202 protein-coding genes, 6 tRNA genes, 6 rRNA genes and 2 pseudogenes are annotated in these 222192 nt (G+C 39.7%); 109 read left to right on the forward strand and 107 right to left on the reverse strand.

Annotated features, from left to right (window positions below):
- Window positions 1-378: 378 nt before the first annotated feature.
- Window positions 379-594 (reverse strand): FAD-binding protein, encoded by a 216-nt coding sequence (locus SJPD1_RS13335; RefSeq protein ID WP_096047578.1) that lies wholly within the window; start codon window positions 592-594, stop codon window positions 379-381.
- 490 nt (window positions 595-1084) lie between these two features.
- Here SJPD1_RS13335 and SJPD1_RS13340 point away from each other — a divergent pair, with 490 nt between their 5' ends.
- From SJPD1_RS13340 to SJPD1_RS13395, 12 genes and pseudogenes are all read left to right on the forward strand, one after another.
- Window positions 1085-1903, forward strand: a complete 819-nt coding sequence (locus tag SJPD1_RS13340; protein ID WP_096047579.1) for a DUF932 domain-containing protein — start codon at window positions 1085-1087, stop codon at window positions 1901-1903.
- Window positions 1904-1913: 10 nt separating this feature from the next.
- Window positions 1914-2498, forward strand: a complete 585-nt coding sequence (locus tag SJPD1_RS13345; protein WP_226372209.1) for a siphovirus Gp157 family protein — start codon at window positions 1914-1916, stop codon at window positions 2496-2498.
- An 11-nt stretch (window positions 2499-2509) separates the two neighbouring features.
- Entirely contained in the window at window positions 2510-3163 is a 654-nt protein-coding gene (locus SJPD1_RS13350; protein WP_096047581.1) for a Rad52/Rad22 family DNA repair protein, read from the forward strand.
- 1 nt (window position 3164) lies between these two features.
- Window positions 3165-3473: a DUF2958 domain-containing protein gene (locus SJPD1_RS13355; RefSeq protein WP_096047582.1), complete on the forward strand. Its 309-nt coding sequence runs from the start codon at window positions 3165-3167 to the stop codon at window positions 3471-3473.
- Window positions 3474-3782: 309 nt separating this feature from the next.
- Window positions 3783-4724: a hypothetical protein gene (locus SJPD1_RS13360; RefSeq protein ID WP_096047583.1), complete on the forward strand. Its 942-nt coding sequence runs from the start codon at window positions 3783-3785 to the stop codon at window positions 4722-4724.
- A gap of 85 nt (window positions 4725-4809) precedes the next feature.
- Window positions 4810-6167 (forward strand): annotated as a pseudogene (locus SJPD1_RS13365) (type I restriction-modification system subunit M).
- Window positions 6168-6280: 113 nt separating this feature from the next.
- Entirely contained in the window at window positions 6281-7324 is a 1044-nt protein-coding gene (locus tag SJPD1_RS13370) for an SIR2 family protein (protein WP_096047584.1), read from the forward strand.
- Window positions 7321-9309, forward strand: coding sequence for an ATP-binding protein (locus SJPD1_RS13375; protein ID WP_096047585.1), 1989 nt, complete (start codon window positions 7321-7323; stop codon window positions 9307-9309). Before SJPD1_RS13370 ends, SJPD1_RS13375 begins: the two co-directional genes overlap by 4 nt.
- A 2-nt stretch (window positions 9310-9311) precedes the next feature.
- On the forward strand, window positions 9312-12455 hold the full coding sequence (locus tag SJPD1_RS13380; protein WP_096047586.1) for a type I restriction endonuclease subunit R: 3144 nt from the start codon (window positions 9312-9314) through the stop codon (window positions 12453-12455).
- 296 nt (window positions 12456-12751) lie between these two features.
- Entirely contained in the window at window positions 12752-14050 is a 1299-nt protein-coding gene (locus tag SJPD1_RS13385) for an SPFH domain-containing protein (protein ID WP_096047587.1), read from the forward strand.
- An 18-nt stretch (window positions 14051-14068) separates the two neighbouring features.
- The gene (locus SJPD1_RS13390) at window positions 14069-14758 is read left to right on the forward strand and encodes a hypothetical protein (RefSeq protein ID WP_096047588.1); all 690 of its coding nucleotides are present in this window, start codon (window positions 14069-14071) and stop codon (window positions 14756-14758) included.
- A gap of 27 nt (window positions 14759-14785) precedes the next feature.
- Window positions 14786-16486: a TFIIB-type zinc ribbon-containing protein gene (locus tag SJPD1_RS13395; protein WP_096047589.1), complete on the forward strand. Its 1701-nt coding sequence runs from the start codon at window positions 14786-14788 to the stop codon at window positions 16484-16486.
- Window positions 16487-16726: 240 nt separating this feature from the next.
- Here SJPD1_RS13395 and SJPD1_RS13400 read toward each other — a convergent pair whose 3' ends face one another.
- The 3 genes from SJPD1_RS13400 to SJPD1_RS13410 all read right to left on the reverse strand — a co-directional run bounded on the left by SJPD1_RS13400 (window position 16727) and on the right by SJPD1_RS13410 (window position 20523).
- A complete protein-coding gene (locus SJPD1_RS13400; protein ID WP_096047590.1) occupies window positions 16727-17854 on the reverse strand; it encodes a Fic family protein in 1128 nt (375 codons plus the stop codon).
- A gap of 114 nt (window positions 17855-17968) precedes the next feature.
- Window positions 17969-19210, reverse strand: a complete 1242-nt coding sequence (locus SJPD1_RS13405) for an ATP-binding protein (protein ID WP_096047591.1) — start codon at window positions 19208-19210, stop codon at window positions 17969-17971.
- 134 nt (window positions 19211-19344) lie between these two features.
- The gene (locus SJPD1_RS13410) at window positions 19345-20523 is read right to left on the reverse strand and encodes a site-specific integrase (protein WP_096047592.1); all 1179 of its coding nucleotides are present in this window, start codon (window positions 20521-20523) and stop codon (window positions 19345-19347) included.
- Window positions 20524-21004: 481 nt separating this feature from the next.
- Between SJPD1_RS13410 and SJPD1_RS13415 the strand changes: the two genes are divergently transcribed.
- The 12 genes from SJPD1_RS13415 (at window position 21005) to SJPD1_RS13470 (ending at window position 36839) form a co-directional block, all read left to right on the forward strand.
- Complete coding sequence (locus SJPD1_RS13415; protein ID WP_096047593.1) at window positions 21005-22228, forward strand: MdtA/MuxA family multidrug efflux RND transporter periplasmic adaptor subunit; 1224 nt, start codon at window positions 21005-21007, stop codon at window positions 22226-22228.
- The gene (locus SJPD1_RS13420; RefSeq protein ID WP_096047594.1) at window positions 22225-25308 is read left to right on the forward strand and encodes an MdtB/MuxB family multidrug efflux RND transporter permease subunit; all 3084 of its coding nucleotides are present in this window, start codon (window positions 22225-22227) and stop codon (window positions 25306-25308) included. The genes SJPD1_RS13415 and SJPD1_RS13420 overlap by 4 nt, the downstream gene beginning before the upstream one ends.
- A gap of 2 nt (window positions 25309-25310) precedes the next feature.
- Window positions 25311-28376: a multidrug efflux RND transporter permease subunit gene (locus SJPD1_RS13425; RefSeq protein WP_096047595.1), complete on the forward strand. Its 3066-nt coding sequence runs from the start codon at window positions 25311-25313 to the stop codon at window positions 28374-28376.
- 14 nt (window positions 28377-28390) lie between these two features.
- Window positions 28391-29794 (forward strand): efflux transporter outer membrane subunit, encoded by a 1404-nt coding sequence (locus SJPD1_RS13430; protein WP_168171368.1) that lies wholly within the window; start codon window positions 28391-28393, stop codon window positions 29792-29794.
- Window positions 29795-29937: 143 nt separating this feature from the next.
- Window positions 29938-30318: a GtrA family protein gene (locus SJPD1_RS13435; RefSeq protein WP_167749763.1), complete on the forward strand. Its 381-nt coding sequence runs from the start codon at window positions 29938-29940 to the stop codon at window positions 30316-30318.
- Entirely contained in the window at window positions 30315-31262 is a 948-nt protein-coding gene (locus SJPD1_RS13440; RefSeq protein WP_096047598.1) for a glycosyltransferase family 2 protein, read from the forward strand. Before SJPD1_RS13435 ends, SJPD1_RS13440 begins: the two co-directional genes overlap by 4 nt.
- On the forward strand, window positions 31246-32151 hold the full coding sequence (locus SJPD1_RS13445) for a carbohydrate deacetylase (RefSeq protein ID WP_096047599.1): 906 nt from the start codon (window positions 31246-31248) through the stop codon (window positions 32149-32151). The genes SJPD1_RS13440 and SJPD1_RS13445 overlap by 17 nt, the downstream gene beginning before the upstream one ends.
- Window positions 32135-33595, forward strand: coding sequence for an ArnT family glycosyltransferase (locus SJPD1_RS13450; RefSeq protein WP_096047600.1), 1461 nt, complete (start codon window positions 32135-32137; stop codon window positions 33593-33595). Before SJPD1_RS13445 ends, SJPD1_RS13450 begins: the two co-directional genes overlap by 17 nt.
- A gap of 37 nt (window positions 33596-33632) precedes the next feature.
- On the forward strand, window positions 33633-34208 hold the full coding sequence (locus SJPD1_RS13455; RefSeq protein WP_096047601.1) for an undecaprenyl-diphosphatase: 576 nt from the start codon (window positions 33633-33635) through the stop codon (window positions 34206-34208).
- A gap of 85 nt (window positions 34209-34293) precedes the next feature.
- Window positions 34294-34782: a nucleoside 2-deoxyribosyltransferase gene (locus SJPD1_RS13460; protein ID WP_096047602.1), complete on the forward strand. Its 489-nt coding sequence runs from the start codon at window positions 34294-34296 to the stop codon at window positions 34780-34782.
- A gap of 126 nt (window positions 34783-34908) precedes the next feature.
- Entirely contained in the window at window positions 34909-36405 is a 1497-nt protein-coding gene (locus SJPD1_RS13465) for an aldehyde dehydrogenase family protein (protein WP_096047603.1), read from the forward strand.
- Window positions 36406-36461: 56 nt separating this feature from the next.
- Window positions 36462-36839 carry a DUF779 domain-containing protein gene (locus SJPD1_RS13470; RefSeq protein ID WP_096047604.1) on the forward strand — a complete coding sequence of 126 codons (378 nt, stop codon included), beginning with the start codon at window positions 36462-36464 and terminating at the stop codon, window positions 36837-36839.
- 19 nt (window positions 36840-36858) lie between these two features.
- On the opposite strand, the gene SJPD1_RS13475 is transcribed toward SJPD1_RS13470, so the two are convergent.
- Window positions 36859-37293, reverse strand: a complete 435-nt coding sequence (locus tag SJPD1_RS13475; protein WP_096047605.1) for a hypothetical protein — start codon at window positions 37291-37293, stop codon at window positions 36859-36861.
- Window positions 37294-37443: 150 nt separating this feature from the next.
- Here SJPD1_RS13475 and SJPD1_RS13480 point away from each other — a divergent pair, with 150 nt between their 5' ends.
- Window positions 37444-38364, forward strand: a complete 921-nt coding sequence (locus SJPD1_RS13480) for a phosphoglycerate dehydrogenase (RefSeq protein WP_096047606.1) — start codon at window positions 37444-37446, stop codon at window positions 38362-38364.
- Between the two features lie 63 nt (window positions 38365-38427).
- Entirely contained in the window at window positions 38428-39687 is a 1260-nt protein-coding gene (locus SJPD1_RS13485; RefSeq protein WP_096047607.1) for a hypothetical protein, read from the forward strand.
- A 3-nt stretch (window positions 39688-39690) separates the two neighbouring features.
- On the opposite strand, the gene SJPD1_RS13490 is transcribed toward SJPD1_RS13485, so the two are convergent.
- Entirely contained in the window at window positions 39691-39912 is a 222-nt protein-coding gene (locus SJPD1_RS13490) for an SHOCT domain-containing protein (protein ID WP_096047608.1), read from the reverse strand.
- Between the two features lie 123 nt (window positions 39913-40035).
- Between SJPD1_RS13490 and SJPD1_RS13495 the strand changes: the two genes are divergently transcribed.
- From SJPD1_RS13495 to SJPD1_RS14905, 3 genes are all read left to right on the forward strand, one after another.
- Window positions 40036-40305, forward strand: a complete 270-nt coding sequence (locus tag SJPD1_RS13495; protein WP_096047609.1) for a metal-sensing transcriptional repressor — start codon at window positions 40036-40038, stop codon at window positions 40303-40305.
- 8 nt (window positions 40306-40313) lie between these two features.
- Window positions 40314-41171, forward strand: a complete 858-nt coding sequence (locus SJPD1_RS13500; RefSeq protein WP_096047610.1) for a nickel/cobalt efflux transporter — start codon at window positions 40314-40316, stop codon at window positions 41169-41171.
- A 185-nt stretch (window positions 41172-41356) separates the two neighbouring features.
- A complete protein-coding gene (locus SJPD1_RS14905) occupies window positions 41357-42991 on the forward strand; it encodes a methyl-accepting chemotaxis protein (protein ID WP_096047611.1) in 1635 nt (544 codons plus the stop codon).
- A gap of 23 nt (window positions 42992-43014) precedes the next feature.
- Here the strand turns inward: SJPD1_RS14905 and SJPD1_RS13510 are convergent, their stop codons facing one another.
- The 3 genes from SJPD1_RS13510 to SJPD1_RS13520 all read right to left on the reverse strand — a co-directional run bounded on the left by SJPD1_RS13510 (window position 43015) and on the right by SJPD1_RS13520 (window position 46508).
- Window positions 43015-45132, reverse strand: a complete 2118-nt coding sequence (locus SJPD1_RS13510; protein ID WP_096047612.1) for a helix-hairpin-helix domain-containing protein — start codon at window positions 45130-45132, stop codon at window positions 43015-43017.
- A gap of 99 nt (window positions 45133-45231) precedes the next feature.
- Complete coding sequence (locus tag SJPD1_RS13515) at window positions 45232-45852, reverse strand: hypothetical protein (protein WP_096047613.1); 621 nt, start codon at window positions 45850-45852, stop codon at window positions 45232-45234.
- A 98-nt stretch (window positions 45853-45950) separates the two neighbouring features.
- A complete protein-coding gene (locus SJPD1_RS13520; RefSeq protein ID WP_096047614.1) occupies window positions 45951-46508 on the reverse strand; it encodes a hypothetical protein in 558 nt (185 codons plus the stop codon).
- Between the two features lie 263 nt (window positions 46509-46771).
- Between SJPD1_RS13520 and SJPD1_RS13525 the strand changes: the two genes are divergently transcribed.
- Entirely contained in the window at window positions 46772-48670 is a 1899-nt protein-coding gene (locus tag SJPD1_RS13525) for a methyl-accepting chemotaxis protein (protein ID WP_096047615.1), read from the forward strand.
- Window positions 48671-48717: 47 nt separating this feature from the next.
- On the opposite strand, the gene SJPD1_RS13530 is transcribed toward SJPD1_RS13525, so the two are convergent.
- From SJPD1_RS13530 to SJPD1_RS13565, 8 genes are all read right to left on the reverse strand, one after another.
- Window positions 48718-49812 carry an ABC transporter permease gene (locus SJPD1_RS13530; protein ID WP_096047616.1) on the reverse strand — a complete coding sequence of 365 codons (1095 nt, stop codon included), beginning with the start codon at window positions 49810-49812 and terminating at the stop codon, window positions 48718-48720.
- Window positions 49809-50900: an ABC transporter permease gene (locus SJPD1_RS13535; RefSeq protein WP_096047617.1), complete on the reverse strand. Its 1092-nt coding sequence runs from the start codon at window positions 50898-50900 to the stop codon at window positions 49809-49811. The genes SJPD1_RS13530 and SJPD1_RS13535 overlap by 4 nt, the downstream gene beginning before the upstream one ends.
- Window positions 50890-52602: an ATP-binding cassette domain-containing protein gene (locus SJPD1_RS13540; RefSeq protein WP_096047618.1), complete on the reverse strand. Its 1713-nt coding sequence runs from the start codon at window positions 52600-52602 to the stop codon at window positions 50890-50892. The genes SJPD1_RS13535 and SJPD1_RS13540 overlap by 11 nt, the downstream gene beginning before the upstream one ends.
- Window positions 52603-52604: 2 nt before the next feature.
- Entirely contained in the window at window positions 52605-53585 is a 981-nt protein-coding gene (locus SJPD1_RS13545) for an HlyD family secretion protein (RefSeq protein WP_087439635.1), read from the reverse strand.
- Window positions 53586-53587: 2 nt separating this feature from the next.
- Window positions 53588-53941, reverse strand: coding sequence for a CerR family C-terminal domain-containing protein (locus SJPD1_RS13550; RefSeq protein ID WP_096047619.1), 354 nt, complete (start codon window positions 53939-53941; stop codon window positions 53588-53590).
- Between the two features lie 3 nt (window positions 53942-53944).
- Window positions 53945-54274, reverse strand: a complete 330-nt coding sequence (locus tag SJPD1_RS13555; RefSeq protein WP_096047620.1) for a TetR/AcrR family transcriptional regulator — start codon at window positions 54272-54274, stop codon at window positions 53945-53947.
- Window positions 54275-54415: 141 nt separating this feature from the next.
- The gene (locus tag SJPD1_RS13560; RefSeq protein WP_087439637.1) at window positions 54416-55171 is read right to left on the reverse strand and encodes a nitroreductase family protein; all 756 of its coding nucleotides are present in this window, start codon (window positions 55169-55171) and stop codon (window positions 54416-54418) included.
- 8 nt (window positions 55172-55179) lie between these two features.
- On the reverse strand, window positions 55180-55470 hold the full coding sequence (locus SJPD1_RS13565) for a putative quinol monooxygenase (RefSeq protein WP_087439638.1): 291 nt from the start codon (window positions 55468-55470) through the stop codon (window positions 55180-55182).
- A 160-nt stretch (window positions 55471-55630) separates the two neighbouring features.
- Between SJPD1_RS13565 and SJPD1_RS13570 the strand changes: the two genes are divergently transcribed.
- The 9 genes from SJPD1_RS13570 (at window position 55631) to SJPD1_RS13610 (ending at window position 64719) form a co-directional block, all read left to right on the forward strand.
- The gene (locus tag SJPD1_RS13570; RefSeq protein ID WP_168171369.1) at window positions 55631-56365 is read left to right on the forward strand and encodes a sulfite exporter TauE/SafE family protein; all 735 of its coding nucleotides are present in this window, start codon (window positions 55631-55633) and stop codon (window positions 56363-56365) included.
- Window positions 56366-56616: 251 nt separating this feature from the next.
- Complete coding sequence (locus tag SJPD1_RS13575; protein ID WP_087439640.1) at window positions 56617-56913, forward strand: c-type cytochrome; 297 nt, start codon at window positions 56617-56619, stop codon at window positions 56911-56913.
- A gap of 97 nt (window positions 56914-57010) precedes the next feature.
- On the forward strand, window positions 57011-58288 hold the full coding sequence (locus SJPD1_RS13580; RefSeq protein WP_087439641.1) for a TolC family protein: 1278 nt from the start codon (window positions 57011-57013) through the stop codon (window positions 58286-58288).
- Window positions 58285-59433 carry an efflux RND transporter periplasmic adaptor subunit gene (locus SJPD1_RS13585; protein ID WP_087439642.1) on the forward strand — a complete coding sequence of 383 codons (1149 nt, stop codon included), beginning with the start codon at window positions 58285-58287 and terminating at the stop codon, window positions 59431-59433. Before SJPD1_RS13580 ends, SJPD1_RS13585 begins: the two co-directional genes overlap by 4 nt.
- Window positions 59430-60566, forward strand: coding sequence for an ABC transporter permease (locus SJPD1_RS13590; RefSeq protein ID WP_096047621.1), 1137 nt, complete (start codon window positions 59430-59432; stop codon window positions 60564-60566). Before SJPD1_RS13585 ends, SJPD1_RS13590 begins: the two co-directional genes overlap by 4 nt.
- Window positions 60567-60570: 4 nt before the next feature.
- A complete protein-coding gene (locus SJPD1_RS13595) occupies window positions 60571-61272 on the forward strand; it encodes an ABC transporter ATP-binding protein (RefSeq protein ID WP_096047622.1) in 702 nt (233 codons plus the stop codon).
- A 153-nt stretch (window positions 61273-61425) separates the two neighbouring features.
- Complete coding sequence (locus SJPD1_RS13600) at window positions 61426-62106, forward strand: tRNA-uridine aminocarboxypropyltransferase (protein WP_096047623.1); 681 nt, start codon at window positions 61426-61428, stop codon at window positions 62104-62106.
- 25 nt (window positions 62107-62131) lie between these two features.
- Window positions 62132-63217, forward strand: a complete 1086-nt coding sequence (locus tag SJPD1_RS13605; protein WP_226372210.1) for a glycoside hydrolase family 3 N-terminal domain-containing protein — start codon at window positions 62132-62134, stop codon at window positions 63215-63217.
- A gap of 26 nt (window positions 63218-63243) precedes the next feature.
- Window positions 63244-64719 carry an amidohydrolase family protein gene (locus tag SJPD1_RS13610; protein ID WP_096047624.1) on the forward strand — a complete coding sequence of 492 codons (1476 nt, stop codon included), beginning with the start codon at window positions 63244-63246 and terminating at the stop codon, window positions 64717-64719.
- A 61-nt stretch (window positions 64720-64780) separates the two neighbouring features.
- Here SJPD1_RS13610 and SJPD1_RS13615 read toward each other — a convergent pair whose 3' ends face one another.
- Window positions 64781-65410 (reverse strand): LysE family translocator, encoded by a 630-nt coding sequence (locus SJPD1_RS13615; protein ID WP_096047625.1) that lies wholly within the window; start codon window positions 65408-65410, stop codon window positions 64781-64783.
- Window positions 65411-65542: 132 nt separating this feature from the next.
- Between SJPD1_RS13615 and SJPD1_RS13620 the strand changes: the two genes are divergently transcribed.
- Window positions 65543-66208 (forward strand): nitroreductase, encoded by a 666-nt coding sequence (locus SJPD1_RS13620; protein ID WP_096047626.1) that lies wholly within the window; start codon window positions 65543-65545, stop codon window positions 66206-66208.
- Here SJPD1_RS13620 and SJPD1_RS13625 read toward each other — a convergent pair.
- Entirely contained in the window at window positions 66192-66761 is a 570-nt protein-coding gene (locus SJPD1_RS13625) for a GNAT family N-acetyltransferase (protein WP_096047627.1), read from the reverse strand. The two genes, SJPD1_RS13620 and SJPD1_RS13625, sit on opposite strands and share 17 nt — an antisense overlap.
- A 134-nt stretch (window positions 66762-66895) precedes the next feature.
- Here SJPD1_RS13625 and SJPD1_RS13630 point away from each other — a divergent pair, with 134 nt between their 5' ends.
- From SJPD1_RS13630 to SJPD1_RS13650, 5 genes are all read left to right on the forward strand, one after another.
- Window positions 66896-67366: a GNAT family N-acetyltransferase gene (locus tag SJPD1_RS13630; protein ID WP_096047628.1), complete on the forward strand. Its 471-nt coding sequence runs from the start codon at window positions 66896-66898 to the stop codon at window positions 67364-67366.
- 100 nt (window positions 67367-67466) lie between these two features.
- On the forward strand, window positions 67467-67970 hold the full coding sequence (locus tag SJPD1_RS13635; protein WP_096047629.1) for an NADPH-dependent FMN reductase: 504 nt from the start codon (window positions 67467-67469) through the stop codon (window positions 67968-67970).
- A gap of 142 nt (window positions 67971-68112) precedes the next feature.
- Window positions 68113-68550 (forward strand): MarR family winged helix-turn-helix transcriptional regulator, encoded by a 438-nt coding sequence (locus SJPD1_RS13640; RefSeq protein ID WP_096047630.1) that lies wholly within the window; start codon window positions 68113-68115, stop codon window positions 68548-68550.
- Window positions 68544-69254: an SDR family NAD(P)-dependent oxidoreductase gene (locus SJPD1_RS13645; protein WP_096047631.1), complete on the forward strand. Its 711-nt coding sequence runs from the start codon at window positions 68544-68546 to the stop codon at window positions 69252-69254. Before SJPD1_RS13640 ends, SJPD1_RS13645 begins: the two co-directional genes overlap by 7 nt.
- A 142-nt stretch (window positions 69255-69396) precedes the next feature.
- Entirely contained in the window at window positions 69397-70752 is a 1356-nt protein-coding gene (locus tag SJPD1_RS13650) for a hypothetical protein (RefSeq protein ID WP_096047632.1), read from the forward strand.
- A 44-nt stretch (window positions 70753-70796) separates the two neighbouring features.
- On the opposite strand, the gene SJPD1_RS13655 is transcribed toward SJPD1_RS13650, so the two are convergent.
- From SJPD1_RS13655 to SJPD1_RS13670, 4 genes are read right to left on the reverse strand one after another with little or no spacing between them, the layout of a single operon-like run.
- Window positions 70797-73874, reverse strand: coding sequence for an efflux RND transporter permease subunit (locus SJPD1_RS13655; RefSeq protein WP_096047633.1), 3078 nt, complete (start codon window positions 73872-73874; stop codon window positions 70797-70799).
- Complete coding sequence (locus tag SJPD1_RS13660; RefSeq protein ID WP_096047634.1) at window positions 73871-74857, reverse strand: efflux RND transporter periplasmic adaptor subunit; 987 nt, start codon at window positions 74855-74857, stop codon at window positions 73871-73873. Before SJPD1_RS13660 ends, SJPD1_RS13655 begins: the two co-directional genes overlap by 4 nt.
- Window positions 74854-76038 (reverse strand): TolC family protein, encoded by a 1185-nt coding sequence (locus tag SJPD1_RS13665; RefSeq protein ID WP_096047635.1) that lies wholly within the window; start codon window positions 76036-76038, stop codon window positions 74854-74856. The genes SJPD1_RS13660 and SJPD1_RS13665 overlap by 4 nt, the downstream gene beginning before the upstream one ends.
- Window positions 76038-76424 carry a FixH family protein gene (locus SJPD1_RS13670; RefSeq protein WP_096047636.1) on the reverse strand — a complete coding sequence of 129 codons (387 nt, stop codon included), beginning with the start codon at window positions 76422-76424 and terminating at the stop codon, window positions 76038-76040. The genes SJPD1_RS13665 and SJPD1_RS13670 overlap by 1 nt, the downstream gene beginning before the upstream one ends.
- A gap of 187 nt (window positions 76425-76611) precedes the next feature.
- Here SJPD1_RS13670 and SJPD1_RS13675 point away from each other — a divergent pair, with 187 nt between their 5' ends.
- Window positions 76612-77079, forward strand: a complete 468-nt coding sequence (locus tag SJPD1_RS13675; RefSeq protein ID WP_096047637.1) for a hypothetical protein — start codon at window positions 76612-76614, stop codon at window positions 77077-77079.
- 52 nt (window positions 77080-77131) lie between these two features.
- Here the strand turns inward: SJPD1_RS13675 and SJPD1_RS13680 are convergent, their stop codons facing one another.
- Window positions 77132-78376 carry an EAL domain-containing protein gene (locus SJPD1_RS13680; RefSeq protein WP_096047638.1) on the reverse strand — a complete coding sequence of 415 codons (1245 nt, stop codon included), beginning with the start codon at window positions 78374-78376 and terminating at the stop codon, window positions 77132-77134.
- Between the two features lie 295 nt (window positions 78377-78671).
- Between SJPD1_RS13680 and SJPD1_RS13685 the strand changes: the two genes are divergently transcribed.
- The 14 genes from SJPD1_RS13685 (at window position 78672) to mnmA (ending at window position 91894) form a co-directional block, all read left to right on the forward strand.
- Window positions 78672-79334: a response regulator transcription factor gene (locus tag SJPD1_RS13685; RefSeq protein ID WP_168171370.1), complete on the forward strand. Its 663-nt coding sequence runs from the start codon at window positions 78672-78674 to the stop codon at window positions 79332-79334.
- Entirely contained in the window at window positions 79315-80490 is a 1176-nt protein-coding gene (locus SJPD1_RS13690; protein ID WP_096047640.1) for a sensor histidine kinase, read from the forward strand. Before SJPD1_RS13685 ends, SJPD1_RS13690 begins: the two co-directional genes overlap by 20 nt.
- A gap of 146 nt (window positions 80491-80636) precedes the next feature.
- Entirely contained in the window at window positions 80637-80864 is a 228-nt protein-coding gene (locus SJPD1_RS13695) for a DUF2061 domain-containing protein (protein WP_096047641.1), read from the forward strand.
- Window positions 80861-81556, forward strand: a complete 696-nt coding sequence (locus SJPD1_RS13700) for a phosphoadenylyl-sulfate reductase (protein WP_096047642.1) — start codon at window positions 80861-80863, stop codon at window positions 81554-81556. Before SJPD1_RS13695 ends, SJPD1_RS13700 begins: the two co-directional genes overlap by 4 nt.
- Before the next feature lie 4 nt (window positions 81557-81560).
- Window positions 81561-82439: a sulfate adenylyltransferase subunit CysD gene (cysD, locus tag SJPD1_RS13705; protein WP_096047643.1), complete on the forward strand. Its 879-nt coding sequence runs from the start codon at window positions 81561-81563 to the stop codon at window positions 82437-82439.
- Window positions 82439-83827, forward strand: a complete 1389-nt coding sequence (locus tag SJPD1_RS13710; RefSeq protein ID WP_096047644.1) for a sulfate adenylyltransferase subunit 1 — start codon at window positions 82439-82441, stop codon at window positions 83825-83827. Before cysD ends, SJPD1_RS13710 begins: the two co-directional genes overlap by 1 nt.
- Before the next feature lie 35 nt (window positions 83828-83862).
- Window positions 83863-84069 carry a sulfur carrier protein ThiS gene (thiS, locus tag SJPD1_RS13715; RefSeq protein WP_096047645.1) on the forward strand — a complete coding sequence of 69 codons (207 nt, stop codon included), beginning with the start codon at window positions 83863-83865 and terminating at the stop codon, window positions 84067-84069.
- A complete protein-coding gene (locus SJPD1_RS13720; RefSeq protein ID WP_096047646.1) occupies window positions 84066-84872 on the forward strand; it encodes a HesA/MoeB/ThiF family protein in 807 nt (268 codons plus the stop codon). Before thiS ends, SJPD1_RS13720 begins: the two co-directional genes overlap by 4 nt.
- Window positions 84869-85264 carry a M67 family metallopeptidase gene (locus tag SJPD1_RS13725; protein WP_096047647.1) on the forward strand — a complete coding sequence of 132 codons (396 nt, stop codon included), beginning with the start codon at window positions 84869-84871 and terminating at the stop codon, window positions 85262-85264. The genes SJPD1_RS13720 and SJPD1_RS13725 overlap by 4 nt, the downstream gene beginning before the upstream one ends.
- 220 nt (window positions 85265-85484) lie before the next feature.
- Complete coding sequence (locus tag SJPD1_RS13730) at window positions 85485-87746, forward strand: sulfurtransferase TusA family protein (protein WP_096047648.1); 2262 nt, start codon at window positions 85485-85487, stop codon at window positions 87744-87746.
- Window positions 87743-89011 carry a uroporphyrinogen-III C-methyltransferase gene (gene cobA, locus SJPD1_RS13735; protein WP_096047649.1) on the forward strand — a complete coding sequence of 423 codons (1269 nt, stop codon included), beginning with the start codon at window positions 87743-87745 and terminating at the stop codon, window positions 89009-89011. The genes SJPD1_RS13730 and cobA overlap by 4 nt, the downstream gene beginning before the upstream one ends.
- 153 nt (window positions 89012-89164) lie before the next feature.
- Window positions 89165-90388: an aminotransferase class V-fold PLP-dependent enzyme gene (locus SJPD1_RS13740; RefSeq protein ID WP_096047650.1), complete on the forward strand. Its 1224-nt coding sequence runs from the start codon at window positions 89165-89167 to the stop codon at window positions 90386-90388.
- A 231-nt stretch (window positions 90389-90619) separates the two neighbouring features.
- Window positions 90620-90695 (forward strand) — tRNA-Thr (locus SJPD1_RS13745).
- Between the two features lie 179 nt (window positions 90696-90874).
- Window positions 90875-91894, forward strand: coding sequence for a tRNA 2-thiouridine(34) synthase MnmA (gene mnmA / locus SJPD1_RS13750; RefSeq protein WP_096047651.1), 1020 nt, complete (start codon window positions 90875-90877; stop codon window positions 91892-91894).
- A 17-nt stretch (window positions 91895-91911) separates the two neighbouring features.
- Here mnmA and SJPD1_RS13755 read toward each other — a convergent pair whose 3' ends face one another.
- From SJPD1_RS13755 to SJPD1_RS13790, 8 genes are all read right to left on the reverse strand, one after another.
- Window positions 91912-92373, reverse strand: a complete 462-nt coding sequence (locus tag SJPD1_RS13755) for a C-GCAxxG-C-C family protein (protein ID WP_168171371.1) — start codon at window positions 92371-92373, stop codon at window positions 91912-91914.
- 9 nt (window positions 92374-92382) lie between these two features.
- Complete coding sequence (locus tag SJPD1_RS13760; RefSeq protein ID WP_096047653.1) at window positions 92383-92613, reverse strand: thioredoxin family protein; 231 nt, start codon at window positions 92611-92613, stop codon at window positions 92383-92385.
- Window positions 92610-93071: a rhodanese-like domain-containing protein gene (locus SJPD1_RS13765; RefSeq protein WP_096047654.1), complete on the reverse strand. Its 462-nt coding sequence runs from the start codon at window positions 93069-93071 to the stop codon at window positions 92610-92612. Before SJPD1_RS13765 ends, SJPD1_RS13760 begins: the two co-directional genes overlap by 4 nt.
- A 10-nt stretch (window positions 93072-93081) precedes the next feature.
- Window positions 93082-94515: a sensor domain-containing diguanylate cyclase gene (locus SJPD1_RS13770; RefSeq protein ID WP_096047655.1), complete on the reverse strand. Its 1434-nt coding sequence runs from the start codon at window positions 94513-94515 to the stop codon at window positions 93082-93084.
- Window positions 94516-94566: 51 nt separating this feature from the next.
- A complete protein-coding gene (locus tag SJPD1_RS13775) occupies window positions 94567-95526 on the reverse strand; it encodes a permease (protein ID WP_096047656.1) in 960 nt (319 codons plus the stop codon).
- Entirely contained in the window at window positions 95519-95926 is a 408-nt protein-coding gene (locus tag SJPD1_RS13780) for an arsenate reductase ArsC (RefSeq protein ID WP_210394383.1), read from the reverse strand. Before SJPD1_RS13780 ends, SJPD1_RS13775 begins: the two co-directional genes overlap by 8 nt.
- Before the next feature lie 115 nt (window positions 95927-96041).
- The gene (locus SJPD1_RS13785) at window positions 96042-97049 is read right to left on the reverse strand and encodes a rod shape-determining protein (RefSeq protein ID WP_096047658.1); all 1008 of its coding nucleotides are present in this window, start codon (window positions 97047-97049) and stop codon (window positions 96042-96044) included.
- Window position 97050: 1 nt separating this feature from the next.
- The gene (locus SJPD1_RS13790) at window positions 97051-97794 is read right to left on the reverse strand and encodes a TerC family protein (protein ID WP_096047659.1); all 744 of its coding nucleotides are present in this window, start codon (window positions 97792-97794) and stop codon (window positions 97051-97053) included.
- Between the two features lie 118 nt (window positions 97795-97912).
- On the opposite strand from SJPD1_RS13790, the gene SJPD1_RS13795 reads away from it, so the two are divergent.
- Window positions 97913-98584 (forward strand): MqnA/MqnD/SBP family protein, encoded by a 672-nt coding sequence (locus tag SJPD1_RS13795; RefSeq protein ID WP_096047660.1) that lies wholly within the window; start codon window positions 97913-97915, stop codon window positions 98582-98584.
- A gap of 21 nt (window positions 98585-98605) precedes the next feature.
- Window positions 98606-99967 carry an NADP-specific glutamate dehydrogenase gene (gdhA, locus tag SJPD1_RS13800; protein WP_096047661.1) on the forward strand — a complete coding sequence of 454 codons (1362 nt, stop codon included), beginning with the start codon at window positions 98606-98608 and terminating at the stop codon, window positions 99965-99967.
- Window positions 99968-100017: 50 nt separating this feature from the next.
- On the opposite strand, the gene upp is transcribed toward gdhA, so the two are convergent.
- From upp to gltX, 3 genes are read right to left on the reverse strand one after another with little or no spacing between them, the layout of a single operon-like run.
- Window positions 100018-100650 (reverse strand): uracil phosphoribosyltransferase, encoded by a 633-nt coding sequence (gene upp, locus SJPD1_RS13805; RefSeq protein WP_088437525.1) that lies wholly within the window; start codon window positions 100648-100650, stop codon window positions 100018-100020.
- Window positions 100651-101928 carry a malic enzyme-like NAD(P)-binding protein gene (locus tag SJPD1_RS13810; protein ID WP_096047662.1) on the reverse strand — a complete coding sequence of 426 codons (1278 nt, stop codon included), beginning with the start codon at window positions 101926-101928 and terminating at the stop codon, window positions 100651-100653.
- Window position 101929: 1 nt separating this feature from the next.
- On the reverse strand, window positions 101930-103321 hold the full coding sequence (gene gltX / locus SJPD1_RS13815) for a glutamate--tRNA ligase (RefSeq protein ID WP_096047663.1): 1392 nt from the start codon (window positions 103319-103321) through the stop codon (window positions 101930-101932).
- 201 nt (window positions 103322-103522) lie between these two features.
- On the opposite strand from gltX, the gene SJPD1_RS13820 reads away from it, so the two are divergent.
- Complete coding sequence (locus SJPD1_RS13820; RefSeq protein ID WP_096047664.1) at window positions 103523-104374, forward strand: peptidylprolyl isomerase; 852 nt, start codon at window positions 103523-103525, stop codon at window positions 104372-104374.
- A gap of 46 nt (window positions 104375-104420) precedes the next feature.
- On the opposite strand, the gene SJPD1_RS13825 is transcribed toward SJPD1_RS13820, so the two are convergent.
- Window positions 104421-105752, reverse strand: coding sequence for an acetyl-CoA carboxylase biotin carboxylase subunit (locus tag SJPD1_RS13825; RefSeq protein WP_087439691.1), 1332 nt, complete (start codon window positions 105750-105752; stop codon window positions 104421-104423).
- On the reverse strand, window positions 105752-106213 hold the full coding sequence (accB, locus tag SJPD1_RS13830) for an acetyl-CoA carboxylase biotin carboxyl carrier protein (RefSeq protein WP_096047665.1): 462 nt from the start codon (window positions 106211-106213) through the stop codon (window positions 105752-105754). Before accB ends, SJPD1_RS13825 begins: the two co-directional genes overlap by 1 nt.
- A gap of 91 nt (window positions 106214-106304) precedes the next feature.
- Between accB and dcd the strand changes: the two genes are divergently transcribed.
- The 3 genes from dcd to SJPD1_RS13845 are packed head-to-tail and all read left to right on the forward strand — an operon-like array spanning window position 106305 to window position 107977.
- Entirely contained in the window at window positions 106305-106865 is a 561-nt protein-coding gene (gene dcd / locus SJPD1_RS13835; RefSeq protein ID WP_096047666.1) for a dCTP deaminase, read from the forward strand.
- A 6-nt stretch (window positions 106866-106871) separates the two neighbouring features.
- Complete coding sequence (locus SJPD1_RS13840; protein ID WP_096047667.1) at window positions 106872-107510, forward strand: GNAT family N-acetyltransferase; 639 nt, start codon at window positions 106872-106874, stop codon at window positions 107508-107510.
- Window positions 107511-107521: 11 nt separating this feature from the next.
- Window positions 107522-107977, forward strand: coding sequence for an SAM-dependent methyltransferase (locus SJPD1_RS13845; protein ID WP_096047668.1), 456 nt, complete (start codon window positions 107522-107524; stop codon window positions 107975-107977).
- Window positions 107978-107995: 18 nt separating this feature from the next.
- Here the strand turns inward: SJPD1_RS13845 and SJPD1_RS13850 are convergent, their stop codons facing one another.
- The 5 genes from SJPD1_RS13850 to SJPD1_RS13870 form a co-directional block, all read right to left on the reverse strand.
- Window positions 107996-108766: a hypothetical protein gene (locus tag SJPD1_RS13850; protein ID WP_096047669.1), complete on the reverse strand. Its 771-nt coding sequence runs from the start codon at window positions 108764-108766 to the stop codon at window positions 107996-107998.
- 91 nt (window positions 108767-108857) lie between these two features.
- Window positions 108858-110030, reverse strand: coding sequence for a class I SAM-dependent rRNA methyltransferase (locus SJPD1_RS13855; RefSeq protein WP_096047670.1), 1173 nt, complete (start codon window positions 110028-110030; stop codon window positions 108858-108860).
- Window positions 110023-110805: an alpha/beta hydrolase gene (locus tag SJPD1_RS13860; protein WP_096047671.1), complete on the reverse strand. Its 783-nt coding sequence runs from the start codon at window positions 110803-110805 to the stop codon at window positions 110023-110025. Before SJPD1_RS13860 ends, SJPD1_RS13855 begins: the two co-directional genes overlap by 8 nt.
- The gene (locus tag SJPD1_RS13865) at window positions 110802-111389 is read right to left on the reverse strand and encodes a class I SAM-dependent methyltransferase (RefSeq protein ID WP_096047672.1); all 588 of its coding nucleotides are present in this window, start codon (window positions 111387-111389) and stop codon (window positions 110802-110804) included. Before SJPD1_RS13865 ends, SJPD1_RS13860 begins: the two co-directional genes overlap by 4 nt.
- Before the next feature lie 27 nt (window positions 111390-111416).
- A complete protein-coding gene (locus tag SJPD1_RS13870) occupies window positions 111417-112166 on the reverse strand; it encodes a flagellin (RefSeq protein ID WP_168171372.1) in 750 nt (249 codons plus the stop codon).
- A gap of 130 nt (window positions 112167-112296) precedes the next feature.
- Here SJPD1_RS13870 and pseB point away from each other — a divergent pair, with 130 nt between their 5' ends.
- The 11 genes from pseB to SJPD1_RS13925 are packed head-to-tail and all read left to right on the forward strand — an operon-like array spanning window position 112297 to window position 122902.
- Window positions 112297-113286, forward strand: coding sequence for a UDP-N-acetylglucosamine 4,6-dehydratase (inverting) (gene pseB, locus SJPD1_RS13875; protein ID WP_096047673.1), 990 nt, complete (start codon window positions 112297-112299; stop codon window positions 113284-113286).
- A complete protein-coding gene (gene pseC / locus SJPD1_RS13880; protein WP_096047674.1) occupies window positions 113283-114404 on the forward strand; it encodes a UDP-4-amino-4,6-dideoxy-N-acetyl-beta-L-altrosamine transaminase in 1122 nt (373 codons plus the stop codon). Before pseB ends, pseC begins: the two co-directional genes overlap by 4 nt.
- Window positions 114401-115111, forward strand: a complete 711-nt coding sequence (gene pseF / locus SJPD1_RS13885; RefSeq protein ID WP_096047675.1) for a pseudaminic acid cytidylyltransferase — start codon at window positions 114401-114403, stop codon at window positions 115109-115111. Before pseC ends, pseF begins: the two co-directional genes overlap by 4 nt.
- The gene (gene pseG, locus SJPD1_RS13890; protein WP_096047676.1) at window positions 115089-115952 is read left to right on the forward strand and encodes a UDP-2,4-diacetamido-2,4,6-trideoxy-beta-L-altropyranose hydrolase; all 864 of its coding nucleotides are present in this window, start codon (window positions 115089-115091) and stop codon (window positions 115950-115952) included. The genes pseF and pseG overlap by 23 nt, the downstream gene beginning before the upstream one ends.
- Complete coding sequence (gene pseH, locus SJPD1_RS13895; protein WP_096047677.1) at window positions 115915-116397, forward strand: UDP-4-amino-4,6-dideoxy-N-acetyl-beta-L-altrosamine N-acetyltransferase; 483 nt, start codon at window positions 115915-115917, stop codon at window positions 116395-116397. Before pseG ends, pseH begins: the two co-directional genes overlap by 38 nt.
- Window positions 116384-117445, forward strand: a complete 1062-nt coding sequence (gene pseI, locus SJPD1_RS13900) for a pseudaminic acid synthase (protein ID WP_096047678.1) — start codon at window positions 116384-116386, stop codon at window positions 117443-117445. The genes pseH and pseI overlap by 14 nt, the downstream gene beginning before the upstream one ends.
- Complete coding sequence (locus SJPD1_RS13905; RefSeq protein WP_096047679.1) at window positions 117429-118385, forward strand: class I SAM-dependent methyltransferase; 957 nt, start codon at window positions 117429-117431, stop codon at window positions 118383-118385. The genes pseI and SJPD1_RS13905 overlap by 17 nt, the downstream gene beginning before the upstream one ends.
- Entirely contained in the window at window positions 118382-119518 is a 1137-nt protein-coding gene (gene pseA, locus SJPD1_RS13910; RefSeq protein WP_096047680.1) for a pseudaminic acid biosynthesis protein PseA, read from the forward strand. The genes SJPD1_RS13905 and pseA overlap by 4 nt, the downstream gene beginning before the upstream one ends.
- Before the next feature lie 22 nt (window positions 119519-119540).
- Window positions 119541-120140, forward strand: coding sequence for an imidazole glycerol phosphate synthase subunit HisH (gene hisH, locus SJPD1_RS13915; RefSeq protein WP_210394439.1), 600 nt, complete (start codon window positions 119541-119543; stop codon window positions 120138-120140).
- On the forward strand, window positions 120134-120886 hold the full coding sequence (hisF, locus tag SJPD1_RS13920) for an imidazole glycerol phosphate synthase subunit HisF (RefSeq protein ID WP_096047682.1): 753 nt from the start codon (window positions 120134-120136) through the stop codon (window positions 120884-120886). Before hisH ends, hisF begins: the two co-directional genes overlap by 7 nt.
- A gap of 9 nt (window positions 120887-120895) precedes the next feature.
- Complete coding sequence (locus SJPD1_RS13925; protein ID WP_096047683.1) at window positions 120896-122902, forward strand: motility associated factor glycosyltransferase family protein; 2007 nt, start codon at window positions 120896-120898, stop codon at window positions 122900-122902.
- 91 nt (window positions 122903-122993) lie between these two features.
- Here SJPD1_RS13925 and SJPD1_RS13930 read toward each other — a convergent pair whose 3' ends face one another.
- A complete protein-coding gene (locus tag SJPD1_RS13930; protein WP_096047684.1) occupies window positions 122994-125435 on the reverse strand; it encodes a flagellin N-terminal helical domain-containing protein in 2442 nt (813 codons plus the stop codon).
- A 161-nt stretch (window positions 125436-125596) separates the two neighbouring features.
- Here SJPD1_RS13930 and topA point away from each other — a divergent pair, with 161 nt between their 5' ends.
- From topA to SJPD1_RS13945, 3 genes are all read left to right on the forward strand, one after another.
- A complete protein-coding gene (topA, locus tag SJPD1_RS13935) occupies window positions 125597-127669 on the forward strand; it encodes a type I DNA topoisomerase (protein ID WP_096047685.1) in 2073 nt (690 codons plus the stop codon).
- Window positions 127670-127726: 57 nt separating this feature from the next.
- Window positions 127727-128572, forward strand: a complete 846-nt coding sequence (locus SJPD1_RS13940) for a biotin synthase (RefSeq protein WP_096047686.1) — start codon at window positions 127727-127729, stop codon at window positions 128570-128572.
- A gap of 141 nt (window positions 128573-128713) precedes the next feature.
- On the forward strand, window positions 128714-130000 hold the full coding sequence (locus tag SJPD1_RS13945; RefSeq protein ID WP_096047687.1) for a citrate synthase: 1287 nt from the start codon (window positions 128714-128716) through the stop codon (window positions 129998-130000).
- A 45-nt stretch (window positions 130001-130045) separates the two neighbouring features.
- Here the strand turns inward: SJPD1_RS13945 and SJPD1_RS13950 are convergent, their stop codons facing one another.
- The 4 genes and pseudogenes from SJPD1_RS13950 to recA all read right to left on the reverse strand — a co-directional run bounded on the left by SJPD1_RS13950 (window position 130046) and on the right by recA (window position 133356).
- A complete protein-coding gene (locus tag SJPD1_RS13950; protein ID WP_096047688.1) occupies window positions 130046-130765 on the reverse strand; it encodes an AMIN domain-containing protein in 720 nt (239 codons plus the stop codon).
- Window positions 130766-130779: 14 nt separating this feature from the next.
- Window positions 130780-131052 carry a septum formation initiator gene (locus SJPD1_RS13955; protein WP_096047689.1) on the reverse strand — a complete coding sequence of 91 codons (273 nt, stop codon included), beginning with the start codon at window positions 131050-131052 and terminating at the stop codon, window positions 130780-130782.
- Window positions 131049-132323: a phosphopyruvate hydratase gene (eno, locus tag SJPD1_RS13960; protein WP_096047690.1), complete on the reverse strand. Its 1275-nt coding sequence runs from the start codon at window positions 132321-132323 to the stop codon at window positions 131049-131051. Before eno ends, SJPD1_RS13955 begins: the two co-directional genes overlap by 4 nt.
- Window positions 132320-133356, reverse strand: a pseudogene (gene recA / locus SJPD1_RS13965) (recombinase RecA). Before recA ends, eno begins: the two are co-directional and overlap by 4 nt.
- A gap of 154 nt (window positions 133357-133510) precedes the next feature.
- On the opposite strand from recA, the gene SJPD1_RS13970 reads away from it, so the two are divergent.
- From SJPD1_RS13970 to SJPD1_RS13985, 4 genes are read left to right on the forward strand one after another with little or no spacing between them, the layout of a single operon-like run.
- Window positions 133511-134374, forward strand: coding sequence for a menaquinone biosynthesis family protein (locus SJPD1_RS13970; protein WP_096047691.1), 864 nt, complete (start codon window positions 133511-133513; stop codon window positions 134372-134374).
- Between the two features lie 11 nt (window positions 134375-134385).
- Window positions 134386-134652, forward strand: coding sequence for a flagellar biosynthesis protein FliQ (gene fliQ / locus SJPD1_RS13975; protein WP_087439725.1), 267 nt, complete (start codon window positions 134386-134388; stop codon window positions 134650-134652).
- Window positions 134653-135426, forward strand: coding sequence for a UDP-N-acetylmuramate dehydrogenase (locus tag SJPD1_RS13980; protein ID WP_096047692.1), 774 nt, complete (start codon window positions 134653-134655; stop codon window positions 135424-135426).
- A 19-nt stretch (window positions 135427-135445) separates the two neighbouring features.
- Window positions 135446-136141, forward strand: coding sequence for an SDR family NAD(P)-dependent oxidoreductase (locus tag SJPD1_RS13985; RefSeq protein WP_096047693.1), 696 nt, complete (start codon window positions 135446-135448; stop codon window positions 136139-136141).
- A 4-nt stretch (window positions 136142-136145) separates the two neighbouring features.
- Here the strand turns inward: SJPD1_RS13985 and tsaD are convergent, their stop codons facing one another.
- The 4 genes from tsaD to SJPD1_RS14005 are packed head-to-tail and all read right to left on the reverse strand — an operon-like array spanning window position 136146 to window position 141423.
- Window positions 136146-137147, reverse strand: coding sequence for a tRNA (adenosine(37)-N6)-threonylcarbamoyltransferase complex transferase subunit TsaD (tsaD, locus tag SJPD1_RS13990; protein ID WP_096047694.1), 1002 nt, complete (start codon window positions 137145-137147; stop codon window positions 136146-136148).
- Window positions 137148-137894 (reverse strand): M15 family metallopeptidase, encoded by a 747-nt coding sequence (locus tag SJPD1_RS13995; protein WP_096047695.1) that lies wholly within the window; start codon window positions 137892-137894, stop codon window positions 137148-137150.
- Between the two features lie 32 nt (window positions 137895-137926).
- The gene (locus tag SJPD1_RS14000) at window positions 137927-140812 is read right to left on the reverse strand and encodes a bifunctional diguanylate cyclase/phosphodiesterase (RefSeq protein WP_096047696.1); all 2886 of its coding nucleotides are present in this window, start codon (window positions 140810-140812) and stop codon (window positions 137927-137929) included.
- A gap of 17 nt (window positions 140813-140829) precedes the next feature.
- Window positions 140830-141423: a hypothetical protein gene (locus tag SJPD1_RS14005; protein ID WP_096047697.1), complete on the reverse strand. Its 594-nt coding sequence runs from the start codon at window positions 141421-141423 to the stop codon at window positions 140830-140832.
- A 109-nt stretch (window positions 141424-141532) separates the two neighbouring features.
- Here SJPD1_RS14005 and SJPD1_RS14010 point away from each other — a divergent pair, with 109 nt between their 5' ends.
- Window positions 141533-142138 (forward strand): class I SAM-dependent methyltransferase, encoded by a 606-nt coding sequence (locus tag SJPD1_RS14010; RefSeq protein ID WP_096047698.1) that lies wholly within the window; start codon window positions 141533-141535, stop codon window positions 142136-142138.
- On the opposite strand, the gene SJPD1_RS14015 is transcribed toward SJPD1_RS14010, so the two are convergent.
- The 11 genes from SJPD1_RS14015 to SJPD1_RS14065 all read right to left on the reverse strand — a co-directional run bounded on the left by SJPD1_RS14015 (window position 142135) and on the right by SJPD1_RS14065 (window position 152968).
- Window positions 142135-142677 carry a hypothetical protein gene (locus SJPD1_RS14015; RefSeq protein ID WP_096047699.1) on the reverse strand — a complete coding sequence of 181 codons (543 nt, stop codon included), beginning with the start codon at window positions 142675-142677 and terminating at the stop codon, window positions 142135-142137. The genes SJPD1_RS14010 and SJPD1_RS14015 overlap by 4 nt on opposite strands.
- Entirely contained in the window at window positions 142674-143798 is a 1125-nt protein-coding gene (locus SJPD1_RS14020; protein WP_096047700.1) for a metallophosphoesterase, read from the reverse strand. Before SJPD1_RS14020 ends, SJPD1_RS14015 begins: the two co-directional genes overlap by 4 nt.
- Before the next feature lie 12 nt (window positions 143799-143810).
- The gene (locus SJPD1_RS14025; protein ID WP_096047701.1) at window positions 143811-145142 is read right to left on the reverse strand and encodes an alanine/glycine:cation symporter family protein; all 1332 of its coding nucleotides are present in this window, start codon (window positions 145140-145142) and stop codon (window positions 143811-143813) included.
- Between the two features lie 18 nt (window positions 145143-145160).
- Window positions 145161-146411 (reverse strand): uracil-xanthine permease family protein, encoded by a 1251-nt coding sequence (locus SJPD1_RS14030; RefSeq protein WP_096047702.1) that lies wholly within the window; start codon window positions 146409-146411, stop codon window positions 145161-145163.
- 458 nt (window positions 146412-146869) lie between these two features.
- Window positions 146870-147940 carry a 1-deoxy-D-xylulose-5-phosphate reductoisomerase gene (dxr, locus tag SJPD1_RS14035; RefSeq protein ID WP_096047703.1) on the reverse strand — a complete coding sequence of 357 codons (1071 nt, stop codon included), beginning with the start codon at window positions 147938-147940 and terminating at the stop codon, window positions 146870-146872.
- Complete coding sequence (locus SJPD1_RS14040) at window positions 147941-148705, reverse strand: phosphatidate cytidylyltransferase (RefSeq protein ID WP_096047704.1); 765 nt, start codon at window positions 148703-148705, stop codon at window positions 147941-147943.
- 57 nt (window positions 148706-148762) lie between these two features.
- Window positions 148763-149101, reverse strand: a complete 339-nt coding sequence (locus SJPD1_RS14045) for a hypothetical protein (RefSeq protein ID WP_096047705.1) — start codon at window positions 149099-149101, stop codon at window positions 148763-148765.
- Between the two features lie 231 nt (window positions 149102-149332).
- The gene (locus SJPD1_RS14050; RefSeq protein WP_096047706.1) at window positions 149333-150667 is read right to left on the reverse strand and encodes an NFACT RNA binding domain-containing protein; all 1335 of its coding nucleotides are present in this window, start codon (window positions 150665-150667) and stop codon (window positions 149333-149335) included.
- Window positions 150668-150916: 249 nt separating this feature from the next.
- Window positions 150917-152062, reverse strand: a complete 1146-nt coding sequence (locus tag SJPD1_RS14055) for a glycerate kinase family protein (RefSeq protein WP_096047707.1) — start codon at window positions 152060-152062, stop codon at window positions 150917-150919.
- Window positions 152059-152514 carry a methylated-DNA--[protein]-cysteine S-methyltransferase gene (locus tag SJPD1_RS14060; protein ID WP_096047708.1) on the reverse strand — a complete coding sequence of 152 codons (456 nt, stop codon included), beginning with the start codon at window positions 152512-152514 and terminating at the stop codon, window positions 152059-152061. The genes SJPD1_RS14055 and SJPD1_RS14060 overlap by 4 nt, the downstream gene beginning before the upstream one ends.
- A gap of 1 nt (window position 152515) precedes the next feature.
- Window positions 152516-152968: a GNAT family N-acetyltransferase gene (locus SJPD1_RS14065; protein ID WP_096047709.1), complete on the reverse strand. Its 453-nt coding sequence runs from the start codon at window positions 152966-152968 to the stop codon at window positions 152516-152518.
- Between the two features lie 104 nt (window positions 152969-153072).
- On the opposite strand from SJPD1_RS14065, the gene SJPD1_RS14070 reads away from it, so the two are divergent.
- From SJPD1_RS14070 to SJPD1_RS14095, 6 genes are all read left to right on the forward strand, one after another.
- The gene (locus SJPD1_RS14070) at window positions 153073-153474 is read left to right on the forward strand and encodes a gamma-glutamylcyclotransferase family protein (protein WP_096047710.1); all 402 of its coding nucleotides are present in this window, start codon (window positions 153073-153075) and stop codon (window positions 153472-153474) included.
- 72 nt (window positions 153475-153546) lie between these two features.
- The gene (locus tag SJPD1_RS14075; RefSeq protein ID WP_096047711.1) at window positions 153547-154164 is read left to right on the forward strand and encodes a Crp/Fnr family transcriptional regulator; all 618 of its coding nucleotides are present in this window, start codon (window positions 153547-153549) and stop codon (window positions 154162-154164) included.
- A 74-nt stretch (window positions 154165-154238) separates the two neighbouring features.
- The gene (locus tag SJPD1_RS14080) at window positions 154239-154466 is read left to right on the forward strand and encodes a YgaP family membrane protein (protein WP_096047712.1); all 228 of its coding nucleotides are present in this window, start codon (window positions 154239-154241) and stop codon (window positions 154464-154466) included.
- Between the two features lie 160 nt (window positions 154467-154626).
- Window positions 154627-155892, forward strand: a complete 1266-nt coding sequence (leuC, locus tag SJPD1_RS14085) for a 3-isopropylmalate dehydratase large subunit (protein WP_096047713.1) — start codon at window positions 154627-154629, stop codon at window positions 155890-155892.
- On the forward strand, window positions 155892-156464 hold the full coding sequence (gene mobA, locus SJPD1_RS14090) for a molybdenum cofactor guanylyltransferase (RefSeq protein ID WP_096047714.1): 573 nt from the start codon (window positions 155892-155894) through the stop codon (window positions 156462-156464). Before leuC ends, mobA begins: the two co-directional genes overlap by 1 nt.
- A complete protein-coding gene (locus SJPD1_RS14095) occupies window positions 156461-157630 on the forward strand; it encodes an EAL domain-containing protein (protein ID WP_096047715.1) in 1170 nt (389 codons plus the stop codon). The genes mobA and SJPD1_RS14095 overlap by 4 nt, the downstream gene beginning before the upstream one ends.
- 4 nt (window positions 157631-157634) lie before the next feature.
- On the opposite strand, the gene SJPD1_RS14100 is transcribed toward SJPD1_RS14095, so the two are convergent.
- On the reverse strand, window positions 157635-158765 hold the full coding sequence (locus SJPD1_RS14100; protein WP_096047716.1) for a nitrous oxide reductase accessory protein NosL: 1131 nt from the start codon (window positions 158763-158765) through the stop codon (window positions 157635-157637).
- A gap of 132 nt (window positions 158766-158897) precedes the next feature.
- On the opposite strand from SJPD1_RS14100, the gene SJPD1_RS14105 reads away from it, so the two are divergent.
- A complete protein-coding gene (locus tag SJPD1_RS14105; RefSeq protein ID WP_096047717.1) occupies window positions 158898-159185 on the forward strand; it encodes a Dabb family protein in 288 nt (95 codons plus the stop codon).
- Here SJPD1_RS14105 and yddG read toward each other — a convergent pair.
- Window positions 159160-160065: an aromatic amino acid exporter YddG gene (gene yddG / locus SJPD1_RS14110; RefSeq protein ID WP_210394385.1), complete on the reverse strand. Its 906-nt coding sequence runs from the start codon at window positions 160063-160065 to the stop codon at window positions 159160-159162. The two genes, SJPD1_RS14105 and yddG, sit on opposite strands and share 26 nt — an antisense overlap.
- A gap of 51 nt (window positions 160066-160116) precedes the next feature.
- Between yddG and SJPD1_RS14115 the strand changes: the two genes are divergently transcribed.
- Complete coding sequence (locus SJPD1_RS14115; protein WP_096047719.1) at window positions 160117-161163, forward strand: phospholipase A; 1047 nt, start codon at window positions 160117-160119, stop codon at window positions 161161-161163.
- Between the two features lie 55 nt (window positions 161164-161218).
- On the opposite strand, the gene SJPD1_RS14120 is transcribed toward SJPD1_RS14115, so the two are convergent.
- Window positions 161219-161497 carry an RNA recognition motif domain-containing protein gene (locus SJPD1_RS14120; protein ID WP_087439753.1) on the reverse strand — a complete coding sequence of 93 codons (279 nt, stop codon included), beginning with the start codon at window positions 161495-161497 and terminating at the stop codon, window positions 161219-161221.
- 290 nt (window positions 161498-161787) lie between these two features.
- Here SJPD1_RS14120 and moaC point away from each other — a divergent pair, with 290 nt between their 5' ends.
- The 3 genes from moaC to SJPD1_RS14135 are packed head-to-tail and all read left to right on the forward strand — an operon-like array spanning window position 161788 to window position 163763.
- On the forward strand, window positions 161788-162267 hold the full coding sequence (gene moaC / locus SJPD1_RS14125; protein ID WP_096047720.1) for a cyclic pyranopterin monophosphate synthase MoaC: 480 nt from the start codon (window positions 161788-161790) through the stop codon (window positions 162265-162267).
- Complete coding sequence (locus SJPD1_RS14130; RefSeq protein WP_096047721.1) at window positions 162239-162496, forward strand: HP0495 family protein; 258 nt, start codon at window positions 162239-162241, stop codon at window positions 162494-162496. The genes moaC and SJPD1_RS14130 overlap by 29 nt, the downstream gene beginning before the upstream one ends.
- Window positions 162497-162509: 13 nt before the next feature.
- Window positions 162510-163763 carry a DUF6781 family protein gene (locus tag SJPD1_RS14135; protein WP_096047722.1) on the forward strand — a complete coding sequence of 418 codons (1254 nt, stop codon included), beginning with the start codon at window positions 162510-162512 and terminating at the stop codon, window positions 163761-163763.
- Window positions 163764-163794: 31 nt separating this feature from the next.
- Here SJPD1_RS14135 and SJPD1_RS14140 read toward each other — a convergent pair whose 3' ends face one another.
- From SJPD1_RS14140 to SJPD1_RS14210, 15 genes are all read right to left on the reverse strand, one after another.
- On the reverse strand, window positions 163795-164304 hold the full coding sequence (locus SJPD1_RS14140; RefSeq protein WP_096047723.1) for a DUF4405 domain-containing protein: 510 nt from the start codon (window positions 164302-164304) through the stop codon (window positions 163795-163797).
- A gap of 57 nt (window positions 164305-164361) precedes the next feature.
- Window positions 164362-164610: a DUF3862 domain-containing protein gene (locus SJPD1_RS14145; RefSeq protein ID WP_096047724.1), complete on the reverse strand. Its 249-nt coding sequence runs from the start codon at window positions 164608-164610 to the stop codon at window positions 164362-164364.
- A 160-nt stretch (window positions 164611-164770) separates the two neighbouring features.
- Window positions 164771-166276 carry a DUF3373 family protein gene (locus SJPD1_RS14150; protein ID WP_096047725.1) on the reverse strand — a complete coding sequence of 502 codons (1506 nt, stop codon included), beginning with the start codon at window positions 166274-166276 and terminating at the stop codon, window positions 164771-164773.
- A gap of 39 nt (window positions 166277-166315) precedes the next feature.
- The gene (locus SJPD1_RS14155; RefSeq protein ID WP_087439760.1) at window positions 166316-166654 is read right to left on the reverse strand and encodes a hypothetical protein; all 339 of its coding nucleotides are present in this window, start codon (window positions 166652-166654) and stop codon (window positions 166316-166318) included.
- A 235-nt stretch (window positions 166655-166889) separates the two neighbouring features.
- Window positions 166890-167228, reverse strand: coding sequence for a hypothetical protein (locus tag SJPD1_RS14160; RefSeq protein WP_087439760.1), 339 nt, complete (start codon window positions 167226-167228; stop codon window positions 166890-166892).
- Window positions 167229-167544: 316 nt separating this feature from the next.
- A 5S ribosomal RNA gene (rrf, locus tag SJPD1_RS14165) occupies window positions 167545-167660 on the reverse strand.
- 137 nt (window positions 167661-167797) lie between these two features.
- A 23S ribosomal RNA gene (locus SJPD1_RS14170) occupies window positions 167798-170710 on the reverse strand.
- 224 nt (window positions 170711-170934) lie between these two features.
- Window positions 170935-171010 (reverse strand) — tRNA-Ala (locus tag SJPD1_RS14175).
- Between the two features lies 1 nt (window position 171011).
- Window positions 171012-171088, reverse strand: a tRNA-Ile gene (locus tag SJPD1_RS14180).
- Between the two features lie 184 nt (window positions 171089-171272).
- A 16S ribosomal RNA gene (locus tag SJPD1_RS14185) occupies window positions 171273-172781 on the reverse strand.
- Window positions 172782-173376: 595 nt separating this feature from the next.
- Window positions 173377-173492: ribosomal RNA gene (rrf, locus tag SJPD1_RS14190) — 5S ribosomal RNA — on the reverse strand.
- A 135-nt stretch (window positions 173493-173627) separates the two neighbouring features.
- Window positions 173628-176540 (reverse strand): 23S ribosomal RNA (locus tag SJPD1_RS14195).
- A 224-nt stretch (window positions 176541-176764) separates the two neighbouring features.
- Window positions 176765-176840, reverse strand: a tRNA-Ala gene (locus SJPD1_RS14200).
- A 1-nt stretch (window position 176841) separates the two neighbouring features.
- A tRNA-Ile gene (locus SJPD1_RS14205) sits at window positions 176842-176918 on the reverse strand.
- A gap of 156 nt (window positions 176919-177074) precedes the next feature.
- Window positions 177075-178583: ribosomal RNA gene (locus tag SJPD1_RS14210) — 16S ribosomal RNA — on the reverse strand.
- Together the 16S, 23S and 5S rRNA genes with 4 tRNA genes alongside form the textbook arrangement of a ribosomal RNA operon.
- 392 nt (window positions 178584-178975) lie before the next feature.
- Between SJPD1_RS14210 and SJPD1_RS14215 the strand changes: the two genes are divergently transcribed.
- Entirely contained in the window at window positions 178976-179683 is a 708-nt protein-coding gene (locus SJPD1_RS14215) for a Bax inhibitor-1/YccA family protein (RefSeq protein ID WP_087439762.1), read from the forward strand.
- 78 nt (window positions 179684-179761) lie between these two features.
- On the opposite strand, the gene SJPD1_RS14220 is transcribed toward SJPD1_RS14215, so the two are convergent.
- The 22 genes from SJPD1_RS14220 to SJPD1_RS14325 all read right to left on the reverse strand — a co-directional run bounded on the left by SJPD1_RS14220 (window position 179762) and on the right by SJPD1_RS14325 (window position 205345).
- Entirely contained in the window at window positions 179762-180976 is a 1215-nt protein-coding gene (locus SJPD1_RS14220) for a rhodanese-like domain-containing protein (protein ID WP_088437541.1), read from the reverse strand.
- 17 nt (window positions 180977-180993) lie between these two features.
- Window positions 180994-182259 carry an NrfD/PsrC family molybdoenzyme membrane anchor subunit gene (gene nrfD / locus SJPD1_RS14225; RefSeq protein WP_088437542.1) on the reverse strand — a complete coding sequence of 422 codons (1266 nt, stop codon included), beginning with the start codon at window positions 182257-182259 and terminating at the stop codon, window positions 180994-180996.
- Window positions 182247-182912, reverse strand: a complete 666-nt coding sequence (locus SJPD1_RS14230; RefSeq protein WP_088437543.1) for a 4Fe-4S dicluster domain-containing protein — start codon at window positions 182910-182912, stop codon at window positions 182247-182249. The genes nrfD (SJPD1_RS14225) and SJPD1_RS14230 overlap by 13 nt, the downstream gene beginning before the upstream one ends.
- 2 nt (window positions 182913-182914) lie before the next feature.
- Window positions 182915-185338, reverse strand: coding sequence for a molybdopterin-containing oxidoreductase family protein (locus SJPD1_RS14235; RefSeq protein WP_087439763.1), 2424 nt, complete (start codon window positions 185336-185338; stop codon window positions 182915-182917).
- A gap of 357 nt (window positions 185339-185695) precedes the next feature.
- Entirely contained in the window at window positions 185696-186130 is a 435-nt protein-coding gene (locus SJPD1_RS14240) for a hypothetical protein (RefSeq protein ID WP_096047726.1), read from the reverse strand.
- A gap of 169 nt (window positions 186131-186299) precedes the next feature.
- The gene (locus SJPD1_RS14245; RefSeq protein WP_087439765.1) at window positions 186300-187211 is read right to left on the reverse strand and encodes a LysR family transcriptional regulator; all 912 of its coding nucleotides are present in this window, start codon (window positions 187209-187211) and stop codon (window positions 186300-186302) included.
- A 42-nt stretch (window positions 187212-187253) separates the two neighbouring features.
- Entirely contained in the window at window positions 187254-187574 is a 321-nt protein-coding gene (locus SJPD1_RS14250; RefSeq protein WP_087439766.1) for a hypothetical protein, read from the reverse strand.
- 68 nt (window positions 187575-187642) lie between these two features.
- Complete coding sequence (locus SJPD1_RS14255; protein WP_087439767.1) at window positions 187643-188860, reverse strand: rhodanese-like domain-containing protein; 1218 nt, start codon at window positions 188858-188860, stop codon at window positions 187643-187645.
- 35 nt (window positions 188861-188895) lie between these two features.
- Window positions 188896-190062 (reverse strand): NrfD/PsrC family molybdoenzyme membrane anchor subunit, encoded by a 1167-nt coding sequence (nrfD, locus tag SJPD1_RS14260; protein ID WP_226372211.1) that lies wholly within the window; start codon window positions 190060-190062, stop codon window positions 188896-188898.
- Between the two features lie 9 nt (window positions 190063-190071).
- A complete protein-coding gene (locus SJPD1_RS14265; RefSeq protein WP_087439769.1) occupies window positions 190072-190635 on the reverse strand; it encodes a 4Fe-4S dicluster domain-containing protein in 564 nt (187 codons plus the stop codon).
- A 2-nt stretch (window positions 190636-190637) separates the two neighbouring features.
- Complete coding sequence (locus SJPD1_RS14270; RefSeq protein WP_096047727.1) at window positions 190638-192977, reverse strand: molybdopterin-containing oxidoreductase family protein; 2340 nt, start codon at window positions 192975-192977, stop codon at window positions 190638-190640.
- Window positions 192978-193417: 440 nt separating this feature from the next.
- Window positions 193418-194119, reverse strand: a complete 702-nt coding sequence (locus SJPD1_RS14275; protein ID WP_096047728.1) for a methyltransferase domain-containing protein — start codon at window positions 194117-194119, stop codon at window positions 193418-193420.
- A gap of 115 nt (window positions 194120-194234) precedes the next feature.
- Window positions 194235-195551 carry a sugar transferase gene (locus tag SJPD1_RS14280; protein ID WP_096047729.1) on the reverse strand — a complete coding sequence of 439 codons (1317 nt, stop codon included), beginning with the start codon at window positions 195549-195551 and terminating at the stop codon, window positions 194235-194237.
- A 27-nt stretch (window positions 195552-195578) separates the two neighbouring features.
- Window positions 195579-196877, reverse strand: coding sequence for a TolC family protein (locus SJPD1_RS14285; protein WP_096047730.1), 1299 nt, complete (start codon window positions 196875-196877; stop codon window positions 195579-195581).
- Window positions 196877-197980 (reverse strand): glycosyltransferase, encoded by a 1104-nt coding sequence (locus SJPD1_RS14290; protein WP_096047731.1) that lies wholly within the window; start codon window positions 197978-197980, stop codon window positions 196877-196879. The genes SJPD1_RS14285 and SJPD1_RS14290 overlap by 1 nt, the downstream gene beginning before the upstream one ends.
- On the reverse strand, window positions 197970-199283 hold the full coding sequence (locus SJPD1_RS14295; RefSeq protein ID WP_096047732.1) for an HlyD family type I secretion periplasmic adaptor subunit: 1314 nt from the start codon (window positions 199281-199283) through the stop codon (window positions 197970-197972). The genes SJPD1_RS14290 and SJPD1_RS14295 overlap by 11 nt, the downstream gene beginning before the upstream one ends.
- Complete coding sequence (locus tag SJPD1_RS14300) at window positions 199280-201064, reverse strand: type I secretion system permease/ATPase (protein ID WP_096047733.1); 1785 nt, start codon at window positions 201062-201064, stop codon at window positions 199280-199282. The genes SJPD1_RS14295 and SJPD1_RS14300 overlap by 4 nt, the downstream gene beginning before the upstream one ends.
- A gap of 23 nt (window positions 201065-201087) precedes the next feature.
- Entirely contained in the window at window positions 201088-202500 is a 1413-nt protein-coding gene (locus SJPD1_RS14305; protein ID WP_096047734.1) for a SapC family protein, read from the reverse strand.
- A gap of 103 nt (window positions 202501-202603) precedes the next feature.
- Window positions 202604-203050, reverse strand: coding sequence for a hypothetical protein (locus SJPD1_RS14310; RefSeq protein WP_096047735.1), 447 nt, complete (start codon window positions 203048-203050; stop codon window positions 202604-202606).
- A gap of 31 nt (window positions 203051-203081) precedes the next feature.
- Window positions 203082-203157 (reverse strand) — tRNA-Thr (locus SJPD1_RS14315).
- 43 nt (window positions 203158-203200) lie between these two features.
- The gene (locus SJPD1_RS14320) at window positions 203201-204403 is read right to left on the reverse strand and encodes a trypsin-like serine protease (protein WP_096047736.1); all 1203 of its coding nucleotides are present in this window, start codon (window positions 204401-204403) and stop codon (window positions 203201-203203) included.
- 192 nt (window positions 204404-204595) lie between these two features.
- Complete coding sequence (locus tag SJPD1_RS14325) at window positions 204596-205345, reverse strand: transposase (RefSeq protein ID WP_096047737.1); 750 nt, start codon at window positions 205343-205345, stop codon at window positions 204596-204598.
- A gap of 102 nt (window positions 205346-205447) precedes the next feature.
- On the opposite strand from SJPD1_RS14325, the gene SJPD1_RS14330 reads away from it, so the two are divergent.
- From SJPD1_RS14330 to SJPD1_RS14360, 7 genes are all read left to right on the forward strand, one after another.
- Window positions 205448-205816 carry a GDP-mannose 4,6-dehydratase gene (locus tag SJPD1_RS14330; RefSeq protein ID WP_096047738.1) on the forward strand — a complete coding sequence of 123 codons (369 nt, stop codon included), beginning with the start codon at window positions 205448-205450 and terminating at the stop codon, window positions 205814-205816.
- Window positions 205817-205935: 119 nt separating this feature from the next.
- Window positions 205936-206271, forward strand: a complete 336-nt coding sequence (gene secG, locus SJPD1_RS14335) for a preprotein translocase subunit SecG (RefSeq protein ID WP_096047739.1) — start codon at window positions 205936-205938, stop codon at window positions 206269-206271.
- Window positions 206272-206277: 6 nt separating this feature from the next.
- Window positions 206278-207234 carry a polysaccharide deacetylase family protein gene (locus SJPD1_RS14340; protein ID WP_087439777.1) on the forward strand — a complete coding sequence of 319 codons (957 nt, stop codon included), beginning with the start codon at window positions 206278-206280 and terminating at the stop codon, window positions 207232-207234.
- Window positions 207221-207781, forward strand: a complete 561-nt coding sequence (gene frr, locus SJPD1_RS14345; protein WP_096047740.1) for a ribosome recycling factor — start codon at window positions 207221-207223, stop codon at window positions 207779-207781. The genes SJPD1_RS14340 and frr overlap by 14 nt, the downstream gene beginning before the upstream one ends.
- 8 nt (window positions 207782-207789) lie before the next feature.
- Window positions 207790-208398 (forward strand): orotate phosphoribosyltransferase, encoded by a 609-nt coding sequence (gene pyrE / locus SJPD1_RS14350; RefSeq protein WP_096047741.1) that lies wholly within the window; start codon window positions 207790-207792, stop codon window positions 208396-208398.
- A gap of 6 nt (window positions 208399-208404) precedes the next feature.
- Entirely contained in the window at window positions 208405-208866 is a 462-nt protein-coding gene (locus tag SJPD1_RS14355; RefSeq protein WP_096047742.1) for an RDD family protein, read from the forward strand.
- Window positions 208867-208931: 65 nt separating this feature from the next.
- Entirely contained in the window at window positions 208932-209954 is a 1023-nt protein-coding gene (locus SJPD1_RS14360) for an MFS transporter (protein WP_245391474.1), read from the forward strand.
- Here the strand turns inward: SJPD1_RS14360 and SJPD1_RS14365 are convergent.
- The 4 genes from SJPD1_RS14365 to typA form a co-directional block, all read right to left on the reverse strand.
- Window positions 209938-210393, reverse strand: coding sequence for a flagellar basal body-associated FliL family protein (locus tag SJPD1_RS14365; protein ID WP_096047744.1), 456 nt, complete (start codon window positions 210391-210393; stop codon window positions 209938-209940). The two genes, SJPD1_RS14360 and SJPD1_RS14365, sit on opposite strands and share 17 nt — an antisense overlap.
- Window positions 210394-211362: a DUF3137 domain-containing protein gene (locus SJPD1_RS14370; RefSeq protein ID WP_096047745.1), complete on the reverse strand. Its 969-nt coding sequence runs from the start codon at window positions 211360-211362 to the stop codon at window positions 210394-210396.
- Window positions 211363-211369: 7 nt separating this feature from the next.
- On the reverse strand, window positions 211370-211927 hold the full coding sequence (locus SJPD1_RS14375; RefSeq protein WP_096047746.1) for a LemA family protein: 558 nt from the start codon (window positions 211925-211927) through the stop codon (window positions 211370-211372).
- 77 nt (window positions 211928-212004) lie between these two features.
- A complete protein-coding gene (gene typA, locus SJPD1_RS14380; RefSeq protein ID WP_096047747.1) occupies window positions 212005-213804 on the reverse strand; it encodes a translational GTPase TypA in 1800 nt (599 codons plus the stop codon).
- Between the two features lie 362 nt (window positions 213805-214166).
- Here typA and fliK point away from each other — a divergent pair, with 362 nt between their 5' ends.
- From fliK to thyX, 5 genes are all read left to right on the forward strand, one after another.
- Window positions 214167-215792 carry a flagellar hook-length control protein FliK gene (gene fliK, locus SJPD1_RS14385; protein WP_096047748.1) on the forward strand — a complete coding sequence of 542 codons (1626 nt, stop codon included), beginning with the start codon at window positions 214167-214169 and terminating at the stop codon, window positions 215790-215792.
- 22 nt (window positions 215793-215814) lie between these two features.
- The gene (locus SJPD1_RS14390; RefSeq protein ID WP_096047749.1) at window positions 215815-216519 is read left to right on the forward strand and encodes a flagellar hook capping FlgD N-terminal domain-containing protein; all 705 of its coding nucleotides are present in this window, start codon (window positions 215815-215817) and stop codon (window positions 216517-216519) included.
- Between the two features lie 11 nt (window positions 216520-216530).
- Complete coding sequence (locus SJPD1_RS14395; protein WP_096047750.1) at window positions 216531-218300, forward strand: flagellar hook-basal body complex protein; 1770 nt, start codon at window positions 216531-216533, stop codon at window positions 218298-218300.
- Between the two features lie 85 nt (window positions 218301-218385).
- A complete protein-coding gene (flgE, locus tag SJPD1_RS14400; protein ID WP_096047751.1) occupies window positions 218386-221052 on the forward strand; it encodes a flagellar hook protein FlgE in 2667 nt (888 codons plus the stop codon).
- Window positions 221053-221110: 58 nt separating this feature from the next.
- Entirely contained in the window at window positions 221111-221725 is a 615-nt protein-coding gene (thyX, locus tag SJPD1_RS14405; RefSeq protein ID WP_096047752.1) for an FAD-dependent thymidylate synthase, read from the forward strand.
- Here thyX and ruvC read toward each other — a convergent pair.
- Window positions 221722-222192, reverse strand: a complete 471-nt coding sequence (ruvC, locus tag SJPD1_RS14410; protein WP_096047753.1) for a crossover junction endodeoxyribonuclease RuvC — start codon at window positions 222190-222192, stop codon at window positions 221722-221724. The genes thyX and ruvC overlap by 4 nt on opposite strands.

The raw sequence follows: 222192 nt of genomic DNA on the forward strand, positions 1-222192 counted from the left end.
ATTTCACACTAGAACTATTTATTATTCAATGACTTATGCAGCCTATAACGATTATTGTCATTTCTGTATCCTCATCAGTGTAGTCAGATCATTCCTCCACTTCGTTAACCAGCTCTCTAATATTTGTTTAAACTGATTTTCGGGCAAGATAAACCAAACGTACTTTGGATATGTACTTTGGATATGTACTGGATTGTACTTGAGGCTAATAAATTCTTGTACCTCTTTTAAAATAAGATAAAGAAAAACTTACTGTATAGCAAAACTGCTATACAGTGAGTTATGCATAAAAAATTCTGTTGTATTTATAGATATGCCCATATTAATTTGATTGTAAGTAGCTAAGTATATAAATTTACTCGTTAGTTATTTTGTACACTAATTGTTAAAATATGCCACAATTGTATTAGCTTCAAGATAGCATATAAGCTCTGACCTAGAAATATGGAGCTTATTCCCTATTTTGACAACTTCAATTTCATTCTTCGATATAAGCTTCTTTGCCATATCTATTTTGATTATATTCATCTCCTCAATTTCTTTCAAATTAAAAATCACGCCTTTTGGGATTAACTCATCGTAGTTAGTTTTCACTGTAGGCTCCTCAACTGTTCAATTTTTATCAAACAATGAGGTTCTTCAAAAATTTTATTCACATCTTTATTTCCACTTTTTTTCAACCACATATCATCACCATAGAAAGAAGAATAGAGCCTATTCTTCTAACTCCCACACAACACTAAATAAAAAGGAGATCTATGCGAGCAGAGGATGAAAATGTCACATTCCATACCAAACTAATGAGCTTAGCTTTGGTTGGAAAATGGAAGATGGGGGATGTGTTATGAAAACGAAGTCATTTCAAAAACCAAAGAAGTGTAAATGCCAGATGCTAATACTGCTTTTACCCCTCGTCATTCATATTGTAACCCACTATCAGGAGTGTAGAAGATGGAACCGTCCGTCATTTTAACCTTAGTGATTGCAATAGCAACCGCAATAAAAGAGACGCTTAATTCAAACAAATAAAGCTTTAGTCTATAAGACTTTCAACATTGATTTTTATACCTAAAAGGAAATTACTATGCAAACAAAACCACTTACGAATGAGCAATTAAGAGCACAAGCACCCTCTATCTTTTCAGAAAACCCTATTGAAGGCGTTTCCGATAAATATGCTTTTGTACCAACCTATTCTGTGTTGGATACATTCAGACACGCAGGCTATTACCCCATTATGGCAGGTGAAAGTCGTGTACGCAATCATGAGAACAAAGGCTACCAAAAACATATCATTCAGTTTAGAAGCCTAGAGCATCTTTTACGTCCCAGTGCCAATGAAGAGTATGCGGATATTGTGCTTACCAATTCGCACAATCGAACATCCTCTTTTAGTGTCGATCTCGCCATCTTCCGCCTTGTGTGTGCGAATATGCTCGTTGTGCCATCACACACCTTTTCACATCACTCCATTATTCACGCTGGTTTTAACTTTGAAAAAATACACACAGCCATTGATGAAGTCACCTCACATATGCCATGTATTCAAGAAGAGATTGAAACCTTCAAAGCCATTGAGCTATCTGTTGCAGAGCAACACTCGTTTGCCAAAGCAGCACTGGATATTCGATTTGATAAAGAAGTGCATAGTGTGGACTTTAAAGAGTTCTTACACGTACAAAGAGACGAAGATGAAGCTCCTACACTGTGGAACGTCTTTAACCGTGTGCAAGAAGCCATTATTCGAGGGGGCATCAAAGGATCAAACAAGGTAACAGGGAAAACCTTTACCTCTAAAGCAATTACTGCCATTGATGCCAATCTCAAGATGAACAAAGAACTCTTCTCTATTGTTCAAATGGTGGCTGATTTGAAAACACCTTCTCTGATGATAGCAGCATAAAGGATGAATGATGAAATTGCTCAATTACCAACTGCAAACACACATTGAAAGTTTAGCAACATCTAAATCCACACAGTACTTTTCAGACTATGTCCATTCCATTCTTCAAGATACCGCCAAGCCCTACTATCAAAGAGCGGATTATGTGGGTTTATCGCTTCAAGAGATTAAATCAAAGATTGACACCCTCGCCAACGATATTAAAGAGCTTCAAAACCTCAAAAAGAGGCTCTCTGAGTCGCTTGAAATTGCAAAAGAGATCATTGCTACAGTGTTCTTAGAAAATGGTGTTGATCGTATTGATGGAAACATCATTAGCTCTCTGACACTTAGTAATGAAACATCCAGTACACAAACATCCTTCACGATCTTAGATCATGAAGCGGTCATGCGTTTAGGCTATATCAAATACCAACCCGATGTGGAAGCAATTGAGCAAGCAATGATGAGTGATGAAGGCAAAGAGGAGTTAGCAGAGTTTGTGAAGAGTGAAACCAATACGACAAAGACACCTGCCAAAGTAAAGGTCAATGCAAAGCGTATAGGACTGGGTACGCAAGCAGAAGAACTACTCAATATCGTTGAAGCAGCATAAGGAGAAAAAGCATGTTTGATCAACAACAAAATCAAGCTCTTACACAAGAGCTTGAAAACACCCGAATCAAAAGTCGCTCAAAAGGAGATATTGAGCTTTCCTACCTAGAGGGGTTTGATGTCATTGAAACAGCTAATCGTATCTTTGGTTATGGCAATTGGAGTTATAACATCTCCACTCTGGAGCAAGTATCGCAAGAGTCTAACCAAAATCAAAACATTGTCCTCTGTTATAAAGCCATTGTTGCTATAAAAGTATGTGATGCACAACATACACAACATATCAGCAGAGAAGACGTAGGCTTTGGTACAGGTATTGCCAAGACACTCTCCGATGCACATGAAAGCGCGGCTAAAGAAGCGGTCACGGATGCACTCAAACGTGCCATGCGAAGCTTTGGGAATCAGTTTGGTAATTCACTCTACGATAAAAGCAGACAACATCAGAATTCTCAACAACCACAACCCTCTAACAAAGTGAACGCTATCCCACAAGATTATTCCAAACTTTCCAATTTAGGCTTGAGTGTTATGCAACAAGGACAAAACCTCATTGTCATGGGAGATGATATTTTTGCGAAAAAAGACACCATTAAAGCGTGTGGCTTTAAGTGGGATGGACGCTCGAAGCATTGGTGTAAACCTTTAGAGCAACAGGCGGCATAAGATGGATGAACTCATACCAATCTCACTACGTGATAGTATCCCAACACTCTACCAAACGGAAGACACAAAAGATCCACTGTGCCATATTAAGCTTTTTACACCTGACTCAAATTGGACATGGTATGTGATTGAGCTTTTCAAAGAAGATATGGATACATGCTATGGTTATGTGCAAGGAGTTGAAAATGAATTAGGCTATTTTAGTTTAAAGGAATTGAGAACCATCAAGGGGTTTTTAGGTTTGGCAGTTGAGCGTGATCTACAGTTTAAACCTACGTTGTTATCTCAAATACACAAAAAGTACGAATGAAGCACAGATTCGTTGCAAACAAACTAGCATCTCTATTGTAGCAAAGGCTAAGTTCCTTTGCTACGATCAAACTACACACAAATATTTTTTTGCACTCTCCCAATGAATTGAGAGATAAACGAATGCGCTATTAACAACTTTCTTCATAAGGTTTTTTGAAACATGACTTCTTCTAAAAAACACAAGATATGCTAAGTAAAAAGACACACGTATAATATAGGGGTTATATGTGATACCAAATATAACTTCACTATGAAGATACTAGCGCACATTTGATTTATCTTTATACTCATATTTAAAGGGATAAAGATGAACTACAATACCGTCATTGATACCGTAAGATTGCAATCAGATTTTTGTACTGCATTGCAGCAACGAGAAGTTTTAGATATGTTAATGAGCACATTAGCGGCATCAGGAATACTTTATATACAACAAAAAAAGTATCCTGCAAATATGTATAGTCATTTTCTTAAAAGAGATTATTTTATCTATTCTCACAATACAACGATCGCCACTATTACAACAGGATCTTTTAATGAACGCATCAATGGTATTGTTGGCTATACACAAAAATATTATATTAGTGTTAAGCTTGCAGGATTGTGCAGATACGATGAAAAAATTGACTTTATATCGCACTATTGCTTACTAAAAATATGTGCTTTTTTCAACACACGTAACATAATTTTTAAATTAACAGAACTTGATGTATGCATAGATGCAGAGTGTACATTTCACCATTTACTGGCATTATGTGTTAAAAAATCTCCTAAAACTGACTATTATAGACCAAGCGATATGCAAGCATATGCAAATACAACTTATATTGAAAAAATACCATCAAAAAATTTAGAAAAAGCCGTACTAAGAGCCTATACATATGATAAAAGCCTTAAAGAACATCTCTCTAGGAATGTTACACGTTTTGAGCTAAAACTACAACCAAAATACTTTCATAAGTATCGCTTTGACATCACTTCGATTGACAAAGCTCTTAGCCGATACTATGTAATGTATTTTAAAAACAGCTATGAAAAAACCCGTACAATAGAAGCATATGAAAAATATAAACTGTTTCGCAAAAGAGAGATAGATAGGCTAGATCTTGAAAAATATAGACTTTATCCAGATATAACAAAAATTAAATCTTTTTTAGAACAGCTTTTAAGTATCAATGATTTAAATGTGTGGTTCATGTATGACTTATCTATGCAAAATTTCCATAATACGGTCAGAAATACTTTTTAAGATATGCGTATTATGATAAAATATAAAATATTCAGTTGTATGTTAGGATTATGGGGCAATGGCAAAAGAAAAAAATCAAAAATCAATGGAAGAGACTCTCTGGGAGAGTGCAAATAAGCTCAGAGGTTCTGTTGAATCAAGTGAATACAAGCATATTGTTTTAGGACTTATTTTTTTAAAATTTGTCAGTGATACATTTGAAGAAAGAAGAGAAAAGCTCTTAGCAGAAGGTAAAGAAGCATTTATCGATATGGTTGAGTTTTACACTATGGATAATGTTTTTTACCTTCCTGAAACTTCACGATGGTCATATATAAAACAAAACGCTAAACAAGATGATATCGCCCTCAAAATAGATACCGCCCTTGCAAGCATTGAAAAAACAAACCCTTCCCTCAAAGGGGCACTGCCAGATAACTACTTTTCAAGACTTGGTCTTGATGCGAGTAAGCTCTCTTCCCTTATCGACACGATCAATAACATCAACACGCTAGAAGATAAAGGGCATGATGTCGTCGGACGTGTTTATGAATACTTCTTGGGTGAATTTGCGCTTGCAGAAGGCAAGCTTGGTGGACAGTTCTATACTCCAAAATCTATCGTCAATTTGATAGCCAATATGATAGAGCCTTACAAAGGGAAAATCTATGATCCTGCTTGTGGAAGCGGTGGTATGTTTGTACAATCCCTCAAGTTTATAGAAGCACATAAAGGCAATAAAAAAGATATCTCTATCTATGGGCAAGAGTTCACAGCAACGACGTATAAACTTGCCAAAATGAACTTAGCCATCAGAGGTATATCTGCAAATCTTGGAGCAGTCCCTGCCGATAGCTTTTTCAAAGACCAGCACCCAGACCTCAAAGCTGACTACATCATGGCAAATCCACCTTTTAACCAAAAGGAGTGGCGAGGTGTGAATGAACTGCTTGATGATCCAAGATGGGCAGGCTATGAAGTACCTTTGCATCAAATGCAAACTACGGTTGGATACTTCACATGGTCTCAAAACTCTCTCAAAATGGCATCGCAGGATTTGTTCTCGCCAAGGGAAGCTTAACAAGTAACTCAAGCAACGAGGGAGAGATACGAAAACAACTCATTGAGAACAATCTTATCGATTGTATCGTCAATCTTCCTGCAAAACTCTTTTTTAACACTCAAATTCCCGCTTGTCTTTGGTTTATCAAAAAAAATAAAAAAACTAATGACATCCTCTTTATAGATGCAAGAAATGTAGGACATCTTATCAACAGACGCAACAAAGATTTTAGCGAAGCAGACATAGCGCAAATAGCATCTACTTATCACAAATGGAAACTCGGAGAAAACTACGAAGACATCAAAGGTTTTTGTAAAAGTGCAAGTATAGAAGAAGTACTGACACTTGGCTATGCGCTGACTCCTGGGCGATATGTGGGGTTGGAAGATAAAATAAATTAACTGATACAGGTAAAAAGCTTGCTTTTGTCAAGCAAAAAATCACAGATTTTCTAAACATAAAAAATATACATTTCTTATTTGGAGCAGGTGTTAGTTCTGGTTCCATCCCAACTATGAAAAACTTTATAGAAAAGATTGAAAAACAACTATCTGCAAATCAAGCTACTTTAAAAATATTTCAAACACTGATTTCTAATACTGACAATAATCTTGAAAGTGTCTTGGGAGTTTTATACTCCAAAAGAGAATATCAAAAGGGTATAAAAGAAGAAGATTCAGATACAGAAACGCTTATTAAGATAATAGAAAAAACAATATTTGATGGAATTAATGTAGATATATTTTATGGTTCACATGAAGAAACCATAAAACAATATGAAACTTTTTATCACAAAATCACATATAGAAGTAAAGACTTTAATAGAGTGAATATCTTCACTACTAATAATGATCTTTTTAACGAAAGAGTACTAGATAAGTTGAATATTAATTTTAATAACGGATTTGGTGGAGGGTTAGATAAATATTTTAATCCTGCTAGATTTAGCTACACCTTTTCTAAAAAAATTGAAGAGAGTATTGAAAAATATGAGCCTTTAGATAATATGATCTATCTATATAAATTACATGGCTCTATTAACTGGATTGAAGAAGAAGGCAATGCTTTATTTAATATCAAAGAAATCAATATTAATAAAGAGTATGAATCTGGTGATAAGAATGTATTGATTTATCCAAATCCTTTAAAACAAGGTAAAAGTCTAACAGCGCCATATTCGGACATTATTAGGGAATTTCAAAGAAAATTATTACTCCAAAATAGCGTACTTTTTGTTATTGGATATAGCTTTAGTGATGAGCATCTTAATAATATAATTTATCAAGCACTATCGACAAATTCATCTTTATCAATAATAGTATTTGGTAATTATCCAGATAAATCAATTTTTAAAATCAATGATAAAAGAATTTACAAAATTTATGGGAAAGATGAAACGGTTGTTTCAGATAAAGATGATGACAAGAAAATACATTATTTTAAATACATTGTCAATGAACTCATTCCGAATCTCAATGAAGATAAAAGTGAAGAAATTTTAAAAAGTTTTGTCGATGCATTAAGTAAAGAAAGAAAAAGAGAAGAGACAAAGTCATGAATATAGGAAAAGTAGTCTCTATAAACTTTAATCAGTTTAAAGTAAAAATTTTTTCAGAGATTACAGGTGGGTCTGTAAATCTTAATGGAGATACCTATTATTTCGGAAATATTGGTAGCTATTTAAAAACTGTTAATGCGATAGGTGAATCAATAATCTGTGAAGTTGTTTCTATTTTTGATTCAGACTTATACAATGAAAAAAAAGCTTTCAATGTAGACGGTCATAGAGAGCTTATGCTTAAACCAATAGGGATTATAAACAAAGAAAATAAATTTTCATTAGGTGTAGGAATTTATCCAAGCTTATACACCAATGTAGATATTGTAACCAATGATGATATGCAAATCATACTTGCTAATGAATACGATGAAAACGAACCTAACATACACAAAAGCTTTGATTTGGGGATAAGTAAAAATTTGATTAATTATCCTATATCAATTTCAATAGATGATTTTTTTAATATACATTCGGCAGTATTGGGAAATTCTGGAAGTGGAAAGTCAAATACTATAGCTCATATTTTGCAAACCATATTAAAAAAAGAAAACAACTCTGCTTTAGGGTCAAGAATTATTATATTTGATGTGAATGGAGAGTATAAAAAAGCATTTTCCCCTAAAAAAGAGGGAGAAGAAGAATTTTTTGATAGCAAAGTAACAATTAAATTTTTAAAACCAAATATGAATGCTCAACAAAAAATTGATGAGGGTTATGAAGATTTTTTCATGCCTCACTTTTTAATGTCATTAGATGAATGGAGTGCTTTTTTATTAGCAACGGAGGCAACCCAAAGACCATTTTGGGATAAAGTCCTCCAAGAAACATATAGATTTTATAAGATTGCAACTGCTGAAGATGAAGAGAGCAGAATTTTCATTAATTATTTACGATACAAGTTATGTGAACTTTTATATAGTATATTAAGTCAGGCAGATACAGATACATCAAGAATAACAACAGCTGGTGCTTCAATTTTAAAGATAAAACGTATTATTGATAGTGATGTGACTTTAAAACAAAGATGTGAAAAAGAAGGACTTTACAAAGATATAAATAGTCTTAGTTCTAAATGTACAATTCATTATGGAGAGAATAAAAATCAATTAAGCAGTGAAGTACAAGTAGTAAGCAAAAAAATTAACATTGAAAATGTTCAAAATGTTTTAGATAAAAGAATTCAAAATGGTGAATTTTTCGATTATAGATTTTTAAAAATATCTGCCGAAATTACTTTGCTTGAAGAAGATGCTCATGGCAATAGGCAAATGAGGGGCTATACTGCGACCATGATGACACGGTTGGATTATTTTTTAGATAATTACGATTGTAATTTTATGAGAGAAATTCCGAGTGATGTTAAAAACCCAAAAACATATTTGGAATATATTTTTGGTGCAAATACAGACAAAATACAACTTATTATTTTAGATACAAGTGAGTTAGGAATAGATATTTTAGAAACTTTAACAAGTGTAGTTTCAAGATTGATTTTTTCACAAAGAAAAGAATTAGTTGGCAATGAAAGAAGAAAAAATCCTGTTCATCTTGTCTTGGATGAAGCACATAGATATATAAAAAAAGATTACAAGTATTTGTTAAGAGAAAATATTTTTGAGAGAATAGCAAGGGAAGGTAGAAAGTATTCATTATATTTATTGATTTCATCACAAAGACCATCTGAATTATCAGAAACTGTTCTGTCTCAATGTTCCAACTTTATAATTCATAGAATACAAAATGAAATAGATATGAGATACATCAATGCGGTCTTACCTTATTTTTCAGATGATTTTGTAAATAAAATAAAACAATCAATTCCAGGAGAAGCACTAATCTTTGGCAATTGTGTATCTATGCCTTTGCATGTAACTATATATAAATCTGAACCTGAACCAAATAGTAAAAACTGTGAAGTTTCTAAAGAATGGTTTGGAAAAGATACTATTATAAATGAAACAATACAAAATACTGGAATGTAACCATGGGTAAATTCACAGAAGAAAAACTAGAACAAGCATTTATAGAGTTGCTTCATGAACAAGGTATGACCCATCAAAATGGTGAAACACTCATAAGAGCTGAAAACGAAGTCTTACTCAAAGATGATCTTAAAAACTATCTTTCTTCCAAATACCACGCTCAGCATATTACTGAAAGTGAAATTGCTCAGATTATCCGTACATTGGAAAACTACCCTTCTAGTGATTTATACGATAGCAATAAAGCTATCATGAAACTCGTATCTGATGGATTTATCTTTAAACGAGAAGATGCAAACGAAAAAGACATCTATATAGAACTGATAGACTATGAAAATTTAGACAAAAACACCTTCAAAATTGTCAATCAGCTAGAAATTATTGGATATGAAAAAAGAATACCTGATGGCATACTGTATATAAATGGTATGCCATTGGTTGTTTTTGAGTTTAAAAGTGCCGTGCGTGAAGAAGCAACGATACATGATGCGTATGTACAGCTTACTACACGATACCGAAGAGATATCCCAGAACTTTTTAAATACAATGCATTTTGTATCATCAGTGATGGAGTGAATAATAAGGTAGGTTCATTTTTCTCACCTTATGAATTTTTTTATGCTTGGAGAAAAATCACAGGTAATGAAGTAGAGGTAGATGGTATTGCTTCGATGCACTCCATGATTAAAGGAGCATTTAATCGTGAACGACTCATCGACATCATTCACAATTTTATTTACATGCCCGATAAATCAAAACAAGAAGAAAAAATCGTTTGCCGATATCCCCAATATTACGCGGCTAGAAAACTCTATGAAAATATAAAACTTCACCAAAAGCCACACGGTGATGGCAAGGGTGGTACATATTTTGGTGCTACAGGATGCGGTAAAAGCTTTACCATGCTTTATCTCACTCGATTATTAATGAAAAGTATCCATTTTTCTAGTCCTACAATCATTCTTATCACTGATAGAACAGACCTAGATGTACAACTTAGTAGTCAATTTTCAAATGCTAAAAGTTTTATAGGTGATGATGGTGTTGTCAGTGTTGAAAGCCGAGAAGATTTAAGACAAAAATTAAGAGGTAGAGAAAGCGGTGGTGTTTTTTTAACAACCATCCATAAATTCACAGAAGATATTGAGCTACTTAGCAATAGAGAAAACATCATCTGTATATCCGATGAAGCGCATAGAAGCCAAATTAACCTAGATCAAAAGATTAAAACCACAAAAGATGGTGTTAAAAAGACATTTGGTTTTGCAAAATACCTGCATGATTCATTACCAAATGCAACCTATGTTGGATTTACAGGAACGCCAATCGATGGAACATTAGATGTTTTTGGTGATGTCATTGATAGTTATACCATGACTGAATCCGTTCGAGATGAGATTACCGTTAAGATCGTTTATGAAGGAAGAGCTGCAAAAGTGTTGCTGGATAACAGTAAGCTTCATGAGATAGAAGAATACTATGAAGAGTGCGCTAATGTTGGAGCAAACGAGCATCAAATTGATGAGAGCAAAAAAGCTATGGCAAACATGGAGAGCATCCTTGGTGATCCTAAGAGAATCAAAGCCTTAGCAAAAGATTTTGTAGAACATTATGAAGCAAGAGTAAGTGAAGGAGCCACACTCAAAGGTAAAGCTATCTTCGTTTCCAGTAGTAGACCTATAGCCTATGCCCTTTTTAAAGAGATTATTGCGTTAAGACCACAATGGAATGAAAAGCGTATCTGTGATGAAAATGTTGAGCTTAGTGAGAAAGAGAAAAAGAAGATACTCCCTCTTGAAAAACTCAAAATGATTATGACTCGAAATAAAGATGACGAAAAAGAGTTATACAATCTTCTAGGAACCAAAGAGTATAGAAAGACACTCGATACGCAATTTAAAAATGAAAAATCAAACTTTAAAATAGCCATTGTTGTTGATATGTGGCTTACAGGATTTGATGTACCTTGCTTAGATACGATCTATATAGACAAACCTATACAGCAACACAATCTTATCCAAACCATTTCACGGGTCAATAGAAAATATGCAGATAAAGATAAAGGGCTTGTTGTAGATTACATTGGTATTAAAACAGCCATGAATAAAGCGTTAAAACAGTTTTCAAAGGTTGATAGTAAAAATTTTGAAGATATACAAGCCTCTATTGTAGTGGTTAAAGATCATTTAGACTTGCTTTCAAAACTTTTTCATAAATTTGACAGCCATTTGTACTTTAGCGGAACCACACTAGAACAACTTGAGTGTTTAAACCTTGCAAGTGAATATGTTCAATTGACTAAAGAGCTTGAAACACGCTTTATCTATCTTGTTAAACGATTAAAATCTGCCTATGATATTTGTTGTGGTAGTGAAGAATTTACGCAACTCGAAAAAGATTTTATTCATTTTTATTTAGCTGTTCGCTCAATTGTAGTGAAACTAACTCGTGGCAATGCCCCCGATACTGCGCAAATGAATTCAAAAGTTGCAAAAATGATAGAAGAAGCTCTTAAAAGTGATGGTATTCAAGTGATCTATAAATTAGGCAGTGAAGAAGAATCAAAAATTGATATTTTTGATGAAGATTATATAAACAAAATTAATAAAATAAAGCTACCTAATACGAAGATCAAGCTATTGCAACAGCTTTTAGCCAAAGCATTAGAAGAATTTAAAAAAACAAATAAAGTCAAAGCAATTGATTTTTCAAAAAAATTTACTGCTTTAGTTGCAAAATATAATGAAAGAAAAGAAGAAGATGTACTTGTCAGTGAAGTCCTTGAGGACTTCACTGATGAGATTATTGATCTTTATAATGCATTGAAAAAAGAGAAAGAGTCATTTGGAGATTTAGGTATTGATTTTGAGGAGAAAGCTTTTTACGATATCTTGAAAATGATCTCTATCAAATATGACTTTTCATATCCTGATAATAAATTAATAGCTCTTGCAAAAGAAGTCAAAATTGTCGTCGATGATAAATCTAAATATACCGATTGGAATATACGAGAAGACATCAAAGCTGAACTCAAAGTGGATTTGATAATGTTGCTTGCAAAACATGGCTATCCACCAATTACAAAAGATGAAGTGTTTAAAGAGATATTTGAACAAGCTGAAAATTTTAAGAAATTTAGGCAATAAACAACATGAAAATATGTCTAAAGTGATTTTAAAATGAATATAGCTTCGCAGAATTAAAGTGCATCTATAGATATAGGGGCATTCCAGCTAAATTTCTCTTTGAAATCCATTCTTTTTTGCTTCTAAATTTTTACACTTTGGGCAATTTTTTCACTTTTTAAAATTCATTTTAAATAATCCTTTACAAACCACCATGGAAACAAAATCTTACGGCAGTTTCAGCCTCTCATTGTTTTCATTACGTCTTTAAGTATAATTAGAATAGAATTGGTTTAAATATATTTATAGGCTTCATAATGGCGGTAGTGGATTTAGTTAAATGGAATGGTAACCCAAATATATTAGCTTGGAAATTTCCCTCGGAAGAGCTTTCAACATGGACACAGTTGATTGTAAATGAGACACAAGAAGCATATGTTGTAAAAGAAGGTGTTTATCAAGGGCCTTTTGGTGCAGGTAGACACACTTTATCAACAGAAAACATTCCTCTATTGCGAAGTTTAATTGGCATACCATTTGGAGGAAAGTCACCTTTCACTGCAGAAGTTTGGTATGTCAATCGCGCAACTAATCTTGATATTAGGTGGGGGACACCTGATCCAATTCAGCTACAAGATCCTAAATATCAACTTATGATACCGGTTCGAGCATTCGGTCAATACGGTATAAAAACTACAGATGCCAAAAAATTTTTATTAAAACTTGTTGGAACTCTTTCTGGATTTGATGTTAATACAATGTCGGATTATTTTAAGGGCGTATTGACTACAAAAATTAAAACTGGTATTGCAAATGCAATCATAAAAAATGGTCACTCTGTCTTGGAAATTTCTACAGAACTTGAAGTGCTTTCGAACATGCTAAAAGATTCACTTATTCCTGAGATGGAAGAATATGGGATCGGTCTGACTCAATTCAACATTCATTCAATCAATGTTCCCGAAGATGATCCAGCTGTTATTTCATTGAAAACTGCATTAGCAAAACGTACGGAAATGGGCTTATTAGGATTTAATTATCAGCAAGAGCGCAGTTTCGATGTGATGCAAACCGCTGCAGGCAATGAAGGAAGTGCGGGGAGCGTCATGGGTGCAGGTCTTGGAATGGGCATGGGAGTTGGTATGGGACTTCCTTTTGGAAATGCTTTTGCTCAAATTACACCCAACATGCAGCCTAATATGGCGCAAACTCAAATTATTTGTCAGAAGTGCAATACTGCAAATCCAGTAGGAACTAAATTCTGTGGAAATTGTGGTGCGATGCTTACTGTAGTTTCAAATGAACCCAACAGACAACCTATAACATGTGATAAGTGTAATGCGATCATTCCTCATGGGTCAAAATTTTGTCCAAATTGCGCTGATCCTGTTAATAATTGCCCAGTATGTGGCGAAGATAATCCTGATGGTGCTAAACAATGTCGTCGCTGTGGGAATTCTATGCCAGTTGCATGCTCAAGTTGCAACACAACAATTCCAAACGGCATTAAGTTTTGTCCAGAATGCGGTAAGAAAACAACTCCATTGTGTGTTAAATGCGGAAGTGACTTATCAATTGGAGCTAAATTTTGTAATGCCTGTGGTGAAGCACAGTAAATTTTTCAAGGAGTGATAATGCGTTTATTGGGAGTGTTCAATATTGTAGCAATTGTTGCCAGTATAATGGTATTGGTAATAGCTTTTATATTGGTTCCTGATAAGTCTTGGAATTTATCAACCATTATTTCGGTTATTATTTTTGCATTAGCACTGGGATTTGTTTTTTATACACCTAACATTGTTGCAAAAAGACAAGGTTCTAATAATGCGAATCATCTGGCTTCAATTGGACCATTAGGTGTCATAATTGGTTGGATGCTTTTACTTGCTTCTGGTGCTTTTGTTCTGGCAGTAGCAGGCTATCCGAAATTAGCATTAGCATTAGATGTCTTTGTTATTGGTACATTTATAATCAGTTTATTTATGTTAAATACGGCCCTCAGTATTGTAAATAATGCAACCGAACAATCTAATGAACCGAGTAAGCATTTTCAATGGCAAACCACATTGAAAGGTTTCTGCACTATTACATCAGATGCAAATTCGAAGAATTCGTTGGAAAAGCTTGTTGAAAAATTAAGATATGTGGCCAGTGATGTTATGGGTGAAACTCCACAAGATATTCAAATCGAAAGTATTATTCAAGCAATCAATGATGAATTAACCTTGGATAATTCATCAAATATTCAAAACCTGATTTCAAAAATTGAAGTATTAATGGCTCAACGTGATATTTATTTACGTTCAGCTCGTAGTAAAGCATAACAATTAATTTATTAATGAGGGATAAAAATGTCTTTAAATCTACTGTGTAATGGGTGTGGAGGAGAGATTGAATATGAAGCGGGAAATCAGTCATTGAAGTGCCCGTATTGTGGTGCAATAAATGAAATTGCCAAACCTGAAAATAGAGTTTCAGATCATGTTGAAAAAGTAATTCCATTAACTGTGAAAAAACAGGATTTGGAAAATAGAGTTTATGAGTATATGGCTAGTGGAAACTACACACCTGATGATATGATTGAGGAAGCAAAAATTATTAATCGTCAATTTTTTTACGTTCCAGCATATAAATTTCAAGTTGAATTTGAGGCTACGTGGACAGCTTCATTTGGTTATGACCGTCAAGAACATTACACTGAATATGTTTCAGTAACAAAATGGACTGGCCAAGGGGCGAATCGCAGAGGTTACACAGTCCAAGAACCACAGACTCGTACAAGAACTGTAACAGACTGGAGACCAGCAAATGGTACAGATACAGGAGTCTTTTTTGTTGCTGAATATGCAGGAAATAAATTGCATGAATCAGAATTGCGTCCTACAGATCTTGTAAAGTTTACAGCTATAGAAGGAAAAATGACGGATTTTAACCCATCGTTTTTGCAAGGAGTTGAAACTGAAAATTTCTGCATATCTGAGTCAAATTCATTTGCATCTCTTAAAAATGAGACTAATTCTATTATTGAACGTAGTGTAAAAAATCATGGACAAGGTGATCGACAGAAAGATTGGCATTGGAGTGCAACAATGTCACATTCAAGCAAAACTGTTTATGTGCCAATATGCCACGCTGTGTTTGATTATAAAGGAGCTGAGTATCAAGTATGGATAGATGGAATTGGTAGCAATGAAATAATAGCTGATGCTTTGCCGGAAGATAAAGAAAAAAAACAAGAAGTATATAAAGGTTTTATTCCTGTAATAGTTGGGCTATCAAGTTTGATAGCAACAAGTTATTTTTGGGTATTTACTTGGATAGGGATAGGATTTGTGAGTGCCGTTGGTTCATATGCGCTCTTAAGGCGCTATTCTTTAATTGGGTACTCGAAAAAAATACGAGATTCACTATTGACTCAAATGAAGGCATCCTCTAATGCCATGAATGATTTAAGTGATGATGAACGTAATAAATTGGCAATAGCATTTCAGCGTCCCAAAAAACCATTTTTTGCTAAAATACATCGTGACAAATTAATTCTTCCATGTTTGAGTTTTCTCGCAATTCTTGGTGTCACAATTCCAAGCTATGATGCAAGTCATTTATCGAGGTCACGGATAACGGAAGTAGTTCCAGTTGTCAAGGAAGTAGTTCCAGTTGTCAAGGAAGTAGCTCCAGTTGTCGAGGAAGTAGCTCCAGCTTCCAAGGATACGAATAAAAACAAATCTTCGAATGATACCATTTCAGGTATATGGGATGGAGAAATGCAAGAAGGTATTGGTGAAGTGTCGATGAAAATAACACCTGCTCAAACTGTATATAATATTGTATTGGATGCTGTCACAAATAATGGTAGTTGTATTGGAAACATATCAGGAATTGGAACACTTAAGGGAAAGCATATGGTCTTTACACAAAAACCTGGTGAAGAACCATGTAAAATAAATATTGTGTTCGATGGTGAGACTGCTATATTAACAGAAGAACAGTGCATGTATTATCATGGTTCAGCCTGTACTTTTTCAGGCGTGGTAGAAAAAGGAGACAATTAAAATTGTCTCTTAATCCATTGTTTTTATAATTTTGAGGAGAAACTAGTATTGAAAAAATATTAAAGTCAAAATTGTTGATTGTAATTATGGATATATTAGGTAATCTTTTCACAAAAATGAACTGGAAGAATGTGACTAACGCTCCCTTCCGAACAAAGCAGTTTCACACACAAACATTTTGGTAAACACCTCGATTAAAGAGGTTTTTACCTCTAATACAGTAAGTTCGAGCTGCATTTTTTATATAATAATCTTATAACTCACATTCCTCCCAGCAGTTCCCTCAATCTGTTCAAGACACCCAAACTCTAGCAATTCCGCAATATCTCTTGATGCCGTTGTCGAAGCAGTATCCGCAATACTCATGTATTTCTTCTTACTTAAATTCCCTTTGAAATTCTCTATGCCAATATCTAAAACAAAGTTCATGACTTTGATTTGTCTAGCGTTAAATGGTTGATCTCTATGTTTATCCCAAAATTCTGTTTTAAAAATAATATGATTCAATTTACTTTTGGTATCAAGCAATGCTTGATAGAGTGTATTTAAAAACCATTCACACCACAGTGTAATGTCAAGATGATTATCTACCTTTTTGATATACCCAGTTGTATATTCAAGTGCAGAATAGTAAGCTTTTTTGTTTTCATTAATTGAGCTTGACATAGAATAGAGTCTTGATATTTTAGAGTTTTCAATATTGGATAATACTAAATCAGTAATAGCCCTTGTGATTCTTCCATTACCATCATCAAAGGGATGAATGATAACAAACCATAAATGAGCAATGCACGCTTTGATAAGGCTTGGTTTTTCAGTATTGAACCATTCTAAAAACCTCTGCATTTCATTGTCTAGCTCATTTCGTGGCGGTGCTTCATAATAAATAACTTCTTTTCCAATTGATCCACCAACAACTTGCATAGTCTCTTCACCTCTAAATGTTGCTGTGTTTATTTTACGTAAACCACTATAGCCTTTAGGAAAAAGTGCATTATGCCAACCAAAGAGTCTCTCTAATGTCAATGCTTTATCATAGTTAGTATTAGCATCTATCAGGATTGCAACGAGATTATCTGTTGAATCAATAATCTTCTTATCATCGATCTCTTTCAATCCAAATTTCTTAGCAATAGAAGCTTTGACACTATCACGATTAAGTATTTCTCCTTCGATGGCAGCAGTACTTAGTGTTTCATTTAGCAAAGCATCACATTGTCTTTGAAGAATGGTATCTTTACTCATTGTTTGCGTAAGAGCAAGAAGATAGCCTTGCTCCATAGAGATCTTTTGAAGTAACTGTTCTAGCTTCTCAAAATTGTAAGTAAAATGCGGATAATTATTGTATTGCCAAATCCATCGTTTCATAGTTGTATTCCAAAGTGGTTTAATTAGGATAGCATAATCATACCATAAATGGTACGATTATTTGTATTTAATCGTTTATTGGTCTCTTTATAAACCTCTTTGTCTTCACATTAACTAATACAAAAATCCAAAGAGCCATAATGGAATTTTGTAACCAATGCCTATTTCTAGATCATCACTCACAACATAAGAATCAGGGGTGTCTTTAATTTGACTAAAACCCTTCTTTTTACCACCCACTTCAAATGTATATTTTTCCTCACAGTAAAAATCTCCACTTTTACCAGCAAAGATACCATCATCATTAAGGCTTCGTTTGATTTTATAATAATTGTCTAACTGATTTACAAAGAAAGTTTCTCTCAAATTCCCAATATCAGGCTCTTTTGTATACATTAGATTTGGATTAGCTAGATAAATCTTCTCTGGTTTATCAATAGACTTCATAGCTAAAGCGTTTCGCATCAAAAGCTTAATAAGCCCTGCGTCATCTAGTTTTGAAAGATACTCTTTTAATGTTCTATCATCGGTGATATCTGCTGCTTTTTTCATATCACTCATATTGGGTTCAAACGGTACACTTTTGATAATAATAGAAAGCAATGTTTTGATTTTTTTAATACTGGTACCATTAAGTTTTGGATAGACGTAGAGTAAATCACTCTCAATGGAGACATTGATATTCTGTTGAAGGGTTTGCAAAAAAAGTGTTGTATTGGGCATTGATAAATAATAAGGATAATAACCGTATTTGAGATAATTTTTAAACAAAGGGATAATCTTATGCTCTTTTTGTTCAATCTGTTTTTTAACCTCTGTTGCTATCTCCACGTGCTTTTCTAAAACATCTTGTAAACTATATGGACTAAATTTAAAACCATAGTGCAATTCTAAAAATTCTCGAAAGCTCATTCCTACCATTGTATAGACGATCGCTCGCCTGCTGAGATCATGGCTACCTTGATTAATTTGTAAAGCCGAACTTCCTGTAGCAATAATTTTAAGTTCACCAAAACGATCATAGATGTTTTTAAGTTCAGCTGACCAAGAGTTATATTTGTGAATCTCATCAAAGCATAGTAGCTTTCCACCATTTAAAACAAACTCTTCTGCAATCTCTGTCATACTAAATTGGGCGGTGTTTTGAATATCATCAAGGTTAACATACAAAGCTTCATGCTCTTTATAATATAAGCTCATATATTGTGCAATCGTCGTTGTTTTACCAATACCTCTTGCTCCAATAATAATAGAAAGCCTATGTTCTAATAGTTGTGTTGTTAAAAAATAACGCTTATATACTTGATTATTGAGTGCTATAAATTCACGACTTTTAATAAAGAGTTCTTCCAACATAGCCCATCCTAATGTTTTATAAAACAATTATACATCAATTTTATATGTAATACAATACATATAAATAACTTTTATTGTGCATATCAGATATTCATTTTTTGAGAAATATTTTTACTATCAAATATTAATAACACTTATTTTCTTACTCTACTAAAAAAATCATCTAATGATTCAGCAGCAACTTCTTGACGAACTTTAGAATACCGCTTTGTCACACTAATGGACGTATGCCCTAAAACAGAAGCCACTTGCTCTAAGGTTCTACCACTCGATACAAGTGTACCACCAATCAAATGCCTCAAATCATGAATTCTCAGATGAACGCCTAGCTGTTTTAAGACTTTATCCCAATGATTACGTACCGTTCCCTTATCCATTTTTCTACTTTTATCGCTGAACGCATGGAAAATATAATGATTTCCACTCTTAATTCCTAGAACTTCTAGTGTTCCTATAAGTTCTTTGCTCAATTTATACGTCATCGGCTTTCTGACTTTATTGTTCTCGTATTTGATAGTATAAGTGTTGTTTTCAAGGTTAATGTCACTCCATTGAAGGCTTAATGTCTCATTGAGCCTTCTACCATGCGTTAACCAAATAAATATACTTTTAAAAGGCTCTAATGGATAGTTATACAAAATATCGTAAAGCTCTTTTGTTTTTTCATCGGATAATTCAACGCTCATCTGATTATCAAATTTTGGTATTTGAATTAAGTCTGCTGGATTTGATTTTAATGTCCCATCTAATACATAGCGTTTGAACATAGGTCGAAGAGTTTCTTTTAACGATTTTGCAGTACGAGGGCTTTTCCCAGAATCTAAAATACCATTAACAATCGATTGTAATTTACGTGTTGTAACTTTATCAATGGGCGCCTTTGCTAAGTCTGGTTGAGAAAGTATCCATTTGTTAGCAAACGTCTTATACGAAACAAGTGTATTGAGGGAGAGTTGATTCTTCTTCATATCCATAAATTCTTCCCATGCTTGCTGAAGAGTTGGAATTTTAATCTTCAATTCTTTATGCGAGCCTTCTATTAACTTTGTCAATAGTATTTCTCTTTGAGAAGAAACCTGTCGAAGAGCTTGTAAAAAAGTGGTCTTTTGAGAAAAATCAAATGTTTTTTTAGTTTGTGTTCGCACACAACTTTGATTAACATATGTAATGCGAAGTACGAGCTTAAAATCTCGAGGAATATAGGTTGGAGCTTTTGTGATTTCCTTGCCACTAAAAATTTCATCATTGTTAATAAAATATATATTACGACAATCTACATTTGGGATATTTACTTTTACAAAGATATCAGCCATTTTTACAACCTTGAATATGTTGTGTTAGGGTACACATTAGGGTACACATTTTCATATACAATTATAGTTATGTGTACCTTACAAAAAAGTCATCATGTCTTTATAAAGCCCTAAAATACGAATATTGTAAGCACTTATAATTACTTGTAATTATCTTCATAATCGGACTTAGGATCTGGTGCCGAGAGGCATGGGAGTTCGAGTCTCTTTATCCGCACCATCCCTATTTTAGGGACTTTCAAACAAATTAAAATCTTCAAATTTTTTTACTCGTTATCCATAAATTACTAAAATAATTAAATATCCGTGTATGTCAAAAAGCTTATATGCCTAGAAATAAACTTCATTTAACATTAGATGCCTCATTCCATTAAAGTTAGTTAACATTTCATTGATATAATACCGTCACAGATACCAAACCTTTATTTTCGTTTGGCAAAAGCGTGTCAAAGACTCTTTATTTTACAAAAAGGTCAATTTTATGTCATTTTCCACTCCTTCCGAAACCATCAAAAATCAAAAATCATCTCTCAAAAAATGGGCTCTCGTCCTCATCATAGGCACTCTTATTGGCATAGCAAGTTATTTTACTGTTTTTAAAAGTCAACCTAGCACAAGCAATGATCCTAGAAAAGTCTTTGCTACACGAGTGATGTCCGTTTCAACGGCTCCTGTTCAGCAAGGTGCTATTAAAATCTTTTTTCAGGGTCTTGGAACCGTCATTCCTTTGTCCAATGTCGTTGTGAAAAGCCGCGTGGATGGGCAGTTGATGGATATTTTGTTCACCGAAGGACAAATGGTTAAACAAGGCGATGTTCTTGCAAAAATTGATGCAAGAAGCTTTGAAGTACAGCTCAAACAAGCGCAAGGACAACTGTTGAAAGACCAAGCACTCCTTGAAAATGCGCTGATTGATCTGAAGCGTTATGAAGTGCTTTTGCAACAAGATTCTATCTCCAAACAAGTTTTAGACACCCAAACAGCCCTTGTGCATCAATACCAAGGGACGATAAAAGTAGACGAAGCCTCCATCGATAGTGCCAAATTGCAACTAGACTACAGCACGATTACAGCACCTACGAGCGGACGAATAGGTCTTCGCTTGGTCGATAAAGGCAATATGATCCACGCCTCCGATACCACAGGCTTAGCGGTGATTGCGCAAATCAATCCGATTTCAGCCACCTTTACCTTACCCGAAGACAAAGTTCCTGCCATCACCCAAGCTTTACACGACACGAAAACACTTGAAGTTGAAGCGTACGATCGAAGTGACTCCATACTCATCGCCAAAGGGCACCTTGCCAGTATGGACAACCAAATCGATACCGCAACAGGCACACTCAAATTCAAAGCAGAATTTGATAACACTGAGAACAAGCTCTTCCCCAATCAATTTGTCAATATTCATCTTTTAGTTACAACGAAGCAAAATGCACTGTATGTTCCCAGTGCAGCCATACAACACGGCTCACAAGGTAATTTTGTTTACCGTGTCAAAGAAGATCAAACGGTGAGTGTGCAACAGGTTAAAATAAGCTCTACCCAAAATGGCAATTCGATCATTGAAGAGGGCTTAAACCTGAGCGACATCGTTGTCGTTGATGGTGTGGATAAATTGCGTGAAGGAAGTAAAGTCGACATGAACGCCACGAAAGAAACGCCTTCAAAAGCTTCTCGTACTAAAAACGATACGCAAAAATGAACCCTTCTCGCATCTTTATTTTAAGGCCTATCGCAACATCGTTGGTGATGCTTGCTCTCTTATTAGCAGGCAGTATCGGCTATCGCATGCTCTCATTATCGGCATTGCCTGAAGTTGATTACCCGACCATTCAAGTTGTCACGCTTTACCCAGGGGCGAGTCCTGATGTCATCACCTCTTCGATTACCGCTCCATTAGAGAGACAATTTGGGCAAATGCCAGGACTCAATCAAATGTTATCCACCAGTTCGGGTGGGTCTTCTATTATTACGTTGCAGTTTGATCTCAAATTGGCCTTAGACGTTGCCGAACAAGAGGTTCAAGCGGCCATCAATGCCGCTACATCTATGTTGCCAACCGATCTGCCCACGCCTCCTATTTACAACAAAGTCAATCCTGCGGATACGCCTATTTTAACCCTTGCCGTGACTTCTAAAACCATGCCACTGCCTGTGGTACAAAATTTGGTCGACACGCGTATTGCCCAAAAAATTTCACAATTAAGCGGTGTAGGGTTAGTCAGTTTAAGTGGAGGACAAAAACCCGCTGTTCGTATCCAAGTCAACCCCAAAGCGTTATCCGCCTATGGCATCTCTTTGGAGACGCTGCGAACCATCGTCACTAGTGCTAATGTCAACCAAGCTAAAGGCGGATTTGACGGTCCTAAAAACGCCTCGACCATCGATGCTAATGATCAACTGAAATCTGCCAAAGAGTATGAAAATATTATTATCGCCTACACAAACGGCAGAGCTATTCGCCTTACCGACGTTGCAACCGTCATTGATGACGCTGAAAATGTACGTTTGGCGGCATGGAAAAATACCACGCCTGCTATTTTGATCAATATTCAACGCCAACCTGGCTCCAACGTGATCGAAGTCGTCGATCGTGTCAAAAAACTTCTCCCTCAACTGCAAGAATCCTTACCCAATGCGGTGGAAGTTTCACTGCTCACGGACCGTACGACAACCATTCGTGCTTCGGTTCAAGATGTCAAACAGGAGCTCATCTTAGCGGTTATTTTGGTGGTTATGGTCATCTTTGTTTTTTTACGCAATATCCCTGCGACGTTAATTCCAAGCGTCGCCGTACCCCTTTCATTGGTCGGAACATTTGGGGCAATGTACCTTTTGGGCTTTAGCTTGAACAATTTAACGCTGATGGCGCTGACGATTGCCACAGGATTTGTTGTCGATGATGCTATTGTCATGATTGAAAATATCGCACGGTACATTGAAGAGGGAGAAAATCCCTTGGATGCAGCGCTCAAAGGCTCGAAACAGATTGGGTTTACCATCATCTCTTTAACCATCTCACTTTTGGCGGTTTTAATTCCACTTGTTTTTATGCAAGATGTCGTTGGAAGACTGTTTCGTGAATTTGCCATCACCTTGGCTGTTGCTATCTTGATTTCAGCATTTATTTCCTTAACATTGACGCCGATGATGAGCGCTAAATTGTTGGGTAAAAAACCGATGAATGAACAGGGGAAATTTTACCGTTACAGTGGCGCTATCATTGATGCGATGATTCAAGGCTATGCCAAGATGCTCACATGGGTTCTTGATCGTCAAAAAATGATGCTCACCATTGCTGTGTTAACTATGTTTTTAAATGCCTTGTTGTACGTGTACATTCCCAAAGGATTTTTTCCCATCCAAGATACGGGCGCTATTCAAGGGATCACCGAAGCACCACAAGCCATTTCCTTTAGCGCTATGGCACAAAAACAGTGTGAACTTGCCGATAAAATCTTAGAAAATCCCGATATCGAGAGTATTTCCTCTTTTATCGGCGTTGATGGTGTGAATACCACACTCAATAGTGGACGCATTCTCATCAACCTTAAGCCCCATGATCAACGTCAACACAATGCGCAGGAGATCATTCAAGCACTTCAAACAAAGCTTCATGATGTAGAGGGCATTACGCTTTACATGCAACCCATTCAAGACTTGAGCCTTGAAGATAGGGTGAGTCGAACTCAATACCAATTTACCTTAGAGAGTGCCAATGCCAAAGACCTTGAGACATGGACACCCAAAATTATCGAAGCGCTCCATCAGCTTTCACAATTAAGAGATGTTGCAAGCGATCAACAAGATCAAGGACTTCAAATCTACGTCGATATTGACCGCTCAACTGCAAGTCGTTTGGGCATTAGCGTCGCGGCCATCGATGCGGCACTCTACAATGCGTTCGGACAACGCTTAATCTCAACCATCTACACACAAACCAGCCAATATCGCGTTATCCTCGAAGTAGAACCTCGGTATCAAATGGGACCTGGTGCGCTTGAAAACCTTTACGTCACGAGTAGCACGGGGGCGACCATTCCACTCAGTGCTATCGCCCATATTAGCGAGCGCCAAACGCCTTTAGTCATCAATCATCTGGATCAATTTCCGACCACAACCATTTCATTTAACCTTGCACCCAACGCCTCTTTGGGCGATGCAACAGAGGCGATCCAACAGCAAAAAGATACGCTTGGATTACCCCCTAGTATGGAATTACGCTTTCAAGGAGCGGCGGCGGCATTTCAAAAATCACTGACCAATACGTTACTTCTTATTCTAGCAGCCATTGTGACTATGTATATTGTTTTAGGTGTTCTGTACGAAAGTTATATCCATCCTCTTACCATTCTTTCAACACTTCCTTCTGCGGGGGTGGGAGCTCTTTTGATGCTCTTATTTACCAAAAACGATCTGGATATTATCGCCATCATTGGTATTATTTTATTAATTGGTATCGTTAAAAAGAATGCCATTATGATGATTGATTTTGCCCTTGAAGCGGAAAGGCATCAGGGACAATCACCACGAGATGCCATCTATCAAGCGTGCTTATTGCGCTTTCGTCCTATTTTAATGACCACCTTAGCCGCACTGTTTTCAGCGATTCCCTTGATGGTTGGAACAGGTGTGGGGTCTGAATTAAGACATCCATTAGGACTTGTGATGGTGGGAGGATTGCTCGTAAGCCAAGTGTTGACCCTGTTCACGACACCCGTCATTTATCTCTTTTTTGATCGTTTAGCTACGCGATTCAAATCTTTACATGTAAAGCATTAGCCATGCATCTCAGCGCCCCTTTCATCGCAAGACATGTAGCGACAACACTGTTAACCATCGGTATTGTTTTAGCAGGCGCCCTTGCGTTTGGCTTGTTGCCCGTTTCTCCTTTACCACAAGTGGCTTTTCCAACGATTTCTGTCTCGGCCTCTTTACCAGGCGCAAGCCCTGAAACGATGGCAGCAACGGTTGCAACGCCTCTAGAGCGTAGTCTTGGGCGCATTGCTGGGGTAACGGAGATGACTTCATCCAGTTCGATGGGGTCTACTCGCGTCACCTTGCAATTTGATTTGGATCGCGACATTAACGGTGCGGCACGCGATGTTCAAGCGGCCATTAATGCCTCTTTATCGCTCTTACCCACAGGCATGCTCAGCAATCCAACGTACCGAAAAGTCAATCCTGCCGACGCTCCAATACTGATCCTCTCCATGACATCTGACACCCTGACACAAGCGCAAATGTATGACGCGGCTTCAACCATTTTAGCGCAAAAACTTTCACAGGTTGAGGGTATCGGACAAGTCATTGTCGGAGGTAGTTCTCTGCCTGCGGTAAGGGTTGAAGTCAATCCCACAAGCCTCAACCATTACGGCCTTAGTTTTGAAACACTGCGTACAAGTATCAACGCAACCAACGCCAATCGCCCCAAAGGCACGGTGGAGGATGCTGAACATCATTGGCAAATAGGGGCAAACGATCAAGCCAAAAAAGCCACAGATTATAGACCTCTTATCGTTTCGTATCACAATGGAGCACCCGTTTTACTCCAAGATGTTGCAACCGTGATCGATTCCAACCAAGATTTGCACAATGCAGGCTCTGCAAACGGTAAACCTTCGGTTCTACTCATCTTATTTCGCCAACCCGATGCCAATATTATCCAAACGGTCGATGCAGTCGTAGAGTCACTGCCATGGCTCTCCTCATCCATTCCTCAAGGAATCGACTTAAAAATTGCAATGGATAGAACGCCCACCATTCGCGCATCACTTCATGAAGTTGAGCGAACGCTTATTATTTCTCTGTTTCTGGTGATTGCCGTTGTCTTTTTATTTTTGCGTAACTGGCGCGCGGCGTTAATCCCCAGTGTTGCAGTACCTGCTTCGCTGATAGGAACATTTGCCATCATGTACTTGCTTGGTTACAGCCTTGATAACCTCTCCTTGATGGCCTTGACCATCGCCACAGGATTTGTCGTGGACGATGCTATCGTTGTTTTGGAAAACATCTCCAAAAAGATGGAACAAGGCTTGAGTGCTTTTGAAGCAGCACTTGCGGGGAGTAAAGAGGTTGGCTTTACCGTTTTATCGATGAGCTTATCGTTGATTGCAGTTTTCTTACCCATTTTACTGATGGGAGGCATTATAGGACGCTTGTTTAGAGAATTTGCGATCGTGCTCTCCATTGCCATTATTATTTCACTGATTATTTCGCTCACAACAACACCGATGATGTGCGCCTATTTACTCAAAGCTCCCGAAAAAAAACAAGGTCGGTTAGCGGAACTGAACGAAAGAGTGTTTACCAAAATTCTAAACGCATATGAACGCTCTTTGGCATGGGCGATTCGCCACTCAAAGTTGATGCTCGCCCTCTTTTTTACGACGATTGGCATCACCATTGCTTTATACATCATCATCCCTAAAGGGTTTTTCCCCCAACAAGATACGGGACGGATTATAGGGGGAATTCAAGCGGATCAATCTATCTCATTTCAAGCCATGTCTCAAAAACTAAATACGTTTGTCTCCATTGTCAAAGCCGATCCTGCCATTGAAAATGTCATTGCCTACACAGGAGGACAACAGGCCAATAGTGGACGAATGTTCATTAGTCTTAAGCCTTTATCCGAACGTAAAATTTCAGCCGATAAAGTTATTGCGAGACTCAGAGGTAAACTAGCCCATGTTCCAGGTGCTAATCTTTTTTTAGTCCCTGTACAAGATATCCGAATCGGCGGAAGGCAATCGAACGCGCAATACGAATACACCCTCCAATCGGATGACTTAAGCACTTTACGCGAATGGGAGCCCATCGTTCGTAAAACATTGATGCAACTTCCCCAAATTATCGATGTGAGCAGTGACCAAGAGATTAAAGGCTCCCAAACAAAACTGGTAATCAACCGTGATGCGGCCTCAAGACTGGGCATTAGTGCAAGTATGATTGATGCCGTTTTAAACGATTCTTTTGGACAACGCACAATCTCGACCATCTATAATCCTCTGAACCAATATCGTGTGGTGTTGGAGGTCGATCCCAAATTTTCGCAGTATCCTAACGCCTTAGATTCGGTCTATATCATTACCAGTGATGGCTCACAAGTACCCTTATCAGCTTTTAGTCATTATGAGCCTTCACTCACCTCTTTGGGGGTCAACCACCAAGGACAATTTGCCGCCGCAACACTCTCGTTCAATCTTCCCCTTGGCGTTTCGCTCTCTGAAGCCTCCGATGCAATCACTTCTGCGGTTGAAAAATTGAATTTACCCGTTTCAATTCACGGAAGTTTTCAAGGTAGCGCCAATGCCTTTAAAGCGTCCCTTCAGAGCCAACCGCTGTTAATCTTAGCTGCCATTTTAACGGTTTACATCGTACTGGGTATTTTGTATGAAAGCTATATTCACCCACTTACCATTCTTTCTACTCTGCCTTCTGCGGGCGTGGGTGCCCTGCTCGCCCTCATGGCCTTTCATACGGAATTTAATATCATCGCGCTTATAGGTGTCATTTTACTCATCGGTATCGTCAAAAAAAATGCCATTATGATGATCGACTTTGCCATTGCTGCGCAAAGAAATGAAGGACTATCCGCAAGTAATGCTATTCAAAAAGCGTGTAGTTTGCGTTTTAGACCTATTATGATGACGACGATGGCAGCACTTTTAGGCGCGATCCCTTTAGCCATAGGATTTGGAGATGGGGCAGAATTACGCCAAGGGCTTGGTATTTCTATTGTAGGAGGCTTGATTTTAAGCCAATTATTGACGTTATATACGACACCCGTCATTTATCTGTACGGTGAAAAAATTCGTTCGAAATTTTCCAAGACACCTCAACCATGAAAGGTTCATTGATTATGCGATACTCACTTTTATCCATACTGCTTATCACCAATACACTCTTTATAGGGTGTGCTCAGCAAAATACACCTTCTGTACCAACAGATGTTGCTATTCCACAAGCTTACCATGAAGAGGGAAATTGGAAAAAAGCAACGCCTAATGACAATGCAGTTCGAGGAGCGTGGTGGGAGATGTATCACGATGCAGAACTGAGTACTTTAATGGAAGAGTTATCGCACTTCAATCCATCCATTAGCAAGTACCAAGCCTTATACAAACAAGCTTTAGCGGTTATGGAGTCTTCACAAGCATCCCTATTCCCAACCTTGAGTGTTGGAGCAAACGTCACAAGATCTCAAACCTCTGCGGGGAGTAATTCAACGAACAAACAAAGACGCTCAACCGATTATAAACTCCCGCTTCAAGCATCATGGACACCTGATATTTGGGGAGATACGCATCGTTTAGTGGATGCCTATTCCCTCAGTGCAGAAGCGAGTTTAAACGATTTAGAAGCCGCAAAACTCTCCGCGCAGACACTGTTGGCACAAAATTATTTCCAGTTGCGAAACGTGGATGCACAAGAGGCATTTTTGCAACAAACCCTCGAAGCTTACGAGAAATCCCTTCAGATTACCCAAAATCAATACTATGCAGGAATCGTAACGAAAAAAGATGTCATCACAGCGCAAGCCCAGATAAAAAGTGTTGAAGCGCAAACAATTGATCTGCATGCGCAGAGGCAACAGTTAGAACATGCCATTGCCGCATTAATCGGCAAAACGCCTTCAGAATTTTCAATACACGCTAATCCAAAGCTGCCTATTGTTCTGCCCGATATTCCTTATTCTTTACCTTCGGAACTTTTGGAGCGACGACCCGATATCGCGGCTGCGGAACGTAGGATGAAACAAGCCAATCTTCAAGTCGGTATCGCGCAAGATGCATGGTTTCCAACTTTTAATCTGACCGCTTCAAGTGGTTATGAAAGTAACGTACTTTCTTCGTTGATTTCCAAACCAAACCTTATCTGGGCAATCGGTGGAGCACTGTCTCAAACTGTTTTTGATGGAGGTGCGCGTGAGGCAACTTTGAAGCAAATGCAAGGTGCTTATGAAGCCAATATTGCGACGTATCGACAAAGTATCTTAACCGCTTTTCAACAGGTTGAAGATGCCCTTGCCACCCTTGAAACACTTTCAAGAGAAGTGAAAGTACAACATGAAGCCGTTGACTTGGCGCAGCAAGTATTTGACTTCAATATATATCAGTATCGACAAGGTATTGTGAACTATACGAGTGTTGTCGTGGCGCAAACATCGCTTTTAAGCAACCAAATTACCGTTCTTAACCTTCAAAATAGACAAGTTCTGGCGACCATCTCATTGATCTCTGCCTTAGGAGGTAATTTTCAATAATAGTCATTAAAAAGTGTTCATTTTGAATTCATCTAAATCTTCTACTATATCATCAAAGATTCTTGTTAAAAAGAACGTGACAATAACTCATTAACGTTTATGTTAAGATCAATTTTTTGAGCATGATTTTTGGGGAGTATGATGTGAATTGGAATCAACTAAAACGTTTTGTTATGAGTGGTGGTGGAGCGACACTCCTTCATCTTTCCAGCATGACTTTGTTAGTCTGGTTAGGTGCCAATGCCATTTTTGCAACTGCTTTTGGAATGGTATTAGGGGCTGTGGTTAACTACATTTTCCAATACTATTATACGTTTGATTCCAATACGCAACACCACACATCGATTTTCAAATACTGCATGAGCGTCGCCCTATCGTTTGCAAGCAATATGCTTCTTTTTACACTCTTCTATACGCTCTTGCATTTCAATGCGTTTGTATCGCAGTTCCTGACATCCGCACTCGTGGCAATACAAAATTATTGCATTTATAAAAAATTTGTTTTTCTAAGGAATGTACAATGAACCTTCCTTTAGTCAGCATTGTGATTTCTTTATACAATGAAGAGGGTAATCTTGTGAAATTATTTGAAGAACTTTTCAAAGTAGAAATCGCTCTTCAAGAAGTGGCTACTTTTGAATACATGTGTGTCAACGATGGCAGTACCGATGCAACACTTCAAACGCTTGAAACACTAACCAAAACCTATCCCAATATCCAAATTTATAACTTGTATCGAAACTTTGGACATGAAGTTGCAATGAGCGCTGGTATGGATAATGCGCGAGGAGATTGTGTTATTTTTATGGATGGTGATTTACAACATCCTCCTTATTTAGTGGAGGAGATGGTACATTCGTGGCTCAATGGTCATCAAGTCATCTTAACCAAGAAAATAAGCAATGATGCCGAAAAATCTTACATGTATACCTATTTATCAAAAATATTTTATTGGATACTTGACAAGCTTTCTGATATTAAAGTCCCAAAAAATTATCCAGATTTTAGACTACTCAGTCGTAAACATATTGATACGCTCAAAACTATGAATGAAAATGATAGAATGTTTAGAGGGTTACTCAATTATATTGGGTATGCAAACTGTAAAGTTCTCGAATTTGAGGTTCCTAAACGTTTTTCAGGACACACCAAATACAATTTTAAAAAATCGTTTGGACTAGCGATTGATAGTATCATGCAATTTTCCATTAAGCCATTGCGTTTTGCCATCTATATCGGCGTACTGACCGCTTTTATCTCAACAATGTTAGGTGCATATACTTTTTTTGATTATATGTTATTTGATGTGAAACGCACAGGCTATGCCACAACGCTGATTGTGACTATTTTTATGAATTCAATTCAACTTGTTGTGTTAGGCATTATTGGCGAGTACATTGGAAAAATTCATCTTGAAGTGAAAAAACGACCCCTTTATTTTGGAGAATTAGTTGAACATCATCATTAATGCCGACGATTTTGCCAATTCTATGGCGATGAGTGAAACAATCTGTCGTTGTTTTGATGAAGGCATGCTCACATCAACCAGCATGATGATCAATACCCCTTATGTCGAAGATGCATTCGAAAAAATACGTCAAAGACCCTCTTTAAGAGTCTCTTTGCATCTAAATATTGCTGAGGGAAAACCGCTTGCAGATACCAAAGAAATAGCCTATTTGGTGGATGAAAAAGGATTTTTTTGCAAACGCTATGAAACGATACTCACACATTACTATTTTGGCAATGTGATGCAAAAAAAAATCATCAAATCAGCGATCAAAGCTGAATATGCCGCTCAAATTACACGCTATGCAACATTACTAGGAACTGAGACGATTCATCTTGACTCCCATCAGCACTATCATACAATACCCTTTATCAGCGATATACTGATCGAATTATTGCAAGAATTACCCTACCAAATAACATATGTTCGTGTGCCGAAAGAGCCTTTTTTTCTTGAACTTTCTTCTTTTCGCGATCTAAAAAATTATTGCGGTCTTAATATCATTAAACATTTTTTGCTCAACCTGTTTTCACATCAGCTAGCACGAAAACTTCAAGCACATCACATTACATGTAATACCTCTTTTATTGGTGTTCTATTTACGGGAAACATGACCCTTGCTTCCATTCAAAAAGCATTGCAAAAATGTCATCAAGAGGATTTGATTGAGATTTTACTGCATCCTGGATTTTTAGCAGAGGCTGAAGCCACAAAATGGTCAGAATCACCCTTTAAAACCTTTTATACCCATCCTCATCGAAAAGAAGAGATGGAAATTTTACTAAGCCCTATATTTAAAACATTCATACAAAGCATCACAGGGAATCATTATGCAAAACACATTTAAAAACCTCATTCTGGCATTATTCTCTCTTGTAGGTGCTCGCCTTATTGTGATGTATTATTTTCCTTTAACAGACAGTACCGAAGCACGTTATGCCAATACCGCCCTGATGATGGCAAAGCTCAACGATTGGATTAGCCCTTATTATGATTATGGTGTCCCTTTTTGGGGAAAGCCGCCCTTGTCTTTTTGGGCAGAAGCACTCTCCTATAAGTTTTTAGGCATCAGCGATTTTACGCCACGCTTGCCTTCCTTGTTCATAAGTTTAGCAACCGCTTGGCTGATGTATCACTTTGTCAAAACATTAACAAACACAAAAAGTGCCTTATGGTCTGTTGTCATCTATTTTGGTATGCTCCTTTCATTTCAACTGAGTGGCGCTGTATTGACAGACCCTTTTTTAGCATTTAGTACCACCTTGTCCTTGGTCGCTTTTATGCTGTTTACCCTCAAAGGAAAGCGTTCATGGGGATATCTTTTTTTTATTGGGTTAGGATTGGGACTTCTTGCCAAAGGACCTTTGGCTTTGGTCATTATAGGAGGAATTCTTTTTTTATGGATGCTCCCTTCCATTAAAACACGTTTTGCACAGCTAGGGCAACTTCCTTGGATAAAAGGTACGCTTTTAATGGTGTGCATTAGCCTTCCTTGGTATATTCTTGCAGAAATGAAGACACCTGGATTTTTGAATTATTTTATCATTGGAGAGCATTTTGGTCGCTTTTTAGATGCTGGATGGCATGGCGATAAATACGGCTATGTTCACAAAAATCCACACGGTGCTATTTGGTTGATGTGGTTGGCGGCATCTTTACCATGGGGGTTGAGTGCTTTCTTTTTTGGCTATCAAAGTCTTCATCAGCACACTCAAAAAGAGGTGTTTTTTAAGCTCTTTAAAGATCCAATTTTGTGTTTACTGATCATTTGGGCGCTCTTTTTAGTCCTGTTTTTTACATTGGCAAGTAATGTCATTTGGACATACGTATTGCCATCACTCCCTGCTTTTGCCATTCTTCTAGCCCTACTGTTAAATCAAAATGAAGGCAGTTTGATTCAAAAATATCCTAAAGTGATCGCTGTTAACATCTATCTTGTACCCGTTGTATCATTGATTGGGTTGGTGATTGTCGCGTGGTTTCCAAACCTTGTGATGAGCGAAAAATATCTTATTGCTTCTTACCGCCATCACGCTTCTTCACAAGAGCCTATTTACTTTTTAGAAAAGAAATCTTTTTCCTCCATGTATTACATGAATGAACCGATCCAAACAACTTCTCTTGAAGCATTTAATGATCTCAATCTCTCCAATGAATCGCATTATTTTGTCGTTATGAACAAAGGAGATGAAAAGCATATTACCCAACCAATAGACTTGCATAAAGTTTACAGTAGTAAGAGCTATGTTCTCTATGAAGTAAAAAATACTTTTTTGAATATAGAAAAATAAAAACTTGAAATAATGAAAATATGAAGAAAAGTGAGCGATGATGATTTTAAATATAGAAGAATTAAATTTAACATGGTTTCAGAGTATCAATGCTTCGGCTAATGCTCCAGAATTAGTTGTGAATAGTGCAAAATTTTTTGCGGAATATGTACTTTATGCGCTTCCTCTTTTTTTTATATTTCTTTGGTTTTTTGGCACTAAAGCTCAAAAAGAGATTGTTCTTAAATCACTCTTGGTCATCTTCATTTCACTGTGTATTGGGCAGCTCATTATCATGTTCTTTCCGCATCCACGACCTTTTATGATGGGGGTTGGAAGAACATTGATTGTCCATGCGCCAAACGCTTCATTCCCCAGTCATCATATGATATTTTTTAGTGCTGTATTTATCAGTCATTTTTTGGCAAAAAACTATAAAATTAGCCTGATTTTTTTTATTTTAACGCTTCTTGTCGCTTGGTCTAGGATTTATTTGGGTGTTCATTTCCCCTTCGATATGATCGGAGCATTTTGTATAGTGATGTGTGTTGCACTGTTGCTTGAGCTTTTTTGGAAACGAATCAGAGATGTCATCATGAACTTTTTAATGAGATACAAATGCACCCAGAAGTAATATGAAAGTGTACAGTAAATACTGCGCCTTCATAACATGTTACAATTCAAGATAATTGACCCTTTTGACTTTAAAGGAAATTCTGATGCAAAAAATTTATCTTGCAGGTCCTGAAGTTTTTTTACCCAATGCTACTGAAGTTGGCAAAGCACATAAGCACCTGTGTCAGCAGTATGGTTATGAAGGACTTTTCCCACTTGATAACACTATTTCAGGAAATACTCCCAAGAAGATAGCAGAAGCAATTCGTCAGGCCAATGAAGCAATGATACGTACATGTGACATCGTTATTGCCAATTTCTCCCCATTCAGAGGGCCAGAACCAGACAGTGGCACGGTTTGGGAAGTAGGTTTTGCGCAAGGACTAGGTAAAAAAGTTATAGCCTATTCTACAGACCTTCGCACCCATAAAGAAAAAACTCAATCCATTCTCAACTTAGGAAATGCAAACTATGATGCTTTGGGTATGGCAATTGAAGATTTTGGACTGACGCACAATCTCATGTTTTCACCTATCGTCATTGCAAATAGCTTTGAAGCTTCTCTTCAATACCTTGCACAAAATGGCTTATAAATATTTAATCCAATCTAAAAAAAATAGTTAGTTGTCGCTTTGTCTTTGTTGTTAAAGCTAGCTGGTATAGAGTAACTAAAGAGATAATTATTATCTTTTAACTCTATTATTAAGGAAGGTGCAAAAATGGCATATTCAAGACCTACATACAAACCTCGTTATGAGAACTTTATCGGCGGCGAGTGGGTTGCTCCACTTAGCGGTGAATATTTCGACAATCTTTCCCCTGTTGATGGTGAATTTCTAACTAAAATCCCTCGTTCATCTGAAGCGGATGTTGATGCAGCAGTGGCTGCTGGTGTTAAAGCATTTGAAACGTATAAACATACCTCCGTTATTGAACGAAGCACATTACTTAACAAAATTGCTGACGCTATCGAAGCCAATTTAGAGGCTCTTGCTGTTGCAGAAACACTCGACAATGGTAAAGCGATTCGCGAAACTTTGAATGCAGATGTTCCTTTGGTTATAGATCACTTTAGATATTTTGCTTCTGTTATTCGAGCAGAATCAGGTACAGTTTCAGATTTGGATGAAAACACAATTTCTCAAGAGATCCATGAACCACTCGGTGTTGTCGCACAAATCATTCCATGGAACTTTCCACTCTTAATGGCGGCATGGAAAATCGCTCCTGCCATTGCTGCTGGTAACTGCGTTGTTTTAAAACCAGCGAGTGCAACACCAATGTCAATTTTAATTTTGATGGAAACTATTCAAAATATATTGCCAAAAGGCGTTGTGAATATTATTAACGGTGCAGGTGGCAAGATTGGTAAACACCTCTCAACACACCCTGACATTAAAAAAGTAGGCTTTACCGGTGAAACCACCACAGGTCAGCTTATTATGCAATACGCTACTGAAAACATCATCCCTTCTACCTTGGAACTCGGTGGTAAATCACCTAACGTTTTCTTTGAATCTATCATGGCAAAAGATGATGAATTTTTTGACAAAGCGATCGAAGGACTTGTGTTATTCGCCTTTAATAGCGGTGAAGTCTGCACATGCCCATCACGCGCACTCATTCAAGAGTCTATCTATGAGCCATTTATGAAACGTGTTTTAGAACGTGTCAAAGCGATCACACAAGAAAATCCTCTTGATCCAACCACGAAAATGGGAGCACAAGCTTCAGTCAATCAAAAAGAGAAAATCTTAGAATATATTAAAATCGGTAAAGCAGAAGGGGCTGAGTGCCTTATTGGTGGAGGTGAGTACAAAAATAAAACTTTCCCAAAAGGAAATTACATCCAACCAACCATCTTCAAAGGTCACAACAAAATGCGTATCTTCCAAGAAGAGATTTTTGGACCAGTATTATGTGTCACAACCTTTAAAGATGAAGCCGAAGCACTTGCCATCGCCAATGACACCATTTATGGCTTAGGCTCAGGTGTTTGGTCAAGAGACGCGCATCAACTTCATAGCATGTCACGTGGCATTGAAGCGGGACGTGTATGGGTCAACTGCTACCATCTCTACCCATCTCATGCCTCTTTTGGTGGGTATAAAAAATCAGGTATCGGCCGTGAAACACACATGATGATGCTTAACGCTTATAGACACACCAAAAACATCTTGACATCATTCAATAAAAATAAACTTGGATTTTTCTAGGCGACACTAATGCATGGGCATCAAAGCCCATGCACCTCTCTTTGAAAGGAGCTCAAATGACAATCCATCGTCTTACTGCAACCTCTGAAGCTCTTAAAGTTATCGAAATGCTTAAAAATGAATATGGTGAACTTGTTTTCAACCAAAGTGGTGGCTGTTGTGATGGTACAGCACCGATGTGTTATGAAAAAAAAGATTTTCATGTCCCTTCGCGCAATATCAAAATGGGCGAAGTCGGAGGATGTGAGTTTTTCATCGATAAAGACCAATTTGAATACTTTCGTTATTCTCAAATTGTCTTAGATGTGAAAGAAGAAAAAGCTGCTTTTGGAAACTCTTTTTCATTGGAAATTGATGAAGGGTATCAGTTTATTACACGTTCGCGTATTTTTAGTGATGAAGAAAATAGACTTTTAGCCGAACAAGAGAAGTGAAATTCACTTCTCTTACATATTAGAGTTTATCTTTAAAGTCAATAGCCGTAACATTGAGATTATTAAGCGTAATGATGGTGAGTTGATCCTCTTTTTTGGGAAAATACGCCACATCTTTTTCATTTTCTAACAGTCCAATCGCATAAGGATATTTCTTAAATTTTGGTAGCATAAACATACTCATCACCATACTAGGAACCGCTGTTGCATCCATCAAATAAAGCGCACTGTTCTCACTTAAATAGTTTGGATTTGCTTCCAAAAAAGCCTTGAGCACATCCCCTTGAGCTTTGGTATAGGCGATGATAATCTGTTTGGTTTGAGGTGTAATGTCCACCGTTTTTTCAAACTGGTCTTTCATAACAGGCGCTTGTATTGTCGTACCTTCTTTAAGCGTATCGGCAAAGAGTCCAAACGGTAGAAGAAGCATTACTGCAAAAAAAAGTTGTTTCATAGAGTTCCTTTATTGATAATAATTATCTGATTGTATCTTTTCAAAGTAAATAGCAAATTAACAAAAATTGATCAATTTTCTTTGTAAAGTTTTCAAAAAGCATGCTATACTCTTTTATCCTAGATTCTTTACATGTAAAAGGAAAATTTCATGAAAATCGCTGTTATTACACCCCTTTTTTCGCGTTCTCCCGAGTTGATGAACGAACTGACATTTCATTTTCCAGATACCAAACACAATGCCAATAATACGCTGAAAACCAAAGAAGACATCATCACTTTTTTGCAAGATATGGATGGTGCTATTGTTGGGCGTGAAGAGATAGACGATGAGATCTTAAGCGCCTGTCCAAAACTCAAAATTCTCTCTCGCTATGGTGTAGGACTGGATAATTTAGACCTGGAGGCGATGAAAAAAAGAGGTGTCAAACTCGGTTGGAGTGGCGGAACCAATAGCAATTCGGTTGCCGAAGTCACACTAAGCCTTATGCTCTCGCTCATTCGAAACTTACACATTGCTACAACACTTCTTAAACAACATGTTTGGAAAGTGAACGGCGGAAGTGAACTCACCGGAAAAACCATTGGTCTTTTTGGCTTTGGCAACATTGCAAAGCGTGTGGTAGAGCTTTTAGCTCCTTTTCACTGTACCATTTTAGTTTATAATCGTACACAAGATGAAACAGAAGCTAAAAAATATGGCATCACCTTTGCCAGTAAAGAGCGCATCTTAGAAGAAGCGGACATCATCTCGATTCATCTTCCACTGACATCAGAGAGTAAAAATCTCTTCTCAACCGCCGAGTTTAAAACGATGAAAAAGAGTGCGTTTATTATCAACACCGCACGTGGCGGTATTATCGATGAAGAGGCGCTTAAAGTGGCACTCAAAAGCGGTGAAATTGCAGGCGCTGGACTGGAAGCTTTTTTGGTTGAACCAATACAAGATTGGGAACTGATCGATCTACCGAACCTTGTCTGTACTCCCCATCTTGGTGGTAACTCAAAAGAGAGTATCTTGGCGATGGGATATAGCTGTATTGAGCATCTTAAAGCTCATTTTACACATTAAGTGTCACCAAAATTTTATTATTTTCAGGTACAATAAAACCGATTTTACACTGATAGGGAAGTTATGGAAGAGTCATCATTTAGTCTCGTTGAAAAAACCATTGAGAAATTTTTTGAAAATTTTGAGCCAAAAGAGTATTTATATCTGGATGTGTTATACCGTTTTGAAGAAGAAAATATTGAAGAGGTTCTTACCAATGCGCGCAGTTGTAAACTACCTAAAAAATACCATTCATACAAAGACCTTTTACAGGAACAAATCGCTAAAAAACTCTCTTTAACGAACAATGATCTCTTTTTATATACAGAAAATGTGATTTACGTCAAACGATTTTTTCAAGTAGAAACGCCTGCGGATGGACCCGATAGAAGGGCATGTGGTATTCCTCCTGAAATGTTGCAAGAGTATAAAAAACGTTTTTTCCCAAATGATGAGTACAAAGCACGAATGTTGGAACTTCTCACTTTTGCACTTGATAGCACACTGAATATTAAAAAAATAAACCCATCCGAATTTCGCGCTCTTTTTATCCCTGTCTTTGTGAACATCTCCGACATTGTTGTAATCGAGTCCAGTGAACTTGAAGATTTGCGGGAAATTCGGGGACTAAGCTACTTTTTACTGCGCGAGATGTTTGAAAAAATGATGCTCAGCATCGCTGAAATTATTTTATTTCACTTTTCAAATCAAGAGAAAAAAGCCATTGAATTTCTCAGTCACTATGGCATTCATGAGACCATTGATGCCAAAGGCAATCATTACAAACCAAACCCTATTTTAGATGAAAGCAATCGCGCATGGAATATGACAACCATTCGCTCGACGATGATTCAACATAAAAAATCCAAACAAACACTTTACGATAAACGAAACGATATTATCGCCATTAAAAAGAAACTCAACACATACCGAAATGAACATAAAGAACTTACAAAACATCTCTACAAAGAACATAAAGAGTATGAGAAAGTAGAAGAGAAATTAGATCATATCCATCAAACACTTGATAGACTCGAATATACCGATGCTAAAGAGGTAAAATTTTTAGAAAATGGCGAAGAAAAGCTCTATGAGCGCAAACCCTTGATCACCCATCTTTTCAAGAGCGAAGATTTACTGCTAAACCAAAAAGCTCAGCTTCATAAATCAACCAAAGAGCTAGAGCTTACCCTTTCAAATAAACAAAAAGAAATTTACGTGTGGGAAAAGAAACTGGCGGAAAGCGAAAGTGCCCTTAAAAATCTTGAATCTCACGGACACCCCATTGACTCACAGTATGAGAGAATTCAGCGGGCATTGGCTAAAACTCTCTCACAGAGGTAATACTTAAGCGTTGAGCTTCTCTTTGATCTTTTCAAAAGCCTCTTCGTCGATCTCTCCGCGTGCAAAACGCTTACGGGCGATCTCTAACGCTTCATCTTCCTTCTCGCGATGATGGCAAGACGATCTACCACCTCGCATCACCATAAAAAACACTAAAAGCATAATGGGAAATACAATCATCCACGGCATAAAAAACCCGTGCCCCATCCATTCATATCCATACATGGTGACTCCTTTGAATCAAGTTATCGTATTGTAATCTTTTTGTGTGAACAACATGTTAACTCTTTCAATTTTTTCACAGAGTTATTAAACTATAATATCCTACCCCATAGGATAGGATACATCATGTCGCAACATCTTTCACACGAAGATATACTCAAACGCCTTAAAAGAGCTGATGGACATCTCAAAAGTATTATGACTATGATCGAAAAAGAGCGTAATTGCTCTGAAATAGCTCAACAACTCTATGCTGTAGAAAAAGCTATCTCCAATGCTAAAAAATTACTCATACACGACCACATCGACCATTGCCTCGATAGTGCAGCAAAAGATGGCTCACTCAGTTCGGATGAAGTGATTCAAGAATTTAAACAAATTACAAAATACTTATAAGGTAACAAATGACAGACATCGCTTCAATCATTCAAAGCAGTTCAGGTAACGCGTGGCTTTTTCTTCCCAGTGCAATTTTGCTTGGCGCACTCCATGGACTAGAGCCAGGGCACTCTAAAACAATGATGGCGGCATTTATCATTGCCATTAAAGGTACGGTTAAACAGTCCATTATGCTTGGTATTGCTGCGACACTTTCACATACTGCAGTGGTTTGGGCTATCGCACTTTTGGGTATGCATTTTGGTGCGCGTTTTGCAACCGAAGCTGTGGAACCGTACCTTGAAATTGTTTCGGGCTGTCTCATGGTAGGCATTGCACTCTGGACACTTTGGCAAACACGCAAAAATGAACGTGCCTGCTTCACAACACATGAACATGACGACGACCATCATCATTCGCATGAGCATGGTCATGACCACGATGAGCACCATCATCACGAGCACCACCACAGCACAGAAGAGATCATCTTTGAAGAACTTGGAAGTTGCAGTGATCCCCATGAACTCGCACACGCCAAAGATATTAAAAAGCGCTTTTCAAACAAAGAGGTTACCAACGGACAGATTTTGCTTTTTGGACTAACGGGCGGACTTATCCCCTGCCCTGCGTCGATCACGGTGCTTCTCATCTGCCTACAACTCAAACAGTTTACACTCGGTGTTGCGCTTGTGTTAGCCTTTAGCATTGGTCTTGCACTTACGTTGGTAACATCAGGTGTCATCGCCGCGTTGAGTATGCGCCATCTCTCAAAAAGATGGAATGGCTTTGGGGAATTTGCCAAAAAAGCGCCTTATTTCTCAGGCGGCCTTATTTTGCTTGTGGGCTTGTATATTGGGTATCAAGGCTTGCATCATTTTTTCTAAGTGATCTTTACATGTAAAGTATTTCATGTCGAGTCATTTACTTGATTAATAAATAGGCAAATAGCGTTTTTATTCACATCAAAATATTTCAAAATTGATTATTTATTAATCAGCCAAGGGTGACCTAGCATTTATTTCTCCTGTAAAATACGGCGTAGCATTTGAAATTTTACAAAGGATCTTTAATGTTTAAGTCCATCACCATAAAACTGCGGCTTTGGGGTATTGCGATTGTCTTTATCTCAGGCTCATTTTTATTTGCATTTTTTGCCTATACAACCATTCATGAAGTTAAAATCAATGGTAAACTTTACAATGAAATTATCCTCGCCAAAGATTTGGTTGCTGACATTTTACCGCCACCTGAATATATTATTGAAACGCGTCTGGTTAGCTTAGAGATGTTACGCACCGAGAACAGCGCTGAACTTGCCACTTTTATCGCAAAAATCAAAACATTAAAGCAAGAATACGAAGAAAGACATGCCTTTTGGGTCAAAAACCTTCACCATGAGAAAATAAAACCGCTAATGGTCGAAAAAGCGTATGCTCCAGCGATGCACTATTTCACACTTTTGGAGACAGAGTTTATCCCTGCTGTGCAAGCAGGAGACTTCAAACAAGCATCTCTCTTAGCCTCTGGAAAACTGAAAGATGCCTATGTAGAACATCGAAATATTGTTGATCAAATTGTTGTGTTAGCCAATGAATATGCCAGTGCCAATGAGACCAATGCCAGTGATCTTTTGCGCAATGAAAGTATCATGCTTAGTTTTATATTCGCGTTTATCTTTCTTGCGACCATTACTTTAATTTATCTCTCCATTAAAGTTATTTTGCACCGTATTAAAGCCATTTCCTTCTTAGCTCAAGAGTTCCAACAAGGCAACCTTCTTTACCAAGTGACCTTAGATGGAAACGATGAAATTTCAAATGCTACCGACAACTTTAACCATTCCATTGCCAAAATGCAGAGCATTATGCACAATGTCAAAGAGGCTTCTGAAAAAAATGCCCTCACGGCTGCAGAGCTGAGTCAAACGTCCCGTACGATTGGCATGCATATTGAAGATAATGCCAAAGAGATCAATCTCAATCAAGTAGAATTACTCAAACTTGAAGAGGTCATAGAAGCAACAACAGAGCAATCTGTCATGATGGTTCAAGAGATTGATAATGCGAACACCATGTTGCAAGAAGCAAAAACTAAAATCAGTCGCATGGAAGCGGACATCCAACAAAGTTCAGAATCCGAAAATGCCCTAGCCGGCGACTTAGAGAGGCTTTCACAGGAGACAGAACAAGTACAATCCATCCTAACCATGATTAGCGATATTGCCGATCAAACCAATCTTTTAGCGCTCAATGCCGCCATCGAAGCGGCGCGTGCGGGTGAACATGGGCGTGGATTTGCCGTGGTAGCCGATGAAGTACGAAAACTCGCAGAACGAACCCAAAAAAGCTTACTGGAAATCAACGCGACCATTCAGGTCATCGTCCAGTCAATCAATAGTGTCAGCGAAAAGATGAGCGTCAATGCTCGTTTTATTCAAGAGAGCTCAGAATCTTCTAAAACTGTTCAAAAGGTCATTACCTTAACAGTCGATACGATGTCAAAAGCGAAAGCGAAAGTCGAAGTCACTGCCAATAATTCTACACAGATCAAACTTGGCATCCACAATATCTTAGCACTCTTTGAAAAGATCAATACTTCTGCTGCCTCAAATGTTGTAAGCATCGAACAAATCGCTGCAACTTCGCATGATCTTGATGCCATGAGTGAAGCACTCAACGCTCAACTCAAACAGTTTAAAGCATAAGAAAATGAAACGGAGCTACCAACCTACGGTAGCTCTTTAAGACTAAGACTCACTTTGCCTTTTTCTTTATCCACTTCAAGGACGCGAATACGTGTGAGTTGTTGGTTGATGCTGAGCACTTCCAAAGGATGAGCGATGCGTTTGTCGCTCATTTGCGAGATATGAATGAGTCCGTCGTTTTTAAGCCCAATGTCCACAAATGCGCCAAAATCAGCAATGTTTCGCACCACGCCTGAAACAATCGAACCCTCACTCAGCTCGCTGATGTCGGTCAAATCCGAACGAAAGGCAATCGGTGGCAAGCTCTCTCGTGGGTCAAACCCTGGTTTTAAAAGCTCGGCAATGATGTCTTGAAGCGTTGCTTCGCCAATGCCCTGCTCTAGCGCTAAAGTGATAATCTGCTCTTTGGAAAGTGTTGCCAAATCGACACGCGTCAAAAGCTTCTGAGCAATGGCGTAACTCTCAGGGTGAACGCCCGTATTGTCCAGCACACTTTGACCCTCACGAATGCGGAAAAATCCCGCACATTGCTCGTACGCTTTCGCCCCCAAACCCTTTACATGTAAAAGTTCAGACTTACATGTAAACGGCCCTTTGCTCTCACGATGCTCGACGATCGCTTTAGCCAATTTTGCGCCAACGCCCGCTACATAAGAGAGCAACGAGATGGAAGCGCTGTTAGGATCAACGCCAATGCGGTTAACCAAATCTTCGATGACTTCACTCAGTTTTTTCTCTAGACTTTTTTGATCGACATCGTGTTGGTACTGACCAATTCCAAGCGATTTTGGGTCGATTTTCACGAGTGCCGCCATCGGGTCGCGCAGACGTTGCGCAATGGAAATCGCTCCCCTGATCGTCACGTCAAGGTTTGGGTACTCTTCGGTGGCAATTTTCGATGCGGAGTAGATGGAAGCGCCCGCTTCGGAAACCACCGTATAAGCAAGGTTGAGTCCTTCTTCACGGTTGAGACGTGCAAAAAACTCTTGGCTTTCGCGCGAACCTGTACCATTGCCAATCGCCACAGCGGTGATGTGATACTTCTGCGTAAATTCTTTGATGACTTTTGCAGACTTTTCATAGTCACTTTGCGGTGGTGTTGGATAGATGACGGCATGGGTCAGGTACGTGCCATATTCATCCACAACAGCGAGTTTACACCCCGTACGATACGCAGGATCAACCCCTAAAATTACACGTTTGGTCACAGGTGGCGTGTTGAGCAGTTGTGAGAGGTTTTTCCCAAAGGTGGCAATCGCTTGTGTGTCGGCTTTTTCTTTCACAATGGCGTGAATTTCACGCTCTAGTGAAGGAAAGAGAAGTCGTTTAAAGCCATCCAAATAGGCTTCCAAAAGGTAGCTTTTCGAGCTTCTGGCATTGCGTGGAATGCGGTAACGCGTGATGGCACTTTCCACTCGCTCCATGTCGTGCAGTATCTTTACATGTACCTCTTTTTCGCTCACGCCACGCATCATCGCGAGGTAACGATGCGATGGTATGGAGGCGATTTTCTCGGCTTTTCCCGCAAGTTTGGCGTAAAGTCCATCAGGTTTGAGCGTTTTAGTCGCTTTGATCTCAAACGAGGCGTAGTCATGCAGTTGTGCCCTCCAATACTCTCGCTCTTTCGCATCGTCACTGTAACGCTCCGCGATAATGTCTTGTGCCCCAGCTATTGCCTCTTTCACGCTTTTAACTGTGTCGTTCACAAAGCTCTGCGCCCTTTTTTCAAATGCTTCAAATTCTAACTCAGCCCTCTCTAAAACATCAGCTAAAGGACTCAGCCCTGCCGCAATCGCCACTGCGGCACGCGTATTTTTCTTCTCTTTGTATGGCCTGTAAATATCTTCCAACTCTTGAAGTGTTTGCGCCTTTTCCACCGCTTTTTTCACCTCAGAGCTCAAGACGACTTTCTCCGCAATCAGCCGTAAAATCTCCTCTTTGCGATCATGGAGTTTCTTCGCATACGCATAAATGCTATCAAACTCCCTAAGCTGCTCATCACTTGCCCCACCCGTCATCTCCTTGCGGTATCTTGCGATAAACGGAATGGTCGAGCCTTCATCTAACAGCTTTAAAATGTTGATAATATTTTCTTTGGCAATGCCAGTTTTTTGCACTAAAATGGGAATAAGTGGATTCATAATTTCTGCTTTCCTAGGTTTTACATGTAAAGATTTTTTGGAGAGGTATTTTAGCGGAAAAGAAGTATGAATAAGTAGAAATGGCTTTTTATAATTATCCTACCCTAAAATAGATACCATATCTTTTTCATAGTTTTTATAAGTCGTCCAGTCCAATAATCTAATAATTTCAAGTGATTTATTTTTGGGTGGCTTGGATAATAAAAAATCTGAGCCATAAGCAATTTCCAAATTTTTGAAACAGTCTATTATTGGTTGCTGAAAAATCCCTTCCTCAAAATGTAATGTTTGATTTCTACCTTCCCAAATTACATTTTTGAGTGTTTCTGCTCCAAAAGTTTTGTGCCCATTAGGTGCTAAATGTTTATACTTACCATGTACAAAAGAAATCCCTTGTTTTGCAATTTGCAATAATGCACCGCATAGAGCTCGAATCGAAAAATCTTTATTTTGAATGCTTATAGATAATACATGAATTTGACTTTTCAAAATATCAACACCTTTCTTTGATTCAGCCATTTTTATAAAAGCATCTTGTACCTGTAAATCACAAAAATCATCATTAAAATCTTTAAATTCAAATTCTTTTTGATAATGCTGAAATTGACTTTCTTTTGCTGATAGTTCGCTTTTAAAAGTATCGAGACTATGTATTTCATCAAAAATTAAATTTATTAAAATTTCGACACTATATTTTGTATTTATTATGTATGCATGCATTACGTATTTTTCCCTTCTTTAATAAATGTAAATGCAGCTAGACTACTTTTACATGTAAAGCTAATTATACTTCATCCCAAGCCATGCAAACTAGAAAATCATCTCTTCATTGCATTGTCATCCACTGCCAACGGAGCTCTTCGTACCACGAAGCCTGTTGGGGTTTTATAGATTTCAAAGACTTGATTAAGTGTGATTTCTTGGTAGACGGAGCTTCCATATTCAATGTCGACAAAGGGGTTCCATCCCAGCAGGGTGAAACGATCTAATAAGGTGTTTTCGCCAAGATCGTATGAGAGGTTTTGATGGCTGTTTTGGTCTTCACTCTTTTTATAACGCCCTTCAAAGCGCTCTAAAACATAGCGTGAGTCCAGTTTTAAAAGATTGGACCAGTATTTCATTTTCATAAATTTAGCATCGATGCGCCACTGTTCACCATAGATCTTAAAATCGCCAACCACTTTGCCATTTTCACCATTCAAATGCGCGACATGAAAACCACTGCTATCGTAGGGTTTTGTAAAGTAAACCGTTGCGACGAGTGTCTCTTGCGTGAGGGCGGTATAGGTCCATGAAAACATCACCACCAAAACAGCATTTAACACAAGACTTGCGAGGATCAGCCCAAAAGAGATTCGCATCAAAAATCGTCTCATTTTTTCTCCCTTAGCACGTTTATCTTTCCTCTATCATAACTCAATTATTCCATACAATGCTAAAAATTATGCTCGCTCTGAACCCTACGATAAACTTTTCTACTTGATTTCCAACGAAAAAAGTTTATTGATAGCTCTCTTTATTATTTTAATTTTACGTCATAAAATTACTCATAAATTATAAGATGATGTAATAGTTTGGTAATTTCCACTCAGTATCATTGCATAAAAAATTGCACGATTGAGTCAAATAAAGGAACAATATGCATCTCGGATTTAAGCAAAAAATCATTGTATCAGCAGGCCTATTTTTAGGAGCATCTCTCTTTATTTTTGGAATGTTAAGTTTTATCAATCTTAAACAAGACCTACGGCAAGAGATAGAACAGACGCAATTAGCCAAAGCACATGCGTTAAAACTGGAGATTGATTCGTGGTTTGATGCTCAAAAACTCGTCCTAGAGACAACCGCGGAAGACATTGCCCACTTGCCAGAATTTACAGATGTTACGATGAAACCTTATCTCCAAACAGCGTTTAAAAAGACTAAAGCTGCCGTAGCATACATGGGTGTAGAAGAGAGTGGTTTGATGATCTACAGTGACCAAACGAAACAAAAAGAGGGGTATGATCCTAGAAAACGACCGTGGTACATCAAGGCAAAAGCGGAAGGAAAATCTGTCGTCACCGATGTTTACACCGATGCCACCACAGGACAACCCACCATTTCTATCGCCACGCCTGTATTTGTGAATGGTGTATTCACAGGTGTTGTTTCCAATGATGTTTATTTAACCCAAGTGATTGAGAAAATTAATACAAAAAAATTTGAAGGTGGGTATGCCTTTGCAACCGATGCTATGGGAAAAAGAAATGTTCATCCTGATCCAAAATTAATTGGGAAAGTGCTGTATGACGCCAATGAGTCGCTTAAGCATCTTGAGCTTCTTGTCAAAAATAGCCCTGAAGGCATTTATGACTATCAAGCAAGCGACGGAAAAGATAAAGTATTAGTTTTCAATAAGCTAGAAAATAGCTGGATTATTTTTGTGACCATAGACAAAGACGTTGCTTTCAAAGCTATCGATCACATGTTCATCACGTTAACTATCTCTGGAAATATCCTGCTTGGGCTTTCACTGATTCTGTTGTGGTTCATTCTCAATACGCAGTTTAAACCTTTGGAGAGACTCAATGATGTCATCAAAAACCTTTCTAGCAATGATGGTGATTTGACACAACGCCTTACGATACATTCAAGAGATGAGTTAGGCAAGATGAGTCAAAACATCAATCTCTTCATCGATAAAATTCATACCATCATTACAACGGCAAAAACAAACAGTGCGGAAAACGCTTCCGTGGCACATGAACTCTCTATCTCTGCGATTGATGTGGGGAGACGTGCTGAAGAAGAGGCGCTTATCGTAACTAAAACCACCACAGAAGCTACTTCATTAAAAGCCTATTTGAGAGAATCTAGGCATAGTGCAGAAAGCTCTAAAAATGAATTACATGAGGTCACACAAAGCCTTAAAAAAGTCGAAGAAAACGTTTCTAACCTCTCAAGTCTTCTTCAAAATACCGCCCACAACGAAATCGAACTTGCGAACAAACTCACTCTTGTGAGTGATAATACCAATGAAGTGAAAAACGTCCTTAATGTCATCAATGACATCGCCGATCAAACCAATCTCCTCGCACTCAATGCCGCCATTGAAGCAGCAAGGGCAGGAGAACATGGAAGAGGATTTGCAGTCGTTGCGGATGAAGTACGCAAACTTGCAGAGCGTACGCAAAAATCCTTGGTCGAGATCAATGCGACCATCAATGTTGTCACACAATCCATCAATGGAGTCAGTGTTGAGATGAATACCAACTCTGAAAATATCACTAAAATTTCTGGCATTTCCATCAATGTCCAGTCCAATGTTTCAGAAGTGGCAACCGTTCTTGCACGTACCATCACCAACACGCAAAAAACCGTTCAAGACTATATCGATACATCCAATCAGATTGATGCCATTACCAAAGATATCGAAGCAATTAGCACATTGACCCATACCAATACACGCAGTGTCGAAGAGATCGCAGGGGCGAGTGAACACCTTCATGAACTCACGGAAACACTCAATCATGAATTATCGAAGTTTAAATCGTAGTTTTTTAGGGGCAACCAAGTAGTTGCCCACACACGATTTATATATACTTAACGAGATTTCCGTCTAAAAAATACCATAGCTACACTCATAGAAATAATGCCTAATCCAAACATAGGCGCAATCAGTGGCCATGCAACGCTCCATGTGATATTTTTTAAGAAAACCCCTTTGATCAGAATAAGGTAGTATTTAAGGGGAATGAACTCGGTCAGCGGTTGAAGCCATAAAGGCATATTTTCCACAGGTGTCGCGAAGCCTGAGAGTAACAACGAAGGAAGTAAAAAGACAAATGCCCCTAAAATAGCTTGCTGTTGAGTATTGCAGATTGCTGAGATAAACAAACCAACTCCTGATATGGAAAATAAAAAGACAACCACACTGGCATAAAGAATGGCTAAAGAGCCCATAAGTGGGACACCAAAAAAATAAATGGCAGACAGTAAGATTAAGGTTGATTCAAAAATGCTGATCACTAAGGCAGGGATGAGTTTACCTAAAAGAATTTCAAAAGGGCGCAACGGTGAGACCAAGATCTGATCAAATGTGCCAAGTTCTCGCTCTCTGGCAATGGAAAGCGATGTTAAAAGCATGGCAACCACCATCGTGATGGAGCCAAAAAGGTTGGGGACAATCCACCAAAAATTGCTGATATTGGGATTGTATAAAAATCGAGTGTTGATCGTGACATTGAGTGTTACATGTGATTGGGCGAGAAAAAATGTCTGCACAATGCTACTGATATAACCCTCCGCGATTTGTGCTGTATTGGAACGCCTACCATCTAACAATAACTGCACCGTTGCTTTTTCATTTTGTATTTGTTTGCTAAAGCCTTGAGGTATGACAAGAACAGCTAAAACTTTTTGGGTATTGAGAAGTTCTGCCACGTCATGCTCACTCTTAATCTGCACAAGGTTTTTAATGTACGAGGAGCCTTTAAAGTCTTGAATCAGAGCTTGACTTTCCTGTGAGCCATCGTGATCAAACACCGCTAAATCAATATTTTTTACCTCCAATGTCGCGGCAAAAGAAAATATTAACACTTGTATTAAAGGTGGTACGATCACCACAAAAAGACTTTTTTTGTCATTTTTTATGGCTAACGCTTCTTTACGAATGAGGGCCCATAACCGTGTAATCATTCCAATCCCTTTTTACTTTTCTTGACAACCAGTAAGAAAAAGAAAAGCCCGACAAGAAACATACACACCATGTCTTTGATAAAAATAGAAGGTATATCTCCCACAAGAAAAATTGTCTGCAAGGACTCAACAAAATAACGCGCAGGAATGATGTGTGTAAAAATTTGCAACCAGTAAGGCATATTGTTGATCTCAAATAAAAAACCCGATAATAAAAATGCCGGTAGATAGCCTGCAACGATTGAAACTTGTGCAGCAACAAATTGGTTTTTTGCAACCGTGGAAATCAGTAAGCCAATGCTAAGCGAAGGAAAAAGGTAAAAAGCACTTAAAAGAAATAAGATCCAGATACTGCCTTCAAAAGGAATCTCATACCAAAAATAAGCCACACCAAAACAGAGCACCATCGAGCCCATACCTAAACAAAAATACGGTATTAATTTGCCTAGTATAATCTCCATCATCGAAGCGGGTGTTGCCATCAATGCTTCCATTGTACCTCGTTCCCACTCACGCGCGATCACCAAAGCTGTCAGCAAAGTACCGATCAATGTCATGATAACCGCGATGGAGCCTGGAAGTAAAAAATAACGACTCGAAAGTGGTGGATTGAACCAATAGCGTGGAATAACACTAATACCTGCTGAGGGCATTATTCCTTCTTGTACCGCCCATTTTTGGATAATCTTCGAGGCATAATTTTGAATTAAACCTCCTGTGTTAGGCTCTGTCGCATCGATTAAAAGTTGTATCGCGTAGGTATTATTTTTTCCAAAATTACCAGAGACTTCCATCACGCCCTTAAGATGGCCATCTTGAAGTGATTGGATTAATTTTTGTTTATCATACTGTATTGATGTGTCGAAAAAAGGCGATCCAACAAAAGAAGTTACTAGTTCATGAGCCTCTTTCGTATTACTTTTAGGAAATATCCCCAAAGGAATATGTTTCGCATCTAATGAAACAGCATATCCCATCAAAAAAAGTAAAATAAGGGGCAAGATAATAGCAATTAAAATGGCGCTTGGATCACGTATGATTTGAAGGCTTTCTTTGATCAAAAGGGCAACAAGACGTTTACTTTTCATCTATAAGCCTTTGATCATATGCTTGTATCAGATGAATAAAAGCCTCTTCCATTGTCGCATTCAAAGAGACAAGATGTTTAAGCTCATCGGGTGTTCCCGAAGCAATGGCTTTGCCTTTATAAATCAACATAATCCGATCACAATACTCTGCTTCATCCATAAAATGCGTGCTCACCATCACTGAAACACCTTTTTTGACAATGCCGTTGATGTGTGTCCAAAACTCTTTGCGAGTGATGGGATCAACTCCGCTGGTCGGTTCATCTAAGAACAGAACCAAAGGCTCATGCATTAAGGCACACGAAAGCGCTAAACGCTGTTTAATGCCTAGAGGTAAGAGATCTGCTTGGGTTTGAAGATGCGGTTTGAATTCAAATGTTTGAATGATATCTTTTATTTTTTGCGCGCATTTTTGACCAGATAAGCCATACACGCCTGCAAAAAAATCTAAGTTATCTTGAACACTTAAACTCCCGTATAATGAAAATTTTTGTGCCATATAGCCTATATGTGTTCGCGCATTTGCCCCAGCAACATAGAGGTCTTCACCCATCACTTTCGCAGTACCTTGTGTTGGAACAAGCAATCCGCAAAGCATTTTAAAAGTGGTTGATTTTCCAGCACCATTAGGTCCTAAAAAGCCAAATATTTCCCCTCGTCCAATTTCAAAATCAATATGATCTGTTGCTGTAAAATTACCAAATTTTTTGGTTAAATTCTTGGCTTCTATCAGAAGCGAATGGCTCATTGGAGTCGTAGCCATTTTTGTGGCTACGAGTGATTCAGGTTCGGTTTTAACTCCCAATAAACGGACAAAAGCATCTTCAAAGGTGGGATCACACACCACCGCTTTTGCCTTGGCATCGCAGGCATGTAACGCATCAAAGGGGAAAGAGGCATTTTCTTTCAGGTTAACGCGTATCGCTTCACCCACTAACACTGCGTCCATGACGTCTTCTAAATGCAACAACGCCGTTAAAAGTGCTCGTTTATCACTGCTTATGTTTTCAATACGGTACACATAGCCAATCAACGGCGCTTTCATAATTGTAGGCGTGCCTTGGTACAAGGCATTACCTTCATTGAGCAATATCACAGAATCACATTTATCGGCTTCATCTAAATACGATGTTCCCCACAAAACTGCAATATCTTCTTTCAGAAGACTCTGAATCATTTCCCAAAGATTTTTACGCGAAATTGGGTCAACCCCAACACCTGGTTCATCTAACAGTAACAATTTTGGTTTTTTAATCAACGCGCAGGCTAGACCTAGTTTTTGCTTCATCCCGCCTGAAAGCGCTCCTGCCTTACGTGTATAAAAAGCCGAAAGATCGGTAAAATCTAAGAGCTCTTTGATGCGTTTTGTAGGTTCTTCAACGTCTTGCAAAGCCGCATAAAGTCGCATATTTTCTGCGACACTCAAGTCTTCATACAAACCAAATTTTTGAGGCATATAACCAATTTGCTGTAAAAAGTCACTTTGAGAACAAGGCATGATCGTACCTAAAATTTCCAACGATCCACTACTGGATTTTAGCAACCCTGCTAAGATACGAATCAGTGTTGTTTTTCCAGCACCATCAGGCCCCACCAGTCCTGTAATCTTTCCACTCTCGATATTAAAATTTAACGCATCAAAAGCTGGTTTCTGACTATTTGCAAATGTTTTAGAGAGGTTTTGAGCCGTTACAATCGTCATGGTTACTGATCTTTTTGACATGTAATCGTAACAGGCATTCCTTGTTTGAGATGTGAATCAGGCTCTGCAATAATGACGCGAAAACGATACACAAGATCGGGACGAAGCTGTGTTGTTTCAATATTTTTAGGGGTAAACTCCGCAACAGGAGAGATAAATCCAATGTGACCTTCATACGGTTTTTTGCGTGAGTCAACATACACAAGCATCTTTTCACCTTGCGTGATTGAGCCAAGGTCTGGTTCATCAACATAAGCTTGAACCCAATATTCATCTTCTAACGCGATTTGTAAGATACTCTGCCCAGCAGACACAATCGAAGAAGGCTCTTTGTGACGAGCAAGGATAGTTCCTTTGGTTGGTGCATAAATCGTCGCATCTTTAATGTCATATTCAAGGCTTTTGGCTTTAGCTTCAAGTGCCAATACTTTGGCTTTTTGCACCTCAACATCTTCTACTTGATACCCACTTTGAAGGAGTGCATAATTGCTCTTTGCTTTATCGTATGTGGCTTTTGCTTTATCGTATTGTGTCTTTGCTGCGATATAGTCTTGCTCTGTTGTAGCATCCAAATCAAACAGTTTTTTTTGTCTATTATAGATATCTTGTACCCCCAAAAATGCTGCATAGCTTTCTTGCACACTGGCTTGTGCTTGAGCAATATCTTCTGTACGATACCCTTTCATCAGCCTCTTTAGCGTTGCCTTTTCAGCTATGATTTGCGCATTGATATTTTCCAATTCATACCGCAATAATGTAGTATCTAGCGTAACAAGCATTTCGCCTTTTTCGATAGACTGACCTTCATCTTTTGCAATTGTTTCGATCTTGCCAAGAAAACGAAACGCCAGATCTTGTGTACGATTTTCGATATTTCCATAAAAATGTAGTGTCTTATCCAATACTTTGACATAGTTCTGATAATAGTACCATCCACCACTTCCTAAAAGTGCCAATGCAATCACTATTGCTATCTTCTTCATCGCTATTTCCTTTGTCTGCTCAACTCTTGTAAGACATACTCTGTATTTTCTAAAATTGTACGAATAATAATTTCCATGTTTGTATCCACATCTTCCCCTAAAAAAGGGATACGCTGTGAAATGGTACTTTGTTGAACACTAAATACGATGATCGAGCCAAGAAGGGCATGAGTGCGTGCTTTTACTTCGATGGTAGCGCTATCTTGGTGCATGATATGTGCCACCAAGCTATCTAATGTATTCAGCATTGGCTCAAGTCCCTTGGTATAGAGAAGCTCAAAACCATTGGAAGGTGTCATCTGCTCACGTATTAAAATACGATGCAGATAATTATTGGTTTTCAGTTTACCAAGCATCGTTCAAGCCAATGTTTCGATAAGATATTTTACCCACATTATATAAAATGCATCAGAAGGTATTGATGTTTTGAGCGCTGTTTCATAGGCAAGTGTAAACGCACTGTATTTTTCAGCCATGAGTTCTGTAATATTGGTCACAACAGCAAGATATAATGCTTCTTTACTTCCATAATAATAGTGAATTGAAGCAATATTGACCCCTGCTTCTTTGGCAAGCTCTCGGATAGAAACATCTTCTGGAGAACGCTCTCCAAAAAGACGATAAGCCGTTTCTAAGATCTTTGCTTTGGATTGGTTGATTGTTTTTGCTTTGCTAGGAATCTTGAACACTGTCTTCCTTTATGAAATATATGAGTCAAATGCTATCACAAAACAGATGTTTATGTCAAACGTTTGTTTTAATTTTAATAGTGACTCTTTACATGTAAAAGAAGAGAAAAGGAATGCCTTGGCATTCCTCTGTTTGAAAGGCTATTCGTCCTTAAACGCAAACCCTTGTGCCATTAAAACTTTGCCTGTCTTTCGGTAGTAAATACTCGAATACGCATTTGAGGTAATCTCTGCGTAAGTAGGCATTGAACCGCTTCCTGTCGCATCTCTGAAAGCTTTAAAGGTCTTATTATATTCCAATACCCCTTTTTTCACTTTTTCACTATCGTAGGTATCTTGCATTGCGAAGCTCTCGAGTGCAACACGTGGTTTCAAAGGAGCATTTTTGGCTTCTTTGGTTGGAACACCGATGGTACACCCTACCGCTAAGAACGTTTTGGGAGGAAGGTTGAAAAGTTTTATCATCGTGTCAGAATTTTCACGCACCGCACCGATAGATGTTGTGCCATACCCCAAAGCTTCAGCAGCCACTTGAAGCTGAATAAGCATAATCCCCGCATCCACAGCTCCCACCATAATGCCCTCCGCACTCTGCTCGATGACGTGTTTTTTTCCCATGCTCTCGGTAATGATGTTTGTACGATTGAAGTCAATAACAATGCCCACAAACACGTCCGCAGTGGCAATATGCGCTTGATGGTTGCACAACTCGGAAATCTGTTTGAGTTTGGCTTTATCGCGTGTGTAAACGAGGCTTATTTGTTGCGCATTGATGGAAGTTGGTGCGCGTTGCGCTGTTTTAAAGATAAGCTCTAAGTGCTCATCGTTGATCACTTCACCCGTGAATTGACGGATGGATTTTCGATTTTGCAGTTGTTTGATTGTTGGATTTTCCATAGTGTCTCCTATAAGATTTTTTCCAATTTTTGGAGCGTTATGCTCTTTAGTTTATCACCCATAAATGCTTTATACACTTTATAGTGCTCTTTTTCCATATGTGCCGCCAAAAGCGCTTCGCTCCCCCACGTCTCAATAAAAACATAGGTATTTTCTTTTTCGATGTCTTGATGAACATCATACTGCAAACAGCCCTTATCGTCTTGATGGGTTGCTTTATGCAACGTGGTTAACGCCTCCAAAACACCTTCACGTGAGTCTTTCAATACAAGGGTTGCGATTAAAACGATTTTTTTCATCTGCTCTCTTTTTTAAGTTATCTGCAAAGTATAGAAGTTATGCACTTAAAATACTCTTACGATACTTTTGGAATGTAAGAGAAAAATAGCATTTCACCTTTACATGTAAACCTCATCTACTTTGTTATAATGTCGTATCGACGTAAAGGAGACGGTGGAAGTGTTGATAGAATGGTATATTTTTGCTGTCTTTATCCTTTCAAGCTTTTTACAAACCACGACTGGATTTGGCTATGCGATCATAACAGCGCCGCTTTTAGCCCTTGTGTTAGACCCCAAAGATACGGTGATGATCACCATGCTCACCGGTCTTATCATACGACTGATGATGATGAAAACAACGCATCATGACGGTAGTTTCAAAGCGATCTCACCTTTTCTGATCACGAGTATTTTAGGGGCAATGATTGGGGCGTATTGTCTGCGTGTCATCAATGTGGATCTGCTGAAACTCTTTATGGGCGGAATCTTACTTATTTTTACATTCCTTTTGTGGAAAAACTATCACGTCACGATTCGTCATCATACCTTTGCAAAAGCCATTGCAGGCGGATTAAGTGGTTTTTTGGCGACGACCACGAGTATCAATGGGCCACCGATTATTTTATATTATCTCAACGCCAAAGCAGAAGAACATGCACGTGTTCTCAGAGGAAATCTGACGCGGTATTTTTTACTGATCAATCTCGTGTCTATCATTTTGTCGTACATGGCAGGCACCCTCAAAGTAAAAGAACTCTGGGTCATCTTGCTTTTTTCTATTCCGGCATTGGCTATAGGATTTTATCTGGGGGAAAAGTTGTTTCACCGTATTAATGCGGAGATTTTCAAAAAAATAGCATTGTGCATGGTTGTGGTGAGCAGTGTCGTGCTGATCTTTAAAGCAGTCAGCTAAAGAAGCCCTAGATAACTAGGACTTCTTCGCTTTTTTTTCTTCGCGTTTCTCTTTGAGCGACTTCTCGGGTTTCTTCTTGACTTCTTTTTTCATATCTTTACTTTTTGCCATGGTCTCTCCTTTTTGAAGTTGGTTACTACGCATTTATTGTACAAAGGTTATGCTTAATTTGGATCAATATTGATATTCGTCAAGGACATAATTTTCTATTTATTATATATTTTTAAAAATTCATTCCAAAAGGGAAAATCGTGAAAAAAATTCTTTTAAGTTTACTCATTGCCTCTGTTTCAACTTTATTTGCAGCCGATGGTGCTGAAATTTATAAGGCGAAGTGCTTCTCTTGTCATGGGGAAAAAGCAGCTAAGGTAGCATTGAACAAGTCTCAAATTATTGCAGGCTGGGATGCAGACAAAATCATTGCCTCTGTCAATGGTTATAAAAATGGCGAAGGTGGCGCAATGAAAGGCGTTATGAAACCTATCGCTGTGGGATTAAATGACGATGATTTAAAAGCAGTTGCAGCGACCATCGCTTCTTACAAATAGTCACACGTACCGATAACGCTCACACTTGCAAAATTGATACGAATCAAGTAAAGACTCACGTGGACATAGTACAATACGTTACCGTATAGGAGCGCTTATGATGACACTACTGCGAACTGTTATTTTAATTTTTTTGGCACTGCAAACACTTTTTGCGAAAACACTTTCACTGCAAGAAGCCATTGACGCCACGCTTATATCGCATCCCGATGCCAAACTCGCACTGTATCAATTAGATTCGGCACGCGAAAGTATCGGTATAGCACAAGCCGCTACGTATCCCGAGCTAAGTCTTAATGCAGAATATTATCCCACAAAAACGCTCGTTTCGCAAAATAGTGGCAGTTTTGTAACCAGAGATCATTTTTCAACACATGTCGATGTGACACTGACCTATACCTTGTGGGATTTTGGTCGAACACAAAAACGCATTGATGCGGCACAGCAAGATGCAGAGTCTGCTTTAGCACTGAATGAAAATGCCAAAGCATTGCTGGGCGAAAGAGTCTGGCAAGCGTACTATTCACTCGCATACCTTCAACGCGTCAGCACAGCTAATGCCCTCTCGCTTGCCTTTTACCAAGCACTGTACGATCAATCGCGTCAAATGAAACATGTGGGATTGAAAACGGAAGCCGATAGCGAACGCTTTTATGCTTCGTTACTGGACGCTAAAGATTTACTGGAAACCAGTCGCAATGAGGAGCGTAAATTTACCCATTTGCTGAGCATGCTCACCGGTTTTTCGGAACAGGACATTAGCATTGAAGATGATTTTACAGCACTCTCACACACCACGTTACCTTCTTTTCCTGATGCACAATGGCGACACATGCTCAAAGAACATAACGCTGAGCTTGAAGCATTGGGCGCTAAAATAAAACAAAGTCACGCCTTATACGAATCATCGAAAGCAGAACACTATGGCACCATCCTCTCCGCAGGTTCGCTAGGAAGTGATACCTCCATCTCCTCTTATTCAAGCAATCAAATTGGCATTAAGGCCTCTATCCCTCTCGTAACAGGTGGTAGGATTTCCCATCAAATCGAAAAAGATAGAGTCAGTATTTTAATGGCAGAAGAAGCATTGCGAGCGCGTGAATTAACCCTTTGGCAAGAGTTGTATGAAGCCATTTTAGATACAAAGCGCTTGGATGCGACCATTCAAGCCAAACAGATGGCAGCACTCGCACTTGCCAAGACCGTTGCCATTACCAAAGGGCGTTACAAAGAGGGGTTAGCCACCTACATTGAAGTGCTTGAAGCCCAACGCGCCTATGACAATGCTTTGATTGCGCAAAGTGCTGCTATGTTGCAAAAAATAGCCTCTTTAGCCCATATTAAAAGACTCATTCCCAAAGGAGCTTCCCTATGAACAGGGCGTCTGTTATGAAAAATACATTGATTTTAGTGGTGGTGATGGCCATTGGAAGCTTTTTTTATTTCAAAGTGTATCTGCCGAAGATCACATTTGCTTCGATCTCGCCTATTTTCCAAGATGTCAATGAAACCGCTTTTGGAGTCGGAACGATTGAAGCGAAAGAGATGATCGTGTTAGCGCCTAAAACAACAACAAAAGTGCTCTCCCTTTTTGCCGATCAAGGCGAAATAGTTGTGAAAGGAAAGATTCTTGCGGTGATGGATCCTTCTGATCTGCTTGCATCCAAGGAAGAAGCCTTGATGGCGATGAAAAAAAGCCAGATGTCGCTTCTTTCCCAACAAAGTCTCCTGAAAGATTTGGAAGCCAAATATCATTTAGCACACACGACACTGACACGCTATCAGCATCTCATTTCGGAAGGTTTTGTGGCACAAGCGGAGTTAGATACGGCATTTTCCGTAGAACAAAGTGCCAAAGCTCAAGTGGAAAATGCAACGTGGCAAGTGAACCTTATGCAGGCCGATATCGCACGAAATGAAGCTCTTGTGAAAAGCAACAACGCCAAAATTGAGGATCTTACGTTAAAAGCTCCTGAGAATATGGTGGTTCTTTCTCGTGATGCCGAAGTGGGAAGCACCGTTCTTTCGGGCTCACCTGTCTTTCGACTGATCAATCCAAACTCCATTTGGGTTAAAATCTATATCAATGAACGACAAAGTGGAACTTTACATGTAGGAGCGTCTGCGTCTATTACATTGCGTTCACATCCTTCCACGCCTTATCATGGACATATCGCTCGAATTGGTTTGGAAAGCGATCGAACCACAGAGGAGCGAGAGGTCAACATTGCGTTTGATCAGCCACAACACCCTCTTTACGTGGGCGAACGTGCGGAAGCGACGATTGCGCTGGCACATCACACCCATGTCTTAACCCTTCCGCTCTTAGCGCTTGCAACACACAAAGGTGAAAAAGGCGTTTGGCTCGGCAATGAAGGTCATGCACATTTTAAACCACTGAGCTTTCAGTCCATCAGCGCCGATGGTCTCATCATCATAAAAAATGGCGTAACGGAGAAGGATACGATCCTTTTACCAGCAGGACGTGACATAACGGAAGGTATGCGGATTAAATTATGATCAGTTTAGCACAAAGAGACATCGCCCATTCTCTGGGTAAATTTCTCACAACATCGATGGGCATTGGGATGCTTTTAGGCGTTGTTTTAATTATGATTGGTGTCTATCGGGGATTGGTGGATGATGCCAATATTTTGCTCAAAGACACCCACGCCAATTTATGGATTGTGCAACAAGACACCCTAGGCCCTTTTGCGGAAAATTCGCGCCTGCATGAAGACATCAAGTACCAAATCAAAGCCTTTGAAGGCGTGAAAGATGTCTCAGCCCTCACCTTTCAAAACCTTCAACTTTACCGTAACAATCAGCCGATTAGGGTTTTTGCGATGGGGTACGATATTGGCTCCTTTTACACGCCCCATCATCTCGTAGAAGGAAGACCGATTCTTGCGAATCATTTTGAAATGATTGTCGATAAAAAAACGGGATTTAAATTGCATGATGAAATTTTGATTGGAAGAGATATGTTTAACGTCGTCGGCATTACGAAAGACGCTGTCTCTTCCAGTGGCGATTTGATGGTCTATTTTTCGCTTCCCGATGCACAAAAACTTCAATTTTTATCGAGCAATGAGCAAATTCGCAATGACCGTGCCAGAGGCACTAAAGCAACCGATACAACAACCATCAACGCGATCATCGCGACGGTGGAAGAAGGGGCGGATCTTAAAGCAATCGGGCAAGAAATCGAACGATGGAAACACGTTAAGGTCTTTACCCAAGAGGAACAATCCTCGCTCTTAACCAAAAATCTCATCGAACGTTCCGCCAAACAGATCGGTATGTTTACCGTTATTTTATTGCTCGTAGCTTCCGTAATTATCTCGCTCATTATTTACACCATGACCATGGGCAAACTCAAAGAAATCGCCATTTTGAAGCTCATCGGTGCTTCAAATGCGGTGATTATTAAGATGATTGTGCAACAATCGGTTCTTTTAGGCATCTTATCATTCATCGCAGGAACTATTTTCTCACACAGCTTGATGGATTTATTTCCCAAACGTACTATTTTGATGAGTGCTGATGCATTCAGTCTTTTGGTGATTGTCATCATCGTGAGTATCTTAGGCTCTCTTGTTGGCGTGCGCTCCGCACTCAAAATTGATCCTGCTAGCGCCATTGGAGGCTAAGAAAATGCCATCATCACATTCAAGTGTCATTAAAGTAGAACAACTTTCAAAAACTTATGGAAAAGGCGAAAATGCTGTCAAGGCGATTAAAGCGTGTTCGTTTGAAATTTTCAGAGGAGAAACCGTTGCGCTTTTGGGACCAAGTGGGTCGGGAAAGACAACACTCATCACCATGATAGGATGCATCACAGAACCCACGCAAGGGAAGTTATATCTAGATGGTGAACTGATTTTTGATCAACAGTGGTGCATCAATGATACACGGAAATTGCGACGTCAAAAAATCGGCTTTATCTTTCAATCGCACAATCTCATTCCCTTTTTAAATGTCGAAGAGAACATAACGCTCGTTCCACTGATGAACAAAACCAATCCCAAAGAAGCGACACTAAAGGCACAAGAACTGTTGGAGTATTTGGGTGTGGGGAACAAACTCACCGCTATGCCTTCACAACTTTCAGGAGGGCAAAGCCAAAGAGTCGCCATCGCAAGGTCATTAGCCAATAACCCAAAAATTATTTTAGCCGATGAACCAACAGCCGCTTTGGACGGCGAACGTGCTCTCTCGGTCATGCAGTTACTTAAAAAGCTTGCCATCGAACAAGACGTTGCCATCTTGGTCGTCACGCATGATGAACGAATGATTCCGTTATTTGACAGAATTATTCGTGTTAATGATGGATTTGTGATAGAAGAGACTCAGTAAATGTCATAATATTTTTTGACTCTATGCTCTTTTGATCATTTTTTTATTTTACATGTAAAAAATGTTTATAACTTTAATATTGGGTGACTGAACTTTATATTTACTAAGCTTTTCCTATATTCTAGTATAATCCCCATTATTTTAAGGGAATCCATGCAGACGATTTACGGCGATAGAGCAAAATGTTACAGCTGTTACAGACCCAAAAGCTCGTGCATGTGTAGTTCTATTCGACCCATAGAAACACAGACAAGATTCATCGTTTTGATGCACCCCAAAGAGTTTAAAAAAACTAAAAACGGTACGGGGCATTTGACGCATCTTTCCTTACCAAACTCTGAGCTTTTTATGGGCATCGATTTTAGTGACAATGCACGTATTAACGAAATTATCGCAACGCATGAGAGTTTTATTCTCTACCCTTCCAAGCATGCTATCAACCTCAGTCATCATAATCCTCTGGCTGAAAAATCTTTACATGTAAAGAAGAGGATGGCGATTTTCCTCATTGATTCAACATGGGCGTGTTCGCTGAAAATGATGCGTGAGAGTAAAAATTTACACGCGCTTTCGCACATCAGTTTTGACGCGACTAAACGTTCGGAGTTTAAAATCAAAGAGCAACCCTTGGAATATTGCCTCTCGACTATTGAGTCAACACTCACGGTGTTAGAACTACTGAACCAGTGGCAGATCGAAACGATAGCGCAAGAAAAATTAGAAACGTTTCTCACTCCTTTTCACGCGATGATTGACTATCAACTCCATTGCATCCAAAATCCTCTGCATCAAGCCGTGAGATTCAAGCCCAAGAAAATTTTAACTGCGCTATAATTTTTAAAAAATAGAAGGATATTTTTTGCACAAAATTATTCCCTTTTTTATGGTTTTACTACTCAGTACACTCCCTCTTCAAGCGATGCCAGACGATGCTATTTTAAAAAAGATGATAGGGCGAATGCTCGTTGTTGGCTTTGATGACGCAACCATTGACGCGCGAAGTACCATTGTCAAAGAGCTGCAAAACTATGAACTCGGCGGGGTTATTTTATTTGACAGATTTTACCGAGACAGAGAACGTATAAAAAACATTAGCTCTCCTGCACAGCTGAGAGAACTCACCAAACAGCTTAAACATTACGCCACAAAACCGCTTCTCATCTCCATCGACCAAGAGGGTGGCAGGGTTGCAAGACTCAAAGCGCGTGATGGCTTTAAAGAGACTCCTTCCGCATTTACACTTTCTAAAATGTCGCTCGAACAGACCAAAGAGGTTTATACACATATGGCAGAAATGCTCAAAGAGCATGGCATCAACTGTGATTTTGGACCGGTGGTGGATTTGGCGTTGAACCCAGAAAACAGAGTCATCTATAAACTGGAGCGCTCGTACGGAAAAGAGAGTGAAACGGTTGCCCAATATGCCACTGTGTTTATCGATGCGCTAAGGGGAAAGGGCGTTATCAGCGTGCTCAAACATTTTCCAGGGCATGGCTCTTCCTTAGGTGACTCGCACGAAGGTTTTGTTGATGTGACCCAAACATGGAGCGAAAAAGAGCTAGAGCCGTACCAAAAGCTCATCGACGCGAACAGTGTCTCCATGATTATGTCTGCTCATGTCTATAACGCCAAACTTGATGACACTTACCCCGCAACACTCTCTTATGCCATCAACACTCAGCTTTTGCGTAAGAAAATGCACTACACGGGCGTGCTCATTAGCGATGATTTGCAGATGGAAGCGATTGCCAAGTATTACACGCTTAAAGACACCGTGACCTTGGCGATTAATTCGAGCATCGACATGCTTCTCTTTGGTAACCAACTTTCAAAGACGAAAACCGATGAGATCGTCGAAACCATTTTAGCACAAGTCAAAAACGGTGCTATTCCGCTTGAGCGTATCATACAAGCCAATGAACGAATTGCAAGCTTAACGTTCTAAAAATAATTTTACATGTAAGGACAACCATGCGCTATCTCAAACACTTAAGCCTCTTACTTTTTTTGAGCTTTCTGGTAGGCTGTGCCCCCACGCCAAATCTGCCACATAGCGATGATGAGAGTGCAACCTCAGCACTGTATGAACGCTCTTTTGAGACACATGTTCCCAATGTTGCCATGCTCAACCTCTTTTTCACCCAAATGCCCAAAGGTGGCGACTTGCACCACCACTATACGGGTTCTATTTATGCCGAAACCTACCTTGAATGGGTGAAAAACAAGGGGTGGTTTATTGACTCCTGTAGCTTTAAAATACTCAAAGCCAAAGGCAATGAACCCTGCAAAAGTGTCAGTGTGGATGAACTCATCGCCAATGATACGCTCTATCGCAAACTGCTCACGATCTGGTCTGACAAAGATTTCGATAACCACAGCCATGAACAACTCCCACCCGATAGCAACTTTTTCAATACCTTTGGCTATTTTTCACCCATCTCTGACCAATATATGGACGTGGGGCTGAACATCATCAAAGAGCGTGCACTCAGCGAAAATGTCTCGTACATCGAAACCATGCTCTCACGTGTAGGTGTCAACAGTGCTGAATTTTTCAACGCCGATGAAGCCAAAAATATCAATGCCGCCCTTCGCCATGCCACCACCCAAGAAGAGGTCAACGCTCTGTTAGATCGCATCAGCGCGGTTTATGCACAAAACCAAGCCTTTAGCGAAAAAGTGCACCATTTTGTTAGTGAGGTAGAACACCGTCATGAAGGTATCGACACGGAAAATTTTACGATGCGCTTTCAAACCTATGCAGTCAGAGTGCTTGAACCACTGCAAGTCTATACCGACCTGCTTGCAGGGTACAAAGCCGTTCTTAGTTCTCCGCTTATCGTGGGCGTGAACATCGTAGCACCCGAGAACAACACGGTGGCGATCAACGACTACACACTTCATATGCGCATGTTTAACTACCTCGCAAGTCACTACCCACAAGTGCCTCACTCCCTTCACGCGGGAGAGCTGACCATCGGTATGGTCGAGCCCAAAGAGCTTCTCTTTCACATCACCCAAGCGCGAAAAATTGCAGGAGCAGATCGCATCGGGCATGGTGTTGACATTGCCTATGAAAAAGAGTCGCTCTCGCTTCTAAAAGAGCTCAAAGAACATGCCGCCATCGAGATCAACCTCTCAAGTAATGAGTTCATCTTAGGCGTTGCAGGTAGAGAACACCCCTACTCCCTTTATGCCGCTTATGGCGTGCCTATCGTCATTTCTACAGATGATTCAGGTGTCTCACGAGACAACTTGGCGCATGAGTATGTCTTGCTTGCCAGCCGTTATCACCCAAGCTATGCGACCATCAAAACCTATGTCTACAACAGCATCGACTATTCGTTTTTGACACCTGCTGAAAAAGCAAAAGTAAAAATGCAACTGGATAAAAAATTTGAAGTGTTTGAAAAAGAGATAAGCACGCTAGCAAAGAATTTGAAATAGAGGTTATTTTTTAAAAGAGACTAAGCTAGAAATTTGGCTTTGTCTCTTTACATGTAAAAGCTTACCCAAACGCCAGCCACACACCCACACCGAGCATCAATGTGCCTGCAATGCGGTTCATCAGTCTGACGTTATTGCTTTTTTGCAGAAACTTACGCATCGTACTGCCGCCACTCGCGTAGATAATCAAACAAATCAATTCAAGCACTAAAATAATGGCTAAAAGTACCGACACCTGAGGGATTAGCGGTTTGGTTTGGTTGATAAAGGGCGGTAAAAGTGCGATGAAAAACGCCCACCCTTTGGGATTGGCAATGGCTGTCACGAAGCCTTGCGTCGCTAAAGAGGCCGCAGAGATCGTGGCAGAACATTCGGTTTTGGAAAGTGCCATCTTGCCGCGATTGAGCCAAAGTTGTAACCCCAAATAACCTAAGTAAAGTCCACCCGCGTACTTAAAAATCGTAAAAATATCAGGATGATTGATCATAATCGCCGCAACACCAATGACCGAAGAGAGTGCGACTATCGCCACACCAACCAGTTCACCCGCCATCATGTAAAACGTGCGCTTGAGCCCAATGCTCATACCCAAACTCATCGCAAGTGTCATACACATACCCGGAGTGACCGAGACAAAAAAGAAAGTGGGAAGAAAAAGCGCCATAATGGAAAAATCAACTGCAGAAGCCACGACAAATCCTTTAAAATAAAGAGGAATTATACCCCATGTTTTCTTTCTAAAAAAGTGTGGTTAGTTTTAAAGTATTTCATTTAATTTCAAGAAAGTTTCGTAGAATAAACAAAAACATGAAAAGGCTAACTCATGACTGTATCGGAAGCACTTAAAATGCGAAAATCCACACGCGCTTTTTTACCCAAAGAGGTTTCACCAACACTCATCGAAGCGATTTTAAACGATGCCAAACACGCACCTTCAGGTGTCAACATGCAACCGTGGCATGTGTGTGTGCTCAGCGGAGAAAAAAAACGCACGCTGGAAACCAAAGTCATCGAAGCCTTTGAGCATGGGCACACCGAGGTTATGGACTACGCTTACTATCCGTCCACATGGGAAGAGCCTTATAAAAGCCGCCGTAAAGAGACAGGACTTTTGATGTACTCTACACTGGGCATTAGCAAAGAGGACAAAGGGAGACAAAAAGAACAATGGAAGCTCAACTACCGCGCCTTCGACGCTCCTGTGGTACTCTTCTTTTTTATTGATGCGCGTTTGGAAAAAGGCTCGTACCTCGACTATGGTATGTTTTTGCAGTCCATTATGCTAAGCGCTATGGAAAAAGGGTTAGCCACCTGTCCCCAAGCCGCTTTGGCTGAATTTCCAAGCATTGTGAAACATGAGCTTGACGCCCCAGAGAACATGCTTTTGCTCTGCGGTATGGCATTGGGCTATGAAGATACAAGCGCCCTCATCAACAGCTACCGAACACCTCGCATTAGCCTTGAGGAGTTTGTCACCTTTTATTCGTGAGCGCTTTGGCTGTGTCATAGACCAGTTCATAATAGTGATTGTTATTGAACGAAAACTCTTGGATCACTTCGAGTCCAATTTTTTTTGTGTGCGCTGCGTAGGAGCGCGTGTTGATTTTGTTGATAAACGTCACTAAAATGGGGTATTTTGTACTCATCTGCTCCCTTGCAAAATCAAAGATCGCTTCAAGCACACCACTGCCTCGCATGCTTTTATCGACGCAAACAGGTCCATATTGGTAAGAGTTTTCAGGCGTTATTTTTTGCCCTAAATATTCAAGATTTACTAAGTCATCCATCATGTATGCAAAAATCGGCCATGAGGCTAAAAACTGCCACGAAGCGGACATCACGTATGCCACGACTTCGCCCTCATGAATGGCGATGAAAAGCCCCTGCTCTTCGTTGATGAGTTTAGTGAGCTCCTCTTTGCTAAGAGCGGTGGTGACGAAACCATCTTTTTTATCTTCTTCTTGAATTGTACTGATCTGATACTTCGCGTGAAGCTTTAAAACGTTGTCGATGTCACTGAGTTCGGCTATTTTGAGCTGCATATCTTCTCCTTATTATCTCTCCATCATGGGCATGAGTATAACGCAAAGCGTCTTTTGGCACAATCCAAAAATTGCTTTCTTTTGAAGAGACGCCACTGAAAAAATCTTTACATGTAACATGCTACAATAGGCGTATGAAAATCACGATTACCCCCTACACAGACGAGAATGCTACGGAAGTGACTGACCTGCATCATGCTTCCATACATGCGATTGACCCAACGATTTATTCACGCGAACAGCAAGAAGCATGGGCGCACACGCCACCCAATTACCCCTACTGGGTCAAAAGACTCGCCCTTAAAAAACCGTTTTTAGCGATGGTGGAAGGACACATTGCCGGCTTTATAGAGCTTGAGGCAGACGGGCACATCGACTGTGCGTACACGCATCCTTTCTTTCAACAGTGCGGTGTGATGGCAAAACTGTACGATCATATCGAATCACTCGCGCATCAAAATACAATGCCTCGCCTTTATGTGGAAGCTTCCAAGCTTATCAAACCTTTTTTTGAAAAACGAGGTTTTACAACACTCCAACGCAATGAAATCAAACGAAATGGGCAGATACTGGTAAACTATTCAATGGAAAAAACGCTAAACTGAATCTTTACATGTAAATTCGTTCTAACCTTATTTTTTCTTGACCCTCTTACTTCTTCGTAATATAATAATCCCAACGCTATTATCTAAAAAAGGATGAATCATGTATTTAATATTGGTTGCAAGTCTCAATGAAAATATGAAGTTAGCCCACACCATTGAAAAAAGCCTAGAAACGATGGGAATTCAAAGTCAAATCATCAATTTAGTCGATCTTGACATAACGCTTTACGATAGCGCAAAAGAGCTCAACGATGGCATTCCAAGCAAGATCGTTGCACTCTCAGAACAGATGAAAAACGCCTCAGGGTACATCATTGTATCGCCCGAGTACAACTACTCCATTCCACCGTCCCTCACCAATGTCATCGCGTGGTTATCCCGAAGCGGTGAAAATTTTAGAGAACTCTTCACCCTCAAATACGTTCAACTTGCCACCCACTCAGGAAGTGGCGGCAATGACGTCTGTAATGCGATGCGTTCACAGTTCTCCAAACTCGGAGCCATCGTTGCGCCCAGAGAGATTGTAGCAACGTATGATAAAAAAGTCGAAGAAGGAAGTTTAAAGAGAATCTTGACACAGTTTGTGGGGATTTCACAAAAGTAGTAGTACTTTTAGATAGCAAAAGAAAGGGTAAATTTTTACATGTAAAGTTGCCCTTATTTTCCTATTGTTATTTCATTGACTTATCAATACTTGTCTTGACAATTAAATAGTTGCTCGTTATAATGCATCGAAAGGAGTAACCATGAACTTTGATATGGACAATTCTTTAGGATTTATTCTTAACAAAACCGCCCTCTTTTCCAAAGCGCATTTCAATAATCTTATCAAACCGTACGATATTTCGCCCGAACAGTGGTCGCTCATTTTTCGTGTTGTGGAACGAAGCGGTCTGACGCAAAAAGAGCTTTCCGATTCGACCTACAAAGATCAGGCCAATATCACGAGAAGCATTGACCGTTTGGAGCAAAAAGGATTATTGAAACGCATCGAACACCCGAGTGACCGTAGGTCTTTTCAACTGATTCCCACGCAAGAAGCGCTCACGCTTGTGGAGCAGGTCGTGCCGCTTTCTCAAGCATTTAACCAACGCCTCAGCAAAGGTTTGAGTGAAGCAGAGGCGCAAATGCTCATCGTATTACTCAAAAAAGTGCATCATACTTTAGAAGGAGAACCATGTTAACCCATAAAACTGTTTTAATTACTGGAGCAAACGGCGGACTAGGCACCGCACTGCTCAAAGAAGCTCTCGCGCACAATGCCAAAAAAATTTACGCATGCGTACGTGACCCGCAAAAGGCTGAGGCGCTGAAATCACTTGATCCACGCGTTGAAGTGCTCCCGCTTGTCACCACCGATCCCTCAAGCGTTCAGCATCTCGCATCGGTTGTAGGTACCATTGATGTTTTGATCAATAATGCCGGCGTTAACAGCGAAAAACGGATTTTAGAGCCGTGCATGAGCGACTTTGAAACCAATGTTTTTGGAACACTAAATATGTGTCGTACGTTTGAAAACAAAATCGCCCATCAAGGCGCTATCATCAATATCAGTTCCATTTTGGCACTGGTGAATTTACCCGTCATGGGACTTTACTGTGCCTCTAAAAGCGCGCTTCATTCGATCACTCAAGCCTTGAGAGCAGAGTTTGCCCTCAAACACATCGACGTTTACGAAGTTTTCCCAGGACCCATGGATACCAAAATGACACAAAACCAAGTGTTCGATAAAGCCGATACCAAAGACGTTGCGCAGGAAATTTGGGCAGGCTACAAAGCAAAAACATTTGAAATCTATCCCGACGCTGCCGCCAAAGGCATGAAAGAAGGACTTCTTCACGCACCCGAAGCCATCATCGCCGAATGTGCCAAATCGATTTTAGGCTAAGTTTACATGTAAATATAACAAAAATTAAAAGTTTGGCTCAGACCTTTTTTCTTCTTTTTTTGTTCCATTCTTAATTATTATTTTCTTAATGTGTTGAGATTATAATACAATGCTTAATCAAAATAAAATTTAGGAAGCAATAATGTCAAAATGGTCTGAGAATTACTCCACTCATGTGTTTCATCAAACTTGGAACGATTTTAAAGATAAAATCAAGTCAATCAACAGTGAAGAGATAGCAGATCAAACATTATTACTTGAGCTTGCACGAGTTAATAAGGTAATTCAATATACTGAAGATTATTTAAAATTAATTGACCCTGATTTGAATAGCCTCGCTGTTTTAACCCCTCTCAATAATTCCATTGTGACAGCAAATACCGAAATTACAAATTTTATTGCAAATAGAAATATCGGACATATTCAAAATGCAAATACTCACCTCGACACATTTTTAGTACAACTTAAACAAATTAATACCATTCTTCCATCAATAACTAAAGAGTCTATTAATTCAATAATCACTAGCTATGATAAAGCAATTTCTGACGCACTCAAACAAATAGATTTACCTACAACAATAAGTGCAAGTCAAGCTATCAATGATTTAAAGAATGAGCTGATAGATAAAGAAGACAGTATAAAATCAAAAATAGATTTAATGGTTCAAGAGAGTGAAACAAAAACTAATGAAATTACCATTTTTCATGATAAAACTTTAATTGGTAATGATGCTACAAAAGTTACTATTGAAGAAGCAAAAAAAGACATTATACGAGATGTGGAAGATGCTAAAAATAAGCTAACTAATGTGTCAAGAGAAATTGTAGAGTTAGACAAATTTTATATTAGAATTTTTGGAAAACCTGATGAGAGTGATGAGTCAAAAACGAGTGGATTAAAATATGAACTTGACACAAGAGTCACAAATTTGGATAATTTGGAAAAAAGCCAACAGAAAAAATATGAAGCTTTAGTTACGCAAATTGAAGATTTGTTGTCAGGGGCAACAAGTGTTGGTCTAACAAAAGCCTATGGAGATGAAAGAAAAAAATTTAAAACACCAATCATAATGTGGAATATTGTTTTTATAGTTTCACTCATTGGTATGTCTGTAATGTCATTTTTATCTTTAAAAGGTTTGGTAACTCTTGATGATTTAGTCAAGCAAATTTTTCATTCATTGCCTATTATTGCTCCTCTAATTTGGTTAGCCTTATATGCAAGTAAAAGACGAAGTGAAAATCAAAGGCTTGAACAAGAATATGCCCATAAAGAAGCCCTAGCCAAGTCTTATAGTAGTTATAAACAACAAATTGAAGAATTAGATCAGGAAGACAAAGTTTTAATTATTAAACTATTAGAAAGTACTATAAATACTATTTCTTATAATGTGAGTGAAGTCCTAGATAAAAAGCATGGAGACACTTTACCTATACAAGAGCTCATAAAAAGTATAACTGAATTAAAAAGTATGGTGCCAACAATAAAACCATAAACTATCTTTACATGTAAGGATTTCTCCTTACATGTAAAACCCTCTCACTCCTCGATTTTCTGCATCCGATAATACAGCACTGGAATCACCAAAAGTGTCAAAATAGCCGAACTCACCACACCGCCGATCATTGGGGCGGCGATGCGTTGCATGACTTCACTTCCGACACCGTTTAACCACATAATGGGCAAAAGTCCACCAAGGATGGCAAACACAGTCATCAGTTTGGGGCGGACTCTTAGCACTGCGCCTTCAAAGATGGCTTCTTGCACCGCCTCTTTGGTTTTATGCTTTACATGTAAAAGTGCTTCTTCAAGGTAGATGATCATCACGATCGCCGTTTCCACTGCGATGCCGATGAGCGCTAAAAAGCCTACAATAACGGCAATGGAGAGATTAAAGTTCAGATAATCCACATACAAAAACCCACCCACAGCGGCGAGCGGCAAGGTCAAAAAGACCAAAAGCGCATTTTTAAACGAACCAAGTCCTAAGTAAATGAGCATAAACGTGACCAAAAGCGTGAGCGGAAGAATGAACTGTAAGCGCTCCATTGCACTCTCTAGGTACTCGCTCTCCCCTGCCCAACCGATGTAAAAACCTGTTGGAAGCTCCACGCTCTCTTTGAGGATTTTGCTCGCTTCCTCTTTATATGTTTTAGACGAAAAGCCCTCTTTCATGGTAATGTAGATGTAGTTGACTTTCTTGCCCATCTCCGACTTCAGCTCACTTGCCCCCACATCATAACTAAGATCTACAAAATGCCCAAGGCGTTGAAATCCATACGGTGTTTTGATGGTGAGTTCACTGATGGCACTCAGGTCTTTACGACTCTCCTCTTCCAACCTTAGTGTGATAGCATAACGTTCAATACCTTGGTAAAGGGTGGTCACTTTTGAGCCGCCGATGGCACTGTCCACAAAGTTTAGAACATCGTCTTTACTCAGCCCATACGCGGCAATATTTTCAGGTTTGAGCGTCATATTGAGGTAGTAGCCACTGTTCGCTTTGTCCGCAAAAACACTTTTAGTTCCTTCATAGTTGGCAAGCACACTGGCGATTTTGTTCGCACTATCTTCTAGCGCTTGGTCATTGTCGCCATACAGTTTGATGCCAAGTGGCGTTCTTATACCAGTAATAAGCATGTCAATACGTCCGCGAATCGGGTATGTCCACGAGTTGACAAGCCCCGTCATTTGAAGCTGTTCGTTCATCTCATCTCTCAGCTTTTCATACGTCATGCCCTCTCTCCACTGCTCTTTGGGTTTGAGCTGTATGATGGTTTCTATCATCGAAAGTGGAGCGGGGTCTGTTGCACTCTCGGCACGCCCTGCTTTGGCAAAGGTGCTTTCCACTTCGGGAAAACTTTTGATGATCTCATTGCTTTTTTGTGCGTATTCCTTAGCGAGCTCGATGTTAATGCCAAAAGGCGTGACGGGCATATACATAAAGGTTTGCTCATTCAGAGGTGGCATAAACTCCCAACGCTGTTTCGTAAAAGTATGATACCCCAACACCAAAAAGCCGATAAACGCAACCATAGCAATATACCAAAAACGCATATGCAGTTTCAAAAGTGGCGCATAAACCCAGATAAAAAAGCGGTTGAGCGGATTTTTATGTTCTTCAAGAATTTTGCCTTTGACAAAATAAAGCATCAAAAGCGGAACAAGGGTAATGGAAAGCACCGCGCCAATGAGCATTGCAAAGGTTTTGGTGTACGCCAACGGCTTAAAGAGCGCACCTTCTTGCCCACTGAGCGTAAAGATAGGTAGAAAACTAACCACGATCAGCAACAGTGCAAAAAAGATCGGGCGTCCGACTTGTTTGGACGAAGCAATGATGATGGCTTTGCGCTCTTCCTCGCTTTTAGGCTCGCCGTGCGAAAGCTTTTTATGCACGTTTTCGATCATCACGATACACGCATCGACCATCGCACCAATGGCAATGGCAATGCCGCCCAAACTCATGATGTTCGACTCCAGCCCAAAAAGCTTCATCGCCAAAAAGGTCAAAGCGATGGTAAGAGGTAGAACGATAATGACGACTAAAGCGCTTCTAAAATGAAGCAAAAAGAGCATCACAACGGCTAAAACAACGATGCTCTCTTCAAAAAGGGCGCGCTTAAGATTGTTGATCGCTTTGGTGATGAGATCGCTCCTATCGTAGGTTGTGACCACTTCCACATCGTTTACATGTAAAGATGCCAGCTTCTCTTTGACCGCTTGAATGACCTTGTACGCATTTTCTTTGTAGCGCACCACGACGACACCGCCAACGACTTCACCCTCTCCATTGAGTTCCGCCACACCGCTTCGATACGTTGGCACGATACGAGCATCTGCAATGTCAGAGAGTTTCAGAGGAATGCCATTCACCGTTTTGATGGTAATGCCTGCTATCTCGTCCAAAGAGCGCGCAAACCCTCTGGCTTGAACGATCTGCTCAAACCCATTTTCAAGCACGACTCGACCGCCGAGGTCATTGTTGTTTTTGGAAAGTGCATTCATCAGATCATCGATGCTGAGATCATATTTGTAGAGTGCATCTTGGTGCAATGTGATCTCATAGTCTTTGACATACCCACCTACACTGGCAACCTCACTGACCCCTTCAACACCCAAAAGGGCGTAGCGGTAGAGGTAGTCTTGAATACTTCGAAGCTCCTCAAGACTGCGATTGTGAGACTTAAGTGCATACTCAAACGCCCAGCCAATGCCCGTGGCATCAGGTCCAAGCTTGATGGTCGCACTTTTAGGCGCGTTTTTAGAGACATTTTGGATGACTTCATTCACCCGATCTCTCGCCCAGTAAAGGTCCGTACCCTCTTCAAAAATGATGTAAACAATGGCGTTTTCATACGACGTAAACGCACGCACCGTTTTGGTTTTGGCTGTTGCTAAAAGGGCATTGGTCAGCTCATAAATGATCTGATCTTCGATGATTTTGGGTGACTGACCCAAATACTTGACATTGACGATGACTTGCGGTGGCGTAAGATCAGGCAAAGCGTCCAGTGGTGTCTGTCTGATCGCCCAGTACGACAAAAATGCACCAATGAGCAAAGCGATAAGAAGGAGTGCTTTGTTTTTGACACTCTTTTCAATGATGCTCTCGATCATTGCATTGCCCCGCCATTGTTTTGAGCATCGGCGTCAAACATAAAGAGCGCGTTTGAGACAACCACATCGCCCTCTTTTAGCCCTGAGATAATCTCAAAAGTGTCGTTATTAAGGCGTTTGGCTTCAATCTCTCGTGGCTCATACTCGCCCTCAAATTCACCTTTGACAAACACGCTCGTCTTCGCACCCTTTGTCATCACCGCACTTTTTGGAAGCGCTAAATACTCACGCTTGGCTGTTCCAAATCTCGCTTTGGCAAATGCGTTTTCGTAGATTTCAAGGTCTTTATTGTCAATGACTAAGCGTACATCCACACTTTTCGTTTGTGGGTCAACTTTGGGGTAGATAAAGTCGATTTTGGCTTTGTAAGGCTTTGAATTCATATCAAAAAAGATGTCGGCACTTTGCGCACGTTTAACAAAATCAAGGTCTTTTTCATACACTTTGACGATAAGCCATAAGTTCGTGTAGTCACTGATCTCGTAGAGTTTCATCCCTTTGGGAACGAACGCACCTTGGTTGACTGCTTTTTGGGTTACGATGCCACTGTAGGGCGAAACAATGGTGATGCTTTCAGGTACATTTTTATCCGCGATGATCTTCTGGATGGTCTTCTCATCGACCCCTAAAAGTTTGAGCTTTTGCGTGATGCTCTGCACCATACTGTCACTTTTAATGCGTAATGCGTTGATAAGCTCCAACTCCGCGGTGTAAATTTCTTGCGAATAGAGCTTCGCCAAAGGTTCACCTTTTTTAACACTCGTAAAACTTTTGTTCACGTAAAGCGTTTCGATAAACGCGTCATAACGCAAACTCACTTCTTTGACATTTTCTTCATTGGCTTTGGTGTAGCCGTAAAACTCTTTGGCAGAGCCTTCCAACACTTTTTTCACTTCAATGGTTTTGACATTGAAAATCTGCTTGGCATCAAGCTGAGCGCCTAAAAGTAGGAGTGCTCCTAAAATGAGATGGGTGACTTTCATAGCTCGACTCCTAAAAGGGTGTAGATTTTGATGATAGACTCGTTATACGCAAACGTGTTAGCGTTGATCTGCTTTTGTGCTTCAATGATTTGCGTAAGTACATTGAGAAGGCTTAAGAGTGCGTCATTTTGAGACAATGCCGTGCTTTGGAGCACTTCGTACATTTTCTCATTTTCATGTAACACCTCTTTTGCCAAAGAGATTTTGTCGTACTGCAACTCTTTGTTGAGAAGCTCGTCTCTTAGCTCAAACTGCAAGCTTTTATGCACCGACTGCACACTTTGTTCAGACGAGGCATGGGTGAGTGTGGCTTTTTGGATAGAGGCATTTTCTTTGCCATAAATCGGAAGCGGTACAGAAACGCCTAAAAAGGCATAATCATCTCTTCCTTGTCTTCGATTGTAGCCAAGCGTTACCGTGACATCGGGTGTTTTATTCGCTTTTTCGTAACGTAAATTGAGCAGCTCTTTTTGGCTAATCATTATTTGGGTTTGAAGCTTCGGCGATTTTTCCAAAAGCTTCTCTTCATCACTGAGCGTGTAGGGCAATAGTCCATCATGTGTGCTCATCTCAGGCATATGCGCTACGATAATGCTCTCTAACTTTCGCTCTATGGAAGCTTTGTCACGAAGCAGTGTCTTTTTCTCGATGGCTAGATTTTTTTGCAAAATTGTATTGTTCAGGGTATCGACATAGTGCGCGCTGGTGGTGTTATAAGCAAGGTGGGCGTTTTTAAGGTCTTCCAACACTTTTTCATACTTCATTACCAAAGCAAGGTCTTGGTTGATGCGGATGTAACTTTGCTCCAACACACCAATTTCTTGTTGCATCTCTAATTTTTTGGTTTTAAGTTCCAGCTTTTTAATCGCCAAATCTTGCAAAGCAATCGACTCTTTGATGTCCAGTTTTCCACCCGTTGGAATTTTTTGAGAAAGAGAAATCGCCTCATTTTGGGCGTCTTTATCTCTTGTGAGAGGCTCATTTAAAAAGATGTCGTTGACCCCAAGAGAGAGCATAGGGTTTTCCCAAATCTTGCTTATATCAACCTCTTTTTCAAGTGCGCTCACTTCAGCTTCAAGTGCCTTTAACTCATAGTTATGCTCATACGCCAAAGAGGTCAACTCGCTTTGCGCCAAGGCGTAGCCCGAAAGGGCTACGAGCATGAAAATGACGCGTTTCATTAGAGATTTACGCTTGATTTTAAGCGTTGTTTTTTACCGTCGCTCGTTTCGATGACGATGCTAAGCTGCCAAGTCCCGTTCATTGAAAACGTAACATGCGCCATATACGCGCCATTTACAAACATCGCCTCAGAGCTTTGCTCCATCGCTGGCATACCTGGCATCGCTGGCATTGAAGCCGTGACGCTGACTTTCGCATCTTTGATCTCTTTGCCATTTTCTTTGACTTTGATGTTGATCATGTTCATGCCCTGACTCAAAGGCTTCTCACTGCTGTACTCAACTTCTAATGGCCCCGCCATTCCTTTTTTAGACAACGCCTCAGCGGCAAAAAGACCGCTAAAACCCAACACCACCGCAAAAATCGCAACCAACAGCTTTTTCATCTGTACTCCTTGTAAAATTATGTAAGCAGTATAAAGAGCGTGTGTGGAATATTTGTGGAACGAGAAAAATGATTTACATGTAAAAAAAGTGTTTCAAGAAAATTAAAAGGTATGCTTTCTTTATTTAAAATTTCCATTGTATAATGGAATGTCTCATTTTAAATAATTCTAATTTAGGAACTCCATAATGGCGGTTTTGAAGATTCTTCTAAAAATAATTTTGAGAATTTTGATTTTTTTCATTATAGTATTTATCAGTATTTTCGTATTGTTTTTCTTTTCTGGAGATAATACCTCAAGTATGTGTGGGAGTGATATTATTGAGCAAAGTAGTTCTCCCACTAGAAACCTAAAAGCAGTTGTTTTTCAATATGATTGTGGGGCAACAACAAGTTTTACTACCAAAGTTGCAATTGTAAGCGCTAATTCAGATGTTTATGATCAAACTATTATCAAAAACCTTGTATTTTCAGCGGATTCGAATCACGATAACCGTGTACCGCTTAATACCCTAAATGGCGGTCCTGACGTACGCGTCCAATGGCTTGCCAATGGAGAATTGGAAATTCAATATCCGTCCCTTGCCCGTGTTCATTTAGCAAAATCATTCTTATTTTTTAAATGGCTCAAAATAAAATTCACTACTTTTGAATAAAAAAACTCTTTACATGTAAAACTCAAAAGTGGCTATCTCTAGCCACCTTCTTTCACAATTTCAACTTATGCAGCGGTTGAGGCTCGCTCCAGAGATAGCCCTGAAAGTAGTCGATGCCCTGCTCTTGGCATGCTTCGTATATCTCAAAGTCGGAGACAAACTCTGCGACTGTTTCCATGCCTACTTTTTTGGCAAACGTCACAATAGCTTCGACTACGGCGCGATGGGTTGCATTTTTGGTGATATTTCGGATTAAAGAGCCATCGATTTTAATATAATCCGCTTGCAATTTTGCCACGTATTCGAAGTTAGAATACCCCGTTCCAAAATCATCAATCGCGATTTTGACTCCTTGTTGTTTGAGTGTCGTTAAAAACGCAACCACCTCGGGGTGATTTTCGATGTGCTCACTCTCCACCAACTCTATCGTCAAGCGAGATCCCACCGAGTAGGCATACATCTTTTCTATAATGAAATTTGCCGTCTCTTGATCTAAAATGTCACTCAGCGTCAGATTGACCGAGAATTCCGCTTCTTTATCGGCAAAAAAGGCAAACGATTTTTCGATCACCACTTTGGTGATGCTGTTGTACAAATTGGCGCGTTTGGCTTGCTCTAGAAAATGATACGGCGAAATGACACCGCCATTGGTGCTTTTCATACGCACCAAACACTCAAACTTTTTGACTTTTCCACCTTGAATGCCCTGCGCATAGACCTCAAAACGGTCTTTCAGCAGTGCTTGTCGTATGGCTTTCTGCCACTCCAAATCGGCCCTCGCATTGCTTGCGTTGGGGCGGCACAACGGCACACTTTCAGAGTCATAAATCACCATATCTTTTCCAATGCGTTTGGCTTGTTTGATAGCAAATTCGGCATTGAGAAACAGGTCAACATAGTCGATGGCAACACCCATGCGAATCGCTACGTAAATTTTCTCTTCTTCAATCTCAATCGGCGAATAACCAAAATACCACATACAAGCATTGATAGCTTGTATAAACGCCTCTTTGCCAACTTCTTTTCCTGCAAGAACGGCAAAATTATCACCCCCTAAGTGGAAAACAACCGAGTGAGGGAAACGCTTTTGCAAACGCTGTGAGATGATTTTTAAAATCTCATCGCCAATGGCATAGCCAAAAACATGGTTAAAGTTCCAAAAGCCATTGACGTTTAAAAGGGCGAGTTTGTTGGCATTGGAATGCTTCAAAGTGTTGAGAAAACGCTGTCTATCGGGCAGTTCCGTTATGGGGCTAATGCGCCCGTAGGTTAATTCATATTTTATTTCTTTTTTCATAGGTTCTATCTCTTAACTGTAAAAATGAGTCTGTACCGTTTGAGCTTATTGTAAGATCAAAACGAACGAATTTTAAAAGGTTTTTGTGAAATTCTTAGGATATTAGCAGCAACGCATGAGGCATAAAACAAGTGTTGTTTTTCCATGAAATGGGGCATGGTAAAATGTCATGGAGAACTCCTTGTTTTAAAATTGGTAAAATCATAGCACAAAGGTATTTTTATGTCAACTATATCTCCTTTTTTTATAATGTATGGTTTTTACGTTGCAAAAATTTTAGTGTATAATGAGCTTTATGAAAATCCTACTCCTAGAAGATGACCCAATTCTTAGCGAAATTATCGAAGAGTTTTTAGTCGAACATGATTTACATGTAAAGCTCTTTTATGACGGTAAAACAGCGCTTGATGCCATTTTCGAACATAAGTTTGACCTCTTGCTTCTTGACATCAATGTCCCAAATCTTAATGGGTTTGAGCTTTTAAAAGAGATTAAAAATGCTCACATTAGCACGCCTGTCATCTTCATCACGTCACTGGATCAAATCAGCGATGTAAAAAAAGGATTTGCTCTAGGCGCGGAAGATTACCTCAAAAAGCCGTTTGATCTTGAAGAGCTTTTGGTGCGCATTGAACGTACTAAAAAACTCCACAACATCGATACAAACGAGCGCATCACACTCACAAATGATCTCTTTTTTGATCCTTCTCATTACGAGATCATCACCTCCAAGACGTCGTATAAACTCCGCAAAAAAGAGGCGCAACTTTTAGAGTATTTTTTTAAACACAAAAACAGAGTGCTTAGTTTTGAAGAGATCATCGAAGAGGTGTGGCGTTTTGAAGAAGTGCCGACGTATGCAACCGTGCGTACTTACATCAAAAATCTTCGCAGTTACGGGCTTGAAGCATTGATCGAAAATACTAAAGGGGTCGGTTATGTCTTTAAGCCATTATGAAAAACGCTCTCTCCTTCGTTTTTTACTGATCTATCTCATTTCGATTTATACGTTTATTTTCATTCTCGCAGGCATGTTTTACAGTATCGAGAAAAAAAATCTGTATGAAAACCATTCATTAAAGATGAATACCATCGCCTCTTCCATCTCGCACAAAATTATCACAGCGCATATGATGGAAGATGAAAAGTTGGTTCATTGTCTGCACCAAGGCTTTATAGAGCAGTGTTTTGATATCGAAAAAGGGTTTGAAATAGCGCTTTTTGGCGTAGGTCAAAAACCTTTACATGTAACGTTTGATGATGCACCTGATTTTACGAAAAAATTCTATCTCAAAGACAACAGTTTTTTTTATGTCGATGACAGCGTGCAACACCATCTTGGCGTGCAATATATTGTCATCAAAGAAAAACATATCTCACACCTTTTAAGTGCCATTTTATATGAGATTATTCTCTATCTTTTGCTCAGCCTTGCGTTTGCAACACTCTTGGGTTATGTGCTTGCAAAGCTCTTTTTAAAACCCATCAAAGCGGAAATTGAAACACTCGACACCTTTATCAAAGATTCAACGCATGAACTCAACACACCGATTACGGCGATTTTGATGAGCATTAGCACGCTTAAAGATGTAGATGAAAAGAAACGAAAGCGCATCGAACTGAGTGCCAAACGTATTGCAACTTTATATGGAAACCTCAGTTACATGCTTCTGCATGACAAACAAAACGAAGAAAAAACTGATGTTGATGTGAAAAAACTGATCGTTGAACGCCTCGAATACTTTGCGGATTTAATGACGAGTAAACAGATCGACTTAAGCCTAAAACTAGAAGAAAAATCTTTACATGTAAACGATGAGAGCCTTATCAAACTCATCGACAACTTACTATCAAACGCCATCAAATACAACCGTTTTGAAGGAATCATCGAAGTGACATTGGACTTTGAAAAGCTCAGTGTCAAAGACAATGGTATCGGTATCAACAACTCTAAACTAGGCGACATCACCAAACGCTACAAACGTGCAAACAGCGATAAAGGTGGCTTTGGCATCGGTTTAGACATCGTCAATACCATCTGCAAAAGCAACGGTTTTAAGCTTGAAATTATCTCTATGGAAACACAAGGTTCTACTTTTTCTATCTATTTCTAATTTATATTTTTCGTCACTTTTAGTTCTCTTAAACCAATCTTTCCTCAAAAAATCAGTTCCAAATTTTATACATTACTATTCTAATAAACATACTTGACAATACTCTAGTAAAATGCTATGATTCTAAAAATTAAAAAGGAGGCAACATGGTAGAGGATAAAAAACGTAGTATCGTCAAAGCAATTTCATGGAGATCACTCGGAACGGTTGATACCATGTTGATCAGTTTTATCGTCACAGGAAGTCCACTTGCTGCTGTGTCTATCGGTGGATTTGAGCTTATCACTAAAACGTTGCTCTATTACTTTCATGAGCGCGCATGGAACAAAATCGATTTTGGTCGAGAAAAAAATCAACTTGAGTATCAGATATGAGCCAAAACTATGAGGTAAAAGTCGCAGAAGCGATTAATTCACTGAAAGAACTTGTCGGAGCCAAAGCACTTAAAGTCACATTGGCATTTAGCCATCAAAATGAAGATGCGGTAGCCATCTCTTTAGCGAAAAGAGCAGGGATTGATTTTGATCTTTTTACGCTTGAAACGCATAAACTTTTTCCTGAATCACTCGCGTATCAAAAAGAGATTGAAGCTTTTTTTGGTGTAGCAATCAAGAGCTTTAATGCGAGTGATGAAGCGATCAAAACACTCGAAACCAAAGTGGGAGAGTATGGCATTTACGATGACATAAATTTGCGCAAAGAGTGTTGTCATGTACGTAAACTTATTCCTTTGGCACAGGCGCTTAAAGGGTATGATGGCTGGATCAGCGGTATTCGCATCGCCCAATCCATCACGCGAAGTGATACAAAGCTCGTCGAATTTGATGGTAAATTTGAACTCTTAAAGTTCAATCCTCTCACTTACTTTAGCGATGAAGAGGTTGATCGTTATATGGCTGAATTTGCTATACCTCAAAATGGCTTATATGCTAAAGGCTTTAAAAGTATCGGTTGTCAGCCGTGTACCAGAGCCATCAAAGAGGGCGAAGATATACGTGCAGGCAGATGGTGGTGGGAAAATCCCGAACATAAAGAGTGCGGATTGCATTTACATCAAAAGGACTGAATTTATGGATCATTTAGACAGACTCGAAGCTCAGAGTATTTACATTTTACGAGAAGCTTACAGAAGCTTCCCAAATCTTGCCATGCTTTGGAGCATCGGCAAAGACAGCACCGTACTCTTGTGGCTTACTCGAAAAGCATTTTTTGGACATGTGCCTTACCCGTTGGTACACATTGATACAGCATTTAAAATCCCTGAGATGATCAAATACCGTGATGAAATCGCGATTCAATGGGACTTAAACTTAGTCGTCGGGCAAAACAAAGAAGCGCTTGCTAAAGGCGAAACTTTCGTGAATGGACTCGATCGTTTGAGTTGCTGTAAAAAGCTCAAAAGCGACGCACTCAAATACACACTTGATGGAACATGGGCACGCCGCAAATGGAATCCTTACAAAAAAGTATGGGAAGATGAGTTAAACGGAGCACCTTATACGGGCGTTATCGTGGGCGTAAGAGCCGATGAAGAGGGAAGTCGTTCTAAAGAGCGCGTTTTCTCAGCCAGAGATGAAAAAAGCGAATGGGACGCAAGCACGCAACCACCAGAGCTTTGGAATCAGTACAAAACGGACTTTGCGCCAGGAACTCATGTGCGCATTCACCCACTCTTAGAGTGGACGGAGCTGAACATTTGGGAGTATATTGAGAGGGAAAACATTCCTATTATCTCACTCTATTTTGATCAAGGCAATGGCAAACGTTACCGCTCTTTAGGTTGTTTTCCCTGCACCGCTCCTGTGGATTCTGTGGCATCTAACCCAAAAGAGATTATCGAAGAGCTCACAAGCGGGAAGTTTAAAGATATCGCGGAACGCTCAGGTCGCGCCCAAGATAAAGACGGCGGCGGCACACTTGAAGCACTCAGAAAAGAAGGATATATGTAATGCAAAGACTTAATATTGTCATCACAGGACACGTCGATCACGGTAAGAGCACACTCATTGGGCGTCTGCTTGCCGACACCGACTCATTGCCACAGGGAAAACTAGAGAGTGTGAAAAAAATGTGTGAAAACAATGCGCGTCCGTTTGAGTATGCCTTCTTGCTTGACGCACTGGCAGATGAGCAAAAACAAGGCATTACGATAGACAGTGCACGCGTCTTTTTTCAGAGTAAGAAACGTGAGTACATCATCATCGATGCTCCTGGTCACATCGAATTTTTGAAAAACATGATCAGCGGAGCGTCTCGCGCTGAGGCGGCATTGCTTCTCATCGACGCCAAAGAAGGAGTAGCGGAAAACTCCAAACGTCACGGTATGTTGCTCTCGCTTTTGGGCATCAAACAAGTGGCGATTGTGGTCAACAAAATGGACTTGGTAAACTTTAGTGAAATCGCCTTTACCAAACTCAAAGTCGAATACAGCGAATACTTGGCAACGCTTGGAATTAAAAGCGACATTTTTATCCCGATCAGTGCACGTGAAGGGGTCAATCTCATAGAGCATTCCGCCTCTACGCCTTGGTATAAAGGACCAACGGTTTTAGAAATTTTAGATAGTTTCAAAAGCGTGGAAGAAAAAGAGAATGATGACTTTAGAATGCCATTGCAAGATGTGTACAAGTTTACACGCGATAACGATGACAGACGCATTTATGCAGGAACCGTAACCAGTGGGGAATTACATGTAAACGATGAAGTCATCTTTTACCCCTCTTTGAAACGCTCACGTGTAGCGAGCATCGAGAGCTTTAACACGCCTGTTAAAAACAGTGTGAAAGAGAGCGAAGCGATTGGCTTTACGCTTCAAACACAAATTTATGTGCGCAATGGCGAAGTGGTAGCCCGTGCTGATCAAAGTGCACCAAAGGTGAGTAACCGCTTTGAAGCGAACCTTTTCTGGTTGGGCACAAAACCGTTGGAGTTGGATAAACCCTACAAGATCAAGATCGGTTCGGCACAAAGCACCATCTATCTTGAAGAGATCAAACGTGTGATCGATGGCGATACGCTCGATCATGCCAATGAGCCAAGTGTAGGTCGCCACGAAGCAGCATGTGTCATCTTTAGAGTCCATGATCTTTTGGCAATGGAACTTTTTGCCGAGAACCAAAAGCTCGGTCGTTTTGTCATTGTTGATGAGTACGACATCGCAGGCGGCGGGATTATCACCGAAGTATTGGAGCAGTACACCACACGTCGTACCAAAGCGTTACATGTAAGCGATCTTTTGGTCGACAAAGCAAGTACCAATGCGGATTTTGAAGAGGAACTTTTTGCACTCCTTCGTAAACATTTCCCGCATCAATTTCCGACGGATAATATCGGTTAATTTTAAACTATAATAATGAAACAAAAAGGAAGAAAATGAAACTTACCATTAACGGCGATTCAAAAGAGATTAAGGACGGAATCGTTCTTTCAGAGTTATTAATCATTGAAAATGTTGAACAACCTGATATGGTCTCCGTCCAACTCAATGACGAATTTTTAACCAAAGACGAATACCCCACAACCACACTCAAAGAGGGTGATGCCATTAACTTTTTATACTTTATGGGAGGTGGCGCGTGAAAGAGTTTAGCGATGAGGAATTAGAGCGTTACTCACGCCACATCATCCTTCAAGATGTAGGGATCGAAGGTCAAGAGAAGATTGCCAATTCTAAAGTTTTAGTCATCGGTGCGGGCGGACTTGGTTCACCCGTAGCGCTTTACTTAGCCGCAGCAGGCGTGGGTGAGATCGGCATCGTTGATGGCGATGTGGTCGATCTTTCCAACCTTCAACGTCAAGTGATTCACGCCACAGCCGACATTGGTACACCTAAAGTGCTCTCGGCTAAAGCGAAGATGGAAGCGATTAACCCCAATGTTAAAGTGACCGTTTATCAGAAGTTCTTAGATGCGTCTAACATCTTGGACATCGTCAAAGGCTACGACTTTGTGATCGATGGAACCGACAATTTTTCGGCGAAATTTCTCATCAACGATGCGTGCGTGTTGGCCAATGTCCCTTATTCACACGGTGGCATTTTGCGTTTTGGTGGACAAACGATGACCATTAAACCCAATGAGAGTGCGTGTTACGCGTGTGTGTTTGACAGCCCTCCACCTGCGAACGCGATTCCAACTTGCTCTAGTGCGGGCATATTAGGCGCAGTGGCAGGCATGCTTGGAACGATTCAAGCCGCGGAAGCACTCAAATACATCGTGGGTGTCGGCGAGCCTCTTTACAACCGCCTTTTAACGTTTGATGCGAAAACGATGAACTTTAGAAATGTCAATTTCAAGAAAAACCCTAAGTGTCGCGTCTGTGGTGGCGAAGGCATTAAAGAGATACGCGACTACGAAGCGGTAGTCTGTGAGGCAAAACTATGATCAAAATCCCGCAAAGTGTGCACGATGAGATCGTTGCACACGCGCTTAGAGACAATCCGATTGAGGCGTGTGGTTATCTTGCAGGAATAGAGGGCGAAGTAAAATACGCCATCCCTATGAAAAATACGGATGCGAGCAATGAACACTTCAGTTTCGACCCGCAAGAGCAGTTTGATGCGTTTAAAAAGACGCAAAAAGAAGGGCTCAGGCTGATTTCCGTGTATCATTCACACCCAGAAACACCCGCACGTCCCAGTGAAGAAGACATTCGCTTGGCGTATGACCCCAATGTTAGCTATATTATCGTTTCATTAGCAGGTGAAACACCAGATATGAAGTCATTTATCATTAAAAACAAAACGGTTGAAAAAGAAGAAATTAACATTATTTAAAGTCCGTAAAGCGCGTTGAAAAATGTAAAACAGCTTACGAAACAACCCTCTATCGACACAGTTGAGACACGATGGGAGCCCCGAAACGCTCCGCTTATTTATCCCATCGGCTCAAAGTGTCTCTTTCAGGTTATTTCTCCGCGTTTTACTTTGAACTGCTTTACTTTATTTACATGTAACGATAAGGAGTTACGATTATGAGCCACTATATTATCCCCAAATGGTCTATGATGACCTCGAAGTTTTTAAAAAAAACCATGCCGAATTTTTAGCAGGCACACTCGATGACCTCACCTTTAAAACGATGCGCGTACCTTTTGGTGTGTACGAGCAACGTGAAGCCAATACTTTCATGGTGCGCATTAAACTCGCAGGCGGTATCTTAACCCCCAAACAGCTTTTAACGCTTGCAGACTTGGCTGAAAAGTACGCGCACGAGGCGATTCACATCACCACACGTGGTGGCGCACAGCTTCACTATGTCAAGATTGAAGACATCATCGACATCATCACCACTTTGCACAGCATTGACCTTAGTGGTCGAGGTGGTGGCGGTAACACCGTTCGTAACATTATGGCTGATCCACTTGCAGGTACGGCGAAAGATGAGATTTTTGATGTTTCTCCTTATGCGCTTGCGCTCACGACCAAAATGTTGGAACAAAAAGATTCGTTTGCATTGCCACGCAAATTCAAAATCACGTTTAGTGGTTCTGAGGCGGATCGTGGGTATGCGACGATTCACGATGTGGGCTTTATTGCAAAGATCGAAAACGGTGTCAAAGGCTTTAAACTCTTTGTCGCAGGCGGCATGGGCGCGAAATCTCGCGTGGGCAGTAAATTTCTTGATTTTGTGCCTGACTCTGAAGTCTTTTTGTACGCCCAAGCCATCAAACAGGTGTTTGACCAAAACGGTAACCGCAAAAACAAACATGCAGCACGCCTTCGCTTCTTGATCGAAGAGTTGGGCATGGATGAGTTTAGACGACTCGTTAACGTTGAAATCGAGGCTATTAAAGCCAAAGGTGACTGGGAAATGCCCACCACTGAAATCGAGCGTACGGGCGGCGATACAACGCATGAGCCTTTTAGTGTGCCTGAAAACATTTCAAAATGGTGGAACCGTTACGTTTACGCCCAAAAACAAGAGGGGCTTTATGGCTGTAAAGTGCCAATTCATTTAGGCGACATTCACTTTACCAATGCGCGCGCTCTTGCGAATGCCTTGCTTCCCTTTGGTGAAGACGTGCTTCGTTTTACAGGCGATCAAAACCTCTATATTCGCAACCTAACAGCGCCTCAAATGGCAAGTTTGCACGACATCTTGATCAACTTTTCCAAAGATGTTTCCAAACCAACCTTTTTTGGTGATATGGTCGCATGTACGGGTGCGGCGACGTGTCAGCTGGGCATTGCACGTCCCAGAGGTGCTGTGGATGCGATTCAAAAACGCCTTGAAAAACTCTTTGACGAGCGCGATTACGACGCATTGCAAGGCTTTAAAATCCACCTCTCAGGCTGCCCAAACAGCTGTGGCAAACACCTTATCGGCGATCTTGGATTTTTTGGCAAAGTACAACGCAATGAAGGCTATTCGTACCCTGCGTACAACGTGGTTGCAGGAACACGCACATCAGGAGAAGGCACCGTATTTGCGCAAAAAGCGGGTGATGTTGCGGCATTTCATTTGCCTGCTTTTGTCGAAGAAGTGTTGGATACATGGCTTTTACATGTAAAAAAATACGAGAGCTTCGCCGACTGGATTGATGATGGCGGACTTAAAATCGTGGAAGAGATTTCTAAAAAATACGTGGAAATTCCTTCATTTAAAGATGATAAAAACCCTTACTTTGACTACAACGCCGTGGAACTCTTCTCCCTAAAAGGAAGAGGCACGGGTGAGTGTAGTGCAGGTATGTATGACCTTATTGAAGCCGATAAAAAAGCCCTCAAAGAGGCGTTGGAAAAAGAGGAAAAAGACTATGAGCTGATTCGTCTTTTGGCCGCTCGTATGCTACTCGTCACACGTGGAGAAGATGCTAGGGATAAAGCAGGCGTACTCAAAGCCTTTAAAACACTTTTTGTCGATACGACACTGCTCAATGCCTACTTTGGCACGATGTTAGAGGGTGATGCGGATGAGAAATCGATCGAGTTGGCAGAAGAAGTTATCAAGCTTTACGAGACAATGGACAATACACTTAAATTTGCCAAAGAGAAAGAGTTGGCAGCGGTTGCAAATGCACCTCAAGAAGAAAAATCAGCCCATTTTAAAGACCTCAGCGGCGTGGCATGTCCGATGAATTTTGTGAAAACAAAAATGGAACTTGCCAAAATCGGAAGCGGCGAAGTCTTAGAGATTTTACTCGATGATGGAGCACCGATAGACAATGTTCCAAAATCCGTCGCAGGAGAGGGACACAAAGTGGAAGCCACCACCAAAGAAGGCAACGGCTGGCGCGTAAGGATCGTGAAAAAATGAGCACCTTAGGTATCGCGCTAACGCCAAAAAAAACGCTTCTCATTGGTGCAGGCAAAGTCGCTGCCCAGAAAGCGCGCGTGCTCGATAGCCTTGATTTTGCCTATGAAATTGTAGCAACTGAGGTTTTGGATGACTATTTTGCGTCCAAAACCTTTACATGTAAACCGTTTGAGGATACGGATGCTGAAGGCTTTGAGGTGATTATCGATGCTACGGGCAATGAAGTGGTAACCAACCGCCTCGTGGCGTTGAAACCTCAACTTCACTTTTGGCTCAATGTCGTCGATGTCCCCGAACTGTGCGATTTTTACTTTAGCGCGCTCACGCGTCGTGGGGACATTCACGTTTCAGTCAGCAGTGGTGGGAGTTCACCCACACTCGCGCAAGTGATTCGTGACAAAATTGAGCGGATTTTACCACGCGATTTCACATCACTGATTGAACGCCTCAAAAACGAGCGCAAAAAGCCCGAACGTGATCTTGAAAACCTTCGAAACATTGCCAAAGCTGGTGCGGGAAAAGTCTTTTTGATCGGTTGTGGAACGGGCTATGTGGGCAACCTTACATTAGACGCGCTCAATGCGTTTGAACTGCTCGATGTGGCGCTTGTGGATGCACTCGTTTCGCAAGAGATTCGTTCCCTCATTCCGCTTACATGTAAAGTCGTCGATGTCAGTAAAAAGAAGGGGTTTCACTCCAAAAGTCAAGATGAAATCAACGCGCTTTTAGTCGAGTACGCCACACAAGGATTGGTTGTTGGACGACTCAAAGGGGGCGATCCGCTTCTGTTTGGTCGCTTGGGCGAAGAGAAGCAGGTTTTAGCTCAGCATGGCATCGCGTTTGAAGTAATCAACGGCATCACTTCAGCTCTTCGTTCATGTACGGTCTCTGGCATTGTGCCCACGATTCGTGACATCTCCAAAGGTGTCACTATCGTCTCGGCGCACCTGCGAGAAACGCTGTTTAACGACGATTGGGTGAGTATTTTAAAACAACCCTTGCACACAGTGATCGTTTTGATGGCGCACAGTTTTGCGAAAAAAATCGAAGATGCCATTGCAAAACAAGGCATTGACCCCAACCTTCCTGCGGCGTTTGTCTCGAAGATTGACCTGCCAGATCAAATCACCATAGTAGGAACTGTGGGAAAATTGGATAAAATGAGCGCATTATGTGCCACACCAGCGGTCTTAATCATCGGTGAGTGTGTCGCTAAAGAGAACATTGTACCCGCTGAAAATAGCGGCAAAATTATTTACATGTAAAGGCTAATCAGCTGTCTAAAAAAAGCACAACGGTGCGCGGTCTCTGCCGAAGCGAACTCAGCGTTAGCGAAGAGTTCGAAGCTTTGCTTTGAGCGCGTGTCAAAACGTAGGGTTTTTTCAATAGCTGATTTACATTCAAAAGAAGGATATTTTATGGGATTTACCACCAAAGCATTGCATGCCAAACCTGCACACAAAGACCAACATGGCGCAATGCGCTTCCCCATCTACCAAAGTTCCGCGTTTGAGTTTGAAAAAGCGGAAGATTTAGAGGCTGTTTTTAAAGGTCAAAAAGCGGGGCACGTCTACACACGCTCGTCAAACCCTTCCATTGAAGAGTTTGAACTCAAAGTCAAAGCGATCAGTGGCGCTTTTGGTGTAGTTGCAACAGCAACGGGAATGGCGGCGGTCTCCAATGCGCTCTTTGCGCTTTTGAAAAGTGGCGACAATTTTATCACGACGAAGTACCTTTTTGGCAACACGCTCTCTTTGTTTCAAACCCTTTTCAGTGACTTTGGGGTGGAAGTGCGTTATGTGGATTTGAGCGATTTAGAAGCCATTCAAGTGAACATTGATGATAAAACGCGTTTTCTCTTTTGCGAAAGTGTGAGCAATCCGCAACTCATCGTACCTGATTTTAGGACAATAAAAAGCGTTTTAAAAGAACACAATGTGCCTTTCATTGTGGACACAACCGCAACGCCTTGGAATATTTTCGATGCCAAAAAACACGGCGTGGACATTGAGATTATCTCCGCAACCAAATACATCAGTGGCGGCGGGCATGTTTTGGGTGGTTTGATTGTCGATAATGGCACGTTTAACTGGAAACATCACGCTAATTTGGCATCGTACTACAAAAAATTTGGACCCAATGCGTTTATGGCGCGTCTTCGCAAAGAGACCTACCGAAATCTAGGTGCGTCACTTTCACCGATGAGTGCGTATATGCTCTCCCTTGGGCTTGAAACACTGGATTTAAGGGTGCAGAGAAGCTGTCAAAACGCTCTGGCTGTAGCAAAATATTTGCAAGGTAAAGCGGAGATTATCAGCGTGGAATATCCGTTTTTAGAAAACTCTGTGTACTTTGCCAACGCTTCCAAGCAATTTAGCGGTGGTGGTGGACTTGTGAGCTTTAGCTTTAAAGATAAAGAAGCCACCTATGCCTTTCTAAATCGCCTCAACATCATTAAACGAGGCACAAACGTTCAAGACAATAAATCCTTAGCGATTGCGACATATCATACGATTTATGCGGAGTATTCGGAAGAGAAAAAAGCGGAATATGGGCTTACCGAGGGGATGATTCGCCTCTCTGTGGGCATTGAAGACTTAGAAGATTTGATTGCAGATATCGAGCAAGCATTAGCCCAATAAGTCTGTTTGAGTGAATTACATAAAAGAGTTCTTGCAGAACTCTCTAACACGCTTTTAAAGCAAAGCTCTAAAAGCTACGTTAACACTAGGTTTTCTTCGGCAGAAAGCCCACGCACTTTTAGTGCTTTTTTTTCTTGCAAATTGAGTTTTGCAAGAAGTCTAAAGATTAAATTCACTCAAAAGCGGTCGTTTTAAAGTAATAAAAGTAAACATGGGGTAAAATTTCATCGCGCTGGTGTAGCTCAGTTGGTAGAGCAGTTGATCCGTAATCAACAGGTCGGGGGTTCGAGTCCCTTCACCAGCTCCAGCCTCTTCTAAAATTCCCCATGTTTTTAACGCTAAACGTTTAACTTCCCCTGCTTTGTGCTTTTACATGTAACGAAACGTTAAAAGTTTAGCCCAGTCCCTTAGTCGCCCATTTTTGGGTCAACACGAAACGTAAAGACTTTTACTCTTTAGACGTCGAAATGAAATAAAAGAGAAACCATGAAAATTGCACTCCTGATGAGTGGCGGCATTGACTCCAGTTACTCCGCTTATTTGCTCAAAAACCAAGGCCATGAGGTTATTGGTATCTATCTCAAACTCCATGACGATGAGAAAAAACATGCGATCAACATCGCCAATATCGAAAAAGTGAGCCACCATTTGGGCATACAGACCCATGTAATTGATGCCAAAGCGCTGTTTAAAGAGCATGTGTATGACTATTTTGTCCGATCCTACGAGCAAGGACGAACGCCCAATCCGTGTGCTTTTTGCAATCCGAAAATGAAATTTGGGTTTGCCTTTGAAAAAGCGATGGAGATGGGATGCGAAAAAATTGCCACTGGGCATTACGCACGCGTTGAAAATGGGCATATCAAAGAAGCTTACGATATGTCAAAAGATCAAAGTTATTTCCTTTTTGGGCTTAAAAAAGAGGTGATCGAAAAGATCATTTTCCCCTTAGGCGGCATGCTCAAAAACGACATCAAACCCATTGCGCTTAAAGAGTTGCCATGGCTTGGAACCTTAGAGACCTACAAAGAGTCTCAAGAGATTTGCTTTGTCACGGACACTTACATTGAAGTGTTGAAAAAACATATTAACGTTGATCAAAAAGGCACCATCAAAGATGTCAAAGGCAATGTTATTGGCGAGCACAAAGGCTACATGCACTACACGATCGGTAAACGCAAAGGCCTTACTATTAATGGCGCGCATGATCCGCATTTTGTGGTGAACATTGATGCCAAGACCAACACGGTTATTGCAGGGACCAAAGAAGACCTACTCCAAACCCAAGTGGTTGCCGAAAATTTCTCGTTGGATAAAGAGTTTAAAGAAGGTGAGTACGGTGTAAAAGTACGCTACCGAAGTCCCAAAACCAAAGCGCATGTGAAAATTGAAAATGGCAAGATCATCGCTAACCTTGAAGAGGGTGTTTTTGGACTTGCTAGTGGGCAAGCACTCGTTGTTTACCAAGATGACCTCGTCATCGGCGGCGGTTGGATCGAAGCGTAAAAGAACTAAGAGCCGTTTTACAATGGCTCTTTCTCTTTACATGTAAGCATATGTTCTACTTCCGTAACAGCGTAAACCACATAAAGATCGCACTTACAGGTTTTGCAATTTCCCTCTTTAAATTTCTCTCCGGCATCAGGAGAACTGAGTGAAAAGCCCAAAAGTTTGGCACATTCACAGCTTCCAAAGGCTTTTTCAAAATGCTCTTTAAACAGTTGTACATTGTGATAAAGCGGATCTTTTGGATCACTGGCATTTGTACGTCCTTGCAGGAGTGAAAGAGCCATAACACCACCACTATATGCTCCACAAAGCCCACCGTCGCTGCGAGACAAACCACTTCCAAATCCTGATGCGATAGCAGGAATCAATGGTGAATCAATGCCGTGTTTTTCTGCGATGGTTTTTAAAACTGCTTCACTACACACATAGCCATTTGAAAAATGCTCTAATGCTTTTTGTTCAACCGATTCATTCATCATATTTCCTTACCCTAAAAGTGCCACAATTTCATCGACACTTAACAATTTTCCACTACTGACAACTTTACCATCAATAACCAAAGCAGGTGTAGAAGTCACTCCATAATGCATAATTTGCATGAGATCTTCTACCTTTTCTATTTGTGCAAATAGCCCTTTTTGAGCCACCGCCTCTTTTACATGTAATGTCAATGCTTGACATTTAGAACAACCTGTTCCTAAAATTTCAATCTTCATTGTTTCTCCTTAGACGCTTGATACTCCTCTAAAAACTCTTTTGCATTATCCCCACGCAAAAAATCAGCCACTTTCAAAAGCCCATCATTGAGATACTTCGCGTTATAGCCATTTTGCACCAAAAAAAGGCGCGCAAGATTAGACCTATCATTATGCGGACATGCGGTGATAATCAGTTTGTCTTTGGGAAGCTCATTTAACCGTTTGGGTAGTTCATTGAGCGGAATATTTTTCGCAAAATTCATATGCCACACTTCAAACTCTTCACGAAAACGGACATCCACTAAAATTGCTTTCCCCTCTTCAATCAGAACCAACATATCCGGTGTTTTGATCTTCATATTTTCACGCTCTTTATAGTCAAAATGCAGAAGATACTCTTCAAAACTCACCTTTTTAAGCTCATCTGCATGAAGCAAACCCATCATCAATAAAACAGCTATCACTACTTTTTGCATATTTTTTTCCTTACGCAACAATGACTTGATCTTTGCCTGCTTTTTTAGCTTCATAAAGTGCGTTGTCCACTTTGTAGACCAACCCATCTTGGCTCTCCAAGCTGCTAAGATGCCCTACCCCAATACTCACCGTAAGAGGTCTTTGTAAAAGACTACTCAGCGCTTTGTCCTCTCGAATAGCTTGGCAAATTTTCTGTGCAATTTCAACACTCTTTTCAGGACTCACATCCACGAAAAGAAGTGCAAACTCTTCACCACCCCAACGCGCTATCATATCAGAAGAGCGAAGCTCCACGCGTAAAATTTCAGCAACCCTCACTAAAGCTTCATCGCCCACAAGATGTCCAAAGGAGTCATTGACTTCTTTAAAATTATCAATATCAATCAAAACAAGTGTGAGTGAATTGATACCTTTTTTGTAAAGTTTATAGAATTTTTCAAAATGTTCATTAAATTTTCTTCGATTGGCAAGCCCCGTCAGTGAATCTTCACTTGCCATTTTAACAAGCTGTTTTTGATAAATATTGATCGTATAAATAATAATGAGCGTTACCAACAAGGTTACCAAAAGCGAAATCGCTAAATTCGCATAAAATGTTTTCTTAAGCTCCTTAAGATACTCTTTTTTATTAATTTCGACAAAAAGTTGCAGTTTGAGTTTTCCAATGTACTTGGTATTTAAAAGGTATTCACCCTCTTTATTTTTATACTCAAACTGTGTCTGTTCCCCCTTATAAATAGCCTCTTTGATACTTTTTAACCCATCAATATTGGCAATATTGCCACGTTTATTGAGGGCTTGAGAGAAAAGCGTTATCTCTCCTTTTTGATCGACAAAGTAGACGTCATATTTATATTTGGTTTTAAAGGAGTTGAGCATCTTTTCAATGTTGAGAAGGCGCACACCCACACCCGTTACGCCAATCATCTCATTTTTATAGTTCATCACTTTGTAATTGATAAACATGATTAAGGTGTCACTTAAATTTGCATTATGATCCAGATTGATTTCATAAGGCTCTGGTTGATCTTTAAAGCGAAAATACCATGCATCGGCACTGTTGTCTTTATTGATAACATCAATGAGACCTCTAGGATGGTAATAGTTTTTAGTTTTATCGGAGACTAAAAATGTGGTAAAAATATCGTATTTCTGTTGGATTTCCGTGAGATAGCGAACAATGCCATCTATATCTTTTTCACCGCTCATCAGCCAGTCTCGTAAAAAAGTATCATGCGACATCAATGAAGAGACCAGTAATGGCTCAATCATGCGCTGTTGAATCTCAGTGTAGATATTGTCAACCGAAAGCGGCAAGGAAGTATTTTGCAGTTGCTCTTGTGTATCATGAACATTTTTCATATAATTGATCACAGAGCCTGTAATGGATACACCCAAAAGCAATCCAGCTATAATCACAACCACTTTAGTTTTTAATCGCATAGTCTCTCCTTGAATACGCGATTATAACACAAAATAGACGACAAAAAAACATCATAACAGTGCGTTAAACAGATACCCAACACCCATAATTCCAAGAGCCACAATGCCAAAAAAGAGGGCAATCAGCTTTACATGTAAAATGCGCTTTAAAATCATCGCTTCAGGCAGACTGAGTGCGGTGATCGCCATCATAAAGCTCAGCGCCGTCCCAAGTAACATTCCTTTACTGGTTAACACTTCGATGAGCGGCATCACGCCTGCGGCATTGGAATACATCGGAACGCCCAGCAGTACAGCAAAAGGGACACTGTACCACGCATTGCTTCCTGCATATTTGACGATCAATTCCGTTGGAACATATCCATGAATAAATGCCCCAATGCCCACACCAATCATCACATACAGATAGATTTTCTGTAAAATATCCAGCGTGTAGCCCCATGACTCTTTCACTCTTTTTTTCACCGTCAGTGTAATCTCAACCTCTTTCAAATCACCACTCATGGGTACCACAGGAATTAAGACGTATTTTTCCATCCCTAGTTTGCCGACAATAAAGCCGCCTAGAATGGCAACCAACAGTCCAAAACCAATGTACAGTGCCGTGATTTTCCAGCCAAAAAGCCCAAATAAAAGCGCAATAGCAATTTCATTGTTCATGGGACTTGAGATCAAAAAACTAAAGGTAATCCCAAGAGGAATGCGCGCTTGCATAAATCCTAAAAACAGAGGAATCGCCGAACAACTACAAAACGGCGTAATAATGCCAAAAAGTGCTGCTAAAATATTGCCTGTGAACTCACTTTTACCTTGCAAATAGACGCGTACTTTGTCGGTATTAAAATACGTTCTCAAAAAACTCACTGCAAAAATAATCAGCACTAAAAGAATGTAAATTTTCACTGTATCAAAGATGAAAAAATGAACCACTTCTGCTTTTTGTGTCGAAGCATCCAGTCCGAATACCCCATAGACCAGATAATCTACCATCTTTTCCCATACATTAAACATCGCTTAGCTCTTTTTCAATAATAGGCAAAAGCTCTGCTTTAATTGCTTTACATGTAAGAATAAACGCCCCATAATCTTTCCCATCGGGATCGGAAAAGCCAACATGAATTTTTTTAGGAATAGGACGAGGAAACATGGGACAGCTCTCTTTGGCATGATCGCATACCGTGACTACCAAATCGAAGTCTACATGTAAAACCTCATCGAGTGTTTTGGAGTGGTAGTTCTCTTTCCAAATGCCCTCTTCTTCTAAGACTTTTTTCGCATAGGCATTGACATATCCGCTTGCACGCACGCCCGCACTATACGCCTCAATGCCTTTTAAATGTGCGTTTACGAGCGCTTCAGCGATAATACTTCGACAACTGTTGCCCGTACATAAAATCAGTACTTTTTTCATGATCTAGCCTTTACATGTAACAATGATGAAATGGTAGCATAAAATTATCTTTATATCAAGATATATTGATATGTTAACTCCTAAAGGTAAGATAAGAGCACAAAATCTATTGCTCTTACGCGCCTAAAAGGGAGCTATAACGGGCATCTTCCATGGCACGCCCCGCCCCTAGAATAATATTTTGCAAAGGATTATCCACAACATTGACCGCTATTTCTAATTTTGCAGACAGGTAACAATCGAGCCCTTGTAGCATCGAAGAACCACCTGTGAGTAAAATACCTTGATCATAAATATCTTGTGCAAAGGCTGGAGGAAGTTCTGAAAGCATGCGGTGTGTCAGAGAAACCATTTTATCGACCAAAGGCATAATCGCCTGATGTACATCGTGAGAACTTGCCACAAAGCGCTCGGGAAGACGAGAGACGAGATTTTTGACATTGATCTGCATCGTTACTTCTTCACGATTGACAAGATTTCCAAGCTCTTTTTTTAAATGTTCTGCATCATTATGCGAGATGAGAATACGCTTGCTCGCTTTAAAATACTCAATAATTGCCTCATCAAGGTCATTGCCAGCAACACGGAGAGACTTTGACATCACAATTCCATTACACGAAAGAAGTGAAATATCGCTCACCCCAGCGCCAATATCCAGTACTAAAACGCCTTTAGGTAATTCTATCGCTTGCATGGAACCAAGCGCGGCAGAGAAAGGGTCTTTGATGAGCATCACTTCACGAGCACCTCCATCTTTACACGCTTCTACCACAGCACCCCGCTCCATCGAATTGAGATCGCTTGGAACACTCACAAGAATCGTTGGCTTGAAAAATCGGCTCTGTGCAATGCGCGCAATGACCTCTTTAATATAAGCTTTTGCAACGGTTAGATTGGCGATTGCCCCTTTGGAAAGGGGATGCATCACTTCGATATGTTGAGGATTTTTACCCCACATTCGCCTTGAAGAAGCACCACTATCAAAAAAAGAACTTCGTTTTGTATCGAATGAAATAGAGGTAGGCTCATCTAAAATAATTCCACGGCTGGGTTGATATACCAATGTATTATTAGTGCCAAGATCAATGGCAAAGGCATTGGAAGAACGAAGGAGAGAAAACATATTACGCCTCTTTTTTAGCTACTGATTTTTTAGCTTTTTTCTTACGACTGTAAATATTAATCGACTCAACAGCAAGAGAAAATGCCATCGCGAAATAAACATAGGCTTTTGAGATATGAAGTCCAAACCCTTCAGCGATAAGCGTCACACCAACTAAAATCAAAAACGAAAGTGCTAAGATTTTAATCGTAGGATTGGCATCAATAAAATCAGAAATAGCCTTACTTGCAAACATCATCACTCCTACCGCAAGGACAACGGCCAAAATCATAATGATAATATTGTTTGCCATACCCACAGCAGTAATGACAGAATCCAGAGAGAAAACGATGTCCAAAACAGCAATCTGAATGAGTGTATTAAAAAAGCCACGTGAACCTTTTTTAAGCTCTTTTTCTTCTTCACCTACCTCTTCAATGTCTTGGTGAATCTCTGTTGTTGACTTGGCAAGGAGAAATAGACCTCCCACAATTAAGATGAGATCGCGTCCTGAAATAGGATAAGAAAAAAGAGTAAAAAGGGGCGTTGTTAATTTCATAATCCAAAAGAGTGAGAGAAGGAGCATGATCCGCGTGATCATCGCAAGACCCAGTCCAAAGATCCGACCTTTATCTCTTTGATGGGCTGGCAAGCGTCCTACGAGAATAGCAATAAAAATAATATTATCAATTCCAAGAACAATTTCCAAAGCCGTTAATGTCAATAACGCCATAAGTGCTTCGGCAGTAAATAGCGATTCGAGCATAATGCACTATCCTCTTTTTTTCCTTTTATTGTACCTACATTTGGGTATAAGTCTTCTTAGTAACCATCTTGTTAAGCAAGACAAGTTATAATACAAAACCTAGATATAAGGAGTCTGTATGGTTTTTGGAAAGATAGACTATATCAATCTTCTTCCATTTCATGTTTTTTTAAAACGAGCCTCACTACCCAACGCGTTTAAACGTTCATGTGAGCATCAGAAATCTGTTCCGTCCAGTATCAATCGTAAATTTAGAAAACGTGTTGTGGATGCCGCATTTATTTCCAGTATTGAAAGTAAACGCAAATCGATCACCCCTTTGCCTATTGGCATCGTGGCGCAAAAAAATGTTAAAAGTGTTATTTTAAAAAAGGGCGTTGCTAAAAGAGACCCCGCCTCTGCTACATCCAATATGTTAACCCGCGTCCTTGGGTTAGAAGGTGAAGTTTTCATCGGAGATCGTGCACTCAAACTCTACCTACAAGAGCCCGATGCGTATATTGACCTTGCTCAAGTTTGGCATGACACGTATCATCTCCCTTTTGTATTTGCACGATTGTGTGTGAATGTGCGTCAAAGTTTTTACAAAAAACTCTCTGCAAAGTTTGTTCAATGCCCGATTAAAATTCCTAACTATATTTTAAAGACCTATGCCAAAGAGCGTGGTATTGCAGCCCATGACATTAAAGAGTACCTTAAACTTATCAGTTATTCCATTGGGAAGAAAGAGCAAAAAGCCCTGTTTATGTTTCTCAAAAAAGCCAAACGCCTCAACAAGCCTTCGTCGTAAAATCCTCAAAGGAGTTGCCCGATGTCCGTGAAACGTTATATCGATAAAGTTCTTCAATCAACGATTGAGAGTACCCCCGGTCAAACGGAGTTTTACCAAGCGGTTGAAGAGGTTTTAACCTCTCTTGAACCGCTTTTACAGGCAGAGTCCAAATACGATCAGTACAATATACTAGAGCGTATCGTCATTCCTGAGCGTCAAATCCTCTTTCGTGTTGTCTGGATCGATGATCAAGGCAAAATCCAAACCAATATTGGTTACCGCGTCCAGTTTAACTCTGCCATTGGACCTTATAAAGGCGGCCTTCGTTTTCATCCCAGTGTCAATCTTGGTATCATCAAGTTTTTAGGCTTTGAGCAGACCTTTAAAAACTCTCTGACGGGGCTGGCTATTGGTGGAGCAAAAGGGGGCAGTAATTTTAATCCCAAAGGCAAAAGTGAAGGTGAAATTATGCGCTTTTGCCAATCGTTTATGGTGGAACTCTCCAAACACATCGGCGAGACGAAAGATATCCCTGCGGGCGACATTGGTGTCGGTGGACGTGAGATTGGCTATCTGTTTGGCGAATACAAACGCCTGACGGGTCGTTTTGAAGGAGCCTTAACAGGCAAAGGACTCAATTGGGGAGGATCTCTCGCGCGCACGGAAGCAACAGGGTATGGTTCGGTCTATTTTGCCGAAAATATCCTCAACAAAGCGGGTGACTCGCTTAAAGGTAAAATATGCACCGTATCAGGAGCGGGCAATGTGGCACTTTATACGATTCAAAAGCTCTATGACATGGGGGCAATACCCGTTACATGCAGTGACTCTCATGGAATGATCTACGATAAAAATGGTATTGATTTTAATGCACTTAAAGCCATTAAAGAGATTGCGCGTAAAGATTTAAGCGAATACCTTAATGTTCACGCAGAAGCGACCTATATTCCTGTCAGTCAATATCCCGAAGGAACGAATGCTGTTTGGAGTATCCCGTGTTTTGCAGCATTTCCGAGTGCGACACAAAATGAACTGGGTCTAAATGACATTCAAATTCTTTATAAAAACGGCTGTCGGTTGGTTAATGAAGGGGCGAATATGCCAAGCACCCCGCAAGCAATTGACTTTATGTTGGCACACAAAATGTTTTACGGCCCTGCAAAGGCTGCCAATGCGGGTGGTGTTGCTACCAGTCAGTTAGAGATGAGCCAAAATGCCAGTATGCAAAAATGGAGTTTTGCTGAAGTCGACAGTAAACTCAGAGGTATTATGAAAAATATTTTTGAGCTTTCCTATAAAACATCCAAAGAGTTTGGTGATGAAGGGAACTTGATGTTGGGTGCGAATATTGCAGGATTTCGAAAAGTGGCTGACTCGATGATTGATCAAGGGGCAGTATAGTAAAACGGGCTTCGCCCGTTTTACATGTAAACGTCAGAAAAGAGTTTTGATTAGCTGTTTACCGTATTAAAAACTCTATCTCCTGCATCACCAAGACCTGGAATAATGTAGCCATTTTCATTCAAGCCATCATCAATACACGTTGTAAAAACAGGTACATCAGGATGTATCTCACAAAAACGTTTAAGTCCCTCAGGTGCCGAAACCAACGCTAAAAAGCGTATATCTTTCACCCCTTTAGACTTTAAAAAGTTCACGGCATCAATCGCCGTTCCACCTGTAGCAAACATCGGATCGATAATAATCGCAATACGCTCTTTATGATCAGGTGGTAGCTTCGCATAGTAAAACTCTGCTTCAAGTGTTTTTTCATTGCGCTGAAATCCTAAAAATCCAACACTGGCATCAGGGATTAATTTAAAAATACCATCCAACATGCCAAGAGCTGCCCGAAGAATCGGACAGATCATGATTTTTGCATCTAATTTTTTAGTATTAGCCAACGCAACAGGTGTTTGGACTTTAATGTCACGAAGAGGTAAATCACGGGTTGCTTCAAATAACATCAAATGAGATATTTCATCGACTAAAAGTCGAAACTGAAATGGCTCTGTTTTTTCATCTCTCAAAATCGAAAGCTTATGCTCGATCAGAGGATGTTTGATGACATGAACGTTTTTCACTTATTTTTGCTCCGCATCAATAATGGCTTGAAGTTTTGCACGATAGGCTTTCATATCAAAATCTTTCACACGCGCAACGCCATCTTTGATCGCAGCTTCGGCAACTGCAGCAGAAATCCACACAAAAACTCTTCGATCAAATGGTTTTGGGATGATGTAATTGATACCAAATTTAAGATCTTCCCCGTTATAAGCTGCTTTGACATAATCAGGCACGTCTTCTTTGGCTAATTTTGCCATCGCAACGGCTGCAGCCATTTTCATGCCTTCTGTAATTTTGGTTGCTCTCACATCAAGCGCGCCTCTAAAGATGAAAGGAAAACCTAAAACATTATTGACTTGGTTCGGGTAGTCACTTCGACCTGTTCCCATCATAACGTCATCTCTTACTGCATGAACTTCTTCAGGTAAGATTTCAGGCGTTGGGTTTGCAAGGGCGAAAATAATTGGGTATGGATTCATGGATTTAACCATCTCTTGGCTGACAACACCCGGTTTTGAAAGACCTAAAAACATATCAGCCCCTCGCATTGCATCTTCTATGGTTCTATCACTTGTTTCCAATGCAAACTCTGCTTTGTATGTGTTAAGGTCTGTTCTACCAGCATGGATAACACCCTTACTATCAAGCATCACAATTTTCTTAGCACCCAAGAGTTTGTACATTTTTGCACATGCAATTCCTGCAGCACCTGCACCAGAGACGACAATTTTCATCTCTTCAATTTTTTTGCCGCTGATTTCAAGGGCATTGATAAGTCCAGCAGACGTAATCATTGCTGTTCCATGTTGATCATCGTGCATGACAGGAATATCAACACATTCTTGAAGCTTTCGCTCTATTTCAAAACAACCGGGTGCTTTAATATCTTCAAGATTGATACCACCAAATGTTGGAGAAAGCGCTTTACAAATCGCAACGATTTTATCAATGTCATGTTCATCTAATTCAATATCAAACGCATCAACATCCGCAAATTTTTTGAAAAGGACAGACTTGCCTTCCATAACGGGTTTACCTGCAACGGCACCAATATCACCAAGACCTAGAACGGCTGTTCCATCACTAATGACGGCTACAAGATTACCTTTGTTGGTATATTTGTACGCTAATTCATTATCTTTTTCAATCTCTAAACAAGGATGTGCAACGCCTGGAGTGTACGCCATTGAAAGATCTCTAGCAGTATCACAACGCGTTTTAACACTAATTTCAATTTTCCCACCAATATGATATTCTAAAGACTCTTCTTTAGTAACTTTCCCCTTATTACTCACACTAACTCCTTTTATAAGATATTAATTTTTGAATTCTCTGTATAACATTGGCATATCCAATAATTTCCAACACTTCAAAGATGGAAGGACTCACAGAATTACCTACCATAGCAATACGAATGGCTTGCGCAAGATCTTTAAGTTTTAAACCCTTTTCTTCTAAAAATCCTTTGGTAACTGTTTCAAATTCACTCGCACTATTGAGCTCTTTTGCGTCTTTTAGCGCTTCAAGATACTGCTCTAAAACAGTTAGCCCTTCGGCAGTTAAGAACTTCTCAACCGCCTTTTCATCGTAACACATTGGTGCCTCTAAAATCTGTTTTACCATAGCAGCAAACTCCACTAAGGTCTTAGCACGATCACGAAGTGCGTCAATCAGTAACTCTTTCTTTACATGTAACGTAATATCGACATCAAAAAAGCGCAATTCATCAATTAAGCGCGCATGGCTTGCTTGTTTTATATAATGCGCATTAAGCCATACCAGTTTTTCTTGGTTATAAGCCGAAGCTGATTTATTGATATTTGAAGGATCAAACAGCTCTTGCATCTGCTCAAATGAGAAAATCTCTTGATCGCCATGACTCCAGCCTAATCGAATCAGAAAATTGAGCAGAGCTTCTGGTAGATACCCTTCCCTCTTATACTCCATCACATCAACGGCACCATCGCGTTTAGAGAGCTTTTTACCTTGAGGATTTAAAATCATAGGAACATGGTAAAATTTGGGAATATCGAAACCAAGCGCTTGATATAAAATGATCTGTTTAGGTGTATTGGAAAGATGGTCATCCCCACGAATGACTTCATTAACGCCCATCAGCGCGTCATCGATGACAACAACAAAGTTATAGGTTGGTGTGCCATCACTTCTAGCGATGATGAAATCATCCAACATATCGCTCGCATTAAAACTGACTTCACCTTTAACACCGTCGACAAAAGAGATCACGCCACTTGTGGGTGCTTTGATACGAATAACAGGCTCAACGCCCTCTGGAGGCGTTCCCGTAAAGTCACGGTATCTCCCATCATATTTTGGGCGTTCTTTACGTGCCATTTGAGCTTCTCGAAGTGCATCAAGCTCCTCTTTGCTCATATAACATTTATACGCTTTTCCAGCATCCAAAAGCTTTTGAACATAACTTTTATAGAGATCGAAACGCTCTGATTGATAAACAATCTCACCCTCATGCGCTAAACCAACCCATTTGAATGCCTCGACAATAGCATCTGCTGCTGCTTTGGAGTTTCGAGCAAGATCTGTATCTTCAATACGAAATAAAAATTTTCCATTATTTCTTTTTGCCCACAAATAACTGTAAAGAGCCGTTCTAAGCCCTCCAATATGCAGATATCCCGTAGGACTAGGGGCAAAGCGTGTCACAACCATAACTGTACCTTCATTCTTTATTTTATAAATTATGTATAAATTATGTATCATTTCGTTACGTAGTGATTAAAAAATCCACTGGAGCTGGAGAAAAAACATTTTTTTAATTTTTTTTGTCAAAAAAGATGTTATCATACGTAGCTTGTTTTGTATAATACAACACGATTATATAGCTATTTTTCTTAAAATAAAGGATTATTGATGAAGATTAAACTAAAGGTGTTAACTTTTGTAACGTTGTGTACAACCTTACTTTTTTCACCTGTAAATGCAAGTACTGTTGATGGAGTTTCTATCATTATTAATAAAGAGCCTATTACATTATTTGATGTTTTCAAGTATTCACAGCGCTTTAACATCCCCAAAAAAGAGGCATTAGATATTTTAGTAAGACAAAAGCTTGAAGAATCTGAAATCAAAAAACAAAATATCGCTGTTGACAATTTTGAAGTCGATCAATATATCGAAAACTTAGCAATTAGTAACAATATGAATCAATATGATTTCCTTAATATGATCCGTTCAAAAAATATTGAAATTTCTGAGTATAAAGAGGATCTTAAAAAGAAATTACAACGTGATAAACTCTATAAAAAAATTGTTAGTACCAAAATGCAACAAATGGGAGATAGTGACCTACAAGCTTATTATAATGAAAATCTTAATGAATTTTCACAAGCAAGTGCATTTGATGTGACGATCTATACTAGCGCTAATCAACAAAGCCTAACTGCCATTCAAAATAACCCTATGAGTGCTGTGAGTGATGTTCAGCTTCAAGAAGGAAAAATTGAAGCAGCTAAAGCAGACCCAAAACTCATAGCACAACTAAACAAAACAGCTAAAGGGAAATTTTCTGCCATCACAAAAACCGATTCAAATTACGTCATGTTTTTTGTAAAAGAAAAATACAATGTTCAAACCGTCTCTTTTGCTGATGCTAAAAACTATATCTACTCAAAACTGGGAGAAGGTAAAGAACAAAAAGCGATTGAAGAGTATTTTGAAAAGTTAAAATCATCTGCTAACATTCAAGTTATCAGAGCACCCTAGTCAAATACAACGTTAAAGGTCGTCAAAATGGCGACCTTAAAATTATTTAGTAGCGTGAAAGATAGTTTGTATCAAATCTATTTTCGATAAAATCTTCATTGTCCATCATATTTAAATGAAAATCTCTTACCGTTTTAATACCCTCTATTTGTAACTCATTCAAAGCTTCTCTCATTTTTTTAATGGCGCGGTCACGTGTTTCACCCCATACCACCAACTTTCCAATCATAGAGTCATAATTGGGGGGAACAATATAACCTTGATACGCATGAGAATCCATACGAACATTGCGACCTCCTGGAATGATGTACTTTGTAATCTTACCAGGACTTGGAATAAATTTGACAGGATCTTCTGCCGTAATACGACACTCAATCGAATGCCCACGGAAAGTGAGTGCACTTTGATCAAAAAGTTTTTCACCTTCAGCCACACGAATCATCCACTCAATAATGTCGATACCGCTGACCATCTCACTGACACAATGCTCGACTTGAAGTCTGGTGTTCATTTCCATAAAATAGAAATTTTTATCGGCATCCAAAAGAAACTCAAACGTACCTGCATTTTCATATCCGATATATTTCGTTGCTTTAACGGCTACTTCATGAAGTCGTGCTCTTGTTTTGGCATCGAGTGCAATGGCTGGAGACTCTTCAATCAGTTTTTGATGACGACGTTGCATCGAACAATCACGCTCACCAATATGGACAACATTGCCAAACGAATCACCAATCACTTGTACTTCGATATGACGTGGGTTTTTAATGTATTTTTCCATGTAAAGTGTACCATCGCCAAACGCACTGAGCGCTTCGCTCTCTGCGGCAAGGAATGATTTTTCCAAATCTTCCATCTTTTCAACCACACGCATACCACGTCCACCGCCGCCTGCACTCGCTTTGACGATAACGGGAAGTCCGATTTGTTCAGCCAATTTTTTGGCTTCTTCAACACTCTCAAGCACGCCTTCGCTTCCAAGAATAACCGGTACACCCGCTTTTTTCATGACATCTTTGGCTTTCGATTTATCGCTCATTAAAACCATGGAATCAACAGAAGGTCCAATAAATTTGATGTTGTGGTGTTGGCACACTTCAACAAAGGTTTGGTTTTCGCTGAGGAAACCATACCCTGGGAAAATGGCATCACAGCCACTGATCTCAGCGGCACTGATGATTGCAGGAATGCTTAAATAACTCTCAGATGATTTTGCACCACCAATACAAATACTTGCATCGGCATATTGAAGATAGAGCGCATCTTTATCCGCAGTGGAATAAACCGCAATCGCTTGTTTTCCCATCTCTTTGATGGTGCGTATTGCGCGAAGGGCGATCTCACCACGATTGGCAACAAGAATTTTCTCAATCTTCATTACACTTTCTCCACCGCAAAGATTGGCATATCGTATTCTACAGGTTGACCATCTTCGACAAGAATATCTAAGACTTTACAGTCAAACTCTGCTTCGATTTCATTCATAATTTTCATTGCTTCGATAATACCGATAGGTTGACCTTTACGGATCACGTCGCCTACTTTTGCAAACGGAGCCGCACCAGGAGCGGGAGATCGATAGAAAGTTCCTACCATAGGTGATTTCATACTTAAACCTGCAGGCGCTGCATTCACACTCGCCTCGCCTCCAACTTGAGCAACAGGAGCTGCTACAGGAGCAACACTTGGGGCTTGCACAACTGGGGCTGCTGCATACGTAACAGGACCATCAAAACCTTTTTGCAGTTCAATGCTAAAATCACCCTCTTTGATTTTGAGTTTTGTAATATCACTTTTATCAAAAATACGTATTAACTCTCTAATTTCATTTTTATCCATTCGGTTTCTCCTAAATATTTGCCATTTTTGGGCATAACATAAAATGTGTTATAATACCATACTAAATATATACGATCACTTAAGGGAAGTTATGGGTTTAAAAGCAGACAGTTGGATACGAGAAAAATCGCTCAAAGAGCGTATGATAGAGCCTTTTTGCGACGGTCAAGTCGGTAAAGATGTCGTCAGTTATGGTGTAAGCAGTTATGGGTATGACATCCGCGTGGGACGTGAATTTAAGATTTTTACCAATGTCAATTCCACCGTGGTTGACCCAAAAGAATTTGACGATAAAAATGTCATTGATTTTCTAGGTGACATCTGCATCGTTCCACCTAACTCTTTTGCATTGGCACGCACCGTTGAATACTTTCGCATCCCTAAAAATGTCCTTGCCATTTGTTTAGGAAAAAGTACGTATGCACGTTGTGGCATCATCGTCAACGTCACCCCGTTTGAGCCAGAATTTGAAGGTCACATTACGATTGAAATTTCCAATACAACACCCCTTCCAGCCAAAATTTATGCCAATGAAGGCATCGCGCAAGTGCTCTTTTTAGAGGGTGATACGCCATGTGAAACCACCTACAAAGACAAACACGGTAAATACCAAGGGCAAACAGGTATTACCTTACCACGTATTTTAAAATAAGCAATTATGGCTTTACATGTAAAGGCGCTAGAGCAAAACAATACACATGAGTTTGATGGCTTTTATGCCATCTACTCTACTGCCTTTCCCCTTTCAGAACAAAAATCCCGTGACGCACTTTTAGCGATGCAACATGCCTCTTTTTACACCATTTATCTCGCTTATAATGACGAAAAAATTGTAGGATTTTGCATTATGTATCATCCGCAAGATGATGATTTTTTCTTGCTGGAATACATGGCGGTCGATGAGAGCCTCCGTGGCATTGGGCTGGGTTCAACGCTTTTAAAAAATAGCATTGAACAGCTTTTTAAAATGCATGGTATACGTGCACTTTTGATCGAAATAGACTCGCCTGAAAAAAGCTCAAGAGATCATGAAATTCGTGAAAAGAGAGAACAGTTTTACCGCCGTTTGGGAGCTTTAAAAATTGACCCCTTTGATTATATTTTACCACTACCAAGCACTGAAGAAGCCCCACCTATGGAACTTTTAGTCTATCATCCCCGTATGCGCGAAGTTTCCAAAGAGACACTGCACACATGGCTAGAAAAACTCTATGTCAATGTCTATGGATGCGCCAAAACAGACTCCCGCATTGCTCAAATGCTTGAGCTTGTACCACCGATGTTAAACCTCATTTAAAAGGATTGTTGATGGAAATTTTTTTAAGCGATGAATATGAAACTCTCTGGACTGCCATTAGTGCTATCATGAGTATTTTAGCTACGATGATGGCTATCTTTGCATTGTTGTATTCGATACGGATGTACCGTAAAACGATGCAAAGTGTCCACTACGGTGAGATTGATAAAATGTACTTTGAAATTCTCAAAGAAGCCCTCAATAAACCTTTTCTGCTCCGAAAAGACCATGAACGCTCCCTTGATGAAGAGATGCAATACAACACCTATGCCTTCATTGTCTGGAACTTTTTAGAGTCCATTTACGATCGTTGTATGCTCGATCACGATCTACAAAAAACATGGTTTCCCATCATCGAAGCCGAACGTAAAACCCACCTTCCATGGATACAAGAAGATGAAAACAGAGCCAAATTCAAAGTTGAATTTTTGAAGTTTATTGATGAGGGGAAGTTTGAGGTAGCGTAGATGCTAACTGTAACTTTTTCAATTTTCAATAAAATCTGGTTTTGGGATATCAGGCATATTTTCATACGCTTTTAAAATGGTCTCTAAAGGAGTCAAGGTGCGATTGTCATGCCAATAGACATTTTTAAGCCACATCGCCGCACGAATGTTTTGTCCTACGCCCAGCCAATTGTTATCCAAATGGGTTTGGAGCATCTTGCGCCCTGCTTGAAATAGTTTTTCAGGATCAAATTGCGGTTTAATATGATTAAGACAGAAAGCATATGCCCATTTTCTTGGAGCCATAGAACCTCCAAACGAAACTTTAGAGACGCCGTAGTATTTTTCATACTCCATCACACCTGCTTCATACTGCTCTGCGTGAATACAATAACTCAAATAAGCATCCAATCCATCCGTTTTAATTTTTTTCCCATAAGCAGGCTCCATAACTGATAAAAGAAAGTGTCTTGCTTTATCCCATATTTCTATCGCAGGATCAGAATTTTGAAGCCACAGTGCTAATGCTTTCGCTTCATGTAAAGTAGCCCTATGATAATCTGGGTCAGGATGGTCGCTCCATTCATCTTGTTCTATTGCAATATTGAGCCATTCAAGAGAACGGGCAATAACGGGCTGTATCTCTTTAGAAAGTCCATAAAGATAGCATTCAATAATGCTCCTAATATGGCTTGCAGCCATATTTCCCATAGGATCTCCAGGTTCATATTGTCTTGCTAAAAGCCATTTTAATAAAGAAGCATCATTTTTTAGCCACGATTCTCTTCCTCTAATTGGATTAAATCTCATTGGTTATTCTCCACATATTTTTCCGTTACAAATTTTTGTTGTAACACTATTTTACATGTAAAAAGTAGTTCCCATATTTATTGCGTACGACTTATTTCTCAACTCTCAACAACAATCCATTCAAATAAAACGATGCAGCGGCATTAATTAGGCATGGGTGGTCGCTGTCTTGTTGCATTTGTTCTAACAAAATGTATTGCACTTTAAGATCGTGGGAGACTTCCATGGCGATATCTAACAGTTCTTTTTTGCCGACGTGAAAGGAGCAGGAGAAGAGCGCGATTGAACCTCCGTCTTTGACGGCTTTGGTAGACTCCATCAAGAGGTGTTTAAAGCCTCGTTTAGCGCCATTGGCTTGCTCTTTGGCTTTGGCAAAAGAGGGGGGATCGAGTACAATGAGATCAAAACTGTTTTTGTATTTTTTCTCTTTCATAAAGGTAAACGCATCGGCGGCATACGCTTCGTATGTTTCCATTTTATTGGCTTCGAGGTTGGCTTTGGTTTGTGCTATGGCGGATTCGGAGATGTCTACAAAAACGGCATTTTTAGCGCCCTTTGAGAGTGCATGGATGCCAAAACCACCGGCATTACAGCAAAGATCAAGCACGATGTCGTTCTCTTTGATGTAACTCGCACAAATAGCTCTATTTTTACGCTGGTCGAGGTAAAAGCCTGTTTTTTGGGCATCTTCAATATCCACTAAAAAGGTCAAACCATTCTCTTGGAGTTCAAACTCTTTGGAAGGTGTGCCAAAAAGTGTGCCGTTTTTACTCTCTAACCCTTCGATTTCACGGGAGTGTTCATCGGATTTTTCAACGATCCATAAAGGGTTCACGAGCTGTTTCAGCGTACTTAAAATGAGTTCACGAAAGGTTTCCATACCCGCTGTATTGATCTGAATGGAGAGCGTATCGCCATACTTGTCCACAATAAGCCCTGGTAAGAAATCTGCTTCGGAGTGAATGAGACGCACGGCATTGGTTTGAGACAGAAGTGCCTCACGCTTTGCGATGGCTCTTTTGATGCGGTTATGGAAAAACTTTTTACCAATCTCCTCTTTGCCAAAGCTCAGAATGCGCGCGAAAATCGCGCATTTTGGATTGACATAGGCGGTTCCTAAAAAACCATCTTTTTTGGAAAAGAGCGCGACGACTTCACCGCTTTGAAACTCCTCTAAGCTAGAGTCAATTTCGTTAGCATAAACCCATGGGGTAAAGCGTCTTATTTTGGGAACAACGGAGTGTTTGATATAGACTTTATTCAATGATTTTTCCTAATATAGTTTGTAGCTCTTTTGTAAAGGCAGGGTGTTCAAAAACGTTATTATGTGTTGTATGGCTCAAGATTACATGTAAAGGACGACTCGGCATCACCTCTAAGAGTTTTTCAAGATGGTAATGAGGAATAACGGTGTCATTTTCAACTTCCATCACCGCTATTTTTGACTTGACTAAAGGAAGGTACTCAATGGTTTCAAACTTGTTTTTAAGCATCAGATCAATCGGAAAGAAAGGGTACTTAATTTTGGCGATAGAGAGGATTGAATCGTAAGGACTAATAAGCACCAAACCATCTACTACCCTTTGCGAAGCAAGATAGGTCGCAACTCCCGTTCCTAAGCTTCGCCCAATCAATACCACTTTACGTCCTTTTGCGTACGTATCGTAAATCTTGAGCGCATCTTCAAACAAGGCTTGCTCACTTGGCATTCCTGTACTTTCGCCATAGCCTCGATAGTTAAAAGCAATGATGTCGTAGCCTTGAATATCCTTTACATGTAAAAGAAATTGGGTAGCGTCATCCGCATTACCCCCAAAGTAAAGAATGACTCCCGCATCGCTTTGTGCATCATGTCGCAATACCCCTTCTAAATCAACGCCCTCTTTGACATGTAAAGAGAGGGGCTCAATCGTTTCACCACTCACTTTGGCTTGCTTTACAATCGCCTTAATATTGAACACTTGCGCATCTTGGGTAAAATAGAGATACCCCATCGCTACCAAATAGAGCCCAATAATCCCAAGTAAGAGTTTTTTCATACATCTTCCTTTTTCAAAAATACGGTGAAATCACCTTCCATATAGTCCTCATACATTTCAACATCGTAAGCAAACTCACTCGTATATGCTTCAATTTCATGAGGTAAAAAATAGTTAAAATGCCCCTCTTTCTCTTCACCCTTGAGCAGATTAAACACAAAACCTTTCTTAGAGGCTTCATAACAACGGCGAATAAACAAAAACGTCTCAAAACGGTTTAAAATATTCATCGAGCCACTGGCAATATAAAAGTCCGCCAATTCAAGCTCGTCATTTAAAATATCTTTACGGGCAAAATGCTGTTTAGTCCGTTTGTGTGCCACAAAAATGGCCTCTTGGAGCGTATCATACCCAATATATTTACGAGGTAAAGAACCTTTTTGCTGTAAAAAAAGATAGAGATCGCCAAACCCGCATCCTGCATCCACAATCTTGCTTGAAGGCAAGTGTGGTTCTAAAAGCGCATGAATCACTTCAAAACGTATATGCTGCGACTGTTTTGAATTCCAATTCAACCCTCTGGCCGTGCAACCATACCGTTTGATAGCATTTTCATAAAAAGTTTGATTATTGATACGTGGCATGAAGGAAGGCTAAAAAAAGAGCGGCACTTAAACCAAAAGTGCCGAAATATTTTGTTGCATCATATTGTTTTGATGAATTTGAGTTAAAACAGAACTGGTCAGTTTGATCTGATCGCTGTTGATTGCTGCAATCTTTTGATCGAGGGGAGTTTCAGACATCTGAGAATTGGCACTGCTTAAATTTGTCATTGTCGTCAAGGAACTGTTGATACTGCTGCTAGCGCTGTTGATCTGAGAACTGATGGTAGACGAAAGAGCGCTCATATTGTCTCTAAAACTTGCAATGCCCGCTTGATCACTAATTTTAAGATCACTTAAGCCTGAAACATTGAGTCCATAATTACTACTGAGAAGATTTTGACCATTGTAGGTTGTTTGGTTTGCAATATCCTGCATGGCGGTACTAATATCTGTAAACTCTTTTTGCAAGCTTGTTTTTTGCTCAGTTCCAAGGGTGGCGTTATTGTAACGCACGGAGAGGTCATTTAATTTATCGGTTCCTGCTTGAATTGCCTGAACAGAAGCGTCAGCAATTTGGTACATACTAACCGTTTCATTTGAATTTTGCACCCCTTGACTTAAGGCTGCTATCTGAGATGCGAGTGAATCTGAGATAACCAAAGTAGCGCCATCGGTACCATTAACCTCTTTGGTCGCATTGATTTTTTCTAACATAATATCAGTTTGAGATTTATTTTGAGTGATTAAGTTGAGTACTTGCGTATTGGAACTACTGGAAACGTTCATCAGATGCTCCTCATTTAAAGATACATTCATTATACTACTCCTATTATACGAATGTCAAATTCAAAAACGGTACTGAAATTGCTTTTGAGAAGTAAAGCATGCCCCAGTAGCGAGCATCGTCAATTTATGATATCAACGACTTCAATCAAAAAGGGTTATCGTGTTTAATGGCAAAAATATTCTTATCACGGGCGGAACAGGCAGTTTTGGCAAAAAATATACCGAAATTCTTTTAAAAAATTACAAACCCAATAAAATCATCATTTATTCTCGCGATGAACTGAAACAGTATGAGATGGCACAGCAATTCACTGACCCTTGTATGCGCTTTTTCATTGGCGATGTTCGCGATGTTGACCGTCTTCAAAATGCAATGTATGGCGTTGACTATGTTATTCATGCTGCGGCACTCAAGCATGTTCCCATCGCCGAGTACAACCCAATGGAGTGCATTAAAACGAATATTAATGGTGCAGGAAATGTCATTGATGCAGCTCTTGAATGCGGTGTGACCAAAGTCATCGCCCTCTCAACCGATAAAGCTGCCAATCCTATCAATCTTTACGGCGCCACCAAACTAGCCAGCGATAAACTCTTTGTCGCTGCCAATAACATCAGAGGTGCGCGTAGAACGCAGTTTTCGGTTGTTCGTTATGGCAATGTTGTAGGCTCTCGTGGCTCAGTTGTCCCCTTCTTCAAAAAACTGATTGCGGAGGGAGCAAAAGAGCTTCCGATTACCGAAGCGGAGATGACGCGCTTTTGGATTACCTTGGAACAAGGAGTCAACTTTGTGCTTAAAAACTTTGAGCGCATGAAAGGTGGCGAGATTTTTATTCCTAAAATCGCTTCGATGAAGATGGTCGATTTAGCGAAAAGTATGGCACCCCATTTGGGTGTCAAAATCATCGGTATTCGCCCCGGCGAAAAGATGCACGAAGTGATGGTTCCCAAAGATGACAGCCACTTAACGCTAGAATTTCACGACCATTATGTCATCCAGCCAAGCATTCTTTTTACCCAACGTAACGACTTTACATGTAACGCCATTGGAGAGAGTGGAACTCCCGTAAAATACGGCTTTGAATACAGTTCTGAGACCAACACACAATGGCTTGATGCCAAAGGCTTAATGGAGATGATAAACGCATGATTCCCTATAGTAGACAAAGCATTGACCAAAGCGACATCGATGCCGTTGTAGAGACGCTTAAGGGCGATTTTCTCACGGGTGGAAAAAAAGTCGGCGACTTTGAAGAAGCACTCGCCAACTATTTAGGCATTAAACATGTGTGCGTCATGAACTCTGCCACTTCGGCTCTGCATGTCGCCTATCAGATTATCGGGCTTCAAAAGGGTGATGAAGTCATCACCACACCGCTCACCTTTGCCGCAACCTCTAACACTGCCATCCAATGCGGGGCAACTCCTGTATTTTGCGACATTCGTTATGATGGCAATATTGACGAACGCAAACTAGAGGTGTTAATCACTCCTCGAACCAAAGCAATAGCGCCTGTGGATTTTGGCGGAAATCCACTGCCTATTGACGCTATTAAAGCACTGTGTGACAAGCATAAACTCTATTTAATCGAAGATGCGAGCCACGCACTCGGAAGCCAAATCAATGGCAAAAAAGTGGGTACAACCGCCGATATGACCATCTTTAGTTTTCACGCCATCAAGCCCATCACCACTTTTGAAGGTGGAGCGATTGCCACGAACAATACCGCTTTTTATGAACAAGCCAAACTGTTACGCTCGCATGGCATTGTCAAAAAAGAGCTCTGGAATTCGGACATGGTGATGCTGGGTGAGAACTACCGCCTCAGTGATGTTGCCTGCGCTTTAGGACTTTCGCAACTTGGACGCTTGGAAAATTTTCTTGATAAACGCAATGAGATCGCACATTACTATGATGAACGCTTTGCCAACAATCCCTACTTCACCACGATTGTGATTGATCAAACCAAACGAAGTACCTACCATCTCTACCCTATTTTGCTCGATCGCTCGCTTTGGTGTTCCAAAGAGGAGATTTTTCAAGCATTACATGTAAAGGGTCTTGGGGTGCAAGTTCATTACAAACCCGTGTACCAATTTAGCTACTACAAAAAGCTTTTTGGTGAACAACGGTTGGAGACAACGGAAGATTTTTACAAAGCGGAACTTTCCATTCCCTGCCATCAAGGCATGAGCATGGAAGATGCACGTATGGTTGCAGACACCCTGCTTGAGACACTCTCTTCCATCAAAGGATGTAAACGATGAGACTGGCTATTATTCCTGCACGAGGAGGAAGCAAACGCATTCCTCGTAAAAACATTAAAGAATTTTGTGGCAAACCCATGATCGCTTACAGCATTGAAGCCGCCCAAAAAAGTGGCTGTTTTGACAAAATTATTGTGAGCACCGATGATGAAGAGATTGCCGCATTGGCACGCACATTAGGGGCTGAAGTTCCTTTTATGCGCCCCAAAGAGCTCAGTGATGACCACACGGCAACCATTCCTGTCATCGCCCATGCGATACGAGAAACATGCCATAAAGAGTTATCACAATTAGATGCCATCTGTTGTATTTATGCGACGGCTCCTTTTGTGCAAGCGATGTTTATTAAAGAGGCATACGAAAAACTTAAACGCACCAAAGCGTCATATGCCTTTAGCGCAACCAGTTTTCCTTTCCCCATTCAGCGTGCCATTCGCCTCACGAAAGAAGATCGTGTCGAGATGTTTTCACCGGAACACTTTAATACCAGAAGCCAAGATTTGGAAGAGGCGTACCACGATGCGGGACAATTTTACTGGGGAACACCCGAAGCTTGGTTGGAAGGCAAAATCATCTTTGCACCTCACTCTACCGCCGTTCTTTTACCTCGACATTTGGTGCAAGACATCGACACACCCGAAGATTGGATGAGGGCTGAGTTTATGTTTAAAGCACTTGGACTGCATGAAAACACTCATACGAGCTGATAGTTCAAGCACCATCGGGCTTGGGCATATCATGCGTGATTTGGTGCTTGCCAAAAGTTTTGAGGGTGAAGTTATTTTTGCGTGCCAAAACTTGGAAGGCAACATCATCGCCTCCATTCCTTACGATGTTAAAATTTTAAAATCAAACCGTGTAGAAGAACTCATCGCCCTCATCAAATCTTTACATGTAAAACACTTAGTGATCGATCATTACGGTATTGACGCGCAGTTTGAGCACACCGTAAAAGAAGCTACGGGGGTGAAAATCCTCAGCCTAGATGACACCTACCAAGCGCATGCGTGCGATATTTTGCTCAACCACAACCTTTGCGCGGATGCCTCACGGTACAAAAACCTCGTTCCCAAAAACTGCGAACTGCGTTGCGGAAGCCTTTACACGCTCATTCGCGATGAGTTTCGAGATGAAAAAAAACAGACACGTGAAAAAATTTACGACATCCTCATTGCTATGGGCGGAACGGACGCCTCGAACATCACGCTTTCCATTTTAAAAACCCTTTCCCACTCTTTACATGTAAGCGTTTTAACAACCACGGCAAATGCTCATCTGGGCGAGCTTCAAAACTATGTCCAAGATCACCCCAACATCGCTTTACATGTAAACTCCAACGAAGTTGCCAAACTGCTTCATCAAAGCCGCCTTGCCATCGTAACACCGAGTGTCATGGTGCATGAAGTGCTTTTTATGGAAGTGCCCTTCATTGCGATTAAAGTAGCGAGCAACCAAGACGATATGTTTGCATATCTTCAAGCACAAGGCTACCCTGTTTTAAAGGAGTGGGATGCGTCTTTATTTATGCAACTTTACAACGCTCAGTGAGCCTCAAAAACAGATGATTTTAGCGTGGCGAAATCACGAAAATGTCAAAGCGTACATGTACAATACGAATGACATCAGCGAAGCAGAACATTTTGCTTTTATCGAGTCTTTGGAAACACGTACAGATAGACGTTACTTTTTAGTACAACATGAGGGTGTTGATATAGGCGTTATCGACTTTAATGACATTTCAGCCACTTCTGCGACACTCGGACTCTACGCAAACCCAAAGCTCGATCAAAAAGGGATTGGTTCGCTTTTGATGCAAAGCATTGTAGAGTATGCATTTAAGAGATTAAAGGTGCAAATACTCAAAGCGGAAGTTTTTGAGGAGAATGCTAAGGCAAAAGCGTTGTATGAAAAATTTGGATTTTGCGAAAAAGGGCGTAAAATGGTCAATGAAAAAGAGGTTATTTGCATGGAGCTTGCCAATGAACATCAGTAATTTTAACTTAGATGGTACACATACGCTTATCATCGCGGAGCTTTCTGCTAACCATGGCAACGATATAGAGATCGCCAAAAAGACGATACGCGCCGCCAAAAAAGCAGGGGCAGATGCTATCAAACTACAAACGTATACTGCCGATACATTGACGCTCAACTGTGATAAAGAAGACTTTATCGTCAAAGGAGGCACACTTTGGGACAACAAAACCCTTTACGCACTCTACCAAGAAGCGTACACGCCGTGGGAGTGGCATCAAGAGCTTTTTGAAACCGCACAAGAAGAGGGCTTACTCTGCTTTTCGACTCCATTTGACAAAAGCGCGGTGGATTTTTTAGAGACACTGAACCCTCCTGCGTATAAAGTGGCAAGCTTTGAAGTGACCGATTATGAGCTTGTACGCTACATTGCATCCAAACACAAACCCATCATCATCTCCACAGGAATTGCCACCTTACAAGAGATCGAAGATGTGGTTGCACTCTGTCAAAAAGAGGGAAACAACGACATTATTTTATTGCAATGCACCTCCTCTTACCCTGCCCCACTTGAAGGTGCAAACCTTTTAACCATTCCCGATCTTGCCAAACGCTTTGGAGTTATTGCTGGTTTTTCAGACCATACGCTCGGCATCACCGCACCCATTACCGCAGTAGCGCTAGGAGCTAAAGTCATCGAAAAACATTTCATTTTAGACAAAGCCATCGGTGGCGCGGATGCGAGTTTTTCACTTGATTTGGAAGCATTTACACAGATGGCTCAAGCCGTACGTGACACTGAAAAACTGCTAGGAAAACCCACCTACCACACCGATGAAAAAAGCATCAAAGGCAGACAGTTTTCACGCAGTCTTTATGTCGCCAAAGATATTGCCAAAGGCGAAGTCTTAAGTGAAGAAAATATCCGCTCCGTTCGCCCAGGGTATGGTCTTCACCCCAAATATTTAAATGAGATTTTGGGCAAATACTCTACAATAGATTTAGAATTTGGAACTGCTCTTGCTTTTAAACATATAGAAGGAGATTTAGATGGAACAAACCGTTAAAGCGCTACATGAACAAAGAAGTAAACTTTGGGATGCAAGCATCGCAAACCACGCGAAATACATTGATCCAAAAACAGGTCTTTTTGAAACCAAATGGACACAAAATCGTCCTTGTCCTGTCTGTAAAGAAGATAACTGTATCGCTATTTTTGAAAAAGAAGGCGGTGTCTATGTCAAATGCTTGGGATGTGAGATGGTTTATATAAACCCTGTTTTTACAGACAGTGCCCTTACCCATTATTACCAAAGCAATCACTCCGTTCAATCAGAAATTGTAGAAAACAGTGATGAATTTTACGTTAATCTCTATAACCAAGGCTTAGATAGTATTGAAAGAATATCTTCCAAAGGAACTATCTTAGACATTGGATGCTCATCAGGTGTCTTTTTAGATGTTGCCCAAAAAAGATCATGGCAAACACATGGTGTAGAGCTCAATGAAAAAGAGTTTGAATTTGCCCAAAAGAAAGGACATCATGTCCATAATGCATTACTTGAGACACTTGATTTAAAAACTAAATTTGATGCGATTACGCTTTGGGATGTCTTTGAACATATTAAAGATGGTGAGTTTTATCTGAAAATGATGTCAAAATTACTGCAAAAAAACGGTGTGATATTTTTACAAATTCCCAGTTCTGATTCACTTGCTGCTAAAATTTTGCAAGAGAAATGCAATATGTTTGACGGCTTAGAACATGTCAATATTTACGGCGTTAAAACGATTACAAAACTCGCCGAGAAATGTGGACTGGCTGTTCTTGATATACGAACCGTTATTTCAGAAATTGGTGTTATCAACAACTATCTTAGTTATGAAAATCCTTACCTTGGCAATACAACCAATAAAACCACTATCCCCAATCTTATTGATGAAAAAACACTTCATGAAAAACTTTTGGGCTATAAACTCCAAGTTGTTTTAGGAGTTAAAGCATGAGAATTTGTACTAAATGTGTAATGCCCGACACCAAACCTGATTTACATTTTGATGAATTTGGCGTCTGTGATGCCTGTCGCTCGCAAGAGGCTAAAAATCAAAAAATTGATTGGGACAAAAGAGAAAAAGAATTTTTAGACATTGTCCATGTAAACAAAAAAAATGCTGACTATGACTGTGTTATTGGTGTCAGTGGCGGCAAGGATTCAACATTTCAAGTGCTCAAAGTTAAAGAACTTGGGCTTAATCCACTGTGTATCTGTTTTGAACCCACCATTCCAACAGAGATTGGTAGAAAAAATCTTGAAAATCTCAATAATTTAGGGGTTGACCTTATCCATGTAAAGCGCAATCCTATTGTGTATAAGAAATTGGCGCGTGAAGCTATCAAACGCACAGGTGACTGTGAGTGGCAAAACCATTTAGGTATTTTTACCGTTGTTCCTCATTTTGCCGTTAAATTCAACATTCCACTCATTATTTGGGGGGAAAGCCCTCAAATCGAATATGGTGGCCCCGCAAGCAGTAAAACGAGAAATATCTTAGACCGCCAATGGTTAGAAGAATTTGGTGGACTTTTAGGTAATAGAATCTCTGATATGATAGGCGTTGAAGGCATTACTGAACGTGATTTATCACTTTACATGTACCCAAAAGATGAAGATATTCATCGCGTTGGCGTAACGGGACTTTTCTTAGGTTATTATTTCAAATGGGATTTAAGAGAAGTGCTCAAAAAATCGCATGCTAATGGTTTTTCAACAACAATTCGCCCCGTTGAAACGACCTATGAAAATTTTGAAAATTTAGATTGCTACAGTAACCATGTTCATGACTATCTCAAATACGTCAAATACGGCTTTGGACGCGCTACGGACAATGCTTGTTTAGATATACGTCTGGGCTATATCAGCAGAGAAGAAGGCGTGCGTCTTGTGAATAAATACGACGGTATTCCTCCTCGCCTTGCTATCAAAGAATATTTAGACTACACCGGCTTTACACGTGCGGAATTTGATCTCATCGTAGACTCCTTTACCAATAAAAGAATCTTCCAAAGAGATGCCAATGGCAAATTTATCAAAGATATAGACGGTTCATTGGTACGAAAAGAGGAATATCTTGTCCGCTAACATCGTCATTATTGATTATGGTATGGGAAATTTGCGCTCGGTGCAAAAAGCATTTGAAAAAGTAGGTTTTGTTGCTACTATAACCAGAGACCACGCCCTCATTAAAGAAGCTACTCACATCGTTTTACCCGGTGTCGGAGCTTTTGGCGATGCCATGAAAAATCTTAATAGCTTAGGACTCAGTGAACTTTTACATAGTGAGGTTTTGGAGCGTAAAAAACTCTTTTTAGGTATCTGTTTAGGGATGCAACTCATCGCAGAAAAAAGTTATGAATTTGGAGAGCACCAAGGATTGGGCTGGATAGAAGATGCGAAAGTCGTGCGCTTTGAAGAGAGTGCCTTAAAAATTCCTCATGTGGGCTGGAATGAGATGAACTTTCATAACCCTAGTATTTTATTTAAAGAGATCCCCGATCATAGCAATTTTTATTTTGTACACTCTTACTATTTTGAAGCACCTTCAACGTATGCCATAGGGTATTGTGACTATGGTAAATCTTTTGTCTGTGCCATCCAAAAAAACAATATCTTTGCAACGCAATTTCACCCTGAAAAAAGTCAAACACACGGACTTCAAATTATCAAAAACTTTGCACAGTTAACGAAGGAATCGCTATGCTAAAACACCGCTTGATTCCTTGTGTACTTCTAAAAGATTGGCAACTGGTTAAAAGCATCCAGTTTGGCTCTTTTCGTACCATCGGACACCCCACAGCAACCGTACGCGTTTACAATGCCCGAAATGTCGATGAACTCATCGTTTTAGACATTGATGCAAGCTTAAACAATGAACCTATCAATACCGAAATCATTACCGATATGGCAAATGAGTGTTTTATGCCTCTTACCATTGGTGGCGGTATCAAAACCATTGAAGATGTTTACACGGTATTAGGTGCAGGTGCCGATAAAGTTTCGATTAACTCCGAAGCCATTAAACGACCATCTTTTATCAAAGAGATCGCAACAATTTTTGGCTCGCAATGTGTCGTTTGCTCTATAGACATTAAAAAAGTAGATGGGAAGTACCGAGTCTTCACTAAAAAAGAGGGGTTACTTGACATCGACCCGATTGAACTCGCCAAAGAGTACGAAGCGCAGGGTGCTGGAGAGATTTTGCTCACGTCCATTGATAGAGAAGGAACAACTCTTGGCTACGATACTGAGCTTTTAAAACTCTTTGCCAACACACTGCATATTCCTATTATCATCAACGGAGGTATGGGCAAGCCTGAACATGGTGTCGAAGCTTTACAAAATGGGGCAGATGCGCTCGCCGCAGCCTACATTTTTCATTTTACACAATACACTCCACTCATGATCAAGGAAGAACTTAAAACGCACCACTACCCTGTTAGACTATCATAAGGATATAGTATGGATGAAATAACCCAAAAAGCGCTTAAATTATTTCAAGAAAACATGAAGTATTTTGAGGAACACCATAAAATCGTTTTTGAAAAAATTTCCCTTTTAAATCAAGTGATTGATGAAGGCGTTTATGAAGAAAACTATGCTCTTGAATATAAAGATGAGGGCTATTTTGACATCTTAGAACTCTCAAGTAATGAATTTTTATACAAAAGTAATAGTATAGAAGCATCGCAACGTATGGTTGATACGATTGATTTAAAACGAACAGGGGCTGTCTTTAAAGGACAAAAATATGTCAGAGCTACTGACGAACAAGCCGATGCGATTGATAAAAGTGAACTCTCCTTTCATAACGCGCTTTGGGCAACTATCAAAATTATTAATTATGTCAATAAGTATGCGACTCCTGAAACTTTTATGAATCGTGTTTATAAAATTATATTTTTAGGGATAGGGCTTGGTTATCATCTTCAAGGTCTTTCACAAAAGCTAAATCCTCAAGTTATGTTTATTAAAGAAAGAAACTTGGAAACTTTTCGCCTCTCATTATTTGTAACTAACTATACAGAACTTGCAAAAGATCGTTTTCTTCACTTTTCACTCACAGATAATGAGAAAGAAGAAAGTGAAAATTTTTTAGCATTTTTAAATCAGGGGAATAATTATAATCTACATTTAAAACATATTCCTTTTACTTTAGATTATCAGTTGGATCTCCAAAGATTACAATCACATGTACTTTCTCAAAGCTATATTAACTATGGCTACAGTGCAATTTTATTGCGGTATATTGATTCACCAAAATATCTGATTCAAAACTATGCATTTATGAATATAATGGCACGATACCATGGGATAAAAGGGAATATTTTTAGTCAAAAACCCGTTCTTATGGTCTTTTCAGGTCCATCGACTTCTAAAAATATAGCGTGGCTAAAAAAATATCAAGATAGATTTATTATTATTTCAGCACTTTCAACATGTAGACTTTTGCAAGCAAATGGTCTTACCCCTAATATTGTCATTCATATTGATCCAGATGAAAACAGTGCTTTACTTTTTGAAGGGATAGATGAAAAAGCTTATTTTAAAGATGTTATCACCATTCTTGCTTCCAATGTGGATGAAAAAACGGTCAGCAAGTTTAAAAGAGAAAATATTTATTTTATTGAACAAGGTACAGAATACAAAAAAGGCTTTGGCTATTTTTCGGCACCAAGCGTAGGAGAATATACCCTTGGTCTTATGATGATTCTTGGCATCTCTAACATGTATATGTTAGGCATTGACTTAGCTCTAGACCCTGAAACATTACAAACACATGGAGGATATCATCCATATCAATCAACAGGAACTATTAATACACAAACAGCATCATTAGATGTAAAACATTCTACTACGTATGTCAAAGGCAATTTTTTAGAAGAAGTTCCTACCCTTGAACCATTTAAACTATCTATTGAACAAGCTAAATTTTTTACAGAAAAACTTAAAAAAGAATATCATCATATTTATAATTTGAGTAATGGTGCCTATTTAGAGGGATGTGAACCTTTGCATATTGAAACATTTGACTGGATGCAATTAGAGAGAGAAGAAAGAGAGGAAGTGCAAGAAAAAATAGTAGTATTTTTTAACAGTATTTCAGAAGCACAATTCAATGAGCAAGACCGTTTACAAATGATATATCAAATTAAAGAAGCCAAAAAACTTGAAAAAATTATTAAAGTTTTTAAAAAGAAAAAGTTTGCTACTGTTGATGCATATCTCCGCACATTGGCTCAACTTTCATGGAATTTAAGCGATATGGAGAATAAAACACACTCTAACTTAGCACAAGTCTATTATGAATATTTCCAAATTATTTTAAGTTATATCTGCGATCTATTCAATACAAAAGACCTTACAAACCCCAGCAAACATATGGTACAAATTAATGCGATATTAGTGAAACAACTGCTTAAAATATCAACGCTGTACATTTCTAAACTTGAGGGTTATTTAAAATAATTCTAAGAGAATAAAGAAGGAAACCGAGCCAAAAGGCTCGGTCATTTAAGAAAACGTATCTAAGGCTGCTATACAGCCTTAGGTATTGTCACTATTGTAACAATTTTAATACGTTTTGTTGTACAGAGTTCGCTTGACTCATTGCATAACTTCCTGATTGAGCAAGAATGTTAAATTTAGAGAAGTTAGCTGATTCTGCAGCAAAGTCAACATCACGAATACCTGACTCTGCACTCTTAACATTTACTTGAGTTACAGAGATGTTATTGATGGTTGAAGTGATTTGATTTTGAACAGAACCTAAATCTGAACGAATTGTATCAAGGTTTGTCATCGCTGCACTAACTGTGTCAATAGCTTTCATTGCACCTTCAAGTGTTGTAACATCAATAGTTGAAAGGTTTGTAAATGCTGTATCACTCAACTGCACACTATTACGATCTCCAGCATTAGGGGCTAATACAGAATTAGCTTTTATTGTACCAAGTGTTGCACCCGTACTTGTATCTCCCTTTAGCATTGTCATATCTTTAGATAGATAGATGTCTGCTGTAGTTAGCAAGTCAGTTGTAAGCGTAGTTCCAGCAGCAATCGCTACAGATCCACCAGCTTGCGCAGCTGTTAGATTTTGTTGGATAACGGTTCCTGCTTTTAAGGTACTGCCTAGTTTCAACAAAGTTCCTGCTTTTAGCTGCATATCTTGATTGAGTGTTATGTCAGCATTGGAACCAGCTGTTCCACCTAGAGTAGAATTCTCTTTAAGAATTGAACCTGTCGTTAAGATAGATCCTGCTTTTAGATCTGTAACAGCTGTCGTTACATATGCTGTGGCTGCACTCACGGTTATAGCTTCACCCATAACTGAACCTACAGCGATCTCACTTCCAGTAAAGAAACTACTGCCTGCTTTTAAAGTCATATCTTGAACGACTGTCATTCCTCCACCGGAAGCAACAATATCTTGTCCAAGAACACTTCCCACATTAAGGATACTGGCATCGCCTATTGCTGCATTTGGAGCAGTAATATCAACATGCATAACCATATCTTTGCTGAGTGTAACACTTTCTGAAGCACCGATTGTAGTATCGACTAATAATACAGAGCCAGCTTTATAATTCGTTCCTGAGATAGTCATATCTTGGTTTATAATCGTACCTGCATCAAATTTTGTACCTGTTGCCAAAGTAGAACCTGCTTTAACAAGCATATCAGAACTTAATACAGTAGTGGTATCTACTGTTAATTTACCACCTAGTACAGTATCTTTATTAACTGTACTACCACTTGCTATAATTGATCCAACTGTCAAGAGTGCATCCTGCGCTAGAGCATTGGCAGTCATGGCTACTGAGGCACTAATCGTTACACCTAACTTTGTTCCTGCAGCAATTGTACTACCTGAAGCAATTGTGCTACCTATAGACAAGGTAGAATCTTCAACTGTATTCATTGCTGAAGAGATTGTAATGTTTGCACCGACAGCTGTACCTAACTCTGCACCCTTGATTTGGAATGTTGAAGAACCTGCTTGAACGACTTCGAGGTGACCAATTGTACTCATTTGATCTGCATTACTGCCCATAACACCAGCAACATCACCTGTAACACTGATCGCACGACCATCACTTGTTGCTAATGTAATTTTACCATCAGCAGTTTTGGTTGCAGTAACACCTGTTTCTGTTGTTTTGTTGTTAATTGCAGTTAGCAATGTTGATTGGCTATCGTTTGCTGTAACATTAATAGCACCAATATTGACCCCATTAATTGCAAAATCATTCCCTGTTGTTCCAGCAGAAATTGCAGATGCTGTCGTTGTTGAGACAACTGCTTTTGCAGTAATACCCGTTTCAGCACTGTGTTTGTTAATAAGATCTGCAAGTGCACCCATACCATTAGCGGGATTATTGTTCATTTGCAAATTAACAGACTCTAGCGAAATTGAAGCGCCACTAATTGCACTCTTCAAAGTTAATTGATTTTCTCCAGCTGTAGCGGTAAGTGTTGCACGGCTTGTTTGACCAATTTGACTTGTTTCAGCAGAGGCAATAGAGGTTTTAATCGTCTCATTTGCATTTGCACCTACTTGGAATTCTTTATTGGTAAACGTACCAGAAAGAAGTTTTTGACCGTTGAACGATGTTGTTTTAGCAATATTGTTCAAGTTCTCAAGTAGACGACTAATGTCTTTTTGAATGGCTAGACGAGAAGTAGAGTTTTGACCATCAGATGCTGCTTGTACAGATTTCGTCTTGATAGTATCAAGAATGTTTGAGTACTCGCTAAGCGCACCATCGGCAGTTTGAATCAAACCAATCGCATCGTTACCATTAGAGACTGCTTGACCAAGAGAACTTGCTTGCGCACGAAGAGAGTTTGCAATAGCAAGACCAGAAGCATCATCTGCTGCTTTGTTGATACGAAGACCTGAAGACAATTTGGCAAGAGAACTGTCCAAATTTCTGTTGTTGACTGCAGCACTTGTTTGTGCAGTAAGTGATGCAACGTTCGTGTTGATACGGAAACCCATGATAAATCCTTTTATCTTTTTGTATTTCGCAGGCATCCTTGCCTTTGATAGAAACAAGATCGGAGTCTCAAAAAAAAACTTTAATCCAAGAGGCTATTTTTAAAAAGATTCTTTTTTAGATAGAATACTCAAAAATGTTTACATGTAAAGATGGAAAATAAGTGAAAAATCTCATTATTGTCGAATCCCCGACTAAAGCAAAAACGATTAAGAATTTTTTAGGTAAAGACTATACAGTTGTCGCTTCTAAAGGACATATCCGCGATCTTCCCAAAAGCAGTTTTGGTATTAAGATCGACAACCAAACTTTTGTTCCAGAGTACCGCATCCCCAAAGATCATGCCGCTGTCGTTAAAGAGATCAAAGATCTTGCCAAAGTTGCAGATCAAGTCTATATCGCGACCGATGAGGATCGTGAGGGGGAAGCCATTGGTTTTCATATTGCCACAGCTATTGGAAAAGACCCACAATCGCTCCCACGTATTGTGTTTCATGAAATTACGAAAAATGCCATTACGCATGCTTTAGAAAATCCAAGAGTTTTAGATGCGAGTAGTATTAATGCACAACAAGCCAGACGCTTGCTTGACCGCATTGTGGGCTATAAGCTCTCTCCTCTGCTCTCTTCCAAAATACAAAAAGGCCTCAGTGCGGGACGCGTTCAATCCTCCACACTCAAAATCGTTGTAGATCGTGAAAAAGAGATAAGAGCATTTAAAGAAGAAGAGTTCTGGAGCATCGACGCACTGTTTAATAAAACGATTGAATCCTCTTTGATAGAGTTTGAAGGGGGCAAAATCGAAAAAATGACAATTTCTAATAGTGAACGTGCCCATACTATTAAAGATAAGCTTTTGAAGGAAACGTTTAAAGTGGCTCTTTTGGAAAAGAAAGAACGTGAAAGCTCTCCAAGCCCCGCTTTTATGACGTCAACGCTTCAGCAAAGTGCTTCAAGTGCTTTGGGTTATTCGCCTAAAAAAACAATGATGGTTGCACAAACCCTCTATGAAGGTGTTAAAACGCATCAAGGGGTTATGGGTGTTATTACGTACATGAGAACGGACTCCTTAAATATTTCCAAAGAAGCCATCGAAGCAGCTCGCGATCAAATCAAAAAAAACTATGGCGATGCATATTTGCCTGAAAAGCCACGCTTTTATGCGAATAAATCTAAAAGTGCTCAAGAAGCACACGAAGCAATTCGTCCTACTATATTAGAATTTACACCTCATATTGCCAAAGAGTTTCTCAAACCAGATGAGCTCAAACTCTATACATTGATTTATAACCGCTTTTTAGCGTCTCAAATGAACAACGCACGTTTTGAATCGCAAACGCTTATGTTTGAAAGCGACAGTGGTAAGTTTAAAGCCAGTGGACGTAAGCTTCTTTTCGATGGTTTTTATAAAGTCTATGGCGACAATGACAAAGATAAACTCTTGCCAGATCTAACATTAGGGCAAGAGGTAAAACTAGCTAAAATTGACGCAAACCAACACTTTACAGAACCACCATCACGCTATTCAGAAGCTAGCCTCATTAAAAAATTGGAAAGTTTAGGTATTGGTCGTCCATCAACGTATGCACCAACGATTTCGGTATTAACAGCGCGTGATTATATTACCATTGAGAAAAAGCAACTTATTCCAAGTGAAATAGCGTTTAGCGTCACTGAACTTTTAGAAAAACACTTTCCTCAAATTGTCGATTCATCTTTTACCTCTACGATGGAAGAGACACTGGATTTAATTGCGGAAGATAAAGAAAACTGGCAAACAACGTTATGGAATTTTTACGAACCCTTTGAGAAACAAGTGAGTGAGGGAAAAACCAATATCGAGAGTCAGAAAGTTATTGTCTTTACAGGCGAAATGTGCCCAGACTGTGGTAAAGAGCTTGTTAGACGCAAAGGTCGCTTTGGTGAATTTATTGCATGTAGTACCTATCCTACCTGCAAATACACTCAAAATATTAAAAAAATGAGCGATGTAGCGCCAAAAGAGCAGATTACCTTAACGGTTCCATGTCCTGAATGTGGTGGTTCTATTATTGAGCGAAGTTCACGCAGAGGAAAATTCTTTGGTTGCGGGAACTACCCGAAATGTAAATTTATTTCTAATCATGAACCAACCGATAAAAAATGCCCAGAGTGTGGTTATATTATGTCAAAAAGAGAACTTCGTAAAAAAGAGATTTTTGAATGCATCAAATGTAAACACAAAGAGGAAGCTTAAGATGCTCCTCTTGATTTCTCTCTTCTAAATTATACCGATTATAAGGAATACTCACTAATGAAAAAATCAATTTTTTTATGTGCTATATCAAATATCTCTAGTGGAAGCTGTGCTGAAGATTGTGGATTTTGCACACAAAGTGCTCGTCACCATGTTGATATAGCGCGTTACAAATATAAACCAGTCGAACAAATTGTTTTTGAGGCAAAAAATGCTGTAAACAATGGTGCTATTGGATTTTGTCTTGTTACATCTGGACTTGGACTTGATGATAAGAAACTCGCTTTCGTTTGCGAAGCAGCGCGCGCTGTTAAAGCAGAACTTCCTGATTTGAATTTGATCGCTTGCAATGGAATTGCGACTGTTGAGCAACTCAAAATGCTCAAAGATGCGGGCATCAACTCATACAATCACAACCTAGAAAGTTATGAAACTTTTTATACTAAGATTTGTACCACTCATTCTTGGGAAAGTCGTTACCAAACCTGTATGAATGTTAAAGAAGTAGGCCTTTCTTTATGTAGTGGTGGTATTTTTGGACTTGGCGAGAGCCACGAAGAGCGAACTGCATTTATACAAAGTGTTAAGTCATTAAGCCCAGATACAATGCCTCTTAATTTTTACATTCAAAACCCTGCACTGCCACTGAAAGCTGCACCTTTAAGTGAAAAAGAAGCATTAGAAATTATTACTGAAGTAAGAACGGCTCTCCCAAATACACGACTGATGGTAGCTGGGGGACGTGAAACAACATTTAAAAGCAAAGAATGCGATATATTTGCAGCAGGTGCTGATGCTATCGTCATCGGGGACTATCTAACCACCAAGGGTGAGCTCCCAGCAAGTGATCGTGAGATGATCGAACGCTTGGGCTATGAGATTGCCACAACCTGTCATGCGTAGCAGATTTACTGCTACGCTCTACCTAAAACTTTCAAACTAACTTTTATACTATTCTTCTCTCTAATATAATAATGCTTACAATTTATTAAGCGGGCAAATCAAAATTCGATATAATATTTTATTATTTAATAAAGGATGCGTATGAGTAAAGAGTCAGTTACCCTTATCGACAATCGTACGGGCACAGAGTATGAATTTCCGATCCTTAAGTCAACACTAGGACCTGATGTTGTTGATATTTCAACATTCTATGGTAGCACTGGTATGTTTACCTTAGATCGTGGTTTTACCTCCACAGCAAGCTGTAGGTCACGTATTACATATATTGATGGTGATCTTGGAAAGTTGATGTATCGTGGTTATGATATTGCGTATCTTGCAACCAAAAAATCATTCTTAGATACTGCTTTTTTACTCTTACACAAAGAGCTTCCTACCAAAGATGAATATAAGAACTTTTTGATGGAGCTCAAAAAGCGTTCCTTTATTCATGAAAGTATGCGTAAACTTTTTGATGCCTTTCCTGATAATGCACACCCAATGGCAATTTTATCAGCAGCTGTTTCAGCACTCTCAACCTTTTACTTTGATCACCTAGATATGGATTCACCGGAAGAAGCAAAAGAGATGGCACACCGTATTGTTGCTAAAATTCCAACAATTGCTGCCTTTTCATATCGTTATTCTCAAGGTCTACCTATCATCTACCCTGATTTAGATAAAGGGTTCACAGAAAACTTTCTTTATATGATTAGAGGCTATCCTCATCATCATATTGATCTCAAACCCATTGAAGTCAAAGCACTGGATACCATCTTTACCCTTCACGCAGACCACGAGCAAAATGCTTCTACCACTGCGGTTCGTGTCGTTGCATCTACGCATGCACACCCTTATGCAGCCATTTCTGCAGGCATTGGTGCCTTATGGGGACGAGCACATGGTGGAGCCAATGAGTCGGTTATTCGTCAACTTGAACTTATTGGAAGTGTTGATAATGTGGATAAATATATTGCGAAAGCAAAAGACCCTAATGATCCATTTAGATTGATGGGCTTTGGACATCGAGTTTATAAAAACTTTGATCCACGTGCAACGATTTTGAAAAATCTTCAAAAACAGTTGGTCAATGAGCTTTCGATTGACAGTGAATTGATGGAAGTTGCGCATCGTATTGAAGAGATTGCACTCAATGATGAGTACTTCATTAAACGTAAACTCTACCCTAATATTGACTTCTATTCAGGTCTCATCCTGCAAGCACTGAAAATCCCTAAAGAGATGTTCGCCGTCATTTTTGTGATCGGAAGAACTCCTGGTTGGATTTCACAATGGCTAGAGCTTAAAGAGCAACCTGACATGAAGATTGCGCGCCCTCGCCAACATTACCTTGGACCACTTGAACGTACACCTAAATACGAGATATAACACTCTTTACATGTAAGGATTTTTCCTTACATGTAAAGCCTCTTTTTACTTCAACTTAATAATATAGCCACCCTTAAAAGCTTCTATATCATAACGATAATGTCCATCCAACAAAATAGCAATTCGATAAAAATCATCATGATCGCCAAGGGTTGCTGAAACAAAAGGAGCTTTTTTAAAATCCAATGTTTTTGTGGCATAAGAATTGACCTTTTTGAAATCAACAACCACTTTATACGGATCTGCTATCAAAAAATCACGCACTTTAGTATCTTTAGTAAAAATAGTAATTTCATTCTGATTGATATAAAAAGAGAGATTATCTATCAATTTAAAGGTACTCCCCTCCACATTAGTATTCGGGGCAATAAGGCTTGTAATTTTTTCCTCTTTAGGGGCAGGTACTTTTTTTTCAGCACTTTTTTTAGAATCAGGAACATTCACAGGAAGCGCAATAGGAGAAGAGGCATTAGCATCAGCTTTTGCATTGCTTAAGATCAGGGGGAGATGCCAATCAATATTTTTTTCAATCCCAACAACTTCTTCACTAATAGATCCATCTAAATTTTGGAAAGTAACAGAAGCACTTTTTAAAATCCGCGCACTGCTTGGAAGGGTTAAGCTAGCATTGACAAAATCTGTTCGCTCCTCTTTAATCTGTGTTGTTTGTCCAACGTCTTGAGGAGACATATTTGTCTCAAAAGGATTTTCTCTCGCCTCTAGTATCACTGCAAGAGATAGAAAAAGCCAAAGAATCTTCTGCATATGTTCTCCTTAATTTATCTATCGGGGTCCAACTGTCGTAACTCAAAATACTCTTTTTGTAATACAGCATTCTCTTCTTTGAGATTTTTTATTTTTACAGTTAAGGTGTCTTTGTCAGCTTGAAGATTTAAAAGCACGTCGAGTGAACTTTTACCAAAGAGAACATCACCAATATACAGACCAAATCCAACAACAATAACAGCTAAAGATAAAACCTTAAGATAAAAGAGAGCAGAGCTTCCACTCTCTTCGGCTTCTTCTTCAAATTCATCTAAAACTTCACTCATTTAATAAAGAGCTGTTTTCCTATGTACTCGCCAAATTCTAACTCTTTATCAATTTCTAATAAGCGGTTGTACTTAGCGGTTCGCTCACCCCTGGCTGTTGCACCTGTTTTGATTTCACCTGTATTAAGCGCTACTGCAAAATCAGCAATAAAAGCATCTTCGCTCTCACCACTTCGATGACTCATAACGCATTTGTAGTTATTACGTTGCGCTAAGCGTACTGTCTGCATTGTCTCTGTCACGGTACCGATTTGATTTGGTTTAATCAAAATCGCATTACCAATACCTTTTGCAATACCTTCACTTAAGATTTTTTTATTGGTTACAAATAGATCATCTCCAACCAATTGAACTTTTGAACCCAATTTTTCGGTCAAAAGTTTCCACCCATCCCAGTCATCTTCACTTAACCCATCTTCAATAGAAACGATTGGGTATTTTGCGCAAAGATTTTCATAGTAAGCAACAAGTTCTGCACTGCTAAGTGTTCTTTTTTCAGACTCAAGTCTATAACCGCCGCCATCCGCTACAAGCTCGCTACTGGCAACATCTAATGCAATTGCAATATCAACCCCCGGTTTATAACCCGCTTTTTCAATCGCTTGCAGTATGACTTTGATGGGTTCTTCATTATCTTTCAAATTCGGTGCAAAACCACCTTCATCCCCAAGCGCAGTACTTTCACCCATGCCTGCAATAACTTTTTTCAACTGATGATAGACTTCCACACAAGATCTTAATGCATCACCAAAATTTTCAAAGTTGAGAGGCATAATCATATATTCTTGAAAATCGACGCTATTATTGGCATGGCTACCGCCATTGATAATATTAAACATAGGCGTTGGAAGCGTCATAGCATTTGCACCGCCAAGATAACGATAAAGAGGGATGCCAAGACTTAACGCCGCCGCGCGTGCAACAGCCATAGAAACGCCCAGCACGGCATTTGCACCTAAACGACCATAGTTCTCAGTACCATCCAATTTTAACATCGTTTCATCAATAAATGCTTGATTAAAAGGGCTAAGACCAATCAATTCATCCGAAATTTCCGTATTAACATTTTCACATGCTTTCAGTACGCCTTTGCCCATATAACGACTGTCCGCATCTCTGAGCTCTAACGCTTCTCGTTTTCCAGTGCTTGCGCCACTAGGAACTATGGCACTTGCGACAGTGCCATCACTTAACGTTACTTTTGCCCGAACAGTTGGATTTCCTCTACTATCTAAAACTTCGTCTGCCGCGATATCTTCAATATAGATCATTCATCTTCCTTTATATCATCAACGCCACATGCCATTACCATTGCATTGCCACTGATTGCTTGTTTTATTTTTTCCTCAATTTCTAACGATGTTTCTTTGTTCTCTTTTAAAAATGCTTTCACATTCTCGCGACCTTGCCCTAATTTTGTCTCATTATAGCTAAACCAAGCGCCGCTCTTATCGATGATATCCAGTTTTACACCATAATCAACGATCTCACCCTCTTTCGAAATACCTTCGCCGAACATAATATCAAACTCTGCTTGACGAAACGGAGGCGCCACTTTATTTTTAATCACTTTTGCTTTAACTCTGTTACCAATCTGCTCTTCACCTTGTTTCAATGTCGCAATTTTTCGGACATCAATACGCACTGAAGCATAAAATTTCAACGCATTACCACCTGTAGTCGTTTCAGGAGAGCCATACCCCATCGTACCAATTTTCATACGAATTTGGTTAATAAAAATAACCGTTGTATTCATTTTATGAACAACTGCTGTTAACTTACGAAGCGCTTGACTCATGAGTCTTGCTTGAACGCCCATGTGCGAATCGCCCATATCACCCTCAATCTCGCTCTTTGGCGTTAACGCTGCGACGGAGTCAATAACAATGACATCCACTGCGCCACTACGTGCCAATGTCTCCACAATATCAAGAGCTTGTTCACCAAAATCAGGCTGTGAAACCAAAAGGTTCTCGATATCCACCCCTAGATTTCCTGCATATTTAACATCCAGTGCATGCTCTGCATCAACAAAGGCACAGACGCCACCATTAGCTTGTGATTCTGCAATGATTTGAAGTGAGAGTGTCGTTTTTCCTGAACTCTCAGGTCCATAAATTTCAATAATACGCCCTTGAGGAATACCACCGATTCCCAGTGCAAGATCAAGTCCAATAGAGCCTGTGCTAATTGAAGCCATAGGCTCAACCACTTTATCCCCAAGTCTTACCAATGCCCTTTACCAAACGCTTTGTCAATCTGTTTGATCGCAAGATCAAGTGCTTTTTTCTTATTTTCATCGATTTGCATTGTACTACCTCTTTTATAGTGTTAATATTTTATCATTTCGAGCTTGAAAAAGCCCTTTGAAGCAATTCTATACGATTTCTTTGAAAGCAGTTCAAAATATTTCAATATGGAATATGTTAAAATGATTTAAAATTTTCCAAGGATACTTTTGAAAACGATTACGGTAGCACATTCACCAGATGCTGATGATATTTTTATGTATTTTGCCATCAAATTTGGCTGGGTTAGTACACAAGGTTTGAGTTTCGAAAACATCGCTCTCGACATTGAGACACTCAATCTTGAAGCCTTAAAAAATAGTTATGATATCACCGCGATTAGCTTTGCTCTTTACCCTAAAATTCGCAGTGAATATGCCCTGTTACGCACGGCAGTGAGCTTTGGAGAAGGATATGGCCCAAAACTCGTAAAACGTAAAGAGACCAAACTCAAACGCAATTTTAAAGTCGCCCTCAGTGGAACCCATACAACCAATGCTCTTTTATTTAAAATTGCCTACCCTGAAGCACGTATTATCTATAAAAACTTTTTAGAGATTGAACAAGCCGTTATTGATGGAGAGGTGGACGCAGGTGTTTTAATTCATGAAAGCATTTTAAATTTTAGCGATACACTTGTGGTTGAGCGAGAATTGTGGGATATATGGAAAGAGCTTTGCAAAGAAGAGCTTCCTTTACCCCTAGGAGGTATGGCACTGCGTCGTTCTATGCCAATTTTACGAGCAATTGCCTGTGAAGATGCCCTCATTCAAGCTGTGGATGTTGCCCATACCCATCAAGGGCTTCTTTCTAAAATGCTGATTGAACGAAACCTCGTTCGCGTCGATCAAGCGACACTTAAAAAGTATCTTGGACTCTATGCCAATGAAAATTCGATCGACATGAGCGACATTCAATATCAAGCAATCGACAAACTCTTTGAACTTGGGTACAATCACGGTTTTTATGACCAACAGATTAAAGCGCGTGACTATCTTATTCCCAAAGAATACGAAGCATTGCGAAACAGCTAAAAAGGTATTTTATGGAAGCAAAACTCATCGGACTCGGTGTTGAAACGTTTAAAATAGCGCTTTATCTCTCCATGCCGATGCTCCTCTCAGGACTCATAGCCGGTCTTGCCATTAGTATTTTTCAAGCGGTCACCCAGATCAATGAATCCACACTGAGCTTTGTTCCAAAGATTCTTGTCACCATCGTTGTTGCTATTTTTACGATGCCATGGATGATGAACATGATGATTGAGTTTACAACGCGAATGATTGATATGATCCCTTCCTTTGTTTTTTAAATGACAAAATCGATTCATTTTTCGACCTATTCTAGCATCAAGATTGGTCCAACACTTGATGTTTTACTGCTTGATTCTATCACGCCACTTCCCAAAGCCTATAAGCTTATTGGTGGCGCAAACAACCTTTTGGTAAGCCCTACCCCACCTCCCCTTGCGATGCTAGATAAATGCTTTGATTTTATTCGTTTGGAAGAAACTGTTTTACATGTAGGCGGCGCAACGCCCAGTGGTAAAATTCTCTCCTTTGCAAAAAAGCACGATCTTGCAGGTTTTGAGCTGATGCAAAAACTCCCAGGAACACTGGGTGGCATGATCGCAATGAATGCGGGACTGAAAGAGTGGGAAATTTTCAATGACCTCATCGCTATTCGAACCGAGCATGGCTGGATAGAAAAATCAAAGATAGAACACGGCTACCGCTTCGCGAAAATCAAAGGCATTGTGTATGAAGCCACCTTTACATGTAAAAGCGGTTTTGATGAAAATTTGCTGGCCATGTTTAAAAAAATGCGCGACAATCAACCTAAAGAGCCTAGTGCAGGAAGCTGTTTTAAAAACCCAGAAGGACACTTTGCGGGAAAGCTTATCGAAGAGGCGGGCTTTAAAGGTAAACGTGTTGGCAATATGATGTTTAGCAACGTTCACGCCAACTTCTTAGTCAATCTGGGAGATGGTACGTATGAGGAAGCTATCACACTCATTACGGCGGTCAAAGAGGAAGTTTTCAAACGCTTTGGCGTGAAACTGGAAGAAGAGATCATTATTTTATAGCAACCAAAAAGGAATTTTCATGCAAAAAACAGCTTTAGTCACGGGTGGAAACAAAGGTATCGGTCTTGAAGTTACCAAAGCTTTTTTGGCGTTGGGCTACGATGTTATTGTCCTCGCGCGTGACTTTAAAAATTTTGAGCTATCAACACATCCAAAAATTAAAACCATCGCGTTTGATTTAGTGAAAGTCGATGCCATTCCTGCGCTGATTGCCTCACTTCCAGCAATTGATATTCTTATTAACAACGCTGGCATTATGTACGCGATTCCTTATGCAAACTACAAAAACGATCAAATTAACACCATGCTTAAAATCAACCTTGAAGCACCCGTGAAGCTCATTGAAGAGGTCGCCAAAACGATGCTTGAAAAAGGTGGTCGTATTGTCAACAATACCTCGATTGCGGGACAAATTGGGCATCCTGATATTTGGTATGGTATCACAAAAGCAGGATTGATCAATGCCACCAAAAGCTTTTCAAAAATCTTTGAAGGCAAAATCATCATCAACGCCGTTGCCCCAAGCCCCGTTACAACAGATATGCTAAACACCATTCCTCAAGCACGCCAAGAAGCCTTTTTAAAATCCGTCATTTCCAAACGATTTGCCATGCCTGAAGAGATCGCCAAAACCATTGTTTGGCTCGCTACGGAGTCGCCAGAATACATCAATGGCACGGTCATTGACATTAACAACGGATCGTTTCCACGTTAAGATTTTAAAAGAAAATATCTTTCGATGTGCTACGTACTTTTAAATCAGTTATGCTTACAAAAGAGCCTTTAGCATAGGCTTCGAGGGCACAGCGTCCAATCATCGCGGCATTATCGGAGCAAAATTCCATTTTCGCGGTATGAAGTGTCGCTTTTTTAGACATGCAAAATGCTTCGAGTTCGCCACGTAAATAGAGATTTGCACTCGCTCCACCGACAACACCAAAATGTTCAACCGGACGCTCTTTATACGCTTTTTTGATCTTTTGCATGAGGTGCGCCACAGCCACACGTTGAAACGAAGCGCAAATATCGCAGATGGTCTGTTCATCCAAATTTTCCTGCGCCTCAACGCAGAGTCTTACTTGGTTTTTAAGACCCGAATAGCTAAAAGCTAGTAATGAAGTGGAGGTACCTTGCAAAGGAATCGTAAAATCAAATCGTTTGGCATTGCCTTTTTTAGCATACGCCTCGATAAGCGCACCGGCAGGATAAGGAAGTCCCAACATTTTTCCTACCTTATCAAAACTCTCTCCAAAGCTGTCATCCATCGTCGTTGCAAGTAAGGTTATTTCCTCTAAACTCTTTACATGTAAAAGCTGAGTGTGCCCACCAGAGACCAATAAAACATCCATCGGAAAACGTATTTCATCTTCGATAAAAAGGGAGCAAATATGCCCTTTGAGATGATTAATACCAAGGAGTGGAAGATGAAGCGCAACGCTGAGTGCCTTTGCCATGCTAACACCTTCTACCAAGCTGACCGAAAGTCCTGGCTCATTCGTCACGGCAATTGCTTTGAGCTCCGCAAAATAGGGCTTCGCCTCTTCAAGTATTTTAGGAAGAGTCACCGCATGAAGGCGCGCGGCAAGTTCAGGTACAACACCACCATACTGTGCATGTTCCGCATCTTGCGAAATTTTTTTATGGAAGAGCAGTTTTTTATCACTTAAACGCGTAATCGCAATAGAGCTATCGTCACAGCTACTTTCAATGCTTAAGATCATCTAGACAATCTTCACGTGCCACGGCTCATACCGGACACCATCTCCATTGCCGATGGTATAACGTGTCGAAACATAAGAGAGTTTTTGTAAATTCCAAAACTCCTCTGTACGTGCAAAATTAGCGGTAAAGTTTTGACGTCCCCAGCCACGTTTCCCCACATCAAAATCACCTACCGAATGATAAGAAAATCCAGGGGGGACTAAGGAGCGTGTCGCAATAGTAATATTGCCATTTTCATTTTTAATTTTTTCCATATGAAGGCTGAGCTGCTTCATGACACTGCGAACACCCGATGTTAAAATCAGTGTTGGCCCAATATCTTTCATTAAACGCGTTAAAAGCTCTTGTGAAGTCTCTCGGTAGACATAATGCCCCGTACCATCAATTTTAATGACATCTTTTTCAGGAATACTATGACTCAAATCTTCGACCGTTCGTTTCCCATAAAAACCATAGATTACAGGATCGGTATAGAAAATCTCTTCAATGTAAGCAATTTCAGCAGGTGTAAAGGCGCCTATTTTAGGATAGTTTTTGGCAATTTTAAGTGTTTCATCAAAAGAGATAAGATTAAAGTTAGCATAACCAACTGTTCGCTCAACCATATCAAGCTTTTTCATCACAGAGTCAAAAATAACTTTTTGCTCATCTTTAAGCCAAATGTCGGGATGTTTTAACTCATCAGCCTGTGCCAAACTTCCTACTAACGTTGCACCCATTAATCCTAAAAAATATCTTCGTTTCATACTCTGCCCTGTTTCATTGTTTCCTGTTATGATTATAACATGTGCATTTGATTTTTTAATAAAAGTTCTGCATCTGCGGCAGCTATAGGCTTACTAAAGAGATAACCTTGCATTAACTCACACCCACTGCTATAAATAAACTCTTTTTGTCCTTGTGTCTCAACACCCTCTGCTAAGACTTTTAGCCCCAAACCACGTCCAAGCTCAATGATCGTTCGAGCGATTGCACGATCTTCTCCACTCTCTTCTAGATTTTGAACAAAACTTTGATCGATTTTTAGCTTTGTAATCGGGAGTTGTTTAAGATACGCTAGCGAAGAGTGTCCTGTTCCAAAATCATCAATCGAAATATCGACCCCTAATTCTCGAAACCGTTTTAACAGTGCTATGAATTTGGTAGTATCTTTCATAATAAATCGCTCAACAATCTCCATTTCTATCCATTCAGGCTTACACCCACTCTCGCGTAAGCTTTGAATCATAAAAGCGACTAATCCAGCTTCTTCTAGCTGTTTTCCTGCAATATTAATCGCCGTTTTACCAGGATCAAGCCCCATGTCATACCAGACTTTAATCTGACGCATCACCTCTTTAATCACCCAGTTTCCAATCTCAATGATGAGCTCACTCTCTTCTGCAATATTGATAAAATATCCCGGTGCCGTCAAACCTCGTGTTGGGTGATTCCAACGAATAAGTGCTTCAAAGCCCACAATTTTTTCACTTTGAAGATTAATTTGAGGTCGATAGAAAATCACAAACTCATTTTTATCCAGTGCTTTACGCAAGCTTTTTTCAATTTCAAGATGTTCATTGGTCTCTTGGTTCATCTCTTGATCGAAAAAGACATAACGATTGCGCCCTTTTGACTTAGCTTTATACATTGCGATATCAGCATTTTTGAGGAGTTTACTCGCCACTTCACCGTCATTGGGGTAAACGCTCACACCAATACTCATGGTAATTTTAAAACTCTCATTTCCTAAAAGAAAAGGTTCTTGAAAAGCAGAAACCAATTTTTTAATTGCAACAAAAATATCGCTGACATCTTTACACCCATCAAGCAATACAATAAACTCATCACCGCTTAACCGCGCTACCGTATCTGTCTCGCGGACACTGCTTTTCATGCGTGTGGCAATCGTTGTTAAAAGGATATCACCTGCATCGTGTCCTAAAGAGTCATTAACGCTTTTAAATTTATCAATATCCACAAACATAACACCTAAAACTTTACCATCGCGACTCGCTTTTTTGATCGCTTGCGTGAGTCTGTCTTGTAAAAGATTACGGTTAGGAAGTCCTGTGAGCGTATCGTGTTCTACTTGATGAATTAAAAGTTTTTTCTGGTTTTTATTCTCGTCTTCAAGCGCTTTACGGATGGTAATATCGCGCACAGAGCAGTGTTGAATAATACCTTTGTCCATATGAATGGTTGTCATCATCACGCTAATCCAAAAAAGCTTTCCATCACACGCTCGCGCTTGCCACTCAAATTTATGGACGCTTTGTTGTGATGCCAAGGCATTCATCCACAAAGCTTTTTCATAAGAGCTCTGTTCATCTGGCTGAAATTCTGGTGAGAGATCTGCTAAAGTCACATTGATGAGTTCTTTTTTATCTTTGGCTTTGAACATCTTCATAATCGCTTCGTTACAGTCGACAAAAACACCCTCTTTCAGCAACCAAATTCCATCAGCAGACTTTTGGTACAACGTTTCAAAAACCATTTTTTGTTCTCTAATTTGCTTGTTACTTAAGAGTAAGTGGTTTTCGTAACGAGATAAAACCGAACGAAGTTTTGTTGAGATAAAAAACATGATCCCCATTACCAAGAGCATGATAATCAAGGAGACTGCTAACATGTTAATAATCGTTGATTGCATTTTATCTCTAAGAATTTGTTCTTGCTCTAGTAGCGCATTGTTTTCTTCATACAAGTATGCCCCCGTACCAATTACCCACTCAAATTGTGGAATTGCACGAATAAAGGAGATTTTACTACGATCAAGGGCGGTCGGGTGATAAGAGGCAACATAACTCATAAAGAAGCCCTCAAGATTACGCTTACCTCCTTCCACAATATCTTTAATAATAAATTGATGGTTGGTAACAACATCCAGCCTATTTTTACCGACCAACGAATGATCGCCATGAGAGATAGTATTGCCATCATAATCATACGCGAAGATATAGCCATACTCACCATACTTCGTATTGAGAAGCAGTTTTTGAGTCTCTTTTTTGATCCTCTCTCTCAGCTCATCTTCATAACGCCCACTGGCAACATAGATATTTAAAGGAGCAAATTGCCTAGCATAGCCTATTTTATTACGAACTTTTTCATCTTGAGGATTTTTCCAAGGATAAATCAGCGAAAAGGCTTCCTCTCTTTTAAGCCGCTCAATTCCCTCTTTGACATAATATTTACCAGCAGCATCTTGCGCATGGAGAAAATTCTTCCCCTCTAGCTCCTTATCAGCCCCATGCATGATGCAGGTTCCATCTAAACCAAAAACAACATAATAACCGCTAAGGTCATTGAAAAAACGTGTATCTCTTAACTTTTTTTTAATTTTTTCTAAAATTTGATCTCGCGGAAGGTTGGGGTTTTCAATGTAAATATCATTAATACTTTTATAGGCAAAATTGACAATGTTTTTAACTTCATCTTTCGCTTCATTCATCAAAAATTTTTCATTTTCATTGATATAGTCGATCAGTTTATCAATGCGTTCTTGCGCTTGGGCTTTAGAGCGTTTCACATAAGCAACACGTGTGTTTTCAAGTGATTTATAATACTCAGCACGCTCGGCAGAGATAATAATCGCCAAGGTAATTGAAAAAGTGAGTAGAATGGCAAAGGCAGGTAAAAAAACAATCCATTTGGTAATATTTTGTTTTTTTAAGCTTAACAATTCATACTCCAGTTGGGTTATTTTATAGTTATTACTTTATCAAAAAATTCTAAAATTTTGCCTACCCTTGCCTGCCATAAACGTGAAAAAAGCATTTTTTCTTCCGCATTGAGTGTTTCAGTAAGTAACTTTTGCATCAAAGGTTGCATGAGCGGGTCAACCTCAATACAACTAGGATTATAAGCAATATCCACAAATTCATCCGTATCCATCCGCTGCATTCTTACATGTAAAGGTATTTGAGCATTAAAAAACATCAAATCTGTGCGTTTGTGATGAGCCCCTAAACCTTTAAATCCCCAATGATCGGTTGCTCCTGTTATCAGTGAAAAGACATTCGCAACGACACCCGTTGTTCCTTCTTTTTGCGCCTCTTTAAAGAAAACTTTGATACCACCTCGTTTGGGTATCGCGTTAGGATAAAGCGCTTTAAGCCCTTCTCTTACCATCAAATAAGCGCCTGCAATCGTTGGACAACTATGTCCTGCACTTTTGACAACATCTAAATAACTAAAAACAATCTCTCCCTTTTCAAAAGCGCCTAACACTTCTGAGAGAGGATCCTGTAGCGTGATGGTTTCTATCGTATCAAAAAAAGTAGGGTATTTCATGGTGACTCCTTCATATGATGAAAAGATTGTAACAAAACTAAAAAAGAATGTCATTGATTTAAATTGTGTTACAATAAACTGACAATAACGCTAAAAAACAAGGGTGCAGATGCAAGCATTTTGGAATGAAAAATTTCAAACAAACCATTTCATCTACGGAGAAGCGCCCAATCATTTTATTAAAGAGAACAGTGACCTTTTACTTCAAGCACAAAAAGTGCTTTGTTTGGGCGAAGGCGAAGGGCGTAATGCCATTTTTTTAGCCGATAAAGGTCTTGAAGTCGAAGCTTTGGATGCTTCTGATGTAGCGCTTTTCAAACTGCGCAAACGGGCAAAAGAGCATTACGTTTTTATTAAAATCCGCCATACACTCTTGGAGTATTGGCAACCTGACACACTTTATGATGCCGTCATCTGCACCTATCTTCACCTCGCAAAGCCTAACCAAAAAATGCTTTTTGAAAAAGCAATCGAAGCGCTTGCCCCTCAGGGCTATTTTATTGCCGAATTTTTTAGTGAAAGCCAGATTCACTTTGAGAGTGGAGGTCCCAAAGATCTTACGTTCCTCTACGATGTCAATGATATTCTGGATACCGTAAAAAATCTCTCTTGCAAAATTTTGAAACTGGCACAAGAGGTTGTTACCCTAAATGAAGGCGATAGTCATATCGGACGGGCGAGTGTTATTCGCATTATCTTACAAAAGACAGCTTAGCGCTCAATTGTCCCATAATAGCGACTTCGTTCTAAATTTTCTACCCATTTATAATCAGGGTCATCCCCTATTTTTGCCCAATATAGCACGCCCGAATTGCGCCAGGGATCAATTAAGATACCCGTACGAAACGGTGCGCCTTTTGCGACAACAACGACGGAATTGTGCTCATTAAATTCACCCTTATTCGCAACACCCCAACGCAAATCAAAACTTTGGTACTTTTGGCTTTTCAGATGCGTGATCATATCTTCGCTCCATTGATAGCAAAGCCCTCGCTCTTTAAGCCCTGTATTAATCAAAAAATTATGAAACGTTGGTGGATAGACAAGCCCATAACGCTCGGCTAAAACTTGAGGGTACAGCAACGATTCATAAGCGAACATACGCGCTTCTTGGTAGTCCACATCGGGGCTTAACTGTGTTAACTGCGTGGTGAGGGCAGAGACCTCGTTTGGCATTACATGTAAAGCATCTTGTTTGGCGCTACAGCCACCTAAGATAAGAGAAAACAAGAGAAGAAAAAGAAACTGTTTCATGCTTTTTTGACTTTAAGATTGATTTTGACGATTTCACTAGGCGCCATAATACGCACCGCTGGACCCCAAAAACCCGCACCATTACTGACAAAGACTTGTGTGTGCTTTGAGTGCTGATACAGACCACTTAAATAAGGCTGATCAAGGAGTACCAAAAGACCAAAAGGAAAAATCTGTCCCCCGTGTGTGTGACCACTAAGAATCAGATCAATCTTTTCATCGGTCATTTCTTTGACAATTTTAGGTTGATGGGAGAGCAAAATTGTTGGCAATTCTGGCTTTACATGTAAAAGTGCACGCTTTAGATCAGGTGGCTCAAAATCAAAACGTTTGCCGGACATATCCATCGCACCCGCAAGATTAATCGTATGATTGATGACAATAGAACGGTTGGAAAGAACATGAACGCCCAAAGTACGAACATACTCCATAATTTTATGAACGCCGTAAAAATACTCATGATTTCCCGGCACATAGTAAACACCCAAACGACTCTGAATGGTGCGCAAAGAGTCAAGTTTGTCACCAATTTGAGTCACCGGCATATCGATCAAATCACCGGTAATGACAACCATATCCGCATCTAAAGCATTTACTTGCTTCACCACAGCATCCATAAACGATTTTCCAAGGGTTTTGCCGATGTGCACATCCGTAATCTGAACAATGCTGAGCTCTGATTCCAACCCATCAATAAAAACATCGACCTCTTTAATGCGCGGTGCTTTCATACCATTAAGAAAGCCTTTAGCAATGTACGAAAATGCCAAAATAAGCATCGTAACATCAAATACCATTTTGATAAACAATCGTCTGGAATAATCATGTGGGATTTTGGCATAAGGAATATGAAAGAGATCGTAAAGTATCGCCACACAAAACAGCATAAACGAGACACCGATCATCGCCGAGAATAATGTGTACAAAATGGGGTCAAGATTGTCCAAACGAAGGACTAAGAAGTAGCATATTTCGCACAGGGTAATGGCGATCATCACCCATTTGATCACACCTTGAATCTTGAAAAACAGATCCAAGCGTTTGAGAAAACGCTTGTAACTGTAAAAATTAATAAGCGATAAAACTGCAATAGCTGCAAATGCGAACGAAAGGCGAAACATACCCTATTTTCCTTACTTAAGACTCTCAAAATAACGCTTACTCTCAGCCGAAATGACACGAGAGAGAAGTAACAGCGCTACAAGGTTTGGAATTGCCATCATACCATTCATAAGATCTGAAAAATTCCAGACAAACTCAAGTTTCAGCATCGAACCGACCATCACGCCTACAATAAATAAAACACGGTATAAACGAATAAATCGCTCACCGAAGATGTACTCAAATGCTTTTTCACCGTAATAACTCCAACCCAAAATCGTCGAATAGGCAAATAAAACGGTTGAAATCACAACCACGATTCCGCCAAATGTTCCTAAGTAAAGCTGAAAGCTTTGCATTGTCAGTGCACTTGGACTCACCCCTTGTTGCCAAAATGGCGAGATCAAGATAATGAGTGCGGTCATCGTACAAACCACTAAAGTATCAATAAATGTTTGGGTCATGCTGACTAAGGCTTGACGTACAGGGTCGTTTGTTTTGGCTGCCGCTGCCGCAATAGGTGCTGAGCCAAGACCTGATTCATTGGAAAAGACACCACGTGCGACACCGTAGCGAATAGCTGCTGCCATCGTAGCGCCTACAAATCCACCACCCGCAGCAATCGGGCTAAAGGCATAATGAAAAATAAGACCAAAAGCATCACCTAATTTATCAAGGTTCATGGCCAAAATAACCAAAGAGACAGAGACATATGCCAAAATCATGAACGGAACAAGAAATGAAGTAAAGTTACCGATCGATTTAATGCCCCCTAAAATGACCACGGCTGTTAGGGTTAAAAGAACCACACCTGTCACCCATGTTGGAACGGCCATTTCACTACTTAAAATCTGAGCGACTGCGTTGGCTTGTGTCATATTACCAATGCCAAATGCTGCAATGGCGGTAAAAATAGCAAATGCCATACCCAGTTTCGGCATATTAAGCCCATACGTAAGGTAGTACATCGGTCCGCCCTTAAAACCGTGATGATGCCCTTTTTGACGGTATTTCACCGCTAAAACGGCCTCAGAGTATTTCGTTGCCATTCCCACAAGTCCTGTCATCCACATCCAAAAAACAGCGCCAGGACCACCCAGTGTAATCGCTGTAGCGACGCCTACGATGTTACCAATACCCACCGTTGCGGCAAGGGCTGTCATAAGGGCGGCAAAGTGACTGATTTCACCCTCACCATCACTCTCTTTGTGAAAAATAAGTTTTAACGCATGTGGCAATGCCCAAAACTGCATACCCCGTAAAATAATCGTCAAATAAAGACCTGTACCTACTAGCAATACAAGCATTGGAGCACCCCAAACAATACCTGAGAGCGTCGCTACCAATTTTTCAATCATCTCCATCTATCTTCCTTAATTTCTTTATTGCTCACTGATATGATGCCCTTTAGGCAACACTAAATTGAGTACAATACCCACGATCGCACCTAAACCAATACCACTAAATGCAACGCCACCCATATCAACGACCATTCCACCAATGGCTAACACCAAAATCATAGAGACAATGATCATATTGCGAGGGTCATTCATATCGACTTGCTCTCTCACCATCGTTCCCAAACCAATGGAAGCGATAATCCCAAAAAGAAGTAGCAAAATTCCGCCCATAACGGGGACTGGAATTGTGGCTAAAAGTCCTCCCAATTTACCTACAAAGGCTAAAAGAATCGCAAACAGTGCCGCCCACGTCATAATGGCAGGATTGAACGCTTTGGTAATCGTGACCGCACCAGTCACTTCAGAATAGGTTGTATTAGGAGGGCCACCGAGCATTGATGCCGCCGTTGTAGCAATCGCATCGCCTAAAAGTGTGGTTTTCAAACCTGGTTTTTTCAAATAATCGGTTTTGGTGACATTGCTGATGGTTAAAATACCACCGACATGCTCTACCGCTGGGGCAATGGCAATCGGTAAAATGTAAAGAATCGCTTCAAGATTCCACTCAGGAGTTACAAAATTTGGTATGGCAAACCATGCTGCTTTCGCCACTGAATCAAAACTGACAATACCTAAAATTAACGAAACTGCGTACCCTGCAATAATACCACACAAAATAGGCAATAATTTCAGCACACCTTTCCCTAAAAGCGCTACCAAAAGCGTCACGATCAACGCTGACATCGAAACCATCATCGCTTGATGAAGAGGAACCAACACCATCGCACCATCGCCCGTTTTTCCCATTGCCATATTGACGGCCACAGGCGAGAGAATCAACCCAATCGTCATAATAACAGGCCCTACCACGACAGCGGGAAAAATCTTATGCAAAAAGTCTGAGCCTTTAATGCGCACGAGGATACTTAAGAAAAAATAGAACAAGCCTGCCGCGGCAAGACCGCACAGCGTCCCTGCTAATCCCCATGTTTTAAGCCCATAAATAATCGGCGCTATAAATGAAAAGGATGACGCCAAAAAGATGGGAGGAATCTGTTCACGTGTGGTCAGTTGAAACAAAAGCGTTCCAAGACCTGCGGTGAAGAGCGCAACATTGGGGTCTAACCCTGTCAAGATTGGCACTAAAACCAATGCGCCAAAAGCAACAAATAAGAACTGCAACCCAATAATGCTGTCCTTAAACCTAAAATTGTAGTCTGTTTTGTGTAACATCAATACCTCTCTTTGATTCTATTTTTACACGCTTTTGGGGCAAAGCCCGAAAAGCTACGTTGCACTGGGCACTAAAGCTTGCCTCGTACGAGGCAGAACTTATCTCTTATCCTCTTTACATGTAAAACATTTCACTCACATTTTATCATCTCTACGTTTGGGGCAAAGCCCGAAAAGCTACGTTGCACTGGGCACTAAAGCTTGCCTCGTACGAGGCAGAACTTATCTCTTATCCTCTTTACATGTAAAACATTTCACTCACATTTTATCATCTCTACGTTTGGGGCAAAGCCCGAAAAGCTACGCTGCACTGGGCACTAAAGCTTGCCTCGTACGAGGCAGAACTTATCTCTTATCCTCTTTACATGTAAAAAGTCATTCACACTCATTTGTAACATCTCTATTTTTTGGGGAAAAGTCCGAGCAGAACGTATCTTCCAACCCTTTTACATGTAAACCTAAAGGGCTAAGCAGTAACGCCTCACTTCGCGGTCGATCTCAAAGACCTCATCCAAACTTTTAGGAATTGCATCTTCAAAGTGTCGATAGGCTTTAATCGTTCGCTCTGCTAGTTCTAAAATATTAATCTCTTGATTAAAAAACTTCGCGATACCCACTTCATTGGCAGCATTGATGACAACACCACGTGTTGGGTTGGCAAGAACATCGTCTTTGATCTCCCAAATAGGATAACGTGCCGCCTCAATAGGGCGAAAAGAGAGAGAACCAATAGATGCTAAATCAAGGGAAGGTAAAATAGGCTCTTCCACTTCACCTACCAAAGCAAAGGCAATGGGAAGTTTCATATCCGCAACCGCTAAATGAGCTGTGGTGCTACCATCTTTAAAATTTACAAAGGCATGTATTAGGGATTTTGGTTCGATGATGGCATCGAGTCTATCAACACCAAAAAGCCATTTAGCTTCTAAAAGCTCAAAAAGCTTGTTGGTCATCGTCGCACTATCAATGGTTATCTTTGCGCCCATACTCCAATTGGGATGTTTAAGGGCGTCTTGAAAGGACATCGTTGAGAGTTTTTCAAGGGGAGTATCTCGAAAAGCACCCCCACTTGCCGTAATGGTCATACCACTTACGGGGCGTTTTCCTAAAAGATACCACAAACCAAAATGTTCACTGTCAATGGGGGTAATATGAGAGGTATCCAACAGATGCCCAGCAACCACGAGGGATTCTTTATTGGCAAGTGCCAAACGTTTTCCAAGTCGTAGTGCTTCGATGCTAGGAGCTAACCCCACAAATCCAACCAAAGCATTGACAACCAAATAACTCTGTGTTTTTTGTAAAAGCTCTAAAATACCCTCTTTACCAACAAATACATTGGTGTGATTGACTAAAGTACGATCTTTCGCGTCACTAATGGCGACATATTTTGGGTGGTGCTCTTTAATTTGTTCATTGAGAAGTGCAATATTTTTACCCGCAACAAGGGCTTCCACCGTAATACCAAAACGTTTGGCAATGATCAGCGCATTGACGCCAATGGAGCCTGTTGATCCTAGGAGTACCACTTACGCGAGCCCTCGAAGCAGGATGACCATGACCACGCCACCAAAAAGGTAACCATCAAGTCTGTCTAACATGCCACCATGTCCCGGAAAGAGCGTGCCACTATCTTTTAGCCCAGCCTCTCGTTTGAGATAACTCTCAAAAAGATCGCCAAATACAGATGCCACAGAGGTCACAAACGCAATGAAAGCTGAAAGCCACAATGGAATCAAAAACGTTCCATACAACGCACCTGCCACTGTCGCAATCACCACACCGCCGATGACACCTTCGAGTGTTTTATTGGGCGAAGTTGGAGAAAAAGGTGTTTTACCAATGCTTTTACCCACGCAATACGCCCCCGTATCGGTAAGAGCTACAACGATCACGAGCCATACCAAAACGGACATACCAAAATCGTGGTAAAGAGCGTAGAGAAACAGCATCGAAACCGAAGGGTATAAAAAAGGTGCAAGAAGTTTATAATTCACATTTTTAGTGTAAGCCATAACAGCTAAAAATCCAATCAGTGCTAAATAGATCAAATCATCAGGATTGGGATAGACAAATGCCGCTAACCATAAAAGAACCGCATACACATACAGTTTATTGTCTTTGACATCAAAAAGGTTCATTGCCTCATAAAAAGCGAGTAAATACATAGCACCAAGAATGAGCCATGTGAGGAGTGCGTTGTTTAAAAATGCGACCACTATAGCAAATGCGAGCATCACGAAGCCCGTGAAAACGCGCTGCTTATTTGATTCGTAGAGTGCTTTAAAGTTCATAGGGACTCTTTTAAGGATGTTGTCTAAAGAGGCAATCATAGCAAAGTCAAGGTGAGGCTAAGCTTTAACGTCTAAATGGCCATCGTGTACTGCAGGAACTTCCTCTTCTTCGGCTTTAGAATGCTCTTTCATCTCCTCATGTTGCTTCATTTGCTCTTCTGTAGCACCATTTTCTTCTTCACTTTTTTGGCGCTCATGCTCATTTTCAGGATCAATTTTATAGGTCTCTTCGGCAGGCCTAACATCTTCCACAATCTCTTCTTTTTCATTTTGCATTGCTTCAGCAATCATGCTTTGCATTTGAACACTGTTTTGGTAGTCCATCTGTTTTGCTGCTTGTACCGTTACCATTTGGTTCGCATAAATGACATTTCCAATAGCACCAACACTTGCCATAAAAGCCTCCTTATTTTTACACGCTTCTTAGGCAAAGCCTCAAAAGCTACGTTGCACTAGGCACTAAAGCTTGGCTCTACGAGCCAGAATACTCCACTACTCTTTGTAAATTTTTAAGGTTTGATACTCTTCATAAGCAACGTTACTATTTTAACACGTTTCTTAGGCAAAGCCTCAAAAGCTACGTTGCACTAGGCACTAAAGCTTGGCTCTACGAGCCAGAATACTCCACTACTCTTTGTAAATTTTTAAGGTTTGATACTCTTCATAAGCAACATTCGCTCCATCAAAGGGTTTGACGTTTTTACGTTTCGTATAATCGACCAAATAGCCACCTTTTTGAGCCATGCTAAACTCCACGCACAGTTTTGCGGCAAATATGAGAACAGATTCAGGAACGTTCTGTTTTTCAGTGCAAATAATCACATGAGAGGAAGGCATATCTTTTACATGTAACCATATATCGCTCTTTTTCGCTTCTTGTAAAAGTGCGATGTTTCCTTTTTCATTTTTACCAAGCAGTATGCGATAACCCTCTAACAAAAAAGTCTCATAAAGATTGCTCTCATCGCCTTTTTGCTTTGATTTGCGCTGTTTGGGTACTAAAATCTGTATCTCTTCAGGGTCATGCGCCGCGTTAATCACACCTACCATTCGCTCCAAGAAGAGTCGTTTCTCGTCTAAGTTCTCTTTTTGGCGATGCACCGAGAGCGCTTTTTGGCGCAGTTTTTTTGACTTTTTAAAGAGCATATTCGCCGCCATTTGCGGTGTTTGTGCTTGGGGAAGGTTAATCGTCACTTCATTGCCTTCAAAATCCACCAGTGTCACCGCTTCTTGATACCCTTTGATCGTGTTGGTATGCAAATGTGCTAAAACCAAGGTTGCCTCTTTTTGTGCCTCGTCACTTTTCACCATCAACTCTTCTTCATTCTCCAGGGCATCAATCGCCTGAACAAGCTTCGTGATCTTTTTTTCCACCTGCGCAATTTTCTGTTTTTTGATCTCTTCAAGCTTTACATGTAAACGTTTTTCATACGAGGCTTTCAGATACTCTTCGATACTTCCACCCAGCTCAAATGGCTTCTCTTTAAGCTCTTTAGGCGGTAATTTTTCCAGTATTTCACCCACCTTAACACTGCGAAAAGAGACACTGGCATCAATATGACGCATTGCCTCTAAAACCACCTCATTTTCATCTAAGATAATCGCGTTGGTATTGCGCCCCGTGAACTCTAACTGTAACGTTGTACGCATCGCTTTATAACTCGAACTCGCCATCACCCCAATGCGCCAAATACGATTCCCCTCTTCCACTTCCATGCACTCAATCTTCGCATTTGAAAATCGCTTGGCAAGCAGAACATCAAAGGGTGCGGTGTAACGCTTAGCTTGTTTGAAATCCTCTTTAAAAAACATATACGAATCCCCACGCCCAAGGTCAATAAAAAGTGGTTCTCCCGCTTCAAAAATAATGCGTAAGACAGAGTCATCCACACGGTAAATCGAAGAAATTTTATGGTACTGCTTTAAATAGTCATTGATACAAACAAGTTCACTGTGTTTCATACATCTCTTTTTCATTTTGATACGCTTTATAGGCAAAGCCTAAAAAGCTACGTTAGCCACTAAGGCACTAAAGCTTGCCTCTGCGAGGCAGAATGATGGTGTTCGTTTTCAAATGATCATACGGTTCTATAAGTAAAGCTCTAAAAACTACGTTAACACTGAGTTTCCTTCGGCAAGATGCCCGCGCACCTTTGGTGCTTTTGCCTCTGTGATTGTATTTATTTTGCCAATGGTACTGAATCTTGCTTCTTATAAGGCAGAATTTTTCAAGGCTTTGATCAGTCGAAAAATCTCTTTAGTACTCTGTTTTATCAGCTTCTGAGCGCGTTCTTTTTCCATTGCCTCTTCCAAACTCATCGGGTAGCGCATCACGGAGAAAAGTGCATCCACACCCTCGTGTTCTTCAAGCTCATCGGCAATGCCGCCCCCTAAGGCAATGAGGGGCACATCTGCTTTTTGACAACGCTTTGAGACGCCACTGAGTACTTTGCCCATCAAAGATTGCCTATCAATGCGCCCTTCTCCCGTGATGACGAGCGTCGCATTTTTAAGGTGGTCATCAAAGCTGATCTGATCTAAAATAATCTCAATGCCTGAGCGAAGTTTGGCGGCCAAAAAGGCTTGCATACCGCCACCCATACCACCCGCAGCACCTGAACCTACGTGCATTGCCACATCTTTTCCCAGTGTAGCTTTCAGTATATCCGTAAACTGTTTCATTCCTGCGTCAAGGCGTTCGATCATCGCCTCATCGGCCCCTTTTTGCGCGGCATACACATGCGCTGAACCACTGGGTCCATACATGACATTATCGACATCGCACGCAACAATAAATTCACATGCTTTAAGTTCAGGCAAGACATGGCTTTCATCCACATGATGCACACGCTCCAAAATAGCGCCACCCAACCCAAGTTCTTTGCCAGATTTATCCAAAAAGCGATACCCAAGTGCTTGAAGCATGCCAAGGGCGGCATCATTGGTCGCACTGCCACCAATGCCGACAATAAACTTCTGACACCCTCTCTCAATCGCATCTTTCACCATTTCACCCACACCAAACGTTGTGGTCACAAGCGGGTTACGTTTCTCTTTGGGCACAAGCGGGAGCCCTCCTGCTTGTGCCATCTCAATAACAGCCGTGATACCATCTTCCAAAATGCCATACTGCGCGCTGATAGGATTCATCAACGGATCATGCACGTTACATGTAAGGATTTTTCCTTTGACATTTTGCATGATCGCGAAAAGCATTCCCTCACCACCATCGGCAATATAACAGACATGGACATCCGCTTCAGTGTAAACCTCTTTAATACCCTCTTCTATCCACGCTGAGAGTTCCTGAGAACTTGCACATCCCTTAAATGAATCAATTGCTAAAACCACTTTCATCGATATTTCTGCTCTAATGCTAATAAATACTCTTTACGCCACAATCCTCCACTATACCCACCAATACCGCCATCTTTGGCAATGACACGATGGCAGGGAATCACAATGGCAATTTTATTTTTTCCGTTGGCATTCGCAACCGCGCGCGTGGCTTTAGGATGCTTCAACAGTTCCGCTTCGAGACTGTATGAAATGGTCTCACCATAAGGTATGCCTTGAAGGACATGCCATACGCTTTCTTGAAAAGACGTTCCTTGAGGGTGCAATGGCACTTCAAACGTTTTGAGCTTGCCTGCAAAATAAGCCTCTAACTCGTGTTTGAGCTGTTCAATATGCTGATTAGATCCTTCTAAAACGTCCCCATTCTCGTCAAAATCAAGCGCACAAATACCGCGCTCATCCGCAGTGATTAACAACATACCCACAGGCGAAGAAAAAGTGCAGTGTACCATGCTAGCTCCTTAGTACTTTGCGCATACAGACGCTGTTTTCCATCCCCACATAAGGTGCATAATTGGGAATGACCGCATACCCCATTTTGGTATAAAGGGCAATTGCTTCGGGTTGACCCTTACCCGTTTCCAATTGAGCATACAAAAAACCACATTCTTCTGCCCACGCGTGCAACTCCAAAAGGAGTCTTGATGATAGACCACGCCTACGATAGTTGGGCTGAACAAACATGCGCTTGATCTCAACCGTTGTATCATCAATCTTTTTAAAACATCCGCATGCAACAGGCAGATTATCTTCATAACCGATTAATGCGGTTTCAATAGGATCTAGCACATTGTGTTTGTCATACAGCGCTTGCTCTTTACCATAACGCCTATTAAGCTCTAAATCCAACGCATGCGTAAGAGCGCAAAAATCTTCATGCATGTTGGTTGTTTTACATGTAAACATTGAAAAACCTTGGATGATTTCTTATTATTATACCCTCTTTGCATAATTTTTGAGCAACCCAGTGGTGACAAAACGTGGTATCATTTTCTATCAAGGAGTCACGTATGGCACATCTTTTCACTTATGGATCACTTATGTTTGAAGACGTCTGGAATAGACTGATCAAAGGAAATTATCTCTCACAACAAGCAAGCTTGGCAGGCTATGCAAGACGTTCCGTCAAAGGAGATGAATACCCCGTTATTTTTAAAGCCAATGAACTGGTAGAAGGAGTCGTTTATTACGATATCAATGAAGAAGATATGGCTATTTTGGATGCCTTTGAGGGTGAATATTATCAACGTACAGAAGTAGAACTTCTGGTAAAAAATGAGCCCATCCAAGCCTGTGTGTATGTTTTAAAAGAGAAGCACTTTGATATTATCGACCCTAAGCCTTGGAGTGAAGCACTTTTTGCAACCGAGGGTATCAAACGCTTTTTAGCACACTACAAAGGGTTTGCATAATTCACCCCCTTCATTACGAATTTTGAGTAAAATTTTTGTACAATAAAGCATTCTTACATGTAAAGGTAAATAATGCTGAGTTTGAACGAGTTTGAATTTGCTAAAGCCTTAAGTAGCGAAGAATTTGAATACCTTATGCACCATGCAAAACGCGTTTCAATTCCTAAAAATACCATACTTTTTTACCAAGAAGATATTTGCAAAGATATTTTGCTTTTAGGCAAAGGCGAGATAGAACTTTATATGTATGGCGAAAACGATAAAAAAATCCCTTTGTATGCGCTCAAAGAGGGAGAACAATGCGTCATTAACACTTCAAGCACAATCTCTCAAACACCCGCCATTGGTACTGCACAAAGCTTGAGCGATGTTGAGGGGTGGATGGTCAGCGAAGAGGTCGTTAAGCATCTAATGCACCAATCCCCCACATACCTCAACTATGTTTTTTCACTCTTTACGATCAAACTTGATGCCCTAGCTACACTCATTCAAGACATCAAATTTAAAAAACTCGATAGCCGCATTCTAGAATGGCTCAGAACACATCATTCAAACCTTGTACAAGCAACGCATGAAGAAATTGCGGAGGCATTAGGAACATCGCGCGTTGTGGTGAGTCGCGTACTCAAAGACCTCGAAAAACAAAATATCATTCGTCTCCATCGTAAAGAAATAGAAATTTTGTCATAGATTTGTAACGTATGTTACTGACAAATAAAGCTTTTTTGTTTTATAATAACCAAAATCAAAATAAAGGATTCAAAATGAAATGCAATGTAGGAAAAACAGACAAGATGATTCGCGCGATTGCAGGTATTGCTGTCATTATCGTAGGAGTGATCTACAACAGTTGGTTTGGATTGATTGGTGTCGTTTTATTAGGAACAGCCCTTATTCGCTTTTGTCCAGCGTACCTCCCATTTTCGATCGATACCTCCAAAGGTGATGAAGGTGGCTCTTGCGGTGGTGGCGGTTGTGGTTGCGGCAAATAACCATTTTTTAATACTGCATGTAAAACAAAAATAGCTTATAAAATTACAAGCTATTCATTTCCAAGAGTTGTCCTTTGCGGCAACTCTTTTCTCTCTCTTTTTTTCTTAAACCTTTTTTTGCTAAAATACCCCTATTTTACATGTAAACAAAAGGCATACCATGGGACAAACCATCACTGAAAAGATTTTTAGCGACCACGTGGGTCACGCTGTCAAAGCAGGCGAAATTATTAAAAGTAAGATTGATATGGTTATCGGTAACGATATTACCACACCTATCTCAATCAGAGCGTTTGAAGAAAGTGGTGCGACCAAACTTGCCAATCCCGATGGTTTTAGTATCGTCATGGATCACTACATCCCCGCCAAAGATATCGCCAGTGCCAATCAAGCCAAAATCAGCCGCGAATTTGCGTACAAACATGACCTCAAACACTATTTTGATGAAAAAGATATGGGTATTGAACATGCACTTTTACCTGAAAAAGGGCTTGTCGTTCCAGGCGATGTCATCATCGGTGCAGATTCACACACCTGTACACACGGCGCACTTGGCGCTTTTGCAACGGGTATGGGCTCAACTGACCTTGCGTTTGCGATGATTACCGGTGAGAACTGGTTTAAAGTACCCGAGTCCATCAAAGTGGTTTTTAGTGGCAAACCCAAACCCTATGTCTACGGGAAAGACCTCATCCTTGAAGTGATCCGCATTTTAGGGGTGGATGGCGCATTGTACCGCACACTTGAATTTACAGGCGACACGATTGGTTATTTGAGCATGGATGATCGTTTTTCATTGTGCAATATGGCAATTGAAGCGGGTGCGAAAAGCGGTATTGTTGCCGTTGATGAGACAACCAAAGCATTTTTAAAAGATAAAAATCTTGCACGTGAACCAAAATTCTTCTACTCCGATGCGGATGCTGAATATATCCAAGTTCTTAATATCGACGTAGCGAACCTTGACCCTGTTATCGCGTATCCATTTTTACCTTCAAACGGTAAATCCATCAATGAAGCCGTCAAAGATGATCTAAGCATTGATCAAGTCTTTATCGGCAGTTGTACTAACGGTCGTTTGGAAGATTTACGCATTGCGGCAAAGATTCTTAAAGGTCACAAAGTAGCACGTAAAACACGTCTTATCATTACACCCGCAACACAGAAGATCTCCTTACAAGCACAAAAAGAGGGGCTTGTTGATATCTTTGTTGAAGCAGGGGCGGTCTTTAGCAACCCAACCTGTGGCGCATGTTTGGGTGGATACATGGGCATTTTGGGCGAAGGGGAACGTTGTGTCTCTACGACCAACCGTAACTTCGTAGGACGTATGGGCGCTCGTACCAGTGAGATTTATCTTGCTAACTCCGCCGTAGCAGCTGCCAGTGCGATTATGGGCAAAATCACCGATCCAAGAACACTTTAATGCTTTTTATCCCACTGCCTTTAGTCATTGTAGCTGGGGGGAAAAGTTCACGTATGGGAAGCGATAAAGCTTTGCTTCCCTTTGGCGATTTTAAAACACTGACCGAGTTCCAACTTCACAGGCTCAAACCCTATTTCGCCAGTTTACATGTCAGCGCAAAAAACAGCGCAAAATTTGAGTTTGACGCCTCGTTTATTGAAGACATTGGCAATTATAGTGAGCACTCTCCGCTCATTGCGTTGCTGTCTATTTTGGAGCACTTTAAAACACCAGTATGCATTCTGAGTGTTGATACCCCTTTTGTAACACCCGAAGTCTTTGAAAAACTTTATGAGCAACTAGATCATCATGATGCCGTTATTGCCACTTCGCCGTGTTCATCACACCAACTCTGTGCTATTTATGCGCCTTCCATTATCGAAAAAATTCGCGAACTACTCTCGCATAATGAGCACAAAATACGCCTTGTATTGCAGCAAAGCAATACCCATTATGTCACTTTCGAAGACGATACTTTGTTCTTAAATCTTAACTATCCCGAAGAATACAACAAAGCACAGGAGCTTTTATGATTGATGCCCTCACCAAAGTCTCTTCCCATAGCGCCTTTGAAGAAAAATTGCTTACATGTAAAAGCCCCAAACTCTTTTTGGTCGATATTAAGCAGTTTAAAAATATCAATCTTGCCTTTGGTGATGAAGGTGGTAATTTTGTCTTGTGTGCCTTTTCTTTAACACTGCAAAGCTTTGCAAAAGAGCATGAAATGGAGCTTTTTCGTATTCAAGATGATAAGTTTATATTGCTACTAGACACGCCCTTTGAACTCTCAAAAATGGAGTGCATTACGTTATCTCTTCGAGATACAATACAACGCCTAAGCTATGCTTACCAAAATCAAAATATTGATCTTGAGGTACATATGGGGATTAGTTTTGACCACTATGAGCCTTTGGAAAAAGCACGCAAAGCGCTTCTGGTTGCGAAGGCTGAAAATCAACCGTTTGTGACCTATTCTGAATTTGCCAATATGCTTATGAATGAAAACGAAGAAGCAATCGAATCCATGATAAAAGGTGCGATTGAGAGTGGACAAATAGTCCTTCATTTTCAAGCCATCGTTGATCAAAATGAGCAACCCTCTTATTATGAAGCGCTTCTTCGCCTAGCCTATCATCAAACCGTACAATCGCCAAAACTCTTTTTAAAAATTGCAAAAGAGCGCAACCTCTATGATGCTCTCTTTAAAAGCATTGCCAACAAAGTAGCACAGCTTTGCGATCAAACGCATTTGCGTCTTGCACTAAACCTTTCTTCTGAAGACATTGTAAACCCTGAATATTTGAGCTTCTTAAAAACATGTTTTTCAGGTAAAAATAGTGTCTTAGAAATTCAATACGATCAAAAAACCTCTCTTGATGTTTTAAAAAATGCGATACGTGAACTCAAAGAGGTGGGGTTAAGCATTGCTTTGGACAATGTGGATAACGAAAAACTCATTAGTACATTTGAAACGGGAATGATTGATGTCGTCAAGGTATATGGTGAGCTGATACGGCATCTCTCTCTTGATGCTTCTGCTCAGTTTACATGTAAAACAATGGTCGCATTATGCAAAAGCAAAAATATCCAAATTGTCGCGACGCAGCTTAACGCTAAAGCCGTTTTAGAGGCTGCTCGAGAGCTTGATTTTGACCTCTTTCAAGGGTATATCTTCGAGCAACCTCACACACTAACGTAAATACTTATTTCTCTTGTGCATCAATTAAAGCGTCATCGATTTTAGCAAATTCGATGACTTGTAAACCTTTATGGTCTTTCATAAAGGTTTGGGCACTCTTGAACGTTTTAAAAGGAATAAACTCTTTACCCATAGGACCCATAACATCGCTTCCTACTACATAAAATGCTTTCTGTCCATCTATGGCTTCCCCCGTATAGTAATCACTCACTAATATCTTAAGCTCAGCATCTTTATGTTTCGTATAATTTCCCCATTTTGCAGGATCTTTATAGAATTTCAACATATCTTTTACGCCATCAAACGCATGGCTGATTTGTTTACCATTTTCAACATAATTCATTCGCGCTGCCCATTTAGGGTATTTATAAGCAAACATGCCACATACGGGGCATTTTTCATCTTTTTCCACATGGATGGTTGTTGTATGATCATGCGCTTCAAGGCGTACAACTTCCCATAAATACAGTGAAACAGCCTGTAACTCTTGTTCATTCACCGCTCCACAAAGCTGTGTTTTTTTCAAGCCAACTTTGAGTTCCGCAATGGTATTAAAATCATGCAAATGGATTTGATCTTTTTGGCATTTTGCATTGTAAATCTTCTCACCCATTGGATATGCACCTTTTTGCTTTTTCTTAACAAATTCGTCCACATCATCGTTTAAAGAAGCTTTTGCTTTGGCAAACGCCGCATCAAAATTCATCACTTCGCCACCATTTTCAGTTGCAAATGCCTTTGCATCGGCCTCATGGGCAAAAGCAAGCTTACTGACCATACTCATTGTTCCAGGAACTTTGGAGCCTACAACATAAAAAGCACTTTTGACATCGATCAGCTTTTCACTTTTGACATCGGTAACAACAATTTGCTTGACTTGAGGCTCAATGGACTTCCAATCTGCAGCTAAACAGCGCATGGAACAGTATTGTTTTGCCGTACCATCTTTTAAGATAACGCTATGGGATGTTTTGTAGAACATTTTCAAGCTCATGCCACAAACGGGACAATACGCTTTTTCATCCCCTTTTTGTAATAACTCAGGCTCACCTATTGCCATCTTGTTGAACTCTTCTGCATGCAATCCCAATGCTATAATGACTGCGAAAAACAGTGCCCATATGCTCTTTTGCATACCTTTCTCCTTTTAAATAATATTGTTGAGTTTATTCCCAAAGTATTAAATTAGTGTTAAATGTCACACTCAATACCATCATCTTTTTGACATACGAATGCGCTATAATTATTCTAAAATTAAGGAGAAAAGATGGTTAAACATATTGTATTTTTCAAGCTACCCGATAATTCTGAAGCCAATAAACAAGCGGTAAAAGACCGCATCATGAGTATGCAAGGCAAGCTTGCTTTTGTCAAACATCTTGAAGTAGGTATCAATTTCTCACCCGAAGAGCGTGCGTTTGATATTGCCCTGATTAGCGATTTTGAAACGAAAGAAGACTTACAAACCTATGCAACACATCCTATTCATTTGGAAGTCATTCATTTCATCAAATCACTCAATGCTGTCTCTAAAGTGGTCGATTACGAGTACTAATTTTTTGCCACATTCCCTCAAAAAAAGAGAATGACGAGACAATGGAGCCAAGGACGATCAAAACACAGGCAATCCAAATTGCACTGTTTGGAGCTGATCGTCCAAAGAGAACAAGCATCAACGTTGAAAGTAGCGGCGTTGCGTACGAGAGAGAGCCTATCAGCTTGATATCTCCTTGTTTCATCCCATAATCCCATACGAAAAAAGCAATACCAACCGGTCCAAGTCCCAATCCAATTGCCGCTAACAACTCTTGTGTATTGGGAATATAGGTCCTCTCAAACACGAGATGCGCCACAAGTGAGAGCAGTGCACTTGCGCCACAAAAACCGCCAACGGAAAGTGTAGGAATAGCGCCAAAATAGCGGGAGAGGACAGAGTAACTGCTCCAAATAAATGCACAAAAAAGTGCATACATGTAACCTTGTGCATGTTGAGAGGAAAAAGCAATCTCTTTATCAAAACCTAAGAGCATAAAGGCTCCAAAGAAACCTAAAAATGCTCCCATAAAGTGAAACCATCTCAATTTTTCACTGGGCAAGAAACTACTAAGAAGTACAATGAGTAAAGGCCAAAGATAATTAATCAGGTTAGCTTCCAAAGCGGGAGCGCTTTTGAGGGCTAAAAAATAGAAGAAGTGATAGCCAAAGAGACCGTAAATACCTAGTAACCAAACTTTCCATGGCAATTTAAGATGAACAATAATCCCTTTCCCCTCCTTAATCCATAAAAGAAGCCCCAGTGTAAAAGCAATACTAAATGCAATACACGTCAATTCAAAAGGAGGAATAGGGTTGGTAAACACTGTAAAAAGTGCTAATGTTGCCCATAACAATATGGCAATCATCCCTGCAATGTTTCCTTTTTGTACACGATTCATTTTCATATCCATTATTATTGCGTTATAATTTCATCTTTTGAAAGGTAAAGAGTGAAAAAAATACTTCTCTGTGCTATTGTAGCACAAATTCCTTGGGCACTTTTGGCGAGCGACACCAGTGTTCTGGAGGAAAAGGCAACGCATGGTGATGCACACGCTGCTTATGAATTGGCTAAATACTATGAAGCTCAGCACGAATCTGATCGTTCATTGTTGTGGTATAAACAAGCTGCTATTTTAAGTTTGGAAACAAAAACAACACAAAATAAAGCACTTGAAAGTGGTTTAACAGAACAACTTCAAAAAATTGAGCGTAAAGAAACCGTGTATAGCTCATTTTTAACGCCATACAAAGACGATGAAGAGACCAAAAATTCAGTGCAACAAATGGTAACGCAAAGCTTCGATATTGCTCCGTATAAGATGAATTATCTTTTACCAATTACGTACGATGCTGTTAGCCATGACAATAGGGATCATCAAGAAACAAAGTTCCAAGTGAGTTTCCAAAAGGGATTATCGGATAACCTTTTAGGCCTACATGAAAGTTTTGTTGTTGCGTATACCCAAACATCATGGTGGCAAACAGCCGCAGAATCAGCTCCATTTCGTGAAACAAACTACCAACCTGAGCTCTTCATGATTATGCCTCACTTTGATCAAGACAGCTTTATTAAAGCGTATCAATTTGGTATTTTGCATGAATCCAATGGTCAAGGCGGTGAAAAATCACGCTCTTGGAACCGCTTGTATGCTAAAACATTTTTGCAAGCGGGTGGGCTTGTCATTGCTCCACGTATTTGGTATCGTATTCCAGAGAACAGTGCAACAGATGATAACCCAAATATAGAGGACTATCTAGGTTATGCTGATCTCGAACTGACGTACCCATGGAAAGCACAAACCTTTAAATTACTTATAAGAAACAATCTACGTTCAGAAAACAATAAAGGTGCTGTACAAGGGGATTGGACATTCCCACTTTGGGAAAAAGATTTATTTGGATATGTGCAACTGTATAGTGGTTACGCGGAGAGTCTTATCGACTATGATAAACGAAGTAATCGTATTGGTCTAGGTTTTGCCCTTTCTCGATAACTAAACGTAAAAGAAACTCCACCAAAACGATGTGGGGTTTCTTTACATGTAAGCGTTAGTTAAAATCTCTAGGAGATCTTCTTGGACGCTCTTCTCTAGGTCTAGCTTCATTAACTTTTAAAGTTCTTCCGCCGATCTCTTTTTCATTTGTTGCTTCGATAGCAGCTTTTGCTTCTGAATCATTTGGCATTTCAACAAAACCGAAACCTTTTGATCGTCCAGTCTCTCTATCACTGATGATTCTTGCACTTGATACTTCACCATACGCTGAAAACATCTCTTGAAGTTGTTCTCCCGTCATCTCATACTTTACATTGCCCACGTAAATATTCATTTACCGTACTCCTCATTTTTGGATCATTCACGTTACCTTGTGCCCGTAACTTTCGTTAACCTTAAGATAACACTGAACGACTTTGCAAAATCATTGTAGCATAAAATCAAGATTTCTAAGCAGAGAGGCGATTGTTTTTACGAACAATGAGAAGAAATGACACACTCTTATCACACACTCTCTTAAGAGAAATGGTGTTATAATAGATCAAACTTCTTGCGAATGCGAGAAATTTAAATGCACGTTTTCAAGAGTTTTTACAAAGCTCAATCAAAAATAAAGAGGGGCGGATGAAACTAACCCATTTAGATGAAAAAGATCGACCGAAAATGGTCGATGTTAGCGACAAAGTAGAGAGTTTTAGAGTTGCAGTTGCCAGTGGCACAATTACAATGAGTCAAATCGCATTTGATATGATTATTTCACAGCAAACAAAGAAGGGACCCGTTCTTCAAACAGCTGTTATTGCGGCCATTATGGGAACGAAAAAAACCAGTGATCTTATTCCTATGTGCCACCCATTGATGCTTACTTCTGCGAACTGTGATGTTGAAGAACTTCCAAAACTTCCAGGATTTAAACTAACAGTCACAGCAAAACTCAAAGGGCAAACAGGCGTCGAGATGGAAGCGCTTACAGGAGTCAGTATTGGTCTTCTAACCATTTATGATATGTCTAAAGCTATTGATAAATCAATGGTACTGAGTGATATTCGCCTTGAATCCAAAAGTGGAGGGAAAAGTGGAAACTACACCCGAACTTCAGCTTGATTATCCTTGTCATTGGGAATATAAGTTGGTTCTAAGTTCTGAACATAATGTCACAACCTTAGTGCAGGAGATACTCGAAGATCGTATACATGAAATTCGAAAATCACAAAATAGTACCAAAGGCAATTACGCCAGTTATACCCTACGCATACTTGTCCATAATGCTGACGATCGTAAAATGCTTTTTCAAATGCTCAAAGCACATCAACATATAAAATTCGTACTATAAAAGAGAGGTTACCATGGAATCCACTTACACTATTTTTTTAGCCACGCTCAAAGAGAACAAAGAACATGCCGATCTTTATAAACTCATCAGCGAGCTTACTTTTGAACTTTCACGTAAAAAAATTCAACGCCTGAAAGACGAAGTGAATATCAACAATCGTATAGGAGAGCTATTTGAGCTCTATTGTAAAGCACTACACGATGAGGGACTCAAAACATCTCGTGCTATTAGTAGTGTCATCGATGGTCTTTTAAAAGCAACCACTCATGAGAAAGAGGCATTTTTATATAAAAGTATTTATGAAAAAGAGCAGCTAGAAAAGAGTATTTATACACAAAAACAACAAATTCGCGCAACACTTGCAGATACTTTTAACACCATAGAAACACATATCGTATCAATACAACCTGAAACACAACAAAATGCCTTGACAGCAGTACATGACACGAAACTTCGTGGAATTGAAATGCTCGGAATTTTAAAAGAGACAACGGCAGAGGCACTATTAACTACTCTTGAGAAGGGCAGTGATATTGCAGATACGATTCATGAAATCACTAAAAATCTTACATTTCAGACCATTCATGAAGGTGATTTTACAAAACAGCGCATGATCAATATCTCCAGTACAATTATTGGCGCGAGTATTGAAATTGCAGATGAAGACTTAGGACATGCCAAAGATATTTTAGATGGCTCTATCAATGGTGTAAGAGAAGGTATCACGAAAGCGATTGAGAAGTTTAAAAATGATCTTAAATACGCACCAACAGATGCAATGGAAGGACTCCTTGAAACAGATCTTTCAGAGCTTCGTAAAGACCTTGTGCGCATTGACGAACAGTTTATCACTCTCTTAGAGGTTCTTGCTTCTCAGAGTGAAGGTATCTCAGCTAGTCTTGTTAAAGAGATGATCAAAGAGATGACGAGTTCAACGGTCAAAATTAAACGAGCCGCTAATGATGCCAAAGAGGTCATTGGTGAGCGTATAGAACAACTTAAGGCCGAAGCTTCAGTCTTTGAAAAAACCTTTAAAGACAAAGCTGAGAAAAAACTCGAATCACTCAAAAAAGATGTCAATGAATTTGAGAAAAAAGCCTCTGCGAAAGTGGAATCATTTAAACAATTTGAATTTGAAAACGATACAGCCAAACAAGTCGCACAAGAAGCGAAAAAATTAGGGTTTCGTGCATGGGAAGTAGCAAAAAATATGATGGATGGCGCCGTAAAGGGGGCTAAAGAAGCCATGAAAAAAGAGGACAAATAGCCCTCTTTTTAGCTTTACATGTAAAGGTCTTTTATGGCATATAGGGTGCCGTAAAAACAATATTGAGAATATCATCGCTTGTTCTATCATTGGCTTTTGCAATTTCTGAAACGGATTGTTTACTTGAAGCAATAATCTGCTTATCTGCCAATATTTTAACCATCATCACTTCATCTAAATCCACAAATGCAGCTACTTTGGAAAGTGGCGCATTCATCATCGTCCCAATAATTTTACTTTTTGGATTAATGCCTTTTTCTTGTGGGTTCAATAACGGTGTAACGATAAATGCAGAAATAACTAAAAATCCAAAAAAGATAGAGATAAGCGTTGAGCGTTTTTTAAAATAAGTGACAAATCCATTCCAATTTTTGAGCAAGTGCAAACAAGAAATAGCGACAAAGGCAAAACCTAACCAAATATGCAGTGCCTCACTGGAGAGCATACGAATTTTGAAATACATCATGACACCCGTAATGGAAACAACTACAAACATAACCGTTAATAACGCACTTAATATATTTCTGGGGATAACGTTCATCTATAACTCCTTAATTTCGTTTGGAAGTATAGATAATCTATGTTAATCCTTTGTTAATTACTCAATGCCTTGTGAGTGCATAAACATTACTTTATCTGCAACCATTTTCACTTTAATGTACTGTTTTTCATCACCCCAAGTACAGTCACTCATCCCCGCAAGTGAATCACATTTCGTTGCTTTTCCTAAGATATCGGTTACTTGAGTGTAGCTCATGCCCACTTGAATCTTGTCATAATTCTCTTTGCTCAGCTTTGAGCACCCTATAAAGATAAGCAACACTAAAGCCATCATAATATATCGCATGCTCACTCCTTGATTCGATCTTGTAATAGACTAGCATATTTTTACTGTTTTTTGACTTTTTGATCTACGATAGATGACAGTGATAGAGTGAGAAAAGATATCTAGAAGTTTATGACGAATAAAAAAAGAGAGGCCATAAGACCTCTCTAGGAAGATTAGATTAATATCTGTATCTTAAAGACAATCGTAAATCTTGAGCTGTTTTAACTGCCCCTGGTGTTGAATCAACATCCATTGGAGTACCTGTCCAACCAAAGAAAGTATCACTACCAGTATAAGCATAATCAATATAAACATAGCTAAGTTGTGCTGTCAAGTTTTTACCGACAACTGGCATAATATAGTAGAGCTCATAGGCATTACCACGTGCTGCAAGTTTAGATCCTGCTAAAGTATCCTCACCATAGGTAAAGCTTCTCCAGTATTTGCTACCATGATTATACTCAAGACCAAGTCTTTGACCTTTCATAATACCTGGAACTTGAACACCTGTATAAATTGAAGAACCAAATTCTTTATCTGAAGAACCAAGCATACCAGCCATAGAAACTAATCCAGAAGAAGATATAGCACCCAATTGATTATTATTTGGATCTGTCTTGCTAAATGCATAAGAGAGGAAGAAAATACTATCATCCAAGAAATCACTAATGCCGTCACCAATACCATTAACTTGTAATGATAAAGCACCTCCAGTCATATCACCAACATCAGCAAAATTAAAATATGGTTTTTGAACATACGTCAATCCGCTACTAGTATAAACTGGTGTCATAGCTATACCCTGAACATTCATATCCATCATATTTTTTGCAACAAAGTAATTACCCATTAACTTATACTGACCATTGTCAAAGAATTGAACAATTAAACCTGCTAAATCCATATTTGGAGTTTGATCATCATTAACATACCCTGGATTAAAGCCCATGCTACTCATATTCATTGAATATGCCCCAGTCGTATTTGAGAATCCTCGACCTAAACATAATTTGGCATAAAGACCTGAGATACCAGTAACTTTATCGAAGTCAAATCTAAAGCTAGCACCATCAAATTCCATATTGATATTATGGCTAATTGGTGAAGCAGGGTTTTCATTATCATTTCTTAGATTTGCCAAGAAACCATCAACAGATGGGCGACGACCAAATGAAGCGCTATAATGTACATCACCCATATCACCAGTATATAAGAAATAAGCTTCTCTTAAACGAATATTTGAATCATTCGGTTTTTGAGAATCATACCAATCAAATGTTTGAAAATAACTAGTACTACTTATATTAGTTTGACCAAATGCTTTATATGCTGCCAAAGATCCCTTGAATACTAAATTGTCAGCTGGCTGTGCGCCCATACCAAGAATAAGTTTATTGGTCCAAACACCGTTGTCTTGTTTATCGGCACCTTGAATTTTGTAATCTACGTAATCATATGCTGTTCTAAAATCAACATTCCATTTAATATTATCACCTGCATCATGTGCTTTGATCTCAGAAACTTGAGCCCGAAGTGCATCTACATTGATTTTTGATTGAGCATCTTTTAGCTCTGCCATTTGCGCTTTTAACGCCTCTACTTCTTGCTTGAGTGAATCATCAGCAGCAAATGCTGAAGATGATAATGTAGCTCCGATAAGCAATGGAGCAATAAATTTCTTCATCTTTTTTTTACCTTTTTAAGTAAGAATTATTTTACACAACTAGCAAGACGGAACGTTGCCGCTATCGCTTGCAAACTCAACACAGAAATCTCTAATATCTGGCATAAATTTCTCAAATTTATCGCCTTTTAGAAAGCCATCTAAACCTGGATATTTTTTGGAATACTCAGCAACAAATTTCTCTGCTTTACCATCAAAAAGTGCTTTCCACTCTGCTTGAGTATGTTGTGTTGCGAATTTCGCACCATTCATTCCTGAACCATCTTTCATATACTTAAGATAGTACTTTTGTCCTTTTGCTGCATCTGCAAATGCAGATGTACTCATTAACCCCAATACCAAGAATGCTGAAACAAGTAAACCGAAGACTTTTTTCATCATTTCTCCTTTCCAAAATTTAAATATGGAGTCATCATAACAAAAGTAAAATAAATTTTAATTTAAAAAGTTAATTATTAGAAGAAATAAGTAAATATTATTTTTACTTTTCTTAAAAAATGAGGTTTAAAACTGAAAAGTAGCACTATTTAAGTAAATATTATTTAATTTTAATAATTGCTTTTCAGATAATTTTATTATTTATCTGAAAAGCATAAAAATATTGTAGAGAGAATTAACAAGACGGAACGTTGCCGCTATCACTTGCAAACTCAACACAGAAATCTCTAATATCTGGCATAAATTTCTCAAATTTATCGCCTTTTAGAAAGCCATCTAACCCTGGATATTTTTTTGAATACTCAGCAACAAATTTCTCTGCTTTACCATCAAAAAGTGCTTTCCACTCTGCTTGAGTGTGTTGTGTTGCGAATTTCGCACCATTCATTCCTGAACCATCTTTCATATACTTAAGATAGTACTTTTGTCCTTTTGCTGCATCTGCAAATGCAGATGTACTCATTAACCCCAATACCAAGAATGCTGAAACAAGTAAACCGAAGACTTTTTTCATGTTATATCCTTATAATTTAAGTTGAACGCTCATAGTAACGCAAAGAGTCTAAAAGATAATTGAAAAAATAAAACTGTATATATTTAATAATAATTATAATAAAAATAAATGATATTTAAATAATGAGTTTACAAAATTTTATTAAACAAAAGGGCAGCAGAATACCAAGAGAGATAAAGAGGTATATAAAGTGAAGAAGCGATCATATGATTGTTTATGATCAAATAATGATGAAACTTTGTATTGAGAATAATCAGAGGGAAAGCGCCTTTGAATAAGACGAGATAAAAGGTATGTTGTAAAAGAAAGAATCACGAACTGGCAGCGACCTACGTTTCCATCCCAGTAAGGGAAAGTATTATCGGCGATGAAGAGCTTAGCTTCCTGGTTCGAAATGGGACAGGGCGTTTCCTCTTCTCTATAGCCACCAGAATCGTGAATTAAATCTATGTCGTATTATAACGAAATAGGCTTAATTCACCATTCTTCAGGTGATTTTAGTATTGTCTAGTCAACAAAGCGCTTTTTACACTTAATAAGGAAGTGAAATAGCATTATCATACGTTATAATATGTAAGCCAAACGACCTATTAGTACTGGTCAGCTAAAGGGCTCTCACCCATTACACACCCAGCCTATCAAACATGTAGTCTTCATGAGGTCTTCAGGGAAAGTTAATCTTGGAGTTGGCTTCCCGCTTAGATGCTTTCAGCGGTTATCACATCCGAACATAGCTACCGGGCGATGCTCTTGGCAGAACAACCCGTACACCAGTGGTTCGTTCAACCCGGTCCTCTCGTACTAGGGTTAACTCTCCTCAACTTTCCTACGCCCACGGCAGATAGGGACCGAACTGTCTCACGACGTTCTGAACCCAGCTCGCGTACCGCTTTAAATGGCGAACAGCCATACCCTTGGGACCTGCTCCAGCCCCAGGATGCGATGAGCCGACATCGAGGTGCCAAACCTCCCCGTCGATGTGAGCTCTTGGGGGAGATCAGCCTGTTATCCCCGGGGTACCTTTTATCCTTTGAGCGATGGCCCTTCCACACAGAACCACCGGATCACTATGACCGACTTTCGTCTCTGCTCGACGTGTATGTCTCACAGTCAAGCTGGCTTGTACCATTATACTCTGCGAACGATTTCCAACCGTTCTGAGCCAACCTTTGTAAGCCTCCGTTACTTTTTAGGAGGCGACCGCCCCAGTCAAACTACCCACCAGACATTGTCCTGAACATAGATAATATGTCCCAGTTAGCTATCAGAATAAAGAAGAGTGGTATCTCAACAATGGCTCAGATGCAACTGGCGTCACATCCTCAAAGCCTCCCACCTATCCTGCACATCTTTATCCCAACAGCAGTGTCAAGCTATAGTAAAGGTCCACGGGGTCTTTCCGTCTTGCCGCGGGTAGGAGGAATTTTCACCTCCACTACAATTTCACTGGATTCCTGGTCGAGACAGCTCCCATCTCGTTACGCCATTCATGCAGGTCGATATTTAATCGACAAGGAATTTCGCTACCTTAGGACCGTTATAGTTACGGCCGCCGTTTACTGGGGCTTCGATCAATGGCTTCGCTTGCGCTAACCACATCAATTAACCTTCCAGCACCGGGCAGGCGTCACACCCTATACATCCTCTTACGAGTTAGCAGAGTGCTGTGTTTTTGGTAAACAGTCGGGAGGGACTCTTTGTTGCAACCTTTTCCGCTTTTTGGAGCAAGTCCATATACAGAAGGAGGCACACCTTATACCGAAGATACGGTGCTATTTTGCAGAGTTCCTTAACCAGGTTTCTTCCACGCGCCTTAGAATACTCATCTCACCCACCTGTGTCGGTTTACGGTACGAGCAATTACAGATATACTTAGAAACTTTTCTTGGCTCGACGGCATCAACGATTCACCATCCACTCCGAAGAGCATCAAGTGCCTGTCAGGTCTCGAATAAAGAAATACGGATTTGCCTGTATCTCAATCTACACCCTTCGAACAACTATTCCATCAGTTGCCTCGTTTAGCCCTAAGCGTCCTTCCATCGCGCTCTATAATTGGTGTTGGAATATTAACCAACTTTCCATCGTCTACCCCTTTCGGACTCGACTTAGGTCCCGACTAACCCTACGATGACGAACATCGCGTAGGAAACCTTGGGTTTTCGGCGAACAGGATTCTCACCTGTTTTATCGCTACTCATGCCTGCATACTCACTTCTAGCCGCTCCAGCGCTCCTTACCGGTACACCTTCAATGCTGACTAGAACGCTCTCCTACCACTCTATTAAAAATAGAATCTACAGCTTCGGTGGATAACTTTAGCCCCGTTATATTTTCCGCGCAGAATCGCTAGACCAGTGAGCTGTTACGCTTTCTTTAAAGGATGGCTGCTTCTAAGCCAACCTCCTGGTTGTTTAAGCAACTCCACATCGTTTTCCACTGAGTTATCACTTTGGGACCTTAGCTGGTAGTCTGGGTTGTTCCCCTCTTGACGACGCATTTTATCACCCGCCGCCTGACTGCCATGATTACATATACGGTATTCGGAGTTTGACAGGGTTTGGTACCTTGGTATAGGCCCTAGCCCAATCAGTGCTCTACCCCCGTATACTACAACATGACGCTATACCTAAATATATTTCGGAGAGAACCAGCTATCACGAAGTTTGATTGGCCTTTCACCCCTATCCACAAGTCATCCCGAGACTTTTCAACGTCAATGAGTTCGGTCCTCCACTAGCTCTTACACCAGCTTCAACCTGCTCATGGATAGATCACTTCGCTTCGGGTCTGCAGCATCTGACTAATTCGCCCTATTAAGACTCGCTTTCGCTACGGCTCCGAGTTTTCTTAACCTCGCCAGATACCACAACTCGCAGGCTCATTATGCAAAAGGCAGTCCATCACCCTGATAAATCATAGGGCTCTGAATGATTGTAAGCAAATGGTTTCAGGTTCTATTTCACTCCCCTCACTGGGGTTCTTTTCACCTTTCCCTCACGGTACTGGTTCACTATCGGTCTGTAAGTAGTATTTAGGGTTGGGAGGTGGTCCTCCCGGCTTCAGACAGAATACCACGTGTTCCGCCCTACTCAGGATACTGCTAAGATGAATCTAGATTTCGTATATGGGACTATCACCCGCTATGGTTAACCTTTCCAGGTTACTCTACTACCTATCATCATTCTACAACGCAGTCCTACAACCCCAGATGCAAGCATCTGGTTTGCCCTCTTCCAAGTTCGCTCGCCGCTACTATCGGAATCTCTATTTGATTTCTCTTCCTCTGGCTACTGAGATGTTTCACTTCACCAGGTTCGCTCCCCGCAGGGTAACTGACATTCCTGTCAGTTGGGTTGCCCCATTCGGAAATTTGCGGATCAAAGCTTCTTGACAGCTCCCCGCAACTTATCGCAGTCTAGTACGTCCTTCATCGCCTCTTACAGCCTAGGCATCCACCATTCGCTCTTAATAGCTTACCTATTCGTATTCTAATGCACATTTCACTCCCTTATTAAATGTAAACCATCTAACAAGTTGTAAATTGTTTTTTTTGCGTTTTGTTGACTTTGACAATAATAAATTAAATAACATTTAGACTAAAAAGTCTAATATAAAAACAACCACAATTGTTCTTATATTAGACGTTGTGTCCTCATTTTCACTAACAATGTCTTGATACAATCTTTCACCACTTTTGATAAAATGGTGGAGAATAGCGGGATCGAACCGCTGACCTCCTGCGTGCAAAGCAGGCGCTCTCCCAGCTGAGCTAATTCCCCATGGTGGGCTTAAGAGGACTCGAACCTCTGACCTTACCCTTATCAGGGGTACGCTCTAACCACCTGAGCTATAAGCCCCTCTATCTCTTACAACGCTCAAGAAGCTAAGCTCCTTTACCCTACGCTAACGCTAAGGTACTAAAGCCAGCTGACGTTGTCAGCAGAATCTTTTCTTGTCTTCATTCAATCTCTCAAAACTAAATAAGCTTCCCTAGCTGTGCTCGCCGGAGCACCATTGTGAGATAGTGCCCCAATACTCTAGAAAGGAGGTGATCCAACCGCAGGTTCTCCTACGGTTACCTTGTTACGACTTCACCCCAGTCGCTGAACCCACCGTGGTCGGTAACTAGTTTAGTATTCCGGCTTCGGGTGAATTCAACTCCCATGGTGTGACGGGCGGTGAGTACAAGACCCGGGAACGTATTCACCGTAGCATATCTGATCTACGATTACTAGCGATTCCAGCTTCATGGAGTCGAGTTGCAGACTCCAATCCGAACTGAGACTAGGTTTTAAGATTTGCTCCACTTCGCAGTATCGCGTCTCTTTGTCCTAGCCATTGTAGCACGTGTGTAGCCCTGGCCATAAGGGCCATGATGACTTGACGTCGTCCTCACCTTCCTCCTCCTTACGAAGGCAGTCTGATTAGAGTGCTCAGCCGAACTGTTAGCAACTAATCACGAGGGTTGCGCTCGTTGCGGGACTTAACCCAACATCTCACGACACGAGCTGACGACAGCCGTGCAGCACCTGTCTCTAAGTTCTAGTAAACTAGCACTCCCACATCTCTGCAGGATTCTTAGGATATCAAGGCCAGGTAAGGTTCTTCGTGTATCTTCGAATTAAACCACATGCTCCACCGCTTGTGCGGGTCCCCGTCTATTCCTTTGAGTTTTAATCTTGCGACCGTACTCCCCAGGCGGCACACTTAATCTGTTAAGTGCATTACTGCAATGACTAGCATCGCAACAACTAGTGTGCATCGTTTAGGGCGTGGACTACCAGGGTATCTAATCCTGTTTGCTCCCCACGCTTTCATGCCTCAGCGTCAATAATGTTCCAGTAGATCGCCTTCGCAATCGGTATTCCTGGTGATATCTACGGATTTTACCCCTACACCACCAATTCCATCTACCTCTCCCATATTCTAGGTGACCAGTTTCGAGAGCAGTTCAACGGTTGAGCCGTTGGATTTCACTCTCGACTTGATCTCCAGCCTACGCATCCTTTACGCCCAGTGATTCCGAGTAACGCTTGCACCCTCCGTATTACCGCGGCTGCTGGCACGGAGTTAGCCGGTGCTTATTCATAAGGTACCGTCATTATCTTCCCTTATAAAAGGAGTTTACACACCGAAATGCGTCATCCTCCACGCGGCGTTGCTGCATCAGAGTTTCCTCCATTGTGCAATATTCCCCACTGCTGCCTCCCGTAGGAGTCTGGACCGTGTCTCAGTTCCAGTGTGCCTGATCATCCTCTCAGACCAGGTAGGCGTCATTGCCTTGGTAGGCCGTTACCCCACCAACTAGCTGATACCATAAAGCCCCATCCTTTAGCGATAAATCTTTCCCAACTTATCTTAAGATAAGTTGGAGTATGGGGTATTAGCAGCCGTTTCCAACTGTTGTCCCCCACTAAAGGGCAGGTTAGCTATACATTACTCACCCGTGCGCCACTAACGAAATAAGCAAGCTTATTTCATCCGTTCGACTTGCATGTGTTAAGCACGCCGCCAGCGTTCACTCTGAGCCAGGATCAAACTCTCCATAAAATTTTTATGAAGTGTTCTTCATTTGACTTAAAGTATCTCTTTTTTTAATAAAGAGTTGATAATCTCTTTTTTCGCGTCACTGACTAAGGTCGCTTATTTAGATTTCAAAGATTGAATTTGACATTGTTAAAATGGTAATGAACGTGAAGCTTATCCCCTACTTTGGGTACTTCTCTTTAACCCCGCTTTCTCAAACGAGGACGAAATTATATATCCTTACACCTTACAAAGACATTAAACATATCTCACCATTAAAAGAAATTAGTTCTGTGCTGATATATATGTATATCCTGTCTCTTGCTTCATTGTTATTACAATTAGAAGACTGACAATGTATAGAAGAATTTGATAAGAAAAAAGAAAGATTTGAATTTAAAGTAGAAAAGCTACGCTTATTAAACATGATAAAAAATACACTTTATTTTTTTAGGCAAGGAAAAAGCTAAGAGAGATAAAGAGGTGTAAAAAGATAAGGAGAGATCATATAATTATTTATTATCAGACAATGATAAAGCTTTATATTGAGAATAATTAGAGGAAGACCGCCTTTGAATAAGACGAGATAAAAGATGAGTTGTAAAAGAAAGAATCACGGAACTGGCAGCGACCTACGTTTCCATCCCAGTAAGGGAAAGTATTATCGGCGATGAAGAGCTTAGCTTCCTGGTTCGAAATGGGACAGGGCGTTTCCTCTTCTCTATAGCCACCAGAATCGTGAATTAAATCTATGTCGCATTATAGCGAAATAGGCTTAATTCACCATTCTTCAGGTGATTTTAGTATTGTCTAGTCAACAAAGCGCTTTACACTTAATAAGGAAGTGAAATAGCATTATCATACGTTATAATATGTAAGCCAAACGACCTATTAGTACTGGTCAGCTAAAGGGCTCTCACCCATTACACACCCAGCCTATCAAACATGTAGTCTTCATGAGGTCTTCAGGGAAAGTTAATCTTGGAGTTGGCTTCCCGCTTAGATGCTTTCAGCGGTTATCACATCCGAACATAGCTACCGGGCGATGCTCTTGGCAGAACAACCCGTACACCAGTGGTTCGTTCAACCCGGTCCTCTCGTACTAGGGTTAACTCTCCTCAACTTTCCTACGCCCACGGCAGATAGGGACCGAACTGTCTCACGACGTTCTGAACCCAGCTCGCGTACCGCTTTAAATGGCGAACAGCCATACCCTTGGGACCTGCTCCAGCCCCAGGATGCGATGAGCCGACATCGAGGTGCCAAACCTCCCCGTCGATGTGAGCTCTTGGGGGAGATCAGCCTGTTATCCCCGGGGTACCTTTTATCCTTTGAGCGATGGCCCTTCCACACAGAACCACCGGATCACTATGACCGACTTTCGTCTCTGCTCGACGTGTATGTCTCACAGTCAAGCTGGCTTGTACCATTATACTCTGCGAACGATTTCCAACCGTTCTGAGCCAACCTTTGTAAGCCTCCGTTACTTTTTAGGAGGCGACCGCCCCAGTCAAACTACCCACCAGACATTGTCCTGAACATAGATAATATGTCCCAGTTAGCTATCAGAATAAAGAAGAGTGGTATCTCAACAATGGCTCAGATGCAACTGGCGTCACATCCTCAAAGCCTCCCACCTATCCTGCACATCTTTATCCCAACAGCAGTGTCAAGCTATAGTAAAGGTCCACGGGGTCTTTCCGTCTTGCCGCGGGTAGGAGGAATTTTCACCTCCACTACAATTTCACTGGATTCCTGGTCGAGACAGCTCCCATCTCGTTACGCCATTCATGCAGGTCGATATTTAATCGACAAGGAATTTCGCTACCTTAGGACCGTTATAGTTACGGCCGCCGTTTACTGGGGCTTCGATCAATGGCTTCGCTTGCGCTAACCACATCAATTAACCTTCCAGCACCGGGCAGGCGTCACACCCTATACATCCTCTTACGAGTTAGCAGAGTGCTGTGTTTTTGGTAAACAGTCGGGAGGGACTCTTTGTTGCAACCTTTTCCGCTTTTTGGAGCAAGTCCATATACAGAAGGAGGCACACCTTATACCGAAGATACGGTGCTATTTTGCAGAGTTCCTTAACCAGGTTTCTTCCACGCGCCTTAGAATACTCATCTCACCCACCTGTGTCGGTTTACGGTACGAGCAATTACAGATATACTTAGAAACTTTTCTTGGCTCGACGGCATCAACGATTCACCATCCACTCCGAAGAGCATCAAGTGCCTGTCAGGTCTCGAATAAAAAATTACGGATTTGCCTGTAATCTAATCTACACCCTTCGAACAACTATTCCATCAGTTGCCTCGTTTAGCCCTAAGCGTCCTTCCATCGCGCTCTATAATTGGTGTTGGAATATTAACCAACTTTCCATCGTCTACCCCTTTCGGACTCGACTTAGGTCCCGACTAACCCTACGATGACGAACATCGCGTAGGAAACCTTGGGTTTTCGGCGAACGGGATTCTCACCCGTTTTATCGCTACTCATGCCTGCATACTCACTTCTAGCCGCTCCAGCGCTCCTTACCGGTACACCTTCAATGCTGACTAGAACGCTCTCCTACCACTCTATTAAAAATAGAATCTACAGCTTCGGTGGATAACTTTAGCCCCGTTATATTTTCCGCGCAGAATCGCTAGACCAGTGAGCTGTTACGCTTTCTTTAAAGGATGGCTGCTTCTAAGCCAACCTCCTGGTTGTTTGAGCAACTCCACATCGTTTTCCACTGAGTTATCACTTTGGGACCTTAGCTGGTAGTCTGGGTTGTTCCCCTCTTGACGACGCATTTTATCACCCGCCGCCTGACTGCCATGATTACATATACGGTATTCGGAGTTTGACAGGGTTTGGTACCTTGGTATAGGCCCTAGCCCAATCAGTGCTCTACCCCCGTATACTACAACATGACGCTATACCTAAATATATTTCGGAGAGAACCAGCTATCACGAAGTTTGATTGGCCTTTCACCCCTATCCACAAGTCATCCCGAGACTTTTCAACGTCAATGAGTTCGGTCCTCCACTAGCTCTTACACCAGCTTCAACCTGCTCATGGATAGATCACTTCGCTTCGGGTCTGCAGCATCTGACTAATTCGCCCTATTAAGACTCGCTTTCGCTACGGCTCCGAGTTTTCTTAACCTCGCCAGATACCACAACTCGCAGGCTCATTATGCAAAAGGCAGTCCATCACCCTGATAAATCATAGGGCTCTGAATGATTGTAAGCAAATGGTTTCAGGTTCTATTTCACTCCCCTCACTGGGGTTCTTTTCACCTTTCCCTCACGGTACTGGTTCACTATCGGTCTGTAAGTAGTATTTAGGGTTGGGAGGTGGTCCTCCCGGCTTCAGACAGAATACCACGTGTTCCGCCCTACTCAGGATACTGCTAAGATGAATCTAGATTTCGTATATGGGACTATCACCCGCTATGGTTAACCTTTCCAGGTTACTCTACTACCTATCATCATTCTATAACGCAGTCCTACAACCCCAGATGCAAGCATCTGGTTTGCCCTCTTCCAAGTTCGCTCGCCGCTACTATCGGAATCTCTATTTGATTTCTCTTCCTCTGGCTACTGAGATGTTTCACTTCACCAGGTTCGCTCCCCGCAGGGTAACTGACATTCCTGTCAGTTGGGTTGCCCCATTCGGATATTTGCGGATCAAAGCTTCTTGACAGCTCCCCGCAACTTTTCGCAGTCTAGTACGTCCTTCATCGCCTCTTACAGCCTAGGCATCCACCATTCGCTCTTAATAGCTTACCTATTCGTATTCTAATGCACATTTCACTCCCTTATTAAATGTAAACCATCTAACAAGTTGTAAATTGTTTTTTTTGCGTTTTGTTGACTTTGACAATAATAAATTAAATAACATTTAGACTAAAAAGTCTAATATAAAAACAACTAAATTTGTTCTTATATTAGACGTTGTGTCCTCATTTTCACTAACAATGTCTTGATACAATCTTTCACCATTTTTGATAAAATGGTGGAGAATAGCGGGATCGAACCGCTGACCTCCTGCGTGCAAAGCAGGCGCTCTCCCAGCTGAGCTAATTCCCCATGGTGGGCTTAAGAGGACTCGAACCTCTGACCTTACCCTTATCAGGGGTACGCTCTAACCACCTGAGCTATAAGCCCCTCTATCTCTTACAACGCTAACCGCTAAGGTACTAAAGCCAGCTGACGTTGTCAGTAGAATCTTTTCTTGTCTTCATTCAATCTCTCAAAACTAAATAAGCTTCCCTAGCTGTGCTCGCCGGAGCACCATTGTGAGATAGTGCCCCAATACTCTAGAAAGGAGGTGATCCAACCGCAGGTTCTCCTACGGTTACCTTGTTACGACTTCACCCCAGTCGCTGAACCCACCGTGGTCGGTAACTAGTTTAGTATTCCGGCTTCGGGTGAATTCAACTCCCATGGTGTGACGGGCGGTGAGTACAAGACCCGGGAACGTATTCACCGTAGCATATCTGATCTACGATTACTAGCGATTCCAGCTTCATGGAGTCGAGTTGCAGACTCCAATCCGAACTGAGACTAGGTTTTAAGATTTGCTCCACTTCGCAGTATCGCGTCTCTTTGTCCTAGCCATTGTAGCACGTGTGTAGCCCTGGCCATAAGGGCCATGATGACTTGACGTCGTCCTCACCTTCCTCCTCCTTACGAAGGCAGTCTGATTAGAGTGCTCAGCCGAACTGTTAGCAACTAATCACGAGGGTTGCGCTCGTTGCGGGACTTAACCCAACATCTCACGACACGAGCTGACGACAGCCGTGCAGCACCTGTCTCTAAGTTCTAGTAAACTAGCACTCCCACATCTCTGCAGGATTCTTAGGATATCAAGGCCAGGTAAGGTTCTTCGTGTATCTTCGAATTAAACCACATGCTCCACCGCTTGTGCGGGTCCCCGTCTATTCCTTTGAGTTTTAATCTTGCGACCGTACTCCCCAGGCGGCACACTTAATCTGTTAAGTGCATTACTGCAATGACTAGCATCGCAACAACTAGTGTGCATCGTTTAGGGCGTGGACTACCAGGGTATCTAATCCTGTTTGCTCCCCACGCTTTCATGCCTCAGCGTCAATAATGTTCCAGTAGATCGCCTTCGCAATCGGTATTCCTGGTGATATCTACGGATTTTACCCCTACACCACCAATTCCATCTACCTCTCCCATATTCTAGGTGACCAGTTTCGAGAGCAGTTCAACGGTTGAGCCGTTGGATTTCACTCTCGACTTGATCTCCAGCCTACGCATCCTTTACGCCCAGTGATTCCGAGTAACGCTTGCACCCTCCGTATTACCGCGGCTGCTGGCACGGAGTTAGCCGGTGCTTATTCATAAGGTACCGTCATTATCTTCCCTTATAAAAGGAGTTTACACACCGAAATGCGTCATCCTCCACGCGGCGTTGCTGCATCAGAGTTTCCTCCATTGTGCAATATTCCCCACTGCTGCCTCCCGTAGGAGTCTGGACCGTGTCTCAGTTCCAGTGTGCCTGATCATCCTCTCAGACCAGGTAGGCGTCATTGCCTTGGTAGGCCGTTACCCCACCAACTAGCTGATACCATAAAGCCCCATCCTTTAGCGATAAATCTTTCCCAACTTATCTTACGATAAGTTGGAGTATGGGGTATTAGCAGCCGTTTCCAACTGTTGTCCCCCACTAAAGGGCAGGTTAGCTATACATTACTCACCCGTGCGCCACTAACGAAATAAGCAAGCTTATTTCATCCGTTCGACTTGCATGTGTTAAGCACGCCGCCAGCGTTCACTCTGAGCCAGGATCAAACTCTCCATAAAATTTTTATGAAGTGTTCTTCATTTGACTTAAAGTATCTCTTTTTTAATAAAGAGTTGATAATCTCTTTTTTCGCGTCACTGACTAAGGTCGCTTATTTAGATTTCAAAGATTGAATTTGACATTGTTAAAATGGTAATGAACGTGAAGCTTGTCCCCTACTTTGGGTACTTCTCTTTAACCCCGCTTTCTCAAACGAGGACGAAATTATATATCCTTGCACCTTACAAAGACATTAAACTCGCACTGCAACTAATTGGTTTTTTTATTCCTCTCAAGTTGATTAATTTTTCGTTTACTCTCTTTCCATATAATAGACAATTCACAAATTGCATTTCATCTTATTAATTTGATAAAATGCGGTTTGATTTTACGTCTTTTGAAGGAGAATTACATGGGACTATATGACAGAAATTATATACAACACAATGCACAAGAGAGTGCCTATGAACAGACAAAGGTCAATGAAAGCTCTATGGGAGTTTTTATTAAACAGACCTATCAACTGTTTGCTGCATCACTGCTTGCTGCAAGTGCTGGCTCTTATGTTGGAATTGGTATGGCAAAAACCATCTCTTCTTGGTATTTAGGCCTTGTCATTTTAGAGTTTATCTTCTTATTTGGACTTTTTGCTGCTAAAAAGAAAGCTGGACTTAATATGATTTTGCTTTTTGGTTTTACATTTATCAGTGGACTAACACTCGCGCCTTTGCTATCGCATACATTAGGAATGCCAGGCGGTGCTAGTATTGTGGCAAATGCCTTTATTTTAACAACCGTTGCATTTGGTGGACTTTCAGTATTTGCGATGAATACCACAAGAGATTTTTCAGCAATGGGTAAAATGTTATTTATTACATTAATTGTGATTGTAGTTGCAGGCATCATAAATATCTTTTTCCACAGCCCAATTTTACAATTGGCTATTGCAAGTGTTAGTTCTATTTTATTTAGTGCATTCATTCTTTACGATACACAAAACATTATCAAAGGTGCGTATGAAACACCTATTGAAGGTGCAATTGCATTGTATTTGGACTTTTTGAATCTCTTTATTTCATTGCTTCAAATTCTTGGAATTTTTGGCTCACGCGACGAATAAGCTTTCGATTAGGCATAAAAAAGGGGGACGAGGGGATTCAATTCCTCCGCCCCCTTTTTTTATTTACATGTAAAACTATTAACCTAAAGGTTCATTGACCTTAATCTCACATGTACCACTTTTATCACATTTGATATTCGCATCAAAGTAGAAGATCTTACTCACATCAACTTTGGCATTTTTAAGTTTCAAGAAAGCTTCCATCGATCTTCCGCCTGCGGAGCAGTTCATAATCACCACTTTACCTTTTGGAAGTTTTGCAGCAAATTCTGTGGCACTCAGTTTCCCTGCTTCGATATTGATAGCCCCTTTTATATGGCCATTGGCATATTCTGTGGCACTTCGTACATCGATAACAGCCACATTGGCTGGTATTTTATCACTCACAATGAGTGCTTTATACCATTCACCGTCTACGGTTCCTTCATCTTCTCCTAGTTTAATACCTTCGACGAAGGCATCTTTTTTAGGAGTTGGGGCTACGTCTACTTTTTTAGCGCCACCGGCTGTGGTTTGGAGTCCAGCTTCTTTCCATTCTGGGTATCCACCGGCATAGACACTAATTTTTTGATAACCAAACTCTTGGAGTTTTTTAGCTAAGTTATGGGATTTAGCACAATTATAACCTTCACAGAAACTTATAATCGGTGTTGTTTTATCTATGGGCAAACGACCTTTGAGTGTATCAAGCTCTTCATCACTCATATACATTGAACCAGGAATTGTTCCTGCCATATATTTTGCATAAGGTCTTGCATCCATAAAGAGAGCTTTATTATTTTTGAAAATAGCTTGTGCTGCTGGTAAACCTATCTCTGGATAGTTTTTAACTATCCATTCAGGTTCACCTGCTTGGTACAATTTAACATTGGTAAAGCCATGTTCTTTCAGGTAGCCTGCAACGATTGGGCTTTTTTCACAATCCCAACCACCACAGAAAACAATAATCTCTTTATCTTTAGCGACTTTATCCAGTTGACCAATATATTGATCAATTTGAGTATCAGGAATATTCAAGCTTGATGGAATCGTACTTACTAAATATTTTGGATTGGGTCGTGCATCAATCAAGAGGGCTTTAGCGCCATCTCTTGTTCCGTTCCCTATAGCGACTTTAACGTAAGCATAATCCACATTCTCTAGTTTAAACTTCTCCATCAACTCTTTTACATGTAAAGTTGGTTCATTCAACACTTTTGCACTAGGGGTTGCACTGGTTTCGGGTTGATTCGTACATCCTGCTAGCAACAATCCTGCTACGATCAGGCTACTGGCGAATACTCTTATTCTCATTGTTTCTCCTTTGGGGTTTAATGGTGTTCTCTTAATTCATTCACAGAAAAAAGCGTATCAAAAAGCTTATAAATCATAATCACCACGCCCACAGAGCCAACAACGATAAAGATCTCTCCTAAGTGTGGTGCGACGTAATTAAAAGATTTAGACAATGCATAAAAATCGTATTTTTCATACCCAAGTCCAAAACGGTTGGACATAGGATTGGCATTACCTCCATAAACAAAAAGATACCTTCCCACAAAGCCACCGATGACCACAGAAATAGAAGCAACTAGTGTAAATATAGGCTGTCGTGCCTTAACAATACATAAAAAGGGGAGTGCCAATGTCAAAAAGATGTATCCCGTAAAATAGACATAACGAAATGGGCCAAAAAGAATCAAAAATGCCCAATCTTTATCGACCGTCATATAACCAAAAATTTCATAAAGACCTAGCAGAGAGACAAAAAACAACATGGCTCTGCGAATAATATCCATTAATCCTTTGTATTCTGTTTTACTGCGGTGAGCGAAGAAACTGATGATTCCCATAATGCCTAAAGACGAGACAAAAGCAGAGATAATAAAATAAAACGTCAAAAAGGGAAATTCTGTCCAGAGATGACGTGCCGTATTCATAGAAAAAAGTTTCGCTTGAATATAATACTCAATCAAGTCAACCCCAATGCTTAACACTAAAATAGGTAATGCCAAGCGTTTTGCCCACTCTCGTTTATGAGTTAGAACCAGATAAATTTCAAATAAAACAAACGGGATATAGGTACAATAAAGTGGCAACATCAACCACATGCCTGCATTAAGATTGGGTGTCAGTACCATCCAAACCATATTGAGCATATTAAGATCGGTTGCAATTGTAAAGAGTCCTGCAAACACCATCGAAATTCCGATGACCATGAAACCTGCTGCTGCTTTAGCGATAAGATTAAAATTCATCAACTCTGCCAATGCGACCAAAAAGATCACTCCACTCCCCGTATAAATCATGTACATGTAATTGACAATGAAAAGCGTCCAAGGGATATTACGATTGACCTCGCCGACATCTCCGAAAACGGCTAAACGCATCGCCTCTTTCAGAGCGGGATCGGTTGGGTTGAGCCCTGAAGCATGCGCATTAGCAGCTGCACTAAAATAGCGTACATCAAAAATTTCATAAATGCCAATACATGCAAAGACTAGAAGAACATAGCCTAAAAGCATCGTTTTATTGAGCAACAGTTGAACGATACTGATCTTGTTAATATCAAGACCTGCAAACCTTATTTTTTCCATTCTGTACTCCTTCGATTGCGAGCTTGATCATACATGGGTTTAATCTCTTCCCATGTGTGAATAATCGTATTATGCGAAACACTCTGCTTAGCATAGGCTTCATCATTGGGTAAAATATAAAAAAGTTTTGGAAGCGTTCCTGTATGTTCTTTTTGAAAGAAGAAGCGTTTTGTTTTGAGAAGCTTCACAATATCGCTATTTTCATCATCCAAATCACCAAAGGTTCTCACTTTAGTCGGACACGTCGCTTGACACGCGGTCGTACCGCCTTCCACCAATGAGCGGTGATCGCAAAATGTGCATTTATCCACAGCAACCATCGTGTCATCCACAAACCGTGCATCATACGGGCATGCTTCCATACACCCTTTGCATAAAATACATTTATGTGCATCTACTTTGACAATACCTCCCTGTGCAAAATGGCTTGCGTTGGTAGGGCACACACTCACACACGGTGCATCAATACAGTGGTTACATTGCGACGGATAGAGATTGGCAAAGGGTTTGCCAAAAATGGTTCCTTCCACCACACCGATCCAAATACGTTGTTTATCCGCACCCAACTGAACGCCATTTTCCTCTTTACATGCAACCTCACACGCTTTGCAGTTGATACAATTTTGATAATCTAATGCCATTGCATAATTCATCTTCACACCCTCCTGATCGATACGAGCGTTTCGTGCATATTGGCACATCCGTGTACCGGCTCAATCGTATCTTCAATAATTTCATTATCACTCGCACCATTGCGATGCGCAAACGTTAGTCCTTCTGATTTTGCGCCAAATCCATGAATATAAAAAACGCTTTGTGGTACAATTTTAGGAGTTGGATAGGCTTTAATTCGCACATGTCCTACGCGGCTTGTCACTTCAACCGTATCTCCAAACTGAATGTTTAACGCTTCGGCTTCTTTGTCATTGATCCACAAATAATTCTCACGCATCAGCTCTAGGAGCATGATGTTATTTTGGGTTGCATTTTGGGTGAACTGTGCATGGCGCCCTGTAATAAATTTAAATTTGCCTGCTGGAACGTTTACATACTCTTCATCCCTCCACACGGGCATAGGATCAACGCCTTTGGCTGCCATACTGCCCAAAAAGCATTCAACTTTTTTATTAGGAGTGTTAAACGAGCGTTTAAGATCGGCGACATCCACAGGATTGACACAAATATCGTGCAAAAAGGCGTCAGGATCGTACTCTTCTTCAAGCTTCAATACAGAGTAAAACTTTTTATCTTTAGGGTAGTATTCATACGTATTGTTATCAATCTTTTTAAAGTAGGTAAGCATATTGGGATAAAAAACACCCTTCTCACGTAAGACTCCCCACGCCTCTTCACCATATTTTTCAACAAACATATGTTTGTTCGTCTCTTCTTGATCGTGCATAAAAGGCTCTGCTAAATCAAAACCATTTTCGTCATAGAACTCATCTTCTGGTGTATCTTCAAGCTCTTCTTGCACATCTTCATCATATTTTTTGGTAATTTCCCACAACGGTTTTGAAAGTTTTTGGGCTAAGCCTCGCATAATTTCATTCACCGGTTTACTCTCATACATAGGCTCAATCACTTTTTCACGTATCGCGATGGAGGGCTCAATCCCTGCAAACGACTGCACGGGATCTTCCCTCTCTAAGTAGGTACACTCTGGTAAAATAACATCTGCTAGCATTGCTGTATCACTTGGCATTGTATCGATTACAACCACCAAATCCATCTTTTCAAACATTGTCCGAGTTTTAGTAGAATTTGGTACCGAGAGCATTGGATTTTGTTTATAAACAAACATCCCACGGATTGGATAGGGGGATTTGCCCTCTTCGACCATATTGCGCCATCCTACCCATGTGCCTGTTGCACCGACAACCGCGGCTAAATTTTTATCGATTCTAGGTTTCGCGTTGGCATACATTGGAGCGGTGGTCGTATGCTCACCCAATGGAAGTTTTTTACCAAAAACAATGCCACCTTTGACATCGATGCCACCGCCAAGTGCTGTAAAAAGTGCCATAGCGCGACGCAGTTGAAAATCATTTTTAGACCATGTCGTGCGTCTTCCTTGGTAATAAACCGATTGAGGTGCATTTGCCATAAAATCATGGGCGATTTTACATATCGTTGAAGCAGGAACACCTGTAATTTTTTCTGCCCATTCAGGTGTATATTCACTCTCAATGATATGCTTTTTGTATTTATCAAAATCAACAAAGTTTTTGGCAACATAACTGCGATTGTAAACTTGATCGATAATCGCAACATACGTCAATGCTAGCACAAACGCCAAGTCGGTTCCTGGACGAATTGGGACATAGGTATCAGCGTGCATTGCGGTATTGGTAAAGCGTGGATCGACCACAACCAGTTTCATACCACGTCCACGGGTGCGTTTAAACATATCCATCGTGTCAGGCGTTAAAATCGCTTCGGCGCGATTCGCTCCTGCCATAATGACGTACTTCGCATTTTCCAAATCCGCTTGTCCATAACCACCGATAGTTAATGTATAGCCTGAAACAGCGGTTTGCAAACAAATGGTTGAGTGGTTAAGGAAATTGGACGATCCAAATTTATCGGCCATAAAGGTTTTAAAGGTGTGTTCTGCCAACCCTTCCCCTGCGCAATAGCCAATGCAGGAACGGTTGTCTTTTTCTTCTTCTAAAATTTTGACCAATTTGTCTTTAATATACGCATTCGCCTCTTCCCATGTCGCACGTCTGTATTTGCCATCGCCTCTCTCTCCGGTACGAATTAAAGGGTATTTGAGTCGATCGGGATCATACAGGGCATGAATACCTGCTGCTCCTCTGGCACAGAGCATATTACGAGATTTAGGGAAATAAGGATTGGGATCTAATTTTGTTACAATACCATTACGTACATGCGCAATCGCCGCACATTTATTAACACACATTTCACAGATGGTTGGAACTTCCTTCATTAGTGTCACTTGAGGTTTCTCTTTTGAGCTTGCAAGAATGGTTGACGAACTAAGCGCCGTTCCACTTGCAATACTTAAGGCGACACTGCCTTGAAGAAATCTCCTTCGTGAGATCTCTACTTTCATTCGTTTTCTCCACTTCAATTTTTAAACATTAGGTTTGACAAAACCTACTGAAATAACCATTTCATGGATACATTGTAAGGAGAGTTTCTTTATATTATTATTAAACAAAATCATTTTTATAAGTTAAATGAATTAAGATGAGAGCAGAAGCCCGATGTAATCGCTTATAAAAAAAATAAATAAATTTTATAATTTTATTTAACTTAGTAAAAAAAAGTGTGCTTTTTTAGAATATTAGTAAAAAAATAATGACATTTTTGAGATTTCTATACCTATTTTTAAATATTCTAAGATACCGCTAAGAGGGGTAAGGTTGTAGGAAGAGGCTAAAGATGTTAGCCTCTGATGGTGAAATCTCTATTTTTCACCTGGTTCTTTTGTGCAGTTAGCACCATCTCCTTTGATGACCACTCGCACACGCTTCTCTTTTCCTTTTTGCTGCTCGTTTTCATACAGAAGCTCCCGTATTTCACTTTGAAATGATTCGATACAGTCTTGGCTATTTTTAGTCGTATCCAAAATCAGCACTTTCTCTTCTTTGGGATTTGAAGATGCACTCTTCTCTTTTGCGGTAGCCTTTTGGATAGAAGCATTTAGATCACACTCCTCTTCTAAAAGTGTATTAATTTTTTGCGTTAGCGCTTCAATGGAGTTATTTTTATCATCGGGTTTGGCATAAAGAATTTTAGTAATCTCATTTTGAAACACTTCCGTACAATCAGTTCGACTCTGGGGATTAGCACTCATCAACAATGAAGCCAACAATGGTAAACTAAATATAACTTTTTTCATTTTATCTCCTTTTTTTTAACTATTATATACTATAATTATAAAAATATTTACTTTTATTGATATTAAATCTTTACATGTAAAGTTATATGATTCAAAACGAGACGCTCATAAAAAAGAGGAGGAAGGGAATGAGAGAGAAAGGAGCGTTTAGACTGCTCCTTGAATGGTGTTAAATTGAGGGTTTAATATCTTGTTTTCGGGTAATAAAATCAAGTGTACTTGCGATCAGCGCATCTTGAATACGGTCTTTGAGATAGCAGATATAAAATTTTCGCATCAAATGAATACCTTTGATCGTGCCGATATGTAATCTTCCTGCTTGCACGTCATCTTCAACCATGTATTTGGAAAGAATGGAAACCGTTGGAGCACCGTTGATGTCAGCTTTGAGGAGTGTTTGTTTGATGGTCATTGCACTGTTGGCGATATTTTTAATCGTAAAATTTTTACAATCCACATCTATTTTATGAAATGTCTCATAAATAATTTTACGCGTGTTGGACTCCTCTTCGCGGCAAATCCACTGCAAATCAAAGAGCTCTTCTTTTTTTAAAATACTAGGAAGCGGCGATCTGCTGACAACAACCAGCTCATCTTCCATCCATTCACGATAGAAAATATTGGGATGAAAGGTAGGAGACTCGATGAGTGCTAGATCGACTTTTCGGTTCACCACAAGCTCGGTTAGCTCAACGGAGCTGTTGACTTTGACCATCACTTGGTTGGAAATCACCTCTTGAATATCGTTGAGAAACTCAGGTAAAATATAATTTCCAATCACAGGAGAAGCGCCTAGAATAAAGAGTATCTCTTTATTAACCAGACGCAGAACCTCTTTTTCCGTAATCAAAATTTGCTTTTCAAGGCTGAGCAACACTTGAAAAAGTTCTTCGCCCTCTTTGGTAAGGTTAATGCCACTCTTTTTGCGATCCACGATGGGAATGTTCAAATAATCTTCAAGGAATTTGATCTGTTGCGTAACGGCAGGTTGGCTAATTCCAAGCTTTCTAGAAGCTTTTGAAAAACTTTTTTCTCGCACAACGGTTAAAAACGTCTCTATCTTCGCAAAATCTTTAAACATTCACATCCCTATTTAAACAGTTCTAAATCCATCTCACAACCATCAATAACACAAAGCCGTATTGCCACTATCGCTCGCAAAATGATAGAGAAAATCGTACAGGTGTTTAAGAGAAGCATCGGTTAATGGCTTTGCATCAGGACATAAAAGCAGCATCTCCGCTTTAAGTGTTCCTGCTTCATAAAAGTGTTGCCACTCGTTTTGCGTATGTTTTTTAGCCATCACATTTCCACTAAAACCACAGACCGTACGCATCTCTTTTTTAAAAATATCTGCACCCATCGTTGCATCCGCTAAAAGGGGTGGTGCAAAACAACCAAACGCCACATAAGCGCTTAGCAATACATTTGTAAATTTTACCATGTTTTACCTCTTTTAGTGTAAGCGATCAGAGCGTTTCATCTCTGATCGCAGCTTTACATGTAAAACTATTAACCTAAAGGTTCATTGACTTTAATCTCGCATTTACTGCTCTTATCACATTTGATATTCGCATCAAAGTAGAAGATCTTACTCACATCAACTTTGGCATTTTTGAGTTTCAAAAATGCTTCCATAGATCTTCCGCCTGCTGAGCAGTTCATAATCACCACTTTACCTTTGGGTAGTTTTGCAGCAAATTCTGTTGCACTTAGTTTTCCTGCTTCGATATTGATAGCCCCTTTTATATGTCCATTGGCATATTCTGCGGCACTTCGTACATCGATAACAGCTACATTGGTTGGTATCTTATCACTAATGATCAGTGCTTTATACCACTCACCATCTACGGTTCCTTCATCTTCACCTAACTTTATACCTTCAACAAATGCATCTTTCTTAGGACTTGGAGCGACATCTACTTTTTTAGCACCGCCTGCCGTGGTTTGGAGTCCAGCTTCTTTCCATTCTGGGTATCCACCGGCATAGACACTAATTTTTTGATAACCAAACTCTTGGAGTTTTTTAGCTAAGTTATGGGATTTAGCACAATTATAACCTTCACAGAAACTTACAATCGGTGTTGTTTTATCTATGGGCAAACGACCTTTTAGTGTATCAAGCTCTTCATCACTCATATACATTGAACCAGGAATTGTTCCTGCCATATATTTTGCATAAGGTCTTGCATCCATAAAGAGAGCTTTATTATTTTTAAAGAGGGTTTGGGCTGCTGGTAGACCTATCTCTGGGTAATTTTTAGCAATCCATTCTGGTTCACCTGCTTGGTAAAGTTTGACATTGGTAAAGCCATGTTCTTTCAGGTAGCCTGCAACGATTGGACTTTTTTCACAATCCCATCCACCACAGAAAACAATAATCTCTTTATCTTTAGTGACTTTATCCAGTTGACCAATATATTGATCAATTTGAGTATCAGGAATATTCAAGCTTGATGGAATCGTACTTACTAAATATTTTGGATTGGGTCGTGCGTCAATCAAGAGTGCTTTTGCTCCCTCTCTTGTTCCGTTCCCTATAGCGACTTTAACGTAAGCGTAATCCACATTCTCTAGTTTAAACTTCTCCATCAACTCTTTTACATGTAAAGTTGGTTCATTCAACACTTTTGCACTAGGCGATATTGTTGCCTCAGGTTGTTTCTCTGCGCATCCACTCAACAACAATCCTATTACAACGATACTGCTCGCTAAAATCCTTATACTCATCTTCTCTCCTTTTTGGTTACTGGCTATTGTTAACTTTAATGAGTACTTGTTTCATCCAAATTAAATATTTTATCGGCAAGATAATACATAAACAAAGCCAAGCCAATACCACCAAATCCAATTGCAAACTCAGCCGCAGAAGGGAAGTACTCTACAAATGTAGGTGCTAGTTGGTATTCTGAACGTTTGAGCATTGTCATAGGATAGAGTAATGTGTCATGAACCAAGTCATAGCGCATAAAGAAAATACCCACCATACCTGATATAGAAGCATACACCGTTGCTTTAATGGCCTTTGCATTGCTGACTAAGATAATCGTAAATGGTATTAACATACCTAAAATTAACTCCCCAAACCAAAAAGTAGGACTTTTCGTTGCATGCAAAATAGTTTCTGCTCGCTCTGGCATATCTCCATACAGTGCTGTTATGATTTTCCATGCTTCAAAGAAGATCAGTACGGCTAAAAGCATGCCTAAAATTTTTGAAAGTTTGACAAGCATCACAGTGATTTTTTCAGGAAAATTCATTTTGTATCTAAATCCATACATTAAGAAAACTAAGTAACATCCTGTGATCATGGCAGAAAGAATGAAATAGACAGGATAAAAAACACCATTGGCAGAAGGTCTAGAGATCAAAAAGCCAAAAACAGCGCCAAGATTTGAGTGTGCTGCAAGACCGACTAAAAGACCGCAAATACCAAAGATTTTAGAAAAAGTATGATTCACTTTAATCGCTAGAAAGAAAAATTCTAAACAGATAAACGTAAGGTAAAGACCATACAAGGTTCCCATCCACCAAATAGCTGAAGTCAAACCTGGGGTTAAGACATTGTAAATCAACATTGTCATTGGGTGACCGATTTCTAAGCCAATAACGGCAAAACCTGAACTGATTGTGATAATTGCACCTGCAATGGCACGCTTACCAATTTGCTGAAACTCTGGAATTCCAAAAACATGCCCAATCGAAGAGATAATGCAAAGACCTGTACTGGAGACCACAAAGAAAACATACATTGCGATGAGTAACCCCCATGGATGTTGCCTCGTGACATTGTAAACATGGTGTCCATGTAAGATATACGCAACCGCACCCGCCATAAACGCGGCAAGAAGGGCTACGGTTGTAACTGCCATCACCACATTCAGGGGCGTTTTTTCAAAATAAAAGAGTTTTTTCAAAGAAATTGTTTGCATCATAAACTCCTACAATATATAAAATAGTTTTGGTTTAGTACCCAAGTGACTTTTAACTTGGCGGTACTCTTTATTCACAAGTAACTGTGAAATTTCGCTATTTGGATCATCCAAGTCACCAAATACTCTGACTTTTGTCGGACACGTTGCTTGACATGCTGTCGTTGTTTCACCATTGGCAAGCCTAGTATCCGAACAGAACGTACATTTATCAACCGTATTGGTTCGATTGTCAACATAACGTGCATCATAAGGACATGCATTAATACAGTAGGTGCATAAAATACATTTGGTTGGATCAACCATAACCATGCCATCTTTACTGTAATAGGTTGCATTGGTCGGACAGACTTGTTGACACGGTGCATTGTCGCAATGTTGACATTGACTTGGCTGATAGGTTTGAGAAGCGATAGAGATATTGGGAAATTGTCCTTCTGCCTCTTTAACACCTACCCAAATGCGATAATGATCGGGTAAGAGCAAAACACCATTTTCTTCTTTACATGCACTTTCACATGCTTTACAATTAATACAATTATTGTAATTTAGTGCCATTCCATAACGTGCCATAATCAAACCTTTCTAATTTCTACAATTGTGTCATGAAGACAAGAAGCTCCATGCATTGGCTCCATGCTATCTTCAATAATTGCTGCATCATTGCCGCCATTATGATATGCACGCGTTAATGCTTCAGAGTAATTACCAAATCCATGGATAAAGAAGAGTGTATCGGGTCCAATTTTCTCTGTTGGATACGCTTTAATCGTTGTTTTACCCACTTTACTGACGACTTCAATTTTATCACCAAATTTGATACCCATTTTTTCTGCTGTACGTTTATTAATCCATGCAAAATTTTCAGGGACAAGATTGAGTAACATGCGATTGTTCGATGTACCAGATTGTGTAAATTGGGCATGGCGACCGGTTATAAATCTAAATTTACCAGCAGGAACTGCCATTTCATACTCTTTTTTCCATACAGGCATCGCATCAATACCTTTTTTAGCAAGTGCTGGGACTGAACACTCAACTTTACCTGATGGCGTAGCAAATTTAGTATTCCTTACAGAATAAGCGCGTTTTGCATCGGGATAGTATTCGTAGTCATTCACACCCGTTTTTTTGAAATATTCATTCATATTAGGATAGAAAACACCTTTTTCTTTTAATATCTCGGCTGCACCTTCATACTTAGCGACTGCATGCTCGTTAAGCTCTTCTTGTGAAGAAGCAAACGGCTTGGTGAGATCAAAATCTCCATACGCCTTCTCTTCACCATCATCTTCAATGGATGACTGGACATCTTCATCGTATTTTTTTGTGATTTCAAACAGTGGTTTTGAAAGTTTTGCGCTAAGTCCTCGCATGATTTCCATAACAGGTTTACTCTCAAACATTGGGTCAACCACTTTATTGCGTTGAGCGATGGAAGGCTCAATACCCCCAAAAGAGACAACAGGATCTGTTCGCTCTAAGTAAGTACACTCAGGCAAAATAACATCACTCAGCATCACCGTATCGCTTGGCATCGTATCAATCGTTACGACTAAATCCAATTGCTTAAGGAACTCTGCTGTTTTAGCATTGTTTGGCATATTTTGCATAGGGTTATGTTTGTAGTTAAACAGTGCGCGAATCGGATAAGGACTTCTTTTTTCTAGAACCATATTTCTAAATGCTACCCATGATCCAGAACCGCCCACTACAGCTGCCTCATCTTTTTCAATTCTAGGCTTTGCTTGTGCATACATTGGAGAAGGAATTTCATGCTCGACGAGCGCTAAACTTTTACCAAAACAGATACCGCCTTTAATATCAACACCACCACCCAATGCGCTAAAGATCGCTTGAGCACGACGCAATTGGAAATCATTTTTAGACCATGTCGTACGTCTTCCTTGGTAGTAAATTGATTGAGGCGCATTCACCATAAAATCACGTGCAACTTGGTAAATATCAGCAGCTTTAATACCCGTAATTTTTTCAGCCCATTCGGGGGTATAGTTGTTACTTAAAATATGTTCTTTATAGGCATCAAAACCATTAAAATAGTTTTCAACAAATGCTTTATTGTAAATCTCTTCTTTGATCGCAACATAAGTGAGTGCTAGAACAAAGGCTAAATCAGTTCCAACATTAATAGCAAGCCATTTGTCACTTTTGGCTGCAGTATTGGTAAAGCGAGGATCGACGGTTACAAGTTTTGCGCCACGACCTTTGGTACGTTTGAAAAAATCCATTGTATCGGGAGTCACAATAGCTTCGGCACGATTAGCGCCTGCCATAATGACATACTTGGCATTGTCCAAATCGGCTTGACCATAACCGCCAATGGTGAGTGAATACCCTGAAACGGTTGTTGCAAGACAAAGACTTGCATGGTTAAGAAAATGAGAAGAGCCAAACATTGTAAAGAAACTGTGGAACGTATGTTCTGCCATACCTTCACCTGCACAAAAAGCTACCGTTGAACGGTTATCTTTCTCTTCATCTAAAATCTTGGTGAGTTTTTCATTAATGTAAGCATACGCTTCATCCCAACTGACACGCTTAAACTTACCACTCCCTTTTTCTCCATCACGAATTAACGGATACTTCAAACGATCTGGATCGTACAGTGCCTGAATACCTGAATTGCCTCTTGCGCAAAGCATATTGCGTGATTTTGGGAAAAGTGGGTTCGGATCAAGTTTTTCAACGACTCCATTGTGTACATGCGCAATGGCTGCACATTTATTAACACACATCTCACATAATGTTGCTACTCTTTTATCTTCATTGCCAACTTTTTTGGCTGGTGATGTAGCGCTCGCCATAATGGAAGAGGAACTAAGGCTCACTCCGCCAGCGATAGACATCGCTACACTCCCTTGAAGAAATCTCCTTCTCGAGATCTCTACTTTCATCGCGTCTCCTTGTTATCTTTTACCTTTAAGTTTCGTACTTTCAAATAATGTCAAAAAGTACGTCTTTCTAACTCCATTGTAAAGGTTAAATCTTATAAATAACTTACATTTTTGAATGAAGATTGCCCTAAAAATAGGATATACGGTGCAAATGCCCTATTTATCGAAAGATGAAGATTGAAAAAAAATAAAAAATTTTTCTCAAAAGAAGGTAAAAAGTTAATTTTAATTGACATTTAGTAAATTATTTTTTCACTTTTTATGAAAAAATTGGCAAATAAGTAGTCTATTTTGTTTAAGTTTATTTAACTAAATAGCAGTTTTATGGGCATTTCTTTTACTAATTATAATAATTATAATTAGTAAAAGAAATAATTATTACGCCACAATAATAGTTAAATATTTTTTACTATTATAATAGTAATAATTAATTTATATAATTAAGCTTCTTTGGGCGTACCCCAAATAAAAAGCACTTCAAATTCAAGATATTCATGCGGGTAGTTTTGAATCAATGCTTTGGTTTGTGCCACATTTAACCTTCTTTGCCCACCACTAACACCACTTTTTTTGATGTAGCGAAATTTTGAAAGATTGTCATCAAAAAAGAGGCGAAACGTTTTGATTTCATATTTACATGTAAAATGAGTTTCAAACATTTCGGCTAAGTGTTGCGCGTTGGGCAAAAAGGTAGGCAGATGACTCATCGCATAGATTGTTTCAAAAGTTTTATCGGTAAAAATGGCAAATGCCCCCTCTTTACATGTAAAGACCATTTGGGAGATTAACGCTTCAATATCATTGGCCCATTGCAGTGCAGAAGATGAAACTAAAAGATCGTAGGGTGGTGTTAATTGCGAAAGTAATGTAAGTGACTCAAAATCCTCACAGATAATCTCGACCTCTTTACAGGTAGGGTGAAGATCACACATACCTTGAGCACTGTCCACACCTGTAAAACGCTCAACCTGCCATGTAATATTTTTAAATACGGCACCACTTCCACACCCCAAATCTAAAATTGTTTTAGGCTGAGTTGTAATATGGGAAACTAAATAATGTGCTATATCTTGTTGTAATGCAGTGTAATCATCGTAACGATAGGCATTTTTAGAAAATTCTTTGATATGTTTTGCGATCATGTTAACAGAATATCCACTCTTTATAAACTACCTTTCTTTATAAAAATTTTCATTACTATTAATATTAAAAATTACAGCTATTTTTACAACTAACTATTTATAAAAAATTTTGATTTTATCGAGCGCCTTTTTTGCTCAAAACTACTTTAAAAGTTTTGAGTAAGACAATAAAGTCCATCCAAAGAGACCAGTTTTGAATATACCATATATCAAGCTCTTTTCTATTTTCAAAGGTAAGATCATTTCTTCCACTTACTTGCCACAGACCTGTGATACCTGGTTTTACCATAAAAATAATATTTCGATTTTCTTTTATTTTATCCATCTCTTCAACCATATAGGGTCGAGGTCCTATTAAACTCATATTAGCTTTTAAAACATTTATTATTTGTGGTAATTCATCAAGAGAACTTTGTCTTAAAAATTTTCCAATTTTTGTAATACGTGGATCATTTTGGTACTTATGGTAACGCTTAAAGTATTCGATCTCTTCAGGGTTCACTTCAAGATACTTATCTAGAATGCTATCACCATCTTCATACATTGTTCTATACTTAAAACAAGTAAATATTTTTCCATCTTTACCTAATCGCTCTTGCCTGAAAAAAATAGACCCAATTGAATCTCGTTTAATTACAAAAGCAATAAATCCATGAAGTATAAGTACTAATGGCAAAACCAAGAACATTAATAATTTTTCAAATATTTCTTTAAGAAAAATATTGCATGATTTTAAAAGTTCATTTTCAATATGAATAACAGATGTCCTAATGTTGAAATACTCCATTATATTAACTTCTGCCAAATTCACTTTTGCAATATATGGCAAAATATAGAGATCTTTAGTTTCTTTCATATAACGGTCAAGATATAAATTAAGGGCATTAATAGGCATATCTTTGGTAGCAATAAAAATAGCTTCATATTTTTTTGTAACACAACATAGCCCTAAATACCAATTATTTTTAAACTCTCGCTCAATAATAATTTTTTGCTCCATATTACCAACTATTTTCACTTTTTTCTTAAAACAATTAAATGAAAAAAGAAATTTTTTTATATATCTTTTATATATTGGGAAAAGAAGAGTCATAAAACAAAAATACATTACAATAAAAGAGCGAGAATATTCAGTATTAATTCTACTGAGCATAATAAAAGAAAGAATGATGATAAAAGAAAGGCTTAATGCTTTAAAAACTAATTTAGTTTCTTCCCAAAAATCAAGCCTATATTTATAAAGTTTTTCATAAACTAATATCAGGGCTATAAGTATAAACACGGGCATAAAATCTTCTTGATTTTTTAAACTCAAAGGAGGAATTTCATACGTTGTTATGCTATTACGTATCCAAGCAACCAAATGATATATCGCTATTATAAAAATAAAATCAAGTAAAAAAAGCACTGTATTTACTAAGTATTTTTTCATGATAATTATTCTATCTACTATTTACTTTTAACTTGTTTTAAAAATAACAGCATTAAGTTTTTCAATATCATATGGCGTTAATTTCCCAGTGATATTCAAAATTCCTACATAAGAATTAATAAGTGTATAAATGGAATCTATAAGTTTAAACTTTGTTTCATAAAGTTTTGATTTAGCATCTTCTAAATCAATAAGACTTTTAAGCCCATGGTCATGTCCCTTTTGAACAGCACTTAAATAAAGCTCAGCTGAATTTTCAGCATCTTTTTGAAGTGCTATATCTTTTATAGCTGCCTTATAATTCAGGATGAGTTCTTCATATTTTATTTTTACTTCTCGTTGTTGATCACTCAAATCTTCTTTTGCAGAATTGAGCATAACTCTATTTTTTTCAATTTCAGAAGAAATTCTTCCTCCTTGAAAGATAGGAATTCTAAACTCAAGCATGACTCTAGTTTCCCTTTCATAATCAACCGTGTAAGAATCAGTATTATATTTTGTATGTGATAGACTTAAATCTAATTTTGGATAGTGCCCATATTTTGCAGCTTCAATCTCTTTTTCATAAATTTTTGTCCCTAATTCTGCCATTTTAATATCTGGATTATTTTCTAACCCACCAAGAGACGAAATATTTAATAAATTATCTATTTCCAATGTATCAAAATCTACCGATGGAATAGATTCAACATCAATACCAGTCAAATTTTTTAACTTTACTTTTGATAATGCAAGTAAATTTTCTTGTTTGTGCAACGTGATCTTAGCTTGCTCATATGACAACTTAGATTCTAAAAAATCCATTTTATTGGCTAAAGCAAGATTTAATTTTTCAGAGATTTGCTGATATTTAACAAAATTTGTTTGCACATAAGAATTTGCAACAGCAACAGCGTTTTGATTTTTTAAGATAGAGATATATGCATCTGCAACTTTATAAGCAAGCTCTTGTTCTTGTTTTGTTAGATAAATCTTTGCAGAATCGACTTTCAGATCAGCACTTTCAATCTGCGCTATAATTTCAGGATGATAAATTACTTGACTCGCTGTAATAGAGGCTGAATTATACTTTTCTTTCCCATTTCTTTCATAATAATTAGTTGTATAATTTCTATTTGAATTGTCAAATGAAGCAAAAATTTGAGGATAAAGCTGTGACTCTGCTTGCTTAACATCTTCCTTTTTAGCATCGACTTGATAAGCCACTGAACGTAGTTTAGCTTCATATACAAGTGCTCTGTGATATGCTTCACTCAATGTCATTGCTGAACTATCGGCATACAACACTACAGAAGCACTTAAACATATTAAAATCTGTCGCACCATTATATATTCCTTATCTCTATATAAGAGAGCATTTTTTTCTTAAAATTTTCTACAGAAAATGTAAATGCATGTTCCATACATTCATGAGCATCAATTCTTTGATGCTCAAAAAAATCGATAGCATAAATTAATGACTTGCTCGTTTGTTCTTCAACGAAAATACCTGTTTTACAATGAATAACTGTTTCACAAGCACCACCTTCTTTATAAGCGATAATAGGTGTGCCACAAGCCGAAGCTTCTATGGGAGCTATACCAAAATCTTCTTTTGCCATAAAAATAAAAGCTTTAGCTTTACTAATATATCCCATTGCTTCTTTTCTTGGAAGATACCCTGTAAAAATTATATTGCTATTAGCCATTTTTTGTAGTGCATTTAGCGATACGCCATCACCTATAACGATCAATTTTTTATCTGGCATCTGATTAAAAGCCTCAACAATGATATCAATACGCTTATACTCGACTAAACGAGAGAGGGTAACATAATAATCACTTTTTGATTCTGTATAAACACACTCATCAAACTCAACAGGAGGGTAGACAATATCCGCTTCCCTACGCCAAGATTTTTGTATGCGCTGTTTAATAAAATCTGAATCTGCAATCAATATATCAGGCCTTTGTGCTGAGACATAATCCCAAATTCTCATTTTATGAAGCCATCGTTTGAGCATTAAACGCATTAATCCTCTCCCGAAAACACCTAAACGCTCATGTTCATACATTGAGTCCCACGCATATCGCATTGGAGAGTAAATATAGGCAATATGTTTCTGATGTGGATGTACAATCACACCTTTTGCGACAGCATGCGAACTTGAAATAATCATATCATACCTCGACAAGTCAAATTGCTCTACCAAATAAGGCATCAAAGGAATAAAATACCGATATCGTTTTGCTATAAAGTTAAATCTTTGCAAGGGTGATGTATATATTTTATGAGAATCCAACCACGTTCTTTGTTCTAAAGGTAAGATGTCTACCATAGTATAAACATCAGCATTAGGACAAAGTGCTAGTATATGCTTTAAGACAATTTCCGCGCCACCATTGACACTCAGCCAATCATGAATAACAGCTATTTTTCTATTTTTCATTAAAACTTCTACTAAACATATCCATAAACGGCTTCACTAAATAATTTAAAGCTGTTCTGTTCTCAATTTTAATCATGATTTCAGCAGGCATTCCTGCAACTAAATTAAAATTGTATTCTTTTACTTGTTCATTGCCTTTTGGCGTTAATTCCACTTTTGCTTCATAGTAAGGGGCACCTGTCTTTTGGTCTATTAAGCTATCTGCTGAAACATTAGTGACTTTTCCTTCGATGACATTGGTGTGCCTCGTATCAAACGCTGAAAATCGTATATCTGCTAGCAATCCCTCTTTTACTTTATCAATATCTTTTGTTTGAACATGCGTTACAACAACTAATTGAGAGTTTTCTGGTACGATATCTAAGATTGGCTTGCCTGCAGCAATAACGCCACCTTTAGTATGAATATCCATTCCAACGATATTTCCAGCAATTGGTGCTCGTACTATCAGTCTTTCAGTAACGTCTTCTGCTGCAACTAATTTTGATTTGAGATTAGAGAGATCATTTTTTGCATTGACTAACTCTGCATACGTTTTATCTTGAACATCTTTTTTTCGTGCTAAGAGTTGAGATTTTAACTCACTTATCTGGTCATCCGTCTTAGCCATATCTGCTTTTGTATTGGCAATATCGCCTTCAACCAACGTTTTTTCTCTCGTTAATTCTCTTAATTTAAGTTTATCTACCAATTGCTCAGCAAAAAGTATTTTCCACTCACCGATCTCTTCTTCAAGAGATTTAAGCCTAGTTGACTTGCTCTTAACAAGTGAAATTGTACCTTCTTTGTAGTTTACTAACTGTGCTATTCTCTGTTCTGTAATCGTTTCATCATTCATCACTATTCTTTGCTTTAAATCAAAAATTTGTTTTTGCGTATTGATGATATTTTGAAGCTCTGGTGTTTGCTTCAATTTTTTAACTTCATCAGAAAATACGATATTATTGGGGGAAGAAATTTGAGATTCTAATCGAGATTCCAATACAAGTGCTTCCATATATTGATTTTTTAAAATATCAAGTTGTGCCAAAGCGTTTGTATTTTGAAATTTTAAAAGGATATCTCCTTCTTTAACAAAATCACCATTTTGAACTAATATTTCATCTACAATGCCACCCTCTAAGTGCTGAACTGTTTTTTTGTTTGAGTCTGCAGATACTGTACCTATCGATACTACTGAGCTTGCTAAGGGAGCAAAGGCCATCCAGCCACCTATGATAACAAAAACGACAATTACAACACCCAAACCAAATTTTATAATATTTTTATCATTACCATCAGGTTTTGAAAATTCATTTTTCATGCTGTTACTCCTGTTGGTTTACTAAGGGAAACAACTTGCGGTGCTGTATTTTGCTGTGCTTTTGGCGCACTTTGTTGTTGCGGTGCCACTTGCTGTTGCAATTTTTGTAATACCTCATTGGTATTTCCGAATAATTGCAATACACCTTGTTGTATAAATGCTAATTTATTGGTTACTTGTAAAATACTAGGTCGATGTGTTATGAGTATAACCGTTGTGCCTCTGGATTTTAAGATTTTAATCGCTTCCACCAAAGCAGCTTCTCCAACGTCATCAAGATTTGAGTTTGGCTCATCCAATACTACTAAAACTGGATTATTATAAAGTGCTCTAGCAAATCCTACACGTTGTCTTTGCCCACCTGAGAGTGTAGCCCCTCCTGCGCCAATGAGTGTATCGTATCCATCTGGTAGCCTCAAAATCATCTCATGTACCCCCGCTATTTGAGCAGCTTCAACAACTTTTTGCGCATTCACTTCTGAAAAACGGCAGATATTTTCACTAATCGTACCTTCAAAAAGTTCTATATCTTGCGGTAGATATCCTATATATTGTCCTAATAGCTCTTTATCCCATTGCGATATATCTGATTTATCAAGCCTTACTTTACCAGAAGCTAAAGGCCATAGCCCCAAAATTGCACGTGCTAAGCTTGATTTCCCCGCTGCACTTGGTCCAATGATACCTACGATATCTCCAGAATCTACTTGAAAGGATATGCCTTTTAAAGAGGGTTGTTTTGCATTAGGAGGAACAACCATAACACTTTCTAAAAGTATCTCACCACGAGGTGCAGGCAACTCCATTGGTTTTTCTTTTTTAGCAAACTCTTCTAGCAACCCGTCCAACCTTTCATACGATGTGCGTGCGTTACTAAATCCCTTCCACGTTGAAATCATCAAATCAAGCGGTGCAAGCGCGCGCCCCATAATGATGGACCCTGCTATCATCATACCAGGCGTTAATTCAGCCTTTATAGCAAGATACCCTCCGAGCCCTAACATGAGTGATTGAAAGAGCATACGCATTGATTTAGTTAGGTTAGACCAAAATCCGGCGTTGTCACTTGCTATCATTTGTGCATTTAAAAATCCATAATACTTTTTTTGCCATATTTTTTTAATGTTATTTTGCATCCCCATCGCATGAATCACTTCTGCATTGCGCAAACTTGCATCAACAAAAACGGTCGAGTCACGACTCAGTTTATTAGCTTCAGCTAATTTGTCTTTCGTTGTTCTTTCATTCATAATCGCAAATACAACCAAAACACAACCAGCGAAAATTGAAAAGTATCCAAATAGAGGATGAAATAGGAAAAGAACCAAGATATAGATGAACATCCAAGGGGTATCAAAAAAAGCAAACAATCCATTACCTGTCATAAATTGCCGTATTTGGGTTAAATCATTTAGTGGCAAGGATGAAGCTTTACCTGGCATTTTATTGGCTAGTTGAAATATGGACTCAAAAACCCTATCGCTTAAAAGATTGTCCATTTTATTGCCAACTCTCACCAATACACGAGATCGCACCATTTCCAAAATTGCCATCGTTGCAAAAAGCGCAACAATTAAAAGCGTTAATAACACAAGAGTACTTTCACTCCTACTGGCCATAACTCTATCATACAATTGCAACATGTACAGTGGTGATGTCAGCTGCAAGAGATTTATAAATAAACTAAAAAAACCCACAAAAATAAATGATTTTTTAGCTTTTAAAATAGTTTGTTGTAGTTCCGATACCTGGTGTTGCTTTTTTTGACGATTTGGACTCATTGTTGGCCTTTATACTTAAAATACTACTGTTTTATACTTGCTAAATTAAAAAGTGTTTGAATATGATTTAGAGAGTTAAGATGCATGTCTATAAAACTGATGATACCTTTTCGAACCCAATCAGCTAAAACTGAATCCTCAAGTGCATTTAACTTTTCTCTGCTCACTACGCTAAATCCATTGACCAATATTTTCCTCTCATCGCCTTTGCCTACAGTTATCTCTCTCTCTTCCAAGATACCGCTCTTGACTATCAAATTTACAAGATTTTGTGTTTGAATGCGCTCATTTTCATAATTTTGCAGAAAAGTGATGGCATTATCTAAAGTCTCAGTATTATTACCATCTTTGTTAAAAAGTTGCTTGCCTTTACTTTGGCTTACGAGTTCAGATTCACTATCGATAAGCACAAGCTGTTGATTGGTATCATCTTTATTTATCCCTAGTGAAAAAGGGTATCGGCGGATAAATGCTGGTACATAGTTTACGATATATTTGCCTTCTGCATTAATGGCTAAGTTTGAACTACCTAATGAATTGAGAGCTACCAAGCTAGATTGTTCTCCTGATATAAAAACCACAGGAAAATCTTTTCCAATATGTCCAATTTCACTGGTCAGAACAGGTGTTGTAATTAATTCTTTCGCAAAGAAAAGATTACTCATAGGGCTTATTTTAAAATTTTGATGGTTTTCTTTATCTAAAACAACTAAATTTTTATACATAGTATTCCTTTTTATGGTATTGTTTTGAATCATTTTTTTGGGTCTTCCTACTTTGTTACTGATTAGGGATGAGCCTATTCGCCTGCTTAGTTCTTGATAAAATTCTTTAGTGCCTGTGATAGTTTGTTTTGTGATATGTTCGCGCAAGAATGTTAGCATCTCATCAGAAAGTGGTTTGCTAAAAAGTGATTTGTAGATTGTTGTACGTTCAAGAGGGCTAGAAGCAAGTAAATTATAAACCGTATGATGAGCAATGCACTCATTATCTACATTTTGGCTATTTGCCGCATAACTACTAAAAGCATATTCCTCTGCTGATGTGACAAGTCCTGTTCTAACAGGATTGCTTTCGATATACTGCATCAAAGGCAATACAAAACGATTTTCGACCAATGAGCTTCTATATCTACCTTCCCATAAAGTCCCTGTTCGATTGTACTTTTTGTTAAAATAAGACACGTATTTGATGCCAAAGCCTTGCACAAATCGAGCAATGGCGTCCCGATTGAGTGGAGTACATAGTATATGTACATGATTTGGCATCAAACTATAAGCGTGCATTTTTACAAGGAGTTGGCTTGTTAAATCTTTTAATACATCTAACCCAAATTCGTAATCTGCATGATCATAAAATATCTGCTCTTGATTATTACCACGTAACAAAATATGTTGTGGAATATCTTCAAAAAACAGTCTTATTTTGCGAGCCAAACATTTTCCTCATTTGTTTTAGTAATGTTATAGTACTCTGAATAAGCTTTAAATAACTTTAAGTATCTGACCCTATTTTATATAAATAAATAGGGTCAGATACTTAAAAAATGCTATATATGCCCCATTCATACTTTGGAGCACTGTTTAATATCAGCTTTACAACACTTTTCATCATACGCTCATCTAATACTGTTTCGCAAAAAATTGCTTCTTCACTGTTTTTAAATACTATTTTAGTTCCTTGTGCTTCTTTAGAAAAATCTACACTCTCAAGCAAGATAGGTGTTTTTTGTGTTAAAAGATACAATGAACTGTCAGTTGGCTTATCTTTTTGAGGTGTTTGTTCTATGAGCTCATTTACAATACCATTATCATGTTGTGTAAAATCAAAAAAAATAGGAATTAATTTTAGTAAAAAACTACGTGTTATCCAAAAGTCTATACGTTCAGCTTGTATTTCATAATTTAATGTTAGAAGAAGGCGATCTTCTTTTGCATCATACTTACATGTAAAGGTTTTAGCAACAATCAAAGAATTTGTATTCATGGAGGTATTCCAAATTAAGAGTACATAAAGATGGAGCTGGTGAACGGAATCGAACCGCCGACCTACTGCTTACAAGGCAGTTGCTCTACCGACTGAGCTACACCAGCATCTTTGGGATGTGAATTATACCTTGTATGTTCTTAGATTTGACTAAAGTAAATCATCATTTACGATGGTTCGTAGTGCTGTTAATGTCACGATACCATCTCCAAAACTACCGCCTATTGGATTAAAAACGTCCATATAGAAGGTTTCATTCTCTTCCACCGTCTTGTCACCTATGATTTCTACGGGAATGACTGCTTGGTTTGCTGTTGGGTATAAAATCAGTGTACCATTGACTGCGATATAGTCTTCCCCCGCATGAGCACTACCATCGCGAGAGGTATAATCCACACTTACCCATGATTCCGCACTACTGCGTGTACCTGTAAATTCGACTAGAAAATAGGCGTAACTTACACCGATATTACCCTCAACCACGCTTTTTTGAACTTCTGAGGCTTTGCTTGGGGCATTAGGGTAAAGAGAGCGTATACTTTCATCAATCCATTCTTGATAGTAACTCACTTTTTGCCAGGCGGCTATCTCTCCAAATGTACTATTGGTGATGCCATCGCTATCTGGCTGATAACTGTAAGTTTCCAAACTACTGATATAACTAGCAATTCCTGCAACTTTATTATCTATAAACGCGGGGCCTCCACTATCTCCTGAAGATATGATGCCTTCCATTACTCCAGTACCTGTGTTATTCTTACCTATAAACATGCCCAAGGCATCATGTGTAGCCATGCCATTGTCAAAATCTGCGATTAACTGAGATTCCTTTGTTGGTGACCAACCCATTGTATACCCTAATGCATCTTTGAGTTCATCAGCACTTGCATCAAACGTATTTTCAGTCATAAGCCGTATATAGGGACCACTATAACTCGTTTGTGCTCCACTAGAACCCGTGCCAGGAACACCATAACCTACCATCGTAAAGTGTTGAGATATCTCATCGCTATCTCTGTAAATATCGTATCGTTCAGCCGATATTGGGGCATCATCGCTTAGCCAAATTAAGGCTAGGTCATTGTTGCCTTCTAAGGGGTCATAATCTGGATGTATCAAAATATGTGAAGCATTGAGTGTTATATCGCCTTGGGCTGTTTCAAAAAAGACGGATGCCGTTGTCTCACTCACCCCTTCAAAAAGATGTGCCGCTGTCAATATGGCTTTTCCATCGTATAATAGTGTTCCTGAACCATAATAGCCCCCAATGGCCACACGAACAACACCATCATACCCTTCTTGTATATCAGCTCTGTACCTGTCATCTAGGTAATTTGTCAATGTTGTTACCATCTTTTAACTCCGATACTATAACGTAGAAGTATTATACAAATTTTAGCGAGAAATATCTATGCAAGAGGTGCATCAGTACAATATATTTTTAAAGAGTTTAGAGGAGAATGGAGGCTTTACATGTAAACGTTAAAAGGAAAAAAGTTAAACACAATGCACCTGCTCCTTGTTCGCATTCATATCTAAGATCCCTTATTTCTTTAGATACTTTGCTATGGTTGCGGGAGAAAGCTCAAGGAATTTAGCGATATCTGCATTTGAGTAGCCATAGGCAAAAGCTTCTTGAGCGTTTTTGATTTTGTTTATATCTCTATCTTGTTCAAAAAAATTTTCCAGTCTTTTTGTTAAAACTTTCGTACCTTCATTTCTAATAGTCGTAACTTTAGGGGTTGTATATACTTTATTAAAATTCTCATCATCCAAATCAGAATCCAAAAATGCATAATACTCACTTTGAGACATATTTTTGATTGTAGAATTTTGAAGTAAATTTATATATTTTTGATTGTAAAGGTAGTGAAACAATGATTGGTACTTGTAGTGTTCAAGCTTTTTAACAATATTTGCTTTGAGTGGATTGCGTTCTATATACTTTGTTACAATCCAAAAATGCTCTTCATCAAACAATAAACTCGAATAAAATCTGCTTTGCCAAAGATGACCACATCGTTTATGTTTTTTGTTAAAGTATGTAGAATAATTTGAATTGAGGTATTTAAAAGCATCTGAAAGGTTTTCTTTTGTCGTTTCAACAAGTAGGTGATAGTGGTTGTTCATAAGGCAAAATGAGTGTACATATAACTCATATGTAGATGAAACAAAAGTGAGTATTTCTAAGAACTTTTCAAAATCTTCTTCTTCATAAAAAACAACTCTTCTTTCAACACCTCTATTGATGACATGATAAAATCCTGCCTGTTTGACTCTTGGTGCTCTTGGCATACGCATTTTCCTCTGATTTTTACATAAGCATAGCACAAATATCAGCTAAATGCAAGAAAAATAAACGAAAAGTGCCTGACCCCCATTAAAAGTTTACAAAAGGTGCCTGACCCCATTATTAAAAAGCATTATAAAGAAAAACAACGTAGTATTGAGTTGGGAAATTTACATGTAAGCCGTGAGTTTAACGATATTCGTGATGTTGTTTCATGGTATATTGGGCTATTGGAAAGCTCTACTAAGAGTACAATAGTTAATTTATGTTCAGGGAAAACTGTATCGTTACTTGAGATTATTGAGTTGATGAATGACATTGCAGGATATGCTATTAATGTTAAGATTAACCCATCTTTTGTGCGTGAAAATGAAATTAAAACTCTTTTTGGTTCAGTACAAAAGTTGTGCGATTTACTACACATACGAGAACATATCGCTATAAAGAATACCTTAGAAATGATGTTTAAACACTAAAAAAATAACCAATAACTACAAGTCTAATTCTTTAGAATCGTTACTCTTAACAATGTTTTTAATTCATTTTGGATATAATCCTTAGTTCTACATTATTTTGAAACCAAAGGACATCTCTTATGACCACCGTTTTACTGGTATTACAATTTGTATTTACCGTTATTTTAACTGTTTCTGTACTCCTTCAAAAAAGTTCATCTATTGGTCTTGGCGCTTATAGTGGAAGTAACGAATCTCTCTTTGGAGCAAAAGGTCCAGCAGGATTTATGGCAAAATTTACATTTGTTATGGCAATCCTTTTCATTACAAATACCCTTGCTTTAGGTTATTTTTACAACCAAACTAAAAAAGTTTCCATTGCTGAAGATATCAAAATTGAAAAAAGCGTTGTTCCAAGCGTTCCAGCTCCTGTGACAACAGCTCCATCAGCCCCAGAAGCTCCTAGCGCTAAATAATTAGCCATGAAATCCTTTTGGCTTGTATTATGTTTGAGTGTCATGGTATGGGCAGACGCCCATATCTTTATCTACCATCGTTTTAACGATTCCAGGTATCCCTCAACCAATACAACACTTGAAGAGCTTCGCAAAGAGTTTGACTACTTTAAGAAAAATGGCTATGAAGTCATTCCTCTTGAAAAACTAGTCCAAGCACTTCACAACAAAGAAACAATTCCCGATAATTGGATTGTTCTCACCGTTGATGATAACTATAAAAGCTTTTACGAACATGGCCTAGCACTCTTTAAAGAGTACCACTACCCCTTCACCATGTTCGTCTATGTCGGAGCAACGGAGCAAAAATACGGTGATTTTATGAGTTGGGACCAACTGAAAGAGACAGCCAAATATGGCTCTTTAGAGTTTCATTCTCTCAACCACCCCCATATGACAGAACTAAGTAATGAAGCACTTAAAAAAGACTTTGATGAGGGATTAGCCCTTTTTGAAAAGCATCTTGGACTAAAGCCTCATTATTTTTCTTATCCTTTTGGCGAATTTAGCCCTCGAGTAAAAGCCATTGCACAAAGCTATGGTTTTGAAGCTATTTTAAACCAAACTATGGGTGCTGTTGCAAGTTTCAGCGATCCGCTCGATTTAGACCGCTCCGCACTGGTTGGCAAAAGCGATTTAACTGGATTTTTAAAATATAAAGCCCTTGAAGCCACCTGGTTTGAACCTACGGTATTGCTCAGTGATGGCAAACTTGGCGCTTTACATGTAAAAGCACAAACCACTTCGACTAAGGGCGGTATTTACATCAGCGAACATGGATATCAAGAAGTGAGTCTCAGTGATGGTGTGTTTGAAGCACAAATCAATAAAATACTCACCAAAGATCGCACACGGATCATCGTCTCTGTGGGCAACAAAATTTCAACGAAACTACTTGTAAAGGATAAATATGGAACTCAATAAAATCTATGCTGAACAAAAAGAGCATATGGAAAAATGTATCTCAGCACTCAAACGCGACTTTATAACCATTCGTAGTGGTAAAGTCTCTACCACTATTTTAGATAACATTCATGTCGATTACTATGGAACACCAACAGGCCTTAGTCAAGTAGCAACTGTTCTAGCTACGGACGCGACCACCATTACTATCTCTCCTTGGGAAAAAAAGATGCTCAGAGAGATCGAAAAAGCGATTATGCAAGCCAATATCGGGGTCAATCCTAACAACGATGGTGAAACCATTAAACTCTTCTTCCCTCCAATGACAACCGAGCAACGCAAAGAAGGCGCAAAACAAGCCAAAGCAATGGGTGATAAAGCTAAAATTGCAATTCGTAACGTTCGTAAAGACTCTAACGATCAAGTCAAAAAACTTGAAAAAGATAAAGTGATCACTGAAGATGGTTCTAAAAAAGGACAAGATGAAGTGCAAAAAATCACCGATGCTACGGTTTCTAAAGTCGACGAACTCGTCAGAGAAAAAGAATCTGAACTTCTCAAAATTTAAGGCAAACCATGCAGATTGAAAAAATTTATAAAGATGCCAATGCGCTTTTAGAGGGACACTTTTTACTTAGCAGTGGTAAACACTCACACTACTACCTTCAAAGTGCCAAAGTTTTGGAAGACCCCAAAGTAGCTGAGCAATTAGCGGTGGCATTAGCCAAAATGATTGCTACTTCCGACCTTAAAATCGACACTATTTGTTCTCCCGCACTCGGAGGCGTTTTGGCAGGATATGAACTTGCACGCGCCCTTGGAAAACGTTTTATTTTTGCGGAGCGCGTCAATGGTGAAATGACGATTCGCAGAGGCTTTGAAGTTTCAAAAGGCGAAAAAATCCTTGTTTGCGAAGACATTATCACCACGGGCGGCTCTGCTTTGGAAGCGGCTAAAGTGGCTGAAAGCATGGGTGGCGTGATCGTGGGTTTTGCAGCACTTGCGAATCGTGGTTTTTGTAAACGTGTCGGAAGCGATCTAGCAGGAAAACCTACATGTAAACTTCCCAATGATGCACCTTTTTTCGCATTGGCTGATTTTGAATTTGATATTTATGAGCCAAGCGAGTGCCCTTTATGCAAAGAAGGTAGCGTAGCGATTAAACCGGGCAGTAGAGGAAACTAAGTTTTAATGCGATGGAGAGAGCGTAAGAAAGGGATTCAAAAAGGGCGAAAAAGCTCTTTACCTTCTTACACCATCGCATCTTTTACCCAGCGTTTTAAAGCCTTTGTGGTCGACTCATTCATGCTTTTGATGCCGATTTTGTACATCGTTTTTTATCTCGTTTATGGCTCACGGGAAGGCTTTGCCGCACATATGCTTCAAGGGTGGTTTTTGATTCTCATTCCTTATGGCGCCCTTACCCTTTTGTTTCTCAAACGAAACGGTCAAACCCCTGGGTACAAAGCGTATGATCTTTTACTAATTGATCTAAGTACTCAGCAAAAAACCTCTCTGATGCAACTCCTTGTACGCTATCTTTTCATGCTTTTGACCGCTTTTACGATCATCGGACTTTTTCTACCATTGATACGTAAAGACAATCTAGCGCTCTATGATATTTTAAGCCAAACTGCTCCCATTGCTAAATGATCTTTTTTAAAATCTCTGGTTTTTTCTTTTCATACTTTTCTGTCACCAGTGTGTATGTTATTTTTATGCCAAAAATCTTGCAAACGATCGGTTACAATGCACCTCAAATTGGCGCTATTTTTGCCTTAGCCCCTTTGATGCGTTTTTTTGTACCCTTTTTCTTTCTCAAACATTTTGAGCTCAACCAAAAAGTCTTTTACACAGCCCTTGGTGGCGCTATCCTTTCCATTATACTCTTCTACCCAACCATTCACCATTTCTACCTCTTTATGCTTCCTAATATGCTCCTAGGAGCCTGTTTGGGTATGATATTGCCGTACATTGAAACCTATGCGATGGAACACTTGCGTAAAGAGCATTTTGGGAAATCACGTTTGTTTGGCTCAATCGGTTTTATGCTCATTGGCATTGTCTTAGCACGCCACTTGGAAAACTACACCAATGGCTTACATTACCTACTTTTAGCCATTAGTGCAACGGCTTTGTTTGCCTATTGGCTCACCCAAAATAATGCTCATTTTACAACAGCGAATGCCACGATAGAAGAGCCTTTTAACTTTTTACATGTAAAGTATTTATGGATCAGTCTTTTCTTGATGCAAGTCAGTTTTGGGGGCTTTTATAACTTTTTTACCATTTATGAAACAGCACACGGTATCGGTCTTGAAATGACCAGTTATTTGTGGGCATTTGGTGTTATTTGTGAAATTATACTGTTCTATTTTCAAGCACCTTTACTGAAACGCTTTAGCCTTTTAACCTTGGTGAAACTAGGGGTTTTGACAACAGCACTTCGTTGGTTATTACTGTTTGCCTTTCCATCATCACTTTGGATCTCTTACCTCTCTCAATCTATGCATGCTTTTAGCTTCGCACTGCATCACACCGCAGCTCTGAACCTTCTTTACACACTTTATACTCATAAAAAACTAGCCGCTCAATTTTACTATGGATTTTCCTTTGGTTTGGGAGGGTTTGTTGGGGCTCTACTTGCGGGATATTTTTACGGTGAGTATCTTTACTTGTATGCAAGCTTCATCGCACTGCTTTCACTAGGAAGCTTAATGCTTTTCAAGGAGAAAGAATAAAGTTTTTAATGTAAATCGTCTCAATTTGATACCCAAATGTATTCTCTAACATATCAATCAGTTCTTCTTTAAGACGCTCTTTCCCATTGACGGTTTCAAGACCGTTGGCATCCATAGAATTTAGATACTGCAAAACAGCATTACGCACATTATCCATATTACCTTGCAATGCTTTTTTACTGGTATTGCTTTTCATAACTAAAGCAATATCGGCTTTTAAAATCTTGTATTTTTGGGATCTGATATTAATATAGATTGTATCCAGGCTGACTTCTCTAGCATCTGTGCTTAGATTGTTTGCCTTTTTTGCAATCGGAGATGATGTATAAGAGGGTTCGCTATTATCATCTTTGAGCACATAATTTAGTATTAAAAAACCTATAATAAGCAATAACGCAATAAAAGCTAAAGAGAATTTGAGTAATTTTTCATTAAACATTTATCGTTTACTCCACAGTTTTTCATTTAATTTAAATTCATTGACAATACTTACAATCATGCTCAAAAGTTCAAAGTAGTCTTTAATAGAGGTAAATTCTAACAATGAATGTGATAATATCGGCTCAAACAATGGTTTTGTGTAGTGCATCGCCAAATAAAGTTTTGAATCAACAAAAGAGAGATAAAGAGGTTTACCTACTTTCGTACGAAATTGCACGATCTCTTCCATCAGTGAATGCGACAAAATATAACGGCTCTCTATAGGATCATCCCCATAGGTTACAAAAAATTTTTCAAATTCTGGGTGATCAAGCTTGATCAATTTTCCTCGTTGTACATTCATTCCTTGCATCCACGAACCAAGCACTCCAAATTTACGCTCTGCTATATCGGGCAAAACAACGACTTTAGAGTGAAATGTTTTATTGAAATCCGCAATAAAAAAGAGCCCTTGAAAAATATCAACCCACTCCTCTTTATTGTCTGTATCCCGTACTTTTTGCTCTACATGTAAATCACAAAAGCGTACATCCACGCCCTCTATTTTCCCCATCACTAAGTCATTGCCCACAAAACGATCATACGATGCTATAAAGAGTTCACTCCGTTGATACTCTAATTCACTGATAGAGCTCATTTTGGAGTAAATGAGTGAAGGATCTAAAAAATGGATAATTTTTTCTATCACTTGGTCTTTAAACAACATACTATAACCAGCACTTTCATGCCTGTAGATAAACATAAAGATTAAAAAGGCGCTCATTCCTGAGACAAGTGCTGCATGAAGTGGTTTGAACATAAAAGCCTGATGAAGGACAAAAAAGAGTATAAGAGAGATCAACAAAAGAATAAAAGCAGCTTTTTTAAGAGTCGCCATTGTACTTAAACGTTTTTCCTCCAAAGCTTTAAGCTCTGGGTACATTGACTCATAATAATAATCTAGCAGTGATGCAAGATTTGGTTTCACTATTTACCTATTTTTGAAAAAGGTTTTTCACATCAACATTTTGGCGTTCCATCACTGGAATACTAAAAACCTCTTTTCGCTCTAACTTCATAAAACCTGCCATAAAATTAGTAGGAAACATTTGAATGGCATTGTTATAGTCCGTTACACTTTGATTGTATGCTCTACGTGCCGCTGAAATCTGCTCTTCCAATTCATTCAGTGTACCTTGAAGGTGTAAAAAATTTTCGTTTGCTTTGAGTGTAGGGTAGTTTTCAACAGCGACCATGAGATTGCCAAGCATGGAAGAGAGTTGTTTATCGAGGGCTACTGTTTCAGCATCTGTCAGATTATCTGTTGTGGCTTTTGAGCGAAGTTCGGTGATCTTCTCAAGTGTAATGCGTTCATGAACCATATACTCTTTCACAGTTGCCACAAGGTTTGGGAGAAGATCGTAACGTTTTTTGAGGATTGCATCAAGTCCTGCGAAGATATTATCGACTTGATTTCGTTTGGAGATTAGCGTATTGTACATGACAATAATGATAAAAATAATGACACCTGTAACAATTAAAAATGTTTCCATAGTAACCTCCTCAATTATTATCACACGATAGGATTTTGCCATCATATGGGTGGCAAAATCTTTACATGTAAAACTTCTTAGCGGCTCATACGTTTACGTAGATTTGGATCTAGGTATTTTTTACGAATACGAATGTTGATAGGCGTTACCTCTACCAATTCATCATTTTCAATCCACTCAAGTGCTAATTCAAGGTTCATTTTGCGTGGGGGAACGAGTTTAATCGCTTCATCAGCACCACTACTTCTTACGTTACTTTGTGGCTTACCTTTGATAGGATTGACATCCAAATCGTTCGGACGTGAATGCTCCCCAATAATCATACCCGCATAAACTTTATACTGTACATCCACGAAAAGAACACCACGCTCTTGCAAACTAAAGAGTGAATAGCCCATCGCAGTTCCATTCTCCATGGAAATAAGCGCGCCATTTTTACGGTGCTCAACTTCGCCACTGAGTGGTCTAAAATCAAGGAATGAGTGGTTCATAACACCCTCACCTTTGGTATCGGTCAAAAACTGTCCACGAAAACCTATAAGTCCACGTGCAGGAATTTCAAACTCAATTCTCGTTTGACCATCACCCGTTGGGTTCATCGCTTTCATTTCCGCTTTTTTACGACCCAATTTTTCAATTACCGTACCTGTAAAATCATCGGGAACATCGATCACCAAATGCTCATATGGCTCCATTTTAACGCCATTTTCTTCTTTAATAATAACTTCGGGACGCCCAAGAGAGAACTCAAAACCTTCACGTCTCATGTTCTCTGCCAAAATCGTAATTTGAAGCTCACCACGACCTGAAACTTTAAATTTACCTTCGCCTGCATTCTCATAACGCATTGCGATGTTTGTTTTCATCTCAGATTCTAAACGTTCAGCAATTTTGTTGGAAGTAACGTATTTACCATCAAGTCCAGCAAAAGGAGAGTCATTAACACCAAAAACAACGGAGAGCGTAGGCTCTTCAATGTGCAATGGATCAAGAGGTATTGGATTGTTTGGATCAACGATACTATCGCCCACATCGAGTGTTTCAAAGCCAGCAATGGCTACGATATCTCCACTTTCTGCTTCGGCGATGTCGATTCTATCCAATCCGTGGAAACCAATCAATTTAGAGATACGTCCACGAATTTGTTCGCCATCTGCTTTGGCAAGCAATACCGTTTCATTTTTCTTAATCGTTCCATTGAAAATACGTGCAATACCAATTTTACCAACATAGTTGTCATAATCAAGGGTAAACACTTGAAGCTGAAGAGGGTTCTCTGGTAAGCCAGTCGGAACGGGAACATGCTTAAGAATCGTTTCAAAAAGAGGCACAAGATTTTTACTTTCATCGCTCATGTTGTATTTCGCAAAACCATCACGCGCTGCTGCGTAAATAATAGGAAATTCAAGTTGATCTTCATTTGCACCAAGTGCTACGAGAAGGTCAAATACCTCATCAACAACACGATCAGGATCAGCAGCTGGTTTGTCGATTTTATTGACAACCACAATCGGACACAAACCAAGACTCAATGCTTTTTTAACAACGAATTTGGTTTGAGGCATAACACCTTCTTGGGCATCGACAAGCAATAAAACACCATCAACCATTTTTAAAACACGCTCAACCTCGCCACCAAAGTCAGCATGGCCTGGAGTATCGATAATGTTAATTTTAGTATCTTTATAGCGAATAGCTGTATTTTTAGAAAGGATGGTGATACCACGCTCTTTTTCTAGATCGTTGCTATCCATCGCTCTTTCTTCTACTTTTTGATGTGCTGAATACGTTCCTGATTGTTTTAACAGCTCATCAACTAAGGTCGTTTTTCCGTGGTCAACGTGCGCGATCACGGCAATATTTCTAAACTCTTGCAAAAAATTCTCCTCGTAAACTTTGACTTTTACATCTCATATAAAACGTACGTGATTGGTGTAGTTTGATTGAAGTAAATATGCTTCATTATAGCATGTTCTTACTAAAATTAAAATATCCTTACATGTAAAGCTATTTTGGCATTCATTTTTCAAAATTGGAATGAGTATTGCTTGTCAAAAGAGTGAAATCATCTCTTTAATTGAATAATAGATCAAAAAAGTAAGATGCTATTTCTAACTAAAAGACAAGCCTTTCGAAGAAACATCGGCATATAGCCCTTGTTTTGTGCCCTAGTGGCTAACGTAGTTTTTCAAGTTTAGTTTGGAAAGTATTATAAAAATAAAAAATTAAGGTCATGGCAATGCAAGATATTCTCTCCTTCGTACCAGCACCAAGCCCTATAACTCTTGCGCATTCAACAAATGAGCCCATTCAAGCCGAGAGTGCCAATGGTACTTTTTCCGAGAGTTTTTTTTCCATTATTCTGAGTCAAATGACAAAAGAAGGTAAACAAGTTTCACAGAGTGATCTCACGCAAGAAACTCCAACAACAAATGAAACAAATCTCAATCTTACGGCAACCGATCAAAAAGCCAAAAGTGTGGATGAACACCTACTAGACGACCTTCTTAGTGTTGTTAATGCACTTCAACAAAATTCGCAAACAACCATTTTTCCAACCCTTAAACCCTCTTCTACACTTGAAAAAATTCTTGGAAGCGAAACAGCTCGTCAAGATTTTGCCAATGTTAAAAACGTCAGTGATTTGATGGATTTATCTAAAAAATATAATCTTGGATTGGAAAAACTTTCAATCTCAACAGAAACGATGGATAGCATTCAAAAGAAATTCCCAACACTCGCTCAAAATAATTTTTTCGATGATCTTAAAACGGCTCTCACTACAGTTCAAAGTACACAAAATGGCGAAACAACCAAAGCGGTAACAACCAACCTTATGAGCCTTTTAGATAAACAGCCAACAACAACAACGGAAATCCCAACCACTACGCCATCCATATTAAGTGAACTGATTTCAAAAGAGGTAAAACCAACATCTACAACACCTACAATAGATACTACCAATACTACCAATACTACAACAACGTTAAACACTCCTATTGTTGAAGAGCCACTTATAGTAAATGAAAAGCAACAAAATACTCTTGCAAAAGCGCTTCAAACTCCACAAGAGGAAAACACTCAAGCGACACTACCGCTTGAGACAGTGGTTCAAAAAGTAGTGAATGACAACGAACTTAAAAAGCCTGCAACACCCATTCAAACAGCGGAAGTTGTCACACAAGAAGAACCTGCACAAATTCAAGTTGCTACCACACACGTCAATGAGGTTAAAAAAGAGCCTTTGGTCAAAACAGTAGAAGAGACAACCGATACTGTCCTAAAAACTGTGAAATCTGATAAAACAATCAGTGATGTTGCATCTTCAGCAGAAGAGGTAACACAAATACAAAAAGTGGTGAAGCCAGAAGAGAAGGAAATTGCTAAATCAGAAGATACACCACTAACAGTCGATGCTAAAACAGATAGTAAAGTAACCGTAAAACAAGATTTGTCAACCACTAAAGCCGTACCAGTTAAAGAAAGTTTGAACCAATTTGCAACGGATCTTAAAGAAAAAATTGAAGCCTATAAACCTCCTATTATGAAGGTAGAACTCTCTTTAAGTCCTAAAAGCTTGGGAGATGTGGATGTTACGTTACTCACACGAGGAAATAATTTACATGTAAACATCTCTTCCACCACGAGTACGATGTCACTTTTTACTCAAAACCAAAATGACGTTAAAAATGCACTGATTAATATGGGTTTTACTAATCTACAAATGAATTTTAGTGACCAACGAAATAGCGACCAATCACAGCAAAACCAAAAACAACGTAGTGATAACTCTAAAGAGTTTACCACGGAATCAAGTGAGGAAGAGACAGCGTCATTAGAAATTGTCATTCCTCAATACGTATAAATTATAAAGAAAAGGATACATTATGGCAATCAATACAAACGGTTATTCCAATCTTATTAAAACAGGTACTGATACAACAACGAGCACGAGTAGTTCGACAACTGCCGCTTCAACAACGTCTTCAGATACATTGGGAAAAGACGATTTTTTAAAACTTTTGCTCACAGAGCTTCAACACCAAGACCCAACAAGTCCTATGGATTCTGATAAAATCTTAACACAAACTTCACAACTTGCTACGTTGGAATCATCCACAAAAACAAATACTGCTTTGGAAAATTTGACAACCCAGCTTAAACAGAGTGTTAACTCTAATGCAACGGCACTCATTGGGAAAATGGGAAGCATCGGCAGTGATGCTATTTCACTTAGCAGTGGAAAATCAACTTATGAAGTCTATTTTCCAACACAAATCAAAACGGGAACAATGACTATTGCTGATAGCACGGGCGCTACAGTTAAAACCATTGATCTTAGCACTGTAGCAGCAGGGAAAAGTGGTGTTTTATCCTTTAATTGGGATGGAACAGACAACTCCGGCACACTCGTTAAAGATGGTGCTTACAGTGTTACTGCAACGTATGTAGACTCAACAGGTGCAGCAAAAACAACCGCATTTGGTGTTTACCCTGTTGAATCGGTACGTTATGACTCCGGATCAACTTATATTAAATTGGGTTCTCAATATTATGCCATGAGTGATGTTGTTGAATTTTATGATCAATAAAGGAATTTCTCATGACTAGCTCTTTTTACAATGGAATTTCTGGTATCAAATCACAACAGTTTGCGATGGATGTGCAGGCCAATAATATTGCCAATATCAACACAAGTGCCTATAAAGGGAGTAGTGCAGAAATTTCAACTCTTTTTTCAACCGTATTAACAGGCACGTATGCTTCTTACTCCAATGATAAAGGTCTTGGAGCGCAAAGCCAAACCACTGCTTTAGATCTAGCACAAGGTGTTCTTGAAAATACCGATAGTCCCTTTGATCTTGCCATTCAAGGAGATGGTTGGTTTGGCGTTAAAGGGCAAGATGCTGCAAAGACATATTATACCCGTGCTGGTTCTTTTTCACTTGATGCACAAGGCTCTTTGGTCAATGCTGATGGTTACTATCTTATGGCGACCCCTGGCAACAATATTGCACCTACATCGCTTGATGCAGCAACCCTTGCTAAATTTGGAACATATTACAATGCCGCTACAACGGGCGGCGCACTTACTCCTTACGCTATTACGCCTATGAGCGATGTTCCTTTGGGAAGTGTTGGCAGTCAAACGAAAGTAACTTTGCCTGATATTCTCTACTACCCACCTGTTGCAACGACAAAAGTTTCTTACGGTGCAAATCTTGATCCGACAATTAAGACTGATAATGTAACTGTTCCTTTAGATACAGCTGATTACACTTCAACCGTAACACCTACTGCAGGACAAGTGAGTTTAAGTGGCACTGTCAACAATACAACAGCAATTCAAAACCCTAAAAAAGGTGACACTGTCATTGTTACATTAACCGATGTTGATGGAAAAACACAAAATATTTCAACAGAACTGGATGCTTCTTTAAATTGGAGCATTTCAAATTCTGATGTGAGTGGCTTAAATACAACTTCTGCCCTAACAGCAAGTGTTTCTGTAAAATCTATTCAAGAGATTGCCAATACGGAACACCTGACAACAGGTATTATTGCCCCTGATGGCAGTAAAGATATTATTGATATGACCTTTACCAAACAAGTTCCACAAGCATCATCTGGTAGCACATGGGATGCCAACATTAAAGTACTAAGTTATTTTGAGGACTATACTGTAGAAAACTACGACTCCACAAAAACCTATGATACTTCTATTTACAACGTTGATACGGTAAAAGGTACGGTTACAAAAATCTATGATCCTACGAAATATTATGTTGATACCTCAACCAATAAAGTCTATAACATTGTGGATACCCAAACAGGAACACTCACCTTTGGTGGAGCGGGACAACTTCTATCAAACACTGTACCTACCCTTTCCAATGGAGGAACACCTCTAGAGCTTAACTTAGGAACAGTGGGTAATTTTGATGGACTTATTTCAAGCACAACCATTAAAAAAGCTAATGTTGCAACTTCCAATGGATCTGCTGAAGGCTTTTTAAAAGACTATGCTATGGATACTAATGGCAATGTTATTGCTGAATTTAGTAATGGTAAAAGCTCAGCTGTTGCAAAAGTGGCTATTTACCATTTTCAAAATGATCAAGGGCTTACACAAGACTCTTCTAGCCTTTTTGAAGCGTCTAATAATAGCGGAAAACCTATCTTTTATACGGATAAAAACGGTGAGAGTTTTTTAGGTTCAACTATTTTTAGTAATAAATTAGAAGGGAGTAATGTCAGTATGGCAACGGCATTAACAGAGCTTCTTATTACCCAAAAAGCATTTGATGCCAGCTCAAAAAGCATTACTACCAGCGATGATTTAATTAAAAATGCAATCAACATGAAAACCTAACGAAAATAGCATTTCATGGAATAAAAATTGCTTTCATTTGATACAAATTGATAAAAACAAAAAGTAACTTTAAAAAGGATACGCAATGATGAGATCACTCTGGGCCGGCGTTACCGGTTTGCAGGCACACCAGATCGCAATGGACGTTGAAGGTAATAACATTGCAAACGTTAATACCACAGGCTATAAATACAGTAGAGCAAATTTTTCTGATCTCTTAAGTCAAACCGCTAAAATTGCAACAGCACCCCAAGGTGAACTGGGTGGTAAAAATGCTATGCAAATTGGACTTGGAACGCAAGTAAGTACGGTCACAAAAATTTTTAAACAAGGTTCCATTGAAACAACCGATAAAACAACCGACCTTGCTATTCAAGGTGATGGTTTCTTCGTTGTTTCCCCAGATGGAGGAAGTACCTACAAGTATACGAGAAGTGGTGACTTTACCTTTGATGCAAATGGTAACTTTGTCGATACCAATGGTTATATCGCACAGGGATGGAACAGAGATAAATCAACTCTTGCGATTGATTCGACATCACCAATTGCCAACATTACTATTCCACCAGGACTGACAACACCCGCCAATGCATCTACTTATATTGCCGTTAAAGCAAATCTTGATTCAGGCGCTAGCGTTGGTACCCATAAATCGGTTATCTACTCTTTAGATTCAAACCATGGATGGGTCGATACCAATGGTAATGGGATTCAAGAAGCAACTGAAACCCACGATGAAAATGATGCTGGTAGTGATATATTCAATACCAGCAAAGCACTTTATGAACGTGGACAAGACTTTGGTGCACTCTTTAACTCTGATGGTAATGCATTTAGTCTCACAAAGGGACAAGGTGTTTGGACAAGTTTTGCTGAGGCTAGAACCAATACCACGCCCATAACGGCTCCAGGAACAACAAACGTTGATCTTGTCTTAAATGGTGAAAAAATTACAGGTAGTATTACATCATCTATAGCTTCTGATGTCTCATCATATATTGCGGGCTTAATTAATGCCAAAACTAGTAAAACAGGTGTTACTGCTAACATCACAGGGGGTACAGGACTCTACCTGTCCAACAATAATCAAACTGGCACGGAAGCCGCTAGTAAAAATATTAAATTAACTGTAGGTACTGATAATACAGGCTTAATTTCAACAAATGTGATTACAGCCTATCAATATACCTACAACCCTAACCCTCTCAATACAAACCATAGTTACAATGATGGTGCAGAGAGAACCTTTAGAACAACAGAAGACCTTAGAGAAGCTCTTCAAAAAGATGCAAGGCTGTATGTTGATTACTCAGGTGATGGTGTTGCTGATAAAAATGATGGTGTAACAGTTACCGTTAATAAAACAGGACAATTTGAAATTGCAAACCCTAAGGGTGATACATTTAATTCTGATGATGGAGATATAACAAGTAGTGCTTTAGTAACTACAAAGACTGCTGCTCAATTAACAGCAATATTAGCAACAGAATCTATTACATTTCCAAAAGATGCAATATTAAGTTCACCTATTATACCATCAGCTAATGTTGTAATCAATGGTACTACCTATGGACCTATTGCTCCAGCAGTAGCTACTATTCCTGCAGGAACTACATTAGCTGTAGCAACTACTATACCTGGACCTACAACGACTACTTTTCCTGTAGGAACAATCATTCAGACGAATATTACACCTCTTGCTAATGTTACTATAAATGGTACTACCTATGGACCTACTGCTCCGGCAGTAGTAGCCACTATCCCTGCAGGAACTATAATTGCAACACCTGCTGCTGGTGCAGCTGTGCTCTTTGGTTCTTCAGCAACGGGTGCTGGTAGTACAACACTTCCTGTTGGAACAAACTTTAACAATGCAAATGATTCTGATCTTTATTTGACAGTTACAAATCTTACCAATGCAACTAACAACGTTGCCGCAAACAACAACTTTAGTACCACTATTAATTCTCTTCAAGGAACCTTAACATCAGGTACCTCTGTTAGAACATCTCAATCTGTTTATGCCGCAACTCATGCTTCAAGTATCGATGTTTACGATTCTCTAGGATCAAAACATACCGTAAGACTTGAGTTCACCAAAACAGGCTTCACATCTGAGGGTGGTACTACATGGTCAGTCCTTGTTTCTGTTCCAGAACCAGGAGACATTAACCTTGGAAACTACCCTGCAAATATTGTAACCGGAACCGTGAGCTTTAAGTCCGATGGTTCTTTAGCAACCTATTCTCCAAGAAGTCTTACCTATACAGCAAACAACGGCTCATCAGGTAGTCAAAACATTGAACTTAAATTTGGAACACTCGGACAATTTGATGGTATGACCAGCTTTGATAAAGACTCAAACACTTCAGGTATTAGCCAAGATGGTTATGCGGGTGGTGATCTTAATGGTCTTAGTGTCGATGAAACAGGTACAGTTATTGGTAGTTTTACCAATGGACGTAGTTTTGCGCTCGCACAAGTAGCTATGGCAACCTTTACGAACAACCAAGGTTTAGAGAGTGATGGTGGTAACTGTTTTGTCCAAACATCCAACTCAGGCGACCCTATCGTTGGACAAGCTTCAACGGGTGGTAAAGGTACGATCCAAGCAAGTTCACTTGAGATGAGTAACGTTGACCTTTCACGTTCTCTTACGCAGTTGATTGTTATTCAAAGAGGTTACCAAGCTAACTCAAAAACAATCACAACAGCGGATGAAATGCTCAACACTTTACTCCAACTCAAATAACAATTTTTTAGCTTACATGTAATACAATGAGTCCCAAAAAACAACTTGGGACTCACTCATGAAAATCACACTCAACCACTACACTCCCCTACTTATTTGTGCCGATGCCATTCGTACCTGCTGGCAAAGTTTTGACAAAAGCGACGAAGGCGGCGAAAAAGACAGAGAACTCATTGATCGTGTTGGCAATAAATTTAAACACGCTTCAACCTTAGAGCATCTTGTCTATAACTTTTACATTGAAGGCATTTCCCGTGCCCTTCTTCAAGAGCTTGCACGCCACCGTATGGCCTCTCTTTCAGTGAAGTCAACACGCTACACACTTAAAGAGTTAAAGAACGAAGAGAGCTTTACATGTAAAGATTTTGAACGTGCTTCAAAATACTTGGTTTTAACCGGTGTGGAGATGGTTGATGAAATGAGCGTTAAAGCACTTGAAAACCTGCGTTTAGTGCTCGTGGAAGGCATTAGCAACGATAAGGCAAAATACTGTCTTCCAGAGAGCTACAAAACCGAACTTACATGGACAGTTAATGCTAGAAGCCTTCAAAACTTTTTAACACTACGCAGCGATAAAAGTGCGCTTTGGGAAATTCAAAATTTAGCCCATGCACTTTATGATGCGCTTCCAGAAGAACATAAGTACCTCTTTAGTTTAAAAACAAACGACTAAACTTTAATCCTTTGGGCATGCGTGATGGCAATCGCAATGGCATCGGTGATGTCCAAAGGTTTGATCTCTTGTTTGATCCCTAAAATCTTTTTTACCATAAAGGCAACTTGCTCTTTGGCAGCTTTTCCATTTCCTGTTACGGCTTTTTTCACTTGAAGTGCTGTGTATTCACTAAAATTACCAATGGTTTGTAAAATTTTTAGACTTAAAGCGCCTCGAAATTGTGCTAATTTAATCACCGTTTGAGGATTATAGGCATAAAAAATATCTTCAATCGCTACTTCATCAATCGTGTGGTGTTTAAAGATCGTATCGAGCCCTTCAACGAGCTCCATAATCTGATGCTGAAGCACCTTTTCTTTGATTTTAATCAGTCCTGCTTCAATGAGAATCAGGCTGTTTTTTTCTTTTTTGAGAATAGAATATCCACAGTTACGTGTCCCCGGATCAATCCCTAAAATAACCAA

The organism is Sulfurospirillum diekertiae (assembly GCF_002309535.1).
In the GTDB taxonomy this organism is placed as follows: domain Bacteria; phylum Campylobacterota; class Campylobacteria; order Campylobacterales; family Sulfurospirillaceae; genus Sulfurospirillum; species Sulfurospirillum diekertiae.

Coding starts and splice junctions, on each gene's coding strand:
- SJPD1_RS13675 (WP_096047637.1), top strand. CDS start 76,612: ATGGCGGTTTTGAAGATTCTTCTAAAAATAATTTTGAGAATTTTGATT.
- SJPD1_RS13345 (WP_226372209.1), top strand. CDS start 1,914: ATGAAATTGCTCAATTACCAACTGCAAACACACATTGAAAGTTTAGCA.
- fliK (WP_096047748.1), top strand. CDS start 214,167: ATGCAAGATATTCTCTCCTTCGTACCAGCACCAAGCCCTATAACTCTT.
- SJPD1_RS13765 (WP_096047654.1), bottom strand. CDS start 93,071: ATGCAAAAAGTAGTGATAGCTGTTTTATTGATGATGGGTTTGCTTCAT.
- SJPD1_RS14325 (WP_096047737.1), bottom strand. CDS start 205,345: ATGCCAAGAGCACCAAGAGTCAAACAGGCAGGATTTTATCATGTCATC.
- SJPD1_RS14135 (WP_096047722.1), top strand. CDS start 162,510: ATGGAATCCACTTACACTATTTTTTTAGCCACGCTCAAAGAGAACAAA.
- dcd (WP_096047666.1), top strand. CDS start 106,305: ATGGGTTTAAAAGCAGACAGTTGGATACGAGAAAAATCGCTCAAAGAG.
- SJPD1_RS14365 (WP_096047744.1), bottom strand. CDS start 210,393: ATGTTTAATGAAAAATTACTCAAATTCTCTTTAGCTTTTATTGCGTTA.
- SJPD1_RS13400 (WP_096047590.1), bottom strand. CDS start 17,854: ATGAAACGATGGATTTGGCAATACAATAATTATCCGCATTTTACTTAC.
- cobA (WP_096047649.1), top strand. CDS start 87,743: ATGAGCACCTTAGGTATCGCGCTAACGCCAAAAAAAACGCTTCTCATT.
- SJPD1_RS13740 (WP_096047650.1), top strand. CDS start 89,165: ATGGGATTTACCACCAAAGCATTGCATGCCAAACCTGCACACAAAGAC.
- SJPD1_RS14395 (WP_096047750.1), top strand. CDS start 216,531: ATGACTAGCTCTTTTTACAATGGAATTTCTGGTATCAAATCACAACAG.
- SJPD1_RS14390 (WP_096047749.1), top strand. CDS start 215,815: ATGGCAATCAATACAAACGGTTATTCCAATCTTATTAAAACAGGTACT.
- SJPD1_RS13560 (WP_087439637.1), bottom strand. CDS start 55,171: ATGGAAAATCCAACAATCAAACAACTGCAAAATCGAAAATCCATCCGT.
- SJPD1_RS14215 (WP_087439762.1), top strand. CDS start 178,976: ATGGGACTATATGACAGAAATTATATACAACACAATGCACAAGAGAGT.
- SJPD1_RS13870 (WP_168171372.1), bottom strand. CDS start 112,166: ATGAATGTATCTTTAAATGAGGAGCATCTGATGAACGTTTCCAGTAGT.
- SJPD1_RS13550 (WP_096047619.1), bottom strand. CDS start 53,941: ATGCTTGGTAAACTGAAAACCAATAATTATCTGCATCGTATTTTAATA.
- SJPD1_RS14295 (WP_096047732.1), bottom strand. CDS start 199,283: ATGAAAAATGAATTTTCAAAACCTGATGGTAATGATAAAAATATTATA.
- SJPD1_RS13685 (WP_168171370.1), top strand. CDS start 78,672: ATGAAAATCCTACTCCTAGAAGATGACCCAATTCTTAGCGAAATTATC.
- SJPD1_RS13420 (WP_096047594.1), top strand. CDS start 22,225: ATGAACCCTTCTCGCATCTTTATTTTAAGGCCTATCGCAACATCGTTG.
- SJPD1_RS14320 (WP_096047736.1), bottom strand. CDS start 204,403: ATGGTAACAACATTGACAAATTACCTAGATGACAGGTACAGAGCTGAT.
- SJPD1_RS13860 (WP_096047671.1), bottom strand. CDS start 110,805: ATGAAAAAACTCTTACTTGGGATTATTGGGCTCTATTTGGTAGCGATG.
- pseC (WP_096047674.1), top strand. CDS start 113,283: ATGATTCCCTATAGTAGACAAAGCATTGACCAAAGCGACATCGATGCC.
- flgE (WP_096047751.1), top strand. CDS start 218,386: ATGATGAGATCACTCTGGGCCGGCGTTACCGGTTTGCAGGCACACCAG.
- SJPD1_RS14160 (WP_087439760.1), bottom strand. CDS start 167,228: ATGAAAAAAGTCTTCGGTTTACTTGTTTCAGCATTCTTGGTATTGGGG.
- SJPD1_RS14155 (WP_087439760.1), bottom strand. CDS start 166,654: ATGAAAAAAGTCTTCGGTTTACTTGTTTCAGCATTCTTGGTATTGGGG.
- hisF (WP_096047682.1), top strand. CDS start 120,134: ATGCTAAAACACCGCTTGATTCCTTGTGTACTTCTAAAAGATTGGCAA.
- SJPD1_RS13795 (WP_096047660.1), top strand. CDS start 97,913: ATGGTTTTTGGAAAGATAGACTATATCAATCTTCTTCCATTTCATGTT.
- SJPD1_RS13355 (WP_096047582.1), top strand. CDS start 3,165: ATGGATGAACTCATACCAATCTCACTACGTGATAGTATCCCAACACTC.
- SJPD1_RS13495 (WP_096047609.1), top strand. CDS start 40,036: ATGTCGCAACATCTTTCACACGAAGATATACTCAAACGCCTTAAAAGA.
- pseA (WP_096047680.1), top strand. CDS start 118,382: ATGAGAATTTGTACTAAATGTGTAATGCCCGACACCAAACCTGATTTA.
- SJPD1_RS14080 (WP_096047712.1), top strand. CDS start 154,239: ATGAAATGCAATGTAGGAAAAACAGACAAGATGATTCGCGCGATTGCA.
- SJPD1_RS13510 (WP_096047612.1), bottom strand. CDS start 45,132: ATGAATCCACTTATTCCCATTTTAGTGCAAAAAACTGGCATTGCCAAA.
- SJPD1_RS14015 (WP_096047699.1), bottom strand. CDS start 142,677: ATGAAACAGTTTCTTTTTCTTCTCTTGTTTTCTCTTATCTTAGGTGGC.
- SJPD1_RS13500 (WP_096047610.1), top strand. CDS start 40,314: ATGACAGACATCGCTTCAATCATTCAAAGCAGTTCAGGTAACGCGTGG.
- SJPD1_RS13545 (WP_087439635.1), bottom strand. CDS start 53,585: ATGAAGAAGATAGCAATAGTGATTGCATTGGCACTTTTAGGAAGTGGT.
- SJPD1_RS13845 (WP_096047668.1), top strand. CDS start 107,522: ATGGAAATTTTTTTAAGCGATGAATATGAAACTCTCTGGACTGCCATT.
- pseH (WP_096047677.1), top strand. CDS start 115,915: ATGCGTCTTTATTTATGCAACTTTACAACGCTCAGTGAGCCTCAAAAA.
- SJPD1_RS13395 (WP_096047589.1), top strand. CDS start 14,786: ATGTCTTTAAATCTACTGTGTAATGGGTGTGGAGGAGAGATTGAATAT.
- SJPD1_RS13780 (WP_210394383.1), bottom strand. CDS start 95,926: ATGAAAAAAGTACTGATTTTATGTACGGGCAACAGTTGTCGAAGTATT.
- SJPD1_RS13610 (WP_096047624.1), top strand. CDS start 63,244: ATGCGCTATCTCAAACACTTAAGCCTCTTACTTTTTTTGAGCTTTCTG.
- SJPD1_RS14280 (WP_096047729.1), bottom strand. CDS start 195,551: ATGAAAAAATACTTAGTAAATACAGTGCTTTTTTTACTTGATTTTATT.
- SJPD1_RS13455 (WP_096047601.1), top strand. CDS start 33,633: ATGATGATTTTAAATATAGAAGAATTAAATTTAACATGGTTTCAGAGT.
- thiS (WP_096047645.1), top strand. CDS start 83,863: ATGAAACTTACCATTAACGGCGATTCAAAAGAGATTAAGGACGGAATC.
- SJPD1_RS13770 (WP_096047655.1), bottom strand. CDS start 94,515: ATGCGATTAAAAACTAAAGTGGTTGTGATTATAGCTGGATTGCTTTTG.
- SJPD1_RS14095 (WP_096047715.1), top strand. CDS start 156,461: ATGATTGATGCCCTCACCAAAGTCTCTTCCCATAGCGCCTTTGAAGAA.
- SJPD1_RS14275 (WP_096047728.1), bottom strand. CDS start 194,119: ATGATCGCAAAACATATCAAAGAATTTTCTAAAAATGCCTATCGTTAC.
- SJPD1_RS13440 (WP_096047598.1), top strand. CDS start 30,315: ATGAACCTTCCTTTAGTCAGCATTGTGATTTCTTTATACAATGAAGAG.
- SJPD1_RS14010 (WP_096047698.1), top strand. CDS start 141,533: ATGCAAGCATTTTGGAATGAAAAATTTCAAACAAACCATTTCATCTAC.
- SJPD1_RS14025 (WP_096047701.1), bottom strand. CDS start 145,142: ATGGAGATGATTGAAAAATTGGTAGCGACGCTCTCAGGTATTGTTTGG.
- SJPD1_RS14270 (WP_096047727.1), bottom strand. CDS start 192,977: ATGAAAGTAGAGATCTCGAGAAGGAGATTTCTTCAAGGGAGTGTAGCG.
- SJPD1_RS14905 (WP_096047611.1), top strand. CDS start 41,357: ATGTTTAAGTCCATCACCATAAAACTGCGGCTTTGGGGTATTGCGATT.
- SJPD1_RS13460 (WP_096047602.1), top strand. CDS start 34,294: ATGCAAAAAATTTATCTTGCAGGTCCTGAAGTTTTTTTACCCAATGCT.
- SJPD1_RS14060 (WP_096047708.1), bottom strand. CDS start 152,514: ATGGTACACTGCACTTTTTCTTCGCCTGTGGGTATGTTGTTAATCACT.
- SJPD1_RS13515 (WP_096047613.1), bottom strand. CDS start 45,852: ATGCATGCATACATAATAAATACAAAATATAGTGTCGAAATTTTAATA.
- SJPD1_RS13680 (WP_096047638.1), bottom strand. CDS start 78,376: ATGAAAAAAGAAATAAAATATGAATTAACCTACGGGCGCATTAGCCCC.
- SJPD1_RS14150 (WP_096047725.1), bottom strand. CDS start 166,276: ATGAAGAAATTTATTGCTCCATTGCTTATCGGAGCTACATTATCATCT.
- SJPD1_RS13730 (WP_096047648.1), top strand. CDS start 85,485: ATGGTCTATGATGACCTCGAAGTTTTTAAAAAAAACCATGCCGAATTT.
- SJPD1_RS13930 (WP_096047684.1), bottom strand. CDS start 125,435: ATGGGTTTCCGTATCAACACGAACGTTGCATCACTTACTGCACAAACA.
- SJPD1_RS14030 (WP_096047702.1), bottom strand. CDS start 146,411: ATGTTACACAAAACAGACTACAATTTTAGGTTTAAGGACAGCATTATT.
- SJPD1_RS13635 (WP_096047629.1), top strand. CDS start 67,467: ATGTATTTAATATTGGTTGCAAGTCTCAATGAAAATATGAAGTTAGCC.
- SJPD1_RS14070 (WP_096047710.1), top strand. CDS start 153,073: ATGGCACATCTTTTCACTTATGGATCACTTATGTTTGAAGACGTCTGG.
- SJPD1_RS13525 (WP_096047615.1), top strand. CDS start 46,772: ATGCATCTCGGATTTAAGCAAAAAATCATTGTATCAGCAGGCCTATTT.
- SJPD1_RS13415 (WP_096047593.1), top strand. CDS start 21,005: ATGTCATTTTCCACTCCTTCCGAAACCATCAAAAATCAAAAATCATCT.
- SJPD1_RS14235 (WP_087439763.1), bottom strand. CDS start 185,338: ATGAAAGTAGAGATCTCACGAAGGAGATTTCTTCAAGGCAGTGTCGCC.
- SJPD1_RS14250 (WP_087439766.1), bottom strand. CDS start 187,574: ATGGTAAAATTTACAAATGTATTGCTAAGCGCTTATGTGGCGTTTGGT.
- SJPD1_RS13790 (WP_096047659.1), bottom strand. CDS start 97,794: ATGCTCGAATCGCTATTTACTGCCGAAGCACTTATGGCGTTATTGACA.
- SJPD1_RS13590 (WP_096047621.1), top strand. CDS start 59,430: ATGATCAGTTTAGCACAAAGAGACATCGCCCATTCTCTGGGTAAATTT.
- SJPD1_RS13625 (WP_096047627.1), bottom strand. CDS start 66,761: ATGCAGCTCAAAATAGCCGAACTCAGTGACATCGACAACGTTTTAAAG.
- SJPD1_RS14360 (WP_245391474.1), top strand. CDS start 208,932: ATGCCAAAAATCTTGCAAACGATCGGTTACAATGCACCTCAAATTGGC.
- SJPD1_RS14055 (WP_096047707.1), bottom strand. CDS start 152,062: ATGAAAGTGGTTTTAGCAATTGATTCATTTAAGGGATGTGCAAGTTCT.
- SJPD1_RS14065 (WP_096047709.1), bottom strand. CDS start 152,968: ATGTTTACATGTAAAACAACCAACATGCATGAAGATTTTTGCGCTCTT.
- SJPD1_RS13465 (WP_096047603.1), top strand. CDS start 34,909: ATGGCATATTCAAGACCTACATACAAACCTCGTTATGAGAACTTTATC.
- SJPD1_RS13405 (WP_096047591.1), bottom strand. CDS start 19,210: ATGTTGGAAGAACTCTTTATTAAAAGTCGTGAATTTATAGCACTCAAT.
- pseG (WP_096047676.1), top strand. CDS start 115,089: ATGAAAACACTCATACGAGCTGATAGTTCAAGCACCATCGGGCTTGGG.
- SJPD1_RS13985 (WP_096047693.1), top strand. CDS start 135,446: ATGCAAAAAACAGCTTTAGTCACGGGTGGAAACAAAGGTATCGGTCTT.
- SJPD1_RS13450 (WP_096047600.1), top strand. CDS start 32,135: ATGCAAAACACATTTAAAAACCTCATTCTGGCATTATTCTCTCTTGTA.
- SJPD1_RS13425 (WP_096047595.1), top strand. CDS start 25,311: ATGCATCTCAGCGCCCCTTTCATCGCAAGACATGTAGCGACAACACTG.
- SJPD1_RS13850 (WP_096047669.1), bottom strand. CDS start 108,766: ATGAGATTTAATCCAATTAGAGGAAGAGAATCGTGGCTAAAAAATGAT.
- SJPD1_RS13865 (WP_096047672.1), bottom strand. CDS start 111,389: ATGCCACGTATCAATAATCAAACTTTTTATGAAAATGCTATCAAACGG.
- SJPD1_RS14245 (WP_087439765.1), bottom strand. CDS start 187,211: ATGTTTAAAGATTTTGCGAAGATAGAGACGTTTTTAACCGTTGTGCGA.
- SJPD1_RS14240 (WP_096047726.1), bottom strand. CDS start 186,130: ATGAAAAAAGTTATATTTAGTTTACCATTGTTGGCTTCATTGTTGATG.
- SJPD1_RS14005 (WP_096047697.1), bottom strand. CDS start 141,423: ATGAAATACCCTACTTTTTTTGATACGATAGAAACCATCACGCTACAG.
- SJPD1_RS13380 (WP_096047586.1), top strand. CDS start 9,312: ATGGGTAAATTCACAGAAGAAAAACTAGAACAAGCATTTATAGAGTTG.
- SJPD1_RS13535 (WP_096047617.1), bottom strand. CDS start 50,900: ATGAAAAGTAAACGTCTTGTTGCCCTTTTGATCAAAGAAAGCCTTCAA.
- SJPD1_RS14220 (WP_088437541.1), bottom strand. CDS start 180,976: ATGAGAATAAGAGTATTCGCCAGTAGCCTGATCGTAGCAGGATTGTTG.
- SJPD1_RS13925 (WP_096047683.1), top strand. CDS start 120,896: ATGGATGAAATAACCCAAAAAGCGCTTAAATTATTTCAAGAAAACATG.
- SJPD1_RS13840 (WP_096047667.1), top strand. CDS start 106,872: ATGGCTTTACATGTAAAGGCGCTAGAGCAAAACAATACACATGAGTTT.
- SJPD1_RS13665 (WP_096047635.1), bottom strand. CDS start 76,038: ATGAAACGCGTCATTTTCATGCTCGTAGCCCTTTCGGGCTACGCCTTG.
- SJPD1_RS14105 (WP_096047717.1), top strand. CDS start 158,898: ATGGTTAAACATATTGTATTTTTCAAGCTACCCGATAATTCTGAAGCC.
- tsaD (WP_096047694.1), bottom strand. CDS start 137,147: ATGATCTTAAGCATTGAAAGTAGCTGTGACGATAGCTCTATTGCGATT.
- pseI (WP_096047678.1), top strand. CDS start 116,384: ATGAACATCAGTAATTTTAACTTAGATGGTACACATACGCTTATCATC.
- SJPD1_RS14050 (WP_096047706.1), bottom strand. CDS start 150,667: ATGAAACACAGTGAACTTGTTTGTATCAATGACTATTTAAAGCAGTAC.
- leuC (WP_096047713.1), top strand. CDS start 154,627: ATGGGACAAACCATCACTGAAAAGATTTTTAGCGACCACGTGGGTCAC.
- SJPD1_RS14340 (WP_087439777.1), top strand. CDS start 206,278: ATGAAATCCTTTTGGCTTGTATTATGTTTGAGTGTCATGGTATGGGCA.
- SJPD1_RS13695 (WP_096047641.1), top strand. CDS start 80,637: ATGGTAGAGGATAAAAAACGTAGTATCGTCAAAGCAATTTCATGGAGA.
- SJPD1_RS13700 (WP_096047642.1), top strand. CDS start 80,861: ATGAGCCAAAACTATGAGGTAAAAGTCGCAGAAGCGATTAATTCACTG.
- pyrE (WP_096047741.1), top strand. CDS start 207,790: ATGCAGATTGAAAAAATTTATAAAGATGCCAATGCGCTTTTAGAGGGA.
- SJPD1_RS14285 (WP_096047730.1), bottom strand. CDS start 196,877: ATGGTGCGACAGATTTTAATATGTTTAAGTGCTTCTGTAGTGTTGTAT.
- SJPD1_RS14355 (WP_096047742.1), top strand. CDS start 208,405: ATGCGATGGAGAGAGCGTAAGAAAGGGATTCAAAAAGGGCGAAAAAGC.
- SJPD1_RS14145 (WP_096047724.1), bottom strand. CDS start 164,610: ATGCGATATATTATGATGGCTTTAGTGTTGCTTATCTTTATAGGGTGC.
- SJPD1_RS13565 (WP_087439638.1), bottom strand. CDS start 55,470: ATGAAAAAAATCGTTTTAATCGCAACCCTTGTATTGAAAGACTCACGT.
- SJPD1_RS13690 (WP_096047640.1), top strand. CDS start 79,315: ATGTCTTTAAGCCATTATGAAAAACGCTCTCTCCTTCGTTTTTTACTG.
- SJPD1_RS13785 (WP_096047658.1), bottom strand. CDS start 97,049: ATGTTTTCTCTCCTTCGTTCTTCCAATGCCTTTGCCATTGATCTTGGC.
- hisH (WP_210394439.1), top strand. CDS start 119,541: ATGGGAAATTTGCGCTCGGTGCAAAAAGCATTTGAAAAAGTAGGTTTT.
- nrfD (WP_226372211.1), bottom strand. CDS start 190,062: ATGCAAACAATTTCTTTGAAAAAACTCTTTTATTTTGAAAAAACGCCC.
- SJPD1_RS13645 (WP_096047631.1), top strand. CDS start 68,544: ATGTTAACCCATAAAACTGTTTTAATTACTGGAGCAAACGGCGGACTA.
- SJPD1_RS13905 (WP_096047679.1), top strand. CDS start 117,429: ATGGAACAAACCGTTAAAGCGCTACATGAACAAAGAAGTAAACTTTGG.
- SJPD1_RS13485 (WP_096047607.1), top strand. CDS start 38,428: ATGGAAGAGTCATCATTTAGTCTCGTTGAAAAAACCATTGAGAAATTT.
- secG (WP_096047739.1), top strand. CDS start 205,936: ATGACCACCGTTTTACTGGTATTACAATTTGTATTTACCGTTATTTTA.
- yddG (WP_210394385.1), bottom strand. CDS start 160,065: ATGAATCGTGTACAAAAAGGAAACATTGCAGGGATGATTGCCATATTG.
- SJPD1_RS13940 (WP_096047686.1), top strand. CDS start 127,727: ATGAAAAAATCAATTTTTTTATGTGCTATATCAAATATCTCTAGTGGA.
- SJPD1_RS13585 (WP_087439642.1), top strand. CDS start 58,285: ATGAACAGGGCGTCTGTTATGAAAAATACATTGATTTTAGTGGTGGTG.
- SJPD1_RS13480 (WP_096047606.1), top strand. CDS start 37,444: ATGAAAATCGCTGTTATTACACCCCTTTTTTCGCGTTCTCCCGAGTTG.
- SJPD1_RS13760 (WP_096047653.1), bottom strand. CDS start 92,613: ATGAAGATTGAAATTTTAGGAACAGGTTGTTCTAAATGTCAAGCATTG.
- SJPD1_RS14045 (WP_096047705.1), bottom strand. CDS start 149,101: ATGGCAAGTGTTGGTGCTATTGGAAATGTCATTTATGCGAACCAAATG.
- frr (WP_096047740.1), top strand. CDS start 207,221: ATGGAACTCAATAAAATCTATGCTGAACAAAAAGAGCATATGGAAAAA.
- SJPD1_RS13360 (WP_096047583.1), top strand. CDS start 3,783: ATGAACTACAATACCGTCATTGATACCGTAAGATTGCAATCAGATTTT.
- SJPD1_RS13945 (WP_096047687.1), top strand. CDS start 128,714: ATGAGTAAAGAGTCAGTTACCCTTATCGACAATCGTACGGGCACAGAG.
- gltX (WP_096047663.1), bottom strand. CDS start 103,321: ATGGTTGTGACACGCTTTGCCCCTAGTCCTACGGGATATCTGCATATT.
- SJPD1_RS13670 (WP_096047636.1), bottom strand. CDS start 76,424: ATGAAAAAGCTGTTGGTTGCGATTTTTGCGGTGGTGTTGGGTTTTAGC.
- SJPD1_RS14120 (WP_087439753.1), bottom strand. CDS start 161,497: ATGAATATTTACGTGGGCAATGTAAAGTATGAGATGACGGGAGAACAA.
- SJPD1_RS13490 (WP_096047608.1), bottom strand. CDS start 39,912: ATGTATGGATATGAATGGATGGGGCACGGGTTTTTTATGCCGTGGATG.
- SJPD1_RS13620 (WP_096047626.1), top strand. CDS start 65,543: ATGACTGTATCGGAAGCACTTAAAATGCGAAAATCCACACGCGCTTTT.
- SJPD1_RS13430 (WP_168171368.1), top strand. CDS start 28,391: ATGCGATACTCACTTTTATCCATACTGCTTATCACCAATACACTCTTT.
- SJPD1_RS13350 (WP_096047581.1), top strand. CDS start 2,510: ATGTTTGATCAACAACAAAATCAAGCTCTTACACAAGAGCTTGAAAAC.
- SJPD1_RS13410 (WP_096047592.1), bottom strand. CDS start 20,523: ATGGCTGATATCTTTGTAAAAGTAAATATCCCAAATGTAGATTGTCGT.
- SJPD1_RS14075 (WP_096047711.1), top strand. CDS start 153,547: ATGCTGAGTTTGAACGAGTTTGAATTTGCTAAAGCCTTAAGTAGCGAA.
- SJPD1_RS14020 (WP_096047700.1), bottom strand. CDS start 143,798: ATGTTTCGCCTTTCGTTCGCATTTGCAGCTATTGCAGTTTTATCGCTT.
- SJPD1_RS14265 (WP_087439769.1), bottom strand. CDS start 190,635: ATGGCACGTTATGGAATGGCACTAAATTACAATAATTGTATTAATTGT.
- mnmA (WP_096047651.1), top strand. CDS start 90,875: ATGAAAATTGCACTCCTGATGAGTGGCGGCATTGACTCCAGTTACTCC.
- SJPD1_RS13520 (WP_096047614.1), bottom strand. CDS start 46,508: ATGAGACGATTTTTGATGCGAATCTCTTTTGGGCTGATCCTCGCAAGT.
- SJPD1_RS13470 (WP_096047604.1), top strand. CDS start 36,462: ATGACAATCCATCGTCTTACTGCAACCTCTGAAGCTCTTAAAGTTATC.
- SJPD1_RS14300 (WP_096047733.1), bottom strand. CDS start 201,064: ATGAGTCCAAATCGTCAAAAAAAGCAACACCAGGTATCGGAACTACAA.
- SJPD1_RS13950 (WP_096047688.1), bottom strand. CDS start 130,765: ATGCAGAAGATTCTTTGGCTTTTTCTATCTCTTGCAGTGATACTAGAG.
- SJPD1_RS13650 (WP_096047632.1), top strand. CDS start 69,397: ATGTCAAAATGGTCTGAGAATTACTCCACTCATGTGTTTCATCAAACT.
- fliQ (WP_087439725.1), top strand. CDS start 134,386: ATGGAAGCAAAACTCATCGGACTCGGTGTTGAAACGTTTAAAATAGCG.
- SJPD1_RS13825 (WP_087439691.1), bottom strand. CDS start 105,752: ATGAAGATTGAGAAAATTCTTGTTGCCAATCGTGGTGAGATCGCCCTT.
- accB (WP_096047665.1), bottom strand. CDS start 106,213: ATGGATAAAAATGAAATTAGAGAGTTAATACGTATTTTTGATAAAAGT.
- SJPD1_RS13655 (WP_096047633.1), bottom strand. CDS start 73,874: ATGATCGAGAGCATCATTGAAAAGAGTGTCAAAAACAAAGCACTCCTT.
- SJPD1_RS13955 (WP_096047689.1), bottom strand. CDS start 131,052: ATGAGTGAAGTTTTAGATGAATTTGAAGAAGAAGCCGAAGAGAGTGGA.
- SJPD1_RS13530 (WP_096047616.1), bottom strand. CDS start 49,812: ATGATTACACGGTTATGGGCCCTCATTCGTAAAGAAGCGTTAGCCATA.
- SJPD1_RS13710 (WP_096047644.1), top strand. CDS start 82,439: ATGCAAAGACTTAATATTGTCATCACAGGACACGTCGATCACGGTAAG.
- nrfD (WP_088437542.1), bottom strand. CDS start 182,259: ATGGAAAAAATAAGGTTTGCAGGTCTTGATATTAACAAGATCAGTATC.
- SJPD1_RS13375 (WP_096047585.1), top strand. CDS start 7,321: ATGAATATAGGAAAAGTAGTCTCTATAAACTTTAATCAGTTTAAAGTA.
- SJPD1_RS13640 (WP_096047630.1), top strand. CDS start 68,113: ATGAACTTTGATATGGACAATTCTTTAGGATTTATTCTTAACAAAACC.
- SJPD1_RS14375 (WP_096047746.1), bottom strand. CDS start 211,927: ATGGAAACATTTTTAATTGTTACAGGTGTCATTATTTTTATCATTATT.
- SJPD1_RS14230 (WP_088437543.1), bottom strand. CDS start 182,912: ATGAATTATGCAATGGCATTAGATTATCAAAATTGTATCAACTGCAAA.
- mobA (WP_096047714.1), top strand. CDS start 155,892: ATGCTTTTTATCCCACTGCCTTTAGTCATTGTAGCTGGGGGGAAAAGT.
- SJPD1_RS13980 (WP_096047692.1), top strand. CDS start 134,653: ATGACAAAATCGATTCATTTTTCGACCTATTCTAGCATCAAGATTGGT.
- SJPD1_RS13385 (WP_096047587.1), top strand. CDS start 12,752: ATGGCGGTAGTGGATTTAGTTAAATGGAATGGTAACCCAAATATATTA.
- SJPD1_RS13340 (WP_096047579.1), top strand. CDS start 1,085: ATGCAAACAAAACCACTTACGAATGAGCAATTAAGAGCACAAGCACCC.
- thyX (WP_096047752.1), top strand. CDS start 221,111: ATGAAAATCACACTCAACCACTACACTCCCCTACTTATTTGTGCCGAT.
- SJPD1_RS13595 (WP_096047622.1), top strand. CDS start 60,571: ATGCCATCATCACATTCAAGTGTCATTAAAGTAGAACAACTTTCAAAA.
- SJPD1_RS13475 (WP_096047605.1), bottom strand. CDS start 37,293: ATGAAACAACTTTTTTTTGCAGTAATGCTTCTTCTACCGTTTGGACTC.
- SJPD1_RS13370 (WP_096047584.1), top strand. CDS start 6,281: ATGAAAAACTTTATAGAAAAGATTGAAAAACAACTATCTGCAAATCAA.
- SJPD1_RS13775 (WP_096047656.1), bottom strand. CDS start 95,526: ATGTTTAATGTATGGGAAAAGATGGTAGATTATCTGGTCTATGGGGTA.
- SJPD1_RS13995 (WP_096047695.1), bottom strand. CDS start 137,894: ATGAAACGAAGATATTTTTTAGGATTAATGGGTGCAACGTTAGTAGGA.
- SJPD1_RS13390 (WP_096047588.1), top strand. CDS start 14,069: ATGCGTTTATTGGGAGTGTTCAATATTGTAGCAATTGTTGCCAGTATA.
- SJPD1_RS13820 (WP_096047664.1), top strand. CDS start 103,523: ATGAAGATTAAACTAAAGGTGTTAACTTTTGTAACGTTGTGTACAACC.
- SJPD1_RS13600 (WP_096047623.1), top strand. CDS start 61,426: ATGCAGACGATTTACGGCGATAGAGCAAAATGTTACAGCTGTTACAGA.
- SJPD1_RS13630 (WP_096047628.1), top strand. CDS start 66,896: ATGAAAATCACGATTACCCCCTACACAGACGAGAATGCTACGGAAGTG.
- moaC (WP_096047720.1), top strand. CDS start 161,788: ATGAAACTAACCCATTTAGATGAAAAAGATCGACCGAAAATGGTCGAT.
- SJPD1_RS14310 (WP_096047735.1), bottom strand. CDS start 203,050: ATGAATACAAATTCTTTGATTGTTGCTAAAACCTTTACATGTAAGTAT.
- SJPD1_RS14140 (WP_096047723.1), bottom strand. CDS start 164,304: ATGAACGTTATCCCCAGAAATATATTAAGTGCGTTATTAACGGTTATG.
- SJPD1_RS14290 (WP_096047731.1), bottom strand. CDS start 197,980: ATGAAAAATAGAAAAATAGCTGTTATTCATGATTGGCTGAGTGTCAAT.
- cysD (WP_096047643.1), top strand. CDS start 81,561: ATGGATCATTTAGACAGACTCGAAGCTCAGAGTATTTACATTTTACGA.
- SJPD1_RS13725 (WP_096047647.1), top strand. CDS start 84,869: ATGATCAAAATCCCGCAAAGTGTGCACGATGAGATCGTTGCACACGCG.
- SJPD1_RS14100 (WP_096047716.1), bottom strand. CDS start 158,765: ATGCAAAAGAGCATATGGGCACTGTTTTTCGCAGTCATTATAGCATTG.
- gdhA (WP_096047661.1), top strand. CDS start 98,606: ATGTCCGTGAAACGTTATATCGATAAAGTTCTTCAATCAACGATTGAG.
- SJPD1_RS14040 (WP_096047704.1), bottom strand. CDS start 148,705: ATGAACTTTAAAGCACTCTACGAATCAAATAAGCAGCGCGTTTTCACG.
- SJPD1_RS13660 (WP_096047634.1), bottom strand. CDS start 74,857: ATGAAAGTCACCCATCTCATTTTAGGAGCACTCCTACTTTTAGGCGCT.
- SJPD1_RS14255 (WP_087439767.1), bottom strand. CDS start 188,860: ATGAGTATAAGGATTTTAGCGAGCAGTATCGTTGTAATAGGATTGTTG.
- pseF (WP_096047675.1), top strand. CDS start 114,401: ATGAGACTGGCTATTATTCCTGCACGAGGAGGAAGCAAACGCATTCCT.
- SJPD1_RS13755 (WP_168171371.1), bottom strand. CDS start 92,373: ATGAATGAATCGGTTGAACAAAAAGCATTAGAGCATTTTTCAAATGGC.
- eno (WP_096047690.1), bottom strand. CDS start 132,323: ATGATCTATATTGAAGATATCGCGGCAGACGAAGTTTTAGATAGTAGA.
- SJPD1_RS13580 (WP_087439641.1), top strand. CDS start 57,011: ATGATGACACTACTGCGAACTGTTATTTTAATTTTTTTGGCACTGCAA.
- SJPD1_RS13540 (WP_096047618.1), bottom strand. CDS start 52,602: ATGACGATTGTAACGGCTCAAAACCTCTCTAAAACATTTGCAAATAGT.